Below are 230,686 nucleotides of genomic sequence, written 5' to 3'. Positions count from 1 at the left end.
TTTGACACTTTTTAAATTGTCTGCTTCTGGAGTTGCACTAATTTGAGAAACAAACCACATAGTTCCTTTAGTTTTCCAAATTTTATTCGCCCAAAGTATGCCAACAACTAATCCCAGGCTAATTATAATGATTGCAATAATTAGATTTGTTTGAGTAGAATTTGGGAAATAAATTAACGCTCCAATTATGCAAGAAATGAGAAACGGTGATGCAACAATTTGCAGCCAACCAATTACTTCCATTAGATAATCAAATTTTCTAGACATGTTTTTCAATTTACGTCATTTATTAACACATTCGCTTCACGGTTGCCGCTAACGTCCGGCGGCTTCACGTCAGTTGCGGCATTTGGAACTGAGTATTCTCGGCTGGACAAAACGAAGTTATGGAAAAAAGAAGTTCATTTTACAAGGGAAGGAGCAATTGCGTGAAACCGCTGTTACCGGATGTCGCTGCGTAACTTCTCACTTATAAGAGATAATGAATTTATAAAAGAATATGAAAATTTGATTTTACGTTTCTGTAAATTCTTAAACTTATAGAACGTGTAAGAATAGTTGCTCTTAAAAATATTGAGTTATTATCTTATAAACTAACAGTATTATTAGAATTGGCAACGTAATAAGGGCGCCAACCGACCTCTCCATTTCCCAATAGTTTAGCTTTTTGAATTCTCCTTTTCCGAACCTTTTAAACATTGAGACAGATGCAATGACGATTATTAAGAGCAACAGTAGTAGCGTTAAAAGATCAGGTTGTTTTACCACTTTATTTACGTTTGTTATTTTTAAATGCTCCGTTCGCATTTGCGATTTCCGGTAACGTCCGGCGGCTCCACGTCAGTTGCGGCTTTCGGAGCTGAGTACTCTCGGCTGGACGAAACGAAGTTATGAAAAAAGGTGGTTCATTTTACAAAGGTCGCAGCAATTGCGTGGAACCGCTGTTAGCAGCTGCCACTATTTTTTGAATAAATTTTCTAGCCTTTGAAATTCTCCATTTTGACCGAACATTTCAGTATTTCTCTTAGCACCTATCATATAATGTTCACCGCATTGGAAGCAAAGTTTTGAAATGCCTGTAACAATTCCATTTTTTTTAAAAATTAATATGTCTCTATACATTGGTTCGCAAGTAGTACTGGTGATCGATTCTACTTTCCGTTCGCTAAAAATATCAGATATTTCAGGTAATTTGTCTGCAGAGATTTTCCCTTCATTAATATACATCTTATCCAAATCTTTAAAAAAAGCAGAATCATTTAATCGAGCCGGATAATTGGAAAAACTCCAAAAAATGCGGAATATTTTGGGAACATTTGGATCTTCATTTCTGGCACGAGAGATTGCTTCTGTTTCTACATTATTATCAAGTTTATAATGTATAACTTCATCGAAGTTGAAAAACGCTGTTGACTCAGCTATTTTTGGAGTTGATTTTGTACATGCGGTAAAAAGAAGTATGATTGATAAAGATTTGATTGCGTTCATTCTGGGTCGGTTTTTTTGTGGTTGCTGCTAACGTCCGGCGGCTTCACGTCAGTTGCGGCATTTGGAACTGAGTATTCTCGGCTGGACGAAACGAAGTTATGGAAAAAGGTGGTTCATTTTACAAGGGAAGCAGCAATTGCGTGAAACCGCTGTTATGTGTAGTGTTTATTTTTTCTCGGAATACAATTTCTCGGCCTCTTTTTTTGATTTTATAAATATATCTGAGCCAAATTTTTCTTCTACTAATTTAATCATCAAATTTAAGTAGCATTCTTTGTAATCATTGGTTACACAGCCGCCATTATCGGTAATAATTCCGTATTTTTTTAATCTATACTCATTTATATAGTTGGTCAAAGCAGGATTACTATCTGCAACTAAACCATAAGAAGAGCATTTATAAATTCCTTTTTTAAAATCTTTTTTTGCATCTTCAATTCCTTTTTCACAAGTTAGTTTAACCCAAATAAGAGAATCTTTTACACCTTTGCTTTTCTGTTGGCATTGTGCTTCTCCAAAACTGATTAAAAGCATTAGGATAAAAAGTGATTTCATGTCCGGTTCGCAATTAACATTACACATAACGTCCGGCGGCTTCACGTCAGTTGCGGCATTTGGAACTGAGTATTCTCGGCTGGACAGAACGAAGTTATGGAAAAAGGCGGTTCATTTTACAAGAGTAGCAGCAATTGCGTGAAACCGCTGTTATGCACCGTTTTTATTTTTCCGATAGATATTTATTTCACTATTTGTAGCTATTACAAAATATTGTCCGTTATACGAAAAGCCGTATGCTCTTAATTCATAGTCATTAAAAATTCTGTAGCACTCGCCAGCCTCCTCGACGTTGAAAATACTTTTATCATTGGGTTCGAAAATCAAATCAATTATTGGCCAATTTGTCGCCATAAATTGAATACAATCTCCTTCATTATTAGAAAACGGAAGTCCACCACCATGCAATCCGCTTACTATTATTTTTTCTTCAGATAATTTTCCAATTCCCATTGCCCACAAATTGTAAGAATCTATCCAATTCCAATCAGTGTTATTATCTCTTTCTATTAACTCGAATTTGGCGCAATCTATTATGCCTCTTCCCTGACTTGAGACTATGAGCAACAATTCTGGATAGAATTTAGAAAAACCTACTTCACTTAGTCCGCCGACTGCAAAAGTTAATTTTTCCCAGTTTGGCGGCGTATCGACGACTTTAGCTGAATCAACTAGCTTTTGAAGCCTTTGCAAATTTTCGTTATTTCGAGATTGAATGTTCATGGTTTGGTAAAATGGTGCATAACGTCCGGCGGCTTCACGTCAGTTGCGGCTTTTGGAACTGAGTATTCTCGGCTGGACAAGACGAAGTTATGGAAAAAAGAAGTTGATTTTACAAGGAAAGCAGCAATTGCGTGAAACCGCTGTTATGGGCAGTGCTTGTATCATAAATATGTGTTCAAAACTTTCATGTATTCGTCTTTCCACTTTTCAATTGCTTCATGAGTTATAGGTCCACCGGATTTGCATAATTTAATAACTCCATCGACAGTAATTAATGTCAAAGGGTAACCGTTTGCGAATCCTAAATTATTTATTTCTTCCTGCGTTATCATGCAATGTTTGAAATTGAAGGATTTTTTTTCAATCACTTCTAACAGTCTTGTTTTATTTAAATTAGTAACCGATATAAAGTCTACATTCCCGCTATATTTTTTTTGTAATTCATTCAAGGCATCAATTTGACCGAAGCAAGCTTCGCCGCAATCATACCAAAAATAATAAAAGGTGATTCTTGTTGTATCAGCACTATAGAATATCGAGTCGTCCAATTCGCCTGCAACAAATGTAGGCAGCCTTGTTCCAATTTTACTGCTATCCCTCTGCTGAATTCGTTTTGCAATTTCATCTGCGTTTGATCCTACAGGCAACATTTGCTCCTGCGAGTAACCCAAGTTTGCAAATGTCATGCAAAGCCATATAAAGAGATATTTCAAGCTTTTTTTTACGCAATTTTGGTTTAGCATTGCCCATAACGTCCGGCGGCTTCACGTCAGTTGCGGCTTTTGGAACTGAGTACTCTCCGCTGGACGGAACGAAGTTATGGAAAAAAGAAGTTCATTTTACACGAAAAGTAGCAATTGCGTGAAACCGCTGTTAGCAGTAGTCTTTCTCACCTCATAATGCACCTGAATGTAAAAATTTGTTGCCAACTTTCATTTTCAAATTTGAAGAGATAGCTGCAACCACAGCAACTGGAAGTCCTGGAATCCACGTGAATTGACATTAATGCATACTTGTTATCATCTGAGAAGACAGGAGTTGAAAAACTGTAATAAATTTTATCTTCTTCAGCAAAAGTACTTTGATATTCAGCAAAGCATTTTTCAAAATCATCTACCTTTTCGTCTATTTCCCGTTGTTTTCTTTCTTCACTCCAATTTTTATCTATGATTACTATGATTTTGCCAAACGGCTTATCCTTTTCCAAACGATCCAGTTCCTCTTTGGGAGTATCGGAATACAGTACTACTGTAATTCTGCTATATAAATGATACTTTGGTATCTCTTTCGGAGAGATGATTTTTGCTCTTGGGATATTGTAATCGTTCCAATTTAAAGCGTTGACGGAGTCATGTTCAAAAAGTTGGCCAATATGTAAGTCGGGATACTTTTCTGATAATTCCGCTTCCTCAAATCGATCTAAATAAATTTTGTTATTTTCTGCAATGAAACTCGAATCTATTAAATTATAATATCTGAATTCCGGTTTTATTACCGCTTTAGCAGCATCGCTTACAAAGCGGTCAATTTTTGTTTTTTGGCCAAAGCTGTAATTGAATATTAATAGAAGCGAAATTGAAAATTTGTTTATCATGAATGGAATTGAAGATTACTGCTAACGTCCGGCGGCTTCACGTCAGTTGCGGCTTTTGGAACTGAGTACTCTCGGCTGGACAAGACGAAGTTATGGAAAAAGGCGATTCATTTTACAAGGAAAGTAGCAATTGCGTGAAACCGCTGTTATGCGAAGTATTTATATTTCTAGGACACCACTATGTACAAATCTCGTTTCGTCAGATTCATATCTGTACGTTCCTTCGTTCCATTCATTGTTTTTGAAAAGAAGAGATATGGTCATAGGATCAATGTCAGGCCTTACTACATTTTCGATTTGTTTATAGTAGTAATCTTTAAATATAAGTAATTGGATCGCCTTCAATTGGTAAATATGTTTCGTCAATCATGGGATTGCTCTTTAGATGCTCTCTAACAGATGATATAGAAACTTTTGACGTAACAAAATCATTTTTTTTGGTTGAGTAAAATGAAAAAAATGTCATACTTCGTGGAGGAGCAGGGCCGAGGTAATTCGATATTTCCCATAAACATTGAATTTTTTCATATTCATTATAATCAAATTCTTTTTTAAAACGGCGAGAGTTTTTATTGCTAATTTTTTCTGGCCAATCATAATAATGAGGGCGGAGGTATTTCGTACGGTCGCTGTTGGTAATTTTGAAGTTCAATTTCGCAATTCTTGGTTAATATTTCGCATAACGTCCGGCGGCTTCACGTCAGTTGCGGCTTTTGGAACTGAGTATTCTCGGCTGGACAAAACGAAGTTATGGAAAAAAGAAGTTCATTTTACAAAGGAAGTAGCAATTGCGTGAAACCGCTGTTATGCGATGTTTAATTTTATCTTTTGGACTTTGTCGTTTATTGGGATTTCAAAAGTAATAACATTTCCGTTTATTTTTAGGTTCGGTTCAAAGCCCAATCCTTTAGATTGATTATTAAATGCGACTAATCCGTTTGCGCCAGATTCACTTTGCAAAAGTTTTCCGAAAATTAAGTTGTAGTCGTTTAACGATGCATTGGTGTAATAAACCATCTTAATTTGTTTGTCAACAACTAAAACTGGAAATCCATTAAACATTGATAAATCTCTCAAATACAGAATCAAATAATCACGACTCTCGTTTCCATCAAAGTCTGATTTTGAAACAAAAACTTTTGCATTATTTTGTTTTTGATCATTTACGAAAACTTCGCTTTGAGTTTTGCTTCCGACGATTCTTGCCGTTCCTACAACCATTTTTCCGAGCATTGGATTTATAAAAACGATTACTGCACAAAGCAAAACTACTAGACAAAGAATTTTGAGAATCCAATTTTTCATGGGTTGAATTTACGTCGTTTTTGGGCTAAATATCGCATAACGTCCGGCGGCTTCATGTCAGTTGCGGCTTTTGGAACTGAGTACTCTCGGCTGGACAAAACGAAGTTATGGAAAAAGGACGTTCATTTTACAAAGGAAGTAGCAATTGCGTGAAACCGCTGTTATGCGTTGGTTTTAATATTGATCCCAAGACAACGTAAACGTATGTAGTCACAAGCCAATCACCCAAAACCAAATAGGAGCGGAGCTCCAACTTTCAACACAACAAAAATCACGCATAACGTCCGGCGGCTTCACGTCAGTTGCGGCTTTTTGGAACTGAGTGCTCTCGGCTGGACAGAACGAAGTTATGGAAAAAAGAAGTTCATTTTACACTGAAAGTAGCAATTGCGTGAAACCGCTGTTATAGGCTGGCGCAATTGTCGGCATCGAAGTTTTCAATAATGCCCTTTAATTCTTTAAAGTTTTCCGAAAGTGGATTAAGTAATATTTCTTTATTTAATTCAACAACTAACATAGATTCTATTCTGCAGAAGACACGGACATTTTCTTTATAAAAGTGAAAGCTGAGAACATCTAAGTTTGGATTAGAAATATATAGCAAATTTTCTACATAGAAATTCTCTGAGTTATAATATATCGACAATCTAAATAAGCCAGGATCATTTGGAAATACAACTTTCACGGCTTTAGAATTTTCAAATAGGGTATACAAAGTATTATTCCAAATTCCTTGCGATAAGCGAATCTTTAATTTTTCATTATATTCTCCAGTTACATTAATTTGCATCGTGATTTTTTTTGTGCGGTCGGTTAGCGCTTGCCTATAACGTCCGGCGGCTTCACGTCAGTTGCGGCTTTTGGAACTGAGTACTCTCGGCTGGACAAAACGAAGTTATGGAAAAAGGTGGTTCATTTTACAAGAAAAGTAGCAATTGCGTGAAACCGCTGTTATGCGTTGGTTTTAATATAGATCCCAAGACAACGTAAACGTATGTAGTCACAAGCCAATCACCCAAAACCAAATAGGAGCGGAGCTCCAACTTTCAACACAACAAAAATCACGCATAACGTCCGGCGGCTTCACGTCAGTTGCGGCTTTTGGAACTGAGTACTCTCGGCTGGACAAAACGAAGTTATGGAAAAAGGTGGTTCATTTTACAAGAAAAGTAGCAATTGCGTGAAACCGCTGTTATGCGTTGGTTTTAATATAGATCCCAAGACAACGTAAACGTATGTAGTCACAAGCCAATCACCCAAAACCAAATAGGAGCGGAGCTCCAACTTTCAACACAACAAAAATCACGCATAACGTCCGGCGGCTTCACGTCAGTTGCGGCTTTTGGAACTGAGTACTCTCGGCTGGACAAAACGAAGTTATGGAAAAAGCACGTTCATTTTACAAAGGAAGTAGCAATTGCGTGAAACCGCTGTTGTGCGACGTTTTAAAATTTAGTTTCTTTAATAATTATGCGATTTAAAATGGCCTGATAAAGAATTACGAATGGTAGTCCAAGTATTGCGAAAAAAAATGAAGGATAACTGCAGCCAGTTGTATTATTGGAAAGTGAAATCCTATCTAAAGCAACTAAAGATAGAACGATAAGTATTTCGCTTACAAAATAAGTCAACCACTTTTTTGAGTAATCAATTTTATTAAAAATAGTGGAGACAACTATTGGAAAAATTATAAAGACAAGAAAAATAATCATTAGCATAATGTAAGGTTTACTTCGACGCACCAAAAATGTCGCACAACGTCCGGCGGCTTCACGTCAGTTGCGGCTTTTGGAACTGAGTACTCTCGGCTGGACAGAACGAAGTTATGGAAAAAGGTGGTTCATTTTACAAGAGAAGCAGCAATTGCGTGAAACCGCTGTTATGCGAGGTTATAATGTTTCGAACACAAGGTCTTTTAATGGTATTTCGTTTTTACCAAATTGAAATACGATATTGTGGAACATTAGAATATCCCCTGATTCAAGTTTTTCTAATTCATTGTGAATCTCTTCACTGAACTTACTTTTTTCAGATTGTATCCTAATGATTTGATTTGTCTTTTTTATAACAACCATTTCGTATTTTAGGTTACCAGCTCCTGAATCCCAACAAACCAGATCGCGAACCTTTATTTCTAGTCCAGATCGCTTGCTAAAAGAGGGAACATTTTTAATATATTTTTCTGTAACGCCAGCATCAAAACCGGCTACATACGCCTCAACAATCATTTCCTCGACTCTAAAGGTCTTTTTAGTTATTAGTTTTCCATTATTTTTAAAAACGGATATTGTTTCTTCGCCACATTTTTCGGGATAAACTATATATTTACAATCATTTGATTTTATCGAGCCGTTATCAGTTGTTACGTAATATTTTCCGCAACCTAAGTTGTCAATGTCAATCTCAATGGGATTTGGCATAGAATTATATAAAACTATATCGTTGCTGCGGTATATGTGGCAACTTTGTCCTATTGCAATTATAGGAAGTAATAACATGATGTATGATACGGCGTTTTTCATAATCTCGCATAACGTCCGGCGGCTTCACGTCAGTTGCGGCATTTGGAACTGAGTATTCTCGGCTGGACAGAACGAAGTTATGGAAAAAGTGGTTACATTTTACAAGGGAAGTAGCAATTGCGTGAAACCGCTGTTAGCAGCTGCCGCTTGAATTAAAAAATTCTTCAATTTTACTGGGATCGCAACTTAATTTCCTTTGTATATTTTGTAAATGTTACTTTCGCATGTTGTTTATCACTAGAAATATTTAAGAAAATTGAATTATCATTTTCACCAATAAAATCAACATTTTTAATTTCCCACGGGTCAATAGTTTTCGTGCTGTCTACGGGAATACTTTTGTTCAATAAGGTGATGATTTCTTTTTCAAAAGGAAAAGTTTGTTCGTCAATATTCATTACTGGTCTACCTAGAAATCCATATTGTATAACTTCAAATCGATATTTATCTGATATTTTTTTATTGTAGTATAGTCCTTGGCCCGTTGAAGATAAAATTATGGCTACAAAAGGCATTGCCATTGGTAATACAGATAATAAAATAATAGCACACAAAAAATAGAAATATCTGCGAATCCATAATCTTTTCCAAAATGCACTCACTAAATAAAGAGTTGCACAAAACCAAATCCAAAACAATATTCTATCAAACCAATACCCAGAAATCGTTACTTTAATTAAGAAGTATAAAAACAAATCGGCATATAATAAAAATGTAATTATGAGATATGATAAGATTGTATTTTCAAAGTCTTTCATTGATTTACGTTTCGTTCATTTTGCGGTTGCTGCTAACGTCCGGCGGCTTCACGTCAGTTGCGGCTTTTGGAACTGAGTACTCTCGGCTGGACAAAACGAAGTTATGGAAAAAGGTCGTTCATTTTACAAGAGAAGGAGCAATTGCGTGAAACCGCTGTTAGCGGCTGTAGTTTTATTTGCAATATTTGTCAGCAAGAATCCAAGCTTTGCTCCAGTCAGATGACTTTAAACCATATTTATTAATTACAGTGTCTATTTTTCTCTCAATTAGTCTCTCTACGTACTTATCATGTTGGGCAATTGAATTTGGATATCTTTTGTCTGCTAGATTTTTCGCATTTTTCTTAATTTTTAATCTAATTTCTTTGATTTCACAAATACTAATATTCTTGCTTTTTAAATATTCAACAAATGCTTTGTATTTGATATCATCATTTTTGGCATCACTGCTAGTTTTCTCTGCATTCCTTGGGTCCTTACAATTGGAAAATATCAGAAACGATACAAGTAAAAGGAAACGAACTGATATTTTCATGATTTCTATTGTTTTCAACGATTCTCGGGACTATTGCCGCTAACGTCCGGCGGCTTCACGTCAGTTGCGGCTTTCGAAGCTGAGTACTCTCGGCTAGACAAAACGAAGTTATGGAAAAAGATGTTTCATTTTACAAGGGAAGCAGCAATTGCGTGAAACCGCTGTTATGCGAGGTTAAGGTTTTTGATATACAAATTCAATATTTTCAGATTTACAGCCTCTTTTTTGACCAAAAAAATAGTTACTTAAATCAGGGCAGCTAATGATTATCACATCTGCTAAAATTTCGCCATAAATTTCTTTTTTCCTTGTGCTTGGCAATATATCGCTTTCTACATTTTCAAGAATTAAATTGTTGTCTTCAATCTTAAAATTGCCGAGATTAGATTTTTTTTGCGAGATTCCAGATGCAATATAAATTTTTACCGATTTGTTTTGGTTGTCGAAATCTATTTCATAAAAAATGCGATTATCCTTTGCAATATATTTTCCGCTTTTAATTCCAGGTTTTTGAGCACAAGAAATAAATAGAGTCAAAAAAGTCAATAAAATTAGTTTTTTAGCAAATGTTGTCATTTACGTGATTTTGGGTTTAATCTCGCATAACGTCCGGCGGCTTCACGTCAGTTGCGGCTTTTGGAACTGAGTAGTCTCGGCTAGACAGAACGAAGTTATGGAAAAAGCAGTTACATTTTAAAAGAAAAGTAGCAATTGCGTGAAGCCGCTGTTACCGGATGTCGCTGCTTAAATTTATACTTTTTCAAGAGAGCAAAACATTGAATTTATACTTTAAGTTTCTATAATATTATTAACAAATTTAATGTGTTTAAGAATAATGTATTTAAAAGTATTGAGTTATTATTTTGTAGACTAACAATGTTATTATGATGGGCAAGGTTATAAGCCAACCAATCGACCTTTCCATTTCCCAATAGTTTAACTTTTTGAAATCCCCTTTTCTGAATGATTTAAACGTCGGGATAGATATAAATATAATAATGAAAAGTAATAATAGTAGCGTTAAAAGGTCAGGTTGTTTTTCCATTTTATTACGTATATTATTTCTGAGGCTTCCGTTCGCATTTGCGATTTCCGGTAACGTCCGGCGGCTTCACGTCAGTTGCGGCATTTGGAACTGAGTATTCTCGGCGTGGACAAAACGAAGTTATGGAAAAAAGAAGTTCATTTTACAAATGAAGCAGCAATTGCGTGAAACCGCTGTTATGCGTTGGTTTTAATATTGATCCCAAGACAACGTAAACGTATGTAGTCACAAGCCAATCACCCAAAACCAAATAGGAGCGGAGCTCCAACTTTCAACACAACAAAAATCACGCATAACGTCCGGCGGCTTCACGTCAGTTGCGGCTTTTGGAACTGAGTATTCTCGGCTGGACAGAACGAAGTTATGGAAAAAAGAAGTTCATTTTACAAGGGAAGTAGCAATTGCGTGAAACCGCTGTTACCTGCAGGCGTGTGGTTACTAGAGACTTATAAAGTAAGCGATTCTTTCGTTTGGCTTCAAGTCTTTTCTATTGTAATAGTAAACCGTGTCTGTATTGAATGAAATTGATTTTGCTGCAATTATGAAATTACTTTTAAAGTCTTCAGCTTTTAACGTAAACAAATGATATCCTTGCTCGATTTCATAAGTTAAATTCAGCAGATGCTGGTCTTCTGGAATTGAAAATACAGTTGATTTATTGTCAGTTTTTAATTGTGCAAAAATTCCGGACACAAAAAATACATCCTCAAATATTATTTCTAAAGTGTGATAGTAAGTCAGATTCTCACTTCCAGCTAAAATTAATTTCTTCGTATCATAACTAAAAACATGAAAGTCAAAAAATAGATTGTCACGAATTAATGAGTCTATTTTTTCAACGGTCAATTCAAGATGGTTCTTCATTTGTTTCAAGTTCGGTTTACGCTTGCAGGTAACGTCCGGCGGCTTCACGTCAGTTGCGGCTTTTGGAACTGAGTACTCTCGGCTGGACAGAACGAAGTTATGGAAAAAGATGTTTCATTTTACAAGGGAAGCAGCAATTGCGTGAAACCGCTGTTACCAGCAGTTATTTCAATCGTAGTTTTTCCTTTAAATATTCGAAACCAGACCAAAAAGACGACGGCTCTGGAAGTGAATAAATTTCATCATTATACTCAAGTGTATTTATGCCTCCTCCAGTACTTGAAAACGTGACAGGTAAAACACTTCTTAATTCTTTTTCATAGTTGATTAAAAATACTAATTCAGATCTTTTAATCTTTCTTTTTCTGTTTTTGTAAATCAAATACAAATTTCCTTTCTTTTTTACAATGGCAAGAGAATCTTTTCCACTATTAAAACAACCTGAGAAAGTATATTTTAGATTTATTTTCTCACCATTTTCAATTCGATTAAATGCCAAATTCAAATTTCTTTTGGCTAGACTATCACTCATAATATCTATACAAAGATTCATCTCATATATAGACGAATTACCTTCTTTATTTGGAATAACAATTTCTTTTGAAACGTTTTCACCAAAAAAAGTTTTATATTTTGCTTTGTAAATTCCGCTTTCGATATTTTCTAAATATGTAAAATCTTTGAAACTTAATGTTTTATATATACTGTCATTTCTATAAATCGTAATATCATCAAATCCAAAATTACTGTCGTTATCGGTTTTACAATGAATTAGATTTATAGACAGCGAATTTTGTGAGTAAGCCGAATACCCATACGTCAAGAGGACAATAAACATTAATTTCAACGATTTTTCCATAATTGCTGGTAACGTCCGGCGGCTTCACGTCAGTTGCGGCTTTTGGAACTGAGTACTCTCGGCTGGACAGAACGAAGTTATGGAAAAAGCGGTTACATTTTACAAGAGGAGGAGCAATTGCGTGAAACCGCTGTTATGTGGGGCGCGACACACTCGCAAATCACACAACGTAACCACAAAGAAAGTCATCTTTAGTTTTTGAATTTTTCAAAAGTTAGGCTGGCACAATTCAACGCAACAAGTTTTTTAAATACATTTTCAACGCAAAGAAGATCGACAAAGACTTTCCGCAGCTATTGCGCCTGATTGCGTCCAGCAGAGAACTCTCGGCCAGGAGATGCGAAAATAAAAAGACAAAATTTCCGGCGACTCTAACATAACGTAACCACAACGCTGAGCCGTGAAAAATAGGGGATAAGTGAAATTTACTCGAACACAAGCCGAACTTCTCAACATACGCGATACGTTCATTCGGAGCACGGAGCGACCACACATAACGTCCGGCGGCTTCACGTCAGTTGCGGCTTTTGGAACTGAGTATTCTCGGCTGGACAGAACGAAGTTATGGAAAAAGGTGGTTCATTTTACAAGGAAAGTAGCAATTGCGTGAAACCGCTGTTATGGGCAGTTTCTCTTATTTTATTTGAAGCGATTTAGTTATTGATTTCAATTCTTCAACAGATTTATAACCTCCGTTTATTTCTGGATCTGCAATTTCGAAAACTACTTCTTTTACTTTGTTATTTTCAAATTCTAAGTTTTCTACCAATGTTAAGCAATCGCATATATAAGCAAGTTCTATATTATTTAAAGAGCCGTTTAAAGTTTGATTAATTAAATTCAATAAGCCTTGAGTATTTAAAAATGTTGACTCATCTTCAATAAAATGCAAACTAATTGTTGAGCCGGTTTTTTGCATGAGTTTTTCATATGCGAAGACCTCGGCATTAATTTCAGTTTTCAATAGCTGAATTTTGGACCCGTCTTTCAGAATTTTATTTAGTGTTGATGCGTTCATTTTGGTTGAAATTGCCCATAACGGCTGCGGCTTCACGTCAGTTGCGGCTTTTGGAACTGAGTACTCTCGGCTGGACAAAACGAAGTTATGGAAAAAGATGTTTCATTTTACAAAGAAAGCAGCAATTGCGTGAAACCGCTGTTACAGGCTGTTGCGACACAAGCGCAAAATCACACAAAGTAACCACAAAGAATTTCCACTGCAATTGATTTTGAGATTTTTGAAATATAGTTTTGATGAAAACTTTCGTTCGCAATTTCAATAAAATAAATTGACAAAGACTTAAGCAGCATTGCAACCCAATTGAGCTTCGCTGAGATTTCTCGGCAAGAGGAAACGTAATTGTAATTGAAAAAAAATCCCGGCTAAGGTTTCAAAGCTGAACCACAAAGTTGCTCTTTGAAAAGTAGGAGAGAAGTCAATTTGAGATTACACAAGCTGAGCCGTTCAATTTACGAAAATCGTCATTTCGGGCACGGAGCAATTGCCTGTAACGTCCGGCGGCTTCACGTCAGTTGCGGCATTTGGAACTGAGTATTCTCGGCGAGACAGAACGAAGTTATGGAAAAAGAAGTTCATTTTAAAAGGAAAGTAGCAATTGCGTGAAACCGCTGTTAGCGGTAGTGCTAATCGTCAAAATAAATTCTGTGTTTGCCGCAATGTAAACATTGAAATACGTAGCCGTCAAGTTCTTTTTTTTTTAAGCTTTTGACAACTTCATCTACATCGAAACCGCTATATTCAATATCCTCGATTAAGTCGTCAATGATTGGTTTAACTAACTCTGGTTTTGCGTAACCAATAAAAGCACATAAGTCTTCGCAATGCGCTAACCAATTTTCTTGTTGAATCGCACAAAATCCAGGAGTTCGTTGTGAAACCTCAATAATTGCCGATTCATTTTCAACATCATCCACACTTGCAGAATCTTGGAATTCTCCGTCAAATTTTTCTGATGCTTTTCCATCTTTGATACACCACGGACAAATATCTTCGATTTCTTCTTCAGCGTAAAATGGTCCGTCGTAGCGATATTCACGCTTTTCTCCACAACATTCACAGACAATGTTTTCTTGCACAATGATATCCAGCTTGTATGCATTTGGATTGTATTTGAATATTGGTAATTCCATAATTTATTTTTAAGATTTATCTTTGTTGATGTCTTTGATTTCGCCCGTTCGCGGCAGCATTACCGCTAACGTCCGGCGGCTTCACGTCAGTTGCGGCTTTTGGAACTGAGTATTCTCGGCTGGACAAAACGAAGTTATGGAAAAAAGAAGTTCATTTTACACGGAACGTAGCAATTGCGTGAAACCGCTGTTACCGGCAGGACTTAAATTAAGTTCAGAAATTCATTTGTGTTTTGTTTCGCATATTTTTCAATCAATGACATCGTGTTGTCATGCATTTCAAAATACTTTAAATCTAAATCTTCAAATTCACTCAACTCATTATATAGTTTTTCAAAATCTTCTTGCGAATTTCCAGCTTCAAATTTCTCTCTATTTTTTGAATAAATTTTATCTGCATTTTCGACAAGGCTAACCATTTGTTGATCGCCGATTAATTTCAAGCCTTTTAAAATCGCGGGTAAGTATCTACGGTTTTCATTCCAATAGAATTGTATAAAACCTCCGTTTGTAACTTCACCGTCTAGATACCAAAAGAAGTAAAGCGCTTTTTGTCCTGGAGAAAATCTTTTTGACAATTCTTTTTCACTTTCCTTATCGGCAGCTATATTTATAGGCTCTAAAATCGCCCAGCCAAAATCCCAAGAGTCTAAGGTTTCAAATTCAGATATATCGAAGTTAGGTTTTAAGTGATTTTCTTTGTCAAATGTATCGTAAAGTTCTGTCATCATGGTTGATTTAAGTTCGGCGCGCTAGTCTTGCCGGTAACGTCCGGCGGCTTCACGTCAGTTGCGGCTTTCGAAGCTGAGTACTCTCGGCTGGACAAAACGAAGTTATGGAAAAAGGTCGTTCATTTTACACGGAAAGTAGCAATTGCGTGAAACCGCTGTTGTGCGATCGGCGATTTCTTTACCCGAATGAACAAATTAGTAAATACGGCTGACAAATCTTTTTTCTTTGTCACTATTCCATTGTACCTGGTATGTTCTCCCGTCCATTTGATCAAGTAATATAAAATTATACATGTTCTTTGTAGGATAAAGTGTAAATCTTCCATTTACCTCCTCTGTTGTCAATACAAGTGAATCTGAATTTAAAATCAATTCACCTTCAAACTCACCTTCTGTTATGGTAAAATGTACTTGCCACATTTTTCCATTTCGGGTATCCAACTTAATAAAAGTCCAATAGTTTTCAGTTGGGAATAATCGATAAATTGGATTTTCAACTTGCTTTTCTGTCTGTTTTGTTACAGGTGAATTATTTTGTTGCGTTTGTCCTTGTGAACGAAAAACAAATAAAATTAGGAAAGTTATCACTATGTAATTTCTTATAGCCATAATAGTGTTACATGTTAGTCAAATAATATTCTCTTATACGCTTTGGTTTCACGCACCGGTTTTCGCTGTCGCACAACGTCCGGCGGCTTCACGTCAGTTGCGGCTTTTGGAACTGAGTACTCTCGGCTGGACCAAACGAAGTTATGGAAAAAAGAAGTTCATTTTACACGAAAAGCAGCAATTGCGTGAAACCGCTGTTATAAGCTGTATCTTTTTACTTTATCGGTACGGTTATTTTCTTTCCAATCAATTATTGATGTTTTGTGGTTATTTAGATTATGATGAATGTATGAAGAATATTTATATGGTATGAGAGTATATGCAAAATTTGATTTTTCAACTCGATAAATGTAAACCCCTGTGCAATATAAAAGTTCATCAACATAGTTTGGCTTAATTCCGTAGTTCGAGTACTTTAGTCCGGAAGCAACACTTGGATAAATTAGACAACCAGTATCATCGTCATTTAAAAGAATGTTGCTGAAAGCTATTGTCAGTTTGTATTGAAAATCATTGTGAGGTAATATTTTTTCTTGGAATTTTGAGCCTATAAACTTTTCAATATTTCTATCTCTTTCATTTTGGTATTGATAATTCTGTAAAATACTATCACTGTGAGAATATCTTTTAAGAGTTTCAATGCCTGCAAATTGGCAACGAATTTTAGTGTTTTCAATTTTTGGATCGAAAGTTCCAACCATTACCAAATCTTTGTGATTAGGATTTAACTCTTTTAAAGTTGCTTCAAAGTAATTTGAACAGTAAAAAAAATTTTGTCCTTTATCATTACATCTACCAAAAGTCTGATAAGAAGAATCTATTTCTGACCAATCGGGATAATAAATACATTTTACAGTTTCTAAATCCCTTTCTTCAATATTTGTAACTATTCTTGCTCTAAAAAAACTTGTCGAAATACTCATTGTTGGTCGAGAATGACCTAAAATAATTCTAGAAAGTACAGCTTCAATTTCAGAAACTGAAGTTTTTTTCAGGTCAAAGTTTGGTATTTCGTTGTTTTTTGTCACGTTCGCAGTGATATAGCTTATAACGTCCGGCGGCTTCACGTCAGTTGCGGCATTTGGAACTGAGTACTCTCGGCTGGACAGAACGAAGTTATGGAAAAAAGAAGTTCATTTTACAAGGGAAACAGCAATTGCGTGAAACCGCTGTTACCAGCAGTTATATTTTTCCTGGACCGCAATAGATATTTTTCTTTCTTGATAAATTTCTTACCCAAAATTTTTTCTTTCCAATATTTTGATCAAGTAAGTATTCATTAAATATTTTAATTTCCCAATGATAATACTTTGTTTCAGAGATTTTTAAGTCATAAATTTCTTTTGAATTGTTTCCATTACTTGCTACTTCATCACATATTGCAATTGCAAATATTTTATTACCGAATTGTTTTTTGTCTTCGTCATTGACAACATCAAATTCTAAAACGACCGCGTCTCTTTTATAATCTGCGGAGTCACAAATTTTGTTGTTTTCGATAGAGTTAATTGGTTTTACTTTTATGATAAATTCATCTATCGAAACAGTCTTTTCTTGCGCATTTAAAAAAGTGCTTAAAAGTATAAAAGTTAAAATTGTGTGCGTTCGTTTCATAATTGCTGGTAACGTCCGGCGGCTTCACGTCAGTTGCGGCTTTTGGAACTGAGTATTCTCGGCAGGACAGAACGAAGTTATGGAAAAAGCGGTTACATTTTACAAGAAAAGCAGCAATTGCGTGAAACCGCTGTTATGCGTTGGTTTTAATATTGATCCCAAGACAATGTAAACGTATGTAGTCACAAGCCAATCACCCAAAACCAAATAGGAGCGGAGCTCCAACTTTCAACACAACAAAAATCACGCATAACGTCCGGCGGCTTCACGTCAGTTGCGGCTTTCGGAGCTGAGTATTCTCGGCTGGACAGAACGAAGTTATGGAAAAAGGTCGTTCATTTTACAAAGTGAGCAGCAATTGCGTGAAACCGCTGTTATAGCCAGTACTTCGTTGTCCAACGACTTAATTTCAATTTCGATTTTGCTTCACCGTTTATTTTAGCATATTGAGCTTTAAAAGGAAGAAGTGATTTTAAAGTAATCCAGCCAAATCCAATGTATTTTTTTGGCTCATATTGTTTATATATTGGAAGTTTTCCTAAGACTTCGATTTCTACACCATGGTTTTTAAATATCAAAGCTGAAAAACTTCCAATTTGTGGTTGGTCAACCCACTTACTTTTTAGAGTCGTCCCCTCAAAACTAATATCATTATAACGCTTAATATAAATATAAGCTTTTTTAAAATCTGCAATAGAAGGTTTTTCAGGTTTATCAATTGTTGTTACGGCGATGTAATTTACACCAGCTATTGTTTGTTTTTCCTCAGTCAGTACAAATGCGCCACCATAATTACCATTATTCATGATGTAAGTCAAACAGTCGCCTTTTTCAAAGATTGAATCATATAATTTTTTCTTTTGCGGCTTTCTAGGCTTTTCTTTAACTGTTTGAAGTTTTTCAAGAAAACTATTTAATGCTTTTTCTCTTTTCTTTAAATCATTGGGTGATGCATCTAAGTGTTTCCACACATTCAAATCATCGCCAGAATTAATAATTTGCTTAACTCTAGCTAAAATGTCTTCGTCAAGCGATTTACATTCCCATTGTGCCTTAGCTAATGCAAACCAGAAATTATTACAATCTTCAGCTGTATCGATTGTATCCTGATTTTCTGCAATAATTTTTTCTGTTATCTGAATGACAGAAAATCCGTCGTTGTATAAATCAAAAAAATCCTGATAAATATCGGTAAATGTATCATTTGAACTTATTCCTGTACCCCAAGCTCCCATTAATTATTTTTTGAATGTGTCTTTTTACGCAATTTTGGTTAGTATTGGCTATAACGTCCGGCGGCTTCACGTCAGTTGCGGCATTTGGAACTGATTACTCTCGGCTGGACAGAACGAAGTTATGGAAAAAGGTGGTTCCTTTTACAAGGAGAGTAGCAATTGCGTGAAACCGCTGTTAGCCGACGTTCAATATGTATCAATGAATTAGAATAAATCCAACGAAATAAATCCACAAGAAAATTGGAGTCAAGCTTAAAAGCAGCCAAATTATTTTTTGATTAAATCTTTCTTTCCAGATAAACATGATATAAATAGAGTTCCAAACCGACAATGTCAACGCTAAGAAATGAAAAATATAACCACTAATCCAACCTGTATGATAAATCCATCGATACTCACCAATGTATCTGAAGCGCTCAGTAGACGCAGGACTTACTAAAGCCAGCACTAGTAAAATTACAGTTATAATCGAAGTAATTCTGTAGTTTTTAATTATCATTTATCTAGATTTCCGTTCCGTTCGAGGCTGAATGTCGGCTAACGTCCGGCGGCTTCACGTCAGTTGCGGCTTTCGAAGCTGAGTATTCTCGGCTGGACAGAACGAAGTTATGGAAAAAGGTGGTTCATTTTACAAGGGAAGCAGCAATTGCGTGAAACCGCTGTTACAGGCTGTTGCGACACAAACGCAAAATCACACAAAGTAACCACAAAGAATTTCTACTGCAATAGTTTTTTTGAGATCCATGTTAAAGTTTAGAATTTTGAAAAGGAAATTTTCAGCATTTTTCAAGACAAAGAAATTGACAAAGACTTAAGCAGCAATACAGCCCGATTGAGCTTCGCAGAGATTTCTCGGCGAGAAGAAAAGTAAATGGAGATCAGAAAATCCCGACTAAGGTTTCAAAGCTGAGCCACAAAGTTCCTCTTTGAAAAATAGGAGAGAAGTTAATTTGAGATTACGCAAGCCGAGCCGTTCAATTACGAAAATCGTCATTTCGGGCACGGAGCAATTGCCTGTAACGTCCGGCGGCTTCACGTCAGTTGCGGCATTTGGAACTGAGTACTCTCGGCTGGACCGAACGAAGTTATGGAAAAAAGAAGTTCATTTTACACGGTAAGCAGCAATTGCGTGAAGCCGCTGTTATATGCCGGCTTTATTTTTGGTTTGGTTCGCCATACTTACCAAATTCAGGTTTAGAAATTTTATATTGGATATTCTTAGGATTTCGAATTTTATAGATTACTCTGGCTACTTCAACTTCTGGACACACGACATTATTCAACTGTATCAATTTTAGATTTAACGAATCACCTTTTATATCAAAATCGCCAGCATACTCAATACAGCCTGTCATTGTCGATAAATAAGAAATGTAAATCTCATCTCTGGTATATTTTATCGTGTCAATTTCAAGATTGAACTTTCTTGAACTAAGTTTCGTAAAGTTTCTGTTCGTTCTGTCTTCTTTGGATAAATTGTATTTAAGATCGAAAGAAATAAGATTAGGACTTGGTTTATGTGTTTTTCTGGTAATTCCTAAATCAACTTTCTTTTCAGTGCATGAAGCAACTATAAAAAGTGAAACTATAAAAAGTGAAACTATAAAAAGCGAAACGACAAAAAATACTCTTCGTTTCATTTTTTGGAAGTTGATTTTAGGTACATCGCGCATAAGCTGGCATATAACGTCCGGCGGCTTCACGTCAGTTGCGGCTTTTGGAACTGAGTACTCTCGGCTGGACAGAACGAAGTTATGGAAAAAGAACGTTCATTTTACACGGAAGCAGCAATTGCGTGAAACCGCTGTTAGCAGCTGGCTTAGTGATGGAGTCGATTAGTTTTTTTTAACGCCGAAATCAAACTTGGATATTCATTTATCTTTGTCAAAATAGGTTTCCACTTTTCGTATCCTGCATTTTGCCTAATCACAAAATTTTTATCGTGAGCAGTTTTATCATCATGTTTAAAATAATCATAACCGATGTAATTCCAATTATAAATGTATGAAGAGATATTACTTCTAAAATATCCAGTAAGGCATGGTTTTCTATTGACACAGATTACAAATTGAATTCCAAATTTCATGTTAGGTTTTAGACTTTCTATTTTTTTCTCTCCAGAAGTTGAGAGTAAAAATTCACTTTTAGACAAGTTAAGTCCTAAAACTTCATTGTCTTCTATTAATGGTTTTTTGGAAATATCCTTATCAATAACATCGAATTTCCCACCATAAATGAACTGCTTTTTCAATGTATCATAATTCGCTTTTGCTTGCGACGTTATCTCTTCTTCAATAGGAAGATTTTGTTTTTTTGCATATTCAATCAATGAAACTCCCTCGCTGCTCCTGATCCTTTCTTTTAATAAATAAATTTCAATTTTGTCCTCAGCATTTTTGCATGAAAAAAAGATTAAAAAAGAAGATAAGATTACCAGAATGTTTTTCATCGTGTCGTGGGTTAAAGCTTGCTGCTAACGTCCGGCGGCTTCACGTCAGTTGCGGCTTTTGGAACTGAGTACTCTCGGCTGGACAGAACGAAGTTATGGAAAAAGGTGGTTCATTTTACAAGGGAAGCAGCAATTGCGTGAAACCGCTGTTAGCGGCAGTTTAAATTAGTGTGTCGAAATCTGTTATAATAGCGCGCATCAACTTCTCTCCATGTTCTCCAAGATCTTTATTACTGAGTCCCAAATCGGCTCTCATGTGCTTTAAAACTTCGGTTAACTTTTTTATATGTTCAGCATTTTGATTAGGATCATTACTGTCAAATATATAAATATACTGCATATAGTTGCTAAAAGCGTTTACGACATTTGGTGGCGCAAAAAGTATATTTTTTTTATAAAAATCATAAAGTCTTGATATATCAAAAGCTTTTTGCTTTTTATTGTTAGTACCAGCAAAGATATCTATTATAATATTTACAAAATCTTGATAAGCCTGTCGTCTTTCTCTTGCATTCTCGTTGAATAATTCTCTTTTTTTATCTAAATATCTTTTCAGAAGAAAACCTATTCCACCACCAGCAAGCGGAAGTAAAATTGTAATTAAGACTTCGATTCCTTTTTCCGTCATTTTATGTATGTATAAGGTTTGGATAAATTGCCGCTAACGTCCGGCGGCTTCACGTCAGTTGCGGCTTTTGGAACTGAGTACTCTCGGCTGGACAAAACGAAGTTATGGAAAAAGATGTTTCATTTTACAAGGCAAGCAGCAATTGCGTGAAACCGCTGTTGTGCGCAGGCTTAATTTTTAACGCTCTTTTCCCAATTCCGTTTCCAAATAAGATAAATTAACCAAGGTAATACACTGACGATTGTTGCAAAAAGTAAAGCTTCACGCATTTGTTGGGTTACTGATATATACGGTTCGTGGTTTGGGAATAAAATTAGAAAAAATGAGAAATTGAAAAAGACTGTACAGAATAAAACCACTGAGGTTATGGAGAGAGTTAAGATAGATTTTGCTTTCATTAGTCATTTTTTTTAGCTTATGTACAACAAATTTTAAATGCTTGATATTTGTTTTTTTATGAATGCTATCCGCGCTGATTCTAATTTCTATTCGATACTGTTTCGTCAGTTTCGGTCAAAGCTTGCGCACAACGTCCGGCGGCTTCACGTCAGTTGCGGCATTTGGAACTGAGTACTCTCGGCAGGACAAAACGAAGTTATGGAAAAAAGAAGTTCATTTTACAAGGGAAGCAGCAATTGCGTGAAACCGCTGTTAGCTGAAGGGCGAATTAATCAAATATTTCAACGCTTTTAAGGGATTTCCAGGATTCCAAAATTTCTATACCTTGATCGTCTAGTTTATATTGATAGTAAAAAGTAAGATATTGTTTTTCAATTTTATGCTCAACATCGACAGCAATCGCATCTTTTCCACCTGCTTTGACATCGTAAAAAATTGCAATTGCATTTAATTGCAGTTTTCTCCATCGTAATTCTTTTTTCAGTTCGCCAATAACTGTAACAGATGTAGGCATATCAAAATCTTCGTCTTCCTCAAGTAAAATTTGCTCTACTTCACCGTCCAAATTTATTGCAGCCGCCAAAGGATAGAACTCTCCATTTCGATTTAAAAGTTGCTTTACAAATGGTAAATTCACATCTAATATTTTTTGAAAATCATCCATTGTAAGTTGTTTTTTTCGGCGCGTCTAGCGCCTTTCAGCTAACGTCCGGCGGCTTCACGTCAGTTGCGGCTTTTGGAACTGAGTATTCTCGGCGTGGACAAAACGAAGTTATGGAAAAAGGTCGTTCATTTTACAAGGGAAGTAGCAATTGCGTGAAACCGCTGTTATGCGTTAATATAGATCCCAAGACAACGTAAACGTATGTAGTCACAAGCCAATCACCCAAAACCAACTAGGAGCGGAGCTCCAACTTTCAACACAACAAAAATCACGCATAACGTCCGGCGGCTTCACGTCAGTTGCGGCTTTTGGAACTGAGTATTCTCGGCGTGGACAAAACGAAGTTATGGAAAAAAGAAGTTCATTTTACACGAAAAGCAGCAATTGCGTGAAACCGCTGTTACCTGCCGTTTTATTTTTCTTCATGTTTGAAAAAGGGGTAGGTTAGTGGTTTTAAGATTAGGCAAAGATTTTAGTTTCTCAAATTCTGTTCGGGGATAATTATACGATGAATAAAATGTCTCTAGTTGATGTAAATTTAAAAGTGCATCAAAATTTTTATCAGTCATTTTTGAGTTGATAAGCATAAGATATTTTAAGCTAGTTAGTGACTTAATGAAATCTATATTTTCAATTCTCTGTGAGCTGAACATACTGCCACTAATTGAAAGCCCTTGCAATTTTTTGAGTTTTCCAATTATTTGAAAATCTGAAACATTTTTAAAATTTTCAAGTTCTAATACTTCCAGGCTTATTAATAAACTTAAAGATTTAATATTTTCAATTGTTGTGAAATTTGCTAAGCGAAGAAAAGTAAGAGTACTAACATTCCCAATCGCATCAATATTTTTAATTGAATTTTTTTCGATATTGAGTCCAATAAGATTTTTCATATTACAAATAGACTCAAATAATTCTTGGTTTACATTGCTACTAATCCAGAGAAACTTTACATTCTCTAAAGTTGGCAAGAATTTGCTCCATGCCTTAACATGACTACTATTTTCCAAATAAAGATTTAGAGTTTCATTTCCATCATAATCTTCCAATAAACTAATTCCTTTTGGAGGAAAATCATTTGTTGGTTGGTAACACCAAAATCCTTTTTCAATTTGATGTTGCGTCATTGATTCACGTTTTTTGCAAAATGGCAGGTAACGTCCGGCGGCTTCACGTCAGTTGCGGCATTTGGAACTGAGTATTCTCGGCTGGACAGAGCGAAGTTATGGAAAAAAGGTGTTACATTTTACATGAGAAGTAGCAATTGCGTGAAACCGCTGTTGTGTGCAGGCAGGGATTAAAATTCCAGTTTATGAGTTTTACAATAATAGTTTGGATCGCAGCCGCAAATTTTACAACCACCGAGAAATAGTTTTTCCTGCTCAGCTTTTTTCATCATCTTCTTGTTAGGAAATCCATAAACAATTGGAATGATATTATCATAGTGATTGTAAACACACATAGGTTTTTTAACTTTAATGTATTTGCATTCTCCAGGATATGATATTTTTAAATTTTTATCTTCTCCGTTTATTACGGATATATCTTTTATTTCAAGATCACAAACTCCAATTTCACGAATTTTCAAATCATAATTTCCTGCAATAACCTTTTTTACGAATTCAAAGTGTCCATTTTCATCCGGAACTGCGCCTGTAACTATTGAATCGTTAGAGACCAATAATACTGTTAAATATTTATAATCAGAATTAGAATCCGTCAAAGTTATATAACCAGAAATTTTTGAATTTTGACTGTATGCGTTTATAGCAATAGAGAGAATGAAATATGTTAGTAATTTTTTCATACGTTATTAAGACTGATTTCGTCGTCTGTCTTGTCCTAAAATAGGTTGACTGTTTTTGTTATTAATTCAGGCTATAATATTTGTATTGATGCATTTGATTCTTATGTGCAAATTCGGGAGTTTTCATCTCCAGGCTGTAATGCCTCCTTTGATTGTTATAAGTGTTTACAGCCTCTTTGAGCATTTTCTTTGCCATGCGTAAGTTAGGTAATGTTTTGATAAAACCAAACTCATACTTCAGGATACCATTTACCCTTTCTGCCACAGCGTTTTCATAGGGGTCATACTTTTGTGTCGTGCTGAGCAGCATGCCGTTATTTTGGGCAAAATCTGAGAACTCCGGACAGCAATACTGTATTCCCCTGTCGCTGTGATGGATAATGTGGGGATGGTTGTAAGTCCTGTTTTTGAGCGCCATCTGCAATGCCTCTTTCACCAGTGTCGCCTTCATGTTGGTATCGATCCTATAGCCCATGATCTTCTTGGAATAGGCATCGGTGACCAAGGCCACGTAGGCGTGTTCTTTTTGGATCTTCACATAGGTAATGTCACTGACCCAGACTTGTTCGGCATGAGTAGGGGTGAGGCCTTTGAGGCGGTTCGGGGATTTATAAAATCCATGTTTTGAATCTGTCGTCACGTGATATCTCTTGGTCTTTTTCACCAACATATGATTGTTTCTCAAGAGCGTAAAGAACGCGTCCCTTCCCATCTTTATATTGTTTTTTTTAAGGTCTTCCTGCAGGTCAAGGAACAGTTTTCGCCCGCCATACCTGGTTTGTTTTTGGCGGATCGGCCTGATGAGTTCCAGTACAATCTTCTGCTGTTCCTGCCTTAGTTCCTGGGTCTTAATGCGCTTGTAATACGCCTGTTTTGTTATCCCGAAGCACTCATAGAGTGACTTTACTTTAAAAGGTCTCTTTTCTTTTTCTCGATCTCTTTTACCAATGCTTCGGGCAATGACTTTTTTGCCATTTCGATTCCCGTGGTTACTTCAAAATCAGCAATAATATCCTGTTGGAAATCCTTTATGAATTCCAGTTCCTCAATGCGTTCCCTGAGTTTTTTAAGTTCCTGGTTCTTACTCATTGTCTTAGAGTTTTGTTCAAAAGTACGTAATTTTCTCATCCAGTATGAAATGGAGCTTCTTGAGATCCCATGCAATTTGGCGGCATGGTTGATTGATATCTGGCCATTTGCAATTTGGTCAATGATGGAAAGCTTGAGGTCAAAACCAATTTTTTGATACTCATTTTTTCGACATTGTTGTTTCTTTGGTGTCGTCATAGTTTACTAAAAGTGTTTAATTTTTAGTCAACCTATTTTAGGACGGGGCAGTCGTGCTGCTTGCACACAACGTCCGGCGGCTTCACGTCAGTTGCGGCATTTGGAACTGAGTACTCTCGGCTGGACAAAACGAAGTTATGGAAAAAAGAAGTTCATTTTACACGGTAAGCAGCAATTGCGTGAAACCGCTGTTATGCGTTGGTTTTAATATTGATCCCAAGACAACGTAAACGTATGTAGTCACAAGCCAATCACCCAAAACCAAATAGGAGCGAAGCTCCAACTTTCAACGCAACAAAAATCACGCATAACGTCCGGCGGCTTCACGTCAGTTGCGGCTTTTGGAACTGAGTACTCTCGGCTGGACAGAACGAAGTTATGGAAAAAGCGGTTACATTTTACAAGGAAAGTAGCAATTGCGTGAAACCGCTGTTAGCCGTAGTTCTAATTTGGAAACTGTGTATTCTTTTTAGCGAAAAAAATATCTGTAGGTTCTGATATCAAATTGACATTGAGTTCGTACTGATTTTTACCAAAAACTTTCAGCATTAAATTATTCGAGTCAAAATATATGCTGTCGCCAATCATTATTTCATTCTCACAAATGTGTGTATAGATTTCAGCTTTATCATTCTTAATTAAATAGGGGAAAAACTCTTTCTGAGTATTCGAGTTAAAAATAGTAAAATTGCTTTTTACATTCTTAATTCCCAAAACTGCAAAACAATGATTTCCTGAAATTTTTATTGAGCTTATAATCCCATGTATTTTCACATTATTATGGAGTAATTTATCTTGATGGATTTTATCTCGCTCTGCGGAATGATTAGCTGCAAAACAGATCAGCAAAAAGAAAATTAAAGGGATAATTATTTTTAGATATTTCATTTACACTCCGATTTTCTCGAGAATTACGGCTAACGTCCGGCGGCTTCACGTCAGTTGCGGCTTCTGGAACTGAGTACTCTCGGCTGGACAGAACGAAGTTATGGAAAAAGGCGGTTCATTTTACAAGAGAAGCAGCAATTGCGTGAAACCGCTGTTATGCGCTGAACCTATTGGTTTTTAGATTTATATTCTGGACTTAACCAAAATGCTTTACTATAAACTGTGCCTCGTAAACTACTAATCTCATGATTAATCTTATCAAAATTCGAATTGCAATTTGTTTCATCAATCATTAAATCAATACAAAATCCGACTCCTTCTGCTATGTGGAAAGTTGCTCCAAGAAAATTAGTAATAACAGTGTTAATATCCATATATTCTAAAAGCATTGATGCGGTTCCAAAATGATCGTATTTAGAATAAACATCATATAAGTAAAAAACATCTTCATAACGTATATTTTGTAATTGGTCAGAAACATCATCGAGACGCTTTCGAATAGTCGTTGACTTAATATCATCGTGAGATTTATATCGAAGAGATTTGCCAGGTTTATTGTAATCAATAGGAATATTAGGATCAAAAAGATGACTGAAACTTTCTTTAAACAAATCTACCGTTTGACAAAGTACTTTATGATTGTAAAATAAAGTTTTCTTGTCATTCTCAGAGATTGAAATGATTCTTCTAATTTGTTCCGAAGTCAATTTGTCAATTTCGGCGTCATATTTAACTTTTAATTCAGAATTGAATTTCATTTCGGCTTGAAAAGTTCCCAAATATAAGGTTGTCAAGTAATCTAATAAACTTGCTCGCAAAATAATTGAAATAGATTGTTCTCTATATCTTTTTTCACTATCAAAATCTTTTAAAAGTATATTTAGAGATTCAAAACCGTAAATGTATCTTTTGAAAAGACTGTGATAAATATTAAACTCAGATTTGTTTTCATCAATTATTTTGAAACCTTCTTCCAATATAATTTTGAAATGAATTTGTAGCTGGAATAATTTATTTTCGTTAATTTCTGATATCACGTTCCGGTTTTTGGTTTTGCGCATAACGTCCGGCGGCTTCACGTCAGTTGCGGGATTTGGAACTGAGTACTCTCGGCTGGACAGAACGAAGTTATGGAAAAAGATGGTTCATTTTACACGAAAAGCAGCAATTGCGTGAAACCGCTGTTACCGGCTGGCTTAATGTTTTATCAAATTAATTATCTTTTTCTGCAATCTTAATCGTGCTCCAAAATCCAAAAATCCGCCTTCTGGATTCGAGTCAATGACTTTAATGTAGATTCCTATTGAATTATCTTGAACAAGAAAATAAAATCTATGTTTATAACTCCAAAAGTTTTTTTTAAAGGTGAATTGAATTACGTTTTCCTGACATTCAAAATCCTTGGCTTTTAAAAAATTATATATTTCTTTTATTAACTCAGAATTTTGATTTTCGGTTGAGTTATTTTCCACGTATTGGATTTTGAAAGGTTTTACTATAATATATAATGCATATAGCATAAAAATCAAAAGTGAAGAAATCATTATATACATGACTACTATACCAAAGTAATGTTTTTGCAAAATCTCTAAAGTAACAGCTTCAAAAAATTTAATCTGCAAAAAAATTGAAAAACACAACGCAAACACGCTCATAGAGATATTAAACACGTTGTCAAATAATTTTATTTTCGCAACATTTAGAAATTCGTCATTTGTCATTATTCGTGATTTTGGGAAAGCTTGCCGGTAACGTCCGGCGGCTTCACGTCAGTTGCGGCATTTGAAACTGAGTATTCTCGGCTGGACAGAACGAAGTTATGGAAAAAAGAAGTTCATTTTACACGGAAAGTAGCAATTGCGTGAAACCGCTGTTAGCGGCTGGACCTATTCGTGCAAATGTATTGTATTTACAACAATCGCTCCATGTTTTCCTTTTTTGCCATAGATTATTGAGCTAACATTCCGATGCAAATATTGGATTGCATAAATTTCAGTTTTTTTCAAAGGTATCACAACTGTATCAAGATTTTTATCATATTTGAGCACAATACCATCGATTGCTATTAATGGCGATTTTGAAAATGCACCATTCTTGTATGCTTTTTTGATTGAGTCAGTATAAGAGAATTTTATGTCTGCTTTATCATTCAGCACAAATACGTAACGTTTGCTACAACCTATAAAAGCACAAACTATTAAAAAAAAGCAAGTTCTTTTCATATGTTCAATTTTCACGAAAGTTCCGGTTTTGGTGGGCGGTTTCAAATTGCTAACGCAACTTTTAGTAAAAATAATGAAATTATTCAAAGCGGAATTTTGTCGAGTATTAATTCTTTAAAAACCTCGATTGGTGACCTCACGTCGAGTACCTTCCTTGGTCGTTCATTGAGTTCCTTCTGCACTTTTTTCAGGTGCGCTTTTGAGTGCACCGACAGGTCGGTTCCCTTGGGGAAATAATCGCGGAGCAACCCATTCGTATTTTCGTTTGTGGGCCTTTCCCACGGGCTGTATGGGTGGGTAAAGTAGACTTTCATTTTGGTTGTTTTGGTGAGTAATTTGTGTTGTGCCATCTCGGTCCCATTATCGTATGTGAGGCTCTTTCGCATGATTTTCGGCAGTTTTGCCAATTCCTGCTCGAATGCCTTTCGGACCGTGGCTGCCTCCTTGTTCTGCAGGTGTACCAGGATGACATAGCGTGATGATCTCTCGACTAGTGTGCCGATGTATGAGCCGTGTTCCTTCCCGACAATGAGGTCGCCCTCCCAATGCCCGGGGATCTGGCGTCCCTTTACTTCTTCAGGCCGCTCATCGATGCTGGTCCTGTCGGGTATCTTAACGTCGCGTACGGCTTTGGTATGCCTTGATCCGCGGGTTTTTCGTTGCTGCCGGAGCTGTTTGATGAGTTCCTCCTTGAGTGATTTCTTGCTGTGTAGGTATACAAAATAGTAGATGGTTTCGTGGCTTGTCTGCATGTGTTTCTGGTTTGGGAATTTCTTTTTTAAAGATAACGAAATCTGCTCCGGTGACCATGTTTTGCGCAGGTGTTTCACCACATAATCATACAATTTCTTGTTGCCTGAGATCTTCGACCTTCCATAGTTTTTGGCGCTGCATATCTTAACGGACCTGATATGTGCATTGATTGCCAGATAGGTTTTGTAATGCGTTTTCTTAAGTTCTCGGGTGATGGTGGACTTGTGCCTTCCAAGTAAAACAGCGATAGCTGAGGCGGATAATCCCTTATCAAAAAGCTTCTCAATCTGTATCCTTTCAGCAAGATTTAAACGGGTAAATTTTGTTTTCATACAACACTAATTTAGGTTAAAAAGTGTTGCGTTAGTTTCCTGAACCGGCGGGTGGTCTTGCCGCTAACGTCCGGCGGCTTCACGTCAGTTGCGGCTTTTGGAACTGAGTAGTCTCGGCTAGACAGAACGAAGTTATGGAAAAAGCAGTTACATTTTACAAGGAAAGCAGCAATTGCGTGAAACCGCTGTTATGCGTTGGTTTTAATATTGATCCCAAGACAACGTAAACGTATGTAGTCACAAGCCAATCACCCAAAACCAAATAGGAGCGGAGCTCCAACTTTCAACACAAGAAAAATCACGCATAACGTCCGGCGGCTTCACGTCAGTTGCGTCTTTCGAAGCTGAGTACTCTCGGCTGGACAGAACGAAGTTATGGAAAAAGGTGGTTCATTTTACGAAGTGAGTAGCAATTGCGTGAAACCGCTGTTAGCCGTCGTGCATAGATTTTAGTACGTCTGAATCAGAACATCAGTCGGAATATGCAATCTTTCATGAAGCTGCCGAATCATCTCCAAAGATAATTTCCGCTTTCTATTCAGGATTTCACTTGCACGACTTTTCAGTCCAACAATATTTGCAAGATCAGTTTGGTTGTAACCCATTTGTTCCATCCGGAATTTTATCGCCTCAATTGGATCCGGCAAACCGATTGGGAATTTTTCATTTTCAAATTGGTCAATCAGGATTCCAAGAACTTCAAGTTCATCTCCTTCAGGCGAATCTGGTTTTGCATCAAAAATAACTTCAAGCCTTTCAAGCGCTTGTTCGTAATCTTTCTCTGTTTTTATAGGCTTAATTTCCATAGCGTTAAATTTCGTTTGCATTAATCTTGTCATACTCTGCGTGCGTTCCAATAAATCGGATCCAAACCATTTGGTAATCATAATTTATTTTCACAATCAGTCTGTAATTGTTTCCCTTAATATTAAAAACAACTCTGTTATTATTGAGGATGCTTGCACTTGGATATTCCTTTTTTATATCATTTGGGTTTTTCCACAAAGCTTTGCTTGTTTCCTGAAACCAAGCTTTGAGTTGCTGTTCACAATCATTATGAACTTCCCAAAAGTCACGCAATATTTTCTTTGCAATTACTCTCAACGATTTTTTCTTTTTGACAAAGATAGTAAAAGTTCCCAATACGGGAAAATTATGTGCCGAATTTTTAAGGTTGTAATTTTGAGTTCGGCGAGCGCATGACGGCTAACGTCCGGCGGCTTCACGTCAGTTGCGGCTTTTGGAACTGAGTATTCTCGGCTGGACTGAACGAAGTTATGGAAAAAGGTGGTTCATTTTACAAAGGAAGCAGCAATTGCGTGAAACCGCTGTTATGTGCTGCCCACTTTTGATTTTTTGAGCGCATCGCTGTATTTTTTCTTTACGCCATTTTGAGTTTCTTTTTCTAACAACGATTCTAATTTAGGAAGTAAACTTTCGTTGAGGTTTGTATTTAGTTTCAATATTTCTCCAAGAGCGTAAGCTGTCGCCCAGCGAACAACTGTTCCGGTATGTCCTGAGTTCACTAATAACTTTTCAACCGCAATACTTAGTTTTTCTGGAAAGGCATAAGCAATATTGGCTATAATTTTGGCGCTTTCCCATTTTATTCTTGGGGCTTTTTGGTGTAGCATTTCTATAGCAAACAAAAATAAAGTCTCATCAGCTATTTTTGGATTTTGCTTTGTTGCATATTCAACAGCCTCAATACAAGTCGCTTTTTCAGAGTCTGTGGTTTTCTCAGCAAAAACAATTAGTTCATCTGTTGGCAATGAGCCTTCCAAAAGCCATTTGCTTATGGTTTCTGTTTTCTCTTTAGTCTTTTTGGTTTTGTCTTTTAAAAGGTCATCGATTGCCATCTTTCGCGATTTTAGGCCGGGTTGCACATAACGTCCGGCGGCTTCACGTCAGTTGCGGCATTTGGAACTGAGTACTCTCGGCTAGACGAAACGAAGTTATGGAAAAAGGTTGTTCATTTTACAAGGGAAGCAGCAATTGCGTGAAACCGCTGTTACCTGCTGCATCAATTTTTCTTTTCTCGTAATCCATCAAAGCATTCAGTATACATATTCCTTAATTGACTTGTATCGACTTCCCATTGAACACCACAGTCAATATAGATTGGATATTTTGAGCTTTCATCCAAATATTGTATTGCCTGATTGTAATTTTTCCTGTCAATTTCAATTCCTGCCAACGCTCTAAAAGCTTTGTGTTTAAAAGCGGTTTTCTTAGTATTAAATTTAATCGCTTCTAAAAAAGTTTTGTAAGCTGAATCTGCATCCAAATATGCATAGGTAATTTGGGCTTTATTATAAAGAGCATCAAAAACTAATTCTGAGTTTGGAAACTCTTTAATCAATTGATCATAATAAACTAAAGATTTAAGTGATTCGTTTTTTATCATTTCATCAGCTTGCTTTTCAGTTTTAGAATCATAATATGTATTTATGCTGTCTAAAAGTTTGTAATAAGAATCACTTTTAGCTTTCCGTAACAAAATCTCAGGAGTATTAATTGAATCGTTTTGTCCGAAGACACAAGTAGAAAATAGCACTAAGAGTAACGATATAAATTGTTTCATGTAGAGTTCTTTTACGTCCGGTGCGCCGATGTTGCAGGTAACGTCCGGCGGCTTCACGTCAGTTGCGGCTTTTGGAACTGAGTACTCTCGGCTGGACAAGACGAAGTTATGGAAAAAAGAAGTTGATTTTACACGAAAAGTAGCAATTGCGTGAAACCGCTGTTAGCGGATGGCGGAATTTTTGAAACCTTTGATAATTTTGAACAGTATAAAAAAGACAAAGATTCCAAGTCCAATATATTTTAATATAATTTGTTCATCTGAAATACAAGGCGGACAATATGTATTCGGCAAGCAAGGTTCGCATTCTAAGTATATACTATTGTAGCGATAAATAATCAGAGTTTCTAAAACAAAAAGTATAACCCAAGATTTAAAAACATCCCACTTATTTTTTACTATTCCGAAAGTTGCAAATAATACAATTTCGACGAAGGCAAATATTAAATGAGTTTCATTAGAAACATTATGTGAAGACGCACTATAAAGAAACCAAACTAAAGCGAAACCAACGAATAAAATTATAAGAAATATCGAGGTCAGTTTTTTCATAAGTTAATTTTACGTTCGTCGCGTCAACCGCTTTCCGCTAACGTCCGGCGGCTTCACGTCAGTTGCGGCATTTGGAACTGATTACTCTCGGCTGGACAGAACGAAGTTATGGAAAAAGGTGGTTCCTTTTACAAGGAGAGTAGCAATTGCGTGAAACCGCTGTTACCTGCAGCTTATTCTTTCTCGTTAATACCTATTTTAAATTGATAGCGACAATTAAAAATTTCAATTCCAATTAATCGAATTGTTACATTCTTATTCCTCCAAATAACTTCTCCAATATCTAAAGAGCCAAACTTTTCCAGTTCTTTTTTTATAGGTTCTCCAAGTAAATTAGTAATATGTGTTTCTAAAAATCTAAAGTTTTTCATTCCTTCTAAATCGTGACCGATATTTTCTGAAATTTCTTTAATTGGTTTTCTCCAGGAATACCAACACCATTTCATAACTTCAAAATGCCCTTCATAACCATCTAATATTTTCCGCTTTCCTAAATACCAATTTGTTCGGTCACCACTGTCATGTCTTTTTATTTCAAATTTCCGGACATAATTGTATGGAGTTTGCCAAGGAATAAAGGTCTGGTTATCTTCAAATAGTAATCCTTTTTGTAAGTTGTTCCAAATTTGTTCTCTCTTAATTTTTGGATCAGATGAATATGGGAAAATGAAATTTTCAGTCAGTTTATCTCGCTGACCTATTCGGGATAATATTTCTGTAATCTTTCTTATTAGTTCCAATTTTTACTAAGTTGCAGGTAACGTCCGGCGGCTTCACGTCAGTTGCGGCATTTGGAACTGAGTACTCTCGGCTGGACAGAACGAAGTTATGGAAAAAGGTAGTTCATTTTACAAGGGAAGCAGCAATTGCGTGAAACCGCTGTTATAGGCTGGCGCAATTGTCGGCATCAAAGTTTTCAATAATGTCTTTTAATTCTTTAAAGTTTTCCGAAAGTGGATTAAGTAATATTTCTTTATTCAATTCAACGACTAACTTAGATTCTATTTTGCAGAAAACACGGACATTTTCTTTATAAAAGTGAAAGCTGAGAACATCTAAGTTTGGGTTAGAAATATATAGCAAATTTTCTAAATAGAAATTTTCCGAATCATAATATATCGACAGTCTAAATAAGCCCGGATCATTTGGAAATGCAACTTTCACGGCTGTAGAATTTTCAAATAAAGTATATAAAGTATTCTTCCAAATTCCTTGTGAAAAGCGAATCTTTAATTTTTCATTATATTCTCCAGTTACGTTAATTTGCATAGTGTTTTTTTGTGCGGTCGGTTAGCGCTTGCCTATAACGTCCGGCGGCTTCACGTCAGTTGCGGCTTTTGGAACTGAAGGCTCTCGGCAAGACAGAACGAAGTTATGGAAAAAGGTGGTGCATTTTACAAAGTAAGCAGCAATTGCGTGAAACCGCTGTTAGCCGTGGTTCATGTTTCTTACTTATATAATGTATACTTTTTTGATTCATTTGCAACATGAATGATTATGTGCTTGTCATAAGTTTCAATACTAAACTTTTCTCCAGTTTTAATATGCACATTATAGATAATACTTTTTTCTTTTTTTTCTTTTGAATCAATAACAAATATGGTTCTAGAATCATCTTGGCTTTGTATAATTTGTTTTTCTTCAATGCTGAAGGAATTGTTTTCAAAAGTAGTGATGCATTCTAAAATATTGTTTTTGCCTTGTTCACAAATGTCTTTTAAAGTAAAGTTTATTTTCGGCTGTGCAAATGACTTTGCAGATAAAGTTACAAGCAAAAGTAATAGAATTTTTTTCATAATTATCAAGTATTTGGTTTTACGTTCAGTTGTGAATCACGGCTAACGTCCGGCGGCTTCACGTCAGTTGCGGCATTTGGAACTGAGTATTCTCGGCTGGACAAAACGAAGTTATGGAAAAAGGTGTTTCATTTACAAGGAAAGCAGCAATTGCGTGAAGCCGCTGTTACAGGCTGTTGCGACACAGGCGCAAAATCACGCAAAGTAACCACAAAGAATTTCTGCGATAGTTTTTTTGAGATCCAGGTTAAAGTTTAGAATTTTGAAAACGAAATTTTCAGCATTTTTCAATACAAAGAAATTGACAAAGACTTAAGCAGCAATACAGCCCAATTGAGCTTCGCAGAGATTTCTCGGCAAGAAGAAAAGTAAATGGAGATCAGAAAATCCCGGCCAAGGTTTCAAAGCTTAGCCACAAAGTCGCTCTTTGAAAAATGGAGAGAAGTTAATTTGTGATTACACAAGCCGAGCCATTCAATTACGAAAATCGTCATTTCGGACACGGAGCAATTGCCTGTAACGTCCGGCGGCTTCACGTCAGTTGCGGCATTTGTAACTGAGTATTCTCGGCTGGACAAGACGAAGTTATGGAAAAAAGAAGTTCATTTTACAAGGAAAGCAGCAATTGCGTGAAACCGCTGTTGTGCGCAGGCTTAATTTTTAACGCTCTTTTCCCAATTCCGTTTCCCAATAAGATAAATTAACCAAGGTGATACACTGACGATTGTTGCAAAAAGTAAAGCTTCACGCATTTGTTGGGTTACTGATATATACGGTTCGTGGTTTGGGAATAAAATTAGAAAAAATGAGAAATTGAAAAAGACTGTACAGAATAAAATCATTGAGATTATGGAGAGAATTAAGATAGATTTTGCTTTCATTAGTCATTTTTTTTAGCTTATGTGCAACAAATTTTAAATGCTCGATATTTTTTTTTATGAATGCTATCGGCGCTGATTCTAATTTCTATTCGATATTGTTTCGTCAGTTTCGGTCAAAGCTTGCGCACAACGTCCGGCGGCTTCACGTCAGTTGCGGCTTTTGGAATTGAGTACTCTCGGCTGGACAGAACGAAGTTATGGAAAAAGGTGGTTCATTTTACAAAGTAAGCAGCAATTGCGTGAAACCGCTGTTACCAGAAGTGGCAATTAGAATAGTGGTGTAATGGCGCCAAGAAATTCTTCATCAGTTTTTTGATAAGAATTCTGCCACTCAACTCTTGTACCATTGAAATGTGCTACACCTTTTATATCAAATGAAATACCTTCAGAATCTATCGAATTTATTTTGAATTTAAAGACACGTTGAATTTTGAGAAATTGATTAACCGAGTTTGGGTGAAATGCAAAATTTATTTGCTTATGAGACCTTTTTACACAAGGATAAGCTATAAAATCTAAGTCATTACGTTGATAAAGCAATTTATTTGAAATATATGAAGTGATAGGGTAGGGATTCAACTCATGCATGAATTGATTGTATAAAAATCTCCTTACTTCGCGCATGTGTTCATAATAATCGCCTTCCTCTTCCAGATGAATTTTTTGAAATTCTTCGCCATTTAAATAATCTACAACTGGTCGCCAGGGATTTTCTTTGGGAAGTTCGTCAGATAAAAGAATTCCAAATTTTAGAATTGTTTTCGGTTCAATTCCCCAAACACTTAAAAATCCTTCGCTTCCCACTTCTATATTACTTTCCCGCATAGCTGCATCTCCGGTTGATGCACAATAGAAAACAGTTGTTTTTTTTAAATTGGCGCGTCCATTGCTATGACAAATAAAAGGAGGTGGATAGGAAAATGACTGTATAAGACTGAGATCCTCCTTATTTAAATCTTTAGGATCAACAAGTCTAACCCTATAAAAAAGAGAAGTTCCTAGATTTGCAATTTCCGTTGTTGAAGTAATTGTAGGAAGAATAATTGCTTTCTCAAAAATTGAATTACTTATTTCGGCTACCGATTTGCCTGTGAAGTTTTGACTTTTCAAAGAATGTAAATCGTTTCGATATTTTTCAATATCAGGGAGTTTTTCAAAAAGTGGGTCGTGCGATTTATCCATCAGGTTTTATTAGGGACGAGTTTAGCCATTTCTGGTAACGTCCGGCGGCTTCACGTCAGTTGCGACATTTGGAACTGAGTATTCTCGGCTGGACAGAACGAAGTTATGAAAAAAGGAAGTTCATTTTACAAGGCAAGCAGCAATTGCGTGAAACCGCTGTTATGCGATGGAGCAATTATTTCTTGAAAAACCAAGTTTTATATTCTTCGTTAGTGTTGGATAAAGATTTTACTTTTTTTGTTTCTAATTTTCCGGAATTATTAATAACGTATAGCTTTCCATTTTTATGAAAAAGCTTTATCATGATTGGATATCTATTTTGGCCTCCGCCTGAAACTGCGGTAATTGCAAAAGTATTATTGTCAGTAATTATTTTTGGTTTGTTTGTGGATGATAAAACAAGTGAATCAGGTTTGTCAGCTAATCTCAAAGTATCGTATACAGGAATTAAGTCGAAGTAAATTGTATCTTTATTGTTTGTCCATTTTCCTTGTGACCAAGATGACGCTAAATCGAATTTCCAAGAGTAATAAAAAGTATGGTCATTATTTAAAGTGAGAGTTGAACCAAAATGGCTTCTGTAGATTCCTGGTATTTCACTTTTCACAGCTATTAATAGAAACGCTAATAAGACTAAAGTTTTCAATGTTTATAAGGTTTTTCGGCTCTATCGCATAACGTCCGGCGGCTTCACGTCAGTTGCGGCTTTTGGAACTGAGTACTCTCGGCTGGACAAAACGAAGTTATGGCAAAAAGAAGCTCATTTTACAAGGAAATTAGCAATTGCGTGAAACCGCTGTTAACTGTAGTACAATCAATATTTGTAATGTCTTGAATCAAAGAATTTCCAAACAAAAGGTTCATACCCAAAATTATTTATTCCGATTGCTTCTAATGCTACAGGTATCTTTTTAAAATTTAAGTATAAAAATTGCGGTAGTTCTTCTTTTCTGCCATTTTCATAATATATTATAACAGATTTAAAATCCCAAACTCTCGTTTGATATTGTGATGTACTAAAACCTCTAATTTCGTCAAGTTTAATTTGTTTTTCTACTTTGGTTATAGCGTTAATGATTGTCAGTTCATGATTCTTAAAATCGAAAATATGGATTTGAGTAAATACTAATTTTGCAACTCTGTAACATAGAAATCCCCACAAAAGCGCAAAAAGGATAACCCCAGAAATTATTGCAAAACTGTCTTTTTCAGTTTCTAATAAACTTGGAGAAACAATTACCGTAAAGATAAGCATTGAGCCAGCGAACAAAGTTAAAATTATTCGCAGAACAAAGATAAAATAGTTGAATTTGGTTTGAAAGTTTGTCATGTATTACAGTTAACGTCCGGCGGCTTCACGTCAGTTGCGGCATTTGGAACTGAGTATTCTCGGCGTGGACAAAACGAAGTTATCGAAAAAGGCGGTTCATTTTACAAGAAAAGTAGCAATTGCGTGAAACCGTTGTTGTGCGTAGGCTTTATTTTACCAAAGCAGTAACTTCGTTTTCAGTTAGTAATTGCAGTTCGTAATAGAAACAGGCGCCGTTTCCGCCTTTAGGATTTCTATAACCAACAACAATTCCTCGGTTAGTTTCTTCAGCTTGGATTAACACGATTAATTCTTTGTCTCCGTTTTCAGAATCTATTAAGTAAGCCAATTTTGGGAGTTCAATTTTATAAGCTTTGTGTTGCGTTTCATCAAGATTTTTTAAACAGAATACAGCTTTGCTAGTTTTAGCATCAGATTCAGTTGCAATTTTACCTGTAAACGCTGGTATAGTTTTCCAGGTTTTAGGATCAAAAGCGGGCCAATTATCATTCGTTTGTTTTGTCATTTTGCGTTATTTCGGTCCCGTCGCGCCAAGCTTGCGCACAACGTCCGGCGGCTTCACGTCAGTTGCGGCATTTGGAACTGAGTACTCTCGGCTGGACAAGACGAAGTTATGGAAAAAGCGGTTACATTTTACAAGAAAAGAAGCAATTGCGTGAAACCGCTGTTACCTGCAGCATTTATTCGCACTTTTTCAGTACGATAGGAGAGGAGTTGTAAGTGTCAATATATGTTTTATCTAATTGACCAGAAGCGCCACTTCCTGTATATAATTTTCTATTTGTTATTTCCGTCATTTTGTAAACAAAAATAATGCTATCGCCTTTATCGTTAAGAGCCCCTATTTTTTCATAATTTTTTTCGGCTCCATAGTTGGCTATTTGTTTTAGTATGCAATTTTCAGAAATGTCTTTTTTTGCAACGGCTAGAATTGTGTCTGAAACATTTGTAAAAGTGATCAGATTATAATCTTTAAGTTTTTCAGTTTTTAAAATTCGAAAACCTTCCGAATGCGATTTGTGCGCAATGCTGTTACATGAAAAATTCAAGCCGAGTAAAAAGATCGTTATTTTAGAAAAGTGTTTCATTCGTGGTAATGTTGCAGGTAACGTCCGGCGGCTTCACGTCAGTTGCGGCTTTCGAAGCTGAGTATTCTCGGCTGGACGAAACGAAGTTATGGAAAAAGGTGTTACATTTTACAAGAAAAGTAGCAATTGCGTGAAACCGCTGTTAGCCGTAGCCAAATTAGCTCATCAATCCCGATAATGAATGAAAGCGTTTCCATTTATTATTTATTTTCTTGTATATTTCTATAGATCCACCTAACGAATGCGGACCAGTTGAATAGTTGCTGGAAAAAATCACATAATTTTTGTCCTTTGAGAATATCGGAAGTTTTATGTAAGCTAAACATGTTAACGGTCCATACTTCATCCGAATCTTTTCCCAAAAAATTTCGTCAGTTTTACTTTCTAAACGCATTTTGTTTATGTTGTGCTTGGTTATTATTCTGTCGCATTTAGTCTTTTGTATATTTAACTTAAAATCGGTGGCTTTTTTCATTTGTTTTCTGAAAAAGTCCACATCCTCAGTGCTGAATATTGAATCCAGTTTATACGTCTCGATGAAGTTTTTATCATATGGTGTATCATTTTCAGAATAATAAATTGTGCCTTTCGGGGCACAATTTTGTAATGAGTTGATAACACTATACAAATCATTTTCAGAAATTACTCCATTTTCAGATTCCGTATTTTTTACTTCTTTGCAAGATAAGCTCGATAAAGCTAGAATAAATAAAAATTTCCTCATTTGGTTATACGCGACTTTTGGATTGGTTACGGCTAACGTCCGGCGGCTTCACGTCAGTTGCGGCGTTTGGAACTGAGTACTCTCGGCTGGACAAAACGAAGTTATGGAAAAAAGAAGTTCATTTTACAAGGGAAGCAGCAATTGCGTGAAACCGCTGTTATGCGTTGGTTTTAATATTGATCCCAAGACAATGTAAACGTATGTAGTCACAAGCCAATCACCCAAAACCAAAAAGGAGCGCAGCTCCAACTTTCAACACAACAAAAATCACGCATAACGTCCGGCGGCTTCACGTCAGTTGCGGCATTTGGAACTGAGTACTCTCGGCTGGACCGAACGAAGTTATGGAAAAAAGAAGTTCATTTTACACGGTAAGCAGCAATTGCGTGAAACCGCTGTTATGCGTTGGTTTTAATATTGATCCCAAGACAACGTAAACGTATGTAGTCACAAGCCAATCACCCAAAACCAAATAGGAGCGGAGCTCCAACTTTCAACACAACAAAAATCACGCATAACGTCCGGCGGCTTCACGTCAGTTGCGGCATTTGGAACTGAGTATTCTCGGCTGGACAGAACGAAGTTATGGAAAAAGCGGTTACATTTTACAAGGAAAGTAGCAATTGCGTGAAACCGCTGTTGTGCGCTGTGCCAATTAGAGTTCAAATTTTAATTCAACCTCATTTTTTATTTCATTGTATTGCAAAGTTTGTGTAAGTTTTTTGAGAGAATTTAAAGTTATAGAATGTTGACTTCTCTGATAATTGTTCAATTCTGTTGTTGCTAAAACATAAAATTCCCATTGATTGAGATTCAGTGGATCAACTGTTGATTTGTCTTTGTGATTTAGCAAACAAAAAACATAAACGTCTGCACTTCTGATTGCAATTTCGGATCTTTTGTCAATAGACATATCCCAAGGTTTTGCGGCTCGAGTGCTGAAACTAATTTTTGAATAGTCTATTTGTTCCCAAGTTTGCAAGTAAGCACTTGATTTAACTTCGACTTTTATTCCAGTTGAAGTGACCAAGTCGTATGCGTCCCATTCATTTCTGATTTTTGCAATGTCAGCATTCAAAGCTTTGGCAACTATAAATTCGGCCAAAATTCCTCGTGTTGCATTGCTTAAAATATCAGAAACGCTCCAACGCCAAAAATCAAGCAAAGAAAAATCAAGATTTTGTTTTTCAAAGTTGAATTTTTCATTCCCGGATTTTAGAGACAAGTGTTTATTTTCAGAAAAGTTCATTTACGTCAGGTTTTTCGCGGCATTGCGCACAACGTCCGGCGGCTTCACGTCAGTTGCGGCTTTTGGAACTGAGTACTCTCGGCTGGACAGAACGAAGTTATGGAAAAAAGAAGTTCATTTTACAAGGGAAGCAGCAATTGCGTGAAACCGCTGTTATATGCAGCCGCTAAAATAATCCTCGTGCGTGAAGTACACCAGTTTTCTTAAGCTCAAAAAGTTCTTCGACGTAATTGCCCATTTTTGCACATGCTTTTTTACCTTCTACTTCGTAATATGGTTTAACGCGAGTTTCAATTACCTCGTTATCAATATTGCTGATGTCAATACAAATTTGTTCTTTGAAAATTATTTTTTCTGGTTGGAAGGGTGGATTTTCATTGTACTCATGCCAATATTCGAAATCTTTACCAGGCGTTGCCCACCTTCCATCGATTGTCTCATATACATCAGAATATTGATATTTTTGGTGATACCACTTACCATCTTTATTTTGACTTACATATAACAAAACGTTCTTGAACTGCGTAAAAACTGGAACACCATAGTGATCACCGACACGAAATTCTAATGTATCACTTTGAATATGACCATACAATTCTTTAATCACTTTATATTTTACTGTGAATAGATTGTCAAATGAGTATTCTTCAGTCTTAATCCTTTCGACATCAATTTTTTCTCCCACAAAAACAAATAATTTTACTCTGTCAAGTTCAGGATGACTCGGATCAATTGGAGGAGGGACATTTTGCGCATTGCTAAAAAAAGCTATGCATAAAACTGCAAAAAAATATAAATGTTTTTCCATGAGTTCTGAGGTTTGGTTGCATATAACGTCCGGCGGCTTCACGTCAGTTGCGGCATTTGGAACTGAGTATTCTCGGCGTGGACAGAACGAAGTTATGGAAAAAAGAAGTTCATTTTACAAGGAAAGTAGCAATTGCGTGAAACCGCTGTTAGCAGAAGTAGCTAAAATCGACTTTCGAGTTTAATCGTGAGGAAATCAGTAAACTGTTTAACTTTGGCCATATTTATTAGATTCGATCCTGGATTAGCAACTTGATAATCTATAATCGCTCCATTGACGATATCTTTAGCTTGATCAAAAATAGTTTGATTAAAATTTGAAACATCTAAAGTTGATATCTCGACAATTGTTGGACTGGCTTTACTAGCTAGTAAACACATTGCGACTCTCGCAAGGTGGAGTTTGAAGTTCGAAAGATTATTTTTAATTCCCGCATCAGTTATAGTCCTGTGAAAGTCACTAACTTTTTGAGTTACCAAACAACAATTTAAGTATAGTTTATAATTGATAGAGGTGTTAAAAATTCTCTTATATGTAGAATCATCTTTTATAAGCGACGTTGGTTTTGACCTAGTGACGTGAGGATTATTAAATACTATCGCTTCAACGGCTTGTGCGTTAGATTGTATACCGAAAATTTTAGAAGCTGGTTTTCCCTGGTTTTTATAATAGTTTTTACGCCTATCATAAAAATATCCCTCATTACCAAAATACAGTTCTATTTCTCTTTGCACATCATCAGTGGCTCTTAAAAGTGCTGGAGAAACGGGATTTTGACTATTAGTTGAAGCAATTATATGATCAATAGTTTTCTTATTGTTATTGATAATCACTTTAACCAAAACAGATCGCTTGTCATCTTCACTTTCATTGTGATGAAGAAAGATTGAATAAGATGTTTGCAAACCATTTACTATTTGAACATTGTCAATTGAAAGTGTAGTCCCAACTAATGACGGAGTTTCAGCAATAATTGTAATGCCATTATTTAGCCACCAAAAATCCTCATCGATTGGAGTTTCTATAGTAGCCTTTATTTTTTCATTTACGTCAACTTTCCCTTGATAGTGTCTAATATTGCTTTCAAAAAGATCTTCTCTAATTGATCCGTCCTCGTCTTTGAGGAATCTTTTATATTCCGCAAGCTTAACTGTCCCAACATATCCTATACCATGATTTTCATAGCTTGTTGATAATGGATTCTCTTTAAAAGTCAGTGATAATCTCTCGATTTTGTGAGACTGATAGAGGCGAAGTAACTCTTCGCTACTGTAATTAGCATATTCTATTCTTGCTCCTACAAAAGATGTTGATGCAATTGTTTTAAGTTGATCAACCTTTGCAGAAAAGGCACCATTTATTTCTACTGTTTCTGAAAAGGTGCAGTAATCGAAGTTAATAGTTATCTGTCCACCAGCGACTGTACATTTTTTCCAAGCTTCTCTAGCGATTAAAGCTTTTTCGACCAAACTAGGATTAAACCTGACTAGCAATTCATTTTCATTTTTTGACAAGTTGAAAAGTTCAGGAAGACTTGTTATTAGTTTGTCGATACTACTTTCTTTGAAACTATTCTCTTTCTTGCATTGAGATATTTTTATAAGAACTTGAGTCTTACGCCCAAACTTCATATCTTCAAGCTCGTCTAATGTTTCAGGTATTATATCATCAACCATTATTAATAAAGAGTCGATCCCCCCATCCAAACCACCATCAACTATTGAATTTTGAATATCTTCAAAAGCTAGATCATGTTGTTTTGTAATTTGAGTTAATGCAAATAATTCAAACATTTCGCTTTCAGTGTTCGTAAGCTCATTATCTGATTTAAATTGCTCAATACAACCTCCTAAAATTATTTTATTGTTACTCATGATGTCTTTATTTAACGGCTTGCTGATGCTATTTCTGCTAACGTCCGGCGGCTTCACGTCAGTTGCGGTTTTTGGAACTGAGTATTCTCGGCGTGGACAAAACGAAGTTATGGAAAAAAGAAGTTCATTTTACAAGAGAAGCCGCAATTGCGTGAAACCGCTGTTAGCTGTTGTTTTAATTTTGTCTGCTAACGATTATTAAAACTTCGCACCCTATTATCATACCATTTGACAAATTTGGGTAACGCGATTTGAAGCAAAACAATAACAAAGAAGATTACCAATTTATCATATTTCTGGTTTAAAAAAGCATTTGCAATGCTCAATAACAAAACTCCAAAAATCAAAATGTTAGAAATGGTTTTATAGGGTTTGCCAACTTGTGTTAATCTTTTTTTAAATATTGAACTCAAAATGATAAATATAAAAAGACTGATGAACAGTATATACATTGTTTTGCTGCTTTTCAAAATTTCGATAATGTCATTCATAATTGGATGTGTTTAGTTTCGTGAATTTAGAAAGGTCGTTGCAAAATAACAGCTAACGTCCGGCGGCTTCACGTCAGTTGCGGCTTTCGAAGCTGAGTACTCTCGGCTGGACAAAACGAAGTTATGGAAAAAGGCGGTTCATTTTACAAGAGAAGTAGCAATTGCGTGAAACCGCTGTTAGCAGCTGGTTTTATTAAGTCGCGATTCTATAAAAGATAATAATTGATCATAATTTTCATTGCCAATTTCTATTTTGCCTAACACATAAGGCTGAAATGAATTTGTAATTAAGAATATATTCTCTTTGTAAATTTTAAAACTTAAAAAATCGCTCCAAGCGATAAGTTTTTGCCCTGTATAATCTGAATAATTAAGTCCTTCGTCAGTAAACTCAAGTGTGGCAGATGGGTTTTTATTAAAGGCATTGATTACTTCTGTCTGTTCGATGTTATATTTTTTCAAGAGTTTTCTTTGACTAATAAAAAAGAGAATATATTCTATTAGAACTCCTAATCCTAATACTATAAAAACATACCCGATGTTTTTTTTATTAGATACAATTACTATACCAAGTATGATCATAGCTAAACCGAAAAGATGTGAGTTTTTATAGTATTTAATTTTTTTGCCATATCCAAGTTCATACAAAAACTCCATTTGTGTTTTATATATGTTTTCTTCAAATTGCAATTCAAATCTCATCTTAGTATTTTCGTCATTTTGGTTGAAAACTTGCTGCTAACGTCCGGCGGCTTCACGTCAGTTGCGGCTTCTGGAACTGAGTATTCTCGGCGTGGACAAAACGAAGTTATGGAAAAAGCGGTTACATTTTACACGAAAAGCAGCAATTGCGTGAAACCGCTGTTATATGCCGTTTTAATTCAGGCGCAATTTTTTCAACAGATGACTATAGCTTTTTAAATTCCTTTTGTCAGCATCATAAAGCTCAATGCGAAATGTCGAATCAGCACTCGCAGCGGTAAAATAATTGCCGGAATGACCTGGAAATTTTGACCTGACTTTCGCAATTACTAATTCTTGCAAGTATTTATTTATGGCGTTTTGGCTATGGCTATTTAATAAGATTGTTTTATGAACTAAAGTATCGATGTTTGCGTTTTGCACGTTTTCGCAGTCAAAAGAGAGTTTGTAATAGTCAAGTTTATATTGTTTTCTTTTTACATCAGAAAAGATTTTCATACCTTCTTTATGACCGCCCCATTCTCCGCACTCGCTGAATTTTGTAGTAATGTAGAAATTACTGCTGGATAAATAGTACAAGTCAAAGAAAGAATTCTTTTTATTCATGTCAGCAAGAACTTGCTCCATTTGTGTTTTCGACTTACAACTTGTAAGTAACACAATAAAGACAACGCATATAATTCGGCTGGTCATTTTACGTTCGATTCGTTAAAAATGGCATATAACGTCCGGCGGCTTCACGTCAGTTGCGGCTTTTGGAACTGAGTATTCTCGGCTGGACAAAACGAAGTTATGGAAAAAGCTGTTACATTTTACAAGGAAAGCAGCAATTGCGTGAAACCGCTGTTACCGGCTGGGCTTAAATTAAGTTCAGAAATTCATTTGGATTTTGTTTCGCATATTTTTCAATCAGTGACATTGTGTTGTCGTGCATTTCGTAATATTTTAAATCTAAATCTTCAAACTCAGTCAGTTCATTATAAAGATGTTCAAAATCTTCTTGCGAATTTCCAGTCTCAAATTTCTGTATATGTTTTAAATAAACTTTTTCAGCATTGTCAACGAGAGTAATCATTTCATTATCGCCGATTAATTTCAAGCCTTTTAAAATTGCAGGCAAATATTTTCTGTTTTCATTCCAGTAGAATTGTATAAAACCTCCATTTGTAACTTCTCCGTCGAGGTACCAAAAGAAGTAGAGAGCCTTTTGTCCAGGAGAAAATCTTTTTGACAATTCTATTTCACTTTCCTTATCGGCTGCCAGATTAATAGGTTCTAATATTGCCCAACCAAAATCCCAAGAATCTAAAGATTCAAATTCAGTTTTATTGAAATCAGGTTTTAAGTGATTATCCTTTTCAAATAAATCGTAAAATTCATTCATTATAGTTGATTTTGAGTTCGGCGCGTCAGCCTTGCCGGTAACGTCCGGCGGCTTCACGTCAGTTGCGGCATTTGGAACTGAGTACTCTCGGCTGGACTGAACGAAGTTATGGAAAAAAGAAGTTCATTTTACAAGGGAAGCAGCAATTGCGTGAAACCGCTGTTATATGCCGTTTTTGGTGTTTTTTTGAGGATTTTTTATTTTCTCAATTTCAATCAAAGTATTATCGATTGTTTCTTTTTCAATTTCAATATCCATCAAAACGATTTTAGTAAGTACAAGATACTTGTCAATTTTGTCTTCTGGATAGTTTTTAAAGAAATCTTCAAGCAGTTGAATTTGTTTGTCTAACGATTCACGAAGTTTATCCTTTAATATTTCATGAGATTCAGCAGCAGCTAGAAGCATAATTTTTCGAAGTTTATTTCCCTTCTGATCAAGTAATATCTTTATTGAATCGTGAAATAAACTTTCTATGCATAATTCAAACCCTTTTTCGTCATTTTTTTGTTTAAAGTTATGCGGGTACTCTTTTTTTAATTTATTTTCTAAGCCGTCTAATTTTCTAATTACATAACTAAAACTGACTGCGTCAATATTGTGCATAAATTGATTTCGAATTGACATAAAATATTCGATCGTTGATTTCTCTTTTTTATCTATATTTTCAACGTCTAAGAGTAAGTTTAACTTCTGATTTATACTCAGAGCTGAAGAACCGTTTCCCAGTGATTTAGAACTTTTATAATCTGAAATATCTAGTAAATTTGCCAGTTCATAGCTCACAAAACTTTCAAGTTTTAGCGAGTATTCCAGTACTTTGGTTCTTTTTCTAATTTCTTCCATACAAGGTGTAAAGGTCAGTTGCGGTAAAATGGCATATAACGTCCGGCGGCTTCACGTCAGTTGCGGCTTTTGGAACTGAGTACTCTCGGCTGGACAAAACGAAGTTATGGAAAAAAGAAGTTCATTTTACAAGGGAAGTAGCAATTGCGTGAAACCGCTGTTACCAGCAGTTATTTTTTTGTGTAATAATAAATTTCAATTTGTACATTTTCAGTTAAATTAGGCATGTCTATTCCAAATTCTTTACTAGTTGTTGTAATTCTTTCAATTAGGTTATCAGAGTTGTATAAATATTCTTTTTTATACTTCAAAACATTATCTTCTGTAAAGTGTAATTCTTCAATGACTTTTCCACTATTATATTGATATTTAGTTGTTTCAATATTTAAAATTTTTCCAGTTTCATCAAAACTTACGCTTTCTATTTCATTTCCATTTTCATCTTTCTTTATTTTATAATGATACCAAAATTTATCGTTTTCAAAATATGCTTTTTCTTCTACTGCACTTTTTTCAGGATATGAAAAAATAATTTTACTAGTTATCTCGTTTTTTAAGTTTTTAGAAATGCAAGAAACTTTTCTATTCTCATTGTTATAATTTAGTTCTTCAATTTCAACAATTTTATTATTTTCATTTATAGATATTATTTTACTTTCTCTACATAAATCATCATAAATGACTTTTACTGTTTTCACTACTTTGTTTTTACCATTATTTTTTGTGATTTCTTCTGATTTATCATAGAAGTCACATTTACTATAATAGAACTTTAAATTGGTTTTGTTTTTGCCATTTAAATTTGCAAAATATTGCTCGGTTAATTTTCCTTCGTTGTTATACAGTTCCATAAATGTGTTTCCACCATCTTCAATATTTAGATATCCATTTTTTATATATATTGAACTACCTGTAATAGATTGTAATTGAAGTTCTTTAATTCTTTCGGAATTAATTTTATTTACTTGTGAAAAACAAGATATACTTGAAAAAAGTAATATTATTAATGCAGTTTCCTTCATTTTTTTGACAATTGCTGGTAACGTCCGGCGGCTTCACGTCAGTTGCGGCTTTCGAAGCTGAGTACTCTCGGCTGGACAAAACGAAGTTATGGAAAAAGCGGTTACATTTTACAAGAGAAGCAGCAATTGCGTGAAACCGCTGTTACCTGAAGTTCGTGGTCAGAGTTTGCTTTCTAAATTCTTCTTCTAATCTTCGAGTTTTAAAACTTCATCTGGACCTAAAAGTTCAAGATCTTTTGCGACGAGGTCTATAGTTGTAAAAAAGATAACACTTGACGAAGCTTTCCCATAGCAAAATACGTTAAAAGTATGATCATTTAATTCTTCAATCTTTATTTCTGTAATAGGTAATGATTTTGCTTTAGCCTTACTTAAAGGTTTGCCAATTACTTTTTCCAAATAGTAATTAGCTATTTTCTGTGCTTCTTTATGAGTGTACATATTATTGAAGTTTTATCATATCAACAATTTCATCAACTGTTGTAGTAGTTTGTATTGTTTCACTTACGGTAGTAACAATGGCATTACCCCTATGAGCTTGACCAGTTGGCGTAAATTTAATTATATAATCAATGTTCAAAAAATGTTCTTTATCATTTATGTCAATCACCTTTATGAAACCTTTCATGTTTTATATTTTAATGTTTAAAGTAAATGTAAAAAAAAGCCTGTCGAATGATGAATACTTTTCAGTTTTATGTAGCTCGATCGAATTTCAGGTAACGTCCGGCGGCTTCACGTCAGTTGCGGCTTTTGGAACTGAGTACTCTCGGCGTGGACAAAACGAAGTTATGGAAAAAAGAAGTTCATTTTACACGGTAAGCAGCAATTGCGTGAAACCGCTGTTATATGCTGGCGGAATTATCTCAGAAGTTGTCTTTGTATTTGAATTTTACGTTTGTTTTTTTGTCAATATTAAACACAAATTCATTTAAAACAGTGTAGTAAAAAATTGTTTTTTCGCCGGTTTTATATTTCAATTCTTTATTGGGTTTTCCCCAAAGTTTTTCAAGTTCTGCCTGAGATTTTCCGAGCCTTGTTTTCTTAAAAATGTTTAAATGATTTTTCTCAGAACTTATAATGGAAAAGATTATAAAGATTGCTGTCAGTGCAATTAGCGAAAATCCAAGAAATACTTTTTTAATACTTTTCATTTTCAAGATATTTAATTCACAACGAAAATATTTTCCATAAATTTTAAGTTAGAAAAATTTGAGTAACTCTCTTCTATGGGATTTTTGTTCAATGTTTGGTACCGCTAGCATATAACGTCCGGCGGCTTCACGTCAGTTGCGGCTTTTGGAACTGAGTATTCTCGGCTGGACAGAACGAAGTTATGGAAAAAAGAAGTTCATTTTACACGAAAAACAGCAATTGCGTGAAACCGCTGTTAGCAGCTGGTTTTGTTAAATCGTGATTCTAAAAAACGCAATAAATGTGCATAGGCTTCACTGCCAATTTCTATTTTGCCTAATATGTATGACTCAAACGATTTTGTAAACAAGAATATATTGTCTTTATAAATTTTAAAACTTGAAAAATCGCTCCAAGGAATAATTTTTCGCCCTTTATGATCAGAATAACTAAATCCGTCGTCAGTGAATTCAAAAATGGCCGATGGGTTTTTAGTAAAAGCCTCAATAATTTCTATTTGTTCTGCATTGTGTTTTTTCAAGAGTTTTCTTTGCTTTATAAAAAAGATAATATATTCTATTAAAACGCCTAATCCAAGCAGGATAAAAACATAACCAACATCCTTTTTATTTACTACGATTACTATACCAAGTATTATAGTCGTCAACGCGAAAACATGTGAATTTTTATAATACTTTATTTTTTTGCTATAGCCAAGTTCATACAAAAGTTCCATTTGTGCTTTATATACGCTTTCTTCAAATTGCAATTCAAATATCATCTTAGTGCTTGCGTCATTTTGGTTGAAAACTTGCTGCTAACGTCCGGCGGCTTCACGTCAGTTGCGGCTTTTGGAACTGAGTATTCTCGGCTGGACAAAACGAAGTTATGGAAAAAGGTCGTTCATTTTACAAGGGAAGCAGCAATTGCGTGAAGCCGCTGTTACCTGCAGGCTCTATCGCATAATATCTGTATCAATTGGAAAGTATCCCAAATGTCTGCTTATCGATAAAACTTGTCCCTTGTGATGGAATTCGTGTGTAATGACGTGTGTAAATATCTTAAAGCTGTCACTAACTTTTTTTACCCCGCTAATCTCGTATTGAATCTCGGTGAGCGAATCCATTCTTTCGAAGAAGTCACTCATAAATTCATCAACAGCGTTGAACAACCTGATTGCGTCAGATATATCTTTTACAGTTTCATATTCATCGTAAGCTATATTTTTTCTCAGAGAAACGTTTGCAATCCAATATTGGTAAGTGTTAGCAATATGGACTAAAAGATTTCTCATACTACCACCGCGACCGAATGAACTATTCTGATTTATGAAATCTTCAGCAGAAATTGTCTTACAATAGTCAAAAAGTACATTTCTTGAATCTTTCACAAGTTCATACTGTTCTTTCGAATATTTAGGAAGTGATTTCATTATAGGCTTTTGCGTCATTTTGGTTGAGCTTGCAGGTAACGTCCGGCGGCTTCACGTCAGTTGCGGTATTTGGAACTGAGTGCTCTCGGCTGGACAGAACGAAGTTATGGAAAAAGCTGTTACATTTTACAGGGGAAGTAGCAATTGCGTGAAACCGCCGTTAACTGCAGGTTTTGTTTCATCCCACAATTGTTACTTCACGTTGTATGCGTTTGTTATAATAAACATCAAAGAATATGAATATTGATACTGATAAATTACCTAAAGCAAAAAGGCTTATTTCCGTATCAAGAATTAAATCTTTAAGAAAAAGACAAATCAACCAAATGATAAAAAAGTAACAGTTGAATATTCCGACTGTAATATATAGAAAGTGATCTGTAATCAAATGCTTTCGTTCTGATCGGCAAAAAACAAGCCGCATAAATATTAATACAATTGAAACAAAAAGAGAAACAGCCATACTTCCAATGAAATACATTAATACACCCAATCCGTGAAACAAACCTTGATCTTCAGTAAAATATTCAAAGAACCCATAAAGTGTCCAAATAGTAGTTAGTGCAAATGCAAGCGTTGTGAATTTGAAATGGTGTTGATTCATGGTTCGTGATTTTAAACTTGCAGTTAACGTCCGGCGGCTTCGCGTCAGTTGCGGCTTTTGGAACTGAGTATTCTCGGCGTGGACAGAACGAAGTTATGGAAAAAAGAAGTTCATTTTACAAGAGTAGGAGCAATTGCGTGAAACCGCTGTTACCTGCTGGCGCATTATTCTAAATCCAATTCGTTATTAATAATTTGGCTTTCGCTTTTTCTATCTGATTTTCTTTTTTCAGACTTTTGTTTTTGTACATATCTATTGATATTTCCAATACACATTTCGTAATCGGCCATAAACGAACCTTGCTTAATCATTATGCCATTCATAGGACATGTTTCGTAACCACAGTTATGCTTGGAATATTCTCCGAAATTCTTGTGTTTTATTCTTTTTTCGCGCAATATTTTTTCCTGATTTATAAATATTTTACGCCACATTTCTTCCTTGTCACCATCCGTTAGTTCTAATCCTAAAGTTTGCACCGTTATGTACGTCCAGGGATCTTTTACTTGCAAAAAATTAAATGTCTTTTCAAATATTTTGTTTGCATAATCTCTAATGGAAATTTTCTGTTCGAGATTAAGTTTTTCATTTTCTGAAAGTGAACGATATAATCCCAAAGTATTAAAGTCAGAATATTTTTTATAATTGTCGATATAAAAAAAATAATCTTCAAAACGCAAGCTGTTAAATTGTTTTCCTATCTCCATAATTTGATTTTACGCGATTTTTGCAGCGCTTGCAGGTAACGTCCGGCGGCTTCACGTCAGTTGCGGCTTTTGGAACTGAGTACTCTCGGCGTGGACAAAACGAAGTTATGGAAAAAGCGCGTTCATTTGACAAGTGAGTAGCAATTGCGTGAAACCGCTGTTATGCGATGTTTATTTTGTCTGGAAATTTGATTTTTTGGAAGTATAAAATGTTTCCAATTAACAAAATAGCAATACTTAAAATCCATAGATAATAACCTTCTTCAAGAGAAATTATTTGCATTTGACTTCCACTTTCAGATTTCAAAACTTTTTTCCATAGACTAAATGAAAGAGCGATAACAAAAGCAATAAACGCAAAGGTTAAAGCATTTTTATTTCCTTTCAAAAGTAAAAAAATTGAAAGTAATGCTATAGGATTTGCCATCCATATGATTTCTTCAAGTAATCCACCGCCTAAAAAGGCTATGCTTCCCATTAAAAAGCAATGTAACGATTCCATATGATTAGAATTATTAAATTCAGCCTTAAAAGCACTTTGTGTAAGTGAAATAATAAATATCGATAAGGAGAAAAATATAGTGAGTAATTTAATTTTTTGTGGGTTCATGGATCGTTCGTTCGGTCATAAATATCGCATAACGTCCGGCGGCTTCACGTCAGTTGCGGCATTTGGAACTGAGTACTCTCGGCGTGGACAGAACGAAGTTATGGAAAAAAGAAGTTCATTTTACAAGGAAAGCAGCAATTGCGTGAAACCGCTGTTATGCGTTGGTTTTAATATTGATCCCAAGACAACGTAAACGTATGTAGTCACAAGCCAATCAACCAAAACCAAATAGGAGCGGAGCTCCAACTTTCAACACAACAAAAATCACGCATAACGTCCGGCGGCTTCACGTCAGTTGCGGCATTTGTAACTGAGTACTCTCGGCTGGACAGAACGAAGTTATGGAAAAAAGTCGTTCATTCTACAAGGGAAGCAGCAATTGCGTGAAACCGCTGTTAGCGGTCGTTCTAGAAAGGAAAATCATCATCATATGGCAAAAAGCATTTTTTCTCAATCTGTTTATGAATGTACTCGACTAGCATATTTACATCATTAATAATAAATAGAATCTCTTTCTCTGAAACTTCCTGTAGACGATCATTTTCACCGACTCCGCTTTTGTGAACAAAACTATGACGTTTTTGGATGTAAGTGGCGACATTTTTAATTTTATCAAATTTATCAATTTCGAAATCGAAAATGTTGAAGATGCTAATAAGTTTTGGAATATTGTGATAGATGAAATTGTCCAAATCATCTCTAACTTTTAATTCAAGGTTATTGAATTTTTTAAAGATCTCATGTAATGAAATTTTTTCCTTTGTATAAGGTTCATATGAAGAAGTAAATTTTTCAAGAGTGTATTCAGAATGAAAAACAACTTGTGCAAAAATTTCACTTAGGTAAGTTTCTAAGGAAGTAATAACTCCTGAATAGATTAATCTGTATAACGCTTGATCAATGATATGTTCTCCTGAACTAAGTTTCAAAATCTTTTCCAATCTTTCGATTTGTAGATTGTAAAATCTCTTCGACTTATCAGGAGTTGATGTTTCATATTCCTCTAAATGAATTTTTTCACTAATTTTTAAAGATCCGAATAATTCGTCAAAAAATTTAATCTCTAATTTATTGCTGTCGAATTTTAATGTGTATTCATAAGGCTCTTCACAATACAAACAATAAAGTACACCGTCACTTTGGATTATTATTTCTGGAGTCTTAAAATTAATATCTAATTCAGATGAAAATTTGTTACCACATTTATTACAGTAAACTTCTACACACATGTCATTGTCTGACATAATTTCCATGCTAAATGTGCTCATAAGTTGATTTTACGGGTTTCGTTTTTAAGAATGACCGCTAACGTCCGGCGGCTTCACGTCAGTTGCGGCTTTTGGAACTGAGTACTCTCGGCTGGACAGAACGAAGTTATGGAAAAAGGCGGTTCATTTTACAAGGGAAGTAGCAATTGCGTGAAACCGCTGTTGTGCGACGTTTTAATTTTTGGGATTAGGTAATATAAAACATTATGATTATCATTGCTAAGATAAGTAAATTTCTAAATCTATTTATTGTTCCTCTTGAAGGATGAAAATACTCCCCACTATCACCTAAAAAATCTAAAAAACCAAAAAGTTTGCTGTCAGTTTTCTTTGAGCCAATGTCGATTGCACTTTCAGCTAAATCTCCGAGAAATCCACCACCAACAGTTTTAGAAGCCTTATTCTTGACTGCTTGTTTTGCATTTCCATAACCTTTAGTAATTGTATCTTTTCCGCTTTGTAAAAAGCCTCTATCTTCATTTTCTTGATTCTCGTTAACTTTAATCCAGAAATACCAAACAATACAAAAAGTACTCAACAAAAATAACGCTTTAGTATAAGTGTCAGTATAAATTGGAACAGTAGATAAAAAATAATTGAATGCGATATTTGAAATTACTAATGTCCATAATGGACTATTAGATCTGTCTTCTTTGAGATTACTTCCTAAAGAAACCAAATAACATAAAACAACTACTATTAAAGTTAAATAAGATAGGAAAGTGAATTTTTGAAATTGTGAAGTGATAATATCCATGTTATTTATATTTTAAGTTTACAGAGTCGGAGCATGTTTTCCTTTTGAGTTTCCATTTGGATGCCTAGGACAAGAATTAATCGTTAAACTCGAAATACTTGATGCAGAGGTTCCACAATATTTACAACTGTACTTTGATTTTTCACTTCCTTCATAAAGTTTATGCTTACCTTTCGAATTTCCTAATGGATGGCGTGGACATGAATTGATTGTTAAACTTGAAATACTTGACGCTTTTACACCGCAGTATTCGCAATAGAAATTTGACATATTATATATAATTATTGGTTATTAAGTTCTTATTTTGGTAGCTGCGCCTAAAATGTCGCACAACGTCCGGCGGCTTCACGTCAGTTGCGGCTTTCGAAGCTGAGTATTCTCGGCTGGACAGAACGAAGTTATGGAAAAGATGTTTCATTTTACAAGGGAAGCAGCAATTGCGTGAAACCGCTGTTAGGCGAAGATTTAATATTTGTTCTTTAAATATTCTGTGCCATTTTCAATTTCCGGAAATAATGATTCACTGTTAATTCCTAAGCTTTCTAAACTTTTTAAAATAGCTGATTTACTATTGTTATCAATGAAATATCTTACAACAACTTTTCCCTTTTTATATATAGAATTGATACTAGCTGGTTTATCCATCACATAGTTGATGCCGAATAAAAAGAAATATCCAGCTTGCCTTTTAATTCTACTATTATTATTTATAGGCTTGACTATTAGTGTTTTATTTAAATCTGAAGGCTGCATTTCCGGCAAGAAATAAGGTTTTTCCTCCTTTATCAGATGGAGTAATTTTAAGCCTGGCAATGAGCCATTAAATTCTAACATTGTCAAATTGCTGTCTAAGTCTCTTTCGGCTTTAGCTAAATTAGAAAGAATGCTTACAGTATCACTATCATAATATTTAATATTTTTTTCTTCAGGTGTAAATACTAAAATTTCTCCAGGAAAATCTTTTTGAGCAGGATCGTAGCATGCAAAATAAAGCGCGACTAACGGATTTCTAGTTATATCTAATAGCCGTGTTGGAAGTCCGTAATGTTGCATTATTGTTAATTTTTCAAATGTTGATTTTGTATTGAGAAATTCTTCAGAATTCCTAATAATAATTTCTCTAAACATTTTATGCTCATTTTTTTGCCAACCATTCCTATAAATAGATGGTATTACATCCCAATGAATATTTGAATGCCCACGATAAAATATATTATCATTTTTTGAAAAATTTCTAGTACTTATATTTATAAAATTTTCAAGAGATTCAACGAAATTTATTTCTAGCTTCCTTGGATTATAAATATAGCGGTCGCGTTGCAATTTATATGTCTTATATTTATTTAAGATGTAATTTTTAATTAACTCCCGCACTTGTTTTGTATATCTGTTGTCATAACCTTTTTCTTCGAGAAACAACTGATATTCAATTAAAGTAATAAATTTCGCTCGTAATTCATTTTTGATTGCGGCTGGACCAGTATTATAATTTTCTAGTATGTCAAGTACCAGTTTTAAAGTATCGATTTTGCTATTAGATTTAACTGATGGAGCGGACAGAGTAATAGGAACACTATTAATGATTTTTTCAATATCCTCATTGACAAAAATCAATTCATCTGATAAAAATACAAATCCGTTTATCCGTAAATGAGATAAAATAAATTTATCTATGTAAGTTGTTAATCTTTTCATCGTCGTGATTAAAATTTTCGCCTAACGTCCGGCGGCTTCACGTCAGTTGCGGCTTTCGAAGCTGAGTACTCTCGGCTGGACAAAACGAAGTTATGGAAAAAGGTCGTTCATTTTACAAGGGAAGCAGCAATTGCGTGAAACCGCTGTTAGCGGTAGTTTTTATTGTATAGAATCGTGATTCCATCTAATTTATTTTCCTTTTTAAATATTCTAATTTTTGAATCGTAAGTGATCAATACTTTGTTATTGTTAAGCCAAGTAGCTTTTAAATACACATTTCCATTTTCATCGATTTCTGCATCACCGTAATTTCTATCCGCAGAAAAGATATTTCCCTCATCATCGTGTTCCAATTCAAGATTATGTCTTAAAAGACTAACCTGTGTCGAAAAATCTGTTGTAGCGCCACAGTTTCTTTCGAAAACCAAAATCTTGAATTGCTTATTTGGTGAAAAAAATGTACTTGCAACTTTATTTCCACATGGATTCATATCATAGAAAACTAATGCCCAAAAAGCAATAAACCCTATGATTACTAAAGTAATCATGATCAATACTATTTTTAGTGCTTTTTTCATACGTGGTTTTAGAATCCTGCGCGGCTAAAATTACCGCTAACGTCCGGCGGCTTCACGTCAGTTGCGGCTTCTGGAACTGAGTACTCTCGGCTGGACAAGACGAAGTTATGGAAAAAGGTGGTTCATTTTACATGAGATGTAGCAATTGCGTGAAACCGCTGTTATGCGTTGGTTTTAATATTGATCCCAAGACAACGTAAACGTATGTAATCACAAGCCAATCACCCAAAACCAAATAGGAGCGAAGCTCCAACTTTCAACGCAACAAAAATCACGCATAACGTCCGGCGGCTTCACGTCAGTTGCGGCTTCTGGAACTGAGTACTCTCGGCTGGACAAAACGAAGTTATGTAAAAAGATGTTTCATTTTACAAGGGAAGCAGCAATTGCGTGAAACCGCTGTTATGCGATGGTTTAATTTTACTTCAGTTTTCTCTTTTTAGGGCTTTGGCGATTAGAAAAGAATGAGAGGATTTCAATTGTATTGTCGTTTACTCGATAATACAAAGTGTTATGATTTGCAACAATAACTCTGCGAATTTCTTTTTTAATTTCTGAAGCCTGGAATAAGTTAGGATTGTGAGAAAGCAAGTTTAGTGTTTCCTCAATTGCCCAAGCGAGGTTTCGCAATTCTCTGTCAGTCCAATTTTCCTGAAGATATTCGATTGTTTTTTCTAATTCTCCTAACGCAAAATCTGTCCAAAGGATTTTATAACCATTTGTCATAAAGCTGTCTTGCTTTTGAGTGTGAATTTAATTTTCCAGCTTCAGCATCTTGCAATCCTTTTTCAACAGCTTGTTTTTCATTCTCAGAAATCGAACTCCACCAATCCTGATTTTCCTGTTTTTTCAAGTCTATAATTTTATTAAGTACTGACATGTCCTCAATAGTTGATAGCCATTGGATCAATTCTAACTTTTTGCTTTGGATGTTTAATTCAGCTTTCATGTCTAAATAAATTACTTCTTCAAAAGTACATTTTAATTTTGAAGGTTGTACGTCACGCTGCGTTAAAACTATCGCATAACGTCCGGCGGCTTCACGTCAGTTGCGGCATTTGAAACTGAGTATTCTCGGCGTGGACAAAACGAAGTTATGGAAAAAGTGCGTTCATTTTACAAGGAAAGCAGCAATTGCGTGAAACCGCTGTTAGCGGCAGTTCATGTTCTTGTCAACTTTCTTGATGTTACTATTAGAGCCAGAAGATTTAAAGCTAGAAGATAGTAGCCATATTTTATTTGATTAAGATCATCAATTCCGTCACCTACTATCAATATAGCGATTGAGGAAAGAAGTAATAATAGATTTATTGTAGAAATTCTAAAAATGATAGAATAGTTTTCTTTAAATAAAAAGTAGAATATTCCCACCGAAAGTGATATTATAAATAGGAAACACAACGAGAAATAAGAAGTCAAATCTTTAAAGTCGGATAATTCAAATTCTTTAAATCCAATAACGCCAATTTGGTAAGCATTTACTGTGAAATCTTTCTTTGACTTTTCAAGGTCAGATTTACGATTTATTTGATTCGCTATTTTCAATGAATCATTTTTCTGTTTTAAAACTTCAGGACCTAACGCTGGATCAATGACAATTGCTTCTGGATATTGCTTTTTTAATATATTTGAGCATCTGAACACGTTTGAAAAAACGGAAAAATGCAAATAACAAATGTCAAAAGCGCAAAAAGGCGGATTAAATTTTTCATAATTTGGTCGTTATAGTTGATTTCGGCGGGTGAATTGCCGCTAACGTCCGGCGGCTTCACGTCAGTTGCGGCTTTCGAAGCTGAGTATTCTCGGCTGGACAGAACGAAGTTATGGAAAAAGATGTTTCATTTTACAAGGAAAGCAGCAATTGCGTGAAACCGCTGTTATGCGAAGTAAAATTAGTCAACCTTTACGTAAGATGGATCATAATAGTTTTCTGGAGAGTCATCCATTAACAATTCATGTTTTGGTTCTGATGTATTTAATGTGCCATCAAATTTTATCGCAGTAAGTTTATTATTCTTTATGCGATATCTACGATATGTCGTGTTAATATCTGCTTGATGTTTCCGTAATTCATTGTTATCGTAACTTGTTTCGTCGTCTACGTAAATATGTAAATCTGGTTTTAGGTCGATTGACAATATTAATCTGTCAGGCATGTTTTTTCGTCTCAAAGTGTCATAGATCATTATTGGTTCTAAATAAAGTATATTATCCTTTTCTTTCCATATCCCTTTTTGCCAATAAGCAATGTGCCCAACTTGAAAAAAATGAAGAAAAGATTTATCCTTATTTAATGTCATTTTTTCGCCGGCTAGATTTACATATTCACCAGTTAGATCATGAATAAAAAATGTAGAAATTGCAAGAGAAAATAATAGAAAAATCTGCTTCATTTGGTTTCAGGATTTGTATTTATTTCGCATAACGTCCGGCGGCTTCACGTCAGTTGCGGCATTTGGAACTGAGTACTCTCGGCGTGGACAAAACGAAGTTATGGAAAAAGGTTGTTCATTTTACAAGGGAAGCAGCAATTGCGTGAAACCGCTGTTAGCAGAAGTTTTTAGATGTTTAGTCTTTATTTTTTTAAAATTTCTAAATCACTCACTTTTGCAGTAGCAATTATTTTTTCGACTAACGGTTTTAAATAGTATCTCCTACCTTCTAATTTTTCAAAATCTACTTCGCTTTTATTTCCATAATATCTTACTTTAACAAGTAATTGATAACCATTGCCCAATTTTTCTACAGTATATTGGTAATTATTAGTAATTCCATCTTCTAATTTATCTTCCCAAATATATGTACTTCTGTACCCATTTATACCATAGATGGTAGCTCTATTTAATTCCTTTTTATGAAAGAATATTTTCCTCAATTTATTTTGATCGTCAACCTGTTCAACTTCACTCCCGACAACAACATTTTCAAAATCTTTTTCAAAATCAAACTCAACGTTATTTTTATTATAAACAGGGAGATAAATGTAAATATCTGCTTTTACTCCATCTGGACTGACATTTTGAAACTTATGTGCACTGAGCATCGTAAATATTAAAGGGTTTGGAATAACATATTCAATATTGAACTCTTTAAATCCAGTATTCTCTCGAATTTTTTTTAAATTTTCTTTACTATTTTTATCCTCCTTCCATATCTTATCTTTGCTAGAAATAGTGAACCAACTGCCATAATCATAAGCTTTTAAAGGATCTGCTGCAATTTGAAGCGCAATCTCCTTTTCACGTTCATCTTGAAATCTTTGTAGTTCTAATCTATTTTTTTCGTTCTGAGCATTTGCAAGTTGTAATGCACCATAATCAATAGTTGTAATTGTTTTATATTCGTAAACATTTCCACTTATATTATGGTTAATATTTGCATTCACATCAATATTTGAGTTTGTATTAATATTGTAATATCCAGAATATTGTGAATACAAAATACAGTTTCCTAGTGTTAAAAAAAATAAGATTGCTTTTTTCATGGTGTTTACTTATTGGTTTCTCCTATCGTCACATAAAATTTCTGCTAACGTCCGGCGGCTTCACGTCAGTTGCGGCTTTCGAAGCTGAGTATTCTCGGCTGGACAGAACGAAGTTATGGAAAAAAGAAGTTCATTTTACACGAAAAGCAGCAATTGCGTGAAACCGCTGTTGTGCGTTCGTTGCTGTTAATTGCAGCTTTGAGTTCCCCAGTCAGTATTACCACGGCCAGGATGACATTTCCAATTTCTTGATATTTTTTTGACATGCCATTTATTTACTATCCTTTTTGCAATCATGATTATTTTTTCTGCTCCCTGAACATCATCTCCTACATCGTTATTAATAAGTGTTATTTCGAAAACTTTATTATCGATTTCTTTTTTAGTGATTTGCAAATTTGGTTTTCCTTCTGATGCAGGAAAATTATAGTAAATCGTAATCAATTCTTCTGGAGATTCAATGCTGGTATTTTGAGCAATATCTGCATTGAATTTTTCTGTGTCCATTTGCTCGAATGACTCTCCGCAAGAAACTAAAAAAGTAAATAGATACAAGCTAAAAAAATATCTCATGAGTTATTGGTTTCAGGTTTCGTTGCAATGACGCACAACGTCCGGCGGCTTCACGTCAGTTGCGGCATTTGGAACTGAGTATTCTCGGCGCGGACAAAACGAAGTTATGGAAAAAAGAAGTTCATTTTACAGGAAAGTAGCAATTGCGTGAAACCGCTGTTATGCGTTGGTTTTAATATAGATCCCAAGACAACGTAAACGTATGTAGTCACAAGCCAATCACCCAAAACCAAATAGGAGCGGAGCTCCAACTTTCAACCCAACAAAAATCACGCATAACGTCCGGCGGCTTCACGTCAGTTGCGGCTTTTGGAACTGAGTACTCTCGGCGTGGACAAACCGAAGGTATGGAAAAAGAAGTTCATTTTACAAGGAAAGCAGCAATTGCGTGAAACCGCTGTTACCTGCTGTTATGAGTACAGCGTGAAATAGATTAATGTAATTATACAAATAAAAACTGTACTGAATGCCAATAGAAAATCTAAATATTTATTTACAACAAAAATACTTAGTAATGTTACGAATGCACACGCACTTATGATATAGGCAAATAAGCCATAATATAATAGTGATAATGGACGTTTTTCGGAATCAAGCGATACTTGGAAATATTTTACTTTAGAAAAAAGAAAAGTTTTAGTGATATATATTTTGTGACCGATTTCGACAATGTCATTTTCCGGAAAATTATATAAATAATATTGCTTACCACTTTGACATTCCAAATAGTATCTTATTTCCGTTTCCCCACCGTATTTTGGATGATATGCTGCTTCTTTTACTGAAGCATCGAATGATGCAAACTTTTCCTCAACTATATTATCAGATGGAATAAAAAAATCGGTGTACATAATAGTTAAGAGGACGAGGTTTAAAATAATTGGAAATCTTAACTCATGATTCTTAATTTTCATTTTTAGCGGGATTTTTGGTATAATAGCAGGTAACGTCCGGCGGCTTCACGTCAGTTGCGGCTTTCGAAGCTGAGTACTCTCGGCTGGACAGGACGAAGTTATGGAAAAAGGTGTTACATTTTACAAGAAATGCAGCAATTGCGTGAAACCGCTGTTAGCCGTAGCCACATTAGTTCATCAATCCCGATAATGAATGAAAGCGTTTCCATTTATTATTTATTTTCTTGTATATTTCTATAGATCCACCTAACGAATGCGGACCAGTTGAATAGTTGCTGGAAAAAATCACATAATTTTTGTCCTTTGAGAATATCGGAAGTTTTATGTAAGCTAAACATGTTAACGGTCCATACTTCATCCGAATCTTTTCCCAAAAAATTTCGTCAGTTTTACTTTCTAAACGCATTTTGTTTATGTTGTGCTTGGTTATTATTCTGTCGCATTTAGTCTTTTGTATATTTAACTTAAAATCGGTGGCTTTTTTCATTTGTTTTCTGAAAAAGTCCACATCCTCAGTGCTGAATATTGAATCCAGTTTATACGTCTCGATGAAGTTTTTATCATATGGTGTATCATTTTCAGAATAATAAATTGTGCCTTTCGGGGCACAATTTTGTAATGAGTTGATAACACTATACAAATCATTTTCAGAAATTACTCCATTTTCAGATTCCGTATTTTTTACTTCTTTGCAAGATAAGCTCGATAAAGCTAGAATAAATAAAAATTTCCTCATTTGGTTATACGCGACTTTTGGATTGGTTACGGCTAACGTCCGGCGGCTTCACGTCAGTTGCGGCTTTCGAAGCTGAGTACTCTCGGCTGAACAAAACGAAGTTATGGAAAAAGCGGTTACATTTTACAAGAAAAGTAGCAATTGCGTGAAACCGCTGTTAGCAGATGTTTTTATAAATTGTCCAAGTATTTCTTTAAATTTTCTTCGATCTTTTTCTTTCCTGCAATTGTATTTTCATAAAATAATGTACGGAAACTAGATAAATCGAAAGGAAGTTTTTCTCTTTTGCGATCGCATAATAAAATGGTCGGTTTTCCAATCGCATGAGAATAACCAATTTCATAAAAAACATTCGGATTATCAGGTGTTATTTCCGCAATAACAATACTCGATTCAATTATTGAATCAATAATATCTTTTAGAATTGGCGTTGAAGTGTAAAACTCATCTGCTCTAACACATTCCAATCCGCGATTATCGACAACCGGTTTTATAACCTCATTATACAATTCATTGTATTCATTGGTAAATTGCATAATTACAAAAACTTTTGGTTTAACTGCTTTAATTTTAATTTCATAAACCTCCAGTTCATCTTCAGAAACTATTCTCAACATTACAGGTCCTTCCTTTATGCTTACTGTTGCTTCACATAATAAAATTTTATTGACATAAAGTTTTAATTGAGAGCCATAAATTGTGATTTTCATTACATGCTCTTTGTCGAGAGCATAAAATTCTGATTTGCTAGCACTAGCTAATTTTTCTCCTGATCTAACACCTCCAGAGATAACAAATTCTTTATCATAATATGACAATCCTACTGTAATGTAATCATCGTTAATTGTTGGGAGCAAAAATAAAATACCTGTAGAAAATGTGTTCCTAGTAAACTTGACTTCGATTTCGCCATTTGCAAAAAGATTTTCAGCTCTTACTTCAGCATGAGCAAATTCTTCTGCTAAAACTTTTTTCGCTTCTTTTTGTGTTTTAGTTTTATTTTTGAGAGTGATTCTTCCATCATTTTCTACAACATCTAAGCCATTTATGATGGCAAAAGTTCTAATTTCCATATTTTGAGGTCGGTTGGTTAAAATATCTGCTAACGTCCGGCGGCTTCACGTCAGTTGCGGCTTTTGGAACTGAGTATTCTCGGCCGGACAAGACGAAGTTATGGAAAAAGGCGGTTCATTTTACAAGAAAAGCAGCAATTGCGTGAAACCGCTGTTAGCAGACGTTTTTGATATATTCAAATTTTTCAATGATTTCTTGACATTTTTCCAGCACAGATTGTTTATATTGATCATTAATTGAATCTAACTCAATATCAAGTTTAGCCAAATACTGTTTGTTATAGTAATTTCTTTCATTCGCAATTGGATATTTGGAAAACGCGCTATAAAAATTATCAAACACTTTTAAATCAATATTTTCCAGACAACTAATTCTTTCAATATCAGAAATAAACCATCTCATTTTTATACAGCCTGAATGTATATTAATTTGCCCAGTTACAATCGCAATTGCATTTGAGCGCATTTTTTTAATCAATCGATTACGTCTCAGTTCTTCAAATTTATTCATTTCTGGTGAAGAACTTTTTTGAAATAATTTGACAGCGTTATCTTTTAACGTCTTTAATATTCTCATCATCTAACACATTCGTTATTCTTAGCACGATTTTCCAAAATGTCTGCTAACGTCCGGCGGCTTCACGTCAGTTGCGGCTTTTGGAACTGAGTACTCTCGGCTGGACAGAACGAAGTTATGGAAAAAAGAAGTTCATTTTACAAGGGAAGCAGCAATTGCGTGAAACCGCTGTTACCTGCAGGTTTTGATTAAGTGTTCTCAATTTCCATTTGACGAATTTCATTTTTATTTAGAAAGAGGTCAAACAATATAAATATGGTTATTATCAAACTGCCTAACATAAAATAAGTAGATTCTAATTTAAGCGGAAGTAATTTCATTAATAACGATACAATCCAGATTATAAACAAATTAAGATTGAACAAGCCACATAGCACATAGAAAAAATTGTTTTTCAAAAGTTTTTTTCTTTTGGTTCTAAAAATTGTGAGTCTTAAAATAACAGCAATTATTCCAATTGCTAGCGCAGCAAAAACACTGTCTATAAAATTAAAGAAAAGAGTAAGACTGCTCATAGAATATTTAGTGGCATTGTAATAGTCAAAAAAACTGTACAAAGTCCAAATATTAATTGCTACAAGCGCAAGTGCAATATTTTTATAAAGGCGTTCTTTCATCGCGATTCGGTTTAAACTTGCTGGTAACGTCCGGCGGCTTCACGTCAGTTGCGGCTTTTGGAACTGAGTACTCTCGGCTGGACAGAACGAAGTTATGGAAAAAGCGGTTACATTTTACAAGAGAAGCAGCAATTGCGTGAAACCGCTGTTAGCTGAAGTTTCTAAGTCAAATTACGAATCACTATATTTCAAATCTGCTCTCATCTCCTGAATTATTTCATTTTCAATTGCTTTAAAATCAGCACTTCTTAAGCGATTAGAAACTTCTAAAGCTTTATGCGCAGCTTCTGATAGTAGCTTTGGATCTACGCCAGGTGTTTTATAAACTGAATATGCGTGAAAAATTTCAAAACATTCTTGATATTCTTTATTTAGTTTCTCAATCATATTTAAAATAGAAGGTTTTATGAAAGGTTGATTAACTAAATAATAATTTATAAAATCATTGGATTCTTTAAACAAGTCCATCGCCATATCTTCATTACCCATAATACCATATTGTTGAAGTTTGAATTTGAAATTATAAATCTTTTTAAGTAACTCTCTATGAATTTCTATTTTCTCTTTAAAAATCCCAGAATAGGCGATTTTATATGTTTCTAGATTTTCCTCCCATTTTGTTTTTATCCAAGTAAAAAAAATAACATTTAATGCCAACGTAATTATTCCAGTTAGTAACGCGTTAAAAATGACTTCCATAATTGGTTGATTTGAAATGTTAAATTTGGTCAGGATTTTTAATGAAATTTCAGCTAACGTCCGGCGGCTTCACGTCAGTTGCGGCTTTTGGAACTGAGTACTCTCGGCTGGACACAACGAATTTATGGAAAAAAGAAGTTCATTTTACACGTAAAGTAGCAATTGCGTGAAACCGCTGTTACCGGCAGTTAATGTTTTATAAACCCAACCCAAAATATTTTTGTCTTGTCTTTGGGATAATTTCTTTTGCAAATTTCAATTCCTATTTCCCGCAACTTTTTGTTTACTTGATCTCCAATTGAAACAGAATAAATTGAATCATTTTTGTATTCACCAACTTTTTCCATCAATTCTCTTGGACATTCTTGTACAATAAATACAACTTCGCCTTTTCTACTTTTTTCTTGCAACTCAAATTTCAATACTCCATATGACTTTTGGTAACCGCAATATGCAGGAATTTTACTTGCGTCATAATCTACTAGTTTAGCACGATAGACTTGAGCAAAAAATAGATTTGGAAATACTAATAAAATATACAATAATCTTTTCATGTTCGTTTCTTTTACCGTCGCTGATTAATTGCCGGTAACGTCCGGCGGCTTCACGTCAGTTGCGGCATTTCAAACTGAGTACTCTCGGCTGGACAGAACGAAGTTATGGAAAAAGGTGGTTCATTTTACAAGAGAAGCAGCAATTGCGTGAAACCGCTGTTAGCAGCAGTGTTATCTTTCTAATCAAATGCATTTTTAGAATAAATTGCAATTTCAATTCCAATACATAATTTTCCCGCTAAAACAATTAGTGCTTTTGGCAAATGGTCATTTTGATTAACTATATTTTTATCTAATCGAGAGTAAATTGGAAAATCTAAATAAGCATTACTTATATTATGAGTTGATAAAAGAATATTTAATTCTTCAAAATGCTTTTCTAAAAAAAGAATTGCATCTCCAACTTGGCCTTTTAAATCGTCCCATTCTTTGTCTGAGACATCAAAAGATATTTTATAATCTTCATTGACAATTTTTTTAGCCTCATTTTTGTAATCTCCTTTTTCAGAGATGCTATAAACAGGAACTTCCGTTGTCTTGGCAAACGATGCGAAAGATTCATTATCACTATATATTTTTAATAGACACATTTTATGTTTTCGTTCAGTTTGACTTCGTCACGCCAACATTGCTGCTAACGTCCGGCGGCTTCACGTCAGTTGCGGCTTTCGAAGCTGAGTACTCTCGGCTGGACAGAACGAAGTTATGGAAAAAGCGGTTACATTTTACAAGGAAAGCAGCAATTGCGTGAAACCGCTGTTACCTGAAGTTCGTGGACAGAGTTTGCTTTCTAAATTCTTCCTCTAATCTTCGAGTTTTAAAACTTCATCTGGACCTAAAAGTTCCAGATCTTTTGCGACGAGGTCTATAGTTGTAAAAAAGATAACACTTGACGAAGCTTTCCCATAACAAAATACGTTAAAAGTATGATCGTTTAATTCTTCAATCTTTATTTCTGTAATAGGTAATGATTTTGCTTTAGCCTTACTTAAAGGTTTGCCAATAACTTTTCCCAAATAGTAATTAGCTATTTTCTGAGCTTCTTTATAAGTGTACATATTATTGAAGTTTTATCATATCAACAATTTCATCAACTGTTGTAGTAGTTTGTATCGTTTCACTTACGGTGGTAACAATGGCATTACCTCTATGAGCTTGACCAGTTGGCGTAAATTTAATTATATAATCAATGTTCAAAAAATGTTCTTTATCATTTACGTCAATCACCTTTATGAAACCTTTCATGTTTTATATTTTAAAATTTAAAGTAAATGTAAAAAAAAAGCCTGTCGAATGATGAATACTATTCAGGTTTGTGTAGCTCGATCGAATTTCAGGTAACGTCCGGCGGCTTCACGTCAGTTGCGGCTTTTGGAACTGAGTACTCTCGGCTGGACAGAACGAAGTTATGGAAAAAGCGGTTACATTTTACAAGAGAAGCAGCAATTGCGTGAAACCGCTGTTAGCAGATGCTGCTGTTACATGTCAAATTTCACAATTAAAGGTTTATGATCGCTTAGTTTTGTCCAATCTTGATATTTGCCAATTTCGACGTGTTCCAACAGCTTAATAAAATCTTCAGACGCAAAGCAATAATCTATATGATATGGTTTGCTTTCATTTCTATACATGTACAAAGTTGGGTGTTGCTCACTTCCTTGATTTTGGCTATAAAATTTGTGGTAAACACTAGTAATATTTTTTTCATTTAGTTTTTCTACTACCGTTGAATGATTTCCTTCACGACGTGGTTTATCCCAAATGGTATTGCTGTTGAAATCGCCAATTAAAATTGTTTTTGTAGAAAGCAATGAACTGTAGAAATTTATTGCTTTCCAAATTTGAGTAACATAGGTGCCATCCTTGTCTTGCGGATTGTTAGCCCAAACTGCAAATAAGGTAAAGTCAATTTTCCCGCCAGTAACTGCAATGGGCAAAATATTTTTAAAGTTATCGTTATGACAATCTAGTAACTCTAATTTATAATTGCTGTACGAGAAAACTCCAAGACCTTTATTCTGATTTTCACCATGCCAAATAATTTGTGACGGTTGCGGAATTCCAATTGGAAACTTTAAACGATCTGGATTTTCACATTCAGGAACTATTAAAATATCGGGAGCGTGCTTTAAAATAAATTCCGCTTTATTTCTGAAAGCCATATTACAGTTCCATGTGATAATTTTCATAAGACTTTACACGTGATTTTGGTTGCAGTTTCTGCTAACGTCCGGCGGCTTCACGTCAGTTGCGGCTTTTGGAACTGAGTATTCTCGGCTGGACAGAACGAAGTTATGGAAAAACGAAGTTCATTTTACAAGGGAAGCAGCAATTGCGTGAAACCGCTGTTAGCCGTAGCCAAATTAGCTCATCCATCCCGATAATGAATGAAAGCGTTTCCATTAATTATTTATTTTCTTGTATATTTCGATAGATCCACCTAACGAATGCGGACCAGTTGAATAGTTGCTGGAAAAAATCACATAATTTTTGTCCTTTGAGAATATCGGAAGTTTTATGTAAGCTAAACATGTTAACGGTCCATATTTCATCCGAATCTTTTCCCAAAAAATTTCGTCAGTTTTACTTTCTAAACGCATTTTGTTTATGTTGTGCTTGGTTAATATTCTGTCGCATTTAGTCTTTTGTATATTTAACTTAAAATCGGTGGCTTTTTTCATTTGTTTTCTGAAAAAGTCCACATCCTCAGTGCTGAATATTGAATCCAGTTTATACGTTTCGATGAAGTTTTTATCATATGGTGTATCATTTTCAGAATAATAAATTGTGCCTTTCGGGGCACAATTTTGTAATGAGTTGATAACACTATACAAATCATTTTCAGAAATTACTCCATTTTCAGATTCCGTATTTTTTACTTCTTTGCAAGATAAGCTCGATAAAGCTAGAATAAATAAAAATTTCCTCATTTGGTTATACGCGACTTTTGGATTGGTTACGGCTAACGTCCGGCGGCTTCACGTCAGTTGCGGCATTTGGAACTGAGTACTCTCGGCTGGACAAAACGAAGTTATGGAAAAAAGAAGTTCATTTTACAAGGAAAGCAGCAATTGCGTGAAACCGCTGTTATGCGTTGGTTTTAATATTGATCCCAAGACAACGTAAACGTATGTAGTCACAAACCAATCACCCAAAACCAAATAGGAGCGGAGCTCCAACTTTCAACACAACAAAAATCACGCATAACGTCCGGCGGCTTCACGTCAGTTGCGGCTTTTGGAACTGAGTATTCTCGGCTGGACAGAACGAAGTTATGGAAAAAGGTGGTTCATTTTACAAAGTGAGTAGCAATTGCGTGAAGCCGCTGTTATGGGCTGGCGCAATTATCCCCAAAAGCAATTATATTCATCCTTTTCGATTAATCTAATAAAGTCAAGAAGATTTTCAACTATAGGCATTGGTTTGTAAGAGTGCCATTTCAAATCAGCACGACGCCAAAAGACTTTCCAATGATTATCTTTTTTTACAAAAGTTGCCTTTGCAACATTACTTTCAATTTTCTGTTTTGGATCTTTCCAATGCGGCGTAACCTCAAAAATTATCACGCTTTGCTTTTCAATCCTGTAAGCAATGTCAATTTTTGATCTCAGTTCTTCGCTCGGACGAATATAAGATAAGTAATTGTCAAGTTCTTCTATTTCTAAGCTTGCGATCATGTTTTAAGTGTTGATTTCGTGTTCGTTGCGCCGCGCTTGCCCATAACGTCCGGCGGCTTCACGTCAGTTGCGGCGTTTGGAACTGAGTACTCTCGGCTGGACAAAACGAAGTTATGGAAAAAAGAAGTTCATTTTACAAAGAAAGCAGCAATTGCGTGAAGCCGCTGTTACAGGCTGTTGCGACACAGGCGCAAAATCACGCAAAGTAACCACAAAGAATTTCTACTGCGATAGTTTTTTTGAGAACCACGTTAAAGTTTAGAATTTTGAAAAGGAGATTTTCAGCATTTTTCAAGACAAAGAAATTGACAAAGACTTAAGCAGCAATACAGCCCAATTGAGCTTCGCAGAGATTTCTCGGCAAGAAGAAAAGTAAATGGAGATCAGAAAATCCCGGCCAAGGTTTCAAAACTGAGCCACAAAGTTGCTCTTTGAAAAATAGGAGAGAAGTTGATTTGTGATTACGCAAGCCGAGCCATTCAATTACGAAAATCGTCATTTCGGACACGGAGCAATTGCCTGTAACGTCCGGCGGCTTCACGTCAGTTGCGGCTTTTGGAACTGAGTATTCTCGGCTGGACAGAACGAAGTTATGGAAAAAGGTGGTTCATTTTACAAGAGAAGCAGCAATTGAGTGAAACCGCTGTTAGCTGTTGTGCCTTTAACTTGTAGCTGATTTTGTGACAAATTTAGAAAAAGTATGAAATAATAAAATGAAAGAAAGAAAAGATAAAATTGTGAAGTAGAAAATTATTGACTTTAGTAAGTCTGCTGTTGAAAAACTACAGAAATAGAATTGATATATTTTTCCGGTAAATTCTTTGGGCAAAAAATTAAAAGCAATTATTAGTCCAATTGTTGTGATAAAAAGAAATGTTGAAATTCTAAAATTATCAACTAATTTGTGTAAAAGTGTTTTTGAATTATCATTCGCGGATTCGACGGAATATAGAAATTTTGAAAATGGAGAAGTAGCAATGATTGATAAAGCGGTAATTGTGAAACCAGTAGTAATGGATAGAAAAGTTGCTATAACATCTAATGCAGCATTATTTAGTTCCAAGCGACATGCAATCCACAAGATAATTCCAATGGACAAGACAACTACTAAAGAATATTTAAATATTTTCACTTTCTATTTTTGTTCGTAATTTTAAAAATACATCTTCTGGATCAAACATTTCATCATCATCAACAATTGCTTCGACTTCAATTTTTCTGGAAAAACCTTCTGTATTGAAAAGCATTCCTAAATTATTATTATCCCTTCCCGAAATTACGATACTTTTTAATGCATTTTTCTGTCCAAAAATAGATTTAACTTTTTCTATCAAATAATCTGACGTGTATCTATTATTATAAGATAGAGAAAGTGTTGCAACATTGGCTTCATAACCATTTATTTCTTCACAAAGTTTATCACTTAATATTCCAGTTTGACTTAATAAATTTGGAACCGCTGAAACTTTTATTGTATCAAGCCTTCGCAGAGTTTCAACAAATTGAGTCTCGTCGTAAATATCTTTAGCGGTAATTAAAGTAGTTGGAAAATAATGTTTTAATAGCTCAATTAGAGCACTTCTTTTTTTTGAATTACTTATCCATAAAAAACTTGTATTAAAATCAATTATAGCAAATGTTTGCCTTGGCTCTATTTGATGCTTTTGTCTTGGATTTTCCTCTTCTTCATGTGTTTCAAGATTAAAAACTTTTGGATTTCTCGGACCTAACATTCCATCGCCGAAACTAAGTTTTAAGTACCTATCATCATAAACTATATTAAATGTTTGAACTTTCGTGTCAGTGTCATTTGTGCATTGACCTGGCGGTATTTTTTCTTTAAAAATATCGGGTAATAATTTTTCATCATTCATGTAGAGAAAAACACCACTAAAGATTAATTGCTTTTTTTGATTCATGATGGGTCTATTAAGTGCGTTCGAGGCGGCATAACAGCTAACGTCCGGCGGCTTCACGTCAGTTGCGGCATTTGGAACGGAGTACTCTCGGCGAGACAAAACGAAGTTATGGAAAAAGCAGTTACATTTTACAAGGGAAGCAGCAATTGCGTGAAACCGCTGTTGTGTGCTGTTTTTTTAATCACCCTTACTGTGGATTTATTTTAAATTAAAAATTAATTAATATTTATGAAAATTACTTAAATTTCGTAAGCCAAAATATTTCCACTCGCTAAGTTGCTTAAAAAAATAGTAGTACACTTTATATTTATCTACATTTATTTCTATAGCAAGCGTATTTTGATTTTGAATATTAAATAAGCCATTATTATAATTTTCTAAAAGTGTTTTACCAAAAAAAAGATCTTTTATTGGTGTGATTTCATTAAAACCTTCTCGAGTACAAATATATTTTAGCTTATAAATATCTTCGTGTTGTAGAGCATTATCGAATTCAATTAAAGCATTTTCTATTGTTGTAAGATCTATTTTTATTTTAGTTTTTTCAAAGCTATTTTCATTACAATCGCTATTAATCAAAAGATTTGGTGAAGACGCAGAAAATTTGATATTGTTTAGGAAAAAATTATCTACACAAATATATCTAACGGATTCGCTTAATAGGAGTTCTTTTAAATAAATATTTTTTAACACTAGGTTTTTAAGACTGTCATTAAAACGACAATTAAAATATACTAGATTTTCGAGATCTTCTAGGTGTATTTTTGTTATGTTATTCGAGCTACAATCGAGTTGTTCTATTTTTTTTAATTGATTAACATCAATTTTTTTTAATTTATTTGAGCTACAATTAATATTTTTTAAATTTCCAAAAATATCAAAATTTATACTTTCAAAATTGTTTTTACTGCAATCTAAACTTTCTAAATTTAGCATACCTTGAGTGGGTAAAGTTGTTAATTTATTAGAACTACAATTAATGCTTTTCAAATTTATCTCAGGCAAGCTCATTAAGTTATTTTTACTACAATCTAAACTTAATAAGTTGTTTACATTTTTAAAATCGAGGTTATTTAAATGAATATCAGAACAATTTACTATTTGTAAATTAGGTAAGTTTTCAAAATATAGATAACTGATGTTCTTTATTTCTGAATCATAGAAATAATCATTGTTTCTTGCATTAAAATATTCAAGATTGTTGTAATCACTAATTTTAATTTTATCATTACCTGAATATAAAGTCAAATCCTTTAGATTTTTTTTGATTTTAGATTCGATGGATTGTAGTAAATTATAATGGCAATGTAAAGATTTTAAACTGTCGGGAACAAAATTTATTATTTTCGTTTCTCTGTTTATACAAGAAAAATTGATAATGTTTTTAACACCTTTAAAATTTATTATTTTAAGCTTACCATTATTACCTCCAATTATGAAGTCAGACAGGGTTTTAATATTTTTGATATCAATTTTTTGGAGACTTAAATTGTTACTCCCAATCACTATTTTTTTTATTTTTATTAACTGGTTTAGATTTATTTCTTTAAGGTTTAGGTTGTTATCCCCAATTTCAATATAAGACAGATTTTTTAAATCATTTAGTTTGATACTGACAATTTTGCTATTATTAAATTTTAGGGCGTCTAATTTATTAAGTTTAGTCAGGTGTAAATCTGTAATATCTAAATTCTCAAAAGATAAGTATTCTAAGTTTGTAAAATTTTCTATGCCTTTTAAAGAAGACGTATTTATTTTTAATTTAGTTAGATGCAATACTGTAACTTTTTCGGCTTCTGATTTTTGAATTAAATTGTCTCCGTTTTCATCAATGTACTCATACTTATTATTTTCGTAATTATAAAAAACTTTTTCATTAATTAATATTTTTAAAAAGTTTTCATCAAAATTATTGAGAGATAAATCCTCTTGGCAATACACATTACCCTGTAATATAAATAAACTGAATAATAAAAATAATTTCATTTTTTGATTGTAAGTTTCGGTGTAGCTCGAAAAATAGCACACAACGTCCGGCGGCTTCACGTCAGTTGCGGCTTTTGGAACTGAGTACTCTCGGTTGGACAGAACGAAGTTATGGAAAAAAGAAGTTAATTATACAAGGGAAGGAGCAATTGCGTGAAACCGCTGTTATGCGATGCCGAAAATAATTATTGCTTATAATATTTTGCGTTTTGAGGTTGAAATTTTTTCATGTATCGATAAGTGGTTATAGAAGAATCTATTTTTATTTCAGTTTCAAGAGTTTTTGCAGCCAGTTCGTAAATACCAGCTTTATACGTTTGAATAATGACCATATCTTTTTTAAGGATGATATTGTATATTCCTCCAGTATTTGCCTCGTAAATATTTTTGCAATAACCCCATCTTTCAAGATCTATATAATCATGTACTGTTGAAATTCTACTTATTTTATAGACCTTTAAAGTTATATCACCATTTTTATATACTTTTTCATCAAGATGTTTTTCATAGAAAAAAGCAACATAAATTCCAACCGATATCAGTATTAAAAAAAATAGTATAAAATATCTAATTTTCATTTTTCGTCAATTTTGGAACACACGCCGCGGTATCGCATAACGTCCGGCGGCTTCACGTCAGTTGCGGCTTTTGGAACTGAGTATTCTCGGCTGGACATAACGAAGTTATGGAAAAAAGAAGTTCATTTTACACGAAAAGTAGCAATTGCGTGAAACCGCTGTTATCTACAGGCACTTGAACTTTATGCGTCATTTTCAGCGTAAGAAATGATATGATTTATAATTTGATCTGCGTTACTGAAATTTTCTGATAAATCTTCAAGCATTTCTTTTATTAAAAAGGTTTCCAGGAAATAATCAAAGCCCAAAGATTTTAAAGCTTCAATTCGATTTGCCATAACGTTATTTTCTTCGTCCGAAATGTCTAGAATTGCTATTTCAGAATTATGTAAGAATTGGCCATTAATTCTCTTTGCAAATAGTAATGAATAGTCATTATTTACATTATGAATGTTTTCAATGAACTCAGTTAAAATCATCTTTACATATTTAATTAGCACGCTTTATGCGCAATTTTTGGGTGCTTGTAGATAACGTCCGGCGGCTTCACGTCAGTTGCGGCTTTTGGAACTGAGTATTCTCGGCGTGGACAAAACGAAGTTATGGAAAAAGATGGTTCATTTTACAAAGGAAGCAGCAATTGCGTGAAACCGCTGTTAGCAGCAGTTGTTGTTATTCTGCTCCATGTGAAATTATTTCTCCGTTTTCTATATTTAACACAGCAAAATTATGCTTTCCGTAAGTTATATGTAAGCTTTTATCACTTAGTTTTATGTAATGAATAGCAGATCTTCCAGCTTTTGGTTTGCCTAAAATCTTTATAATATTCACTTGCCAAATTTTTTTATTTTTATTATAACCCGATATAGTTTGTAAATCATCTTCTACAAAATAAACATTCCCATTTTTTAATAATCCTCTATTTCCAATTTGTTTGACAGTGATTTGAGATTCAGTTGAAATATTTTTGGTTATCAATGAGCCCGGCTGCGCAAAATTCATTTGCGTTAGTAAGATAAAAAAGAGCATTATTGTCAGTTTATTCATGGCGTTCGTTTTACAATTGCTGCTAACGTCCGGCGGCTTCACGTCAGTTGCGGCATTTGGAACTGAGTACTCTCGGCTGGACAAAACGAAGTTATGGAAAAAAGAAGTTCATTTTACAAGAGAAGCAGCAATTGCGTGAAACCGCTGTTAGCTGTAGTTTTTGTTTTTTGCTATCGGTCCATTAAGAGTTATTTTGTTTTTTTTATTGCTATTTAAGATTCCGAAAACTACAAGATTCCAAAAAATAAGAGTAAGTATTATAAACCCGAAAATTACAAATTCGGTATTTGACAAGTTTTTAAAGTTTGGTCGTTCGATTTTTTCAGACAAAGCAATAAAGTACAGATAAGAAATAAACAATGTGAAAGCGACTAAAATAACCTTCGAAATAAACTTACAAAACCCAATAATTTTATCTTCAAGCATCATTTCGTTTTTTTTACAATTTCATAATACGAAAAAATTAATCTCGATTCGTATGTTAAGTTCATGAATACTCCCGATCGTCAAAAAATTACAGCTAACGTCCGGCGGCTTCACGTCAGTTGCGGCTTTTGGAACTGAGTACTCTCGGCTGGACAGAACGAAGTTATGGAAAAAGGTGTTACATTTTTCAAGAGACGCAGCAATTGCGTGAAACCGCTGTTAGCTGTAGTATCTATTTGGAGATCATATTCCATTCAAGCGTTATATCCGAATCTGTGCCCCACCAGTAAACATTTGCATGATCAGAAATTTTATAATCCAAGGAATTACTTCCCTCGAAAGTTATACTAAATGTAGCCTTTGTTGCTTTATAATTTAAATAATCTAAATTGAAGTTTTTAAAATCTAGTACTTTTGTAAACTTTAGATTTTCTTGTGGCGACAATTTTTGACCTGGACTCATAACAGCAAAATTACTCAAATCTACTTCAACATTCTTTCCTTCTAATTCAACATTCAGTCTAGGAATTACGATTATTGATTCTAAGGTATGAGGTGATTTATTTAAAATTGAGCCACTAAAAATTATTGAGTAGTTATTGCCACTAATTCCTATCCCATGATCTTTTATAGAAATTTCGTAGTTATCCTCCATATACGAAATTGATGAAACTTTTTCTTCAATATGTAAGTCTTCTTTAAAGTAGAATCCATAATTTTTGTCATAACCGAAGAACAAAAAAAATATGAATATGATACAACCAAAGATTAATAGGAATTTTATAATTTTCATTTCTTACATAGGTTATTGAATTCTCCCAATTGGCAACGATATTACAGCTAACGTCCGGCGGCTTCACGTCAGTTGCGGATTTTGAAACTGAGTACTCTCGGCTGGACAAGACGAAGTTATGGAAAAAGGTATTACATTTTACAAGGGAAGCAGCAATTGCGTGAAACCGCTGTTATGGGCAGTTTCTCATATTATCATTTTTGAAGAATCTTGGTTATTGCTTTTAATTCATCAACAGATTTATAGTTGCCCCATATTTCTTGGTCTGCAATTTCGAAAACTATTTCTTTTATTTTTTCATTTTCAAACTCAACATTTTCTGCTAAAGTCAAACAATCACATATGTAATTTAATTCGGGGTCCTTTAAATAACCATTTATCGTTTGATTAATCAAATTCAATAAGCCATAAGTATTTAAAAAAGTTGATTCATCTTCATGAAAATATATGCTTATTGATGAGCCGATTTTTTCCATGAGTTTTTTATATTCTGAAACTTCAGCATCGATCTCAGCTTTTAATAGCGAAACTTTAGATTTATCTTTTAGAAATTTGTTGAGTGTTGATGCGTTCATTTTGGTTTGAAATTGCCCATAACGTCCGGCGGCTTCACGTCAGTTGCGGCTTTTGGAACTGAGTATTCTCGGCAGGACAAAACGAAGTTATGGAAAAAGGTGGTTCATTTTACAACAGAAGCAGCAATTGCGTGAAACCGCTGTTATATGCCGTTTCTATTCAATTTGACTTTGCTTACCAATATAGTTAGCCACAATTTTACTGTTTGTCATTAACAAATATCCTAGTAAAGTTTTAATAGAATTGAATATTATCCAACCTATTGTGGGGCTATAATTATTTGCTTTTTGTTGCTGAAAATAATCATATAAATTTTTAGATAAAAGTGCGAAACTATTGATAAAAATAACTCCTCCAACTATTATAATAGCTATTACAAGAATTGAAGAAATTTTTAGACCAATATTGATTATTTCAATTTCAGAATCTCGAACTAATTTTAGTTTGTCGACAATCCATGATGATTTGAAAACTAACAGATAGATTATTATAAGATAGAATAGAATTATAAAAATAGAAACCAATGAACTTGCCCAAACTATATTTTGTTCAATGTCTGGGACGAAAACATAAATCAAAGAAGTAATTAATTGTGAAAGAATTTCGAGAAATTCAAAAAACAGCAGAAGTCCAAGAATTTTGATTATAGTGATCCAAAATAATTTTATTTTCATATGATTCGTTATTTGGTTTCAGTACGTTCTTCAGAAATGGCTTATAACGTCCGGCGGCTTCACGTCAGTTGCGGCTTTTGGAACTGAGTATTCTCGGCTGGACAGAACGAAGTTATGGAAAAAAGAAGTTCACTGTACACGAAAAGTAGCAATTGCGTGAAACCGCTGTTAGCAGCTGCCGCAATTTAGTCTTCAACTTCTTCTTTTAGTTCTGTCAACATATTTATAAGTTCTTCAACATCGGTTTTATCCAAAGTAATAAACCCACTGTAATGTTCTTCTTTTAGTTGTCCAACTTGGATAAAAAGTTTGCCGTTTTGATTTACAAACACTTCCATTTCATTGTTATCGTCGTCTACAAATATTGTTTTCTTTGCCATGTTATATAGGGTTATGTGATATTTTACAAATTGATTTCACAGAATTTTTTCTAAAAATCCTTTTGCAAGTTAGCTTTTTTATTTTTTTGAAGTATTTATTTCTTACTCATTACAAGTAAGACTTTTCAACAATTTATACTCAAAAAATTTATTGAGTCTGATTTGGTTTACGTGATGTTTAGTCAGCCGCGCCGCGGTTGCTGCTAACGTCCGGCGGCTTCACGTCAGTTGCGGCATTTGGAACTGAGTATTCTCGGCGTGGACAAAACGAAGTTATGGAAAAAGATGTTTCATTTTACAAAGTGAGTAGCAATTGCGTGAAACCGCTGTTAGCAGCAGCATTTAATATTTAAACTCGACATTTTCTTTAGGAATGTAAATTTTACCTTTTAACTTTCCGTATTCTATATAATTTGCAAGAATGAAATCTTCTTCTGATTTCAAATATTTCATGTAATGGTTAAAATCTGTAAAATAAAACGCCCCAAATGCAAATCCAAAAGGGTTTCTTTCTACATCCGAAGTGAAAATCGAAATTAAGAGTAATTTTTCAGATTTTTTGTTTGGTTTGTCATATCCAAATATCCTGTGCCTATTGTTAATAGGCATAGTAGAATTCATCCATATTGTGCTATCTATTCGAGAAACGGTTAATTTATTTAAATTACTCCCGGCTATCTCCATTTGCTTCGAATTAGCTTTTTCAATACTGTCGAGATTTAAGACAAATTCAGCTTGTTTGGCTACAGAAATCTTCTGCTGCATTTGTTTACATGCAATGGCAGTAAAAATAAATAGTAATATAAGGTGTTTTTTCATGAGGGCGTTATAATGTTGCTGCTAACGTCCGGCGGCTTCACGTCAGTTGCGGCATTTGGAACTGAGTACTCTCGGCGTGGACAAAACGAAGTTATGGAAAAAGGTGGTTCATTTTACAAGGGAAGCAGCAATTGCGTGAAACCGCTGTTACCGGCAGTCTCAATTTTGAAACGATATTACGGATTTTGCGGAATCAGCATTTTGTTCAGCAGTAAACCGGACAACAATCTTCTTCCTGTTACGAATTTCTGGGAATTTTTCACGTATTCTTTTGAAAACGGTTTTTGACAGTGAATCTAAATAATTATGATTTCTAGAATTAAGATTATAATTAGTAAAATCAACATTCACATAATTCTGTTCGGTCTCTGTACCCCAAGAAACAGTAACCCCAATGTCTTGCGTATTAAAGCGTTTCTGCAAGTCGGCTTCTATTTCATCTCGCTTTTTAAGCGAATCACCGATGCCGCAAGAAATCAAAGTAAAGAAACAAAAGCTGATAAGAAAGTTCCTCATGAGGGTGGTTTTTTTAGAGATTGCCGGTAACGTCCGGCGGCTTCACGTCAGTTGCGGCTTATGGAACTGAGTACTCTCGGCTGGACCGGAAGAAGTTATGGAAAAAGGCGGTTCATTTTACAAGAGAAGTAGCAATTGCGTGAAACCGCTGTTACCTGCAGGTTTAATTAATTTCTTTTGGGACAATCTTCTTAGGGAAATGTAAATCAGCGATCATAACAATTGACAGTAAGCAGCAAACGATAGCATATTCAGTTAATTTATATTCAAAGGACAAAATGCGCATTGCCAACGTAGTCAGCCATATTAGAGAAAGTGTCAAATTTATGAATGCTAAGAAAGTATAAAGAAAAGTATTTTGAAGTTTGATTTTTTTAGAGAAAACTAGTCTTGCGACCAGAACCAAAAATCCAATAGCAATAGACAAAATCAAACTCCCACCAAAGTAAAAATAAAGTGAAAAACTACTGAAATTGGTGCTTTGGCTGTCATAAGAATCGAACATACCGAACAAAATCCAAAAAATGATTAATAAGAATGAAATTGCTGAATTTCGATAATATTGTTGTTTCATAAGAGATGTAACGTCATTTTTGGTCAAAACTTGCAGGTAACGTCCGGCGGCTTCACGTCAGTTGCGGCTTTCGAAGCTGAGTATTCTCGGCAGAACAGAACGAAGTTATGGAAAAAGATGTTTCATTTTACAAGAGAAGTAGCAATTGCGTGAAACCGCTGTTACCTGCAGTTTATTGTTTCGTACAAGACATATGTTTTCATGACTAAATATTTTAAAATTTGAAATTTGAAAGAAATTTTATGCAGGATCAGGAATGTTCATTGGGATTATTTCTCCAGCATGTCCACAATCAGGAACGATATTAATTGGATTTGTCCAACCGCCGTATCCTCTTGGGTGTACAAGATATAACTGAATAGTAAATGATGTGTCACTACATCCACAATTAAGTATTGGTAAATACGCTCCTTGATTAATGCACGTTTGACTATCTTGGCTATTACAAGTTTTTGAAATTGTAGGATAAATCGGAACTACTTGTCCTGCCGAATTTTTTAGTTTTGTTGCTTGCCAGTTACACATATTACACAAATATATTGTGTAAGTATCTAAAGAGATTTCTTCAATAGAAATTTTTTCTAATTTCTCGCTCTCGAGTTTTAAACCTTCATTGATCTTTGATAATTGTTTCATTTTTATATGTTTAAAGATTAAAAAATTTAAATATAATATTTTTTTTTAAGGTGTGCTAAAAAGTTTTCAGTACGCACCGATCGTAAATTGCAGGTAACGTCCGGCGGCTTCACGTCAGTTGCGGCTTTCGAAGCTGAGTATTCTCGGCTGGACAGAACGAAGTTATGGAAAAAGGTGGTTCATTTTACAAAGGAAGCAGCAATTGCGTGAAACCGCTGTTGTGCGTTCGTGCTTTACTATCCAAGCAAAATTGGTAAATCACTTCCTGATATTCCTTCTAATTTCACAGCTACTGTTCCCATTTTGAAAGCAAACGGAATGTCTTTCCCAGCACCTAATGCTGTGTAAAATCCAACAGCAAATGCAATTGCAGCTTTGTCATTTACAGAACTTTTCATTCCTATTACATAAGGAATATGTTTTGCAATTTCTTTAGCTTGCGATTCTGAATGACAAGAATTCAATACAACACATTCAATTTTGTCTGAGAATAGTTCAAATAGACTTCCCAAAGCATCATTTTCAATTAGCTTAGCATTACCTAAACTATCTTCAACTGCAATTCCTGAAGTACTTCCGTGACCCGAAAAATGAACAATTGTTGGCGCCTCATCTAACATCGCTTGCTGTAGCGTCTTAGTAGTTATTGCCCATTGTGACTTTAGCTCGAATTGTTCTCTTAGCGTAGCCAACTTAAGACCATGTTCTATGTCTCTTAATTCTTCATCAACTCTAAGTCTTACTTCGTCAATTGGGCTTGCTCCTAAAAACAAAATTTTTATCATTTCCGGAATGTATTGTTTTTCAGTTAGTTTTTCTTGGAGAATTTTGATTTCAGATAATGACTCATCGTATTTATTAATTATGTTTTCATAGTTTTTTAATAGCTCATTGTATTCAGGAACTAAATCATTCCATCTTGTTAGTAAGTCGGAATATTTCTCTTTGTATTGTTGTTCGCTTATTTCGACTTGTTCTTGTTCAATTAAGTTAAAATCTTTAATGTATTCTATCCAGCCTTGAATAGTTTGTCTAAAATTTGTTTTACATTTCTCAAGTTTTTCAGGCTTATCGAAATGCAAAGTTTCAAGAGAAATTGCAGATAGAGATTGAGTAGTTCCTCTTCCAAAAATTCGCTCGATATCTTGCATTATTCTACTTTGTAAAGCTTTTAAATCAACATGAGGATTATCAACTTCTGTAAGCCTTTGTTGTAATAATTCGATTGCTCTATTTAATGGAATCTTTATCATTTTTTGGTATTTAAGGTGAGGTGGTTTAGCATGACGCACAACGTCCGGCGGCTTCACGTCAGTTGCGGCTTTTGGAACTGAGTACTCTCGGCGTGGACAGAACGAAGTTATGGAAAAAGCAGTTACATTTTACACGAAAAGTAGCAATTGCGTGAAACCGATGTTACCTGATGGCGCTTGATTTTTTCTCATTACTAAATTTTGCTCTCCTATGTTTTACGAAATTTACGAGTACTGGCAGGAATGTTAAGATTATGAAATAAATTAACACCCCAACTTCATCTACAATTTTATCATCATAACTTATTCCAATAAAATCGCCTAATCTTGTTATAGCCAATATTAATAAGCAAATAACCAGTAAACCAGGAATAATAAATTTTAAAAACTTCAGGGTCTTATTAATGGCAAAATTAATATTCCTTGAGTACAAGAGTGTCACTAAGAAATAGGGAACAAGAAGTAAAGTTGTAATAAATGATGAGCTTAATATTAATTGCATAATTCATTATTTTTAAGTGTGTCACAGGTGCGCTTTCAGGTAACGTCCGGCGGCTTCACGTCAGTTGCGGCTTTCGAAGTTGAGCATTCTCGGCTGGACAGAACGAAGTTATGGAAAAAAGAAGTTCATTTTACACGGTAAATAGCAATTGCGTGAAACCGCTGTTAGCAGCAGTTTAATCAATCAGTCTATTTTTGAATGTATTGTAAAATTCAATATTTTTTTTCAAATTATTGTTCTCGAAATTCAAACTATCTGTGATCGTAAAAGCAACCGCTTTTATACCATTTTTTCTCTTTACAGCAGGAAAGTTATGATAACGTATTTGGTAAGTATTTGACCAGTAAGATGACATTGAGCCAAATAAATAGCCACTTAAAACAATCTTTCCGTTATGACATAAAGCAAATTGTTTTCCGAAATAATTAGTTTTCCTCCATTGCGGTATGGCATTGTATATTTTTTTAGAAACAGTTTCGCTAAAGTATATTTGAGAATTTTTGAAATCGAGGCCAAGTATTTCGGAATCATTTATAAATGGTTTTTCTTCCAAATCTTTTGCTCCAACCAAAAAATGTCCCATATAGATTGGTTTGTCATTTATCGTATCAATTCTTATTTCTTCTTTATAACTTTCTAAGACCTGTTTTATAATGGCTGTATCTTTTATTGCAGTTCGTAAAGGAACTCCATCATAACTTTCAACTTTGTTCTTAGTCAAATATATCTCAATGACATCTTTTTTATTTTCACAGGAAATGAAGAACATAAAAAGTAGAAGTAATATTGTTGAGGTTCCGTTTTTCATAAATTGCTGCTAACGTCCGGCGGCTTCACGTCAGTTGCGGCTTTTGGAACTGAGTATTCTCGGCGTGGACAAAACGAAGTTATGGAAAAAGTTGTTTCATTTTACAAGGGAAGCAGCAATTGCGTGAAACCGCTGTTATATGCCGTTTTACTGATACATCTCAAGTGTAATCTTCACATTATCATTATTTAGCTTTTCCAATTGTTTTAATGCTCGATTAGAATTTTCAGAGTTTATAGTTTTTAAAGCGTGAACACATTTTCTCAAGGTTGATTCCAATTCATCGTCATAAAGCCTGAAGATATCTTTGCTTAATGCAATATTTAGTATCGGATCTACAAAGCGGTCGTCAATTAAATTCTCCAAGTAAATTGTGTTCACTAAGTCTTCGTGTTGCTCATGCCAAGTTCCGGTAAGCGCTTTTTCAATATATTCGTAACATTTGTTATTAATCTTGCCTGAATTTGTAAACTCAAGACACTCTATCAGTTTTTGTTCGTTTTCGCTTTCAACGGCATTTTTTAATTTGTCTTCCACTTTGTATCAATTATTTGGGATGCGATTTCGCCGGTCAAAAATGGCATATAACGTCCGGCGGCTTCACGTCAGTTGCGGCGTTTGGAACTGAGTACTCTCGGCTGGACAGAACGAAGTTATGGAAAAAAGAAGTTCATTTTACAATGGAAGCAGCAATTGCGTGAAGCCGCTGTTATATGCCGTTTCTATTAATTTGACTTTGCTTACCAATATAGTTAGCCACGATTTTACTGTTTGTCATTAACAAATATCCTAGTAAAGTTTTAATAGAATTGAATATTATCCAACCTATTGTGGGGCTATAATTATTTGCTTTTTGTTGCTGAAAATAATCATATAAATTTTTAGATAAAAGTGCGAAACTATTGATAAAAATAACTCCTCCAACAATTATAATAGCTATTACAAGAATTGAAGAAATTTTTAGACCAATATTGATTATTTCAATTTCAGAATCTCGAACTAATTTTAGTTTGTCGACAATCCATGATGATTTGAAAACTAACAGATAGATTATCATAAGATATAATAGAATTATAAAAATAGAAACCAATGAACTTGCCCAAACTATATTTTGTTCCATGTCTGGGACGAAAACATAAATCAAAGAAGTAATTAATTGTGAAAGAATTTCGAGAAACTCAAAAAACAGCAGAAGTCCAAGAATTTTGATTATAGTGATCCAAAATAATTTTATTTTCATATGATTCGTTATTTGGTTTCAGTACGTTCTTCAGAAATGGCATATAACGTCCGGCGGCTTCACGCCAGTTGCGGCATTTGGAACTGAGTACTCTCGGCTGGACAGAACGAAGTTATGGAAAAAGATGTTTCATTTTACAAGGCGAGCAGCAATTGCGTGAAACCGCTGTTGTGCGAAGGCTTAATAATTTAATTATGTTGATTTTCGTGGCAAGATTTACAAATTGAGACTAGCCAATGAATAGGTTCTCTACCAATGTTTTTTGCGTATCTTTTATGATGAACTTCTGTTGCGCGTGCACCACAATAAACACATTGCCAATTATCTCGTTTCATTGCGACATAGCGTTTACGTTGCCAAGCTTCAGATTTCAAATAATCATTTCTGTAGTAATCCTGGCGTTCTTGTCTGGCTTTTTCAAAAGCATATTGTTTAAGTATGTATACGCCAATTATAAAAATTAAAATAAGTACAGCCTCCATTTTTATTATGTCGATAATCTAAATTCATTCGCAAGATTTTCACGGTATTCATTCGCGATTGTGACGAAAGCTTGCGCACAACGTCCGGCGGCTTCACGTCAGTTGCGGCATTTGGAACTGAGTATTCTCGGCGAGACAGAACGAAGTTATGGAAAAAAGAAATTCATTTTACAAAGTGAGTAGCAATTGCGTGAAGCCGCTGTTACAGGCTGTTGCGACACAAGCGCAAAATCACGCAAAGTAACCACAAAGAATTTCTACTGCGATAGTTTTTTTGAGAACCACGTTAAAGTTTAGAATTTTGAAAAGGAAATTTTCAGCATTTTTCAAGACAAAGAAATTGACAAAGACTTAAGCAGCAATACAGCCCAATTGAGCTTCGCAGAGATTTCTCGGCGAGAAGAAAAGTAAATGGAGATTGGAAATCGCGGCTAAGGTTTCAAAGCAGAACCACAAAGTTGCTCTTTCAAAAGTAGGAGAGGAGTTAATTTGTGATTACACAAGCCGAGCCATTCAATTACGAAAATCGTCATTTCGGACACGGAGCAATTGCCTGTAACGTCCGGCGGCTTCACGTCAGTTGCGGCATTTGGAACTGAGTATTCTCGGCGTGGACAAAACGAAGTTATGGAAAAAGCGGTTACATTTTACAAGGGAAGAAGCAATTGCGTGAAACCGCTGTTATATGCCGTTTTAATTCAGGCGCAATTTTTTCAACAGATGACTATAGCTTTTTAAATTCTTTTTTTCAGCATCATAAAGCTCAATTCGAAATGTCGAATCAGCACTCGCAGCGGTAAAATAATTGCCGGAATGACCCGGAAATTTTGACCTGACTTTCGCAATTACTAATTCTTGCAAGTATTTATTTATGGCGTTTTGGCTATGGCGGTTTAATAAGATTGTTTTATGAAATAAAGTATCGATGTTTGCGTTTTGCACGTTTTCGCAGTCAAAAGAGAGTTTGTAATAATCAAGTTTATATTGTTTTCTTTTTGCATCAGAAAAGATTTTCATACCTTCTTTATGACCGCCCCATTCTCCGCACTCGCTGAATTTTGTAGTAATGTAGAAATTACTGCTGGATAAATAGTACAAGTCAAAGAAAGAATTCTTTTTATTCATGTCAGTAAGAACTTGCTCCATTGGTGTTTTCGACTTACAACTTGTAAGTAGCATAATAAAGACAACGCATATAATTCGGCTGGTCATTTTACGTTCGATTCGTTAAAAATGGCATATAACGTCCGGCGGCTTCACGTCAGTTGCGGCATTTGGAACTGAGTACTCTCGGCTGGACGAAACTAAGTTATGGAAAAAAGAAGTTCATTTTACAAGGAAAGTAGCAATTGCGTGAAACCGCTGTTAGCAGTAGTTTGAACTATTTGATTACGATAGAGTCATTATACTTTAAGCCTGAGAAAACATCTTGATTATAATTCCAATTGCTTTTCCCTACAACACAAGAAAAGGCTTCTACAAACCAATTTTCATTATCATTAAAAATAAATTTATCTCCTATTTTTTTGATTGTAATTTCATTAAAATATTCAGGTACCGAAATAAAATTAACACCAGTAAACTCCAAATCAATAGTTATCTCTGGATCGTCGTATTTAGCAACGTAATAGTCAACATCATGATATTGTTTTTCGCTTCTTATGATTAATGTTTTATGACTTGGTGTATAAATCCAAACTCTAAATTTTCTTTTGCTTGTGAAACTTTTGGACATGCTCGTTTTGTGACTGTGATTTTTTACAAATTACTGCTAACGTCCGGCGGCTTCACGTCAGTTGCGGCTTTTGGAACTGAGTACTCTCGGCTGGACAGAACGAAGTTATGGAAAAAAGAAGTTCATTTTACAAAGGAAGCAGCAATTGCGTGAAACCGCTGTTATGGGCAGCATGAATTATCTCTTTTCGCACAATCCGTCGAAACAGATTGTATACATATTTCTAAGCTGTCTTGTATCAGTATCCCATTCGTTTCCGCAAAAATAGGTCACTTTATATTTTGAACTCTCGTCCAAATATAATATTGCTTGGTTGTAGTTACTTTTATCGATTTCTATTGATGCTAGAAAACGATAGGCCTTTCGTTTGTAAGCAGTTTTTGTAGTATTAAAATTGACGACTTTAAAAAAAAATTCTTGAGCTATATCGATATTCAAATATTCGTAAGTTATAAGAGCTTTTCTATACATCGCATCGAAAACTAAATCTGAACCTGGAAATTCTTGAATAAGTTGATCACAAATCGCTAAAGATTTAAGTTCTTCTTTTTTAATAGAATCATGTAATTTTATGTCGTTCCTTGTTTCATCGTAATAAGTATTTAAGCTATCAAGTAATTTATTGTATGACTCACTATTTACTTTGGCCCACAACTTTTCCGGAGTATTTAATAAATCATTTTGTCCGAAACTAATGCTCGAAAATAGTATTACGAAAGCAGATAAAATGATTTTCATATTAGTCATTTACGTTCAAGTTGGGGTACATGTTGCCCATAACGTCCGGCGGCTTCACGTCAGTTGCGGCTGTTGGAACTGAGTACTCTCGGCTGGACAGAACGAAGTTATGGAAAAAAGAAGTTTATTTTACACGGAAAGCAGCAATTGCGTGAAACCGCTGTTAGCAGCAGTAAAAGTATGTTATTTGTAAGCTACTAGTTGTTCGAAAAAGTCCACAGTATTATCAACATACGATCTCGTTCTACCACTAACAGTTAAGTAAAAATTATTTATCAATTTTCTAAACTCTTCAATTTTTGTTGAGTTATCAACCTTTTCGTTCAACAAAAAACCATAGAAAATCCAATTTAAATGATAATGTTGACTTTTACCCACTTTTAACGGAGTGAGATATTTGAACCATCTGATATTATCTCTAAATTTATACCCGCCGTAATACTTATTAATCAAATGATTTTCGAATGAGTTGTGTAAAACGATTGAGTATAGGCTCAGTTCTTCTTCTAGTAAATATGCGTCAATCAAAGGCTGACCAAAAAAGATAGAGTTTTCAAAATCAGCGGTAAATTTCCCATGTGCTATACATCCTTTCATCGGAATTCCTAAGCGAATAGCTACAGTCATTAATAAAGAAGAATGCAACATTATATTTGCAGCAGATGAAACAGTATTATTATTTGAAATTAAAATTATAGAATCTGAAAAAATAGTTGACTTCAGAACCGACTGAGAATTTTTAGATACGATTTCCTGAGAATCAATATAATTTACAATCGCTGCGAGCTGTCTCATTTGTTTAAGGATATTTGCATGGCTTTTTGTTTGCACCAAATTTTTAAAGCCCATAATATCAAAAAAAGCTACGAATCTGTTATCTGTATCGTTCCATTTCATAGGGATTGGGTTGATTTATTGCTGCTAACGTCCGGCGGCTTCACGTCAGTTGCGGCTTTTGGAACTGAGTATTCTCGGCTGGACAAAACGAAGTTATGGAAAAAGGTCGTTCATTTTACAAGAGAAGCAGCAATTGCGTGAAACCGCTGTTAGCAGCAGTTCAAGGGAAGTCCAAAACATGTCGCTTACAATTATTACGAATTTCTATAAGAGCACCAAATACCTTATTTAAATCCAATCTTTTACCGCGAAATACAAGTGAATTATCAAATGAGTTATATCCACGATTATCATTGCCGCCAAAATCTCCTCTAAAAGATGGATTCATAGCCAAATCTATATAAACACCGTTTGCACCATTTTCAAATCGCTCTTCAATTTTTTCATCATAATGTTCGAAGTAATTTCGAAATTCTCGGTCTAAAAGAATATTATCTGTTTGTACTTTAAGCACTTCTCGCAATCTTTTACTACGCAATCTATATTTACCTGACCATAGAATCTTGGATATATTCCCTGTTGAAACAAGTATGGATTGAATTGAGCACCAAACTTCTAATCGATCGAAATTTTCATGTGTAGCATGCAATCTTTCAAATGCTCTTAATGCAATCTTTGATTGCAACAAAATTTCGCTTATGAAAATTGTGTCTTGAAACTCTTTCATGTATAGTAAATTCTTGAATCTGCGGATGAATTGCTGCTAACGTCCGGCGGCTTCACGTCAGTTGCGGCTTCTGGAACTGAGTACTCTCGGCTGGACAGAACGAAGGTATGGAAAAAAGAATTTCATTTCACAAGGTTAGGAGCAATTGCGTGAAACCGCTGTTAGCCGTAGTTCTAATTTGGAAACTGAGTATTCTTTTTTATAAATGAAATATTATAGCTTTCAGTAACCAGTCCAATACTTCGTTCAATATTATTTTTCCCCGTAATTTTCACCAAAAGATTATTCGAATCTAATTCAATGCTGTCTCCAATTACCAGAGTGTCACAAAGTTCTAGATAAATCTCAGCTTTCTTATTTTTTATTACATAAGGAAAATATTGCTCGTTAGTATTGGAACGAAAATAAGCAATATTGCTTTTAACATTGTCGATTTTCCATACCGCAAAACAATGATTATTTGAACGCTTTACTGAACTAATTACACCTTTTATATTCACATTATTATGCAATACTTTATCTTCATATTCCGAAAAACTATTCTCGGCATTATTCACTTCAAAACAAATTAGGGCGAAAATTGCTAACGGTATTATTATTTTCAGATATTTCATTTGCGTTTCAATTTTCTCGAGAATTACGGCTAACGTCCGGCGGCTTCACGTCAGTTGCGGCTTTCGAAGCTGAGTACCCTCGGCTGGACGAAACGAAGTTATGGAAAAAGGTGGTTCATTTTACAAAGTGAGTAGCAATTGCGTGAAACCGCTGTTATGCATAGTGCAAATATTATTCGGCAAGTAATTTCTCCACTTCGGTTTTCAAAACAGGCAACTGCTTAATTACAATTCCCCAAACGACGTCGTCAGAAACCGAATCATATCCGTGGATAATTCTGTTTCTCACATCTACGATTTTACGTGAATCCGTAATTTTGATTTGATCACTTCTTTTCAAAATCCTGCTCATGGCTTCACCGATGATTTCTATATTCCTTTCCACAGCTCTTTTGGTACGCATGTCATTTTCATAGTTTTGAAAAATCCTCGGTTGGCCGATGTAAAAATCAATCTCATTAATAGAATTGAGAATATCAAAAAGCCAGGTTTTAATATCGTTATCCATAAATCAGCTGACGTTGTTCATTAAGATTTTTTCTGAAGTAAGGATTTTTAATAGCTTTTTCTTCCAACAGATCTATCGGCCTTTTTAAAATGTCCTCAAGAGAAAATTTTAAATCGAAATAATTATCAGCGTAATCTAAAACATCAAGCGGTTGAAAATCAACAACAAGATCAACATCACTTTCTTCATTGAATTTTTCTGTAAGTACAGAACCAAACGCATACAACGCTTTTACTTTGTGATTTTTACAAAGTTTAGAAATGTCCGATATATGGTTTTCTAAAAAACTCATTTTTTTAATTTGATTCAAATATAATGATTAATGTCAGGATTTCCACACGCACTGCCGCATTATGCATAACGTCCGGCGGCTTCACGTCAGTTGCGGCTTTCGAAGCTGAGTACTCTCGGCTGGACAGAACGAAGTTATGGAAAAAGGTCGTTCATTTTACAAAGGAAGCAGCAATTGCGTGAAACCGCTGTTAGCTGACGGTTTTATTCGTAGTAGTTTTTCATTTTAAAGTTGGTATGAAGATTAAATTCCCCATTTTCATAATAGGTAGATTTTTTCGATATGAGTATCGAATCTTTTATATAGAATTTTTCATTTCTAAAATTTACATAACCGCTATTTGGTTCGCAATTCTTTTCGGTCGTTTTAAGTGGTGTAAACTGAGTTGTGTCAGCTGATGGTGGAATTCCAAATTCTTCTTCAAAATAGCATCCATATGGAGAAAAACTATTGAGAAATATAGTGTCATTGACTATATTCCATTTCCCTTTTGAGATTGATTGAGAGACACAAGTATACTTAACATACTCAAAAGCATGCGAAGAATCAATTTTTAAGCGCCCATCTATTGAGTACCATATTCTTTCAAACTTATTAGGAATATATTTTTGCGTTTCGTTTTTACAGCTAACGAAAACTAACAAAAGTATAACCGATAAAATGAAATAGATTTTACTCATTTACGTGATTTTTCTAGGTTCGCCGAAAACTGACAGCTAACGTCCGGCGGCTTCACGTCAGTTGCGGCATTTGGAACTGAGTATTCTCGGCGTGGACAAAACGAAGTTATGGAAAAAGCGGTTACATTTTACAAGGAAAGCAGCAATTGCGTGAAACCGCTGTTAGCAGAAGTTAACGCTTCACATCATTATATTTAGCTGAAAATCTTTCTAACCTCTCTGCATCAATATTACCTTCAAAATCTATAACTTTATCTTCCAATAAAAGCTTAATTATCGCTTTCCAACTGTCAAATTTAAGCCTGCTAGATTCAATTGTAATTTTTTGTTCAACAAAAGTAATTCTCCTAAAATCGTCATCAAAATATCTATCGGTACCATTTCTTTCAGAAGTCATGTATATGATTTCATCTTTGGTATTTAATTTATATAGCGAGAACTCAGTCCCCATACTTTTCCTAACAAAATCGAATCTTTCAGTTTTATCAACTAACACTTTATTATCATCAAACTTAATATCTTGAGCGTGGAGATTGCACACAAAGAAGATAAAAATAATCAAAGAATAATAGGCTTTTTTCATAATTTCAACAGTTAATTTATGTTTTTGGATTGCTATTTCGAGTTTTTGGATTACTATTAGTAGTGATTGATTACAAACATAATGATTTTATTAAATATTGTTAGCTGTAATAATCAATTTTTCCTAAGCTAATTTGAGTCGGATTCGTGATGGTGCGGTTTAATTTCTGCTAACGTCCGGCGGCTTCACGTCAGTTGCGGCTTTTGGAACTGAGTATTCTCGGCTGGACAGAACGAAGTTATGGAAAAAGGCGGTTCATTTTACAAGACAAACAGCAATTGCGTGAAACCGCTGTTAGCGGTAGTGCTAATCGTCAAAATAAATTCTGTGTTTGCCACAATGTAAACATTGAAATACGTAACCGTCAAGTTCTTCTTTTTTTAAGCTTTTGACAACTTCATCTACATCGAATCCGCTATCTTCAATATCCTCGATTAAGTCATCAATGATTGGTTTAACTAATTCTGGTTTTGCATAGCCAATAAATGCACATAAATCATCACAATGAGCTAACCAGTTTTCTTGTTGAATTGCACAAAATCCTGGAGTTTGTTGCGAAATTTCAGTAATTGCAGACTCATTTTCAACATCATCCACGCTTGCAGAATCTTGAAATTCTCCTTCAAATTTTTCAGAAGCTTTTCCATTTTTAATACACCAAGGACAAATATTTTCTATTTCTTCTTCAGCGTAAAATGGTCCATCGTAGCGATATTCACGCTTTTCTCCACAACATTCACAGAGAATGTTTTCTTTAACAATGATATCCAGTTTGTATGCGTTTGGATTGTATTTAAATATTGGTAATTCCATAAGTATTTTTACTATCTATAACCTAAATGTCTTTATTTTCGCTCATTCGCGGCAGCATTACCGCTAACGTCCGGCGGCTTCACGTCAGTTGCGGCATTTGGAACTAAGTACTCTCGGCTGGACAAAACGAAGTTTTGGAAAAAGGCGGTTCATTTTACAAGGGAAGCAGCAATTGCGTGAAACCGCTGTTATGCGATGTTTTATTTAAATTCGAAAGCGAAAATTCCAGGAGAAGTTTCTTTAAATGATTTAGAAATTTCATTTTGATTATTCAACTTGATCGTATCATCAGCAAAAATTTTCAGCGTTCTGATAAATTTAAATCGAGGATTTGAGCCACGGTTTGAATCAATAATTAAAGTGTCATTTGGATTTATTTTTAGTCTTCCGATCATGGACACTGAATCAAAATTTATAAGTTGTGCATCATTATTGAAATAAGGTTTGATAGATTTCAATCCAGGAACTTTTTCTAATTCTGATCGATTATAAAATATTTCAACAGTAATTTCTTTATCAGTTTTGTTAATGATTTCTGCAAATGAAGACGTATCGCACGCATGAAATACAATACAAATTAGGAAAAGCAAAATGATTTTTAAAAATTTCATGATGTTGGTTTACGTTCGCAGCAAAATATCGCATAACGTCCGGCGGCTTCACGTCAGTTGCGGCTTTTGGAACTGAGTACTCTCGGCTAGACAAAACGAAGTTATGGAAAAAAGAAGTTCATTGTACACGGTAAGTAGCAATTGCGTGAAACCGCTGTTATGCGACGGCTTATTAGGTCAATCAACTTTTACTTTTTTTCGACGCATCTTTCTTTGATTCACGCCATATTTGTCAAAACCAATGCCAATTGATATAAGATTGCCATTTCTTTTATACAAAACAGTATCTATTTTTATTTCCTTAATAAAATTTTCACCTAAGTCTGGATCAAGTGTATTAACGAAAGTTCCTTTAATTGAAACTGTGTCAGTTTTTAATTGAATAGAAAAATCACTATCGACTCCAAATATGCCCGTAACCAAATTTTTATCACTGAAATAAATAGAATCATTAATTGAAAGCGATGAAACTTTTACATTTTCATATGGTGATCCAAAATTAAGAAATATCAGTTTTTTGTCATCACGAAATTTTTTTGAGGAACAAGCAAGTAAGATTAGACTTATAAAGAAAAAACTAGATTTATTAATTAAGATTCGCATAATGATGTATTCTATTACGAGGATTTTTCACGTCCGCGGCAAGCTGTCGCATAACGTCCGGCGGCTTCACGTCAGTTGCGGCTTTCGAAGCTGAGTGTTCTCGGCTGGACGAAACGAATTTATGGAAAAAGATGTTTCATTTTACAAGGTAAGCAGCAATTGCGTGAAACCGCTGTTGTGCGATCGGCAAAATATTAGTTTAAATTGAATTCCACTTTCTCATTCCAATTTAATCCGTTAGGTAATTGTTGATTGCAAAACTCAATATGGATAACTCTCCGTCTTTCATTATTAGTGGTTTTGTTTGACGCATGAAATAGTAAAGGTTTCATAATCATAATTCCACCTTTTTCAACTTCGCAAATGCTTTCATTTCCAGTTTTCGAAGTAAAATTATCAAGTCTGACAATTCCTTTAGAATGAGATTTATTGATGACTTTCAACGCGCCATTTTCTTTAGACGTATTATCCAAATGAATTCTGATAGTAAAACAATTCTTCAAAATATTTTCCGGAGGTTGGACAGCGAATTGATTTTGTTTTACTGTCCAATTTTCAAACCCGTCAAGCTCTAATTTTTGATTTACTGAGATTGTCAAATCCTGGTGATAAGAAACAAACCAATTAGACTTTTCTGGTTTGTCAAAGTATATAGATTTTGTGACAAAATAGTTATCACCAAAATTAGTTTTGATGATTTGCTTTAAACTGCTATTGAATACTATTTCCAATGCTTGTGGAAACTCATTGAAAAATTGTCTTACAGCAAACAAATCATCAGATTTTCGGTAAGTATTTTTGTGCTGATTTTGAATACCAACATTTTCAATATTAGAAATCAATTTGTCGATTTCGTCAGCTGAATAAACATTTTCAATTATTGTAAAACCTTCAGAATTTATTTCATCAATTACGTTCATTTACACAGGATTTTTATACGCTCCAACATTGCTGTCGCACAACGTCCGGCGGCTTCACGTCAGTTGCGGCTTTTGGAACTGAGTACTCTCGGCTGGACAGAACGAAGTTATGGAAAAAGGTGGTTCATTTTACAAAGTGGGTAGCAATTGCGTGAAACCGCTGTTATCAGAGGTTTTTATTATTCGCCAAAATTTAGTTTGTAATCTTCATTAGAAAAAACAGATAAAATCCAAGTAACAACTTCCTGATCGTAATAGTTTGAAGTAGTTGCGGATTTTATAACAAACGTTGTTGTAACTCCTTGATAGACTTTCACTATCTTTCCATCTTCTACTTTTGACGATAGTTGTTTACAACCATATCCCTTAATTGAATTTAGATATTCTATGTATTTCTCTTTTTTACTAATTTGGATAGTTATTCTTGTTACATCAGAAAAGCTACTGTAGACAAATGACAAAAAAGATTCTGCTCCGTCTGATACATCACTTTTTCTATATGTGAATACTGCACTCCCCATAAGTTCATCTGTAGGCTCTTGTGCTTCCGAGAATTCCCATCCTTTTTCAGTTAAAAACTCTTCGGCATTTCCGAGGGTTTTCTTTTTTATATCAAGTATTTGTGCCATTGATAAATTCTGAGCAGAAATAAAAAAGCTTGAAAATAAAAATAGTAAGAGTAATTTTTTTTTCATTTTGAATCGAAGTTTTGATTACGGTCGGTCTAAAATCTCTGATAACGTCCGGCGGCTTCACGTCAGTTGCGGCTTTTGGAACTGAGTATTCTCGGCTGGACAAGACGAAGTTATGGAAAAAGGCGGTTCATTTTACAAGAGAAGCAGCAATTGCGTGAAACCGCTGTTATGGGCTGGCGCAATTATCCCCAAAAGCAATTATATTCATCCTTTTCGATTAATCTAGTAAAGTCAAGAAGATTTTCAACTATAGGCATTGGTTTGTAAGAGTGCCATTTCAAATCAGCACGACGCCAAAAGACTTTCCAATGATTATCTTTTTTTACGAAAGTTGCCTTTGCAACATTACTTTCAATTTTCTGTTTTGGATCTTTCCAATGCGGCGTAACCTCAAAAATTATCACGCTTTGCTTTTCAATCCTATAAGCAATGTCAATTTTTGATCTCAGTTCTTCGCTCGGACGAATATAAGATAAGTAATTGTCAAGTTCTTCTATTTCTAAGCTTTCGATCATGTTTTAAGTGTTGATTTCGTGTTCGTTGCGCCGCGCTTGCCCATAACAATCAAATACACGCAGTAAAATCAAAATCATCCTGTAATAAAAGGTGATATACAAGAATGCGCATTGCGCAAAAATGTGTTACGAGGCGTGTCTGATGTCCAAATATAGTGCTTTTTAAATTTATAATCATGGTTTTGAATGTATGAATTGCAGGGGTAGGCGCCGGAAAGGGATGGAGTTGTGCCGTGCCGCCGCCATTCTATTTACAGGTTGTCTAAAGGGCTCACGATTTTGCGGATATTATTGTCACTTACTTCGGTGTAAAGTAGCGTCGTCTTGATGTTTGTGTGTCCCAGCAATTCCTGTATGAACCGCACGTCGGTGCCCTGTTCAAGCAAATGGGTCGCAAAACTGTGCCTGAGGCTGTGTATGCCCAGTTTTCGGTTAAACCCCGTTTTCTGCATGCCCTCATGAAAAATTAGCTGGATTGTCCGGATGGCATATGGGCCACCGTCCTTTCCCTCGAAAAGGTAACGCTTCGGCTTGTATTGCAGGTAATAGGCCCGCAGTTGCTTCAGGATGCTTTGCGGCAGGTTCGCATAACGGTCCTTTTTACCCTTGCCGCATTCGATAAGAACCTGCATGTTCTGGCTGTCAACATCTGAAATCTTAAGGGCGCAGATTTCTGACACGCGGAGGCCCATGCCGTAACACAATTTCAATATGGTATTGTGCTTCAGGTTGGTCGTTGCGGCAAAAAGTTTCCTGATGACGTCAACAGGAATGACCTTTGGCAGTTTCCGCGGCTTTTTGGGTCTGGGGATGTCGACAAAAAATTGTTCGCGCCGGAGCATCCTGACATAATAAAACGTCAGGGCGTTCAGCCGGCTGTGTATCAGCGCGTCACTGCTGAGTCTTTGGATGATGCATTGCAGGATATAGGAGCGAACCTGTTCCTGATGGCATTGATAGGCAGGTATTTCCTGCAGCCAATACAGAAAATCGCCAAAGTCACCCCTGTACTTCCTGATCGTGTGGACGCTGTATCCGTGCAGCGACAATTGTTCGACAAAACGCTCAAGGACCGGCTGGTTGACGGGACAGATACGCGACAGCACCGACTTACCATTGCTTCTAGCTTCAAGCAGTCTACGGTTTTCAGGCGTGTCCGGCACATGCCAGGCCTGCAGTGTGCGGCTCCAAAGGCATCCTTCAATGGATCGTATCTTTTGCACCAATACAGGATCTTTATCAGCATAGAGTACAATCCTGGCGGCGCCCTTATGGGTTGTGGTAACGGCTTTCCAATTCATTTCGGCAGATCATTATCATTTTGGCGTGTATCAATATGCGATGCAAATTACAAAAAAATAAATATCTAAAATGGTGGTGTGCTGAATTTTAAAGATTCAGTCGCACGTCACGGTCTTTTTTCTGCGGTTAATTCCTGCCGCAGCTCCTGAACGCGTTGCTGCAACGGGATATCTGCTGCGATGCCATGGTTCTCGATGGTTTTCGCCCAAGCCAGAAATGCTGCGTCATGGGTTTCGCGACGCCCGGTTTTTGTGTTGATGGGAATAAGCCGCGTTCGCATTACGGCCTTAACCGCTGTCCCATTGGTATTGGTCATGACGGTTTCGACGTGCAGCGATTGCTCGTCAGCGCGCAGCAGTGCCGATTGAATTCGGACGGTTTCGTTGTACACCGCCGGACTCACATAGGCGATTTCATGGCTGCCCACAACCCAGCCGAATCCATTTTTGTAATACGTAGTGAGGTCGAGCGCATAGTGTTCTGACAGGTGGTCTTCCCGGGCATTGATCAGGTAGTCCAGGTATCGGGAGTTGTTGAGGTGACCAAAAAGGTCGCAATCATTAAAACGTATTTTATAAGTTGATGAAGGTAATTTTTCCATGTTATGTTGGTTTTTCAGTTGATTTGAACATTAAATTTCGGCTCAGCGTTTCCGGGCTGCCCTTATGATGGCCGTTCGGCGCATAGTACGGATAAGGGTAATTTCGCGTTTTTCATAAGATAACGTTTAAGTGAGACATCGGAACATTAATAATACCAATCGGTATATTTTATGACAAAAAATATCAGGTTTTGAGATTTACGATGCCACGCTCGAGGTAATCCATAGTATGTTGGAGCATCGCCGGAGCGCCATATGCTTTTGATTGCATCACGGCACCCTCGATCAGGCACATCAGCACTGCGGTAAACTCGGCGACGGGCGTATCGTTCTTAATTTCACCTGTATCGATCCCATGATTCAGGAGGTTTTCAATCGACCTTTTCCAAAGTTGCAGTGCCGCCACGACTTTCTTTCGCAGCATCGGATGCGTATCATCTGCCTCCGTCGCCGTGTTGAGCACCGGGCAGCCCGCCTCCAGGAAAGGAATGTCAAGGAAATTGCGGTACACCTGCGGATAGACCAGCAGTTTGTCGATCACCGTCGTTTTTGATTCAATCTGCTGTTTGATAAACGACACCACTTTACCGAAGTTGTGATCAAATGCGGCCAGCGCCACAGCATCCTTGTTTGCAAAATTACCATAGATGCTGCCTTTCGTTAGCCCGGTAACTTCTGTAAGATCATTGATCGAAGTCCCTGCAAAACCCTTCGCATTAAACACAGGTGCGGATTTCTCGATGATGAACTGTCTGGTTTTTTCGGCTTTGGATTGGCTCATGATATTAGATAATTGTTTGGCGAATATACAAAAAAGTATTAATATAATACCAATCGGTATATTTTTGTTTATTGACGTGATTTGTGACGAAGCAAATGCCCAAACGTGACTTCCGTCATATTTCCGGGCGCGACAACAGGGTACTTTTACATTATAATTTTAAAAAGATTGATCATGAGTACGTACCAACATGTATACCGCCAATTCGAAAAAGGATTTCTCGGAAGCTGTGTGCTTTCCGTATTGCTGCAGAGCTGTGTGGGTGGGATCACCGCGATGAAAATCCTTCAGCATGGCGCCGGACTGTCACAGATGCTGCAATTGTTTGTAGTCGTTATTGCCTCGCTGGCAGTGAACGGCGCAATCATTTCGGTGCAATCGCCGAAAACCGTATTCAACCTGCTCGTAGGCGCACAGGCGATATGCTTTTTGCTTATAGTGGCAAATTTCTTCCAATGGCTTTAACCGCTCATCGATAAAAGGTTTGCGGTTTTAACGAAAGACAGCAGCACATTTGGAAATCCCAAAGTACCCTGAAATACAGGCTTACTTTGGGATTTTTACTGCCATCGCGCGATACATTAAGCAGGCATTGCCACTATCGGGCATCCAGGTCACCGGCCGTTCTCAGCGATGACTTACAGACAACACCGGCAAGACTGAGTGAAACACCATTTTACGTGCCACGCTGTACAGGAACAGCCGCTCGAGCAGGCCTTTGTGCCTCACGGTCAACGCAATCAGGTTGGAATGGTGTACTTCGCTGAAATCCAAAATTGTTTCCTCGGGGCTGTCACTGGCGATGGTATAGAAGTCGACAGCGTCGCCGGAAAAAATCCTTTTCCATTCCCGGATGGTGTCGGCTTCGTCGTCCGTATGCCTGGCGGTAATATAGAGTACGTCAATTCGCGCGTGGAAGAGTGCTGCAAATGCAAGCAGTTCGCGCAATGTGGCTTTGTCGCGTTCCTCATACCGACTCAGGAACAGGATCCGGGAAAGTGGGCTGTACCCGCACGCGGCCGGAATCGCGAGCACGCGGCAATTCGCGCGGTTCATGATTTTTTCGGTATTCGATCCGAATAATGCTTCGGTAACGCCGGAAGCACCGTGCGTTCCCATAATGATGAGGTCGGCGTGGTTGTTAGCAGCGGCCTGAAGCACAGTATCAACGGTGTTGCCTTGCTCGAGTATATGCGTCAGCGTCAGGTGCGACGCATGGTTTTCTTCCGCGATCACCCTGAGTTTTGCGATGGCGCTTTTGTACTGTTCGAAGTGATCCCATTCGGTTATATCCCGGATTTCCGAAAGGTTTTCTAAAGACGCATCGATTATTGCCGCGGGAAGGTCGTATACATGTATCGTAACGATTTCTGCGCCAACCCGTTTGGCCAGATTGACGGCATACACAAAGGCGTTAAGTGATGCCTTCGAAAAATCAGTGGGGCAGAGTATTTTTTTCATGCGATCGATTGTTGATTCCCCACAAAATTACCTTCGGGCCTCGGCACGGAATATGACGCGCGTCACTTAATGCCGTCAGTAAAAATGATTTCAGTCATTTCAGGCGGCGCCATCGCAACAGACATTTGCCACTGGTAAACGACCAAATCATGAGCGACAATCAATGCTTTCACTGCGGACTGCAGGTTTCGGCGCGGGATACGCTGCATCTGGACGGTAAATCTTTTTGCTGCAACGGCTGCAGGACAGTCTATGAGATTTTTACTGCGGGCGGACTTTCCCACTACTATGATTTCCAGAAGACGCCCGGCGCCGTGCCCTTGTCCGATACGTCCAAATATGAATTTCTTGCTAACGAGGCGATTGTCGAAACACTGCTCGAGTTCAATGAATCCGGCAGCTGCATCGTATCGCTGCATATCCCGCATATCCATTGCAGTTCCTGCATCTGGATTTTGGAAAATCTTAGGAAGCTGAGGCCTGGAATACTGTCGTCCCAGGTCAATTTCCATGAAAAGAAAGTGAGGGTGCATTTTCATTCGGCTGACATCTCCTTAAAGGAAGTCGTGACACTGCTGTCGACGATCGGCTACGAACCCAATATCAGCCTCGGGGATTACGACAACCCGGGCAAAACAGCAGACCGCAGCCTTACCTATAAGCTGGGCATCGCCTTTTTTTGTTTTGGGAACATCATGCTGCTGTCATTTCCTGAGTATTTTGAGCACCATGAATTCTGGCTCGACCGTTACCGCAGTTTCTTCCGTTGGCTGATATTTTTGTTGTCGCTGCCCAGTTTCCTCTATTCGGCGAGCGGCTACTACCGGGCGGCCTGGCAAAGCCTGCGGGCTAAGATGCTCAATATCGAGGTACCGATTGCCCTGGGCATCATCGTAATGTTTGTCAGAAGCGTCGCCGATCTCATTTCAGATCACGGTCCGGGATTTTTCGACAGCATGACGGGCCTGATATTTTTTATGCTGCTTGGAAAGATGTTTCAGGCAAAAACGTACAAATTCCTGAATTTCGAGCGCGACTTTAAATCGTACTTCCCGATTGCGGTAACCAGGAAATCCGAAAGGGGTGGGGAGGAAAATGTACCCGTGTACGATCTGGGTAAGGGAGACCGGCTGCTGATAAGAAATCATGAAATCATTCCGGCTGACGGCATTTTGATTTCCGAAAGCGCCGCCATCGACTACAGTTTTGTGACGGGTGAGGCCTTGCCGGTGTCCAAGTCGTCCGGCGACCGTCTGTTTGCCGGCGGGAGGCTCTCAGGAGCGATGGTGGAAATGGAAGTCATTAAGCCCGTATCGCAAAGTTATCTTACCCAATTGTGGGGCAACAAGGTATTTTCCAAACAGCAAAGCCATGATTTTGAGACCATCACAAACCGCATCAGCCACTATTTTACCCCGGTGCTGCTGCTGATCGCGTTATCCGGATGGGGCTACTGGATCAGGTTGGATAGTGATACAGCATTTAACGTATTTACGGCTGTACTGATTGTCGCCTGTCCGTGTGCACTGGCGCTTACTGCCCCGTTTACATTGGGAAATATCCTCAGGATTATGGGCCGGCATAAATTCTACCTCAAAAATACGATGGCGATAGAGCAGTTGTCGAAAATAGATACCATCGTTTTTGATAAGACCGGCACGATTACCACAACCAAAGCGGCCATCGTTTACAGCGGGAATCCGTTGGCACCGCATACGGTTGCGGTTGCAAGCCTGCTCAGGCAATCGGGACATCCGTTCAGCAGGATGCTGTACGACCATCTTGGCAAAGGCGCCAATCTTTCCGTTGAGGGTTATGAGGAAATTCCGGGTAGGGGGATTTCAGGCAGGGTGGCGGGCTGCACAATACAAATAGGGTCGCCTGCCTATGTGGGTTTGGATGAAAATGAAGACAGCCTGCAAAGCGTCGTCTGTATTGCTGTAGACGGCAGCTACTTCGGGAAATTCACCATCCGTAACCAATACCGTCCTGAAGCCGCCGCGCTGTTCGCTTCGCTCGGCAAAAACTACAATCTCAAAATCCTGTCAGGTGATAACGAAGGCGAGCGCCCGTATCTTGAACAACTCGTGCCGACAGGGACAGAGGTGATTTTCAACAGGAAGCCGCAGGAAAAGCTTTCCTATATTGAATCGTTGCAGCTTCAGGGTCATAGGGTGATGATGGTGGGTGACGGACTCAACGACGCCGGTGCGCTGATGCAAAGCCATGTTGGGGTGGCAATTTCCGAAAACACCAATGTATTTTCGCCCGCCTGCGATGCGATCCTCGACGCGTTGGAATTCGGCAGACTGGAAAAATTCCTGAAACTTTCAAAAAAGGCGATTACGATCATCCGGATGAGCTTCGGCCTGTCGCTGGCTTACAATGTGGTCGGACTTTACTTTGCCGTGACCGGAAACCTGCTGCCGATCGTCGCGGCCATCATCATGCCATTGAGTACGATTACCATCATCAGCTTCGTCACCGTTGCAGGCAATTACGCCGCGCGCGGGCTTAAAGTAAGGACCGTCAGCCCAAAGCGTGATACACATCATATTTTACCTGCCGATGCCAATATAATTTTGAAAATGAAAACCACCGTATGAGTGTCATCTATCTTTTAATATCGATCAGCATCCTCGTGGCCATTGTTTTTTTCAGCGCCTTCATCAGGGCGGTAAGGAAGGGCCAGTATGACGATGATTACACCCCTTCTGTAAGAATGCTTTTCGACGATGAACTCCGGGATGAAGAACCTGCAAATCCAGCAAAACAAGAATAATATGGAAATACAACAATTTTATTACGACAACCGCATTGTAAAGAAGTTCCTCTATGCCACAATCCTATTTGGCGTGGTGGGTATGGCCGTCGGACTGCTGCTCGCCATCCTGTTCCTTTTCCCAAACCTGACCGACGGCATTTCGTGGCTTAGTTTCGGCAGGCTCAGGCCATTGCATACCAATGCCGTAATTTTTGCATTTGTAGGTAATGCGATGTTTGCCGGGATTTATTACTCGTTACAGCGGCTGCTTAAAGCGAGGATGTACAGTGATTTGCTGAGCAACCTGCATTTCTGGGGATGGCAGCTCATTATCGTTTCGGCGGCTATTTCGCTGCCGCTGGGCTACACTACCTCAAAAGAATACGCCGAGCTGGAATGGCCCATTGACATTGCCATTGCGCTGGTTTGGGTCATTTTCGGGATCAATATGATCGGTACCATTTTGCGGCGTCGCGAACGGCATTTGTATGTGGCCATCTGGTTTTACCTCGCGACATTCGTTACGGTCGCCGTGCTGCACATCTTCAACAGCATTGAACTGCCCGTTTCGGCGCTTAAGAGTTATTCGGCCTATGCAGGCGTACAGGATGCGCTAGTGCAATGGTGGTACGGGCACAATGCCGTGGCTTTTTTCCTGACCACGCCTTTCCTCGGACTGATGTATTATTTTGTACCCAAGGCGGCAAACCGTCCGGTGTACTCTTACCGCTTATCCATTGTGCATTTCTGGTCGCTGATCTTTATTTACATCTGGGCGGGACCGCACCACCTGCTGTATTCTGCCTTGCCTACCTGGGCACAGAATCTTGGTGTGGTCTTTTCGGTCATGCTGATTGCGCCTTCATGGGGCGGGATGATCAACGGCTTGCTTACGCTGCGTGGCGCATGGGATAAGGTGCGGGTCGAGCCCGTACTGAAGTTTTTCGTCGTGGCCATTACCGCATATGGGATGGCTACATTTGAAGGACCGATGCTGTCGCTTAAAAATGTAAATGCCATCGCGCACTTTACCGATTGGATTATCGCACACGTGCATGTAGGGGCCATGGGATGGAACGGTTTCCTGATATTTGGCGTCATTTACTGGCTGGTGCCGAGGATGACCAAAGGCCCATTGTTTTCCACAAAGCTCGCCAATGTTCACTTTTGGCTGGGAACACTTGGAATTATTATGTACACCCTGCCGATGTATGTCGCTGGTTTTGTGCAGGCGTCTATGTGGAAGCAATTCAATCCGGACGGCACACTCACCTACGGTAATTTCCTTGAAACGGTACAGCAGATCATCCCGATGTACTGGATGCGCGCCATCGGCGGAACGCTGTACCTTGTAGGGACGCTGATCCTGGTATATAACATTTACAAAACCGTAACGGCCAATGCCGCCGTTGAAGACGAACTGGCCGAAGCGCCTGCATTGGAGAAAGTCGGGCGTGCCCGTGTCAGGGGAGAGAAATTTCACCCGTGGCTTGAAAGAAGGCCGGTCCAGCTTACCCTGTTGGCAACCGTGGCCATACTGATTGGCGGGATCATCCAGATTGTCCCGACGATTATGGTCAAGTCTAACATTCCTACGATTGCGAGCGTCAAGCCTTACACGCCGCTGGAACTCGAAGGCAGGGACCTGTACATCAGGGAAGGCTGCGTGAGCTGCCACTCTCAGATGGTTCGGCCGTTCCGCAGTGAGGTCGAACGGTATGGGCCACAATCGAAGGCAGGCGAATTCGTTTACGACCACCCATTCCTTTGGGGTTCCAAAAGGACAGGGCCCGATTTGCTCCGCGTAGGCGGAAAATACAATGACAATTGGCATTTCAACCACCTCTGGGATCCGCAAAGCACTTCGGCGGGCTCAATCATGCCCGGATATAAATGGCTGTTTGACAATAAGCCGATGGACTATTCGGACATCCAATCCAAGATGAAAGTCATGCGCCGGCTCGGCGTGCCCTACAGTGACAGCGATATCAGAAACGCAGGCCAATCTATCGAGATGCAGGGGATGCAAATTGAGAAAGCACTGTACCAGGATCCTGATTTTGTAAAAAGTTATGAAGACAGCCGTGAGGCAGCGACGGCACAGGGCAAGCCGTTCATCCCGATGCGCCGGCGCGAAATCACCGCACTGATTGCCTACATACAACGACTCGGCACCGATATAAAAGTCAAAGACAACCCTAAACAATAACGTTATGTTTGAACAGATAAAACACAGTATGGAGACCATTACCGGAGTGGGAATTTACCCGATTATGTCATTGGTCATCTTTTTCCTTTTCTTCCTCATACTCGGGATTTGGGTGATTTTTTACAGCAAAGAACGGCTTAGGTACCTGAGTGACATTCCGTTGAACGACAACTTAAAAATTCAGGAGCAATGAAAAAGTTCTTTCCCATATACGTCCGCGGCCCTTTAATTTTCTTTGGCTTCTTCGGATTGATTGAGTTTTTCGTCGATTCGGGAAACAGGCCCGCTTTTGTAAAATATCCGATCATCATCCTGATACTTTTTGTATTCCTGGTCATCCAGATTGCAGTCGAGTACATGGTGAGCGCGGTCAACAACCTGATTTACCACATTACGCCCGAGGACAAACGCAACGCATTCGTCGCTGAAGATGTCGTGCCGCTCACGCAACGCAAATGGTTTAAAAGACTAATGAAACGCCTTACGCGTTCTGAACCGGTTGAGAACAATGCGCTGCTTTTGCTGGATCACAATTATGACGGCATCAGGGAACTCGACAACAAATTGCCGCCCTGGTGGCTCTACCTGTTCTATGGCGGCATAATTTTCGGGGCATTTTATCTTGTAAGGTATGAAATCCTGGGCGCTGATGACCAGGAAGCCGAATTCAGCAAAGAAATGGCACAGGCAACAATTGATATCGCCGAATATCGCAGGCACGCACCGGATTTGATGGATGAGGAAAGCGTCACCCAGCTCACCGACGGTCCCTCGCTGGATAAAGGAAAGGCCATCTTCCAAACCAACTGCGCAGCATGCCACCGTGCGGATGGCGGCGGGCAAATCGGGCCGAACCTCACAGACGACCACTGGATTTTCGGTGGTGATATCAGGAATCTTTTCCATACGATCACCAATGGCGGCCGTGACGGCAAAGGCATGGTTTCGTGGAAAGGCACGCTCAAACCCACACAAATACAGCAGGCCGCAAGCTACATCCTGTCGTTGCAGGGCACCCATCCTAAAGACCCGAAAGCGCCTGATGGCGATCTTTGGGTAAGGCCTGAGGCGAAAGCGTCGATGGACAAACCAACCGTCAAATAGGCTGCCATGCAATACCAGACCAGACAGGACGGTTTCCGCGATCGTATAGGTACATTGGATGAAGCAGGAAAACGGAAGTTCCTGTTCCCAAAAAAGCCCGGCGGGACGCTTTACCGCTACCGCAAATACGTCAGCTACATCCTGTTGCTCATATTGGTCGCTAATCCGTTTATAAGGATCAATGGCAACCAGTTTATGATGTTCAATGTACTGGAGAGGCAATTCAATATTTTCGGGGCGGTATTTGGTCCGCAGGATTTTTACCTGTTTGTGCTGGTGATGATCATGGGCGTGGTGTTTGTGATTCTTTTCACTGTCATCTTTGGCCGGATTTTTTGCGGGTGGATCTGCCCGCAGACGATTTTCATGGAAATGGTATTCCGGCGCATCGAATACTGGATTGATGGCGACCGTGGTGCACAGCTTCGGCTCGATAAGTTGGAATGGAATGCCGAAAAAATAAGGAAAAGGCTGCTCAAATGGACCCTGTTCTTTATCCTGTCGTTCGGGATTGCCAATGTATTCCTGGCTTACCTGATTGGCAGCGATCGACTGCTGCGGATTATCGAGAATGGACCGGTAAAAGAATCGGGTACATTTATTGCGCTGGTCTTGTTCACGCTCGTGTTTTATTTCGTTTACGCGTGGTTCCGCGAGCAGGTTTGCCTGATTGTTTGCCCTTATGGCCGCCTGCAGGGCGTGCTGCTTGATAACAAGTCGATTAACGTGGCCTATGACTTCGTGCGCGGGGAAAAGACAGCAGGGCGGGCCAAATTCAATAAAAAGGAAAATCGGGCCGCAACGGGTAAAGGCGATTGTATCGACTGCCTGCAGTGCGTCAATGTTTGCCCTACAGGAATTGATATCCGGAACGGCACCCAACTCGAATGCATCAACTGTACCGCGTGCATTGACGAGTGCGATGCGATGATGGCCGGCGTAGGGCTTCCGAAAGGGTTGATCCGATATGCCACCGAAGATGAGATTGAAAACCGTCAGCCGTTCCGGTTTACGACAAGGATGAAAGCGTATACCGCAGTGTTGGTCCTGCTTGCGGGGTTGGTTTCCGGACTGCTTTTTTTCAGAAGCGACGTCGACGCTGCGTTGTTCCGCGTGCCTGGGCAATTGTTTCAGCATAAGGGAGAGAATATAAGCAATGTTTATACCTACAGGGTGGTTAACAAAACGGCATCGCGATTGACACACATCGCGTTTAAGCTACTCTCCGGGAAAGGTACAGTCACTGTTGTGGGCCACACCACTCAGGATTTGCAGCCGCAAGGCATTATGCAGGGCACATTATTTATAGAAATCAACAGATCGCTGCTCAGTGGAGACAAAACGAAGCTCAGGATCGGGGTGTACAGCGGGCACAGGCGACTGCAGACACTGACGACCAATTTTTTGGGACCAAGGACATTTAATTAAAAATTATTATGAAAATCAACTGGGGTACTTCCATCGTTATCAGTTTTGCGCTGTTTGTGGCATTTATCATGTATTTTGTATTTACGGTGCAGGGCAATTCGCGATACGACAACGAGTTGGTCGTCGAGGAATATTACAAGCACGACGCGCGTTTCGGCGAGGAATTTGCAAAACTTCGCAATGCCGCGCAGCTGAGTCAGCCGCCCGCCATCCGGCTGGTGCGGGAGGGTATTCTTGTCTCTTATCCTGACAGTTTTTCCCAAGGCAGTATTTCCGGCAACTTGTCCCTATACAGGCCGTCGGCCAAAAAACTGGATTTCAGCCGACCGCTGAAGCTCAGCAACGGGTCAATGCTCGTCCCGGCTGCTGACCTGACCGGCGGCCGTTGGGACGTGACGCTTGAATGGACCTTTGAAGGCAAATCCTACCTTATAAAAAAGCCACTGTATGTCGATTGATGTGATACTTGCCGCCACCTTGCTGGGCGTAATCAGCAGCCTGCATTGCGTGGCGATGTGCGGTCCTATAGCGATGATGCTGCCTCTGGCAAGGAACAATCCACGAAGAAAAGCCATACAGCTTGTGGCCTACCATGCGGGCCGGATTTCTACGTATGCCGTTCTCGGATTCCTGTTCGGGGCTTTCGGCAGGGCCCTTTCGCTGAGCGCCATACAGCAATACGTCGCCATATTCTCCGGGTTGATGATGGTCACCATTGCGTTGCTGCCGCAGCGGTCATTTGGGAAAATCGGATTGGTTTTGGCGGCATACAAGGCGACTTCCGGATCAAAAGGATTTCTTTTAAAACACTTTAATAAACAGTCACTTACAGCGATTTTCTTGATCGGATTATTGAATGGATTCCTGCCTTGCGCGATGGTGTATGCGGCTTTGTTCGGCGCGCTGTCCACCCAGTCGCTTATTTCCGGTATGGCCTTTATGGCTTTGTTCGGACTCGGTACGGTGCCGCTGATGGGTACGGTGACCTACCTGCACCAATTCCTGACGCTGCCGTGGCGCAACCGGCTGCAACGCGTTATTCCGGCTGCATTGGTCTGCATTGGGATTCTTCTGGTGCTTCGTGGTATGCTGCTCGACATCTGTCATGTTTCACCATCGGGGCTGAGCCTTTTCATCAAGGCGGTGCCCAACTGTAAATAGTCAGCGTCGGTTTTTATCTGAGCAGCACCCACCCGTGCGCGTTCAGGGCGGGTATGTCAAAATGTAGTTTTCTTTGGATTCCGCTCGTTTCCGGATTATCAGACGGTCATGGAGAACAGTGGTGTATCAGGGCGTTTTCGCCGCAGCCGCAAATCAAACGCCATACAGATGTTTCTCAGGAAAGGTTTCCCTTCCGGGGTAACGATCAGCCCGCCGGGCGTGGCGGCTACGAGTCCGTCGGCAAGCATTTCACTCAGCGACGCCAATATTTCAGGTACTTCGGTAAAATAAAATGCATCATCCGTCCAATGCGTCTGCATCCGGCACATCAGGTCCAGGATGTGTTGCCGTACAATCAGGTCCTCTTTGGTTAGCATGTGGCCCTTTGAGAGCGGCAGCTGTCCCCATTCGAGCATTTGGTAATAATCTTCAAGGCTCTTGGCATTTTGCCCGAATCCCGTCCAACTGTCGCCAATCGACGAAACGCCGAGTCCGATCAATAACCTTGTACGGTTTGGCGTATAGCCCATAAAATTCCGGTGTATGCTTTGGTTTTCCGCCGCTTCGAGCAGCGGGTCGCCGGTTAAGGCAAAATGGTCCATGCCGATTTCACGGTATCCGTGGGTTTCAAAAATAGCCCGGCCTGTTTCATACAGCCTGCGCTTGTCCTCATCCTTAGGAATATCTGCGTCGGAGAATCCGCGTTGTCCATTCCCCGGTATCCAGGGCACATGGGCGTAACTGTAAAATGAGATCCGGTCGGGAAGCAACGACACCGTTTTGGTCACGGTATCAACAACATCGGAAGTAGTCTGGAACGGCAGTCCAAATACCAGGTCGTGACTTATTGAAGTGTAACCGATTTCACGTGCCCAGGCCGTCACTTTGCTCACATTCTCAAACGGTTGTATGCGGTTGATGGCACGCTGCACGCGATCTGAATAATCCTGAACACCAAAGCTGACGCGTCGGAATCCAAGCTCATACAATGTCTGCAGGTGCGGGCGCGTGGTATTGTTCGGGTGCCCTTCAAAGCCCATTTCAAAATTTTCAGCCCTTTGTGCGCACGAAAATATTCCGTTGATGAGGTCTTCAAGGTTTTTTACGGCAAAGAATGTAGGGGTGCCGCCGCCAAGGTGCAGTTCACGTATCACGGGTTTTGATTCAAAGAGGCTGCAATACAGTTTCCATTCCGTAATCAGTGCATTAATGTACGGTGCCTCGACCTGATGATTTTTGGTAATCCGTTTATGGCATCCGCAGAAGGTACACATGCTCTCGCAAAACGGCAGGTGGATGTAGATGCTGATGCCTTCGTCAGAAAGCCTGAAAGCATCCCGGACACTGTCTATGTACTGTGCAGGTGAAAAATCATTGTCCCAGTACGGAACAGTCGGATAGCTTGTGTAGCGTGGCCCGGGCACATTGTATTTGTGTATAAATGATGGTGACATAGGGTCTGATTTTCCGCTAAATTAGGGCACTTTGCTAAGACGGAAAATGATATTGGTCACAACGACTTACCCAAAACTTTTGGATCACACACTATCCTGTTACGGTTTCCGGGCTTTAGCAGCAGGCGGTATGACTACTTGTCGGCACCGTTCCGGGAACCGGATGCATTTTCCCTACCAGATTCAACTGCGTCGTGCTGGTTGGTTGCTGTGTCCTTCCCGTCAGCGCGTTTTTTTAGTCCTTCGTCAAAGCGTTGTACGGACACAGCGAGTGTCCATAGGATAATCAATATAATTAATATTATAATTGCTACTAAGGATAACATATCCAGTATTTTATATTTTTAATATTCATCAATTACTTTAATATACTGCAGCTCGGTTATTGCGCACTGTTTCCGCAAAGGCGCGGGCCCGCTTTGCCCATGGACATTTACACAGGATGTGCGTGGGGTGTTACAGTAACCTGTGGCGCTAATGTCACTTCTGATCGGATGGAGTTAACAATCAGACAGTCATGGGCCAGTTCAGGAATCCTGAGAATTTTTGCAACAATCAGTGCTTCAGCTATCGCTTCATGTGTTTTCCTTGACTCGTTTTCCGCTGCACCGTGTTGATCCCGAATGGCAGATATATCAGGCAATAGCTGCTCAGCGCCGACAGGAGCAAAGCTGCAGCGGCACAGCCCAAAATTACTTTAGTCGTATCTGTAAAACCATCCATGCTGTATAATATGGCGACGGCGATAAGGATTCTCGCAAGGCTGTCTTTCGTGCCAACATTCTTCTTCATTTATTAATATTTTTAAGGTTTTGTTGTTCTGCGGAAGCGAAATCCCGATCCGGATAACAAGACAAATTTGCACCATCGTTTATAGTTGCGGAATGATTTTAAACACGTCAGGACATGATTTCCGGCATAAATAGCGAATAGGCTGCGAAATGTGACGGCGCGCACGATTTGCAGCGCTAAAATTTTTAATTTTGGGCACCAACCGCTGCCATAACATGAAAAATTCTGAATTGCTTCATGCCATCGTCCAGAATGCCATCGACGGGATCATTTCGATTGATGCCTATGGTATTGTGGAAAGTATCAACCCATCAGCCTGCGCGCTTTTCGGTTATGAGCCTGAAGAAGTGATCGGGAACAACATTTCCATACTGATGCCTGCGCCGGATAAGGGACAGCACGACCATTACCTGAGACGCTACCAGGTGACGCACAAACCGCGGATTATCGGGATAGGGCGCGAAGTTACCGGGCGGCGCAGGGACGGCAGCCTTTTCCCGATGCGCCTGGGTGTAAGTGAGGTTCATTACAACGAGCAGACTTTTTATGTAGGCTTCATCCATGACCTCACACAGCAGAAACAGGCTGAAGAACAATTAAAGGATTATGCGTTGCATCTTGAAGAACTGGTTGAAACACGTACCCAGTCGCTCAACGATACCATAAGGGCACTCGAAGTGGCCAAGGAGCAGATTTCACATTCCCTGGAGAGCGAAAAGGAGCTCGGGAAACTGAAAAGCCGTTTTATCTCGATGGCCTCACACGAGTTCCGGACACCGTTAAGCACAATCCAACTGTCAGCGTCGCTGGCTGAAAAATACGGCGAATCTGCCGGGGTAAAGGAAATCAGTAAACACGCAGGAAAAATTAAGGCTTCTGTAACGAGCCTTACAGCCATCCTGAACAATTTCCTGCAGATGGAACGCCTCGAAAGCGGCAATATCACGGCGGCCAACGCGCCTTTCGACCTCAGGGAGCTCGCGGTCGAAATCACCGAGGAAATGCAGCAACTGGCGAAAACAAAGCAGGTTATCCGCTATACGCACGAGGGGGATTATGCAATGGTCACATTGGATAAATACCTCGTCAGAAACTGCATCATCAACCTGCTCACCAATGCAATAAAATATTCCGGAGACGACGGACGCATCGGTTTCCATACAAAAACGGCTGCCGACGGTTGTACGATTGAAGTGCAGGACAATGGAATCGGTATTCCCGAAGAAGACCGGAAATACCTGTTCGGTGCATTTTTCAGGGCACAGAATACCGGGAACATTCCGGGTACGGGCCTCGGACTCAATATCGTTGCACGGCACGTGGCCCTGATGGGCGGCTCCGTTTCTTTCACAGGCGATGCCCGGCGCGGTACGATATTCACACTCAAATTCCCTAAAGCATGACCACCATACTGATTATTGAAGACAACGATGACATCCGTGAAAATGTGTCCGAAATCCTGGCACTCGCCGGGTATAAGGTGTATGAAGCCAATAACGGAAAAGCCGGTGCAGAGTTGGCCATACAGCATTTACCCGACCTTATATTATGCGATATTATGATGGGCGACCTTGACGGGTATGGTGTACTGCACCTGCTCAACAAACATGCCCAGACCAGGGCCATACCGTTTGTTTTCATGACCGCTAAATCGGAACGTTCCGATATCAGGAAAGGGATGGAACTCGGTGCCGATGACTACCTCACCAAACCTTTTGACGACACCGAACTGCTCAGCGCCATAGAGACGCGCCTGAAAAAGAAACAGGTACAGCAGGAATTTTACAGCCAGTCAATCAAGAAACTGTCCGATATTGTTTCGGCAAAAGACGGCTTGAGTGTCCTTTATACGGCGCTTGAGGAGCGCAAGGTGAGGCCTTTCCGAAAGAATCAGGTCATTTATTATGAAGGTGACCGCGCAGGTAATGTCTGGCTAGTACTTGACGGCCGCGTCAAAACGGCAAAAATGGCGGAGGACGGCCGTGAATTGCTCACCGGCATATTCGAGGCCGATGATTTCGTGGGTATCAATATACTTTTTTCCGATGGGATGTATTCAGATACTGCGACCGCTGCAACTGACAGCCATTTGTGCAATTTTCCCAAAGAGCAATTCGAGTCGTTTATCAGCTTATATCCTGATGTCGCCGAAAAATTCATACGCATCCTTTCAAACCAGATCCGGCAGCAGGAAGAACAACTGATGCAGCTCGCCTACCAGTCGGTACGCAAAAGGATTTCAGAGGCTGTGTTGCGCATGTACCGCCAGCAATCCACATCCGACAGTTTTAATGCGAGCCGCACTGACCTCGCGTCACTTTCAGGCACGGCGCCCGAAACCGTCAGCAGGACGCTCAGCGATTTTAAGGAAGAAGGACTCATTGAAAAAAAAGGCAGTACAATCAGGATCCTCGATGTCGGTAAATTAGAAAAGATCCGAAATTAGATCTCAGTAGGAAGGAATGTCCTGGTAATCTTTTAGCCGTAATTCGTTTACGACCCGATCCACGCGCCGCCACGCGCTGTGTTGAAGTGCTGAGGTGTCGATATCGTTTATGTAGTCTACGAAAGGCATGATTTTCTCCCGTTTCACAATCCGCTCTTTGTACCCGAATGAAAAACGGTCGCCACGCATCTGGTACTCAATAGCCAGTTTTGGGTTTGACAGGCTCTCATAGAGTATGTTTTGCGTTTTCCAGTCGGCGCCCCATCGCAGGAACGCATTTCCCCAGCACAGCAGCAGCACGCCCAGAAAGATCACGGGCCGCAGCCTTACAGACCGATAACCGAACAGTATCCATCCGAGCCAGAATGAGAGCAGCGTAAGCGGGACCAACCATACGATTAGCTTTACATACATCGTATTGATGTATACCGAACTGAACTTATCCAGCAGTGCGACTGCCATAAAAAGCAGGAACACCAGGAACCAGTGCAAAAATCCCATCCTGGGACGGCGGTTGTTGTTGTTCGGACTTTGTGGTTGATGGTTTGATGTCATAATAGTGGTTTTAAGAAGCGCGTTGTGCGAACAGGAAATTTTCAATCTCTTTTACCCCGGGCACCGTGCGCACAAGTCGGGTGACCAGGTTTTTCTGGTCTACGTTTTCTACGGAACCTTTCAGGATGACGCGGTTCCCCACAATTTCAATCCTGATGTCGCTCGTGATGGAATGGTCGCCATAAATGGCTGCGAACACGTCTTTCTCGCTAATTGCCGCATCTATCGTGTCCGGGACGGTGATGTTATTCTCAATCGTTTTGATGCCATCGATGCCGCTGATACACTCGCCGGCAAGGTCTTTCTGGTATTTCCATTTCAGGCGCCCTTCCAGCCATATGCAGCCGTCTTTGACAATCGATTTGATGTCATGGTGGGCATTGCCGAAATTTTTCACAAACTGGCGAGCGATACGGTTCTGGATTTCGTCGTCGCTGATACGAGATGCATCGGCGATGACAATGCGGATGTCCTCATGAACCGATTTGATGCCTTCGACCTCCCTGGCCGTTTTTTTTGCGAGGTCTTTTTTATAGAATTTATCAGCAAATCCGGTCAGTGTCACATGGCCATCATGCACTTCCACGGCAATTTCAGGCGCCTGCAAAAGCGTGTTCGCTTCAAGCGCCTTGACAACCTGTTGCCTTATGTTGCTGTCACTTTTCATGTACGGATGGTATTTTACACAAAAATCACTCATATCCCACCAATAGAAAATGACGGCCATCATATTTATCGCGGCCGCAGCATAACGACCGGTGACAGCGCTCTTGGACATCCTGTCGATTTCTGTAAAAACAACGCCAAATATCGTAACAAGTGAAGCCGGCGGGGCGTGTAATTTTACCAAAAAACCACGATGCCGAAAATCAGCACCACGCTTTATCCTTACCAGGAGCGCGATATCGCTTACCTCTTCCGCGAGCTCGAGACGTCAACTCCGGACCGCAGGCTCCTTTACCAACTGCCGACAGGCGGTGGGAAAACGGTCATATTTTCTGAAATTGCCAGGCGCTTCATTGCAAAATATAGCAGGAAAGTGGCCATCCTCACGCACCGCAGCGAGTTGTGCAGCCAGACATCGGCAACGCTTACGCATTTCGGGGTACCGAATGACGTCATTGAGAGTGCAACCAAATTACCCGATTTGAGCAGCGATTGTGCTATTGCCATGGTCGAAACGCTGAAACACCGGATCAAGGAGGGAAAGATAAGCACGGCAGACGTCGGCCTGGTCATCATCGATGAAGCCCACCACAATGCGTTCCGTAAATTACTGAAGAAATTCAGGCATTCGTATGTGATCGGGGTGACGGCTACGCCATTCAGTTCAGACATCAGCAAACCCATGAATGCCCATTACCATGCACTGATTTCGGGCGACAGCATTGCGGATCTTATTGCCGGTGGGTTTTTGGCCAAACCCCAGTCGGTGGCTTATGATGTAGAGCTCAACTCGTTAACAACGGGCATTCATGGCGACTTCACCATCAGTTCGTCAAACGCCTTATACGGTTCGCCGGCGATGCTTCAGTTGCTGCTCGATGCGTACCATAGCCATGCCGATGGCAGGAAAACGCTCATTTTCAACAATGGGATCGACACCTCGCTGAAGGTGCACGCCGCCTTTACCGAAGCCGGTATCCCGATCAGGCACCTCGACAACAACACCGGCGCTGAAGACAGGAAGGCCATCCTGCAGTGGTTCCGCAAAACGAAAGGGGCCGTCCTTACGTCGGTTTCTATCCTGACCACAGGATTTGACGAGCCCACGGTCCAGGCCGTCATCCTGAACAGAGCGACCACTTCCGTGACACTCTATCACCAGATGATCGGGCGCGGCGCACGGCGTCTTCCTGCAAAGAAAACGTTTCGGATCATCGATCTGGGCAATAACATGAAACGGTTCGGCGACTGGGACGCACCCATGGACTGGCAGCATGTGTTTGAGAATCCCGCAGCATATGCCGCGCAGTTGAATTACAGCGCCACCGCCACGGCAGGAGAGTCACATCGGATACCAGCCGAAATCAGGACGCAGTTTCCCAATACGCTCGAATTTGCGTTTGACGTCGCCGCGCATTACGAGGAAGCTGTTGAACATCACAAAAAGCCGAAAACGGTGATTCAGGATTCGCTACGGCAGCAGGCCTTAATGTGCCTTGACAATGCGGATACGGTTACGGAGGCGCTCAAACTCGCCTCGGCACTGCAGCCAGAAATCGAATGGCGCGTGAAGTCATACGTGAAATGCATCGGAAACGCCAGTAAAAGTTATAAGGATTGGCTGCTTGCGGATTATATGCAGCGGCTTGATACGCTGATCCCGAAATTGTACCGTTTGCGGAACAGGCAGCAAAACGCGGTTTAGGCAGGATTTCTTCGGCCATATGCTCTCAAAATGGCTGTTGCCGCGTCTGCAGGTGAAAGCGGAGCGAATGTGTCATTTCTCAAATCCCGGAAGGCTCTCCGTATTGCAGCAGCAACAGGATTTCTTTAATAGAGAAATGCGCGCCGCATACAAATTCGTCGGCTGCCCCATAGTAAATCGTGAGTTTGTCCCCTTCAACGATGTGTCCGTTGGTAAATACCACATAGCCGAAGAAACCGCTGAGTTCATAGTTTTCTGTGGGTACCATAATCGGATCGACGGTGCGCGCAATGACTTTTGCAGGTTCCTGCAGGTCCATCAGGAATGCGCCCAGGCAGTATTGGTGTTCCGGGTTTGCGCCGTGGTAAATTTCGAGCCAGCCTTTGTCGGTCTTTATCGGCGCGGCACCTGCACCTATTCTGGCGCTGTCCCACATTCCGGGACGTGTCTTCAGGATGCACTGGTGGTTTCCCCAATGAATGCCGTCGGGAGAGTCAGATATCCAAATGTAGTTCCCGCCAATCTGCGGACTCGTCGGGCGGTGCAGTGCGTAGAACCTTCCGTCGATGAGTTCCTCAAAAATGGCGCAGTCCTTATTGTGTGGGGGAAAAATCATCCCTTTCGGTTCAAACGCCTTCCAGTCCTTCGTTGTTCGCAAACCCACGCCGACGCCCTTGTCAGAAACCGCCGTGTAGGTAAGGTAAAAGGTGTCGCCAACGCGGCTCACCCTGCAATCCTCGATGCCATATTGCTCGTGTACCCCAATGCCCATAATTGAATTGCAGTCCTCAGGTTCGTAAAAATGGACGCCGTCATCGCTGCACATGATTCGCAGGTGTGAGAGCGTCGTAAGGTAATCCAGCCCTTTGTAGTTGATGACGCGCGGGTCATCGGCAACGAGGTCCGGGTCGTTGAGCGGGATCTCGATGATTTCGACCTTCCCGAGCGCGTTGACGACAGGAAAAAAAATGACGCCCTCCTTTTGGGCGATGCTTTCAGCAACCCGCACGAGCAGCCAGATTTTGCCTTCGAAAGTAAATACGCCGGGGTTCAGCAGGCTGATAATCTGCATGTCAGCGCTGCAGGGCCGGAGGTCTTTAGGCATCAGCAGCGGGTTTTCGGGGAAACGTCGGGCAATATCGTTCATTGTTGTCATCTCGGTTTTTTACATTGTGGGTGGTTCTTCAAAACGTTTGGTCAAGGCTTCATTGGGAAACTTTCACTAATCCTAAATTTCGGGCGTCAGGGAACAATTCCAATTATGAATTTTCCCACTGTATTTACAAGATTTTGGCGATAAGAATTCTGTAAAAACAAGCACTGAAAATGTAAATCGGGAAGGACTTTTTTTGCCAAATTGTGCACAAGAAAAATAGGACACATGAATTTACGTATCGGACAGAAAGTACAACAGGAATTTGGCACGCAGGTAATGGAAATCATCGGCTTTGAGCCTGATCTCATTGAGAACGTCATCACGAAATGGGAAGATGATCTGGGAAACACGCTGACCGGAAAGTTTATGGAGTCACAGCTTCATCCCGCTGACTAGCCTTTTACAGCGCGTCGAGGTGTTCCAGATAATGAGCTGCCTGCTCAAGGATCGCGGATTTGTCGTTCGGCGTCATCTTGTCCCAAAGGCTGTATACCATACCGATCCTCGGATTTTTCGAAAGTTTCTCCCGGTGCCTGTCGTAGAAATTCCAATACAGGCTATTGAAAGGGCAGGCGCGGGGTCCGGTTTTTTTGGACTTGTCGTAGAAACAGGTTCCGCAATAGTGGCTCATGCGATCAATATATGCCGCGGAGCTTACATAAGGCTTGGTGCCAATTAGTCCGCCATCTGCAAACTGGCTCATGCCGCGGGTATTGGTGATTTCAACCCACTCTATGGCGTCGATGTAAATGCCGAGGTACCAATCGTCAACCTGATCCGGGTCGATGCCCGCCAGCAGCGCAAAGTTACCGGTGATCATTAACCGCTGTATGTGGTGCGCATAAGCCTGCGTAAGCGACTGCTGCACCGCATCCCTCACACAGTGCATTTTTGTACGGCCGGTCCAGTAGAATGCAGGCAGATCGGTCTTATGGTTGAAAAAGTTGAGCGTCGCAAATTCCGGCATTTTTAGCCAGTAAATGCCGCGCATGTATTCGCGCCAACCCACAATCTGACGAACAAATCCTTCGAGCTGGTTCAGCCCGATGTCTTCAGGGCGCGCTTCCCATTCTGATACGGCCGTGCTGATGACCTCTGCCGGGGAAAGCATTTTGGTGTTCATTGAAAACGACAGCCGCGAGTGGTACAGCGACCATTCTGCCGGTGCCATCGCGTCCTGGAAGGTACCGAACAGCGGCAGGCAGTGCCGTGTAAAAAACGCAAGCAATTGCAGCGATTCGGCCCGCGTGGTCGGCCAGATGAAATGTTTTCCGTCGATTGATCCCATCGTGGTAATGGGATGCTGTGCAAGATCCGTCAGCACTTCAGAGACATCTGTATCAAAGAGCAGTGGGGCGGGAGGGCGGTGGCCCTTGGGCAGTTTCTTCCTGTTTTCGCTGTCAAAATTCCATTGTCCACCTTCTGGCAGGCTATTACGCATCAGGATGTGGTGCTTCCGGCGCATCTCCCGGTAAAAATTCTCCATCAGCAGGCTTTTGCTTCCTTTCGCAAAATCACTGAATGCTTCTGGCGTACACAAAAAGTGTTCACTGTCATAAACAGCAGTGGTGATCGTCAGGGTTTCGGTGAATGCTTCCAAAAGCCGGCGTAATCGGTATTCGTCCGGATGCTGATACTCAAAATGCGTGATGCCGTAGCGGCTGATGATTTCTGCGAGATTTGTGGCGAAAGCCTGCCGGTTGTTTTTGTCATTAAGCTTGAAGTAAATCACGTCGTGGCCGTTCGAACGCAGTTCGTCAGCAAAACGTCGCATCGCAGTAAAGAACGCGGCTATTTTCTGGATGTGATGTACGGTATAATCGGTTTCGCTGCGGGTTTCCATCATGACATAATGCACCGACGGATTCACCTGTGCAAACCACGAATGGGCGTGATGCAACTGGTCGCCCAGGATGAGCCTAAGGGTTTGCTGTGCCATTTTTGTTTCTTTTACAACGTTCGCTGCAATATTTCACCTGTTCCCAGTCCTTTTCCCATTTTTTTCGCCATGTAAACGGCCGCCCGCATGCCGCGCATATTTTCTGAGGGAGGTGTTGTTTTTTAACGGACCGCACGATTTACCGTTTAGAAATCCTGTTGCCTGAAATCGCGCGCTGCCGGCTGCACCTGAATCGGGTGATGCTGTCATCACGCTTCTTGAGGTGTTTGGTCCTGCAATGTTCGACGCGTTGTCTCCAGCGTTTGTAGCTGCTGAACTTCAGTTGCGCTTTCATTGTCGCTTTTACCGATTCTTCAGTGAGTCCGAATTGGTGCCGGATTGCCTCAAAAGGCGTGCGGTCTTCCCAGGCCATTTCAATAATACGGTCGAGTTCCGCCGGCGAAAATTCTTTAAGGAGTAATGCCATAGCAATTTTGTTAGTGCTTAAAATTACTGACATCCGCCGGCATTCGTGATTTGACAATTGTTAAATTACAACGGAAATTTGTGGTTAACCAGAGCGTGTTGCAGAAAAAACCTTGTTTCATTCCGATAGGGAAGAAAGGTGTTGGGTAGCCGACAGGTATATCACAGCAATACGTCACGCAGGATTGATACGAGCTCGGGAAAGGTAGACGGCTTGGTAATAAAACCAGCGGCACCGGCAGCAATTGTCTGCGATTTGATTGTGTCAGCCGAATGGTTTGAAAGGATAAAAACCGGGATGTGGCTAATGGTCTCGTCTTCTTTTACGAGTTTGAGGAATTCGTGGCCGTTGAGCTTTTCCATTTCGATATCGAGGAAAATGGCTTTAGGCACAAGACGCTTTTCCCTTAGATAGTCTAGCGCGAGCTGTGCGTCTGACTTAAATGTACATCGTATCGCCGGAGACACCGCCAATACCGCCTTTCGAAATATATCAATATCATCCCAATCGTTGTCGATGACTAAAATTTTATTGTATTTCATAACTCATGCGCTTGTAAAATTAGTGTGTTCCGATGTCATTAAACGTAGTAGGCCCGAACAATCTGTGTCAAGTATGTCACGCATTGCCAAGCGGTGGGCAAAACCTTTTGATACAATTTAGTTCTCATGTGCTGATGTTTACTGCAAATTTCAACATCAATGTGCGATTGGTTTTACAGTATAACGTGCATCTTTTATAGTTTTAGGAAGTTATGGGAATATGGGATGTCGCGGCAGATATTGCAATTTTTTTTGGCAATGGTGTAACCTTCCGCCGCCGCGTATTCGGAACTTGGCGCCAATTATTTAAATCAATTATTATGAAAGCAGCCGTAATCCATGGACCGGGGTCGATACAATATGACACCGTCGAAGATCCGAAATTGAAACAAAGGGATGACATTATCCTGAAGGTGACGTCCACAGCCATTTGCGGCTCTGACCTTCACATTTATTCAGGGGGATTCCCGCAGCCGCGTCCTATGGTGCTTGGTCACGAATTCATGGGCATAATCGAGGAAGTCGGCCCTGACGTAAAGCACCTGAAGCCCGGCGACCGTGTAGTGGTGCCATTTCCGATAGCTTGCGGAAACTGCTTTTTCTGCAACCACGACGTGCCCGGCAACTGCGAACACAGCAACCCGGAGCACTATGGGCCTGAAGGCGGCATCCTCACAGAGAAAGGTGGTGCGTTGTTTGGATACACTGACCTTTACGGCGGTTACGACGGCGGACAGGCACAGTATGTGCGCGTTCCGTATGCGAATTTCGGACCGCGCGTGGTGCCAGAGAATCTGACCGACGAACAAGTACTATTCCTCACCGACATATTTCCTACAGGATACACAGGTGTCGACTGGGGTGAGGTAAAAGGAGGGGAAACTGTAGCCATTTTTGGTTCCGGGCCAGTGGGAATCATGGCGGCAAAAAGTGCCGTATTGCGTGGCGCGGCACAGGTGATCGTTGTAGATACCGTGCAGTACCGATTGGACAAGGCCGCGGCAAGCACCGGCTGCACGACCATTTTGTGGGAGGACGGTCCGAAGGAGGTCGTGGAGCAGATCCGCGCGCTCACCCAGGGTCGCGGGGCTGATGTCTGCATCGACGCCGTAGGCTTTGAGCCGGATCGCGGGTTGATCGACCGGGTAAAGGCCACGATCAATTTCGAAAAAGGCTCAACCAAGGTGCTGGAAGCCTGTATGAGCGCCGTACGCCGTAGCGGGATCGTATCGGTATTGGGCGTCTATGGCGTGAATTATGATAACTTCCCGCTGGGCCAGTTCTTTGACAAAGGAATTACATTGCGAGGCGGACAGGCACCGGCGCACAAGCACATCGACAAACTGCTGGAGTATGTTGTGCAGGGCAAGGTGCAGCTTGATGACATCATCACGCACCGACTGCCGCTTTCTGACATTGCCCATGCCTATGACATTTTCAAAAAACGGGTCGACGGTTGCGTAAAAGTAGTGCTTGACCCGTGGAGTTAGGCTTATGGCTGTCAACCGACGATATTGCAATAGCGGATAACAGAAAAAACCGGAATCGATACAGGCTATCGGTTCCGGTTTTTGTATGTGGTGTATTGACATAATCAGGGCATTTCGCGCCATCTAGGATTTGGGCTTGACGATAAGCTTGCCGTTCCCCTGGTGGCGCGACGAGCCTGAAAAAGCGGCTTTGCCCGTATTCAGGATATCACCGTTACCTGACCCTGTGGCAGCTAGCTTACCCTCGGCACAAACGATGACCTGGCCGTTTCCATCACTTTGTATCCCAGCCTGCCCGCAGTTGAGCTGGCGTGCATCGATGTTACCGTTGCCGGCATGCACGATATCAAGCTGGTCGACCTTGCCCGACGCGGTCAAATGGCCATTGGAGACGTTTTCGATCCGTAAATATTTTCCGTTGACATGTGATAGGGTAACATGGCTGTTGCCATCGTGCCTGATGACGGAGGCTTCCGGCATGGTAATCGCAATCCTGATGTGTGTATTTTCGATATACAGCCTGTTGTCCTTATTCCCTTTAAGGGAGAGGTCCAGCAAATGCTCCCGGGCATCGAGCCTGACCTGCAGCAAGTCTGAAAGATTGTCATCAATTGTGGCCGTAACCGACCAGGTTTTGCCGATGTCGATAGTGACCTCGCCATCTAAGTCGTTTAAGCTGACCTTGTCAAAATCGGTAAAGTCGTACGATTTGGAAACAGTGTTGCCCGAACCATTGATTTGGGAAAAGATGCTGGAAGTGCAAAGCAGCAGCAGAAAGGGAAGGATTGTGGTTTTCATGATTTGAATTTTAATGTTATATGAGACAAATGTCAGGTATCAGTCAGTGGCAATCGCTTCAAATCATGATTTGAGACGGGTTTATCAAAAAAATATTGCATCCGTCAGCTACTGAAGGCATGACGGCCGGACAATTGTAGTGTATTAACTAGAGTAAAGCGAAAAAAAGAGAACCTTCGTTACGGAAACATTAGCCTTTGCTCCACACTTCGACACAGCTGGACGTCAGGCCATTGCTACACCTCCGTAATAATCATGTGCTTTCGAAGCTTATTTCATGAAAATATTCGATACTTAAATTGCAGGCGGTGACCTTTTACAACAATTCAAAAATTAACAATTGTTTTCTGTTTATTGTATTACCTTCAACAAAAATTTATTTATATGAGTAATTACAGAAAAATCGAACAGTATGACGAAGAGAAAACGGTGCAATTGGCCGTCCATCTGAAGGGTGTACTGTCGATTTTAGGGGAAGATGTGACTAGGGAAGGACTGGAAAAAACGCCGGAACGCGCCGGCAAAGCGTACCAATTCCTGACGCAGGGCTACGAAATCGATCCGTTGGAAATCCTAAAGGCGGCGCTTTTCGCAGAAGACCATAAACAAATGGTAGTTGTCAAGAATATTGAGGTGTATTCAATGTGCGAACACCACCTCCTGCCATTCTTCGGCAAAGTGCACGTGGCCTATATCCCCAACGGGAAGATTGTCGGGCTGAGCAAGATTCCAAGGGTAGTCGAGGCGTTTGCCCGAAGATTGCAGGTGCAGGAAAGGCTGACCGACCAGATTAAGGATTGCATCCAGGCAGCATTGGACCCGTTAGGTGTTGCGGTGGTCATGGAGTGCCAGCACATGTGCATGCAGATGCGCGGCATCCAGAAGCAGAACAGTGTCACGACGACCTCATCTTTTAATGGGGCATTTGAAAAGGATAAGACGCGAAAGGAATTCATCAGCCTGATTTCGAACCGACTGCATTAGGAAACTCCGCTGGTGTATCAATCCGGATTGACGGCATGCGGCTTCGGGTTTTGTTATTTTGCGTCATCACAGAAAGGGTGAAGAGGATAGGGAATCAGTGGCTTGCTTGGGCATTCGGTGTGATTACGCGGGCGGTTCATTCGTACGTTGGTTATGTTTCTGTGCTGCGTTTCGTTTTCCCGCCTTGACCAATTCATACCACAGTACCGAGATGCCGCCCATCCCGACCGATATTGATGCCTGACGGAAATTCAGTGGTTCCAGCGCAAAAAAATCGGCTGCCGGCTCAACATACAACATCAGCGCGGTAGTCACAATCGTAACAACGGTGACCAGTAAAACGAGATTGTTCTTGTATTTTATGGTCGTCGCAACCGAGTAGTAAAAGGAACGGTTTTCGAACGTCAGGAACACATTGGCACTGATCAGCGTAAGGAACACCATCGTTCTCGTCATCGTCTCATGGTAACCCTGGTGAACACAGAATTGATAGATGCATAACGTGCCGATGGTGATCATCAACCCTTGAATGATGCTGGTTGAAAGCTCCTTCCAATTGAAAAATGTCGTCGTGAACGGCCTTGGCTTTTGTGACATGGTGTTTTGTTCCATCGGCTCGTTCTCATATACTACAGAGCAGGTTGGGCCCATAATGAGCTCAAGGAAGATAATATGGACGGGCGAAAAGATATTCGGATAAAGCCATCCCAATGCCAGCGGAATAAATACTGTCAGAATGATTGGGATGTGGATTGAAATGATGAACTGTATGGCTTTTTTAAGGTTGGTATAAATTTTTCTGCCCATCCCGATAGCGTCTGCCATTTTTGAAAGGTCGTCATTGATCAGGATTAAGGAGGCGGCCTGTTTGGCAATTTCCGTCCCTTTTTTACCCATCGCTATACCGATGTGCGCTGATTTTAACGCCGGCCCGTCATTGACACCATCACCGGTCATGGCGACAATCTCGTTATTGGCTTTGAGCGCATTGATGATTTTTAGTTTGGCTTCCGGGAACATGCGTGTAAACAGGTTGGTATCGGAAACCCTGATTTTTAATTCTTGTTCGGAAAGCTGCATCAGTGCCTCTCCCGAAATGCTTTTTTCATAGCCTGCAAACCCGATTTGTTTCGCGATGGCCGCAGTCGTTTCCGCATTGTCGCCCGTGATGATCTTCACATCGATTCCTGCTTTGTAAAAATGTTGAAACACCAACGCGATATTTTTTTTTGGTGGATCATGGAAAGCCAGCAATCCAATGAATTCAAAAGGCAGTTCCTGTTGTGTTTTCGGATAGTTTTGACTACTGGCATGACTTTCTGCAACCGCCAATATCCGATATCCGTCGGCTGAAAAATCTTTGATGGCTTGCATCACCGAGCGCTTTTCATCCTCAGTAAGCGCGGCGTTTACCATGATAGATTCCGCAGCCCCTTTCGCTGCAATGATCCGCGCACCTGATGGTCCTTCAAAAATATGGGTCATCATGGGCGGTTTTCCTGACAGCGGATATTCGTGCACCAACTTGAAATCGGGGCGCTCGTCTTTTTTAGCTGTTGTCTGATAGGCGTGGTGCAGCGCAATTTCCATCGGGTCGAACGGAATCGGTTCGCTTGCCCACATGGCCATTGTAATCAGGTATTTTTCATCGATGGATAATGAGGCGCTCAGGTCGGTGATCTTGCCGGATCGTAAACTAAAGATTTTATCCAGGCTCATTTTGTTTTCTGTTATGGTACCTGTCTTATCGACACAGATCACAGTGGCACTGCCTAAAGTTTCGACTGTTTTCATCTGTTTCACTACGATGCCTTCCTTCATCATCCGCCATGCGCCAATCGCCATAAAAGTCGCAAAGGCCACTGGAATCTCTTCCGGAAGGATGCTCATGGCGAGCGTCAGCGCTTTGAGCAGGCTGTCGTATACATTATAGGAATGGAAGAAATTGATCGCCCAGACGACGAGGAAAACCAACGCGCCGGCCACGGCCATTTTCTTTACGAAATTTCCAATCTGGACTTCCAGTGGTGTTTTTTCTTCAGCAATCCCCTCAAGACTTCTCCCGATTTTTCCCAGTTTCGTTTGACTGCCGATCGCAGTAACGGTCGCAATGGCCAGGCCCCCAACCGCAGTGGTGCCCTGATAAATCTTGTTGTCATCCGAAGCTTTGTCTTTACTTACTGCAATCGATTCGCCGGTCAGGATGGACTCATTAACAGAAAAATCATTCAATTGCGTGATGGTGCCATCGGCGGCAATAAAAGTGCCTTCTTCTACCATCAGGCTGTCTCCAATGACGATTTCCTCTGTTTTAATTTCGAGTGCCATTCCATTCCGGATGACAGTACATTTGGGTTTGATAATATCTTTCAATTGTTCCAGCGCATTGTGGCTCCTGGCGTTTTGGAACAATGAAATGAGTGCAATCAAAACAATGGCCGAAACCAGGAATATACCATCCGAACTCTTTCCGCTGATAAAATAAATGATGGATGCAGCCAACAGCAGGACTATCATTGGCTCTTTCACCATTCCGATCAGCGTATCGAGGAACCTGTTGCTTTTTTTGTAAGCGGGCAGGTTTTGGCCATATTTCTGCCTCGAGATCAGTACTTCAGCGTCAGTCAGTCCGTTGGTATTGAATTTGTTTTCAGGCATCTTGATTTGTATTGATGTGTTGTAAGAAGAGCAAGCTACTCATTGCTTCGCTTTTTAAAGACAGCTGCTTGGATATCAGCTCCCATGCTGCAGCACCATGGTCTCTGACACCATTGGAACGGTATTTCTTTTGTATTTCAATCGCGCAGCGGCTACTGTCGGTCGCCGTTAACAAATATAAGTACAAACACACTGAACTTCAGTTATTTTGAACTAAATTAAAATGGATATGTGTTTGTGCCTGTCGTCGAAAAATAGTAAGAGGCCTTGCGGTCGAGAGGTTTGACGGTATTCAGGGCTGCGAATGCAGGATGCCCGAAAAAGAAACGGGAAGAGATACGACTTAAAACGAAAAAACCCAGTAAATACTGGGCTTTTGTTATCGCTTGTAGTCATTGACTATCAAAATTCGTGACCTCGACTGGATTCAAACCAGTAACCTTCTGAGCCGTAATCAGATGCGCTATTCAGTTGCGCCACGAGGCCTCATTATTTCACCGTCCTTTGTTATTATACAGCAGTTCGGTGAACTTGTTTGCGGGTGCAAATATAGGCAAAAATACATTATTTGCAAATCGGCAAATGATAATTATTGAATATTTTATGCATGCGATCCGCCTTTGATCTGCAAACCGCTCTGTGTCAGGTCTCTGTTGTGTCCTCTCGCTGTTTGTCATGTTTTGATTGCTCTTACAATCTGAATATCCGGTCTGTTGGGCAGGTAGACACGCATTGCACAGCTCCGGACCGCTGAAGGTCGTGGTCCCAATCGGACGACATGTCGTCGCTTTGTCCGAAAAATAAAAAAAGGCCCATTTCTGGGCCCAGGCACTAACTTTATTTTTGTTTCTTGATTTCGGCACGGGTTTTTTCAAGCTCGGCGCGCATAGCATCCATCTCGGCTTTCATTTTCTGCATCTGTTCGCGTTGCTGTACCTTCATTTCCTCGAAGCTGCTCCGCATCTCCTCGGCGGCTTCCCTTTGGATATCGCCCTGCTCCCTTTGGATTTTGGCGTAGTCCATCGCTTGCTTCGCCTTGTTCCTCATCTCCTTACTTTTGATAATAATGGCTTTTTTGCCTTTACTGTCGCCGCCGCCCAGCGAAATGGTCTCACCATCTATGATGATTGGCGCCATGTCCGCCATGATTTTGTCTACATCCACATCGGCGACCACTTTGCCATTGACCGTTACCACTGTTTTGCCGTCTTTGCCCGTAACGCTTTTTACAATGACGTTATTCTGGTCAAAATCGAATTTGAAGTCCAATGGGTCAAGCGGTTCCGGTGCTTCCGGGGCCTCGGGCGCTTCCGGCAGTTCGGGTGCTTCTGGTGCCTCATCATCATTAAAGGAAAACGTAAAGATTCCGTTATCCTCTTCGTCTTCACTACGGTGTGTAGTTATGGCAATTCGTTTTTCCGGCTGGCCGAATCCGGTGAAGTCGTCATTCTTGCTGAAGTAAATCGGGTCAATTGCGGCTGTGCCGTTCACATATTTTTCTATGGAAGAATTTTTATCCTTATAATTGATTTTTACCGCAATAATTTCGCCTTTGCTGTTGCGTTTGACCCGTGAAATCTTTAGGGTTGCGCCAAGCGCTTTGAGGCGTTGAATTTCCTGTTTGATTTCAGCATCGGAAGTATTTCGGTCGATGACAAAATTGAAATGGTCGGGGTCATTGTGCTGCCCTGAAAAAGGCTGGTCAGCGGTCACCTGTACCTGTTTTTGCTGTGCAATCACTTTCACCTGAAAGTAAAGCATAAAGGCAGCGAGTAGTGGCAACATCAGGGCATATTTCCACAAATTCCTGTTTTTGGATTGATTCTTGTTTAGCATAACGATTCGTTTTTTGATTAGTGATTGATTGAAATTATTGGTAATTGATAAGTAATTCGGTAAGGTGACCGCCCGGAGCAGGGCCATCTGGTAAGCGCGTTTGTCGTGCAACTGGCTCACGGCCTTTCTGTCGGCTATGTATTCAAGATTTTGCAAAACGGCCTTTTTGTACAACCAGACAAATGGATTGAACCAGAAAATAATGCTGAAAACCTTCATCACCAGTACGTCGATGGAATGCCGTTCGCGGCTGTGCACCTTCTCGTGGTTCAGTATGCTTTGCAATTCGTCGTCAGAATACCTGGCAGAATTGTAAACGATGTAATTGAAGAACGAAAAGGGTGCCACATCCCGGTCGAGATCCACGAGCGTAAATGTGCCCATTTTCACGGCCCGCTGCCTGTGAAGCAGTCGGAACAACGAAATGATATTGGCCATGACTTTTACCGTCAGCACCAGACAGACCGCGAGGTAGACGTACCAGGTGATCGCTGCCCAGTCAATCGCCTGCATTGCCGGCTGTTGCATTGCTTGCTTCCCAACTGACTCCGACAGGGCGGTCAATTGTGCTGCGGTGAATTTCGGGGCTTCAATCCAGACTATTTTTTTTACATACAGCAGCGGCAGCGATACCGAGGCGAATAAACCAGCCAGCAGATACCAGCGGTTTGCATCAAAAAAGGTCTCCCGCCGCAGCAACAGTTGGTAGCCACAGAAGAACAAGGCCATCAACGCGCCGGATTTGATCAGATAAAGCAGCAGCGTTTCCATAATCATTTCTTTTCGATGATGTCCAGGATTTCACGGAGTTCCTTCGCAGAGATTTTTTCTTCCTGCGCAAAAAATGACACCATGTTCTTATACGAGTTATTGAAATAATGCTCAATCGCCGTATTCATGAATTTCTTCCTGTAATCCTCCAATGCGACGATAGGGAAGTACTGGTGCGTGTTGCCATAAGCGGTGTGGGCCACGTACCCTTTTTCTTCCAGGTTGCGTACGATGGTCGAGAGTGTGTTGTAGTGTGGCTGCTCGTTGGTGATTTCAGCCATGATGTCCTTTACAAAAGCTTTTTTAAGCTTCCATAAGATGTGCATGATTTCTTCTTCCTTGTTCGTGAGATTTTGCATAGCAGTAAATTTGAAACCAAACTTACAACTATATTTCTAGTTATGCAACTATAAAAATAGTTATTTAACTATATTTTAAGGAATGACAGTAAATCGCTGTTCGCTACAGCTTATTTTAACACGCTGATTTCAAATATTTTATCCCAGTTTTTCCCGGTAACGAAAATCGTTTTTGTTTTTGGATTGTAAGCAATCCCATTCAAGACTTCGGCTTCCGGATTTGTCAGCGATTTCCTGAGCTCCGACAGATCGATGGCTGCAGTAACCTCGCCCGTAGCCGGGTTGATGATGGCAATAAGGTCTTTCTGCCAAATGTTTCCGTACATTTCCCCGTCGATGAGCTCCAGTTCGTTCAGCGATTTGATTTTATCCGACGACGAATACACACTGATATAATCTACCATTTTCTGTGTGGACGGGTCCATTTTCCAGATTTTCTCGGTACCGTCGGTCTGGTAGATGTATTGGTTGTCATGCGTCATGCCCCAGCCCTCTATGTCCTTGTCGAAGGTAAAGGTCTTTTCAATTTTCCAGGTATCGGCGTTGTAAATAAAGCCGGTTTTCTCCTTATAGGTCAACTGGTATATTTTCCCATTGATTACCGTAATCCCTTCGCCGAAATACTGGCTTTGCAAATCGGCACTTTTTAAGATCTTGCCCGTCTTATAATCCACTTTCAGCAGTTTCGACGACCCATATTGTCCGGTGCCTTCAAGCAGCGTGTCGCGGTAAAATTCCAATCCCTCCGTAAAAGAGCTGATGTCGTGCGGGTAGGTATTCAATACCTTATAGGTGAGCAATTTCGGCGTGATCGAAGACACCACCTCCACACGGCTCGTGATCTCTTCGGTCTTTCCACCAAAATAAATTTTCGCCAGCACCTCCTGATAGCCGAGCTTATAACCCGCCAATGGCAGGTTTACCGGCTTAAGGTCTTTTGCGCCTGCCACCCGTTTGTCATTTACAAAATAGGCGACGCTGTCGATTTCCTTGTTGTCGGCGTTTAAAATTGTCAGTGCCGCCGACTCTGAATTGGTGTAATGTGCCTCGATTTTGGTTTCATCAAACGCAAAATGGGTTTTATTTTCATCTCCGCAGGAAAGCATAATCAGGTTTAACGAAATGACAGCGAGCAGGTTATATTTCTTCATGGTGTTTTTTTAAATCGGAAAATGGATTGTTGCCGACGATTCTCTTCAACGGCCTTGCGAAAATACAAAAAGATTGTATATTTGCAACGGCAAGTCCTACACGACCAGCTCCTGCAGAATCCCCCAGGATGGGAACATAGCAAGGGTACGCGGTTGTAGCGGTGCGATGTAGGTCGCTTGCCATTTTTTCTTTTTTTTGTGGTCCCGATTTATCGGGATTTTTTATTTTTGGGCTGTATTGATTTGAAGCCAATCCTGCTGTCCGCTGTATCTTTTCCCTGCTAAAGAAGCAGGAAAAAGGATGCCGCTGCCATCAGGGCTAAAACCCCGACCACACATGAACAAAATTGTCCTAATCACCGGTGGCTCCTCCGGTCTTGGAAAAGCCATAGGCGAATTCCTCCATTCAAAAGATTTTAAAGTCTATGGCACCAGCCGCAATCCCGCAAAGGTCACAGATTCCGTTTTTCCTTTACTGGCACTCGATGTGCGTGATCCCCAAAGCATACAAAATGCGGTTTCCGAACTGATTTCGAAAGAAGGCCGTATCGATGTGCTGGTCAACAACGCCGGTGTAGGCATTACCGGCCCGATCGAGGAAACGCCCTTGAAAGAGATGAAGAACAATTTTGATACGAATTTCTTTGGCCCGATTGCAGTCATGAAAGCCGTGTTGCCACAAATGCGTTCACAAAAATCAGGATTGATCGTCAACATCACCTCGATTGCCGGGTATATGGGATTGCCATACCGCGGGATTTATTCTGCGTCAAAAGGCGCTTTGGAACTGATTACCGAAGCATTGCGGATGGAAGTGAAATCGTTTGGCCTCAAAATAACAAACATTGCTCCGGGTGATTTCGCGACGAATATCGCTGCCGGGCGTTTTCATTCGCCGTTGATTCCGGGTTCAGCGTATGAAACTTCATACGGAAATATCCTGAAAACCATGAACGAGCACGTTGACAGCGGTGCCAATCCGCACGAAATGGGATTGGCCGTTTATGCGATTATGCAAAAGCAAGATCCCGGAATCCATTATAAGGTGGGCACTTTTATGCAGCGTTTTTCAATTATCCTGAAGCGTGTTTTGCCGGACAGGATGTATGAAAAGATGCTGATGCGGCATTATAAACTGTAGCTGGATACCGTACGCAATGGCGAAACAGCAAAGACCCTTTGGTCTGAGCGGACTTTAAAACTTTGTTACTTTGCGACTTTGTCACTTAAAAGTATAATCGTAATTTCGCCGCGCGTCCGCGTTAGGGATTGCAGCGGAAATCCTTTTTTTGCCTGCCGGTTTTCAAAATCAGCGGCATGAGCTGATGGCAAAAAAAGATTGCAGCGAAAAGCCCGCCGCGAGTTACGAAGCGGAACGCCCGGATAAATAACACAACTCTTTAAATATTTAAACATGAAATTTTTTATCGACACCGCCAATCTGAACGAGATCAGGGAAGCACAGGCATTGGGTGTTTTGGATGGCGTAACCACCAATCCGTCACTGATGGCCAAAGAAGGCATCACCGGGAAAAACAACATCCTGAAGCATTATGTGGACATTTGTAATATTGTCGATGGCGATGTGAGCGCTGAAGTGATTGCGACAGATTTCGACGGTATGGTGAAGGAAGGCGAGGAGCTGGCCGACCTGCATGACCAGATCGTCGTGAAACTCCCGATGACCAAAGACGGCGTGAAAGCCTGTAAATATTTCTCTGAAAAAGGCATCAGGACGAATGTCACGTTGGTATTCTCGGCGGGGCAGGCATTATTGGCTGCGAAAGCCGGCGCGAGTTATGTTTCCCCGTTTATCGGGCGTCTCGATGATGTGTCGACTGACGGACTGAACCTGATTGAGGAAATCCGTGGCATTTATGACAACTACGGCTACGAAACCGAAATCCTTGCCGCTTCGGTGCGTCACACGATGCATATCGTAAACTGTGCGAAGATCGGTGCCGATGTGATGACCGGTCCGCTTTCCGCGATCCTTGGATTGTTGAAGCACCCGTTGACGGATATTGGCCTGGCGCAGTTTATCGCCGACTATCAGAAGGGAAACCAATAAACCGAACAACTACGAAATCAGTGAAACCACCTCGCTGAGATGAACATAAAAAAATCCCGACACAATCGTCGGGATTTTTTATTTCTTTTTGTCGGGTCGGATTACCGCAGGTGGTCTTCAAACTTCGCATCGAACAAGCTTACGAACGCGTTATTTATGGTGCCATCGGCGTTCAGGATCATCGTACGGTGGATCTTATTGATGACCCATTTCTCCTTCATAAGTTCGAAATCTGCGGCACGGTATTCCTGTATGCCGTCAAATTTATAATTGGCCATGTCTTTGCGCCATTCTTCCTGGTCGCGGTCAACATTGATGGCGATGAACTGGTAATCCGGATGTTTCCTGATCAGCTCCAAAATAATCTTGTGCGCGGCAATCACATGCGATTCCAGATTTCGCGTCCAGAAAAACAGCACCGTTTTCTTGTGGATGAGCGATTTGAAATCGACCTGCTCATTGTTCAGGTTTACGAGGCCCACTGTGGGGAGTTCGTTGCCTTCCCTGAGGTTTTGGATGGCATCGCCGATTTTCAGGATTTCGTTGTGTTTGCTTTTATCAGTCGACAGCCGGTGGTACTGGTCCAGGAATTTCTTGTTGTTAACGATATTCTGGTCTTCCAGCAAATACGTAAAGGCGATGTTGTTCAGGATGGTGTTCTTAATGGCGCGGTTTTGGAACAGCGAATCGGCGATGTGCATTTTGCGTACATGCATTTCCAAAGATTTATCGGCTTCGGTGGCATTGGGCAGGTCTTTCTGCAACGCCATATTGTTGAGCATGTACGTCAGGTATTTTACGTACGGAGAGAACTCGGTCAGCCTGGCATCATTGTAATTGATGGTCTTCCGGTGTGCATAATAATTGCCCGGCAGTTTTCTTTTCATGGCCACGCCGGTGCGCATTTCGTGTACGACAGGATAAATTTCCTTCTTGGAGTAGTAGTTGAAGTCCAGCATCGCCTTTGCATAAGAATCAAAGTCGTCGTTCCACTGTATGGATTCTTTTTTGGAATGGTAAAATTTCTCTTTCGATGCGTATGCCGAATCGATGTTCTTCTTGAAATGGGGATAATCGTATTCAAAAACGTCATAAATCTTTTTCTTTTCATGCTCGTTTTTGAGGTACAGTTCCATCAGGAAATTGTTCTTCTCTTCGCCGCGTCCGCAGAAAACAATCGACTCGTCAAAATCATTGGCGTTGATCCGCACCATGATGCTGTCATTTTTGTCAAAGTAGACGTATTGGTATTCCGGTTCGTTCTTGAACGTGTACAATCCGGGCGACAGCGAGTCAAATTTGACAAAAAAAGTATTGTCATCCCTGAGCATGATCGTATCAATCACCTGTGTGTCTTTGCAGAAAAGCACGTATGGGCTTGTGGGATTTGAAACTTCTCCACCGAAAAAGGCGGTATAATCCTCATTGCCGAATGGTTTATTACAGGAACCGAACAACAGAACAAGACAGGCGGGGAGTAAAAGTCTTATCATCACGCAGGGGTATTGCATCGTTTCAGATTAGTAAGCAAAAATATTCAGTTACAGGTGATTATATTGTTAATGCAGCGTTAAATGTAAACGTGCGCTTTACCTGTCCGTTTCTGCGATCCCCTGATATGGCCGCTGCCGGAGCCGGACCTGTCGGTTACGTAGAACTTCTCGGGTAAATCTCCACTATTTTTTCTACTTTTGCAAAAATTTTATAAAGAAGCAATTCATGTTAACAGTAAATAATTTATCGGTACAATTTGGCAAAAGGATATTGTTCGACGAAGTGAACACGACCTTTTCCGATGGCAACATTTACGGGGTCATCGGTGCGAACGGTGCCGGAAAATCAACCTTCCTGAAAATCCTCGCGGGCGATATCGACCCGACGTCAGGCCACGTGTTCCTTGAGCCGGGCAAGCGCATGTCGGTGCTCAACCAAAACCACAACATGTTTGACGGGCACACGGTACTCGAAACGGTCATGATGGGTAACAAGGTGTTGTATGCCGTGAAAAAGGAAATGGATGAATTGTACCTGGATTACAATGATAAGAATGCCGACCGCATAGGGGAACTACAGGTGCAGTTTGAGGAAATGAACGGCTGGAACGCTGATTCGGACGCCGCTGCAATGCTTTCCAATCTCGGTATTGGGGAAGACCTGCACTATACGCTGATGGCCGATGTCGATGCCAAGCTCAAGGTGCGTGTGCTGCTCGCCCAGGCACTTTTCGGAAGCCCGGACGTACTGATTATGGATGAGCCAACAAACGACCTCGATTTTGAAACCATCGGCTGGCTTGAGAATTTCCTTGCCAACTATGAAAATACCGTGATTGTGGTCTCTCACGACCGTCACTTCCTTGACGCGGTGTGCACGCACATCTCCGACATTGACTTCGGAAAAATCAACCATTATTCAGGGAATTATACATTCTGGTATGAGTCAAGTCAGTTGGCCGCAAAACAACGCGCCCAACAGAATAAGAAAGCTGAGGAAAAGAAGGCAGAGCTGGAGGAATTCATCCGCCGTTTCAGTGCCAACGTGGCCAAATCCAAGCAGGCCACTTCGCGTAAGAAAATGATCAGCAAGCTCAATATTTCTGAAATCAAGCCATCAAGCCGCCGGTACCCTGCAATTATCTTTGACCAGGAACGCGAGGCGGGAGACCAGATACTTAACGTAAAGAACCTCAGTGCTTCCGTTGACGGCGAAGTGCTTTTCAAAGACGTCGATATCAATATGGCGAAGGGCGATAAAATCGTGCTGTTCTCAAAAGATTCCCGTGCAACCACGGCATTTTATGAGATATTGAACGGCAACATGAAGCCGGATTCCGGAACATTCGATTGGGGTGTTACCACCAACCAGGCGTACCTGCCGGTGGAAAACCACGATTTTTTTGAAAATGACCTGTCATTGGTAGACTGGCTCAGGCAATGGGCGAAAACCGAGGAAGAGCGCGATGAGGTGTACATCCGTGGCTTTTTGGGGAAAATGATTTTTTCAGGCGAAGAGGCATTGAAAACATCACGAGTATTGTCAGGAGGTGAGAAAGTCCGTTGCATGCTCTCGCGCATGATGATGGAACGTGCCAACGTCCTGATGATCGATGAGCCTACGAACCACCTTGATCTGGAATCGATTACGGCGTTCAATAACTCGCTTAAGAACTTTAAGGGATCCGTTATTTTCACTACACATGATCACGAGTTTGCACAGACCGTCGGGAACCGCATCATTGAGCTGACCCCGAATGGCGTAATCGACCGCTACATGACGTTTGATGAGTATCTTGACGATGAGAAAATTCAGGAATTGCGCAGGAAGATGTACGCTTAACATAAAAAAATCCCGCCTTCAGAGCGGGATTTTTTAGGCCTTTTATTTCTTCCCGAAACGGCTGATAACATAGATGACGGCGGCGATTATCGCTACCACGATAAAGATTCCGACACCTACACCGGCTTTGAAAATGCCTTCCACCAGCTCGCAGTTTGTAAACGTGAGTAATATTGTAACCAGGACGAGCATTCTCAATAATTTTGCTTTCATGATTTCCAGGATTTAATGATTAGGATTTGTTTTGGTTTTCACATGGTAAAATTGCCAAAATGCCCCAGAAATCCCATTACGGAATTTGGAAGTTTTGTTACGGAATTTGGACGGAAGGCTCAGTTCGGGATATAGATATTGAAGGCAGTTCCTTCTCCTTCAACGCTTTCCGCTGAAATGAAACCGCCATGGTTCTCCACGATTTTTTTCACAATGGCCAGTCCGATGCCCGTTCCCGCATATTGCTGATTCGAGTAAAGCCGCTGGAACACCTCAAAAATCCGCTCACGGTATTGCATGTCAAAGCCGATGCCGTTGTCAATTACGGTAATCAGCGAATAATTTTTTTCGGGAACGGCGTTTGCGAAAGGTACCTCGGTACCGCGGACGGTCTTGTTCCCGATGGTAATGTGCGGCGTTACGTTCTCCCGCGAGAATTTGACTGAATTGGAAATCAGGTTGGTCACCAACTGCCTGAACTGGGTCGTAATGATTCGGATTGTGCCACTGCCTTTAACCTCGATTACGGCGCGGCTGTCCCGTAGTTCTTCGTCAAGATCACTCACGACCTCTCCCACAATCGTATCCAGATCGTAGGGTTCGAAATGGAAATTTTCTGTATTGACGCGCGAATAAGCAAGCAAATCCTTGATCAGTGACTGCATCCGCTCTGACGCACTGCGGATGCGTTCGAGATAATTCCTGCCGCTTTCTGTCATCGTGGGTGATTCTTTCTCAAGCACCAGCGAAATCAGGGTCTGTATTTTACGCAATGGTTCCTGTAAATCATGGCTGGAAATGTACGTGAACGCTTCAAGTTCCTTGTTTACGGCCGCGAGTTGCTCGTTATTGGCCTGGAGTGACTGGTTCCTCTCCGTAAGCTGTTTTTTGCTGTCTTCGAGACTCCCTTTCAATCGGTCTGAGATCCGCAGCTCGCGATTGATCCCATAATAAGCAAGGATTAATACGATCAGTGCTGAAATCATCAGGAAAACGGTGAATAGCGGTGTCAATGCGGATTGGCGTTCCATAAATTTGGTACGACTTTTCAGGACGGCGTCCTCAAGTGCAATCATTCTATTAATGTGTTGCCTGAAATACGCGCGCTGCGCCCTGTTTTTATAACGCTGTTCTTTTGGCATCTTTGAGATATCACCCAATGCCATCGTAAACCGCATCGCTGAAACCCGTTTTTTAGTCAGTAATTCGAGGACATCGACATACTCCTGTTGCCGCTTGTTGTCTTTGGTCAGCAGGCGAAGTACCTCTATTTTACCGGGGAGCTTTCCCACGTGATCGTTGAACTCCTTATAATAAACCGAATCTTTCGTCAGCAGATATCCGCGTTGGGCTGATTCGATATCCTTAACCGTAGAGCCGTATTTTTCCAGTTCCAGCTTGACAAAGTTGGTGTGGTCGACCAGGTAGTAGGATTTCGTGAGTTCATTGATCCGGGTGTAGCAATAAATCGAAAGGGAAAGCAGGAAAACAACCGCAAAGATGAAAATGACCCTGATTTGTATATGCTTCGGTTTCCTCATCCGGGTCAGGCTACATTAATCACGTATTGTTCACGAAGCGGCTTGCTTTGGAGCTGCGTGGGATCGAAGGACAGGATGAGCCCGATGGCTTTTTTGAGCAACACAAAAGAATTGGGCTTTGAAATGAAGTAATTGGCGCCCTGCCTGTACGTGCGGTCAATGATATCGGTATTGGATGAGGTTGAAAAAATGATCACCGGGATATCTTTGAGGTTCGGCGATTTCCGGATTTCCTCAAGACATTCAAAACCATTTTTGCGGGGCATATTCAGGTCAAGGAACAACACCATCGGAGTCATCAGCGGCGCGCCATGCAGCATTTCCATTAACCTGACGCCATCCGTGGTTACATTCAGTGTCACCCCTGAATGCGATTCGCGCAGCGCTTCCGAAAAAAGCAGGCAGTCATCGCTGTCATCATCTGTAAGGAAAATAGTCATGGCTTTACACAAAAGATTCGAGGCTTTAAAAGTAATGATTTTTATCAGATGCATAAGTTAAAAGGCAAGCAAAAATGAAATTTTAAGCGTTAAATAAATTTTTCACGTATCGCTTATTTCAGTACTTTTACAAACCAAACACACGCATCCTTATGAGCCAAAAAATATTGCTTACTTCAAAGGAAGTCAATATCATCCTGCACCGTTTGGCCTGCCAGCTGATTGAAAAACACCTCGATTTTACAGATACGATCCTCATCGGCATCCAGCCGCGCGGCGCCTTTTTGGCCAAAAGGCTTAAGGTCATGCTCGAAGAAGAGTATCAGGTCAGCAACATCTCGATCGGATATCTGGACATCACTTTTTTCCGGGACGATTTCCGCCGTACGGGCAAGCCGCTCGAAGCCAACAAGACCGACATTGATTTTTTGGTAGAGGATAAAAAGGTTATTTTCATCGATGACGTGTTATTTACCGGACGCAGCATCCGTTCCGCGCTTACTGCGATCCAATCGTTTGGGCGGCCATCGGCAATTGAACTCCTCGTGCTGATTGACAGGCGTTTCAGCCGCGACCTGCCCATACAACCCGATTATCGCGGACGGCAGGTTGATGCCATCAACAATGAAAAAGTGAGTGTGTGCTGGGCGGAAAATGAAGGCGAAGATGCCGTGTATCTAATCAGAAATTAATTGAAATGAAAGAATTAAGCGTAAATCATTTACTCGGAATCAAGTACATCACCAAGGATGACATTGACCTGATTTTTGAAACCGCCGATCATTTTAAGGAAGTCATTAACCGCCCGATCAAGAAAGTCCCTTCATTACGCGACATCACCATAGCCAATATCTTTTTCGAGAACAGCACGCGTACTAAACTGTCTTTTGAACTCGCGCAGAAAAGGCTGTCCGCCGACGTCATCAGTTTTTCGGCGGCGCAATCCTCTGTTAAGAAAGGCGAAACACTGATAGACACGGTCAACAACATACTGGCGATGAAAGTGGACATGGTCGTGATGCGTCATGCCAATCCCGGTGCCGCGTATTTTCTGTCACAGCATGTCAAGGCCAGCATCATCAATGCCGGAGACGGCGCCCATGAGCACCCTACGCAGGGATTGCTCGACAGTTATTCCATCCGTGAAAAGTTAGGCGGGGTTGGCGGAAAGAAAGTTGTCATCGTGGGTGATATATTGCATTCGCGGGTTGCGCTGTCCAATATCTATGCGCTGCAGATGCAGGGCGCCGAGGTGAAGGTCTGTGGGCCCAAAACGCTGATCCCGAAATACATCCAAAGCCTCGGCGTGACGGTAGAACCCAATTTGCGCAAGGCGTTGGAGTGGTGTGACGTGGCCAACATGCTCCGTGTCCAGAACGAACGTATGGACGTCAATTATTTTCCTTCCACACGCGAATATGCACAGCAATACGGGGTAGACAAGGCGTTGCTCGGGTCACTTTCCAAAGAAATCGTCATCATGCACCCGGGGCCCATCAACCGCGGCGTTGAAATTACGTCGGATGTAGCCGATTCCGGGCAGTCAGTGATTTTAGACCAGGTTGAGAACGGCGTGGCGGTGCGCATGGCGGTGATTTATCTTTTGGCCTCCAAGATCAGATAAGTACGAAAAATCATTATCTTAGCTACGTCACCAATTCCGCATAAAATGAAAGTAGAAAAGAAAGCGAACATCACCACAATCAGGGAAACTGAAGGTGATTTCACGGCTTTCCTGATGAAAATCACGCACGAGTGCAAGTCTTTTGAAGAACAGCATCTTATTATTGATATTTCCAATCTGGAAGGACTTTCGGTAAAAGAAATTAACGGTTTCCTGCCATTGTCCAATGCGCACCGGAAAGCCGGAAAGTCGTTTGTTGTAGTCGCCCGGGACATCGACTTCAATAAGGTTTCTGACAAACTTTCGGTAGTCCCGACAAAAATCGAGGCACACGACATTATCGAAATGGAGGAAATTGAACGCGATCTCGGATTTTAGACGCGCCAAACTCCATCGGTAACTGCCAGAAAAGCCAGAATTATCAACGGTCACGTCCAGGTATCAACAGATATGAAGCTCACCATACTCGGCTGCTATGCCGCCACGCCACGCACTTTTACAAACCCTACGTCGCAGGTCCTTGAAATACGGAACCACCATTTCCTGATTGATTGCGCTGAGGCGACCCAGGTGCAGCTGCGTAAAAACAAAGTCAGGTTTACGCAGATCAACCACATCTTCATTTCGCATCTGCATGGCGACCATTTCTATGGATTGATCGGACTCATTTCCAGTTTTACCTTACTCAACCGTACCGGCGACCTGCACGTGTACGGGCCCAAAGGCATAAAGGAAATTATCCTGCTGCAACTGCGTTACGCCAATTCCTATACGGGCTACCAGCTGTTTTTCCATGAACTGGAATCCACAGCATCGGAGGTCATTTTTGAGGACGAAAAAGTTGTGGTGAAAACCATTCCGCTTAAGCATCGGGTGTACACCAACGGATACCTCTTCCAGGAAAAGCCCGCGGAGCGGAAACTGGACCCTGATGCGGTCCGGAAATACAAGATTGACATCTGCTACTTCCAGAACATCAAGAACGGCAAGGATGTGACGCTTGAGGACGGCACCGTCATCCCAAATGAGAAACTGAGCTTCGATCCGCCCGCACCGAAAAGTTATGCATTCTGCTCCGATACCGTCTTTACCGAAGATTACCTCGACATCATCACCGGGGTGGATGTGCTGTACCATGAATCGACGTTCCTCGAGTCAGAAGCACACCTGTCCGAACGGACGATGCACTGCACCGCGAAACAGGCTGCTGAAATCGCGCTTAAAGCCAGGGCAAAGCAGCTGATCCTCGGGCACTTTTCCACGCGGTATGACAGCATTGAGCATTTCAGGGAGGAGGCTATGGCGATTTTCCCGGCGACAGATCTCGCAGACGACGGGAAAATTTTTGAATTTTAATCATTATCTTAGCGAAAGCGCATATTATGGAAGATTTAAGCAATTACAGACAATCGTACGAAAAGGATTCCCTTACGGAAAATGCGATTCCCGGCGACCCCATGAACCTGTTTCAAAAGTGGTTTCATGAGGCTGATGCTACCGGTTTCGGTGAGGCCAATGCGATGACGGTAGCTACTTTCGGGCTCGACGGTTTCCCGAAATCACGCGTGGTGCTGCTTAAAAAGTACAATGAGGAAGGTTTTGTGTTTTACACCAATTACAATTCTGAAAAAGGGAAAGCCATCGCTGCAAACCCGAATGTTTGCCTGTCATTCTTCTGGCCCGTACAGGAACGGCAGGTGATCATTAAAGGAACGGCAGAAAAAGTCCCGGAAATCATGTCGGACAATTATTTCGACAGCCGCCCGCTCGGAAGCCGACTCGGTGCAGTGGTGTCAAACCAGAGTGAGGTGATACCGTCACGCGGATTTCTGGAGGAGAAACTGGCTTTGCTTGAAAAACAGTTCGAAAATAATGAAGTCCCAAGACCTGAAAACTGGGGCGGTTATCTCGTTCGGCCAGTGGCAGCGGAGTTTTGGCAGGGCAGGGCAAACCGGCTCCACGACCGGATCAGGTACCAGCTACAGGAAAATTATATTTGGAAAATTGACAGGCTTTCGCCTTAACTTAATCGAATAAAAAATGAAAAACCTTATACTCATTCGTCATGCAAAATCAAACTGGGATGACCCGGTTAGCGATAAGCAGAGAACATTAACAGTCAACGGACTCCGGGATGCGACCCTGGTTGCCCAGCATATCAAATCCCATTTGCCGAAAAAATACCAGGTTTGGAGCAGCGATGCCCACCGTGCCGTGGGAACCGCGCGTGCCTTCGCAATCGTTTTCCGCGAGAATGTAGAAATAGATTTCAGTGAGGATTTATACACTTTTGACGCCCTGAAACTGGAAAGCATCGTGCGCAGCATTCCGGATGATTATGATTGTGTTATCATTTTCGGGCACAACGAAGCGATAACCGATTTTGTCAATACATTTGGCAGCATTTTTATTGATAACGTGCCCACCGCTGGTTTCGTTTCCATCAAATTCGATACGGATTCCTGGCAGCATATCAGCAAGGGCGTAACCGATAAGACCGTGTTTCCAAGAGATTTAAGGCAATGACAGAAAATAGATATATCGATCGCGAAAAAAGCTGGTTGGCGTTCAACGCGCGCGTGTTGCAGGAAGCCGGCGATTCGACCGTACCGTTGCTGGACCGACTCCGTTTCATTGGAATTTTTTCAAATAACCTGGACGAGTTTTTTCGGGTTCGGTTTGCCGCCGTGCGCCGCCTGAGCCTTTCCGGGGTTTCGGGCGAAAAAATCCTGGGAGGTATCTCTGCAGAGAAATTGCTGCGCGAAATCACTGAAATCGTCATACGGCAACAATCTGAAAGCCTTCGCATCTTAAGCATCATTGAAAAGGAACTTGAAGCTGAGAATGTATTCATCATCGATGAGAATGAAATTTCAGCGGAACAGGAAGCTTTCGTAAATGATTTTTTCATACAGAAAATCAGTCCGGCGCTGGTGACCATCATCCTTAATGATCTGGCTGAATTCCCAATGCTGAAAGACAATTCCGGCTATCTGGCCATCAAACTGGTGATGAAATCGAAACAGAAGCCATCGCTGCTGGGGTTTTCCAAGGTCAAGCCTGAAGTACGGTATGCGCTGATCGAAATCCCGAAAACACTGAACCGATTTGTCGTGCTGCCTTCGCGTGAGGGCACGCAGTCGGTAATGCTGCTTGACGACATGATCCGTTACAACTTAGGACAGATTTTCAACATATTCGACTACGAGAGCGTTGAGGCGCACATGATAAAAATCACGCGCGATGCGCAGCTCGAAATTGACAGTGACCTGAGCAAGAGCATGATGGAGAAGATTGCGACGAGCGTACGTGACCGCAGGATTGGCGAGCCGGTCCGGTTTGTTTACGACCAGTCGATCAGCAAGGACACGCTGCAATTTTTCCTGACCAAAATGGGTATCGATGCGACGGACAGCATCATACCGGGCGGGCGCTACCACAACCGCCGCGACTATATGGATTTCCCGAACCTGGGACGTTTCGACCTGCTTTATAAACAGAATCCGCCGTTGCCGGTTCCCGGCTTGAGCCTCGAAGGAAGTATCCTGGAACGCATCAGCGCTAAGGATTACCTTGTCAACGCGCCCTACCAGTCATTTTCTTACCTGATTAAATTTCTTCGGGAAGCCGCTTTGGACCCGCAGGTCACGACGATCAAGATCACGCTGTACCGTTTGGCCAAAAATTCGCAGGTCATCAGTTCGCTGATCAACGCCGCCAAAAACGGAAAGAAAGTCACGGTGCAGATCGAACTGCAGGCCCGCTTTGATGAGGCGAGCAACATATCCTATGCCGAGCAGATGCAGACGGAAAACATCGAACTGATTTTTGGTATCAAAGGGTTGAAGGTCCACAGCAAGATTTGTGTCATCGAGCGCATTGAGGAGGGTAAAAATAAAAGGTACGGATTCATTTCCACGGGAAATTTCAACGAGGCTACCGCGGGCGTATATACCGATGTCACTTTGTTTACGGCGCATCAGCAGATTTTAAAAGATGTCTCCAAGATTTTCGATTTCTTCAATGTGAATTACAGGCTGCACCGATACAAACATTTGATCGTGTCGCCGCATTACAGCCGCACGCGCTTTTACCGACTCATCGACAAGGAAATCATGTATGCCAAGCTCGGCCGCGAGTCTTACATTCATTTAAAAATGAACAGCCTGTCCGATTTTAAGATGATTGATAAGTTATATGAAGCCAGCAGGGCCGGCGTGAAAATCAAATTGCTCGTTCGCGGCATCTGTTCGCTGATTCCCGGCGTGAAAGGCATGAGTGAGAATATTGAAGCCATCAGCATCGTCGACAACTATCTTGAGCATTCCCGGGTATATATCTTCGGGAATGACGGCAATCCGGAAGTCTACATTTCTTCGGCCGATTTTATGACGAGGAACCTCGACGGCAGGGTGGAGGTAAGCTGCCCGATTTACGATATCGATGTGCGTAAGGAGCTGATCGACAGTTTCCATGTGAGCTGGAAAGGAAATGTAAAGGCCAGGATACATTCTGAAAAACTCGACAACAAATACAGGGTGCGCGGGCACCAGCCGGTTTGGAGGGCACAGCTCGAAACCTATAATTTCTATCGGAACCTGCTCGACGTCAATACGCAGCCGGTACAATAACTTTCAGCAGCAACACATGATTACGATAAAAAAATATGCAGCAATCGACATCGGCTCTAACGCCATGCGGTTGCTCGTATCCAATATTATTGAGGAACAGGGGAAAGAAACACAGTTTTCTAAAAGCGCGCTGGTGCGTGTGCCGATACGTCTCGGGCAGGACGCGTTCACTGTCGGCGAAATCACCGAAGAGAATATCGAGCGTATGGTCGATGCGATGAAGGCCTTCAAGCTTTTGATGAAAGTACATAAGGTGGAAAAGTATATGGCTTGCGCAACGTCGGCGATGCGTGAGGCGTATAATGGCAGGGAAGTGGCAGAACTCATCAAGAAGAAAGCCGACATCAGGATTGACATAATTGATGGTAAGAAAGAAGCGGCGATTATTGCGGCGACGGACCTGCACCATCTTGTAAAAACGGACAAGACATACCTTTACGTTGACGTGGGAGGAGGAAGTACGGAATTTTCGCTGTTCTCCGACGGCAGGATGGTCGTCTCCAAATCATTTAAGATCGGGACGGTGCGGCTGCTCAACGAAGTGGTCAGCGATATTGTGTGGCAGGAAATAGAGAAATGGATCCGCGTCAACACACAGGAATACGACGCAGTCACTTTGATCGGCTCGGGCGGAAACATCAATAAATTATTCAAGATGTCGGGCAAGCAGGAAGAGAAGCCGCTGTCGTACATTCACCTGAATTCCCAATACGCCATGCTCAATGCACTGTCTTATGAGCAGCGTATTTCCGTATTGGGTTTAAATCCTGATCGCGCGGATGTGATTATACCGGCCCTGCGGGTGTACCTGAACGCGATGAAATGGAGTGGCGCCCGGAGCATTTATGTCCCGAAAATCGGGCTCTCGGACGGAATTGTTAAAGCCATGTATTACGGAAAAATTTAAGCTATGAATAAAGGCAGGCTCGAGGCTTTCAGCGATGGTGTATTGGCGATCATCCTGACCATCATGGTCCTGGAACTCAGGATTCCTGAGGAACCTACGTTACACGCGCTCGCTTCCGTTTTCCCGACCTTCATCAGCTATCTGCTGAGCTTTATTTATGTTGGGATATACTGGAACAACCACCATCATATGCTGCACAGCGTCGTGCGCGTGAATGGTAACATACTGTGGGCCAACCTTCACCTGCTGTTCTGGTTGTCGCTGGTGCCTTTTGCCACGGGCTGGATGGGCGAAAACCATTTTGCCAAAGCCACGATGACGGTCTATGGCGTGATCCTGCTGATGGCGGGGGTGGCCTATTGGCTGCTGCAAAGCCTGATCATCAAAAGCCAGGGAGACCATTCGCTATTAAAGAAAGCGATCGGGAAAGACCTGAAGGGGCTGTCATCGCCTCCGTTGTACCTGTTGGGTATCGGCTTTTCCTTTTTCAATGAATGGCTTTCAGGCGCCGTGTATATTTTCGTGGCATTGATGTGGCTCGTGCCTGATAAAAGGATTGAGCGCTTGCTTGACCAGCGTGATTAGAAGTCCAGGTCAAAGGTTTTCCGCAGCAATTCAAGACTTGGATTGATTTCATTGAGCCTGTTGAAACGGTCCTGCGGTGTAAACGCCTTGCGGCTGCTGGCGTTTTCATTCACGATGACCTCAATATCGATATCGTGGTTGTGTAGCTTACCGCGGAGATACCCCAAAAGTTCCAGTTTTCCGGTTTCAAAATCAATTGCTGATCCTTCGTTGGGTAACTCGTGCTTAATGGTTGTGCCATCGAGTTTCGGGTCGTTGATAAGAAGCAAAGCCTCCATGATCTTTTGTCCCTTGTCACTGAGGCGCTGTGCATATTTTGTCCATTGCAGCAGCATATCGGTCTCGGAGAAAGCCTCCCTTGGGAATTCCACCGTTTCTTTCGAACTGGCCTTGCCGGACTGCTCAAGCTCCTTCTTTGCCCTGATGCTTGCCAGCGAAAGGGCTGAAACCTTGGGTTGGGTGGGGCTGTCATCAGGGACTACAGGGGTTTGCATCGAATCGGCGCCTCCGGCTGAGGTTACACTAATGGTACCCTTATTGGTAATGTCCAGTGCGTGAAGCGCGGGGATATCCAGGATTTCCGGGGATTCAACCGCAATCTGCATGACGCGGCCGTAAAAATGATTTGCAGGGATTATATATCCGTCAGCTTTTTTTTTTCTCCATCGAAAGTGATGGAGGCGAGTTGCATCAGGCACAATTCAACGAGCAGGCGCTGGTTTTGCGATACTTTGTATTTCAGGTCGCAGTCGTTGGCCACCTCAATCGCCTTGAGCAGGAAGTCCTGTGGTGATTTTGCAGCCTGCGCACCGTACATTTTCTGGGCCTGTTCCCCCGCTTCAAGCAGCGACAGCGTTGCGGGATTTTTGCATACCAGCAAGTCCCTGAAATGAGAAGCCAGTCCCGAAATAAAATGGTGTCCGTCGAAACCTTTAGAAAGGATGTCATTGTAGGCGACAAGCAATTCCGGAATCTGGTTGCCAATGATCAGCTCAGTGACATTGATGTAGGTTTCATAGTCGAGTACGTTCAGGTTTTCCGTTACGGCCTGTCGCGTCAGGTTGTTTCCGCAATAGGACACGACACGGTCAAAAATCGACAGCGCATCGCGCATGGCACCGTCCGCCTTTTGAGCGATGATGTGCAGCGCGTCGTCTTCATAGGACACGCCCTGACTTTTGGCCACTTCAGCAAGATGTTCCTTGGCGTCCTTCACGGTAATGCGCTTAAAATCAAAAATCTGGCAGCGCGATAGGATGGTCGGGATGATTTTGTGTTTTTCGGTCGTAGCCAAAATAAAGATGGCGTGCTTCGGCGGCTCTTCCAGGGTTTTCAGGAAGGCATTGAATGCGGCCGATGAAAGCATATGCACCTCGTCGATGATATACACCTTGAATTGCCCGGTCTGCGGCGGAATCCGGACCTGATCAATGAGGCTCCTGATGTCGTCTACCGAGTTGTTGGACGCGGCATCAAGCTCAAATACATTGAATGCGAAATCCTCATTAGGGTCATCATAGCCGGGCTGGTTGATTTTTCTGGCCAGGATCCTGGCGCAGGTGGTTTTTCCGACGCCCCTTGGCCCGGTAAACAATAACGCCGACGCAAGATGGTTGGTCTCAATGGCATTCAACAACGTATTTGTAATGGCCTGCTGCCCGACCACATCCCTGAAGGTCTGGGGGCGGTACTTCCTTGCCGATACTACAAATTGTTCCATAACTGCCTATTGGTCGACAAATATACTTTTAAAAAATTAAAGATTTGAATTTTTTAAGATGCCAAAAACCAAAAGTTATCCACGGTTACAGCACGATGGTGTAGGGGTTCGGGTAGATGTATTCGTCCGTGACCTTTTTGCCTTTTGGGTGCACGATAATCGCGGCGCAGCGGCTTTTGCCAAACGGATTGTTGATTTCAAACGCAATGCCTGACGCGACGTCATCATAGATGGTGGTTTCAATCTTCGTGTCTGAATTGTCGTATTTCGCTACCGTTTGCAATCTGGGATAGGCCTGCATGATTTCCGCAAAGGCACTCTCCGTACTGATGCCGTTTTTGGTCTTGAATTCGGCAGAAGTCACCCTGATCTGGCGGACCACCTTTTCCTTGAGTTCATTGTCTTTATAAGTGGTATAAATGTTGAGCTCGTCACGCATGCTGTCGGTTTTTTTGCCGTACCAGGTCATCCAGGCTTTGCCCATGGCGGCATCTGATTGATCGGGCGTCCCCAGCATTTCAAGTTTTGAGGTGTCGTCCTCAATCGCTGTGAGCCCAATCGCCACGCCGGGCGTAATGAGCCATTCGGGTTTAACTGTAGTGGTGGGAAGCGTGGCGACGATGGTTTCGCTTTTCCCCGGTGCCATATATTTTTCTGTGTGGGCACAACTCAAACATAGGGCGGCAAACAAAATGGTGAATCTGGCTTTCATAACGTATTTTGACATCTACGCAATAACTTCTGCTATGGTTTCATTTTCGAGAAGGCTGATCAGCGTGCGTTCTTCTTCGTTTAACGCGGGAGAAGTCTCAACCGGTTTATATTTCCAGATAGAACCTTTCTCATACGCTGCAATAACCGTGGGGTGGACGTAATATTTCCGGCAGACGGATCTCGTATTGCCCAGTTTTTTGGCCACTGAGTCAATCACTTCGACGATCTTATGCTTGCAATCGGAATCATTTTTCGGTTCACCCGCCGATTGGAACGCGCACAACGCATTGACGCTTCCCGCCCATACCCGGAAATCTTTTGCGGTAAAATCCTGTTGTGTGATATTTTTAAGGTAATTGTTGATGTCGGCTGAACCGATCACATGGTGCCTGCCGTCGTCATCATAGTACTGGAACAAATCCTGTCCCGGAATGTCCCTGCATTTTTTGACAAGATTGAGCAGTTTCATGCTCCGGATCCCGATGTTGTGCTTCACGCCCTTCTTTCCGACAAATTGAAAATACAGGTTTGACTTATCGAAGGTAACGTGTTTATCCTGAAGCGTGGTAAGCCCGAACGAACCGTAGAGTTTTTTATAGGCGTCATTGCCAATCCTGATGTTGGTAAGCTCAATGAGTCGTACCACCAAAGCCACCACTTTCTCATACGGAAGCCCCTTCCTGTCCAGATCCTTATCGACCTGCTCACGGATCAGCGGCAGCGCTGTGGCAAACTGCTGCAGGCGATGAAACTTTGACTGGTTCCTGATTTTGTTCCAATGGGCATGGTATCGATATTGCTTGCGGCCCTTGGCATCGATCCCAGTCACCTGCAAATGTCCGTTTTCATAAGGGGAAATCCATACATTCTCCCAGGCAGGGGGAATCACCAGTTTCTTGAATCGTTCCAGTACGGCTTTGTTCCTGACTTTACGTCGGTTTTCATCAAGGTAGTGAAAGCCGTCGCCTGATTTGACTCGGTGGTAGCCTTTTTCGAGATTGGCCGCATACCGAAGTCCTACCGCCCGGGCAGTCACTTTTGGGTCACGGCCTATTTTCTCTAATTTGGATTGCAGCCTGTTCATCAGGGGAAATTAGTTTTGTTCAGGACGGTTTTCCCTGCCGCGGATGCTCAGGTCGTTCAGGACGCTGGTGGCGCTTTTTTCGCCCATTGACAAGTCGCCTGCAACAAACACCCCGCGCTCGCCATCACTGGCCTTAATGCCATACACCGTGGCTTCATCACCCGGATCGCTCTCGCCTTCATAACGGTAAATGTGTACGATTTCGAAATCATCCGGGTGGTCGGTGATGCGTTTTTCCTGGATGTTAAAATCTGTAGTAAATCCTTTTTCCTTTAATTCTTCCAATGCCTTAGAGACTGTGGCATAATGATACATTTGACGTTCCATGACTATCGTTTTTAGGTTTGTAAATCTTGTAGCCATAAAATTACAACATCACTTTCCAGATGTGCAGAAGGAACTGTTAAATCAATTTACGAGATTTTAACCCGGCTTTATACTATTCCCATCATTGAATTGTCGTAGCTTTGCGCCGCAGGCCGCCTTATCGCTCCTGAGTAAATCAGGGGAGGAAAGTCCGGACACCACAGGGAGGCATAGCGGGTAACGCCCGTCGTTCCCGATGCAAATCGGGTTCAGGACAAGTGCAACAGAAAGTATGTACAGGTCATGCTGTAGTGAAACCAGGTAAACTCTATGCGGTGAAATTTCAAGTATATCGGCATTTAAGGGCGTCCCGTCCGTTGCCGAAGGGTAGAAAGATAGATTTCGCTGGCAACAGCGGAGCCAGATAAATGATAAGGGTCCTGGTATGCATCAGGATACAGAATCCGGCTTACAGGCCTGCATTTTTTTAAAACTTACCGCGTCTAGTATATAGGTTTTCCGAACTGACTATTCCTCTTCCGCATCGTCGTCATCGTCATCAGTGACTGCTGATTCAAATTCGAAGAAAGAAAAGAACGAACCGCCGTAGCTTTTCTCAAAAGAGAAATTTGGAAGGTGCCTCAACGGCGTATACTTCGAATGTTCGATGACCATCATGCCATCCTCTTCAAGCAATCCATTGTCAAATACCGTAGTAACGATCTTATCGAATTGCGCCTGATCCATTCCATACGGCGGATCGGCGAAGATAAAATCGTAGGCACTGCTGTGTTTCTCAAGAAATTTGAACACATCGTTTTTTATGGGCGTGATGTCAAAATCAAATGCAGCAGCAGTCTGTTTTATAAATCGGGTGCAGCCAAAATCACCGTCAACGCTCACAATCGGTGCGCTGCCGCGCGAGGCAAACTCATAACTGATGTTGCCCGTTCCTGCAAACAGGTCCAGCACTTTGAGACCGCTGAAATTAAAATGGTTGTTGATGATATTGAACAACGCTTCCTTGCTCATGTCGGTGGTTGGACGCACCGGGAGGTTTTTCGGCGGACTGATGCGCCTGCCCTTGTATTTGCCTGAAATGATCCTCATGACTGAAAAAGGATAAAGTGCCTGAGATTCTGCGCGGCGGAAAAATCATTGCGGCGCTGCAAAGTCGATACGTCCGCAAGCGACACATGCCGCACATACTTGTAGGCCATCCGGAAAAGATCACTGTCCTCGCTGATGTTGCCCAGCAGCTGCAGTTTGAGGGTTTCAGGGTTGAGGTTCAGCTGCTCTGCCGTGAAAAGCAGGTAGTAAATGAAATCGGCCTCATTCTGGTATTCGAATGAATTGAAAAACACCAGTTTCCGGTTCTGTACCACGACAATTTCAAAATGCTGCCTGTCAAAATGGACGAAGACCAGCTTGTCCTCGACATTGCGCGACAAATTGAGCAACGCTGTCACCAAAACCGTATTGGAATGCCTGTATTCAAACGGCCCAAACTGATCGATCAGGAAGTTGTTGATGTTCACGTAAGGCACGTAAACATTCTTAATTTCAGGGCTTTCTATGGTATCAAACGCGAAAAAATCGGTTTCAAAAACTTTGGTGTTGTATTGCAGGTAACTGCCTGCATATGCTTCGTCGAACAGCGCCGACGGCACAAAGGCATTCAGGGCGTTGTCGTGCAGGACAAAAACCTCGTCATACATCCGCGTTAGCTCACGGTACTCCAGGAACGCTTTCCAATAATGCTCCTCAACCTTGTGCGTTTTCGGATAAGTTGTAAAATCCACCTCGTCAAATGACAGTACGCGCTCGTTGAGCGTATCGGCCACCGCAAACGAAAAGCCTTCCAGCCCCGCGCGGATGATGAGTTTTTTGTAATTTTTTTCAGTGATGCTGCTCGCCGACATAAATTGGATTGACTGCCGCAAACTTACGGTTTTTTTTTGGATGCTGCAGGCCACGCGGCAGGTTATGGGTTCAGGATTTCAATCGGGAATTAAGAGCTTGCCACGTATTTCGGGCGTGCCCCTCGTGCCTCGGGTCGGGCTGTCCGCTGTATCTTTTTATTTTCCTGCGCTGCACTCCGTAAAATAAAAAGGATGCCGCTGCCATCCCTCACGCGGTCGGCCCAAATGCTGTCCCTTGAACCAGCAACTTTTTCGCTACCTTTGGCGCATGACCGCACGCGAATTTTATGCCATCCTTTCCCGGAATTTTCCATTCCAGCCAACAGTAAAACAGGATATTTTCTTTCAACAGGTCTCGGAATTTGTAACGAACGACAAGCCCGACGAGATTTTCGTGCTCAAGGGTTACGCGGGTACGGGTAAAACGACGGTGATCTCGGCAATCGTGAACAACCTGCAGGCCGCCGGCAGGAAGTATGTGCTTTTAGCGCCGACGGGAAGGGCAGCCAAAGTGATTGCTAATTATTCGCGCAAACAGGCCCTGACGATACACAAGAAGATTTATTTTCCAAAGAAACAGGCGGGCGGGGTGTCATTTACGCTACAGGCCAACAAACATAAGAACACCATCTTCATAGTCGACGAGGCATCGATGATCTCTGATTCGGCTTCAGACAGCAAGATGTATCAAAACGGCTCGCTGCTCGATGACCTTATTTCATACATTTATTCGGGCAGCGGGTGCAAGATGATCCTGTTGGGCGATACGGCGCAGCTGCCGCCGGTGAACCTGGAAATCTCCCCGGCGCTTGACATCCAAAGCCTGTCTGCGAATTATTATAAGGAAGTCTTTCACATCGAACTCGACGAGGTCATGCGGCAGGAGGAAAATTCAGGGATCCTCTACAATGCCACCGGGTTGCGCGATCGGCTGCAGGAAGATTTTTTTGAGGATTTCCGTTTCAGCCTGGATGGTTTCAATGACATCATCCGACTTACAAATGGGGATGACATCCAGGACGCGATACAGTCGGCTTATGGAAATATTGGCATCGAGGACACGGCCTTCATCGTGCGTTCCAATAAACGCGCGAATCAATACAACCAGCAGATCCGCACACGCATCCTCGACAAGGAAAGCGAACTGTCTGCGGGGGATTTGCTGATGGTCGTGAAGAACAATTATTTTTGGCTGAAAGACACCGATGCGGCAGGTTTTATTGCCAACGGTGACATTATCGAGGTGCTGCAGATATATGGTTTCAAGGAACTTTACGGATTTAAATTTGCGAAAGTGCGCGTCAGGATGATCGATTATCCTGACCAGCTTCCAATCGATACCGTACTGCTGCTCGATACGATCCATAGCGAGTCGCCGTCACTCACTTACGAAGAGTCGAACCGACTCTACCAGGAGGTGCTCGCAGATTACGAAGATGAAAAGGCGCAGTTCCGAAAGTTGCTGAAGGTAAAGGAGAATGAATATTTTAATGCACTGCAGGTGAAATTCTCGTACGCAATGACCTGCCATAAATCCCAGGGCGGGCAATGGACTACCGTATTCGTAGAACAGCCCTACCTGCCTGATGGCCCAAACCGCGACTACGTTCGCTGGCTCTACACCGCGATGACCCGCGCCAGGGAAAAGCTCTATTTGATTGGGTTCAAGGACGAATATTTTGACAATGATTGACGAGTTGCCTCAAAATGTCAGATAGGCGACAAAAGGTTTTTTTATCGGGATGCACCTTTGTGGGAAATCCGTCATATGAAAACTATTTTTTTATCACTCGCAATGGTTTTAGCACTTTTTTCGTGCCAGTCTGAGGGCCCGTTAACACGCACCGACGTGGGCTCCGCAGAAATCCCCACAACGTCACAAAGGCTGCACACCGGTTACTTTACTGCGACTTCGGGAATTGAAGTCAGCGGCACCGCCAATGTGTATGCCGAAGGCTCCACACGACATTTGTCGCTCGAAGACTTTTCAGTATCTGCCGGCCCAGACCTTAAGGTATATCTTGCGACTTCGGCTGAGCCGGAATTGTTTGTCAATCTGGGCGCTTTGGGCGATGGCATCAACCACAATTATCCCATTCCGGAGGGCGTTGATCTGAACACCTACAACTATGTGTTGATTCACTGCCAGCAATACAACCACCTTTTTGCCATCGCGCCATTAACCCCATCGGAATAATGAAAAAAGCTGTAATCTATACCGTATTAGTCTTCATGGGCTTCACCCGGTTTTTTGCGCAAGGCTGCAGCGACGCGGGCATCTGCAGTATATCTGCCCATGTTGACACCGCGTCCGGTTTTAAGAATGAAATAGAGGTCGCCGCTGTCGTTGGAGCAGGGGAGTCTGACACCCGGTATTTTTCCCCATATGTTTCTTACACGCGGCAGTTTAACGACCGCTGGTCCTCTGGCGTCAGGATCACATCCTCGTTTGCGGAGGGCGGATTCGGGAAACGGGGATCTTTGGGTGATGCGTACCTCAGGGCCAATTTCACCCCGAGGCCATTCGCCACGCGTCGGTGGAGTTATTCTGCGGGTGTGAAAATTCCATTTAACAGGGCAAACCTCAAGATCAATGAGCATCCGTTGCCGCTGGATTACCAAAGCAGCCTCGGTACGATTGACTTTCTTGGGAGCGTAAATTTCAGTTACAGCCATTGGGATTTCAATGCGGCATTGCAGGTGGTCATGTTTAACATCAACGCCAATTCTTTCTTTGCCGAATATTCGGGTACAGACGCCTTTCCATCGACTAACCTCTTCAGGCGACGGCCTGATGCGTTGCTGCGCGGAACATATACGATTTCATTGGCTCAGAAGCGGTTTCTGCTCAAGCCGAACCTGCTGGTTATCTACCATCTGGGTGAAGATTCATTCGAAAATATTTACGGCAGCCGCGAAGCGATACCCGGCTCAGACGGACTCACGATCAATGGCAACCTGGTTGGCGTCTTCGATTTTGGGCGCGGCAGCATTTCATTGTCGGCAGCTGCACCATTTGTGGTCAGGGATGTGAGGCCGGACGGACTCACACGCGAGTTTACGCTGGCTATCGGATACACCGGAAAATTTTAGGGCAACGCGCTGTCAGATGCTGCCGTTTTCTTTATGCTCGGAAATCACCAGTTTTTTAATCAACACGACTTGTCCGAGGTGATAGTAGCAATGTTCGATCATGGCGTCGATATTGCGGTGGTAGGAGCCGTATTTTGCATCAACAAAAACCTGCTGCATGCGTTCTTCGGGCAGCTGTTCTATCATTGCCGCGAAATCTTCCGCATCTTCATTGAATTGCACAATAAAGTCGTCCCATTGGTCCTGGCGTTCCATTGGTGCAAAATCAAAACTGAACTGATCACGGATGTCAAGCGTACCTTCGCGAAAGAAACCGTTCAGGCCGTTAATATAATAATGAATGTGCCTGGCCAGGTCGGCAATGGTGTTCAGTGATTCGTATTTTGTGGTCACCGTCACCAGGTCAGTTCCGGTGAGCTGGTCCATAAAATTCGTGTTGGCGATCCAGGTCCCGTTGAGGATGACTTCGCGGAAACGTGCGGCCAATACGTCATTACTTTTCATTCCAATCGTTTTATTTTTCAAATATATAAAACGTTTTGTTCAGGCCGGTCGATGTAGCCTGGCTAAATTATCTCAGTCCGTTTGCCGCCTGCCTGGACAACTACTGTACCAGCGCGAATGCATGTTTGAAGTGTAGCCGACGGGTTCGGCGGGAAGAGCCGGATTGTTTAATGATCCGCAAGGTGTTACCTTCACTCAACATTTTAAACAAAAAAAAACCATCAAGCGAGCTTGTGGTTTTCCTTATTTAAGATTTTTGTGGGGAGAGCAGGATTCGAACCTGCGAAGGTCTCCCAGCAGATTTACAGTCTGCCCTCGTTGGCCGCTTGAGTATCTCCCCATGTCGTAAGACGGTTGCAAATATAACAACACTTTTGGTGTTTGCAAATTTAAATACGAGATAATTTCGGCACAATTTTTAACCTTTTGGGTTTTAAGGAAATAAAAAAAGCTTCATAAACATGAAGCCTTTTATCTGTGTAAAATACTTTTATTATTTGCCCAGTACAGAAGCTATCTTTGCACGTAATTCCTCGCCACGCAAATCTTTTGCAATGATATTTCCCGCCTCATCCAGGATGAATGTGGCCGGAATGCTCTTGATGTTGTACATGACCGCAACCGGATCATCCCAGAATTGCAGATTGGAAAGGTGGGTCCAATCGAGGCCGTCCTTTGCAATAGCTTCTTTCCACTTTGTTGCATCCTTATCAAGGGAAACGCTGACGATGTTCAGCCCCTTCGCATGATAATCCTTATAAAGCGCGACAACGTTCGGATTTTCCTTACGGCAGGGTCCGCACCACGATGCCCAGAAATCGATGATGGTCACTTTACCCAACGATTGCTTCAGCGAAACCATTTGGCCGTCGGGTGCAGGTCCTGTAAAATCAGGTGCCGGGCTGCCGATGGACAGGTTTTTGTGGTTTGCAATCTTGGACTGAATTTCCTTCCCCGTTTTGGTGTTTTTCAGGGTCGCGTCGAGACCGTCATAAATTCGGACGATTTTCTTAATATCCATCTCCGGATTGTTGAACATGTTGTCGACGAACAGCACAGACAGGAATGATTTCGGATGTTTTTCCGGAAATGATGCAGAGAGTGCCACCATTTGGTCCTGATAGACCTTGACATCAGCCATGAGCCTGTTCATTACCACCGTATCTTTTGCCTTGCTGGCTTCGGTCCATTTGGCATTGTTTGCCTCCTGGTATTTCATAAGCTTGTCCTGAATCTTCATCGCGGCAACATTGAATCCCTGAAGGTCATCGTTGCTGCGTGTCCCGCCAATTTTGCTCTTCGCGATACTGTCCTTATAAATCGTAAAGTTGATTTTACCGCCTTCGAGGATGAAGACCACTTTTCCCTCATTCTTGTCCAACTGAAGGAAATGGATGGATGGCTCGGGGGTTTTGCCTTTAAAGGTAAACTTGCCGTTTACCACTTTAGCCGAATCGACGTTGATGAAACTTCCGGCTTTCTTTTCATCCTGTTTCTGAAGGTACACTTTCTTGCCATTCTCGACTCCGGATGCGGTTCCTGTAATCGTAAAATCAGCATCCAGGACCGTAAATGAAACCAGTCCGAGGGCCATTAGAACCAAAAATGTTGCTTTTCTCATGATTACAGGTGTTTTTTATTATTTAAGAAGTGAAGCCACTTTCGCTTTCAGTGCATCGCCCTGAAGGTCTTTGCCCACAATCATACCGCGCGAATCGAGCAGGTAAGTCGCAGGGATGCTCTTCACATTGTACTGCGCGGCAATCGGCTCTTTCCATTGCTTGAGGTTCGATACGTGCGCCCAGGTGAGCTTGTCGGCCGCAATCGCTTCCTTCCACTTGGCCGCGTCCTGGTCAAGGGATACGCTGATAATGTTCAGTCCTTTCGCGTGGAATTCGTTGTATAGCGCCACAACATTCGGACTTTCATTACGGCAAGGCTTGCACCATGATGCCCAGAAATCTACAAGCGTTACTTTGCCCATTGCCTGTTTCAGAGACAGTGTTTTACCATCCGGTGTCGGCGCACTGAATTCAGGTGCTGCGGTGCCTACGGCTGGCCCGGTTTTGGCATTGGCTTCCTGAAACTCCTTAATCTGGGGAATCATGGCCTTGATTTTTTTTCCGATGTATGTCTTTTTCAATGACGGATCGAGGTTGTCAAAATCCTTTTGGAGCTTGGCCAGGTCGGCGTCTTTTTCCCTAAGGTTTTGGCTCAAAAACAACAGGGAATAATAGGATTTTGGATTTTTTTCGATGAAGATCAGCGATTCTTTTTTCACCGCTTCCGATAAAGGCTTGTAATTCCTGATGATCTGACCCATAGTAGCCGTATCATTTTTCTGCATGGCCTCGGTATATTTTTTCTGGTTGGCCTGCTCGTAGGCTTTCACTTTCTTCAACACCGGCAATTCAAGGTATTCTGCAAAACTATCGTTGCTCAGGGTTCCGGTCACCTTGCTTTTTTGCAAAGTATCCTTGTCCACTTTCACGTCAATATCGCCCTGCTCCAGGATTAGGGTGAATCCCTGATTGGCGTATTTGCTTTGCTGTTCGGTTTTTCCTTTTTCCTGCATCTTGATATAGTGCTGCGTAGGTTCGGAAATTTTGCCTTCAAACTCAAATTTGCCGCCTTCCACCTTGGTGGTGTCAACGTTTACGATCCTTCCGGTGGAATCCTGTTTTACGAGGAAAACTTCCGTGCCGTCAGCTACACCTTTGGCATCGGCTGTGATTACAAATTCATTTTCACCTGCTTTTTTACACGATACTGCCGCCATCGAAGCAAGTAATATCAAAAGGACTTTTTTCATTTTTTTGTTTTTAATTTTAGAGTGCAAAAGTATTTATTTTTAAATGTATTGGATATTTTTTTAAGCAAAATTTATCTTTTCGACATTTCACTGTTTTGATTCCGACGGACATACGAAATTTGACAGACGCACCCCGGTCTTGCGGATGCCGCTGATGCCCTGTTCCACGTTCGTAAAATGATGGATGCCTCGCGATTTCAATATCGATCCCATAATCACCGACCGGTAGCCGCCCGCGCAATGCAGGTAAAACGGTTGCTGCGGAATGCTGCCCAATTCATTGTTTACCGAATCCAACGCAATATTGATCGCCCCAGGCACGTGTTCTGCGCTGAATTCCCCGGGTTTCCTTGCGTCCACGACGATGCTTTCGGGCGAAACGCCCGAGGCAAAATCTTCAGGTCCGATGGATTCCATAGCATCCGTTTCCATTCCCGCCGCGGCCCAGGCGTGCAGTCCGCCTTCAAGATAACCCAGCACGTGGTCGAAACCCACGCGCGAAAGTCTCGTGATCGTTTCCTGTTCGCGACCGGGGGGTGTAACAATCAGCAGGGGCTGACTGACATTCATGACCAGGGCGCCCACCCAAGGGGCAAAGTTGCCGTCGATGCCAATGAATATCGATCCGGGGATGTGTGATTTCACAAAGTCATTTTCGTGGCGTACATCGAGGATGATCGCATCCGTGTCGCCTGCGAGTGCTTTAAATTGCTTTGGCGTAAGCGCCGTCATGCTTTTGCCGATAATCGCATCCAGGCTTTCGTACCCTTCAATATTCATCGCGACGTTTTGCGGAAAATAGGCCGGCGGAGCGCCCAGTCCGTCCAGCAGTTCCGCAATGAATTCCTCGCGGCTCATATCGGCACGCAGCGCATAATTGGTTTTCTTCTGGTTCCCGAGCGTATCGGTAGTTTCCTTGCTCATGTTTTTTCCGCATGCGCTGCCGGCGCCGTGGCTCGGATATACTGTCAGCGCATCGGGTAAAACCATAATCTTGTTGCGCAACGAATCGTACAATTCCGATGCGAGTTTTTCCTGAGTCAGCTCTGTTGCCATTTCCTGCGCCAGGTCAGGCCGTCCCACATCACCTATGAATAAGGTATCCCCGGTGATGATGCCCTGCGGCACGTCGTGCTCGTCGATGATCAGGTAGCAGGTGCTTTCCATCGTGTGTCCCGGCGTATGTATGGCTTTTACGGTGCAGTCACCGATTTTGAATTCCTGGTTGTCCGTCGCGATGACGGCGTCGAATTTGGGTGCCGCCGTCGGGCCGTATACGATCTGCGCGCCGGTTTTCCTGGCCAGATCAAGGTGTCCGGAGACAAAATCGGCATGGAAATGGGTCTCGAAGATATACTTAATCTGCGCCTGCCCGGCATTTGCTTTATCAATATAAGGTTGTACTTCGCGCAGTGGATCAAATATTGCGGCTTCGCCATTGCTTTCAAGATAGTAAGCAGCCTGCGCTATGCATCCGGTGTAAATTTGTTCTATTTTCATGGGTCGCGGTTTTTAAGACTGCAAAATTACGCAAAAAAACCTGACGCCGTGCCGCAAACCGGCAGGCCGCTTCGCAGCAGAAAACCGGGCGGGATTGTCATCCTGAAATCTTACCGAAAAGCGGCCTGCTCATGCAAAAGCGGTAACGGCCCGTGCGCTGCGCGCTACTCCTGATTAGTGAGTTTCCTGTAAGGGAAGGCCTGGAAAATATGCCTTTTTGCAAACCGGTTCGGCGAATCGGCGTTAATCATCTTGATGTAGGTGGCTTTGGGCACGCTGAAGTATTCATAGCTGCTGCCATTTGAGAATACGGCCTTGAGCCTGATATTTTCATAGTTGAAATCCACGAGAACCGAGTTCGCAATCGTGTCATTATACTCGTCCTGTCCCTGCTTGATCGTATCAGGGTGGATGCTCACCAGGAAATGATACGCCTCAATCACGTCCTTGCTCTGCGCTTCTGCGGCGGCGAGTCCTGCCTCATCACCCTGGAATTTATCGGGATGGCATGCTTTCATCGAGTTGCGGTAGATGGTTTTGAGTTCCTTCAGTTCCACGCTCTTATCTACATTGAGCAGCGTCCGGTATTCAGCTATTTTTTTCATAAGCGCTATTTTCAGGCCATAAAATGGCTTTTTAATTTTTTTGCAAAAGTACAGTTTTTAATATATTGAATGCAAGTACCTTAATGTTTAAAATTATTGCCGTTGTTTTCAGGAGCTGATCGGGCTGTTCGCTACTATCTTTTATTTTTTAAAGAAAAAAATAAAAGGATAACCGCTTCCATCCGGGCTAGGCACGCCATTTCCACCTGAAAAGTCTTGCCCACTGACCGCTTCAGCGTGCGCTGTAAACTGAAAACAAGCATCTTAACTAAAATTACCGCGGGCCATTCGTTTTTATACATACATTTGCAGCCGATAATTAATTTTCAGTGGCATGAAAAAAATACTACTTGCAGCGTTGCTGCTGACCGGTTTTGCGGGGTTTTCCCAACTTGTAATCAATGAGATCGAGGCCGATACCCCATCGACGGATGTCATGGAATTCGTAGAACTGAAGTCGGTAACACCGAATTTTTCACTCAACGGCTACGTCCTGGTGATGTTTAACGGCACCACAAACGGGGACGCCGCGACATCCTACCTGGCACTTGACCTGGATGGTTACACCACGGATGCCAACGGTATTTTCCTGATCGGGAACTCGCAGGTTTCGCCATCGCCGGCTATTGTGGTCAATAATGGCGCGATACAGAACGGCCCCGACGGTGCGGGAATTTACCTCGGCAATGCCTCGGATTTCCCGTTCAACACCGTAGCGACCACTACCAACCTGATCCATGGCGTGGCGTACAGCAACAGCAATACGGTCCAGCCGACCGCCCTGATGACGGCGATGAACCTTTCGGGTTTCACCAACGAAAATGTGAACGGCGCGGCAGCCACCCAATCCATACAGCGAAAAAACGACGGCACATTTGAAGTCAAGCCCCCTACACCGGGTATGCCCAACGACGGCAGCGGGGTCGGGTCTAACGGTATCACGATTGCGGTAGCGCCATCAAATCTGGTCGAGGGCAGTGGTTTCAACGTTATTTTTACGACGCAAACCGCTGTGGCCGCTGATCTCGCTTTCTCGTTCACGCTGGCCAACGGAAGTTTCACTACGGGTGATTACACCGGATCGCTTACCGCAGTGATTCCTGCCGGCGCCAACACGATCAGCAAGGCATTCCAACTTACCGACGATACGGTTGATGAAGGCGATGAAATCATGAAAGTGTCTATGGGAAGCGTGCCTTCGGGTTATTCCAAACTCAATGACAACGTGGAATTCCGAGTCCATGATAACGATTATGTCGTTCAGCCTTGGGGAACACCGCTAAATCCTACTTACGGCCTGGCCAGCAGTACCGCGCCGACCGGATACTATGCTTCGCTGGAAGGAAAATCAGGCGCCGTGCTCAAGCAGGCCATCCAGGATATTATTGCCAATCCGGCGGTAGTGCGCAAACAGAATTACGGAGACGTTTTCGATATCCTGAAGGAAGCCGACCAGAACCCGGAGAACGGCAGCGAAGTCTGGCTCATGTATGTTGAGCAGCCTAGATCAAAAATCGATTACCAAACCGGTACGAGCGGTGCCGTAGGTTTCTGGAATCGGGAGCACATCTATGCACAATCGCGGGGCGGATTCACCAACGGTACTTCGAGTACGGCGAACGGCATTGACAACTGGGATCCGACGAGCGCTGACGATATCCTTGCAGGGCACGCTGATGGGCACCACATCAGGGCTGAAGACAGTCCGGAGAATTCCCTGCGGAGCGAACGCAATTACGGCGTCGATTACAACGGACCGGCAGGAACGGCCGGAAGCTGGCACGGTGATGTTGCCCGCGCGATATTCTACATGTGTGTACGCTATAACGGCCTGAATGTCGTCAACGGGGATCCGGCTAATGATCCGGACGGGTTCATTGGCGACCTTGCCACTTTGCTTACATGGAATATGTCTGACGTGTCTGACGATTTTGAAATGAACCGCAACAACGTGGTATACAACTGGCAGAAAAACCGCAATCCGTTTATTGATTACCCGCTGCTGGCTGAATACCTCTGGGGAAGCCATGCAGGCGAAACGTGGTTTGCCGCTTTAGCGACCTCGGACAATCCGGAAGTCAAGGTAGGCCTGTACCCAAATCCTGTTCAGGATCAGCTCATGATTGCCGGGCTGCCTTCAGGAACGATAGAAATCTTCAATGTTACAGGTTCGTTGGTTTTCAAGTCAGATTTTACGGAACGGACGTCGATACAAGTCGCTTTGCCTTCCGGTATGTATGTCGCCAAAATCAGTTCGGAAGGAAAGTCAGTGGTGAAGAAGCTGTTGGTCAGATAACCTTCCCATACTATTTTGAAATCGGGTATTGATTAGGACGCACCTTCAACCGCCCACTATTTCCCCACCATTGACATGGATTACCTGTCCGGTGATGTAAGAGCTGTCCTCACAGGCCAGGAAAACGTATGCGGGTGCCACTTCTGAGGGTTCCCCGGCACGCTTCATAGGCGTCTGTGTGCCAAAAGCTGCCACGTCTTTTGGTGAAAAAGTAGCAGGGATCAATGGCGTCCAGATCGGGCCGGGCGCAACGGCATTCACGCGGATCCCCTTTTCAACCAACTGGCTGGACAACGAACGTGTAAAGGATACAATCGCCCCTTTTGTACTCGCGTAGTCTACCAAATGGTCGCTGCCACGATATGCCGTAACCGAGGCCGTGTTGATAATACAATCGCCTTTTTTGAGATGCCTGAGTGCCGCCCTGGTGGTGTAGAAAAATGGGAACATATTGGTTTCAAACGTCAGCAGCAATTGTTTTTTTGTGATGTTTTCAAAGATGTCTTCAGGAAATTGCGTCGCCGCGTTGTTGACCAGGATGTTGAGTTTTCCCAGTTGCTTTCTGGTGCTTTCGACTATTTTTTTGCAAAAGCGTTCCTCCTTCAGGTCTCCCTTGAACAGCAGTGCCTTACGGCCTTCCTTTTCAATCATGCGGACGGTTTCTTTCGCATCCTTGTCTTCATTGTGGTATGCGATGGCCACATCGGCGCCTTCCCGCGCGAAGTGCACGGCCACGCTGCGTCCTATGCCACTGTCACCGCCGGTAATCAGCGCCACTTTGCCGTTGAGTCTGCCACTGCCTTTATAGTTTTTTCGGATGACTTCAAAAGTTCCGTTTTTTGTGATGCTTTTCGCGGTCGTGGTTTTCATTGCTTTTTTTTACAAAATTCGGATTCGTAAACTGGCCATTGTTACGGGATTTTCGGGTTTCATTTCAATTTCCGTCAAAGCCAGACCGACATGACGCACTTTAGTGCATCGGAACCGAAAGTAGGGTAAATCGCTGTCAGTCTGTTTTTTACTAAATTGCAGTGTATTTATTTGGTTGTCCCGATTGGTTTCCGGTTTCTCTCCGGGGCAATCGGACGGCCAGTTTATATTTGTGTGTCACCAAGCTAAAAACCAAAACCATGGGAAAATCCACGACGTTATTGACATTGACCCTTTTCTTATTTTCAGCCGTCGGGAGGCCGCAAATCGATCTCGGAAATACGGTCCTGCAAAACACCATTGTCGCGACGGGCTTAAACGTACCTTGGGACATGGCGTACGGCGCAGACGGCTGGATATGGTTTACGGAACTCGCCGGGAATATCAAGCGGATGCATCCCGATACCTATCAGGTGGAGCAGGTATTTACGATCAGCGATGTGGCGCTGTTCGGGTTCAGCGTCGGCTTGCACTCGATTGTGCTGCATCCGGATTTTAATAATACTCCCTTGTTGTATGTGCATTATGCGTACACGAATACGGCTTCTAAAATCGTGCGCTATGAGTATGACGCGGTCGGCAACACGCTCGTCAATCCTACGATTATTCTCGGTAATATTCCCGCCGGCGTATCGCATAATGGCTCCCGTATGGTAATCCTGGGTGATAAATTGTTCATTTGCCTCGGCGATACGTACGGCACGCCGGCCGTTGCTCAAAACACAGCTTCAATCAATGGGAAAGTGCTGCGTATGAACCTCGATGGAAGCGTTCCCGATGACAACCCCACACCCGGAAGCTACATCTGGTCAATGGGGCATCGCAACCCGCAGGGATTGTGTTATGGGAATGGTATGTTGTACAGTTCGGAGCATGGAACGGCAAACAACGATGAAATCAACATCATCGAAATGGGCCGGAATTACGGCTGGCCAACGGTGGAAGGCGTGTGCAACACAGCGGCCGAGATCACGTTCTGCAACGAGAACAACGTCAGGGAACCCATCAAGACGTGGTCGCCATCGATCGCGCCTGCCGGAATCGACCTATATCAGAATCCGGCCATACCGGAATGGGACAACTCCCTGCTGGTCGCCGTTCTAAAGAACAAACAGCTCATACAACTCAAGCTCAGCGACGACGGCTCGCAAATCACCCAGCAAAACATTTACCTTACCAACACCTACGGCAGGTTACGCGATGTATCGGTCACGCCTGACGGAAGGGTTTTTCTCTGCACCTCAAATAAGGATTATGCGGGTACGCCGGTCGCTGCGGACGACCGGATTATCGAATTGAAAAATAACGCGCTCGCTTCAGGAAACCATTCCGATGCCGGCAAGATTTCAGTGTATACGATCCCGGCGCGGGATTGGATTTACATAGATCCGAGCCCATTGGTCGCCCGGATCGTGATCGTGGGCATTGATGGAAAGCGGATTTATTCCGGTTTGTATGCGCAGCGCATTGACGTGAGCGGCTTTGCGGCGGGTGTGTATGCGATGCAATTGCTGGATTCGGATAAAAACATCATTGCACGCCGCAAAATCGTCATCAGATAGGCGTCATTGCGTTATTCCTTGATTCTTTTCAATTTGATGATCACTTCAGATGTCTTGATTTCCAGCGCAGTATCGGTAACTGAAATCTCGCCTTCGTCCTGCATGCCGCCATCCATACTTTGGGTCATCGTTTTTCCGTCTTCGGATATTTTGTAATCACCTTCGACAGTCATGCTCCCGGTAGTGGTCGTAAACCGTCCGTCTTTCTTCAGGCAGACGATACTGCTTGCGCCATCGGGAAGATCCATCTGCGCACCGGTTTCGGGCGAATTCACACTGTCAATTTTCCAACAGCCGATCACAAGTTCTTTCACATTGCTTTGGGCATGGCTTCCGATTGAAAAAAATGAGCACAATAACAATGCTGCTAGGTAAGGGTAGGTTTTTTTCATTTTAATTGGTTTTGGATTATCATTGTAACCAAACGGATGGCGACGATTTTTATTGCCAACACGAAGGATTTTCCTCACTTTGCGCTATCTTTAGCGTCATGAAAGTCATTGCCGTTATCCCTGCACGCTATGCCTCCACACGCTTTCCTGCCAAGCTGATGCAGGATCTTGGGGGCAAGCCCGTCATCCAGCGTACTTATGAATCCGCGTTACAAACCGGTCTTTTTGATGAGGTATTTGTCGTGACCGATTCACCCATTATACACCAAGCCATTGTGTCTGCAGGCGGCCGCGCCATCATGAGTATCAGGGAACACGAGTCCGGGAGCGACCGTATCGCCGAAGCCGTTGAGACTATGGATGTGGACATCGTTGTCAATGTGCAGGGTGATGAACCCTTCATTGATGCCGAGCCCATTGCGAAACTCATACAGGTTTTCAGGGACGATACTGCGCATCAGACGGATCTGGCGTCTCTAATGTGCCAGGTGACCGCGTCAGAAGATATCAACAACCCCAATAACGTGAAGGTCGTTGTCGACCAGAACGGCTTCGCACTGTATTTTTCGCGATCGGTGATTCCGTATCCGCGTGATCCCGATGCCGGTGTGCGATATTTCCGTCACATCGGGGTTTATGCCTTTAGAAAACAGGCATTGCTTGATTTTTACCGCCTGCCGATGAAGTCACTTGAAGCCTCGGAAAAACTGGAACAACTGCGTTACCTCGAATTCGGTAAGCGCATCAGGATGGTAGAAACGTCGCATGCGGGGATTGGCATAGATACGCCAGAAGATCTCGAGAAGGCCAGGGCATTGATCCTTCGGTAGAAAAACCAACTAACGCGAATTGTAAATGTGTCATGGTATTTTGGACACAATTTTAGCGTCGTAGTAACTCAATTTCAGCTACTGGTCACCATTTAAGCGTCAGACTTTCGTGCGATAATCAGCTCGTTGTGTTCTTCCACGCGCGGGATAATCTGGGTTCTGAATCCGAGCAAGTCCAAATCAGACACATATTCTTCGTTACGCAGGTTGTCCTTGCTGTCGAGCAGCATCGTGTTGAAAAGTAAAATGCCGTTTGGCCTGAGCAGAAAATGGATCCGTTTGGAGAAAAAAGATTCAAATAGGAAATTGGGCATAGCCGTATCCTGAAAAATATCGACAATAATCAGATCGTAGCGGTCTTTGGTCTTCAGTACGAATTCAAAGGCGTCATCAATGACGATTTCGAGATTTGGAATCGCATCCAGGCCGAAAAACTCGTTGGCCATGGCAATCACCTGCGCATCGATATCGACGCCGGTAATTTTGCCCGAAAAACGAATTTCATCGGTAATGGTCTTGATGACGCTTCCGCCGGCGACGCCCAGTACTAATATGTGTTGCATGTCCAGGATTGATTTATAGCCAATCGCCTGAAGGCCTTTACGTAGGATGCGCTGCAGGCTGCCATAGGAATAATTCGTGTTTTTGGAATCCATGACGAGCTCGCCGTTGTTCCAGGTGATTTCGAGGTTTTTGCTCCACTCGGATTTCCTGCTGGCCACGTTTACGGGTATGATGTAACTGAGTAGGCGGCGAACCATAAATTGTATTTTGCCCAAAAATAAACGAATAATCCTATTTTTACCAAAAATTATGGAATGAAACGGCTGGTTTACAAAGCAATTTTTTTCCGACTGATGGGTTGGCGTATCATGGGTTCCATGGATCCGGATATCCCTAAAAGCGTGCTGATGGTCATGCCGCATACGTCGTGGACTGATTTTTTCGTCGGACTCTTCGCGCGTGGCATCATCGGGCTCGAGATGCACTGGGTAGGGAAGAAGGAACTGTTCCGCTTTCCGATGGATGTGTTTTTCCGATGGATGGGCGGTGCGCCATTAGACCGAACCGGCGGACGCAATACCGTTGAAGCGATTGCAGCCCTATTTGATGAACGAACAACCTTCCGCCTGGCCATTTCGCCTGAAGGCACCCGTGAAGCGGTGAGTGAGCTCAAATCCGGATTTTATTATATCGCAATGAAAGCCAATGTGCCGATTATCCCCATCGCATTTGATTACGGAACGAAACAGGTCAGGGTGGGAGCGCCGTTTTATCCCACCGCTGATTACTCTAACGACACCCATTGTCTAGTATCTCATATTGAAGGAGTTACGGGTCGATTCCCGGATAAAGGATTCGCTTTTAAAAAATAATTGCAACAAAACAAAACCAAACATTGACAATTGCCGTAAATGAGTTTAGATGCATCTGAAAAAATCCTTTTTGCCCTGAAGGAATAAGATACTGGCAATCTTGCCTAAGTTTTGTGTTTGTTTTATTGGTTTTGAAAGCCCCGGTTTCCCAAAAACCGGGGTTTTCTTATTTTGGGCGGTCGGTGCGCGGACTGAAATCTGCGAAGCTGCCGTCGCGATACAGCACGATGATTTTTTCGATATCGCCATTTCGGGTACCAATCTCCGGCGCGGGTGGCATGATTTCAGATAGGGGGCTTTGTTCAGAAACTGCACTTTCATTATTTTCTGTTTGGGATAGGAGGGACCCGGTCCCTTTGAGCAGCCAGTACAAACTGACCTCCGGAAATTCTTCTTCGAGCTTTAAGATGAAGTCGAGACTGGGTTTGTTCCGGCCGGAAAGCAGGTGCGAAATCCCGGAACGCTGCACGCCAATCCTGTCGGCAAAAGACGATGCGCTCAAGCTGTAATGCTTCATGAGAAGTTCAAGGCGCTTGATAAAATTTCCGTTGTGCAGCATAGTAAAAAATATTCGTGTTACAAATGTAAATAATTTACGGGAGAGGTTGAAAATTACAGTTGTAAATAGTTTATAACGTAAAATTTGTATTCACGTTATAGTTTATTTAAGTTGTTTTAAATTATTGATAAATAAATAAATGAAGTTAAAATAGCACCGTCAGGTATTTTTGTAAATCAAATACCACACCTGATGTTTACAACGATAAACTTCCGAAAAAGGAGTGATTGATTTACAGTTGTAAAACCAAAGATGTTTACCTTTACCACACCAAACAGGCACCATGGATTACGAGAAAATATTCGCCGGAGCGAAGCAGGAAAAATTAAGCGGGCGGTATCTATGCAACACGCATATTGAGCCGATTTTGGAAAGCCTTTCGACGGCAGGACATGTGTCCGTACTCGGACATTCGGTGTTGGGAAAGAATATTTTCGGCTTCCGCATCGGACAGGGAGAAACAAAAATCCTGGCCTGGTCACAGATGCACGGAAATGAAAGTACCTGCACAAAGGCACTGTTCGATTTCTTTAACTTCCTTTCGGCGGAATCGGAGTTGCAACGAAAAATCCTTTCAGAATATACCTTTCAGTTTATCCCGATCCTGAATCCTGATGGCGCGGAAGCTTATACGCGTGTCAACGCCAACGGGGTCGACCTGAACCGTGATGCGCAGGATTTGTCGCAGCCGGAAAGCATCGTGCTGCGGCGTGTTTACGATTCATTTCAGCCGCAGTACTGTTTCAATATGCATGACCAGCGTACGATCTTTGGTGTGGCTGAGACGGGCAAGCCGGCAACGGTGTCTTTTCTTGCACCATCGTTCAACACTGAGCGAGAGTATAACGACGTGCGTATAAACGCAATGCAGGTGATTAACCGCATGAATACCACATTACAGCAATTCATCCCAGGACAGGTCGGGCGGTTTGATGACGGCTTCAATATCAATTGTGTAGGGGATACATTTCAATTTCTGGGAACGCCTACCATCCTTTTTGAGGCAGGACATTACCCCGGCGACTATGCCCGTGAGATGACGAGAAGATACATCTTCTTTGCATTATTGTCAGCCTGCGAGCCAGTTCACGAAAACGTTATAGTTAATAACGAAATAGAACAATATCTGAATATTCCGCAAAATAATCCAAATTTATTCGATTTTGTTTATAAAAACATCAAAATAAATTATGAAAGTTCCGAAATAATCACCAATTTTGCGGCACAATATAAAGAAGAATTAGTAGGCAAAACCGTTAAATTTAACGCTTTTGTTGTGAAAATGGGTGATTTGACTGATTGTTTTGGTCATTCGGAAATTGACGGAGAAGGGGCAAAATATTCGGATGGCGCTGAAAACATCCCGCTGCCTGATCAACCGGCCGATTTTTTTCTCGACAACAGGGAATATCACAACGGCAGCCTGAAGTCCTGAAGCATACCATTCCTCTTGTATTGTTGAATATAAACCTAAACAAACAACAAAATGAGTAAATTTCGCTTAGATGAGGTAGATCACCAGATCCTGGATATGCTGATCGACAATACACGGGTTCCCTTTACGGATATAGCAAAAAAACTACTGATCTCCGCCGGAACGGTGCACGTCAGGGTAAAAAAAATGGAAGATGCCGGCATCATCATGGGTTCTTCCCTGACACTGGATTATGAAAAACTGGGGTATTCGTTTATCGCTTACGTGGGGGTATTCCTGAACAATACGTCGCAGACGAAGTTTGTTCTCGAGCGCATCAACGACATTCCGTTTGTGACGGTAGCCCATGTAACAACGGGGAAATTTAATATTTTCTGCAAAATCAGGGCGAAAGATACCAAACACGCCAAAGACGTGATTTTTATGATCGACGATATCGAAGGGGTCTACCGGACCGAAACGATGATTTCCCTTGAAGAAAGCATCAATGACAAGAAGCGCCTGATGCACACGATTTTCAAGAATATGTAAACCTTCCGGTTACAAAATATCAAAACCCCGTCATTGCGAACGGGGTTTTTTTATTACCTTAAACCAAAATTTGTAAACATGTATACGCCTCCGAAAATCGAACGATTCAATCAGAACGTACTCTCTAAATACAACATCTACAACAGCGTATTTATCACCTTGCCTTTCGACGCAATTGACAATACCGGTGTGCTGCTGCCTTTGTTCGCGGAGATTTGCGAAGCGGGATACCAGCAGCATCTTAATCCCCGGCAAATCGTCGCCCAATTTTCTGATAAATTCCTGGATGGGAAATCAGAGGAAGAGCAAATCAGCCTGATGTTCCGTTTTATCCAGTACATCGAACGGCAAATCGTACTTTTTGACGCCATTGAAGATGCGGCATTCCCAATCGTGAACAACATGGAAGGGCGCGGTTCCCTGCGCGACATCAGCGAAAAAGCCGAAGCAAAAGGCAGGCTTGGGGAGTTAAAGGCGTTTCTAAGGACCTTCCATGTCAGGACTGTCCTTACGGCGCATCCAACACAATTTTATCCGGGCCCTGTGTTGGGGATCATCACCGACCTGACGCAGGCCATACGCGAGGATGACTTACTTCGTATTAAGCAGTTGCTGTCCCAGCTCGGCAAGACGCCTTTTATCAACAAGGAAAAGCCGACACCTTATGATGAGGCAGTAAGTTTGGTCTGGTACCTTGAAAACGTGTTTTATTATACGGCAGGTGAAATGGAAGAATACCTGCGTAAGAATATTTTCCGGAACGAGGAAAACGGTAACGCTGTAATCAATTTCGGATTCTGGCCGGGGGGCGACCGTGACGGCAATCCGTTTGTGACGACGGACATTACGCTGAAGGTGGCGCAACGGCTGCGTACGTCCCTGCTGCGGTGCTATTATAACGAAATACGCAGTTTGAAACGGAAGTTAACTTTCTACGGTGCAGATGTTTTGATCACTGAAATTGAACTCAAGCTTTACGACTCAATTTATAATGACGAGAATTTAGTTTTCATTACATTAAATGAGTTCAGGCAGAAACTGGATGAGATAAAAACCCTGATCATCACACAGCACCAGTCCCTGTACCTGGACGAGCTGCAGTTGCTGATTTCACGGGTGAAGCTATTCGGGTTTCATTTTGCCTCGCTGGACATCCGGCAGAACAGTAAGATACATCATGCGGTATTCGATGATATTTCGAAACAGGGCGCGTATCTCCCGACGGAATACGCTTCCGCAGATGATACCCGGAAGTCGGCGATGCTGAGCCAGGCCAAAAGTGGCATCAACCCGAACGATTTTGATGGCATCACCAAATCGACACTGGAATCCATTTATGCCATGCGGACCATACAGGAACGGAATGGGGAGCAGGGCAGCAACCGTTACATCATCAGCAACAACGAAACCGCGCTCGACGTCCTTCAGGTACTGTCGCTGTTCGGTTTGTGCGGCTGGGAAAATCCAACCGTAGATGTCGTCCCACTTTTCGAAGTGATCGATGATTTGCGCAATGCCAAATCGGTTATGGAAACCTTATACACCAACAGCAAGTATCAACGCCATCTGCAGCAGCGAAATAATATCCAGACGGTGATGCTCGGCTTTTCTGACGGCACCAAGGACGGTGGTTACCTGATGGCCAATTGGAGCATCTATAAGGCCAAAGAGGCCATTACCGAAATTTCCCGCCAATATGGGATTAAGGTAGTGTTTTTCGACGGCCGTGGCGGCCCGCCTGCCCGTGGCGGTGGCAAGACGCACCAGTTTTACGCCTCACTGGGCGCTGAAATTGAAAACCGTGAGATCCAGATAACAATTCAGGGACAAACGATCAGCTCAAACTTCGGCACTGCGGATTCCTGCCGATACAATCTTGAGAACCTGCTGACTGCCGGTGTAGAAAATGAGATTTTCGATAAGGGAGTGCATGTGCTCACCGATTCGGATAAGAGCATATTGGATGAGCTTGCCCAGACGGGTTTTGAGAAATATTCCGAGTTCAAGAAGCATCCAAAATTCATTCCGTATCTCGAGCAGGTCAGTACGCTGAAGTATTTCGCGAAAGCCAATATCGGAAGCCGCCCGGCCAAAAGGAGCAAGTCGGCCGCACTCGAGTTCAGCGAACTGCGCGCCATCCCGTTTGTGGGCTCGTGGAGCCAGCTCAAACAAAACGTTCCAGGGTTTTTCGGTGTGGGCACTGCCTTAGCGCAATTTGAGGAAAGCGGGAGGTGGAATGAGGTACAGGTGCTGTACAACCGTTCGCTTTTTGTCCGGACGCTGCTGGAAAACAGCATGATGTCGCTGGCAAAAAGTTTTTTCCCGTTGACGGCTTATATGAAGGACGATCCCGAGTTCGGCGCTTTCTGGAGCATTATTTACGAGGAATTTGTGCTCACCAGACGCCTGTTACTTAAAATTGCAGGCCACACGGAATTGATGGAAAATTATCCTGACGGGAAAGCGTCCGTTGCCATGCGCGAACTCATCGTGCGTCCGTTGCTTACGATACAGCAATACGCCTTGCTCCGCATCAAGGAGCTGCACTCGGAAAGCGCGCCTGATGAACAGCTGATTTCCGTATATGAAAAGATGGTGACACGTTCGCTTTTCGGCAATACCAATGCCAGCAGGAATTCCGCTTAATTTACACACTCCGATAGCCAGATGACAGTCATTTCCCTCTCCGTTGAAACCCTGACCGCATGCGTTGGGATCTGCCTGGTTGCTATTACTTTCGGTGGCGCCACTGCAGGCTTCGGTTATGTCCATTGCCCCGCAAACCGGATCAATGGCAACACACTTTGTTACTCAATCTTATAATCCGCAACAATAATGAGATCCTCCGCTTTACCCAAGAATGAATACGCTTCATATTTTACCACTTACATCAATGCGTTAGATGATGTGCATCTGACAGAAGAACTTGAAATCAGCCTGCATGATTTTATCCGTTTTGTGCAGGACATCCCGATGGATAAATTTGATTACCGCTATGCGGAAGGCAAATGGACGATTAAGGATATCATCCTGCACCTTACTGATGCTGAACGTGTTTTCAGTTACAGGGCACTGCGATTTGCGCGTCGCGACCAAACGCCATTGCCGGGTTTTGAAGAAAACAGCTACGTCGACCACGCGTATGCGGGCAGCCGATCGATACAGGATTTGCTCAGCGAATTGTCGGTGGTAAGGCATGCGACGCTGGCACTGTTTAAGAGTTTTTCGGAGGAGCAGCTGCGGTATATGGGCACAGCGTCCGGTGTGGATGTTTCGGTGCGGGCGATTGGTTTTATCATCATCGGCCATATGAAACACCACCAACGGATTTTCAAAGAGCGGTATCTTTAAGGGTCTGAGACCAGATCTCGAATTTTTTGTCGAAAGCCATGGTATTCGCCGGACTCGTCGACGGCATGACGTGTAATTTGATGCCTTCCAATGCGCCTATGTGTTTCATGAAATACCTGTGGCTTTCCTTACCGTTGAATAAGACGTGACGGATATTGGGGAATGCCGCGAAAAGGCTTCCAAAATCATTTACCTGATGGTTCCGGATATTGGTATCGAGGCTGCCTTCGCGTTCGCAATGTTGCAGTACGTCCCACACGCCTATGTTGTTTTGCTGCAACAGGCGGATCCTTTCTTCAAATGCATCCGGGACGGGCAAACGGTCAAAATAGGTGAAAAATATGCGCCAGAAATGGTTTTGCCGGTGGGCGTAATATTCCTGTTTTGCCAACGATGTGGCGCCGGGCATGGTACCCAGTATGAGAATCTTGGTATTGCTGTCAATAAATGGCGGGAAAGAAGAAATCATATAAATCAATTTACGCTGCGTACGTCGGTGCCAAGAATTCGGCAACCGACGAATTCAAATTAAAAAAGGAGCCTGAGCTCCTTTTATTAGTCTTCTTCGTCTTCGTCATCGTCGTCTGCTATGTCGTCGCGGTCACCATCACCATCATCATCTTCGTCATCGTCATCGGGGTCTAAATCAGGTTTGTCGAGATTGTCGTCATCCTCCTCTTCGTCTGAAACCGCATCATCTTCATCTTCAATATCAATGCCTTTAATGCTGTCGATCGGTTCCACTACATCATCAATATCATCCTCATCGAAATTTTCAAGTCGGGTTGCCAGCTTGGTGCTGACTTTCACCAAATAGATGGTATCTTCAGTCCTGACTTCCACGGCTTCAATCAGTTCGCCTTTCGCATTTTTGAATCGAATGATATTCGAATCGTCATATCCGTCAGGAAACTTCTCCACTAACAGGTTTAAAATTTCGTTGGTTAATTTGGCGTAATCAACAATTACTCTTTTCATAAGTTGTTCGTTATAAATCTAATAGGTAAGCGAAAATTAACGGCGCAACAATCGTCGCATCCGATTCAATGATAAATTTAGGGGTGTTGATGTCCAGTTTTCCCCAGGTGATTTTCTCATTCGGCACTGCGCCCGAATAAGAGCCATAGCTGGTGGTAGAATCCGAAATCTGGCAGAAGTAGCTCCAGAATGGCACGTCGTGCATTTCCATGTCCTGGTATAACATCGGGACAACGCAAATCGGGAAATCCCCGGCGATACCGCCCCCGATCTGGAAGAAACCTACGCCATTTTTGCTGTTGTCGGTATACCACTTGGCAAGGTAGGTCATGTACTCAATGCCTGATTTCATCGTCGATGCCTTCAATTCCCCCTTGATGACGTAAGACGCGAAAATATTGCCCATTGTACTGTCTTCCCAGCCCGGTACGATAATCGGCAGGTTTTTTTCTGCGGCAGCGTACATCCAACTGTCCTTCAGGTCGATTTCATAATACTCTTCCAGAACGCCTGACAGCAGCATCTTGTACATGAATTCATGCGGAAAATACCTTTCCCCGCTGTCATCGGCATCCTTCCAGATTTTGTAAATGTGCTTTTGCAGTCTCCGGAACGCCTCGTGCTCAGGGATGCAGGTGTCGGTAACACGGTTCAGGCCGCGCTCGAGCAGATCCCATTCCTGTTCAGGCGTTAGGTCACGATAATTCGGGACCCTCTCGTAGTGCGAATGAGCCACGAGGTTCATGATGTCTTCCTCGAGGTTGGCGCCGGTACAGGAAATAATCTGCACCTTGTCTTTACGGATCATTTCGGCGAAACTCTTCCCCAGCTCGGCCGTACTCATTGCGCCGGCGAGCGTTACCATCATCTTTGCGCCGTCTGCCAGTTGCTTTTCATATCCTTTTGCTGCATCCACCAGTGCTGCAGCGTTAAAATGCAGGTAGTGTTTCTCGATAAACTGGCTGATTGGTCCTTTACTCATTATATTGTTTTTGTGTTAGTTAGATTGCGGTACCGCAATCGGATTATGTCATTGCTTATACTTTCAAAGAAAATATTTTTTTCTTAAACCTGCAAACCGGCAGCGTTAACTATTTCTTATTATATCCTAAAATCTCAAGGACGTCTTCAGAGGTTTGCTGCTCCGAAAAGACTTCGGTTGCCAGAATGCCATTGGCATCGCGGTCGATCAGGATGTGCCTCGGCTGGGGAATCAGGCAGTGATGCAGTCCGCCGTACCCACCGATAGTTTCCTGGTAGGCGCCCGTATTGAAAAAGCCGATATACAATGGTTTTTCCTTGTTGTACTTGGGCAGGTAGATCGCGTTCATATTCTGCTCCGAGTTGTAGTAGTCGTCGCTGTCGCAGGTCATACCGCCCAGGAGCACGCGCTCATAGGTATCATTCCAGCGGTTGATGGCCAGCATGATGAAACGTTTGTTGATGGCCCAGGTATCAGGCAATGTCGTGATGAATGAGGAATCGATCATGTTCCATTGCTCGCGGTCATTTTGCTGTTTCTGGTATAACACCTGGTAGATGGCACCGGCGCTTTCGCCTACGGTAAACGATCCGAATTCAGTGAAAATATGCGGCACTTCGACTTCTTCCTCCTCACAGGCAATCTTGATCTGGTTCAGGATCTCGTCGATCATATACTGGTAATCGTACTCGAAAGCCAGCGAATTCTTGATCGGGAAACCACCGCCGATGTTGAGGCTGTCCAACGTAGGGCATTCGCGTTTCAGGGCGATGTATACCTTGATACATTTTACCAATTCGTTCCAATAGTAAGCCGTATCGTTGATTCCTGTATTGATGAAAAAGTGCAGCATCTTGAGTTCCAGGTTTGGATTCTCCTGGATCTGTTTCCGGTAGAATGCCACGATATTTTTGTAACCGATACCCAGTCGGGAAGTGTAGAACTCAAATTTTGGTTCCTCTTCCGCCGCGATACGGATGCCAATCTTGAATTTTCCCTTGATGTCCGCCTGGAGCAGGTCAAGTTCCTCGTAATTGTCTATGATCGGGATGCAGTTCTTGTGGCCGTTGTTGATGATGCGCGCAATATTTTCTATGTACTGGTCACGCTTGAAGCCATTGCAGATCACGAATGTACTTTTGTTGATCTTTCCGGTCTCGAGCAGCTTTTCGACGATATTGATATCAAACGCCGATGAGGTCTCGATATGGATATTGTTCTTGAAGGCCTCATTCATCACATATTCGAAATGCGAGCTTTTGGTGCAATAACAATAGTAGTATTTGGCGTCGTATTTGTTCTTTTCCATCGCGTTACGGAACCAGTTCTTGGCCCGCTTGATGTTGTTGGAAATTTGCGGAAGGTAGGTGAATTTCAACGGGGTACCGTACTGCTCGACCAGTTTCATCAGGTCGATGTTATGGAATTGCAGTTGGTTGTCCTTACTCAGCGTAAATTCGTCCTGCGGGAAATAGTAAGTTTGGTTAATGAGGTCGAAATATTTTGTATTCATTTATTTATCAAGAATTTAGGTTAAAAATTACTGCTAATTTTCACCTGAAATTCAAACCCTGATGTTGGCATAAATAATCTGAAGCTTTTCCTGCGGATACTGGAACATATCGAAAAACAAATTTCCCTGTACATCAGCCAGCGCTTTCGGCCTGAAATTACAGGCGATATTCGCAGGTTGGGCCGCAAAGGCGGTATGGGGATTTGGTCGTTTATTCATCAGCGCAAATGTAAAAAATAAAATTTCCGAAATGCAACCGTTTTAATTAAAAAAATATTAAGATTTATAATCCGCGAAAGCCTTAACAATCAATTCATTATCGGCTTCCTGATCGATTCTTACTTTCCCGATTCCGTCGAGCAAAGCAAATTGGATTTTGCCGAATTCGTTTTTCTTATCATGGATCAGCAATTGCAGGATTGCGGCGATGTCATCATCCGAAAATGAAATGACGCCGTACAGCGCATTCATCGTACTTTTTATCGTGTCGTAATCGGTTCCTGAAATGTAGCCTTTCGCCAGCGACAGGTGCGATTCGAGCACCATTCCCACAGCGATGGCCTCACCATGCAGCAGGGTCTTTTTGTCCTCGCTTTCCAGGAAATGGCTTTCGATGGCATGTCCCAGCGTATGACCGAAATTCAGTGCTTTGCGGATGCCTTTTTCCGTAGGGTCCTGGGTGACGATCGTATTCTTGATGGTTACCGAGGTATAAATCAGCGCATCCAGGCCGTCGACGTCGATCGCTTCCAGGTTGAGGAATTTCTCCCAATAAGAGGCATCGGCGATAAGCCCGTGCTTGAGCATCTCGGCCAATCCGGAGCGCATTTCCATCTGCGGAAGCGAACTCAGGAATGCCGTATCGAACACAATCATTTTCGGGTTGCTGATTACGCCAACCTGGTTCTTCAGCGTTCCAAGGTCTATGCCGTTTTTGCCGCCCACTGAAGCGTCTACCATCGCCAGCAGTGTGGTGGGAACGTGGATGAAGTCGATGCCGCGTTTGAATGTCGCCGCCACGAATCCGCCCAGGTCGGTCACTACGCCGCCGCCGACATTGATCATGATGCTTTTGCGATCGGCACCCAGTTCCGTAAGGGCATTCCATACGCCCACGCAGGTTTCGATATTCTTGTACAATTCGCCCGGCTCGATTTCGACGATCTCTATCGGTGTTTCGGTAGCGAGTTGCGAAAGGAAAGACGGTACACAAAATTCATTAGCGTTCGTGTCGGTGAGGATGAATATTTTGGAATAATTTTGTTCGGCTAGAAACCGGTTCAGTGCGGTGTAACCGTCGTCACCAAAATATATTGTGTAGCCGTTGGCTTGTATGGGTTGCATTTTACAGGATTTGAAGTGTCAAAATAAGTGAAAAAATTGGAGACCGCGGGTAAAGTCGGCGCATAAAAAAAGCGGAAACCATTTCCGCTTTGCCAAGTGATGGCGTAAGTTACTGTACCAAAGGGCGGTATTTTTCCCGGTTTTCATACAGTATCCAAAGCTGTATGACAAACAACACCCCGGCAATCGGTAAGCCTTCCGTGCTGGTGACTGTATTGACCAGCAGGATACCGACCATTACCGGAAAAATAATCAATGCGCCAAGGGCGCGGGTTCTTGGGAAAATGACCAACAGCCCACCCAAGATTTCGGCCAGCCCCACGAGCGGCATCAGCCATTTGATCTGCATAAACGCACCCATTTCCGTTGCCAGCGCTTCGGGCATTTTTTCAGGCATGGGCATGTAATTGAAAAATTTGTTGAGCCCGGCATTGAGGAACATCAGGCCGAAAAGCAGTGAGAAAACAAACAGGATCTTACTTTTCATATCAATGGTTTATAGGTTACGGTTGAAATGTTGACGCGGAATCGAATCGCGGTAGATAAGCAACGTCGATCCTCGCAGCGACACGTAAATATAGTCAAATTATTTTTTGGGCCGACGGTTAACGGTCGATTGTATGGCGTCGGATATTGTCGTTATGACAATCCTGTTTCCCGAATCCTCAAAAAACCATATATTTACAGCCTAAATTTCCCTGAAATGATTGCTGCAGAACAAAGCATTGATACGACTTTAGAACGCTATTTTCAAAAATTCCGGAATAATATCATTGGAATCGACCAGGAATTCGATTCGCCTTTCGGGAGAAAGAAAATCATCTATACCGACTGGACCGCCAGCGGACGACTTTACCGTCCTATCGAAGAGCAGATGGTTTCGGACTTCGGACCGTTCGTGGCCAATACGCATACGGAAACCACTGCTTCCGGAACCGCGATGACTATGGCATACCATGAGGCGCGCAAAATTATCAAGCGGCACGTCAATGCAGGTCCAGATGACGTATTGATCAATGACGGTACGGGAATGACCGGCGTCGTCAATAAATTCCAGCGCATCCTGGGATTAAAAGTACCCGAAAGCCTGAAGCCATACACTGCCGACATCCCTAGGAATGACAGGCCTGTGGTCTTCATTTCGCATATGGAACACCATTCGAACCAAACCTCCTGGCTCGAGACCATAGCCGAAGTAATCGTCGTGCCCGCCTGCGAAAAAGGGCTTTTCTGCCTCGACAATTTTAAGACATTGCTGGATCAATATAAAGATCGGTCGTTAAAGATTGCATCGGTGACGTCCTGCTCAAATGTTACCGGAATCAGGACGCCTTATCATGAGGTGGCCAAAATGATGCATCGCGAGAATGGGCTTTGTTTCGTTGACTTTGCCTGTTCCGGGCCTTACGTTAAGATCGACATGCACCCGGAAGATCCGGAAGCTTACCTGGATGCCATCTTCTTTTCGCCTCATAAATTTCTGGGAGGCCCTGGTACGACCGGCGTTTTGGTATTCAATAAGAAACTGTACCACAACATGATTCCGGACAATCCCGGAGGCGGCACAGTGAGCTGGACCAATCCGTGGGGCGAACACAAGTACGTAGACAATATTGAAGATCGTGAAGACGGCGGAACACCCGGATTCCTCCAGGCCATCAGGACGGCACTGGCCGTGCAGCTAAAGGACGAGATGGGTGTCGACAACATCCTCAAACGCGAACACGAAATCGTCGGGTATGTTTTTTCGTCATTGGGAAAGGCAGACAATATTAAGATCCTCGCGGGACAACACCATGACAGGCTGGGCGTAATCTCCTTTTACATCGAAGATTTGCATTTCAACCTAGCTGTAAAGATGCTCAACGACCGTTTTGGCATACAAACGCGCGGTGGATGCAGTTGTGCAGGCACGTACGGGCATTACCTGCTCAATGTAGGACAGGAACTATCGCATGCGTTGACGTGCAAGATTGATTCAGGGGATTTAATCGAGAAACCCGGATGGGTCAGGATGTCAATTCATCCGACGACGACCAATGCAGAAATCGCGTTTGTCTGTGACAGCATCCTTTCCCTCGCAAGTCATCATAAAACCTGGGCTGAAGAGTATGTATACGACAGCAGCAGCAACGAGTTTTCACACCGGGATGCGAAACCTGCGATTAAAGAGATGGTACACCGATGGTTCTATCGGTAGGCTTCTTTTTCCCGGAATGTTTCCAACGATTGTGTGTCCAGAAGTAATATTCCGGCGCTTCCAGAATCTGTTTTTCGACTTCGCGCAAATAAATGCTGGTGATTTCGTAGTCAGGCACTGCTTTCGGATTGTCTACCAAAGGCATTAGGGTTGCCTTGTAATAACCCCGCCTTACTTTTTCGACCTTACAGAAAAGCACATTGAGGTCCAGCTTCTTGGCCAGCATTTCAGCGCCGGTGTGCACGGGCACTTCCAATCCCATGAATTGGTCCCAGTATTTTGCCTTGGAAAGCTGAGGCGACTGATCGCTCGCGAACCCGTAAAAAGCCTTAATGCCATGCTGGTTGTTGTATTGGATCAATTCGATGGATTTCTTCGATTCAACCAATTCTGCGTTGAGCCTCGAGCGAATCCGGCGGACCAGGGCGTCAAAATATTTGTTGCCGATTTTCTTGTAAATCGCGATGCTTTTGAAACTGGTATATTTGCCCATAACCACGAGCCATTCCCAGCTTGCGTAATGCGCACAGAGCAGTGCAACGCTTTTTCCCCTGCGCTCAAAGTCATGGATAATTTCTTCATTGGTGAATACAAAACGCTCCCTGATTTCTTTGTCGGTGATGTTCATCGTTTTGATCATTTCGAGAAACATGTCGCACATATGGGTGAAAAATTTCCGCTCGACGGCACGCCGTTCTTCGGGCGACAAATGGGGAAGCGCAATCGCGAGATTTTTTCGGACGGTCTGTTTCCTGTATCCGAAAACACGATAGACGAAAAAACAGATGATATCGGAAAATATATATAATGCGCGAAAAGGCAACATTGAGACACACCATAACAACGGGTATATCAATACGTAAGCTAGAAGCTGCATAGCAAATTTTTATGCAAATATACTTTTAATCTTTGTATTTGGTTTATTTTAGAAAGCCTTAACATTCATTTCCTTAATTTTGTAGTCAAATCCTGTCCGATGACGATGACCTACCTGTATGTTTTGATGGCTGCCAACGCATTGATGAGTTTCAAGGCCTTTGAGGATATGGCATTCTTCAGGAAGTACGAATTCCACATTGGGAGCATCAGGGCGGGGGAGCAGTACCGCCTGTTTTCATCCGCATTCCTGCACGTCGATTTTGTGCATCTTGCACTCAATATGCTTGCGCTGTACCTTTTTTCACCGATAGTCATCGCGTACAATGGCGCTTTCTGGTTCCTGATCATTTATTTTGTCAGTTTGGTTTGCGGCAGCCTGCTCACCGTTTTTTTCCACAAAGACGATTACAGCTACAGGGCTGTCGGGGCTTCCGGCGCGGTAACGGGCGTGATGTATTCCGCTATTCTTTTTGAGCCGATGATGCGCATCAATTTTATCCCGGCCTATCTGTTCGGACTGATATACCTGCTCTTCTCGATTTATGGCATGAAGGCCAAAAGGGATAACATAGGGCATACCGCGCATTTTGGAGGTGCGGCGGGCGGGTTCTTAATGACGCTTGCAGCAAATCCGTTGCTGTTTTCGGAAAGGCCATTGATTATACTCTACCTTGCGATTCCATTGGTAATATTGTTCGTAATGGCCAAAACGGGAAAAATCTGAATTCAATCACCATTTAAATCCTTAAAATTAAATACTATGAAAAAGACGCTTTTATTATTTGCATTCTTATGCATGTCACTGACACAGGCCCAGGAACGTCAAATCCCTTTACTGACTGTAAATGGTGAGGGAAAAATCAAGGTGGTCCCTGACCAGGCAAGCATTTCGGTTTCCGTGATCTCCAATGGGACAAAATCTGCGGAAGTGAAAAAGGCTAACGACACCAAAGTCGATGCGGTCTTGAAATACATCCAGAAGATGAATATCGCGAAAGCAGACTTCCAGACACAGCGCGTCAATCTTTATGACAATTATGACTACGAAAAAAAGAAACACGATTACCAGGCCACGCAAACGATAACGATCCTGCTGAAAGACCTGTCAAAATATGATGAGCTCATGGAAGGGCTTGTCGATATGGGTGTAAACAACATCTCGGGTGTCGATTTCAAAACCTCGAAGCTCGAACAATATAGATCGGATGCGCGTAAGGCGGCGATTAAAAATGCGCGTGCAAAAGCTGACGATTATGCGACCTCTTTGAATCAGTCTCTGGGTGAGGCATTTACGGTCATTGACAATTCTCCGATCGATTATCCAAGGCCGATGTTCAACGCGATGGCAATGGCAAAAATGGAAATGTCGGATGGCGGGAACCAAACGCTCGCCACCGGCGAAATTGAAATCACGGCAAACGTCAGTGTGAGTTATGTACTGAAGCCAACACGCTAAAGCAATTGGAAATGAAAAAGCCGGCAATCGAGCCGGCTTTTTTTATGGATTTTTTTTTGTGAAATCTATCGAGAGCGAATTCACGCAGTAGCGCTGTCCGGTATTTGTGGGTCCGTCGTCAAAGACGTGTCCGAGGTGGCTGCCGCAATTCGCGCAGAGGATTTCGGTACGCATCATGCCGTGCGAACGGTCGTTGACATATTCGACCTTTCCGGGAATGGATTCGTCAAAAGAAGGCCAGCCGCAGTGTGCGTCAAATTTGGCATTGCTTTCGAATAACGGCTCGCCGCAGGCGCCGCAGCAATAGGTGCCGTTTTCAAAATGCAGGTTGTATTGCCCGGAGTGTGGGAATTCCGTCCCTTTCTCGCGCAGGATCTTATAGCGCTCGGGTCCGAGTTGCGCTTTCCATTCAGATTCCGGTTTTTCAACGGGGTATTTCATAGGTATTATTTTGCAGGAATAAATTTCAAGGCAACGGAACTTACCGTGTAGCGCGAACCGGAAGTTCCTGCCGCGGTATCAGTTGTTACCTGTCCCAGATGGCCTTCGCACTTTGAGCAGACGACTTCGGTAAGGACTGCACCGCTGCTGTCATCGGCAACGAACGTGACCGCGTTCTTAATCGGACGGTCGAATGTCGGCCAGCCGGCATCGGATTTAAATTTACTGGCCGAGTCGAACAACGGATTACTGCAGGCAGCACAGACGTAAGTACCTTTGTCCATTGTGTCCACATACTTTCCGCTAAATGCCTTTTCCGTGCCTTTGTCGCGAAGCACCCGGTATTCCTCAGGGGTAAGCTGGCTTTTCCATTCGGCATCGGTCTTCACGGTCAGCGAAGCGGTTGATTTTTCCTGTGCATTGACAGTCGCCATTCCGAAAAGGCCAACGCATAAATAAAGATACTTTTTCATAAAGACTTGATTTAGTTTTGAACAAATTCTGCTATATCATTAATAACCTCCCGATCGCCCAGAATTTTCCGGTGTCCCAGGCCTTTGGTAATCTTCAACATACCTTTTTTAAGGTGTTTATGAATGTGGATGGCACATTTTACAGGTACATCCTTATCATCATTGTCATGAATCACAAGCACCGGAATGTCAATTTTTCCCGCTGCAATATACGAAGAATAACTTTCCATAGTTTCCCCTTCGCGCTGTTCAAAATAGCGCCGCATGCGATCACTAATCTCGGGTGTCAATTGCAGCGCCCGTATAAAATCATCCATAATGTCCTTAATGATGTCGCCGCTCCCTATCGTAACCAGTTTTTTCAGGTGAAGACCTTTCCGCATGGCATTCAGCAATGACATACCGCCGAGCGAATGACCAACAGCGGCCTCAAACGGGCCGTACATCATGTCTATTTCCAGGATGCTTTCGATAAATTCCGGCATAAGTGTGGTTTTTCCGGCCGATTTCCCGTGCGCCGGCGCATCAAAACTTATGGTAGAATAACCTAAAGAAAGCAACGCATCTGCAATTTTAACCAATTGTGTGCCTCGTCCAGACCAGCCGTGAACCAGCAGGATCTTTTTTTCGCCTTCGCCATATTGGTAAAGGTTGATGTGCTTGCGGAGTTTGGGAATCAGGAGGCGCGTTTGAGAGCTCTGCAAATCCATGTGCATTTCACGTTTTGGAAGCGCATGCCGGATCGGTGTCGTGAAGAGGCGCGCAGCGAAACGTGTAGCGAGTGACGATGAGATCACAGACAGCAGTCTGCCTGTCAGCAGAAGGAATCGCGGAACCTTCAATGATGTGGTGGCGTTATTTTTTTGCTTAGGCATCAGGAGATGTTGAAATGTATTGTCATCGATTATTGGCCATTTTGCGTAAAATTAGTATAAATACCGCATACGCTGTCGGACTTTGTCTTCCAAAATTTATGGAATTCAAATCGAGGTTTTCACTTTAACCATATGGGTTCACAAACTTTCGTTAAACCCGGGTCACCGCGCTTGTATTAGACCTTGCGATGACTAACTTTATGTCATTATTAATTCAAATTCAATAACCATGTATAACAAAAAAGTGATTATCGGAGTAGCAGCGGGAGTTGCTGTTCTGGCCCTTGCAGGGATTTTATTGGCCAAAAAGAAAAAGTCAAAAAAACAAAAACTGATCGATAAGGCGGATGGACTTGCCGATAATTTCAAAAGCAAGTTACATAACCTGCAACGAAAAGCGCAGAAAGAGATCAAGCACGCCGCCGATCGTGGCGAAGAGTTTACGAATGTGGCCAGGGATCGCGCTGCCGACTGGATCGGGAAAGTAAGCCCAAGTTAGTTTTAAGCATATAGTTTTAAAAAGCCTTCGGAAACGGAGGCTTTTTATTTTGTTTAAATTCTGTAAGCTTTTGAAATTATGTCGTAAGAATTTCGGAGGCGTAATAAATATTTTTACTAAACTGAAATTTTAAAGAATATGGTAGCAGTCACAAAACACGGCATTGTGCTGGAAAAGAGGGAATTGGATTTTGAAATCGAAGGGGTACTCAACCCTGCAGTCATTCACGAAAACGGCCAGATCCATATGTTATACCGTGCGGTTGCGAAAGGCAATCGGTCAACTATAGGCTATTGCCGGTTTGACGAAAAAGACCCTCTTACGGTGGTGGAAAGATATGATAAGCCGATTGTCGTATCAGAATCCGATTATGAGAAGCACGGTGTAGAGGATCCGCGTATTGTTAATATTGACGGTACCTACTACCTGTCGTATTGTGCGTATGACGGCGTGAATGCCTTCGGCGCCGTAGCCACGTCAACCGATCTTTTCAATTTTGAGAAAAAGGGGATTGTGGTCCCACGGGTTGAAGGGGATACGTTCCGCGAGTGGCTTACGCACAGCGACGACCTGAACGTCAAATATTTCAGGCTCAACATGGGCGACAATTATATCTGGGACAAAAATGTTATTTTTTTTCCGAGAAAAGTTCACGGGAAACTGTTTTTCCTGCACCGCATCAAGCCCGGGATTCAAATCGCCAAAATCAAGGATATCGTAGAACTTGATGCCGATTTCTGGCAGGATTACCTAACAAACCTTGAAGACCATATCGTTTTGGATCCGAAGTACAATCATGAGCTGAGTTATATAGGTAACGGATGCCCTCCGATTGAAACTGAACACGGCTGGCTGATTATCTATCACGGCGTCCACGATGTCGTTACAGGTTACATGTATACTGCGTGTGCCGCGCTGCTCGATCTGGAAAATCCGGGCAAGGAAATCGCCAGGCTGCCGTATGCGCTTTTTGAACCCGAGAAAGACTGGGAATTAAAGGGTTACATCAATAATGTCGTATTTCCTACGGGAACGGCGTTACTCGATGATACCCTGTACATATACTACGGCGCAGCAGATGAGCGGATTGCCTGTGCCTCAGTAAGCCTTTCGGAATTGCTTTCGGAATTGCTTGCCAACAGAAAATCCGCTGAAACGCCAACCAACTAAAACAACGATATCATGGAAACACGCAACAACCTCAATGGCAAAATCGGAAGCACCAACTTCCTTTCGTTTATGCCGAAAGACTTTTTATTTGAAAATAACAATACTACTGAGCCGGGTAAAGTGCCGGAAGTCTTGTTTATCACCTCGTTTCCGCCGAGGCAATGCGGCATCGCTACGTACTCTTACGATTTGATTAAGGCCCTTAAAAAGCAGTTTGTGTATTCCTTCAACATCCAGGTCTGTGCGCTGGAAACCAATGAGGAACAGCACTCTTACGAAGAAGACGTTAAATACATTCTCAATACGTCAGAGGCCCGGTCCTACGAAGACCTTGCGGAAAAAATCAACGCCGACGACAACATCAAGATTGTGCTCCTGCAGCATGAATTTGGTTTTTTTGCGCACAGTATCAAGGAATTTAATGCGTTCATTTCCAGGTTGAACAAACCACTGGTGACGGTTTTCCACACGGTATTGCCAAGACCGGACGAAGTATTCAAGCAGAATGTGCAACACATCCTCGACACTGTAGATGGCATTATCGTCATGACAAACGGCGCTTCCGAAATCCTGTGCCGGGATTATGCAGTCGATGAATCCAAAATTTCGATTATACCTCACGGCACGCACCTGGTGCCGCACCTCGATAAAAAAATGCTTAAGGAAAAGTACGGTTTACAGGGCCGTAAAATACTGTCCACTTTCGGGTTGCTGAGTTCAGGAAAAAACATTGAGACGACCCTGGAAGCATTGCCCAATATCGTCAAGACTTCTCCTGAAGTACTGTTTCTGATCATCGGGAAGACACATCCGACGGTGGCGCTGCGCGAAGGCGAACAATACCGTGAGATGCTGCAACAGAAGATCACGGACCTGAATTTGCACAAACATGTCAAATTCATAAATAAATACCTGCCACTAGAAGAACTGCTCGATTATCTGCAGCTTACAGATATCTACGTATTCACATCGAATGATCCGAACCAGGCCGTGAGCGGCACGTTTTCGTATGCACTGAGTTGTGGCTGTCCCGTTATTTCCACACCGATTCCACATGCCAAAGAGGTCCTCGCGGAAGGCAGCGGCATTTTGTTTGATTTCGGAAATTCGGAGCAACTGGCGGAAGCGGTAAACAGGCTGCTTTTTGATGTGAAGCTGCGTAAGGAAATCATCCTTAACGGCTTGCACCAAATTACGGGAACGGCATGGGAGAACTCGGCCGTCGCACATGCCAAATTCCTTCAGAAGATTTCCAATAACCAGCTCGAGCTGCATTACCGCAATCCTGATTTCAATCTTGACCACATCAAAAAAATGACTACCGATTTCGGTATTTTGCAATTCAGCAAGATCAACACGCCGGACATCAACTCGGGTTATACGATCGATGACAACGCGCGGGCCATGATTGCATTGTGCCAGCATTATAAGATGACACATGATGAAGCGGACCTAAAATACATCAGGATTTACCTTGACTTTATAGCGTACTGCGAAAGGAGCGACGAGATGTTCATGAATTATGTTGACTATAATCATAATTTTACTTCGCAAAACAATGAGGTGAACCTTGAAGATTCTACAGGACGTGCCATATGGGGTCTGGGGTATGTAGTATCGTTGGCAAACGTACTTCCGGACGACATAGTCCAGAAAGCCGAGGATATCATGGAGCGCACGTTCCGCCATGTGCAGCACATACACTCTCCGCGCGCGATGGCGTTCATCATAAAGGGACTGTATTATTACAACCGCAGCATCGACAGTGCCCAGGCGATTGACCTCGCTACATTGTTTGCTGACAGGTTGGTGCAGATGTACCGCCATGAGTCGTCCGCAGACTGGAAATGGTATGAAAGTTACCTGACGTATGCCAACAGCGTACTGCCCGAAGCCTTGCTTTGTGCATACACCCTGACAGGAAATAGGGAATATCGCGACGTGGCTAAGGAAACGATGGATTTCCTGCTTTCAAAAACCTTCACCGATTCTGCGATAAAGGTCATTTGCAACAAAACGTGGCAGCAGAAAGGCAGCGACAACGACGCCTTCGGGGAGCAACCGATCGACGTAGCCTACACGATCATTACGCTGCGCAAATTCCACGACATTTTCAAAGACCCTGAATATTTACGAAAAATGGAAATGGCTTTCAATTGGTTCCTAGGAAACAACCACCTTGAGCAAATCATCTACAATCCTTGTACCGGTGGCTGCTTCGATGGATTGGAAGAGAAAAACGTTAATCTCAACCAGGGCTCTGAATCGACGGTCAGTTACCTGATGGCGCGGTTGATGAGTTACAAATATTTCGGTAATGAGGACAATGTATACAGCCGTAAAAAGAACAAGACCTATAAATTGGTAAATTAAAAAAAGGCCTCATCACTGAGGCCTTTTTTATTTAAGATTTTGTCTGCGGCAGCAGGGTCCTGACATCGGAGTCGTCAATCCCGTATGCTTTGATCACTGCATTGTAATCATTGTAATCGACGCGGTTTGCATTTTTGTTTGTAAAACTTCCCGGGATCACCACCACCCTGAAGGTCTGGTCGTTCAGGAATTCCGGCGACGCGCTGAGGTTCGTGCCGCGGCAATAGATTGCAAAATCTTCGACACTGAAGTCATAGTCATAGTCTACTTCTTCGCCAGTGTCGAGATAAATGGTACGCGGAATCAGCTGCCATATCGGGGTTTGAGCGTCAATGGTGCCAGAAAGCCGGTAAACCAGCACGGTCTCGGCATCAAAAAGATCGCCCCCGATCTCATTGGTAAACGTGCCGTAAATACGGTAACCTTCAGCACTGTTTACAAAATCCTGTTGCAGGATTTCAAACACCACACTATTGGGTCCGGCTGGCCCCTGAGGACCCGGCGCGCCGTCATCACCCTGGCATCCGTGAAAAATTGTGGCTGTTGCGATTACGGCCAGCGTTAAAAATAAACGTTTCATAGTTTCTTGAATTAAGATTGATAATTTTGGTTAAATGTATTTCAAAATGCTTCCGCAAAAAAAGGTTTTAAGAATAATTTAATGAAATGCTTCGCTTATTTTTGCAGAAAACCGACACAATGAAATTATTTATGGTAATGCTTGGTGCCACGCCACCGGGACGGTTCACGGAACAGCATGATATCTTTTTCGGGATTGGCAATTCATTGAAAGACCTGGTCCCGCATATGCAGGATTTCTGGCCGGAAGCGCTTGGTAAAATCCATATTGACGCCTGGCGCGAGGTGAGTCATGTCGACGGGTTTGAGATCAGCGTGGTGCCAAAGGAATCCGTTCCGCACCGGCAGCATCTGTTCTTTATCAATCTTGGTGGTTACCGCGAGAACGAATTCGAGGAATACCATTATAAGGTACTGGCGGTCGGAAAAACTTTGGCAGAAGCCTCGAAAAAGTCAAAACAAACGGCTTTTTACAAGCACTATAGTTTCAAGGGAGCCGAATCTCATATCGATGACAAGTTTGGGATTGACGTCGATGACATTTATAAAGTGGAGGATATGCTGCCCGGTGCATTCCGGGAAAACTACGCTTTGCGCATCAATCCATCTCCCGATGTCCGGGCTGACAAACTGCACATTGGGTACGTCAAAATTGAGAAACTCTTGAAGAAGTGACGCGCAGAATCCTACTTTTGGTGTGTCGTTTTGGTGAATAATTTTTTTGTAAAAACGAAAATACGTTTTCCCATTTCCGATTATAAGGTTACTTTTGCACATGCAACACAACGTACTCATTTTAGATTTCGGATCGCAATACACACAACTAATTGCGAGAAGGGTTCGCGAGTTAAATATCTTCTGCGAAATTTTCCCTTACAACCACATTCCGTCAGATTTATCAACCTACAAAGCCGTCATCCTTTCTGGAAGCCCGTTTTCTGTTCGCGCTGAGGACGCACCGCATCCGGAACTGTCCGGCATACGCGGAAAACTGCCATTGCTCGCGGTTTGTTACGGCGCACAGTATCTTTCGCATTTCAGTGGCGGCGAGGTCGCACCCTCTGACACACGCGAGTATGGCCGTGCAAACCTGAGTTACATCAAATCCGGAGAAACTTTTTTTGAAGGGGTGTCTGAAAATTCCCAGGTATGGATGAGCCACAGCGATACGATCAAAACACTGCCGACAAACGGTATCAGGCTGGCAAGCACGCATGACGTGGAGAACGCCGCCTACCGCATTGACGGCGAGACGACGTACGCGATCCAGTTTCACCCGGAAGTGTACCATTCGACGGACGGTAAGGCGATGCTCGAAAATTTCCTCGTAAAAATTGCGCACGTGCCGCAGAATTTCACCCCGAATGCGTTCGTTGAGGAAATCGTTGCGGAAATGCAGCAGAAAGTAGGCGACGATAAAGTCGTACTTGGACTTTCAGGCGGTGTCGACTCTACCGTGGCGGCTGTTTTGCTGCACAAAGCCATCGGCAAAAACCTGTATTGTATTTTTGTCAATAATGGCCTGTTGCGCAAGAATGAGTTTGAAAATGTACTGGATCAGTACAAACATATGGGCCTTAACGTAAAAGGGGTAGATGCCTCAGGACGTTTCCTCGATGCGCTCGCAGGAATTGAGGACCCCGAATTGAAGCGCAAGGCTATCGGACGCGTATTCATTGAGGTTTTTGACGACGAGGCCCACCGCATCGAAGACGTGAAATGGCTGGCCCAAGGTACGATTTATCCCGATGTTATCGAATCGGTATCTGTAAAAGGCCCTTCAGCTACTATAAAATCACACCATAATGTAGGCGGCTTACCGGATTATATGAAACTGCAGATTGTCGAGCCGTTGCGCATGCTTTTTAAGGACGAAGTGCGTAGGGTGGGGGCGACATTAGGCATTGATGCTGCGTTACTCGGACGACACCCGTTTCCGGGGCCTGGACTGTCAATCAGGATTTTGGGTGATATTACTCCGGAGAAAGTCCGTATATTACAGGACGTGGACGCCGTTTTCATTGACGGACTCAAATCCTGGGGATTGTACGATAAAGTCTGGCAGGCAGGCGCTATCCTGCTCCCTGTGAACAGCGTGGGCGTGATGGGCGATGAGCGTACTTATGAAAAAGTCGTCGCACTGCGCGCAGTGGAATCGACTGACGGGATGACCGCAGACTGGGTTCACCTGCCTTACGAATTCCTGATGAAAGTGTCTAACGACATCATCAATAAGGTAAAAGGCGTAAATCGCGTGGTGTATGACATCAGTTCGAAGCCTCCGGCAACGATCGAATGGGAGTAAATTCGGGTTTAGGTTATAATCTTAAAACAATATACATGAAACAATTATTGGTAGTTTTTGCGGCATCTTTGCTGGTTTCCTGTTCCGCATTTGCGCAGGATAAAATCATTAAGCATAAAGTAGCCAAAGGCGAAACCGTAACGCAGATTGCTGAAAAATACAAGGTTACGCCTGCAGAAATCTACCGACTCAATCCTGATTCGCAAAAAGGACTCAAGCCCGAAATGGTCCTGCTGATTTCGTCCGGGATGAAGCCACAGGCCAAGGTAAACGCCGATAACCAAGCGGTAAAAACCCATACTGTTGCGGCAAAGGAGACCCTGTACGGCCTTTCCAAAATTTACGGAATTACCGATGCAGAAATACTCAGGGCCAATCCAGGGCTAAGCCAGGACGGACTTAAAGTAGGGCAGGTTATCAATATTCCGGTGAAATCCGACGGCAAAGCGGGCATAAAAGAAGCAAAGCGCGACAGGAAATCGGACAAAAAGCAGGAACCGGTGGTACACACCGTCGTCTCGGGAGATACCAAATATTCGATCGCAAGGCAATACAATACGACGGTATCACAACTTGACACCGACAATCCCGAGATTAAGAACAGCCTTCAGATTGGCTTCAGGATCAAGGTTTTCCCTAATACCAATAAAGCGGTTCAGGAAGTGACTGTAGAAGAGGACAAAACCATCAGCATCAAGCCTGAGACCCGGAAACCTGAATTTATTGATTACCAGGTGAAGCCGAAAGAGACTTTGTACAGCCTCGGCCGCAAATTCGGGGTGGCGCAGGAAGAACTCTTCAAATGGAATCCGGAGCTGAAAGACGGTGTGAAGGAAGGCATGACCATCAAATATCCCGCGTCGGTGAAAGTCAATGAGACCGTAACCAAATCGGTTTCAGGACTGTCAAAAACCATCAACACCGACAATAGGAAACAGTTGGTGCTGTTGTTGCCCTTCAACATATCGAAGATTGAAGGCGATACGGTGAACTCGACTTCAGCGCGGCTTAAAAAAGACAAATTCCTCAACATGACGCTCGATTTTTATTCGGGGGCATTGATGGCTGTCGATTCTGCAAAAGCACTGAACCTGAATCTCGACATTAAGATATACGATTCCCAGGAGACCAAAAATTCATCCGCTGTGGCCACGCTGATTTCACAGAACAATATCGGTTCAGCCGATGTGGTGGTGGGTCCTTTTTACCAGTCGAATGTGGAGAAAGCGGCCGAACTGCTCCAGAAGAAAAGCGTTGCGGTCATTTCCCCGTTGTCAAAAGAAAGTACGGCTGCGTTTCCAAACCTGATGCAGTCGATGCCGTCACCAGAACTGGTTAAAAACGAAATGCTCGATTTTCTTCGCGCAAAAAATGGGAACATTACGGCCATTATCGACCCGAAAAGGTTGTCGGCCAAACAGTTTTTTACACAAAATCATAAAGACGTGAAACTCATCGGGCTCAATGAAAAAGGGCTTATTACGGCTGAATCGGTCGCGAAGGAGTTCGTTAAAGGCAGGATGAATTATGTCATCCTCGACAGTGAAAAAACCGGGCTGATACTCAACACACTCAACGTGCTTGTACCGATGATGGCCGATTACTCATTGCAACTGGTAATCCTTGAGAAGAATGATACCTTTGATTTCGAAGAAGTGCCCTTAGCAAAACTGGCCCAGCTGCATTTGCTGTACCCTTCGCTGACGAGGGACAACACCTCGGCTGAAGCGGCTATTTTCGAAAAGGATTACAAAGAGAAAAATAAGATTTTCCCAAACCAGTATGCCATCCGCGGATTTGATGTGGTTTTTGATGCAATGCTGCGCCTGTCCCAGGAAAAATCGTTTATGGAAACGGTGGAGACGACGTCAAGCGACCAGGTTGAAAACCGTTTCGATTATGAGAAGCTGCCCTCGGGTACTTACATGAACAAGGGATTTTACATACTGTACTACGACACGGATTTATCTGTTAAAGAAGCAAACTGATTATGACATCGAAAGTAACCTATCTGGGTGACCTGCGCACCGTTTCAGTACATCTGCAATCAGGAAGGGAAATCATTACTGACGCTCCAACCGACAACCATGGAAAAGGCGAGGCATTTTCCCCGACCGACATGGTTGCCAATTCCCTCGGCAGCTGTATGATTTCGATTATGGCCATCAAATCAAAAGACCTGGACCTGGATCTCACGGGGTCGACCGTCGAAATCACCAAAATAATGCAGCCTGAGCCGCGGAAGATCGCTAAGATTGTTGCGGTGGTTCAGATGTCGATCGCCACGACGGACAAAAACAAAACCATATTGGAGCGTGCGGCGATGACCTGCCCGGTATTCTTAAGTCTGCATCCGGATATCGAAAAAGATGTAACCTTCCACTGGAAGGCATAGCAGAATCCGGAATCGGTTTTGATCATTGATCTGCGCGATACCGGCGTTTTACTGAGACTTTAAGATAACCCCAAACACAAATATGTCGCCGGACCAACAGCAGCTGATAAAACTGGCGCACGCCAAAATGCCTTTCGGGAAATATGAGGGGCGTTTCCTCATCGACCTGCCCGAGTATTATGTGGTCTGGTACCAGCAGAAAGGCTTTCCCAAAGGTTTGTTGGGTCAACAGTTACAGTTGGTTTATGAACTGAAGCTGAATGGCCTCGAAGAGCTGATCCGCAACATCAGGAAACAGTATCCTGAGCCTCGCAGATAGCTTCCTGCCCGGTTGATTTACTGCGTCAGTGAAATCGTCAGCCCGTTTTTAATCAGTTCCATCTTCCTGAGGCCTTTCCGGTCACGGACAATCGCCTTAAAATCATTACTGAACATTTTACACATCGGGTTATCGCCTGCGTACACTATTGTCAGGCGGTTTCGGTTTATCGTCCAGGTGAATTTTTCAGAGTCCTTATCGGTGAAATTGAAATTCCCCGTGTTATCGGCTTTAAAATATACCGTCATCTTCGCTGCAGGCAACGTCTCGCGGTTCGCGGCACTCCCGTCGGGAAGTTGTTCCGCTGTCCTGGCTTTCTCGAAAATCCACTGTCCCTGGATCTGCTCTGCAATATCGGTTTGGGCGTAGTGTATTTTGGGATAGAGTGCAACCAGGATTACGAGCAATATTTTTTTCATCATTTTTTAAGTATTGGTTTGAAATGGAAAGCAACAGTGCACAACGTGCCAATCCTGCTCTGTTACTTGTTGATGTTCAATTAAATCGGCGGAATTGGCGCAATTTAAGAGGTGTCACAACAGCTGCAAAAATAATTTATTTAGCCGAATACGTACGTAAAATTTAGAGTTACGTTGACGGGGTTTTAAAATTCATGTTGTACGAAAAGCTGTGCGGTAAATGAAAATGACTATTTCCTTCTTGTTTTCGGCTTGGCTAACAGCTGACCGTAAATCTCCATCTCTTTAACCTGTAATTTCTGCTTAAGCCAGGTTGCCAGTTTTTCTTTCTCATCCTCAGTCAGATTTTTGCTGGCTTTGTACAGCATCACGCAGACCGTTTTTGTGCTGTCGGTGCCTTCGTTGAACTGGTGCCCGGCAATCGAGATATTCTGTATCGCAGGGAATAGTATTTTTACCTCGGGCAGTATCCTCGCATTGTCAATTTTCGATGATTGCAGCTGCTTTTTGAGATTCGCGATTGCAATATCTTTTTCATTAATCGCCGCTTTTTCCGAGCCAATCTGGTTAAGGATGTCCCTTTTTAAATCTGTCGTGTCCTGCCTGATCCGCAAACGGGAATTGTCAATCTTGTACCGCCTGAGTTTCTCGTTGAGTTCCAGTATCTCATCATGGCTGAACTTTTTTGTCAGGAAAGCCACTTCAATAGTATGCGGGTTGCTGACGTATTTGGTATTCTTGTAAATGATGGTGTATCCTTTGCTGGTGAATTCGCTTTCGATATACCGATTGACTTTTTCATTGAACTTCTTTTCTTCGTATAGTTTGAAAGCAAAATAAATGCTGGGCACCATTAACACCAGGATCAACGCCGTCATGGCGTACCTGACCTGTTTCTGCCTTTTGGGGTTGACTTGTTCGACAGGCCGGTATTTTAAATATTTGATGATGATAAACGTGGCAATACAAATGAATACGCAATTGATGATATACAGGTACATCGCACCGAAGAAAAACTTAAAATTGCCAATAGCCAGGCCATACCCAGCGGTACACAAGGGCGGCATCAGCGCGGTGGCAATCGCGACGCCGGGAATCGGGTTTCCCTTTTCTACACGTGTTATCGCAATCACCCCTACGAGTCCGCCAAAAAAGGCAATGAGGATGTCATAAATATTGGGCGCCGTCCGGGCCAGCAGCTCGGTTTGGGTTTCCTTGAACGGACTCAGGTAAAAATAAATCGTGGAGACGGCAAGGCTGACCAATGTGGCAATTAAGATGTTCTTCAGTGATTTCCGAAGCAACGCGAAATCGAAAATACCCAAACCGAAGCCGGCCCCCACAATCGGGCCCATCAGGGGTGATATCAGCATCGCGCCGATAATGACGGCAGTGGAATTGACGTTGAGCCCTATCGATGCCACGACAATCGCGCAGGCGAGGATCCATAAGTTTGAGCCGCGGAAAGACGTGTTCGCGGTTACATTTTCAAGCACCTTTTTCCGGTCTTCTTCTCCGTGGTTCAGATTTATGAATTGTAGTATCCTATTCATCGGTTTCCTCGATTTGCCTGTTCAAAATGAATCGTAAAGCCGTAAGCCCGATCACACCGGCGGCCAGCGATGACAACAGGATGATCAATTTCGCATGGCTGATTACAGTCTGATCGTCAAAGGCCAGCAAGGTGATGAATATCGACATCGTAAAACCGATACCACCCAGGAAGCCGACGCCAATTATCGCTTTCCACGACACATCAGAAGGAAGTTTGCAGATACCCAAAGACACGGCCAGGAAACTTACCAGGAATATGCCGACCGGTTTGCCTACGATCAGTCCCAGCGCAATGCCAAGGCTGTAATGCTGAGATAGGGTGTCGGCAATATCCGAATTCATTACTATGGCGGTGTTGGCCAATGCGAAAAGCGGTAGGATAATGAATGCGACGGGCTTGTGCAGCCAATGCTGCAGGATATACGATGTGGATTTGTGCCCGCCATTCCCGAACGGAACCGCAAAAGCCAGCAGCACGCCTGTAATCGTTGCATGTACTCCGGAATGCAGCATGTAATACCACATGAAAACACCACCAATAAGATAGGGGATCAGGTTTCGGACCTTAAGTCTGTTCAGCACGAGCAGCAGCCCGAAAATTCCCATGGCAATGCCAAGGTTCACCATCGATGCCGATTTGGTGTAAAACAGGGCAATCACGAGTATCGCACCCAGATCATCGATTACCGCCAGCGCGGTCAGGAACACTTTGAGTGAGGTGGGTACGCGTTTGCCCAGCAGCGAAAGTATCGCTAATGCAAAAGCAATATCAGTTGCCATGGGTATTCCGGCTCCTGATTGTTCTGACGTGCCGTAGTTGAGCAAAAGGTATATCCCTGCAGGGACCAGCATGCCGCCAATGGCTGCAAAGATGGGCAGCATAGCCTCGCGGATGTTTGAAAGCTCGCCAATGTAAATCTCCCGTTCCAATTCGAGGCCGACCATCAGGAAAAATATTGCCATCAGGCCATCATTGATCCAATACTCTACGGTTTGGCCGGCAAAAGCACTGTGCCAGAAATGCGTGTATCCCGAACCGAAGGTTGAATTTGCGAGTAGGAGTGAAGTTACTGTGCAGCAGATCAGGATGAGTCCGCCGGCTTTTTCATTTTCAAAAAAATCATTAAATAAACGGGTCACTCGCATAGAAAGCTGTTTTTACAAATATCCGAAGTTTATTCCTTATGGCCGCCAATCGCATTCATAAGATATTGTGAAGAAAAGCCTGAAAGTCTTCGCCGCATCGGGATTGAGGAAAATTGTCCATCTGATTTTGTCAATTCTCCATTTTGCAGTACGGGCAAGTGTTGCAATTTTGCCTTGTCAATAAGACATAACTTAAATCAATTATCATGACACGTATTAAAGCTTTGGATCCTGAGCAGGCATCAGGAAAGACAAAAGAACTGTTCCATGCCGTGCAGGCCAAATTGGGCGTGGTCCCCAATATGATGAGAACGATGGGCAATGCCCCTGCCTTGCTGGAAGGATACCTGAACCTCAGCAGTAGCCTGGGAAAAGGGAAACTGGGAGGCCGTACCGGAGAGCTGCTCGCACTCGCTGTTTCTCAAAGCAACTCCTGCAGTTACTGCCTCTCGGCGCACACTTTTATCGGCAACCAATTGCTGAAGGTGGATTCGGACGTACTGTCATTGGCCCGGTCGGGAGAATCGGCAGACGCCAAGACCCATGCCATCCTGACATTCGCAAAGGCGCTGGTCAGCAAAGGCGGACTCGTCAATGATGACGATGTTAACAATGCCAAAGCCTCCGGCATAACCGATGAGGAACTGGCCGAGATCGTCGGACATGTGGCGCTGAACATCCTGACTAATTATTTCAACAATACGGCGGATACCGAAATCGACTTTCCGGTGATCACCTTTGACAGCATTAAGGCGTAATACTTTCTTAACAAATGCCGTGTCCGGTTTTCCGACACGGCATTTTATTTATTTTTACAGTATGGAAGAGAAAAGATATCCAATACCGCCGTTTACCATGGAAACCGCGATGCAGAAAGTACAGGCGGCTGAAGACGCGTGGAATACAAGAAACCCCGAGCAGGTCGCCATGGCTTACACCATCGATACGGAATGGCGGAACCGTACCGACTTTATCAACGGACGCGCCGAAGTCAGGGCGTTCCTCACTGCGAAATGGGACAAGGAACTAGGCTATAAGCTGAAAAAAGAATTGTGGGGTTTCCGGGAGAACAGGATGGCCGTCCGATTTGAATATGAATGGCATGATGTAAACGGACAGTGGTACAGGAGTTACGGGAACGAACTTTGGGAGTTCGATGAAAACGGATACATGCGCAAGCGGTTTGCCAGCATCAACGACCTGCCAATCGCCGAAACGAATAAAAAATTGTAGCGATGGAGCACGGAGCACTTACAATGGTTAATCCGCAGAACGGTAACCTGGCCTTCAAAATATTCGCGTTCGCCGATAACAGTCATTTCGACCATCTGCAGCGGCACAATTATTATTCGCTGATTTGGGTAAAGGAAGGGTCCGGGATAGTGAAAGCCGACTTTTCCGAAAATGAATTCGGCAGCAGTTCGCTATTTGCGTTCTCACCATATCAGCCGTTCCTGTTCAAGGCGGAGAAAGCCCTGTCAGGGATTGCCCTGCAATTCCATCCGGATTTTTACTGCATCCATATGCACCAGAAAGAGGTGGCCTGCAATGGTGTGTTGTTTAACAACATTTACGACCCGCCAATGACCCGCATCAGCGGCTCCGATATCGCGACACTGGATATGCTGCTGGTACAAATGAGGAATGAGATGACGAACCCTGCGCTGGCCCAATATGAGAGTCTCGTGTCCTACCTTAAGTTGTTCCTGATTACGGCATCGAGAGCAAAAACCAGTCAGCAGCCCAGTGCCATGGCTGCGGTCGCTGGATTAAAGGAACCTTTCTTACTGCAAAACCTGAAAGAGGCCATTGAGCATAATTTCAGGAGCAAACATACGCCGGCTGATTATGCCGAGGTGCTGAAGGTCCCGCTCAAGGCACTGGCCCGTGTCACGAAAAACCACTTCAATAAGACGCTGACCGATCTCATTTCGGAACGTATAATTATCGAAGCCAAACGGGAGTTGTACCTCACCAACAAACCGGTTAAGGAAATTGCGTACGACCTGGGTTACAGCGATGAGTATTACTTCAGCAGGTTCTTTAAAACCAACGCCGATATATCGCCTCAGCTATACAGGGATACGGTGGGTTTTGGGAAGGCCGCCGGATGACCGGCCACGAAAGAGGTATCAAAGCGTACTGCTCTGTTGTTGCAACGGAAGTAAAACGATGAATTCCGCGCCGTTTCCTTTATTGCCGGACGCGCTGATGGTCCCATGGTGCCGCTCTGTGATTTTCTGGCATAACGCCAGCCCCAATCCCGTACCTTCGAACTCATCCTTGGAATGCAGCCGCTCAAACGGACTAAAAATTTTTTGTGCATGCTCGATATCAAAACCGATGCCGTTGTCTTTCACAACAATCCGCACGTGCATATTGCCGTCAATCATTTCTTCAGTGCAGGAAATGATGACCCGCGGCGGATCGTCAGGCTTCGAGAATTTAAGCGCATTGTGGATCAGGTTGTAGAACAGCTGGTGTATCAGGATAGGGGCACCCTCAATCTCCGGGAAGTTTTCCTTGACTAAAATGGCTTCTTTTTCCTGGATAATCAGTTCCAGATCGGTCTTGATATTTTCGATGATGGTATCGAGACTCATCTTTTTGACATCGTGCCCCGATTTGTTCAGCGTGGAATAATTCAGGACGCCTTCTATAATAGAGGTCATCCTTTCCGTTGACTGTTGTATTTTTTCAAAATAAGCCACGTTTTTCTCATCAATGGATTCGCCTAACCGACTTTTCAACAATGAATTGAAAAAGCTGATTTTGCGCACCGGCTCCTTGAGGTCATGGCTTACGATATTGGCAAACTGCAACAGGTCTTCATTGGAACGTTTTAACTCGGCAGTGCGCTCGGCGACCAATTTCTGGAGTTCTTCTGAAAATTGCTTTTGGTCACTGATGTCCTGCACGATGCCCAACAGTGTGACCGGATTACCCTCTTCGTCTTTGAGAATGGTTCCGATGATCCGAACCCAGCGCAAAACCCCTTCGGCAGGAATTATCCTGACTTCATACAGCATCGTACCCGACGTTTGTGCCTCGAGGTGAGCCTTATCCCGGATGTGCACGTCGTCAGGATGGATCCTGCCGGTGATATCTTCCCTGGAAACAGTTCCCGTGGTTCCCCAGATATTATGGAAATCCCCGGAGGTCGTTATGTTGCCGTGTACCAAGTCTGCTTCGTAAGTGCCCAGGCCCGCAGTGGTGATGGCGAGGCGTAATTTTTCCTCGGTTTCCTGTATGTGCTGGCGTGCCAGGCTGAGGTCGGTAACATCAGCACCGGTATTCATAATGGCGTATGTTATGCCTTCTGAATTTTTGAGGGGTATAAAACTGTAATTAAAGTAATGGGGTTTTAATATGCCGTCAATCGTAATGTCTACCCGCGTGTTGTTGGCATGAAACGGAATTCCTGTCCTGAGAACCGAACGGGCCTGGTTGAAAATCTCCTGCTGTTCCAATTCGGGCAGTATTTCCATATAGCTTTTCCCAATCACACCGGCGCCTTTCCCATAGGTTTTAATCATCGCCTCGTTGGCCAGCACTATCGTGAGGTCTTCTCCGAGGTACACGCCTACAGGCAGCGGCGTGTTTTCCACAACGCTTTGCATCAGGTCAAGTTTTTCTTGTAATGATTGTTCCATAGGTGTTTTTCAGGAGGCTAAATTTAGCATTAATACCGTTTAGCGAAGTTACAACAAGGGTTAAACTTATTACAAAATTGCCATAAGTTTAAAAAAACCTTTTCGATGGCAAGCCAACGAAAATAAACAAAATGAATCCGCTGCGGATGTCTTTTCAAGACATTTCTAAATTGAACTTTAAAAAAACACGAAGTCTTAGGATGCAAAGTCCTACGATAATTGTGCGTGGTTGTTGCGGTTGGTTTGCATCAAAGGATACGTTTTAATTCCAGAGCACGACCTTGAGTTGGAGTACGTTATTTTCTGCGTGGTTTATGACAATATTTTCATTCGAATCGGTGCTTTGGTTTGTTACCGCCTGGGTCTCCCAGCTTCCTTTGGTAATTTTAAATTCCATGGGAAATTGGACATGCAATTTGATTTCACGCTCAAAATCCGAAACTTTTTCGAGCTTTATTTTTCCCGGATCCCAATTTCCCAAACCAATTTGATTTCCGGTGATGTAGGCCTCGTCCGTTTTTTCAGGAACTGACAATTTCAATATGATATCTTTGGCAGGCGATTTGATAGGGTATGGATTGTGTTCGATAAACGTTTTCAACAATGTTAATCCTTCGATTATTGACGGTAGAAAAACCGCGCGATGATCAAATTCGGGAAAATCCTTAACTACCACCTGATATTTCCCGAAGTCTCTGACGTGCCTTAAAAATGCAGTGACTTTTTCATTTGGTTTATCCCAGGAACTTCCCCAGACCTGTGCCTCGTTGGCGCGGCTGACGTATAAAAACTTATTTTCGGCAGGCTTAAAAAAATCTATTTTCTGAAAATCGTTGGCAAGGCGGTCGTTATCGTACCCGAGGTTCGGCGATACACAGATAAATCCCGTGAACATTTCCTGTTCGTGTATAGCCTTATCTAATACAAACGATGCACTCAACGAATGCCCGACCAAATGGCGGGTGTTTGTCGTACGGTATTTGTGGTCAATATACGGAATCACTTCGCTGCTAACATAACGCCAGAAATTTTCAGCGTTCGGGTTATCAGTGTATTTTGCGACTGACTCCTCATTTGGTTTCGGGATAAAGTCACTGTTTCGATAATACTTTATTTTGTCGTTTGCCGGTGATGTAATCCCAACGACGATAAACTTCTTTTGCGGGAAGAGGAAATTTAAGGAAGAATGTACCAGGTCAAAAAACTCCCGGTCCTGCGCGTCGAAAACATAAATGACATCAAATGCCACCAGGTCGCGTTTTTCATATTGCCAAGGGGTGTACACAAATATCTGCCGTTCCTGGTTCAGCGATTCCGATCGGAGCAGGAAACTTTCGATATTGGTGGTCTGTTGGGAAAAGCCCTGTGCACCTAAAGACAGCCACAAAAAAATGACTAGGTATAGTTTTGGTATAATCTCAGAAAAGCGTCTCATTTACGAATGGGTTGAAAAAATGCTTGACAACGTCTGCTGGCCTGCTTGAGCTGGGTAAACTGAGCATCCGAAACGAAGTTACGGAAAAACGCCACTTATTTTACCTAAACGCGGGAATTACTATGGCCGGTGATGCCTGAATTCAATTGTAAAGCCAATTCCTTATGAGTTTGGTATACCTGGGCATAAGTAAATATATCATGATAAAAACGATGACACCGGAGATGAAAAAAGAATGTACAACTTTGTTTTCCAGAACATTTAATTTGTTAAGTATAGGAATAACTGCCAACGGCGTCAGCATGGACAAGGGGAAAATTGCAGACCATGTCACCAAATATTGTTTCCATCTCACCGGACTTTTCGCTGTCTTATTCTCAGTGTCAAATAGAAAATCCAAACCTGAATTGATGGTATAGTTGTCCTTTTTCGCAAAAAATGGCGTCGCCTTTTGAATGAGCTTTTTTCTGGTATCGGATTCCATCCACGTCTTCAGGTTTTCAATCGTATCATATCTAATGATGACCGTGTAGCTGAAAGTCAGGTTTGGGATAGGTCGGATGATCTGCCAGTCGATATGACCAACCGAATTTCTGCAGGCCGGCTCGATTTCTTTTAGCCAATCCTCATATAAATGTTGCTTGCCATGCCGTATTTGATGACTGATCACCACTGATGCTCCCGGTATTTCCATAGACTTTACATATTAACTTCATCACCCAACCCTGCAGTCAGGTCATGGCAAGGTAACAATAATTCCGGAGGCTGAAAATTTTATTCCGATGTGCAAGCCGCTTGCTGAACGATGACAACGCGCGGAGACCCATATTGCAGGCTGTAAATAAAAAAAGCCCGCAAATACGATGATTTACGGGCTTTTTTACACAAACAGTTTATGGAATCCGGCTTGCGCTGTCTCTTCAGGTTTCCGGCGGATTGCCATTGGAATGTCCTGAAGGTGACGCCTTCCGCGGTGGAATTGTTATTTGGCTATGAGTTTGCCTGATGCTACGTTCCCGCCGTCGTCTGTAACTTTGTAAAAGTAAATGCCTGCAGGAACATTTATGTACAACGTGTTCTGCTGTTGCTGTAATTTTGCATCGTATACCTTCGCGCCAAGGACATTATAAATTACGATGTCGCTGCTGCCCGAATCGACGGTGACGTTAAGAACACTTGAGAACGGATTAGGATACATTTTTACCGACTGTCCTACTCTTTCCTTAATAGCTAAAGCAGTGCAGCCCGAAGTCATCTGTGCGTTAATGCCAAATGTGCTGACACCACCCGATGTTGCCATGGCCCGACCCTCTATGGTTACCCCCGTGTTCAGGATAATCGCGCCATTGTTGCCGATCATGGTGCCTTTGAAATAGGCATAATCATTCAGGCTTACCGCACCATCTACCTGCCAGAATACATTTTTTGCCTGCGCGCCGTTTTGCAGCACCACTGAGGCGTAAGTGCCCGTCGAGAATGCACCGCTTACCTTAAGGACAAAAACGGCGTCTGCATTATCCTGTGCATTTAAATACAAGGCGCCTGTCAATACTGTGGCTCCGTTTAGTAAGTAGGTGTGCGGGGTCAGTACGAGGTCGCTGCCCAACATTTCAGGGTACAACAGTTCAATATCTGTAGGCAGCGTGCTGATGTAGGCATACGCGGTATTGAGGTCGGCTGCCGCATTAGCGGTGGAAACGTCCGGATTCGGGTGTATCGTGCCGGTCACATTCTCTGTCTGGAAACCGGTAGTGATTCCTGAATTCGTCCCCACATCGCCGGTTATGAAAGTAATGCCCGTGTTGGTAACCTGCCCGTTGCCCGAGAAAACGGTGTAACAGGCCGCAGACGCGAGTGGAGCAGCTACCGGTCCGGTCAGTACGGGTGTAGTGCAACCTAAAGGTGTCGCCACGGTAACGCCCGATACAGTTACTGCGCCGGTAGTGGAAAGTGCACGTCCTTCCAATGCAACACCGGTGTTAAGGACGATGGCAGCATTAACGGCTACAATCGTACCTTTTATTGAGGTGTTGGTGGCAAGGTCCACCAATCCTTCAATCCGCCAGAACACATTACAGGCAAGCGCCCCGTTTGTAAGCAATACCTGTGCGTTGGCGGCAGAGGAGAATGCGCCCCCGATTTGGAAAATAAACACCGCATTGGAATCGTTCTGGGCGTCAAGGGTCAGCGTGCCGTTTAAGGAAGCCGTCTGGCCGATTGCATAGGTACCACCGGTAAGTGTCTGGCCATTACCCAATAATGAGTCCGGAAAATGGTCTGGGATGGAAGCACTCAGCTGCGCGCTGATCAGCAAAAGATCGGATGCCGCGGCGGCAGTTGTCCCATCGCCGTCGTGCATATTGCCATCAACATTTCCAAAGTTGGTGCTTGAACCATTGTTGGTGCCGACATTTCCGGTGACATGACTCAGACCGGTGCTTGTCACCGCGCCGTTTGAAGAAAAAAGGGCGAATGTACCCGCCGGACCGACCGCGGGCGCCTGTGCCTGCATAAAACTGCCAAGCAGGATTGCTGCAGTGGTGAAAAGTAATTTAATATTCATGGTGTCTTATTAGATTTTGCGGCTTATTTGCCGCATTCCGGTAAAGGTGACCCTAATAAACTGCGGTTCACCACTATTTAACTTTTCATGTTCCATTATCGGGTTTGAGAAGCGCAAATCTTTAAGGCAATTCGTGTCCGAATGCATTGTTTTTTATTATTGGGTTTTGATAAGATGAAATGAAAAATGCCCGTAAATCCATAGATTTACGGGCATTTACTTTACTTTGATGTAAAGGTTGTGGAGTCGCCGGGAATCGAACCCGGGTCCAAACAGGCAACCAAAGGACTTTCTACATGCTTATTTCCTGATTAGGTTTTCGTCATCAGCTGTGGCCAGGAACAGCCGACTGATGCTTAGCCTCTTAGTTGTCAGGATGCCGCCGAAGCTTCAACATCCCTAGGTCTATTTTTACGGTTCCCCTGTAAAGAACGCCACAGACCAGGGCTTTCAAGGAGAATCCAGCTTCCCTGCCTTGCAGGGACGTGGCTCATCGTACTATAATTCGGATTAAGCAGCTAAAGCGTAGTTATTTTCGCCGTGTAAAAGTGTTGGGACTTTTGGATTAACGAGAAATTGTCCCCATTCTCGGCATGCTTATCGTTCAATTCGACCTGCTGTCAAAACCAGTCGACCCCAATAAGGGCACAAAGATAGGCGATAATTGACAACGCGCAACTCATAACTCAGAATTAATTGCCGTTGTTTTCTTCCGGGCGTTGCCTTCGGCCGGGCTTTCCGCTGTAGCTTTTCCGCTGCGCTGCAAAGGCTGCCGCTGCAATCCCTAACGCAGTGCCGCGAGGCCGGGATTTGAGGTGCTCACTGTCCGCTTCCCCGCGCCAACTGCTATTCCTCACCGTCCGCCTTATCGACCTTCACGGGATAATCCCCGAATGCCGGCGCGAGTTTCCACGCCTGGTAGGTAGACTTGGTGTACTTATTCGAAATCGCAATGATCGTAACCGTATCCTGTTTCAGCTTGATGTACGATGAGGTATTGCCGTGCCACCAGCCGTTATGGTAAAATAGTTTCTGGCCCGTTGGCCATTCATACATCCTGATGCCCAGGCCATAATTGCGTGTGCCTTTGTGTTCGTAACTGTAGCCCTGGTACGCTTTTTTGGAAAGCTCGGGGCTGAGCCATTGCGGCGAATACGTCGCCATATCAAATTTCAGCAGGTCGCGTGGCGTGGAATATACATTCTTATCGCCGTAAGTGCCGTCGAGATGATCGAACCGCAGGCGCATATTGCCTTTGTAGGTCTGACTGACATTGTCTTTATCCTTGATGTCGAATACAAAAGTATTGCTCATCTTCAAGGGCTCAAAAAGCAGCTTTTTCATCGCTTCCGGGTAAGCCATCCCGGTGATTTTTTCAATCACCAGCGCGAGCATGGCATAATTGGTATTGCAATACGCAAACCGTCTGCCACTCGGGAACTGCTGCGGAAAATGGTGCTCGTTCATCAGGTTCAGAACATCCTGGTTGGTCAGCGTTTTAGAATGGTCCCAGACGCCTTTCTCATCACAGAAGTAGGCGTAATTCGGCAGCCCGCTGCGGTGGTCGAGCAAATCCTGTATTGTGATGTTCGGGTACGGGAAAGGGGAGAGCACCGTGCTTACATCCTGTCCCAGATCGAGTTTGCCGGCATCAATGAGACGCAGTACGACGGCCGCCGTGAGCACTTTGGTCATCGAGGCGATGTGTATCGGGGTGGTTGCCGTAATGCCCAGTTTTTTTTCGACGCTCGAATATCCCTGGTAATTTTCGTAAATGATCTGCCCGTTCTTTGCCACAAGGAAACTGCCGTTCATGCGGTCGCCCCAGTTTTTATTGAAAAATGCTTCCACTTTTTGTTTTTTGGACGCTTTATATGAAGCCGTTATTTCAGGCATCTGGGTTTCAAATGGGTTGTTTTTCCTGTAGGAATCCGCGAGGTTGGCCGCAGGATCCTTGTCCTTGCACGATGATAAGACCAGGCCGGAAACCAGCAATGAAAGTAAGACACGGGTGCGCAGCCAATTCATTTTCTTGAGTTATGTTCTAATCGCAAATATAAAAGAATGAGGCGTTTTCAAAACCGATTTTAAGCAATACTTAGCATAAATTGCGTTATAATAATTTAAACACTTAAATGTCAAAAAATTGGGGAATATTTTTTTTTAAAATGATTTTGACGGCAGTTTTAAATGTTATATTTGTAACAAAATACGGAAAGAGAGTGAGAATATTTCGCCTTTACAGCCATTTTGTTAATTGTTGAAATATCTCTAAATTATTTAATAAAAAATCAGTTGAAACAATCTGATTTTTAAAATTGCGCTATGAAATTCGGAATTATCAAAGAAAGAAAAAGTCCGCCTGACAGAAGGGTGGTCTTTACACCTGAAGAATTGGTACGCCTTAAGGCACAGCACCCTGAGGCGGAAATCAAAGTGGAGAGCTCAGACATCAGGGTGTTTAAGGACAGCGAATATGCTGAGCTTGGACTCGAAGTAACAACCGATATGAGCGACTGCGACGTGCTTTTCGGCGTTAAGGAAGTGCCGGTTGACGCGTTAATCCCGGGAAAGAAATACTTCTTCTTTTCACATACAATCAAAAAACAGCCGCACAATCGTAAGCTGTTGCAGGCCATCCTTGAGAAAAAAATAGATTTATACGATCATGAGACCATTGTCGACAAGCACTTTAAAAGGCTGATCGGTTTTGGCCGTTACGCAGGGATCGTAGGCGCTTATAACGGCATGCGTGCATTCGGCATCAAGTTTGAATTGTACAATCTGCCTAAAGCGGAAACGCTCGCGCACAAAGAGGATCTGGTACAAAGGCTCAGACGGCTTGTCCTGCCGCCGATCAAAATTGTACTTACCGGCCACGGCAAGGTAGGCAGCGGCGCCAAGGAGATTCTGGACGCCATGAAAATCAAGCAGGTTTCCGTCGAGGATTACCTCGCGAAAAACTTCGACGGCCCGGTTTACACACAAATTGATGTGCTCGATTACAACAGGCGCGCTGACGGTGCCGCGGCGGATAAAGCAAATTTTTATAAGCATCCGGACGCCTATGTTTCCGATTTTGAACGGTTTTCAAAAGTATCGGACATCTTTATTGCGGGTCATTTTTACGCCAATGAGGCGCCCGTCATACTGACACGCAGCATGCTCGCAGCGCCTGATAATAAGATTAAGGTGATTGCTGATATTTCGTGCGATGTGGACGGCCCTATCGAATCCACCATCAAGGCGTCAACAATTGCTGAACCACTCTATGGCTATCTTCCTTCAAAACATACAGAGGTCGACATCTTCCATCCTGCGGCCATCGTTGTGATGGCAGTAGACAACCTCCCCTGCGAATTGCCGAAAGATGCGAGTGAAGGCTTCGGGGAAATGTTTATGGAGCATGTGGTGCCGGCATTCTTCAACGGCGACAGGGACGGTATCCTTGAACGTGCAAAAATCACGGAAAACGGACAACTGACTGAACGTTTTAAATACCTTCAGGACTACGTAAACGGTTACGAATTAGAAAAAATCCCGGTATAAGCCGGGATTTTCATTTTAGGGAAATTAGATTTTATTAGTATCTTTAGGCACTACTAAACCAATACTTTAAAGATGAAAAAAACTTTACTTTTTTTTGCGATCTGCCTTTTCCTGAGTCCATTCAGCAACCTGCAGGCGATGTCGCCGACAGCGCCGCCTTCAAAAAAGGCACTTACCATCTACAACCTGACCGTATTTGACGAAATCCTCTTTTTCGACGGATATGCCGCGACCGTGTCAACCCCCACACCGCCAGCCGGTATCATCCGACATAGGAATGATCTGTATGCGAGGATGCTTACTGAAGATGAATTGGCTTCATTCGGGCCCGGAATTACGATGAATGTTACGGTGAAAGCGGCCTGCGACAATTACGACCGGATCGGAAATGTCAATCTGGCTTTTGTGCCGAAAGGCGCGACAACATACACGCCGGCCGATGTACAACGCATCGAATTGGGGCGTTTCATCACCCCGTTCATGAATAAAAATCTCACGCCTGACGAGGTGCCCTATACATTTGACGTATCAAATGTCTATAAGATATTTAATGATCCCTCGATAATTGCAGCGTACGATATTTGGGTGGAACTGGAAATTTTCGGGGTGCCTTATGCCGCCCAGACACAGGTTGCCGGATGCTCCGGACGCAATGACGTATTTTTCGGGACGCTTGAGTTTGTTTCTGATACCGATGCGCTGCCTGAACCGGGAATCAACTACCTTTTGCCACTCAATTTTAAGAAAGACCTGAACAATTATGCCGCAGGGGCGACGGACATTATCGGGCAGACCGTAAGGACCATCGACTTCGAGTTGCCGGCAACGGTGAACAATGCAAGTTTTTACCTGATTACCTCCAATCACGGTGCGAACTCGGGCGGGGAAGAATACAACAGGAGAAACCATTATATCTATCTGGATAACGTGGGGATACTGGTGTATAAGCCCGGGAGTTACAGCTGCGAGCCTTTCAGGATTTACAACACGCAGGGGAACGGAATTTATGGGGCGTCTCCGCGTACACCGGCACAGTGGCAGTCTTTCAGCAACTGGTGTCCCGGTGATGTAATTCCGATCAGGAAAATCTCGCTGGGCAATCTTGCAGCCGGAATGCACTCGTTTAAGATTACGGTACCGTCGGCGCAGTTTGTAGACCAGCAGGGATACATCCCGGTGTCGTTGTACCTGCAGGGTAGCTTGTCCGAACCTTTGGGCACAACCACACTGACAGAGAATAATTTCAGTTTATATCCCAACCCGGCGAAAGATTATGTGATGATTCAGGCCGATGCCCCAATAAAAGAGATTACACTGCACAACGTCCTTGGTCAGGAAGTCGGCACAGGCAGTTTGGGAACCAACATAGACCTGACCTCCCTTTCGGCAGGGGTTTACATCGTACAGGTTCGTTTTGCGAACGATAAAGTGATCGTAAAGCGACTGGTCAAAGAATAAATTTTTCGTTTTCCTGACGCAATTCCGGCTCAATTACAGCCGGAATTGTCATTTTCAGGCTGCCGCTAACAGAAATGTAATTATATTTGAAAAAACCATGGATTCGTGAAACGGATTGTATCAGTAATTTCTCTTTATTTCCTGATTGCCGCCGCCAATGCTCAGGAGCTGCTGCCGTTTGTTGAGAATTTTACCAAGACCGAATACGGCGGTGACAACCAAAACTGGAATGTGGCGCAAGGCAGTGACAACGCGATTTACTTTGCGAACAATCACTACTTCCTTCGTTATAACGGGGTAAAATGGGAAAAGTATACGCTTCCGAACAAAACCGTCATCAGATCAGTATTTATAGATCGTGATAAGGTGTACACGGGTTCGTACAAGGAGTTCGGCTACTGGCAGCGGATACAGGGTAAGATGAAGTATTTTTCACTTACGGGAAAGAACCTTTTCAGCGGTTCGGACAATGAGGAAATCTGGAAAATCTTCAAATTCAATGGCCGTATTTATTTCCAGTCTTTCAATGAACTTTTTATTTACGACCGTTCAGGCATACGTAAAGTCAGATTCCCGTTCCAGATTTCCTATTGCTATATCGTTGACAAACAGATTTATGTCGCGTCGGTAAGACAGGGCGTTTATGTGATGGACGGCGACACATTCATTAAAAAGGAACGTTGGTCGTCTATTGACCAGAATGTGATCCACAATATTGAAAAGTCGGGTGGCAAGGTTTATATTTTCACCAAAACCAATGGCATTTACGTCGCCAAAAATGACCGGCTTGAGCCATGGGAAGCGCCGCTTAATGAAAAGCTTAAAAAGGAGGTCATCGTCACGGCCAAATTTGTAAACGACAGCACGCTGGCCGTTGGCACGGGACTGCAGGGCTTGTATATCGTGGACTTACGGGACAATTCCTATAAAAATTTCAATCGCGAAAATGCGCTGAAGAATAATGCGGTACTTTCTATACTTGTGGACAGGGAAAATGATCTGTGGCTCGGACTTGACAATGGTATTGCGCACATCGAAATCAATTCGGCGGTCAACGTGTTTTCGGACAATCTGGGCATTTTAGGGTCTGTTTATGGCATATCGACGATTGATGATGGCTACCTTTTTGTTACCAACCACAGCGTGTTTCTTTACAAAGACAAGCAATTGCAGTCGATACCAAACTCGCAGGGCCAGGTCTGGGACATCTTCAAGCTCGGCAGCCGTTATGTAATCGGGCACAATGACGGAACGTTCATCTTCGACGGCAAAAATCTTAAAAAAGTGAACAACGTCAACGGGGGATGGAGCATGTACAAAAGCGACTACGACCATGTATATTTCCAGCCGAATTATTCAGGGATTGCGTATTACACCGATTCCGGGGAGTTCACCAATCCGCGGTTTCTGTCACGACTCACAAAACCCATCCGCAATGTCGCGCAGAACAAACCGAACGAACTTTGGGCTGCGGACAACTATCGAAGCCTCTATAGGATCCGCTATGATGACCAATTCCGAACGACTGAAATTCAAAACATTTCGCAGCAAAATGGTATAAAGAATGATTTCGGGGTCAAAATCTTTACGTATAAGAACGAGATATTGTTCCTCATCGATAAGGTCTGGTATACTTTCAATGCCATATCTGAAAAACTGGTAAAGGATGCTATTTTCAATAAGTCGTTTCGCAACATTTCAGATATCATTCCCATAGATGATGAACATTTTATCGTTGTCAACTCGGACCTGCTGTACGTGGTTTCACAGATAAACAACGAATTTATCTGGGAAGTCATACCTGAAAAATATTACGAAGGCAAATTGATTTTTGAAAGCTCTAAAGCGTTTAAGACCGGTAATACCATATTGCTTAACCTCGATGACGGATTCATTTCCTATGCGTTGGGGCAATCAGACCACCGTGCTGACCAGGTGAAAATTGAAGCATTTTACCAGGGTGACCTGATTACGGAAGATACGGACATCAAGTACAACCAATCGGTAGAAATTAATGTCATACCCGGAAATTACGGGTACAGGAGGCAGGAGCTGTTCTATAAGTTGAATGATGCCGGCGATTTCCAGCGCGTCATTAAAGGCAGCCTTGTACTGAACAACCTGCACAGTGGTAACCAGCTCGTGAGTTTTTATTTCTTTAACGGAAAGGACTATGTGAAAGTAAAAGAGTTCAATTTTGGCGTCGACAATCCATGGTATTTTTCATGGTGGATGGTATTGGTCTATATATTGATCATATCGGGGAGTTTCTTTTTGTATTATCGCTGGAACGCGTTCCGATACAGGCAGAAACTGCAGCTCAAGGAAGAAGAACTGAAACACGAACAGAAAATACTCGAGTTGCAACTAAAGGCCGAAAATGAACTCAACGTGCAGGAATATGAAAAGCACATCCTTGAGCTTGAAATCCAGTCAAAATCAAGTGAGGTGGCCGGAAAATCACTTTCGATTGCCAAACAGAGCGAAATGATTGAGAACATCCAGCATCTACTCGAGACAGAAGGTGATATACAGAAGCTAAAGAATGAGATTCGGAAAGTCGTCAAAATCAACGCAGTCAACAAACATGAATGGGAGACGTTTGAGACGAACCTGAACCAGATCCATAATGAATTCATCATTAACCTCACGAGGAAATTTCCAAACTTAACCTCGAAAGACATCAGGCTTTGTGTGTACCTTAAAATGAATCTGTCGTCAAAAGAGATCGCCCCGATGATGAATATCTCATTTCGCGGCGTGGAATTGCATCGCTACCGCCTGCGCAAAAAACTCAATTTAAACCAGGATGAAAATTTAAATAAGTTCATGCTATCTATTTAGTGCATGATTAGTTAGTTCTACGTACTGCCACTACTCAGTCAATACATCATCACTACATCAATACACCTCCGAAAACGTTTTCTTACCCCTGCAAAACCTTTACATTTACTGATTTGTTAAGGTAATCTTAAAAATTGATGTAATCGTGTAGTGCTGCCCGTTAACTCACGCAAACGTTGTAATTGCGTAATTTGGCATTACTAACTTTAACAAATTAATACATGAGAAATTTTATCTTGAGCTTTATGGCTTTCGTTTCTCTGCTGTGCTTACCGTCCTGGGTTTCCGCCCAGAACATTTCAGGTAAGGTAATGGACGAGATGGGAATGCCAATGCCGGGCGTGAGCGTTACTTTAGTGACATCAACTACCGGAACGATTACCGACATGGACGGTAATTTCTCGATTGCGGCCAAATCAGGCGAGCAACTGCAATTTTCTTTTCTGGGTTACCAAAGCCAGACCGTTTCTGCGGCAGAGGGTATGACCGTCGCCATGAAGCCTGCGACAACAGACCTTTCCGAAGTTGTGGTTATCGGTTATGGAACGGCAAACAAGCGCGACCTTACCGGATCGATTGTAAAAATCAAGGGCAGTGAGGTAGCTGACAAACCAAATACCAACCCTATTGCTTCACTGCAGGGAAAAGTTGCCGGTTTGCAAATTACCAATTCGGGGCAGCCCGGGCAGGAGCCTGACATCAGGATTCGAGGAACTGTGAGTAAGTTCCGTACGAAGCCGTTGTATGTTATTGATGGTATTTGGAACGACAATATGAGTTTTGTGAATCCTAATGACATCGAGTCGCTTGATGTGTTAAAAGATCCATCGTCCTTAGCGGTATTCGGGGTACGGGGCGCTAATGGTGTTATTATTGTAACTACTAAAAAAGCGAAGGAAGGTAAGACGGTAGTGAACTTTAATACCTCTACTGGTGTGAAAGATATTACCGATGCACCGAGCATGACAAATGGCGCGCAGTTCCGGACCTTGTATGATCAGCAACGTGCCAACCAGGGATTGGCGCCTTACAGTTTTTACAATCTTTTCAATGGCGACACCAATTGGGTTGATGAGATCTCAGCAAGCAGCCCGATGATTACGATGTATAACATTTCGGTATCTAACGGCGACGAAAAAAATAAGATATATGTTGGTGCAGGCTATACCGAAGAGGAAGGCCTGATTAAGAATGAGAAACTTAAAAAATTTACATTCAATATCAATGATGAGTTGAAAGTGAGTGACCGGTTAAAGGTTGGTGTGGGCATGAACGGCTATGACGCAAGATTGCCACAGCTTCATGACTTCATTGCAGCATTGAATGCCACGCCAATTGTTGAGGCTTTTAATGTGACCGAGGGCGTTTACAATCAGTTGCCTTCTGAAATCGGAGGCCCGCAAATCGGAAACCCGTTGGCAAGCGTTGACCTGGTTAATAACGGAACCCAGCTTAACCGGGATACCCGTTTCGTTGGGAATGTATTCGCCGAATTGAAGTTAATCGACAATCTGAAAATCCGTGGAAACTACCTTGCAGATCTTGGTTTTTCACGCGGACGGGGCTATACGCCGGTGTTTGATGTCTATGCTGCCGAGTCGGATCAACTCACGCCTTATGCCGGTAATACGGTAACCAGCGTGAATCAATTCAAGAGTGATTCGCAATATGTGCAACAGGAGTTGCTGCTGACATACGATAAGAGTTTTGGCAAGCACAATATCGCGTCGGTCTTGGGTTACACCCGTTCCGAAACCAGATTCAGTTCTATGAATGGTTCAGTAAGGGCTGATGTGGCCAATAATTTCCAAATTCCGAATGACCCGCGATTTTGGTACATCAACGTGTCTCCGTTCGGTGACATTTCAACAAGGATTTCAAATTCCAGCGAGGACAGCCGCTCAACGGTATCTTATCTGGCAAGGGTTTTGTATAATTATGACGGGAAATACCTTCTCAACGCCACTTACCGCAATGATGCTTCGTCAGAACTGACGAAAAAATTCAACGCATGGTCTGTAGGGGCAGCGTGGGAAATTTCAAAAGAATCATTTATGAACAACTCGGTACTCAATTACCTGAAAATAAAGGGTTCTGCAGGCCAGCTGGGTAATCAGGTAAGCAGTATACCATATCCGGGCTATCCAGGCTATATTTCGGGTACGGCAGGCGCTGCGGTGTTCGGAGATGTTCCTGCGATCGGATTTACCAGTGCATTCCTGCCAAACTCGGAGCTGAACTGGGAGGTTGTGACCTCATACGAATTTGGCTTCGAATTGGCGACGCTCAAAAACCGCCTGTCAATGGAAGCAAACTATTACAACAAGAGAACCAGCGACCTGTTGGATTTCGTATTCTTCGGCGGCAATCAGGCGAGCAGCAAATACGTCAATGCCGGTGAGATTGAAAACAAGGGAATTGAGCTGATGGGCACATGGAAAGATAAGATCGGGGATTTCGAATACTCCATATCCGGAAACTTCACCTCGATTGATAACAAGGTTATTTCGACTTATGACACTGGCTCCATTTTTCAAAATGGCTCTTCAATCGTTAAAGCTGGCGCACCAATCGGCGCGTTCTATGGCTATGAAGTAGAAGGCGTTTACCAATCTTATGCTGACATCCTCGCCTCACCGCCAAGCGCACTGGGCAGTTATGACGTCGGAGACCTGAAATTCAGGGACCGGAATGGAGACGGTGTAATCAATCCCGATGATCGTGGGATAATTGGCAACCCAACTCCTGATTTCACCTACGGGTTTTCATTGAATCTAAATTATAAGAATTTTAGTCTCTCTGCGGACTTCCAAGGTGTTTATGGTAACGAAATCTGGAGAGACTGGGGTAATGGCTCTACGTTTGCACCATTCAATTACAGAAGCGACAGGTTGAACGCATGGAACGGTCCCGGTACCTCTAACTGGGAACCCAGGCTGAATACTGCAACCGGATACAATATAAATAATGCGTCGACCTACATGATTGAAGACGGCAGTTACATGAGGTTAAGGAATATTCAATTAGGTTATGCGTTCGATACCAAATTCCTCGAAAGTATCTCGATTCAGAATATGAGGCTGTTTATCAACGCCCAGAACCCTTTTACATGGGCCAACAATTCCGGTTTCTCGCCGGAGGCTCCGGGCAGCCCTACGAGGTTTGGCGTCGATACAGGTGGTTATCCGGTGCCGGCTATTTATTCATTGGGTCTTAGTGTAACTTTCTAATAAAAAATTGAATTATGAAAAATAAAAATATTAAAAGATTATTTATCGTAGCGGTTGCCGGAGCGATGCTGATGGCGTCCTGTAACGACGATGATTTTTTAGATAAGAAACCCGAAGGCCAGGCAGTCCCTGGTGAGGTCGAAATAGGAGGCTTCGATGCGCAGGCATTTGGCCTGTATGCCAAATTCAGGACACAGGCAGGTATTGCAGACTGGAGCCGTTACTGGTTTCAGAGCATCCGATCGGACGATGCCGCCAAAGGCAGTACTAGCGATGACGCCGCCGGTTTCGGAACCATTTTTGATACCTACCAGTACTCGGCCGTTGAAGGATTTGCCGCAAGCAATTGGGGCGGGCATTTTAACCTGATCTTCGACTGCAATGATTTGATTGCAGACGTCGACGAGTCCGGAGATGTCACAGAAGGTACTTTGATAAACAGGGCTGAAGCCACTGCATTCAGGGCGCTGTGTTACTTTGAACTAAGACGTGATTACGGAGAAGTACCATTGGTTTTAAACAGGGTCGTCGATCCGTCAGATTCGTACAAGCCTAAATCCTCGATAGCGGATATAGATGCGCAGATTGTCGCCGATTTGCAGTATGCCATTGAACACCTTCCTACTTCCTGGCCTGCGTATCCGGGCCGTGCCACCAAAGGATTTGCTATCGCGCTGCTGGGTAAGCTTTATCTGTATCAGCAAAACTGGACTCAGGCATTAGCCCAATTTGAAACGGTAATGACTTATGGATACGGACTTTATCCAAACTTTAATGAATTGTTTCTGCAAAAAGCCGACAATTCGGTAGAATCTATTTTTGAAGTTCAATTTACACGCATCGCCGGTCAGAACTATTCAAGTAACTACTGGGAATCACAGGGCGTACGCGGGAGCAGCGTATGGGATTTAGGCTGGGGCTTCAACGTGCCTACACAGGCTTTGGTAGATGCTTTCGAACCTGGTGATCCGCGTAAGGCGGCAACAATACTATATTCAGGTCAGGACGACGGATATGGAAATGTACTGCCTACGGCACCACCATTGGCACAACCCTATTGGAATAAGAAGGCCTACACGCTGAAGTCGGAGCGCGAAAGTTTTGGAGAAAATAAAAATCACTGGTCTAATATCCGCATCATTCGTTATGCTGATGTACTGCTCATGGCTGCAGAAGCGGCGAATGAACTGGGGCAGACTACCGTCGCTACAGGATACCTCAATCAGGTGCGCGCGCGCGCCAGAGGAAATTCAGGCGCACTTCCCGATATTACATCAGGAGATCAGGGTACAGTACGGGCTGCAATCAAGCATGAGAGACGGGTAGAACTGGCATTGGAAGGTGAACGTTTTTATGACCTCGTACGCTGGGGAGATGCAGTGTCAGTCCTTGGTGGCTTGGGTTATCAGGATAAAAACAAATTTTACCCTGTGCCGCAGACCGTCATTGATGAGTCGCAGGGCATCATCGCGCAGAATCCGAATTATTAATAAAAAGTAAGCAACACTTACCTAAAATAGTACGAATATGAAAAAAATCACATTTAACCTAGCAAAGACAGGACTGGCGATTGCGTTAGTCTTGTCGATGTCCGGCTGCCAGCAAAACATGGATCATCCCGCAATGGGCGCGTATCCTGAAGATGAGAACCCCGCCGGCGGCCCTTTGAAGTTCTTTGTAACTTTCGATCGTGAAAGCGAAAATCCTTTAATGCGTGCTGTTGATGAGACACGCGCAAAGTTCCCGACGGAAAACGATTTCACTCAAATTGATGGTGTCAGCGGCAAAGCGGCACAGGGCAGTGCAGACAAAGCGATCAGATATCCTAAACCAAATGATTGGGCCAGTACGGCCGAGAGTTTTACGGTAGCTTTCTGGGAAAAGCACAATGGGCAGACCAAAAACGGCGCTAACCCGGGAGCAGAGCACATCTTCAGTATCCCTTCGTCTAACGGCCACTGGTCTGAGGCTACCATGTTTCTGCTATTTGACCAGTACGGCGGCTCGTCTTCTGCCGCAGCGATAAAGTTCGTCATGGTCGACAAAAATATGGGCGACAGCTGGATGACATGGGAAAATGAAAATTCTATTGAAGGGGTTTTGGATAACCAATGGCACCATTTTGCGTTCGTCTATGACGCGAATACATCGGAATTTACTATGTACATCGATGGTGTGAACCGCGGTACCAAAACCTGGGGAACGCACGGACCGATAAATCTTGACGACTCGAAAATCACTGGTTTCAGGATCGGTAACGGACCGCAAAAACAGAATGATTCTGGCGATAACTGGTTGTTTTCAAATTGGAAAGGTGGATTAGACCAGTTCAGGTTATACAACATCCCTTTGTCTCAGGCCGAAGTGCAGAATTTGTTCGCAGAAAAGAAATAATTTAATAAACTTCTTAATGCCTGCCGGTAATACATTTGTTCTGGCAGGCATTATTTTAAAAGCGCCAATGAAACTTATCCAGTTCATACCATTTTTTTCACTGATCTTATTCATGGATTGCAGCAGCTCTGAGCCGGTAAAATCGACTTCAGGACCGCAAAACCCCAATCCCGAAAACCCCACCAACCCCGAAACGCCGCTTTCAGATGCCGCATTGCTGGATCTGGTCGAAAAGCAGACGTTCCGGTATTTCTGGGATTTTGCGCAGACGCAGTCCGGTATGGCCCGCGAGCGTTACCATATTGATGATCCTTCGAATGATCAGAATATTGTAACGACCGGAGGGTCCGGGTTCGGACTGATGGCGCTCGTCGCAGGAATCGACCGAGGTTATGTGAGCAGGGCAGAAGGCATCGCAAGATTGGATAAGATTGCTGATTTCCTCGCTTCCGCAGACCGGTTTCACGGGGCTTGGTCACATTGGATCAATGGGACAAACGGGCATGTAATTCCTTTCGGAACCAAAGACAACGGGGGTGACCTCGTAGAGACGTCATTTCTCACGGTGGGAATGATTACGATCAGGGAATATTTTAAAAACGGCAACACCGAAGAACAGGCTTTGGCACAAAAATATGACGCGCTATGGAAAGGCGTCGACTGGGACTGGTACCGCAACAACCAGGATGTACTGTACTGGCACTGGTCACCGGATTACGGATGGGAAATGAATTTTCCGCTCGAAGGCTATAACGAATGCCTGATTACGTATGTTATGGCCGCGTCGTCGCCTACACATCCCATTACTGCTTCGCCATACCATAACGGCTGGGCAAGAAGTGGAGGGATTTTATCGGGCGCGGTATACTACGGAGTGCCGCTTATCTTCAGGCATAATGGCGCTGAAGCCAGTGGCGGACCGTTGTTCTGGTCGCATTATTCGTACCTTGGGCTCGACCCGAATCAGCTCAGCGATACTTACGCCAATTACTGGGACGTCAATTACAACCACAATCGTTCGCAATACCTTTATTGTGTAGCCAATCCTTCCGGGCATACCGGATATGGGCCAAATTACTGGGGCCTGACTGCGTCCTACTCGCGAAACAGTGATGGTTCGATCGGTTACGATGCCCACATGCCCGGCAACGACAAAGGCGTGATTTCGCCAACGGCAGCGGTAAGCTCAGTGGTCTACCTGCCGCAGGAGTCGCTTAAGGTGATGCACAACCTGTATGAAAATTACAAAACCCAATCATGGGGTGTTGCGGGTTTTTATGACGCGCATAGCATACAGTACAACTGGAGTGCCAGAAGGTATCTTGCCATTGACCAGGGACCGCAGGCAGTAATGATCGAAAATTACAGGTCAGGCCTCTTGTGGAATCTGTTCATGAATGCGCCAGAGATACAGCAGGGATTAATCACCCTTGGCTTCCATTCGGGCAAATACGGATTTTAAATTATACGAATACAATCATCGCCGTCATTCCATTGCGGATTCCTGTGTAGAAGGGATGGGAACGAACGGGAGAAATCAAAAACGAATCGGTCAAATTAAATAGTCATGAAGCCAACGAGGATTGGTTTGGCAAATAAACAAAAGTTCAGATATTTTCGGGTTTATGTGAATCCCTTTCCGGGAACGGGAGTCGACGTCAGTCAGCGGCGGCATGCCACCGGGAGATAGATTTTTAAAACGGAACCAAATACTGCCGCAGGGCAAATACCAATACGAATGAAAAAAAGATTATTACTATTATCGGTGTTGACGATGGCATCGGGTTATGCACAGAAAAAGAAAGACACTCAAGCGGTTAAGATTAAGCCAAAGGCGGAATTTGTAGCCGACCTGATGTCAAAAATGACCGTAGACGAAAAGATATACCAATTGGTACAGTTCTCGTCAGATGGGACCATAACCGGGCCAAAATCAGGTGATAATTATATTACAAGAATACAACAGGGAAAAGTAGGTTCCGTACTGAACGCCACCGGTGCTTCGAATAACCGCATGATACAAAAAATGGCCGTTGAAAATTCAAGGCTTAAAATCCCGTTGCTTTTCGGTCACGATGTAATTCATGGCTACAAGACGATTTTCCCGATCAACCTCGGAATGGCGTCTTCTTTTGATCCTGCCGCTGTTGAAAAAGCCGCACGCGTAGCCGCAATCGAAGCGTCTGCAGGAGGTGTTCAATGGACTTTCGCCCCAATGGTTGATATTGCCCGTGACCCGCGCTGGGGGCGTGTTTCCGAAGGTTCGGGTGAAGATGTTTACCTGGGCTCAAAACTCGCAGCTGCAAATGTTCGCGGTTTCCAGGGCGATGATCTTTCCAAAAATAATACCATCCTGGCCTGTGCCAAACATTTCGCCGCCTATGGCGCCGCGGAAGCCGGCCGTGATTACAATACTACAGACATGTCTGAAAGAGTGCTTCGCGATACCTACTTGCCGCCGTTCCACGCGGCTGTAGAGGCGGGTGTGAAAACGTTTATGGCTTCGTTTAATGAAATTTCCGGAGTACCGTCAACGGCTAACAAACACCTGCTTCGCGACGTGCTTAAAGGCGAATGGAAGTTCGACGGCATGGTCGTTTCTGATTACACCGGCGTTAACGAGATGATTGCCCACGGGTTTGCCAAAGACGATCAGGATGCGGCACAACTGGCCCTGAATGCCGGCATGGACATGGATATGGTCGGCGGTACTTTCATGAATACGCTTAAGAAATCATACGATGAAGGAAAAGTTTCCATTGAAGTCATCAACGATGCCTGTAAAAGGGTTTTGGATGTGAAATATGATTTGGGCCTGTTCGAGGATCCTTACCGTTACTTCGACGAAAAAAGGGAAAAGGAAAATACTTACCGGCCGGATTTCCTCGAAGCCACGTTGGATGTTGCCAAAAAGTCGATGGTGCTGCTTAAGAATAAGAACAATGTGCTTCCGCTGAAAAAGGACCAGAAAATAGCGTTCGTCGGACCTTTGGCGATGGATGAGTTCAATATTATCGGTTCATGGGCTGCGCTTGGAGAAAGAGATGGCCGTGCGATAAGCGTAAAAGAAGGTGTAATGAATCTTCTGGGAGCCACCGCAAAAGTGACTTTTGACAAAGGAACAGAAATCATGGGGGATGACGGAAGCATGATCAAATCGGCACTGAAATCTGCTCAAAATGCCGATGTGATTGTAGCGGTAATGGGCGAACGCGAAAATCAAAGTGGCGAAGCGGGTTCGCAAACCAATATCGATCTTCCGGGCCAGCAGAAGCAATTTCTGGCAGAACTGAAGAAGTTGGGAAAACCGATAGTCCTGGTACTTATGAACGGCCGTCCGTTGACCCTTTCCTGGGAAGACGAGAACATGGACGCCATTCTCGAAACCTGGTGGTCGGGCACGCGCGGTGGTGATGCAATCGCACAGACCTTATTCGGTGACAATAACCCGAATGGGAAATTGCCGATCTCTTTCCCAAGAAATGTAGGTCAGGTGCCGATTTATTACAATCATAAAAATACCGGCCGCCCCTACCTGGGCCTGACAGATCCGGAGCAGAAATACAAATCAAGGTACACTGACGTTGACAACAGTCCATTGTATCCATTCGGATATGGTTTAAGTTATACTAAATTCGACTACAGCAACCTGAAATTATCTTCAGAAAAAATCGGTTTCGGCCAAAAACTAAAAATCGCGGTTGACGTCAGCAACACCGGAAATTACGACGGCGAGGAGGTTGTCCAGCTCTATGTAAAGGACGTCGTCGGTTCGGTGACACGACCTGTACGCGAATTAAAAGGTTTTGAGAAAATCAACCTTAAGAAGGGAGAAAAGAAAACGGTCACTTTTGAGATTTCCTCAGATGACCTGAAATTTTACAACATCAATATGCAGAACACGGCTGAGGCAGGAGACTTCGAAGTCTTTGTCGGCGGCAGTTCAGATGCATCTTTAAACGGAAAATTTGAGTTAGTTAAATAATTGAGTTTCATGTTTTTGTTTTGAAAGCCCTTCGGCGTAAAAGCGGAAGGGTTTTTTTTAACACAGTAATTTAATTCTTTACTTTTATCAGGTTAAATGCAAATATTTATGAAAAAAATCCTAACCGTATGCCTGGCCTTAGTGACAGGAACCCTTGTCGCACAAAATGTCAAATCGCCATCCGGCAATATCTCGCTTGATTTCAGGCTGGTAGAAGGCAAACCATCTTATTCCGTGACCTATAAAAGTAAGCCCGTAGTGCTTTCAAGCCTGCTGGGCGTCAAGCTCAAAGAGACCACCGACCTCGCCTCCGGATTTTCCATAGACAGCATCGGAAACCACTCTTTTAACGAAAGCTGGAAACCCGTGCTCGGCGAGCAGTCCTCGATTGTAAATCATTATAATCAGATGACTGTGGCACTCTCCCAATCGGCAGGAAGGAAACTCAACATCATTTTCCGGATTTTTGATGAAGGCATTGCATTCCGTTACGATTTCCCGCGCCAGAAAGACCTGAATTACTTCGTCATTTCAGACGAGGTATCCGAGTTTAACCTTACCGGTGACCATAAGGTTTTCTGGATTCCGGGTGATTATGACAGCCAGGAATATGTATATAATGAGTCAAAAATTTCAGAAATTGACAATGACAAACTGAACCTCAACAACGGAATCGCGCTGAAATCTATCGGTGGGCGTTACGTGGTGCAATCGCCACTGATGATGAAATCCCAGGACAAATTATACCTGAATATCTTCGAAGCCGCGGTTGTCAATTATCCTGTGATGCATCTGAACGTTGACACCAAAACATTTAAATTGCGTTCCCAACTGGTACCAAATGCCATAGGTGATAAAGCCTATCTGCAAACGCCCTGCGTATCGCCGTGGAGAACGATCATGGTCAGCGACGACGCGCGTGATATTGTGGGTTCGAAAATGATCCTAAACCTGAACGACCCTTCCAGAATTGATGATACTTCCTGGATTAAACCCATGAAGTACGTCGGAATCTGGTGGGAAATGCACGTCGGGAAATCGACCTGGGATTTTGCCGGCTCACAAAATGCACAAAATGCCGCCACACAGGACCTTATTCCCTCAGGAAAGCACGGAGCCACGACCGAAAACACCAAAAGGTATATCGATTTTGCCGCCAAAAACGGCTTTGACGGTGTGCTCGTGGAAGGCTGGAACGTCGGCTGGGAAGACTGGTTCGGGAACTGGAAGGAAGAAGTGTTCGATTTCGTAACACCTTACCCTGATTTCAATATTAAGGAGGTCACGGATTATGCGAAGTCCAAGGGTGTAAAAATGATCATGCACCACGAAACATCAGGCTCTGTTGCCAATTACGAACGAAGGCTGGATCGCGCTTTTGATAACATGAGGAAATTCGGCTATCCCGCAGTAAAGTCAGGTTATGTGGGAAGGATCATTCCGCGTGGCGAATTCCACGACGGGCAAACGATGGTCAACCACTTCAATTTCGTCGCGCGCCGTGCTGCCGATTACAAACTGATGGTCAACTCACACGAATCATCAAGGCCCACCGGTTACAGCCGCACCTATCCAAACTACATTGCGGCAGAGGCCGCACGTGGAAATGAATTCAATGCCTGGAGCACCGGAAACCCGCCAATGCACGAGACGTTGCTGCCATTTACGCGTCTTTTGGGAGGACCAATGGACTACACACCCGGCATCTTCGAAATCAAGATGAACGTGTATGATCCCAAAAAGACAGAACAGGTACACACCACATTGGCAAAACAGCTGGCACTCTACGTCACCATGTATTCGCCCTTACAAATGGCAGCCGATCTGCCTGAAAATTATGAAAGGCACCCTGACGCATTCCAGTTTATCAAAGACGTCGCCGCGGATTGGGAAACATCAAAATACCTTGAGGCAGAGCCCGGTGACTACCTGACCGTAGTCCGTAAAGACAAAAAATCAGACAAATGGTTTCTTGGAGCGATTACAGATGAAAACGCACGCAAGTCTCAAATTGCACTCGATTTCCTTCCGAAAGGGCAAAAATTCAAAGCCATCATCTACGAAGATGGCAAGGACGCCGACTGGCAGAAAAATCCAAAGTCATATAATATAAGGACTGTCGAAGTGACTTCGAAATCAAAAATAAATCTTGTACTCGCCCCCGGCGGTGGAACGGCCATCAGCTTCGAGCCGGTAAAATAAACCAATAATTAATTCCATTATAATGAGCTTTTTCCTGCTATCCATTACAGGCTCCGGCCGGCCTTCCGTTTTTTCCAAAGTAAAAAAGGAGCTCCTGCCGTCGCTCTTTTTTACCGGGAAAAAATCGGGAAACCCGCTGCCGTTTCCTTCCATTGCTATCAGGGCTATGGCGATTGTCCTGATAACGATAGTATCTGAAACATCATGGGCGCAGCAAAAAACCTACTGCAATCCCATAAACATCGATTACGGTTATTGCCCGATCCCGAACTTCGTAACGCAGGGTAAACACCGCGCCACCGCCGATCCGGTTATTACTTTTTTCAAGGGTGAGTACTACCTGTTCTCCACGAATCAATGGGGGTACTGGCATAGTAAGGACATGCTTGACTGGAAATTCATCCCTCGAAAATTCCTTCGCCCGGAACACAAAGTGTATGATGAATTGTGCGCACCATCGGTGTCATTCGTTAACGACACGCTGATTGTCGTCGGCTCAACCCACACCAAGGAATTCCCAATCTGGATGAGCACGAATCCGTCCGTTGGTGACTGGAAAGAACTCGTGCACAAATCTGAGGCAGGCGCCTGGGACCCGCAGATTTTCTGGGATAAGGAAAAAGATGAAGTGTACGAATACTATGGCTCGAGTAATACATATCCGATTCATGGCGTAAAACTGAACCGCAAGACCTTTCAGCCCGAAGGCGAAGTGTATGACCTGATAGCCTTAAATGATGACGAGCACGGCTGGGAACGTTTCGGGGAATACAATGACAATGTCTTCCTGCAGCCGTTTATGGAGGGCGCTTACATGAACAAACACAACGGTAAATATTACCTGCAATATGGCGGGCCGGGAACCGAATTCAGTGGTTACGGTGACGGCGTATACGTAGGGGATGGGCCGTTGGGCCCTTTTCAGTACCAGTCTTTCAATCCATTCTCCTATAAACCGGGCGGTTTTGCGAGAGGGGCAGGGCATGGCGGCACCTATCAGGATGACAATAGTGATTACTGGCATGTGTCCACCATAGCGATCTGCACCAAAAATAATTTCGAACGAAGGATTGGCATCTGGCCTGCGGGTTTTGACCAAGACGGGATTTTGTATTCGAATACCGCTTATGGCGATTACCCGAATTTCCTGCCTTCAGAGCAGAAAGACCATCATTCCGAAAGTTTTGCGGGATGGATGCTGCTGAATTACAACAAACCCGTACAGGTTTCGTCGACACTTGGCGGCTTTCAGCCAAACCTGGCGGTCGATGAGGATTTGAAAACCTACTGGTCAGCCAAATCGGATAAAAAAGGGGAATATATCATTTCCGATTTAGGTGAAAAGAGCACCATCAATGCGATCCAGATCAATTACGCCGACCAGGACGTTGATCTTATGGGCAAGCCCGAAACGACCAAAGGACATCAGTACATCATTTATGTGTCAGACGACAACAAGAACTGGAAGGTTTTAGTCGATAAAAGCAAAAATACCAAAGATGTCCCGCATGATTATATAGAGCTTTCAACGCCTGGTAAAGGTCGTTACCTGAAGCTTGAAAATCTGGGTATGCCGACAGGTAAGTTTGCCATTTCCGGATTTCGCGCTTTCGGCAAAGGAAGCGGTAAAGTGCCTGGCGAAGTGCAAAATTTTGTGCCCTTACGCGCCGAAGCCAAAAAGAAAGGCGAACGCCGCAGCATCTGGATGAAATGGCAGCAGGAACAATCCGCGGACGGGTATGTCATTTATTTCGGGAAATCGCCGGATAAGATGTACGGGTCCATTATGGTTTACGGAAAGACCGAGTATTACTTCAGTGGCGCCGACCGTTCCGAAGCGTATTATTTCAGGATTGAGGCTTTTAATAACAATGGCATCGGACCCAAAACGGAAGTGAAACAGGCACCGTAAGTTTACGCAAACGATGTAATTATCATAAATTTTGTGTCCTGCAATCGATTTCGTTAATAACTTAAAGTCACTGCTATTGTGTGTTAAGTTATTATAAATGATATTTAACAAATAATGGATACGGTTTTTTAGCAGTATCCATTTTTTTTAATAATTATAAAGCCAAATTGACAATAAATTCCATTAACCAAAAACCAAAATTATATGAGTGATTCATCCGTAAAAACCAATTATCCGGCGTTGTATACCCTGATTACGGTGTTCTTCTTCTGGGGTTTTATCGCCGCAGGAAACAGTATTTTCATCCCATTCTGTAAAAGCTACTTTTCGCTTGACCAATTCCAGTCACAGCTGGTTGACTTCGCATTTTACACTGCTTATTATATCGGCGCTTTGCTGTTGTTTGCTTTCAGTGATTTGCGGGGAAAAGATATTGTAGGAAAATGGGGCTACAAAAAAAGCATCGTATACGGTCTTTTATTCTCGGCTTTGGGTGCCGGCGCGATGATTGTCGCTGTTGAAGCCAATGTTTACGCAGGAATGCTTTGTGGGTTGTTTATTGTAGCGCTTGGGTTTTCATTGCAGCAAACTGCCGCAAATCCATTTGCAATCTTGTTGGGAGACCCAAAAACAGGTACCAGCCGTGTGAATTTAGGTGGCGGAATTAACTCTTTCGGAACGACTATTGGCCCTATTGTTGTAGCATTGGCATTATTCGGGACAGCCGCTTCGGTTACCGATGATCAGATCAAGCATCTGGAATTAAGCAAGGTAATTTACCTGTACGTAGGGGTCGGATTATTGTTCGTTGCTGCTGCCGCATTGTTTTTCTTTTCGAAAAAAGTGCCTTCCGGAATTGCTATTGAACCAATGGAGAAAGCGAATAAGGCTTTACGTACTTTGGTTATCATGACAGGGCTATTGATTGTAATGTTCAGTCCGGTATTTGCGAGTTATGATTCTACGGAGGCGAAACAGATTGAAGGCATAGAAAAACAGATTGAACCACAAACCAAATCCATCAATGATCTCAATGATAAAATTGTTACGGTTAAACATGATAAAGTCATTGCAGATGCAGAAAAGCAAACAACGATTGCTTCAATAGAGCAGCAGATTACGACAATCCAGGCAGAAATTAAACCGCAGACGGATCAGATAAAAAGTATCAAATTGCCACTAGAGAAATACAGGATGTACTGGCTTTCCGGTGCGTTGTTGGTCATTATTTTAGGTTTACTATTTTCCTATTCCTCAGCACAGAAGAAGTCAGAAGGCTGGGGTGCGATGCAATATCCACAGTTGGTTTTGGGAATGCTTGCCATCTTTACTTATGTAGGTGTTGAAGTGGCCATCGGAAGTAACCTTGGGGAATTATTGAAGCTGAAGGAATTCGGAAGCCTAAGGTCGTCTGAAATTGCACCATACATTTCGATGTATTGGGGTAGTTTAATGATTGGACGCTGGGCGGGAGCAATCAGTGCTTTTAACCTGAAAGGAAGTGTTAGGAAAGTGATGCTGGTAATTGTACCATTGGTGGCTTTTTTCCTGATCCTTGGCGTAAATATTATATCAGGTAAAGACATGGTACCACTGTACTATTATGTTTTGTGCGTAATCATTCAGATTATCGCTTTTTTCATCAGTAAAGATAAACCGGCTCGTACATTAATGATTTTCGGTACTTTTGGAATACTGGCAATGGTAGTCGGTCTGTGCTCGAGTGGTACGGTCGCAATTTACGCTTTCCTTTCGGGCGGATTGGCTTGTAGCATTATGTGGCCGGCAATCTTCAGTTTGTCAATCATAGGGTTAGGAAAATATACTTCACAAGGTTCCGCGTTTTTAGTAATGATGATTCTTGGCGGTGGAATTATTCCTCCGCTTCAAGGTAAATTGTCAGATATCCTGGGAATCCATCAATCATACATTGTTGCTGTAGTTTGTTTTGCTTACCTGACATTGTTCGCAGTATTGGTGAAATCAAGCCTTAAGAAACAGAACATCGATGTTGATGCAATCGAGATAGAAGGAGCGCATTAATTATCCATTTATAATAAAAAAGGCCCTGCATTTCGTGGGGCCTTTTTTATTGAAAAAAATGCAAATTAAAAGTAATTTTACAGATACTAAACTAAACGATATGAGAAAACTATCTCTGCTACTAATTTTTAATTCATTGCTGATTACGGCACAAACCCCCGACGAACAAAAGCTAAAAGACATTTACGACCAATCCTTGACCAATTCCCAAAGCTATTCGTGGCTGGATCACCTCTCCAATAAGATCGGCGCGAGGCTTTCGGGGTCGGCGAATGCGCAGAAAGCCATCGAATATACAAAGGCGGAACTCGACAAACTGGGCCTTGACCGCGTCTACCTTCAGGAAGTGATGGTGCCACATTGGGTGCGTGGTGAAAAGGAATCGGCTTATATTGAAATTAATAAAAAGAAAATCCCTGTACCCATCTGTGCGTTGGGCATGTCTGTGGCCACACCCGAAAAAGGGATTCTGGCAGAAGTGGTTGAAGTGCAAAGTATTAAGGAACTCGAAATCTTAGGCGTTGAAAAGATTAAGGGCAGGATTGTTTTTTTTAACCGGCCGATGAATAACGCGCTCGTAGAGCCTATGGAAGCATACCGTGATGCGGGAGACCAACGCGGAAAAGGACCGCGGGAAGCCTCCAAATATGGCGCTGTTGGCGTGATTGTCCGATCGCTTACCCTGAGGCTCGATGATTTCCCACATACCGGCGGCACCTGGTACGGCGATATCCCTGCAGCACAACACATTCCGGCGGCCGCCATAAGTACCAACGGTGCAGCGCTATTGAGCAAATCCCTGAAAACCAACCCAAACCTGAAATTCTTCTTTAAACAATCCTGTAAGAAACTCGACGATGTCCTTTCTTACAATGTTATTGGGGAAATAACCGGCAGTGAACACCCTGAACAGATCATGGTCGTGGGTGGCCATCTCGATTCCTGGGATTTAGGGGACGGGGCGCAGGACGACGGCGCCGGTGTCGTGCAAAGCATGGAGGTATTGCGAATTTTCAAACTGCTTGGTTACAAACCAAAACACACCATTCGGGCCGTGTTGTTCATCAATGAGGAGAACGGCGTCAGGGGAGGTGATGCGTATGCCGCCGTGGCACAAAGCAGCAATGAAAACCACATCTTTGCAATGGAAAGCGATTCAGGTGGATTTACGCCACGCGGATTCACTATTGAAGGCGATGAGGCGGACGTGGCCAGGATCCAGCGCTGGAAGCCTTTGTTCGAACCGTATATGCTGCATCTGTTTGCAAAGGGGCACAGCGGGACTGATGTCGAGCCGATCAAGTCTTCAAAGATTATAAAAGTGGGTTTGAAGCCCGATACCCAGCGCTATTTCGATCACCACCATGCTGCGACTGACACGTTTGATGCCGTGAACAAACGCGAATTGGAGCTAGGCGCCGCCGCGATGACTTCATTGATGTATTTGGTGGACCAATATGGGATTGATTAGAATCCTGATGTGGAATCCGGAAGTTGAACTTTACGGGAAGCCGCGTGAGGGATGGAAGCGGCAGCCCGGAGCCTGCAAGGCGAGGACTATAGCGTACAGCCCGACCCGCAGGGGCACGCCCAAAAAATAATTGGATAAAAAAAAAAGCCCCCGGTCCTAAAACCGGGGGCTTGTTCAATCTTTGAATCTGCAAGTTTGCAATTATGGTATTTAACCTAATATTCTCTTGTCAAAATATCCATTTTAAAACGTATTTCTATTCCGTTTGATAGCCTTGTGGGTACAGGAACGTTCTGCTCATCCGGTTCACTTTCTTTTTTCATCCGCATTTCAGAGGA

General features: G+C 42.2%; 243 protein-coding genes, 2 tRNA genes and 3 other RNA genes (2 of these 248 running past the window's edge). 66 read left to right on the top strand and 182 right to left on the bottom strand.

Translation table 11 applies throughout. The annotated features are described in order from the left end of the window. From HYN48_RS13725 to HYN48_RS13070, 123 genes are all read right to left on the bottom strand, one after another. Positions 1-267, bottom strand: partial view of a hypothetical protein gene (locus tag HYN48_RS13725; RefSeq protein ID WP_108372671.1) — the 5' portion only. 42 nt of this gene lie to the left of the window's left edge; 267 of the gene's 309 nt are visible here — the first part of the coding sequence; the start codon lies at positions 265-267; its stop codon lies beyond the left edge, outside the window. A gap of 690 nt (positions 268-957) precedes the next feature. Continuing rightward, positions 958-1,488 carry a hypothetical protein gene (locus HYN48_RS13715; protein ID WP_108372665.1) on the bottom strand — a complete coding sequence of 177 codons (531 nt, stop codon included), beginning with the start codon at positions 1,486-1,488 and terminating at the stop codon, positions 958-960. 165 nt (positions 1,489-1,653) lie between these two features. Then, on the bottom strand, positions 1,654-2,043 hold the full coding sequence (locus tag HYN48_RS13710) for a hypothetical protein (RefSeq protein WP_146171807.1): 390 nt from the start codon (positions 2,041-2,043) through the stop codon (positions 1,654-1,656). A gap of 150 nt (positions 2,044-2,193) precedes the next feature. Then, positions 2,194-2,766, bottom strand: coding sequence for a hypothetical protein (locus HYN48_RS13705; RefSeq protein ID WP_108372660.1), 573 nt, complete (start codon positions 2,764-2,766; stop codon positions 2,194-2,196). Positions 2,767-2,927: 161 nt separating this feature from the next. Further along, entirely contained in the window at positions 2,928-3,452 is a 525-nt protein-coding gene (locus HYN48_RS13700) for a hypothetical protein (RefSeq protein WP_146171806.1), read from the bottom strand. A gap of 203 nt (positions 3,453-3,655) precedes the next feature. Further along, positions 3,656-4,360: a hypothetical protein gene (locus HYN48_RS13695; RefSeq protein WP_108372654.1), complete on the bottom strand. Its 705-nt coding sequence runs from the start codon at positions 4,358-4,360 to the stop codon at positions 3,656-3,658. Positions 4,361-4,676: 316 nt separating this feature from the next. Then, positions 4,677-5,012 carry a hypothetical protein gene (locus HYN48_RS15210; protein WP_146171805.1) on the bottom strand — a complete coding sequence of 112 codons (336 nt, stop codon included), beginning with the start codon at positions 5,010-5,012 and terminating at the stop codon, positions 4,677-4,679. Between the two features lie 152 nt (positions 5,013-5,164). Next, positions 5,165-5,665: a hypothetical protein gene (locus HYN48_RS13680; protein WP_146171804.1), complete on the bottom strand. Its 501-nt coding sequence runs from the start codon at positions 5,663-5,665 to the stop codon at positions 5,165-5,167. Between the two features lie 403 nt (positions 5,666-6,068). After that, positions 6,069-6,455, bottom strand: a complete 387-nt coding sequence (locus HYN48_RS13675; protein WP_108372646.1) for a hypothetical protein — start codon at positions 6,453-6,455, stop codon at positions 6,069-6,071. A 1,099-nt stretch (positions 6,456-7,554) separates the two neighbouring features. After that, positions 7,555-8,187: a GldM family protein gene (locus tag HYN48_RS13665; protein WP_108372642.1), complete on the bottom strand. Its 633-nt coding sequence runs from the start codon at positions 8,185-8,187 to the stop codon at positions 7,555-7,557. A gap of 170 nt (positions 8,188-8,357) precedes the next feature. Then, positions 8,358-8,945, bottom strand: coding sequence for a hypothetical protein (locus tag HYN48_RS15205; protein WP_146171803.1), 588 nt, complete (start codon positions 8,943-8,945; stop codon positions 8,358-8,360). 172 nt (positions 8,946-9,117) lie between these two features. After that, positions 9,118-9,480, bottom strand: a complete 363-nt coding sequence (locus HYN48_RS13655) for a hypothetical protein (RefSeq protein WP_108372638.1) — start codon at positions 9,478-9,480, stop codon at positions 9,118-9,120. 174 nt (positions 9,481-9,654) lie between these two features. Further along, on the bottom strand, positions 9,655-10,056 hold the full coding sequence (locus HYN48_RS13650; RefSeq protein WP_146171802.1) for a hypothetical protein: 402 nt from the start codon (positions 10,054-10,056) through the stop codon (positions 9,655-9,657). Positions 10,057-10,963: 907 nt separating this feature from the next. Continuing rightward, positions 10,964-11,389: a hypothetical protein gene (locus HYN48_RS13645; RefSeq protein WP_108372634.1), complete on the bottom strand. Its 426-nt coding sequence runs from the start codon at positions 11,387-11,389 to the stop codon at positions 10,964-10,966. Positions 11,390-11,552: 163 nt separating this feature from the next. Next, positions 11,553-12,248, bottom strand: coding sequence for a hypothetical protein (locus HYN48_RS13640; protein ID WP_146171801.1), 696 nt, complete (start codon positions 12,246-12,248; stop codon positions 11,553-11,555). Between the two features lie 634 nt (positions 12,249-12,882). Beyond that, positions 12,883-13,212, bottom strand: a complete 330-nt coding sequence (locus tag HYN48_RS13635; protein WP_146171800.1) for a hypothetical protein — start codon at positions 13,210-13,212, stop codon at positions 12,883-12,885. Between the two features lie 680 nt (positions 13,213-13,892). Beyond that, positions 13,893-14,399 (bottom strand): CbrC family protein, encoded by a 507-nt coding sequence (locus HYN48_RS13630; RefSeq protein ID WP_108372628.1) that lies wholly within the window; start codon positions 14,397-14,399, stop codon positions 13,893-13,895. A 203-nt stretch (positions 14,400-14,602) separates the two neighbouring features. Further along, a complete protein-coding gene (locus HYN48_RS13625; RefSeq protein WP_108372626.1) occupies positions 14,603-15,130 on the bottom strand; it encodes a DMP19 family protein in 528 nt (175 codons plus the stop codon). A gap of 195 nt (positions 15,131-15,325) precedes the next feature. Beyond that, positions 15,326-15,739 carry a hypothetical protein gene (locus HYN48_RS13620; RefSeq protein ID WP_108372624.1) on the bottom strand — a complete coding sequence of 138 codons (414 nt, stop codon included), beginning with the start codon at positions 15,737-15,739 and terminating at the stop codon, positions 15,326-15,328. Between the two features lie 197 nt (positions 15,740-15,936). Beyond that, the gene (locus HYN48_RS13615; RefSeq protein WP_146171799.1) at positions 15,937-16,767 is read right to left on the bottom strand and encodes a hypothetical protein; all 831 of its coding nucleotides are present in this window, start codon (positions 16,765-16,767) and stop codon (positions 15,937-15,939) included. Between the two features lie 154 nt (positions 16,768-16,921). Next, positions 16,922-17,353, bottom strand: a complete 432-nt coding sequence (locus HYN48_RS13610; protein ID WP_108372620.1) for a hypothetical protein — start codon at positions 17,351-17,353, stop codon at positions 16,922-16,924. A gap of 374 nt (positions 17,354-17,727) precedes the next feature. Continuing rightward, a complete protein-coding gene (locus HYN48_RS13605; protein ID WP_108372617.1) occupies positions 17,728-18,588 on the bottom strand; it encodes a hypothetical protein in 861 nt (286 codons plus the stop codon). A gap of 1,154 nt (positions 18,589-19,742) precedes the next feature. Further along, positions 19,743-20,228 (bottom strand): hypothetical protein, encoded by a 486-nt coding sequence (locus HYN48_RS13600; RefSeq protein WP_146171798.1) that lies wholly within the window; start codon positions 20,226-20,228, stop codon positions 19,743-19,745. A 179-nt stretch (positions 20,229-20,407) separates the two neighbouring features. Next, positions 20,408-21,037 (bottom strand): hypothetical protein, encoded by a 630-nt coding sequence (locus HYN48_RS13595; protein WP_108372612.1) that lies wholly within the window; start codon positions 21,035-21,037, stop codon positions 20,408-20,410. Positions 21,038-21,197: 160 nt separating this feature from the next. After that, entirely contained in the window at positions 21,198-21,665 is a 468-nt protein-coding gene (locus HYN48_RS13590) for a hypothetical protein (protein ID WP_108372610.1), read from the bottom strand. A 667-nt stretch (positions 21,666-22,332) separates the two neighbouring features. Further along, the gene (locus HYN48_RS13585; RefSeq protein WP_108372608.1) at positions 22,333-22,728 is read right to left on the bottom strand and encodes a hypothetical protein; all 396 of its coding nucleotides are present in this window, start codon (positions 22,726-22,728) and stop codon (positions 22,333-22,335) included. 422 nt (positions 22,729-23,150) lie between these two features. After that, complete coding sequence (locus HYN48_RS13580; RefSeq protein WP_108372606.1) at positions 23,151-23,855, bottom strand: leucine-rich repeat domain-containing protein; 705 nt, start codon at positions 23,853-23,855, stop codon at positions 23,151-23,153. Positions 23,856-24,025: 170 nt separating this feature from the next. After that, the gene (locus HYN48_RS13575; protein WP_108372604.1) at positions 24,026-24,535 is read right to left on the bottom strand and encodes a peptidase associated/transthyretin-like domain-containing protein; all 510 of its coding nucleotides are present in this window, start codon (positions 24,533-24,535) and stop codon (positions 24,026-24,028) included. A gap of 61 nt (positions 24,536-24,596) precedes the next feature. Then, the gene (locus tag HYN48_RS13570) at positions 24,597-25,415 is read right to left on the bottom strand and encodes an IS3 family transposase (protein WP_245946011.1); all 819 of its coding nucleotides are present in this window, start codon (positions 25,413-25,415) and stop codon (positions 24,597-24,599) included. Positions 25,416-25,438: 23 nt separating this feature from the next. Continuing rightward, entirely contained in the window at positions 25,439-25,822 is a 384-nt protein-coding gene (locus HYN48_RS15380; protein WP_108372600.1) for a helix-turn-helix domain-containing protein, read from the bottom strand. A 444-nt stretch (positions 25,823-26,266) separates the two neighbouring features. Then, complete coding sequence (locus tag HYN48_RS13560; RefSeq protein ID WP_108372598.1) at positions 26,267-26,710, bottom strand: hypothetical protein; 444 nt, start codon at positions 26,708-26,710, stop codon at positions 26,267-26,269. Between the two features lie 167 nt (positions 26,711-26,877). After that, on the bottom strand, positions 26,878-27,747 hold the full coding sequence (locus tag HYN48_RS13555) for a hypothetical protein (RefSeq protein ID WP_146171797.1): 870 nt from the start codon (positions 27,745-27,747) through the stop codon (positions 26,878-26,880). A 159-nt stretch (positions 27,748-27,906) separates the two neighbouring features. Next, positions 27,907-28,431 carry a hypothetical protein gene (locus HYN48_RS13550; protein ID WP_108372594.1) on the bottom strand — a complete coding sequence of 175 codons (525 nt, stop codon included), beginning with the start codon at positions 28,429-28,431 and terminating at the stop codon, positions 27,907-27,909. Positions 28,432-28,596: 165 nt separating this feature from the next. Next, a complete protein-coding gene (locus HYN48_RS13545; protein WP_146171796.1) occupies positions 28,597-28,932 on the bottom strand; it encodes a hypothetical protein in 336 nt (111 codons plus the stop codon). An 83-nt stretch (positions 28,933-29,015) separates the two neighbouring features. Continuing rightward, a complete protein-coding gene (locus HYN48_RS13540) occupies positions 29,016-30,017 on the bottom strand; it encodes an IS30 family transposase (protein WP_108372589.1) in 1,002 nt (333 codons plus the stop codon). Between the two features lie 449 nt (positions 30,018-30,466). Continuing rightward, complete coding sequence (locus tag HYN48_RS13535) at positions 30,467-30,823, bottom strand: helix-turn-helix domain-containing protein (RefSeq protein WP_108373663.1); 357 nt, start codon at positions 30,821-30,823, stop codon at positions 30,467-30,469. A 4-nt stretch (positions 30,824-30,827) separates the two neighbouring features. Beyond that, entirely contained in the window at positions 30,828-31,121 is a 294-nt protein-coding gene (locus tag HYN48_RS13530; protein WP_108373665.1) for a type II toxin-antitoxin system HigB family toxin, read from the bottom strand. 227 nt (positions 31,122-31,348) lie between these two features. Then, positions 31,349-31,876 (bottom strand): hypothetical protein, encoded by a 528-nt coding sequence (locus HYN48_RS13525; protein ID WP_108372587.1) that lies wholly within the window; start codon positions 31,874-31,876, stop codon positions 31,349-31,351. Between the two features lie 164 nt (positions 31,877-32,040). Beyond that, on the bottom strand, positions 32,041-32,601 hold the full coding sequence (locus HYN48_RS13520) for a tetratricopeptide repeat protein (protein WP_146171795.1): 561 nt from the start codon (positions 32,599-32,601) through the stop codon (positions 32,041-32,043). 725 nt (positions 32,602-33,326) lie between these two features. Continuing rightward, a complete protein-coding gene (locus HYN48_RS13515) occupies positions 33,327-33,893 on the bottom strand; it encodes a hypothetical protein (RefSeq protein WP_108372583.1) in 567 nt (188 codons plus the stop codon). A 142-nt stretch (positions 33,894-34,035) separates the two neighbouring features. Beyond that, positions 34,036-34,422 carry a hypothetical protein gene (locus HYN48_RS13510; protein ID WP_108372581.1) on the bottom strand — a complete coding sequence of 129 codons (387 nt, stop codon included), beginning with the start codon at positions 34,420-34,422 and terminating at the stop codon, positions 34,036-34,038. A gap of 179 nt (positions 34,423-34,601) precedes the next feature. Further along, positions 34,602-34,949, bottom strand: coding sequence for a hypothetical protein (locus HYN48_RS13505; protein WP_108372579.1), 348 nt, complete (start codon positions 34,947-34,949; stop codon positions 34,602-34,604). 1,148 nt (positions 34,950-36,097) lie between these two features. Beyond that, on the bottom strand, positions 36,098-37,012 hold the full coding sequence (locus HYN48_RS13500; RefSeq protein WP_108372577.1) for a hypothetical protein: 915 nt from the start codon (positions 37,010-37,012) through the stop codon (positions 36,098-36,100). A gap of 175 nt (positions 37,013-37,187) precedes the next feature. Next, the gene (locus HYN48_RS13495; RefSeq protein ID WP_108372575.1) at positions 37,188-37,658 is read right to left on the bottom strand and encodes a hypothetical protein; all 471 of its coding nucleotides are present in this window, start codon (positions 37,656-37,658) and stop codon (positions 37,188-37,190) included. A gap of 168 nt (positions 37,659-37,826) precedes the next feature. Then, positions 37,827-38,342, bottom strand: a complete 516-nt coding sequence (locus tag HYN48_RS13490; RefSeq protein WP_146171794.1) for a hypothetical protein — start codon at positions 38,340-38,342, stop codon at positions 37,827-37,829. A 148-nt stretch (positions 38,343-38,490) separates the two neighbouring features. Continuing rightward, positions 38,491-38,847, bottom strand: a complete 357-nt coding sequence (locus HYN48_RS13485) for a hypothetical protein (RefSeq protein WP_108372571.1) — start codon at positions 38,845-38,847, stop codon at positions 38,491-38,493. A gap of 175 nt (positions 38,848-39,022) precedes the next feature. Continuing rightward, positions 39,023-39,430 carry a hypothetical protein gene (locus HYN48_RS13480; protein WP_108372569.1) on the bottom strand — a complete coding sequence of 136 codons (408 nt, stop codon included), beginning with the start codon at positions 39,428-39,430 and terminating at the stop codon, positions 39,023-39,025. A gap of 157 nt (positions 39,431-39,587) precedes the next feature. Next, a complete protein-coding gene (locus HYN48_RS13475) occupies positions 39,588-40,154 on the bottom strand; it encodes a hypothetical protein (protein ID WP_108372567.1) in 567 nt (188 codons plus the stop codon). A 655-nt stretch (positions 40,155-40,809) separates the two neighbouring features. Continuing rightward, complete coding sequence (locus HYN48_RS13470) at positions 40,810-41,403, bottom strand: hypothetical protein (RefSeq protein ID WP_108372565.1); 594 nt, start codon at positions 41,401-41,403, stop codon at positions 40,810-40,812. Positions 41,404-41,569: 166 nt separating this feature from the next. Continuing rightward, a complete protein-coding gene (locus HYN48_RS13465; protein ID WP_108372563.1) occupies positions 41,570-42,211 on the bottom strand; it encodes a hypothetical protein in 642 nt (213 codons plus the stop codon). Between the two features lie 161 nt (positions 42,212-42,372). Further along, positions 42,373-44,085, bottom strand: coding sequence for an AIPR family protein (locus HYN48_RS13460; RefSeq protein WP_108372561.1), 1,713 nt, complete (start codon positions 44,083-44,085; stop codon positions 42,373-42,375). Between the two features lie 668 nt (positions 44,086-44,753). Next, positions 44,754-45,278 (bottom strand): YcxB family protein, encoded by a 525-nt coding sequence (locus HYN48_RS13450; protein ID WP_108372557.1) that lies wholly within the window; start codon positions 45,276-45,278, stop codon positions 44,754-44,756. Positions 45,279-45,452: 174 nt separating this feature from the next. Then, positions 45,453-45,905 carry a hypothetical protein gene (locus HYN48_RS13445; RefSeq protein ID WP_146171793.1) on the bottom strand — a complete coding sequence of 151 codons (453 nt, stop codon included), beginning with the start codon at positions 45,903-45,905 and terminating at the stop codon, positions 45,453-45,455. A 232-nt stretch (positions 45,906-46,137) separates the two neighbouring features. After that, the gene (locus HYN48_RS13440; RefSeq protein WP_146171792.1) at positions 46,138-46,662 is read right to left on the bottom strand and encodes a DMP19 family protein; all 525 of its coding nucleotides are present in this window, start codon (positions 46,660-46,662) and stop codon (positions 46,138-46,140) included. A gap of 162 nt (positions 46,663-46,824) precedes the next feature. After that, complete coding sequence (locus HYN48_RS13435; RefSeq protein WP_108372551.1) at positions 46,825-47,508, bottom strand: hypothetical protein; 684 nt, start codon at positions 47,506-47,508, stop codon at positions 46,825-46,827. Between the two features lie 170 nt (positions 47,509-47,678). Further along, entirely contained in the window at positions 47,679-48,530 is an 852-nt protein-coding gene (locus HYN48_RS13430) for a hypothetical protein (RefSeq protein WP_108372549.1), read from the bottom strand. A gap of 186 nt (positions 48,531-48,716) precedes the next feature. Continuing rightward, the gene (locus HYN48_RS13425; RefSeq protein ID WP_108372547.1) at positions 48,717-48,971 is read right to left on the bottom strand and encodes a hypothetical protein; all 255 of its coding nucleotides are present in this window, start codon (positions 48,969-48,971) and stop codon (positions 48,717-48,719) included. Position 48,972: 1 nt separating this feature from the next. Continuing rightward, positions 48,973-49,158: a hypothetical protein gene (locus tag HYN48_RS13420; RefSeq protein ID WP_108372545.1), complete on the bottom strand. Its 186-nt coding sequence runs from the start codon at positions 49,156-49,158 to the stop codon at positions 48,973-48,975. 238 nt (positions 49,159-49,396) lie between these two features. Beyond that, on the bottom strand, positions 49,397-49,684 hold the full coding sequence (locus tag HYN48_RS13415; RefSeq protein WP_108372543.1) for a hypothetical protein: 288 nt from the start codon (positions 49,682-49,684) through the stop codon (positions 49,397-49,399). Between the two features lie 236 nt (positions 49,685-49,920). Continuing rightward, positions 49,921-50,445, bottom strand: coding sequence for a YcxB family protein (locus HYN48_RS13410; RefSeq protein WP_108372541.1), 525 nt, complete (start codon positions 50,443-50,445; stop codon positions 49,921-49,923). A gap of 174 nt (positions 50,446-50,619) precedes the next feature. Further along, positions 50,620-51,096, bottom strand: a complete 477-nt coding sequence (locus tag HYN48_RS13405) for a DinB family protein (RefSeq protein WP_108373661.1) — start codon at positions 51,094-51,096, stop codon at positions 50,620-50,622. A gap of 768 nt (positions 51,097-51,864) precedes the next feature. Continuing rightward, positions 51,865-52,407 (bottom strand): hypothetical protein, encoded by a 543-nt coding sequence (locus tag HYN48_RS13395; RefSeq protein WP_108372537.1) that lies wholly within the window; start codon positions 52,405-52,407, stop codon positions 51,865-51,867. A gap of 160 nt (positions 52,408-52,567) precedes the next feature. After that, on the bottom strand, positions 52,568-53,017 hold the full coding sequence (locus tag HYN48_RS13390) for a hypothetical protein (RefSeq protein WP_108372535.1): 450 nt from the start codon (positions 53,015-53,017) through the stop codon (positions 52,568-52,570). 407 nt (positions 53,018-53,424) lie between these two features. After that, positions 53,425-54,285: a hypothetical protein gene (locus HYN48_RS13385; protein WP_146171791.1), complete on the bottom strand. Its 861-nt coding sequence runs from the start codon at positions 54,283-54,285 to the stop codon at positions 53,425-53,427. Between the two features lie 187 nt (positions 54,286-54,472). Continuing rightward, a complete protein-coding gene (locus HYN48_RS15200) occupies positions 54,473-55,042 on the bottom strand; it encodes a hypothetical protein (RefSeq protein WP_146171790.1) in 570 nt (189 codons plus the stop codon). Between the two features lie 465 nt (positions 55,043-55,507). Beyond that, positions 55,508-56,737, bottom strand: a complete 1,230-nt coding sequence (locus tag HYN48_RS13370; protein WP_108372526.1) for an FRG domain-containing protein — start codon at positions 56,735-56,737, stop codon at positions 55,508-55,510. 146 nt (positions 56,738-56,883) lie between these two features. Further along, on the bottom strand, positions 56,884-57,315 hold the full coding sequence (locus HYN48_RS13365; protein WP_108372524.1) for a DUF5412 family protein: 432 nt from the start codon (positions 57,313-57,315) through the stop codon (positions 56,884-56,886). A gap of 420 nt (positions 57,316-57,735) precedes the next feature. After that, a complete protein-coding gene (locus HYN48_RS13360) occupies positions 57,736-58,041 on the bottom strand; it encodes a type II toxin-antitoxin system RelE/ParE family toxin (RefSeq protein ID WP_108372522.1) in 306 nt (101 codons plus the stop codon). Continuing rightward, positions 58,025-58,264, bottom strand: coding sequence for a hypothetical protein (locus tag HYN48_RS13355; protein ID WP_108372520.1), 240 nt, complete (start codon positions 58,262-58,264; stop codon positions 58,025-58,027). Before HYN48_RS13355 ends, HYN48_RS13360 begins: the two co-directional genes overlap by 17 nt. 212 nt (positions 58,265-58,476) lie before the next feature. Next, entirely contained in the window at positions 58,477-58,959 is a 483-nt protein-coding gene (locus HYN48_RS13350; RefSeq protein WP_108372518.1) for a hypothetical protein, read from the bottom strand. Positions 58,960-59,207: 248 nt separating this feature from the next. Further along, positions 59,208-59,708, bottom strand: a complete 501-nt coding sequence (locus HYN48_RS13345; RefSeq protein ID WP_108372516.1) for a hypothetical protein — start codon at positions 59,706-59,708, stop codon at positions 59,208-59,210. Between the two features lie 182 nt (positions 59,709-59,890). Continuing rightward, complete coding sequence (locus HYN48_RS13340; protein WP_108372514.1) at positions 59,891-60,799, bottom strand: hypothetical protein; 909 nt, start codon at positions 60,797-60,799, stop codon at positions 59,891-59,893. Positions 60,800-60,985: 186 nt separating this feature from the next. Next, a complete protein-coding gene (locus HYN48_RS13335) occupies positions 60,986-61,372 on the bottom strand; it encodes a hypothetical protein (protein ID WP_146171789.1) in 387 nt (128 codons plus the stop codon). A gap of 410 nt (positions 61,373-61,782) precedes the next feature. Beyond that, positions 61,783-62,286, bottom strand: coding sequence for a hypothetical protein (locus tag HYN48_RS13330; RefSeq protein ID WP_108372510.1), 504 nt, complete (start codon positions 62,284-62,286; stop codon positions 61,783-61,785). 169 nt (positions 62,287-62,455) lie between these two features. Continuing rightward, positions 62,456-63,022 (bottom strand): hypothetical protein, encoded by a 567-nt coding sequence (locus HYN48_RS13325; protein WP_108372508.1) that lies wholly within the window; start codon positions 63,020-63,022, stop codon positions 62,456-62,458. Between the two features lie 170 nt (positions 63,023-63,192). Beyond that, positions 63,193-64,095 (bottom strand): hypothetical protein, encoded by a 903-nt coding sequence (locus HYN48_RS13320; protein WP_108372506.1) that lies wholly within the window; start codon positions 64,093-64,095, stop codon positions 63,193-63,195. 154 nt (positions 64,096-64,249) lie between these two features. After that, positions 64,250-64,675 (bottom strand): DUF2489 domain-containing protein, encoded by a 426-nt coding sequence (locus HYN48_RS13315; protein WP_108372504.1) that lies wholly within the window; start codon positions 64,673-64,675, stop codon positions 64,250-64,252. A 185-nt stretch (positions 64,676-64,860) separates the two neighbouring features. Next, complete coding sequence (locus HYN48_RS13310) at positions 64,861-65,289, bottom strand: hypothetical protein (RefSeq protein WP_108372502.1); 429 nt, start codon at positions 65,287-65,289, stop codon at positions 64,861-64,863. A 171-nt stretch (positions 65,290-65,460) separates the two neighbouring features. Then, positions 65,461-65,988 (bottom strand): hypothetical protein, encoded by a 528-nt coding sequence (locus tag HYN48_RS13305; RefSeq protein WP_108372500.1) that lies wholly within the window; start codon positions 65,986-65,988, stop codon positions 65,461-65,463. A 188-nt stretch (positions 65,989-66,176) separates the two neighbouring features. After that, positions 66,177-66,542, bottom strand: a complete 366-nt coding sequence (locus HYN48_RS13300) for a hypothetical protein (protein WP_108372498.1) — start codon at positions 66,540-66,542, stop codon at positions 66,177-66,179. A 179-nt stretch (positions 66,543-66,721) separates the two neighbouring features. After that, positions 66,722-67,132, bottom strand: a complete 411-nt coding sequence (locus HYN48_RS13295; protein ID WP_108372495.1) for a hypothetical protein — start codon at positions 67,130-67,132, stop codon at positions 66,722-66,724. A gap of 213 nt (positions 67,133-67,345) precedes the next feature. Then, entirely contained in the window at positions 67,346-67,600 is a 255-nt protein-coding gene (locus tag HYN48_RS13290) for a hypothetical protein (protein WP_108372493.1), read from the bottom strand. Between the two features lies 1 nt (position 67,601). Next, the gene (locus HYN48_RS13285) at positions 67,602-67,787 is read right to left on the bottom strand and encodes a hypothetical protein (protein ID WP_108372491.1); all 186 of its coding nucleotides are present in this window, start codon (positions 67,785-67,787) and stop codon (positions 67,602-67,604) included. Positions 67,788-68,020: 233 nt separating this feature from the next. Beyond that, positions 68,021-68,731, bottom strand: a complete 711-nt coding sequence (locus tag HYN48_RS13280; RefSeq protein ID WP_108372488.1) for an endonuclease/exonuclease/phosphatase family protein — start codon at positions 68,729-68,731, stop codon at positions 68,021-68,023. A 213-nt stretch (positions 68,732-68,944) separates the two neighbouring features. Further along, the gene (locus HYN48_RS13275) at positions 68,945-69,472 is read right to left on the bottom strand and encodes a hypothetical protein (RefSeq protein ID WP_108372486.1); all 528 of its coding nucleotides are present in this window, start codon (positions 69,470-69,472) and stop codon (positions 68,945-68,947) included. 414 nt (positions 69,473-69,886) lie between these two features. After that, on the bottom strand, positions 69,887-70,219 hold the full coding sequence (locus tag HYN48_RS13270; RefSeq protein ID WP_108372484.1) for a DUF3024 domain-containing protein: 333 nt from the start codon (positions 70,217-70,219) through the stop codon (positions 69,887-69,889). 661 nt (positions 70,220-70,880) lie between these two features. Continuing rightward, entirely contained in the window at positions 70,881-71,351 is a 471-nt protein-coding gene (locus HYN48_RS15195) for a hypothetical protein (protein ID WP_146171788.1), read from the bottom strand. Then, positions 71,338-72,138: a hypothetical protein gene (locus HYN48_RS13265; RefSeq protein ID WP_146171787.1), complete on the bottom strand. Its 801-nt coding sequence runs from the start codon at positions 72,136-72,138 to the stop codon at positions 71,338-71,340. The genes HYN48_RS15195 and HYN48_RS13265 overlap by 14 nt, the downstream gene beginning before the upstream one ends. A gap of 219 nt (positions 72,139-72,357) precedes the next feature. Next, positions 72,358-74,124: a leucine-rich repeat domain-containing protein gene (locus HYN48_RS13260; protein WP_108372479.1), complete on the bottom strand. Its 1,767-nt coding sequence runs from the start codon at positions 74,122-74,124 to the stop codon at positions 72,358-72,360. A gap of 185 nt (positions 74,125-74,309) precedes the next feature. Further along, positions 74,310-74,702, bottom strand: coding sequence for a hypothetical protein (locus tag HYN48_RS13255; protein WP_108372477.1), 393 nt, complete (start codon positions 74,700-74,702; stop codon positions 74,310-74,312). Positions 74,703-74,884: 182 nt separating this feature from the next. Continuing rightward, positions 74,885-75,181: a hypothetical protein gene (locus HYN48_RS13250; protein WP_108372474.1), complete on the bottom strand. Its 297-nt coding sequence runs from the start codon at positions 75,179-75,181 to the stop codon at positions 74,885-74,887. Positions 75,182-75,374: 193 nt separating this feature from the next. Next, positions 75,375-75,749 carry a hypothetical protein gene (locus HYN48_RS13245; RefSeq protein WP_108372472.1) on the bottom strand — a complete coding sequence of 125 codons (375 nt, stop codon included), beginning with the start codon at positions 75,747-75,749 and terminating at the stop codon, positions 75,375-75,377. Between the two features lie 658 nt (positions 75,750-76,407). After that, complete coding sequence (locus HYN48_RS13235; protein ID WP_108372468.1) at positions 76,408-76,968, bottom strand: hypothetical protein; 561 nt, start codon at positions 76,966-76,968, stop codon at positions 76,408-76,410. 194 nt (positions 76,969-77,162) lie between these two features. After that, positions 77,163-77,543, bottom strand: a complete 381-nt coding sequence (locus tag HYN48_RS13230; protein ID WP_108372466.1) for a hypothetical protein — start codon at positions 77,541-77,543, stop codon at positions 77,163-77,165. Between the two features lie 156 nt (positions 77,544-77,699). Further along, positions 77,700-78,218: a hypothetical protein gene (locus HYN48_RS13225; protein WP_108372464.1), complete on the bottom strand. Its 519-nt coding sequence runs from the start codon at positions 78,216-78,218 to the stop codon at positions 77,700-77,702. Positions 78,219-78,403: 185 nt separating this feature from the next. Beyond that, positions 78,404-78,598 (bottom strand): hypothetical protein, encoded by a 195-nt coding sequence (locus HYN48_RS13220; protein ID WP_108372462.1) that lies wholly within the window; start codon positions 78,596-78,598, stop codon positions 78,404-78,406. A gap of 342 nt (positions 78,599-78,940) precedes the next feature. After that, positions 78,941-79,417: a hypothetical protein gene (locus HYN48_RS13215; RefSeq protein ID WP_108372460.1), complete on the bottom strand. Its 477-nt coding sequence runs from the start codon at positions 79,415-79,417 to the stop codon at positions 78,941-78,943. Between the two features lie 159 nt (positions 79,418-79,576). After that, positions 79,577-79,933: a hypothetical protein gene (locus HYN48_RS15190; RefSeq protein ID WP_146171786.1), complete on the bottom strand. Its 357-nt coding sequence runs from the start codon at positions 79,931-79,933 to the stop codon at positions 79,577-79,579. 814 nt (positions 79,934-80,747) lie between these two features. Then, complete coding sequence (locus HYN48_RS13195) at positions 80,748-81,143, bottom strand: hypothetical protein (protein ID WP_108372452.1); 396 nt, start codon at positions 81,141-81,143, stop codon at positions 80,748-80,750. 236 nt (positions 81,144-81,379) lie between these two features. Beyond that, complete coding sequence (locus tag HYN48_RS13190) at positions 81,380-82,396, bottom strand: CHAT domain-containing protein (protein WP_108372450.1); 1,017 nt, start codon at positions 82,394-82,396, stop codon at positions 81,380-81,382. Between the two features lie 677 nt (positions 82,397-83,073). Beyond that, positions 83,074-83,706: a hypothetical protein gene (locus tag HYN48_RS13180; protein WP_108372446.1), complete on the bottom strand. Its 633-nt coding sequence runs from the start codon at positions 83,704-83,706 to the stop codon at positions 83,074-83,076. 147 nt (positions 83,707-83,853) lie between these two features. After that, positions 83,854-84,243: a hypothetical protein gene (locus HYN48_RS13175; protein ID WP_108372444.1), complete on the bottom strand. Its 390-nt coding sequence runs from the start codon at positions 84,241-84,243 to the stop codon at positions 83,854-83,856. 172 nt (positions 84,244-84,415) lie between these two features. Next, on the bottom strand, positions 84,416-84,946 hold the full coding sequence (locus HYN48_RS13170) for a hypothetical protein (protein ID WP_108372442.1): 531 nt from the start codon (positions 84,944-84,946) through the stop codon (positions 84,416-84,418). 188 nt (positions 84,947-85,134) lie between these two features. Then, positions 85,135-85,428: an HNH endonuclease gene (locus HYN48_RS13165; RefSeq protein ID WP_108372440.1), complete on the bottom strand. Its 294-nt coding sequence runs from the start codon at positions 85,426-85,428 to the stop codon at positions 85,135-85,137. A 693-nt stretch (positions 85,429-86,121) separates the two neighbouring features. Continuing rightward, positions 86,122-86,574 carry a hypothetical protein gene (locus HYN48_RS13160; protein ID WP_108372438.1) on the bottom strand — a complete coding sequence of 151 codons (453 nt, stop codon included), beginning with the start codon at positions 86,572-86,574 and terminating at the stop codon, positions 86,122-86,124. A 235-nt stretch (positions 86,575-86,809) separates the two neighbouring features. Next, positions 86,810-87,163, bottom strand: a complete 354-nt coding sequence (locus tag HYN48_RS13155) for a hypothetical protein (RefSeq protein ID WP_108372436.1) — start codon at positions 87,161-87,163, stop codon at positions 86,810-86,812. A gap of 177 nt (positions 87,164-87,340) precedes the next feature. Beyond that, the gene (locus tag HYN48_RS13150; RefSeq protein ID WP_146171785.1) at positions 87,341-87,901 is read right to left on the bottom strand and encodes a hypothetical protein; all 561 of its coding nucleotides are present in this window, start codon (positions 87,899-87,901) and stop codon (positions 87,341-87,343) included. A gap of 183 nt (positions 87,902-88,084) precedes the next feature. Beyond that, positions 88,085-88,798, bottom strand: a complete 714-nt coding sequence (locus HYN48_RS13145) for a hypothetical protein (protein ID WP_108372432.1) — start codon at positions 88,796-88,798, stop codon at positions 88,085-88,087. Between the two features lie 160 nt (positions 88,799-88,958). After that, positions 88,959-89,465: a hypothetical protein gene (locus HYN48_RS13140; protein ID WP_108372430.1), complete on the bottom strand. Its 507-nt coding sequence runs from the start codon at positions 89,463-89,465 to the stop codon at positions 88,959-88,961. A gap of 173 nt (positions 89,466-89,638) precedes the next feature. Next, positions 89,639-90,079 carry a hypothetical protein gene (locus HYN48_RS13135; RefSeq protein WP_108372428.1) on the bottom strand — a complete coding sequence of 147 codons (441 nt, stop codon included), beginning with the start codon at positions 90,077-90,079 and terminating at the stop codon, positions 89,639-89,641. A gap of 172 nt (positions 90,080-90,251) precedes the next feature. Beyond that, a complete protein-coding gene (locus tag HYN48_RS13130) occupies positions 90,252-90,587 on the bottom strand; it encodes a HepT-like ribonuclease domain-containing protein (protein WP_108372426.1) in 336 nt (111 codons plus the stop codon). Beyond that, positions 90,580-90,879 (bottom strand): nucleotidyltransferase family protein, encoded by a 300-nt coding sequence (locus HYN48_RS13125; protein ID WP_108372424.1) that lies wholly within the window; start codon positions 90,877-90,879, stop codon positions 90,580-90,582. The genes HYN48_RS13130 and HYN48_RS13125 overlap by 8 nt, the downstream gene beginning before the upstream one ends. Positions 90,880-91,082: 203 nt before the next feature. Then, positions 91,083-91,559 (bottom strand): hypothetical protein, encoded by a 477-nt coding sequence (locus tag HYN48_RS13120; RefSeq protein WP_108372422.1) that lies wholly within the window; start codon positions 91,557-91,559, stop codon positions 91,083-91,085. Between the two features lie 172 nt (positions 91,560-91,731). Continuing rightward, complete coding sequence (locus HYN48_RS13115; RefSeq protein WP_108372420.1) at positions 91,732-92,142, bottom strand: hypothetical protein; 411 nt, start codon at positions 92,140-92,142, stop codon at positions 91,732-91,734. A gap of 306 nt (positions 92,143-92,448) precedes the next feature. Continuing rightward, positions 92,449-92,955 (bottom strand): CbrC family protein, encoded by a 507-nt coding sequence (locus HYN48_RS13110; protein WP_108372418.1) that lies wholly within the window; start codon positions 92,953-92,955, stop codon positions 92,449-92,451. Between the two features lie 200 nt (positions 92,956-93,155). Continuing rightward, positions 93,156-93,566, bottom strand: coding sequence for a hypothetical protein (locus tag HYN48_RS13105; RefSeq protein WP_108372416.1), 411 nt, complete (start codon positions 93,564-93,566; stop codon positions 93,156-93,158). Positions 93,567-93,743: 177 nt separating this feature from the next. Next, positions 93,744-94,169 carry a hypothetical protein gene (locus HYN48_RS15185; protein ID WP_146171784.1) on the bottom strand — a complete coding sequence of 142 codons (426 nt, stop codon included), beginning with the start codon at positions 94,167-94,169 and terminating at the stop codon, positions 93,744-93,746. A 194-nt stretch (positions 94,170-94,363) separates the two neighbouring features. Next, positions 94,364-95,089 carry a phytanoyl-CoA dioxygenase family protein gene (locus HYN48_RS13095; RefSeq protein WP_108372412.1) on the bottom strand — a complete coding sequence of 242 codons (726 nt, stop codon included), beginning with the start codon at positions 95,087-95,089 and terminating at the stop codon, positions 94,364-94,366. Between the two features lie 179 nt (positions 95,090-95,268). Beyond that, positions 95,269-95,784, bottom strand: a complete 516-nt coding sequence (locus HYN48_RS13090) for a hypothetical protein (RefSeq protein WP_146171783.1) — start codon at positions 95,782-95,784, stop codon at positions 95,269-95,271. A gap of 182 nt (positions 95,785-95,966) precedes the next feature. Then, complete coding sequence (locus HYN48_RS13085) at positions 95,967-96,299, bottom strand: DUF3024 domain-containing protein (protein ID WP_108372408.1); 333 nt, start codon at positions 96,297-96,299, stop codon at positions 95,967-95,969. 251 nt (positions 96,300-96,550) lie between these two features. After that, positions 96,551-97,600 (bottom strand): tyrosine-type recombinase/integrase, encoded by a 1,050-nt coding sequence (locus HYN48_RS13080; protein ID WP_108372406.1) that lies wholly within the window; start codon positions 97,598-97,600, stop codon positions 96,551-96,553. 107 nt (positions 97,601-97,707) lie between these two features. Beyond that, entirely contained in the window at positions 97,708-98,202 is a 495-nt protein-coding gene (locus HYN48_RS13075) for an acyl-CoA thioesterase (RefSeq protein WP_108372404.1), read from the bottom strand. 184 nt (positions 98,203-98,386) lie between these two features. Beyond that, positions 98,387-98,983 carry a TetR/AcrR family transcriptional regulator gene (locus HYN48_RS13070; protein WP_108372402.1) on the bottom strand — a complete coding sequence of 199 codons (597 nt, stop codon included), beginning with the start codon at positions 98,981-98,983 and terminating at the stop codon, positions 98,387-98,389. 174 nt (positions 98,984-99,157) lie between these two features. Between HYN48_RS13070 and HYN48_RS13065 the strand changes: the two genes are divergently transcribed. Continuing rightward, the gene (locus tag HYN48_RS13065) at positions 99,158-99,448 is read left to right on the top strand and encodes a hypothetical protein (protein WP_108372400.1); all 291 of its coding nucleotides are present in this window, start codon (positions 99,158-99,160) and stop codon (positions 99,446-99,448) included. A 162-nt stretch (positions 99,449-99,610) separates the two neighbouring features. Here the strand turns inward: HYN48_RS13065 and HYN48_RS13060 are convergent, their stop codons facing one another. After that, positions 99,611-100,444 carry a universal stress protein gene (locus HYN48_RS13060; RefSeq protein WP_108372398.1) on the bottom strand — a complete coding sequence of 278 codons (834 nt, stop codon included), beginning with the start codon at positions 100,442-100,444 and terminating at the stop codon, positions 99,611-99,613. Between the two features lie 149 nt (positions 100,445-100,593). On the opposite strand from HYN48_RS13060, the gene HYN48_RS13055 reads away from it, so the two are divergent. From HYN48_RS13055 to HYN48_RS13020, 8 genes are read left to right on the top strand one after another with little or no spacing between them, the layout of a single operon-like run. Then, positions 100,594-103,050, top strand: coding sequence for a heavy metal translocating P-type ATPase (locus HYN48_RS13055; protein ID WP_108372396.1), 2,457 nt, complete (start codon positions 100,594-100,596; stop codon positions 103,048-103,050). Beyond that, positions 103,047-103,226 (top strand): cbb3-type cytochrome oxidase assembly protein CcoS, encoded by a 180-nt coding sequence (ccoS, locus tag HYN48_RS13050; RefSeq protein ID WP_108372394.1) that lies wholly within the window; start codon positions 103,047-103,049, stop codon positions 103,224-103,226. The genes HYN48_RS13055 and ccoS overlap by 4 nt, the downstream gene beginning before the upstream one ends. Position 103,227: 1 nt before the next feature. Continuing rightward, positions 103,228-105,417, top strand: a complete 2,190-nt coding sequence (ccoN, locus tag HYN48_RS13045; protein WP_108373659.1) for a cytochrome-c oxidase, cbb3-type subunit I — start codon at positions 103,228-103,230, stop codon at positions 105,415-105,417. 4 nt (positions 105,418-105,421) lie between these two features. After that, entirely contained in the window at positions 105,422-105,610 is a 189-nt protein-coding gene (locus HYN48_RS13040) for a CcoQ/FixQ family Cbb3-type cytochrome c oxidase assembly chaperone (protein ID WP_108372392.1), read from the top strand. Continuing rightward, positions 105,607-106,521 carry a cbb3-type cytochrome c oxidase N-terminal domain-containing protein gene (locus tag HYN48_RS13035; RefSeq protein WP_108372389.1) on the top strand — a complete coding sequence of 305 codons (915 nt, stop codon included), beginning with the start codon at positions 105,607-105,609 and terminating at the stop codon, positions 106,519-106,521. The genes HYN48_RS13040 and HYN48_RS13035 overlap by 4 nt, the downstream gene beginning before the upstream one ends. A gap of 6 nt (positions 106,522-106,527) precedes the next feature. Continuing rightward, positions 106,528-107,949, top strand: coding sequence for a cytochrome c oxidase accessory protein CcoG (gene ccoG, locus HYN48_RS13030; RefSeq protein ID WP_108372387.1), 1,422 nt, complete (start codon positions 106,528-106,530; stop codon positions 107,947-107,949). A gap of 8 nt (positions 107,950-107,957) precedes the next feature. Continuing rightward, positions 107,958-108,407 (top strand): FixH family protein, encoded by a 450-nt coding sequence (locus HYN48_RS13025; RefSeq protein ID WP_108372385.1) that lies wholly within the window; start codon positions 107,958-107,960, stop codon positions 108,405-108,407. Further along, positions 108,397-109,110 (top strand): sulfite exporter TauE/SafE family protein, encoded by a 714-nt coding sequence (locus HYN48_RS13020; RefSeq protein ID WP_245945962.1) that lies wholly within the window; start codon positions 108,397-108,399, stop codon positions 109,108-109,110. Before HYN48_RS13025 ends, HYN48_RS13020 begins: the two co-directional genes overlap by 11 nt. A gap of 98 nt (positions 109,111-109,208) precedes the next feature. Here the strand turns inward: HYN48_RS13020 and hemN are convergent, their stop codons facing one another. Both hemN and HYN48_RS13005 read right to left on the bottom strand, forming a co-directional pair. Further along, the gene (gene hemN / locus HYN48_RS13015; RefSeq protein WP_108372383.1) at positions 109,209-110,564 is read right to left on the bottom strand and encodes an oxygen-independent coproporphyrinogen III oxidase; all 1,356 of its coding nucleotides are present in this window, start codon (positions 110,562-110,564) and stop codon (positions 109,209-109,211) included. A 567-nt stretch (positions 110,565-111,131) separates the two neighbouring features. After that, on the bottom strand, positions 111,132-111,356 hold the full coding sequence (locus HYN48_RS13005) for a YgaP family membrane protein (protein WP_108372379.1): 225 nt from the start codon (positions 111,354-111,356) through the stop codon (positions 111,132-111,134). A gap of 215 nt (positions 111,357-111,571) precedes the next feature. Here HYN48_RS13005 and HYN48_RS13000 point away from each other — a divergent pair, with 215 nt between their 5' ends. Beyond that, complete coding sequence (locus HYN48_RS13000) at positions 111,572-112,759, top strand: PAS domain-containing sensor histidine kinase (RefSeq protein WP_108372377.1); 1,188 nt, start codon at positions 111,572-111,574, stop codon at positions 112,757-112,759. Beyond that, positions 112,756-113,802: a response regulator gene (locus HYN48_RS12995; RefSeq protein WP_108372375.1), complete on the top strand. Its 1,047-nt coding sequence runs from the start codon at positions 112,756-112,758 to the stop codon at positions 113,800-113,802. Before HYN48_RS13000 ends, HYN48_RS12995 begins: the two co-directional genes overlap by 4 nt. Before the next feature lie 3 nt (positions 113,803-113,805). Here the strand turns inward: HYN48_RS12995 and HYN48_RS12990 are convergent, their stop codons facing one another. Both HYN48_RS12990 and HYN48_RS12985 read right to left on the bottom strand, forming a co-directional pair. Beyond that, a complete protein-coding gene (locus HYN48_RS12990; RefSeq protein ID WP_108372373.1) occupies positions 113,806-114,357 on the bottom strand; it encodes a hypothetical protein in 552 nt (183 codons plus the stop codon). 10 nt (positions 114,358-114,367) lie between these two features. Continuing rightward, on the bottom strand, positions 114,368-115,135 hold the full coding sequence (locus HYN48_RS12985; RefSeq protein ID WP_146171782.1) for a BON domain-containing protein: 768 nt from the start codon (positions 115,133-115,135) through the stop codon (positions 114,368-114,370). An 81-nt stretch (positions 115,136-115,216) separates the two neighbouring features. Here HYN48_RS12985 and HYN48_RS12980 point away from each other — a divergent pair, with 81 nt between their 5' ends. Then, on the top strand, positions 115,217-116,728 hold the full coding sequence (locus tag HYN48_RS12980) for a DEAD/DEAH box helicase (RefSeq protein WP_108372369.1): 1,512 nt from the start codon (positions 115,217-115,219) through the stop codon (positions 116,726-116,728). A 79-nt stretch (positions 116,729-116,807) separates the two neighbouring features. On the opposite strand, the gene HYN48_RS12975 is transcribed toward HYN48_RS12980, so the two are convergent. After that, positions 116,808-117,884, bottom strand: a complete 1,077-nt coding sequence (locus HYN48_RS12975) for a glycoside hydrolase family 130 protein (protein WP_245945961.1) — start codon at positions 117,882-117,884, stop codon at positions 116,808-116,810. A gap of 225 nt (positions 117,885-118,109) precedes the next feature. On the opposite strand from HYN48_RS12975, the gene HYN48_RS15330 reads away from it, so the two are divergent. Next, positions 118,110-118,280, top strand: a complete 171-nt coding sequence (locus HYN48_RS15330) for a hypothetical protein (protein WP_181248481.1) — start codon at positions 118,110-118,112, stop codon at positions 118,278-118,280. Positions 118,281-118,284: 4 nt separating this feature from the next. On the opposite strand, the gene HYN48_RS12970 is transcribed toward HYN48_RS15330, so the two are convergent. The 4 genes from HYN48_RS12970 to HYN48_RS12955 all read right to left on the bottom strand — a co-directional run bounded on the left by HYN48_RS12970 (position 118,285) and on the right by HYN48_RS12955 (position 120,792). Beyond that, on the bottom strand, positions 118,285-119,823 hold the full coding sequence (locus HYN48_RS12970; RefSeq protein WP_108372367.1) for a cryptochrome/photolyase family protein: 1,539 nt from the start codon (positions 119,821-119,823) through the stop codon (positions 118,285-118,287). Then, the gene (locus tag HYN48_RS12965; protein WP_219909588.1) at positions 119,804-119,959 is read right to left on the bottom strand and encodes a DUF2256 domain-containing protein; all 156 of its coding nucleotides are present in this window, start codon (positions 119,957-119,959) and stop codon (positions 119,804-119,806) included. The genes HYN48_RS12970 and HYN48_RS12965 overlap by 20 nt, the downstream gene beginning before the upstream one ends. 3 nt (positions 119,960-119,962) lie before the next feature. Then, a complete protein-coding gene (locus HYN48_RS12960; protein ID WP_108372363.1) occupies positions 119,963-120,250 on the bottom strand; it encodes a TIGR03643 family protein in 288 nt (95 codons plus the stop codon). A gap of 161 nt (positions 120,251-120,411) precedes the next feature. Continuing rightward, positions 120,412-120,792 carry a response regulator gene (locus HYN48_RS12955; protein WP_108372361.1) on the bottom strand — a complete coding sequence of 127 codons (381 nt, stop codon included), beginning with the start codon at positions 120,790-120,792 and terminating at the stop codon, positions 120,412-120,414. Positions 120,793-121,112: 320 nt separating this feature from the next. On the opposite strand from HYN48_RS12955, the gene HYN48_RS12950 reads away from it, so the two are divergent. Further along, positions 121,113-122,282 carry a zinc-dependent alcohol dehydrogenase gene (locus HYN48_RS12950; RefSeq protein ID WP_108373653.1) on the top strand — a complete coding sequence of 390 codons (1,170 nt, stop codon included), beginning with the start codon at positions 121,113-121,115 and terminating at the stop codon, positions 122,280-122,282. Positions 122,283-122,405: 123 nt separating this feature from the next. Here HYN48_RS12950 and HYN48_RS12945 read toward each other — a convergent pair whose 3' ends face one another. Further along, a complete protein-coding gene (locus tag HYN48_RS12945) occupies positions 122,406-123,080 on the bottom strand; it encodes a GIN domain-containing protein (RefSeq protein ID WP_108372359.1) in 675 nt (224 codons plus the stop codon). A gap of 384 nt (positions 123,081-123,464) precedes the next feature. On the opposite strand from HYN48_RS12945, the gene folE reads away from it, so the two are divergent. Continuing rightward, positions 123,465-124,064 carry a GTP cyclohydrolase I FolE gene (gene folE / locus HYN48_RS12940; RefSeq protein ID WP_108372357.1) on the top strand — a complete coding sequence of 200 codons (600 nt, stop codon included), beginning with the start codon at positions 123,465-123,467 and terminating at the stop codon, positions 124,062-124,064. Positions 124,065-124,187: 123 nt separating this feature from the next. Here folE and HYN48_RS12935 read toward each other — a convergent pair whose 3' ends face one another. From HYN48_RS12935 to HYN48_RS12915, 5 genes are all read right to left on the bottom strand, one after another. Then, complete coding sequence (locus tag HYN48_RS12935) at positions 124,188-126,722, bottom strand: cation-translocating P-type ATPase (protein WP_108372355.1); 2,535 nt, start codon at positions 126,720-126,722, stop codon at positions 124,188-124,190. Positions 126,723-127,134: 412 nt separating this feature from the next. Beyond that, positions 127,135-127,208, bottom strand: a tRNA-Arg gene (locus HYN48_RS12930). Between the two features lie 351 nt (positions 127,209-127,559). Continuing rightward, entirely contained in the window at positions 127,560-129,329 is a 1,770-nt protein-coding gene (locus tag HYN48_RS12925) for a M56 family metallopeptidase (RefSeq protein ID WP_181248480.1), read from the bottom strand. 2 nt (positions 129,330-129,331) lie between these two features. Then, positions 129,332-129,688, bottom strand: coding sequence for a BlaI/MecI/CopY family transcriptional regulator (locus HYN48_RS12920; protein ID WP_108372351.1), 357 nt, complete (start codon positions 129,686-129,688; stop codon positions 129,332-129,334). Between the two features lie 110 nt (positions 129,689-129,798). After that, positions 129,799-130,839 carry a glutaminyl-peptide cyclotransferase gene (locus HYN48_RS12915; RefSeq protein WP_108372350.1) on the bottom strand — a complete coding sequence of 347 codons (1,041 nt, stop codon included), beginning with the start codon at positions 130,837-130,839 and terminating at the stop codon, positions 129,799-129,801. A gap of 87 nt (positions 130,840-130,926) precedes the next feature. Here HYN48_RS12915 and ffs point away from each other — a divergent pair. The 3 genes from ffs (at position 130,927) to fsa (ending at position 132,910) form a co-directional block, all read left to right on the top strand. Further along, positions 130,927-131,025: signal recognition particle sRNA small type (gene ffs, locus HYN48_RS12910), an RNA gene on the top strand. A 151-nt stretch (positions 131,026-131,176) separates the two neighbouring features. Further along, positions 131,177-131,980 carry an SDR family oxidoreductase gene (locus HYN48_RS12905; RefSeq protein WP_108373651.1) on the top strand — a complete coding sequence of 268 codons (804 nt, stop codon included), beginning with the start codon at positions 131,177-131,179 and terminating at the stop codon, positions 131,978-131,980. Between the two features lie 273 nt (positions 131,981-132,253). Then, entirely contained in the window at positions 132,254-132,910 is a 657-nt protein-coding gene (gene fsa / locus HYN48_RS12900; protein WP_108372348.1) for a fructose-6-phosphate aldolase, read from the top strand. Positions 132,911-133,011: 101 nt separating this feature from the next. Here fsa and HYN48_RS12895 read toward each other — a convergent pair whose 3' ends face one another. Next, positions 133,012-134,403, bottom strand: a complete 1,392-nt coding sequence (locus HYN48_RS12895; RefSeq protein ID WP_108372346.1) for a TlpA family protein disulfide reductase — start codon at positions 134,401-134,403, stop codon at positions 133,012-133,014. A gap of 226 nt (positions 134,404-134,629) precedes the next feature. Here HYN48_RS12895 and HYN48_RS12890 point away from each other — a divergent pair, with 226 nt between their 5' ends. After that, the gene (locus tag HYN48_RS12890; protein WP_108372344.1) at positions 134,630-136,246 is read left to right on the top strand and encodes an ABC-F family ATP-binding cassette domain-containing protein; all 1,617 of its coding nucleotides are present in this window, start codon (positions 134,630-134,632) and stop codon (positions 136,244-136,246) included. A gap of 42 nt (positions 136,247-136,288) precedes the next feature. Here HYN48_RS12890 and HYN48_RS15325 read toward each other — a convergent pair whose 3' ends face one another. The 3 genes from HYN48_RS15325 to HYN48_RS12880 form a co-directional block, all read right to left on the bottom strand. After that, on the bottom strand, positions 136,289-136,459 hold the full coding sequence (locus HYN48_RS15325) for a hypothetical protein (protein WP_181248479.1): 171 nt from the start codon (positions 136,457-136,459) through the stop codon (positions 136,289-136,291). A gap of 119 nt (positions 136,460-136,578) precedes the next feature. Next, complete coding sequence (locus HYN48_RS12885) at positions 136,579-138,000, bottom strand: sensor histidine kinase (RefSeq protein ID WP_108372342.1); 1,422 nt, start codon at positions 137,998-138,000, stop codon at positions 136,579-136,581. Between the two features lie 5 nt (positions 138,001-138,005). Next, positions 138,006-138,494, bottom strand: coding sequence for a response regulator (locus tag HYN48_RS12880; protein WP_245945960.1), 489 nt, complete (start codon positions 138,492-138,494; stop codon positions 138,006-138,008). Between the two features lie 98 nt (positions 138,495-138,592). Between HYN48_RS12880 and pyrR the strand changes: the two genes are divergently transcribed. From pyrR to HYN48_RS12835, 9 genes are all read left to right on the top strand, one after another. Beyond that, positions 138,593-139,132, top strand: a complete 540-nt coding sequence (pyrR, locus tag HYN48_RS12875) for a bifunctional pyr operon transcriptional regulator/uracil phosphoribosyltransferase PyrR (protein ID WP_108372340.1) — start codon at positions 138,593-138,595, stop codon at positions 139,130-139,132. A 5-nt stretch (positions 139,133-139,137) separates the two neighbouring features. Next, the gene (locus tag HYN48_RS12870; protein WP_108372338.1) at positions 139,138-140,064 is read left to right on the top strand and encodes an aspartate carbamoyltransferase catalytic subunit; all 927 of its coding nucleotides are present in this window, start codon (positions 139,138-139,140) and stop codon (positions 140,062-140,064) included. Between the two features lie 45 nt (positions 140,065-140,109). Further along, positions 140,110-140,442: a ribonuclease Z gene (locus HYN48_RS12865; protein ID WP_108372337.1), complete on the top strand. Its 333-nt coding sequence runs from the start codon at positions 140,110-140,112 to the stop codon at positions 140,440-140,442. Positions 140,443-140,514: 72 nt separating this feature from the next. Beyond that, positions 140,515-141,420, top strand: a complete 906-nt coding sequence (locus HYN48_RS12860) for a ribonuclease Z (protein WP_108372335.1) — start codon at positions 140,515-140,517, stop codon at positions 141,418-141,420. Between the two features lie 26 nt (positions 141,421-141,446). Further along, a complete protein-coding gene (gene pdxH, locus HYN48_RS12855; RefSeq protein WP_108372333.1) occupies positions 141,447-142,088 on the top strand; it encodes a pyridoxamine 5'-phosphate oxidase in 642 nt (213 codons plus the stop codon). A 16-nt stretch (positions 142,089-142,104) separates the two neighbouring features. Beyond that, positions 142,105-142,590 (top strand): SixA phosphatase family protein, encoded by a 486-nt coding sequence (locus tag HYN48_RS12850; protein WP_108372331.1) that lies wholly within the window; start codon positions 142,105-142,107, stop codon positions 142,588-142,590. Beyond that, positions 142,587-144,695: a polyphosphate kinase 1 gene (gene ppk1, locus HYN48_RS12845; RefSeq protein WP_108372329.1), complete on the top strand. Its 2,109-nt coding sequence runs from the start codon at positions 142,587-142,589 to the stop codon at positions 144,693-144,695. Before HYN48_RS12850 ends, ppk1 begins: the two co-directional genes overlap by 4 nt. A gap of 16 nt (positions 144,696-144,711) precedes the next feature. Continuing rightward, a complete protein-coding gene (locus tag HYN48_RS12840; RefSeq protein ID WP_108372327.1) occupies positions 144,712-145,602 on the top strand; it encodes a Ppx/GppA phosphatase family protein in 891 nt (296 codons plus the stop codon). A gap of 3 nt (positions 145,603-145,605) precedes the next feature. Next, entirely contained in the window at positions 145,606-146,187 is a 582-nt protein-coding gene (locus tag HYN48_RS12835) for a TMEM175 family protein (RefSeq protein WP_108372325.1), read from the top strand. On the opposite strand, the gene HYN48_RS12830 is transcribed toward HYN48_RS12835, so the two are convergent. From HYN48_RS12830 to HYN48_RS12810, 5 genes are all read right to left on the bottom strand, one after another. Beyond that, positions 146,184-146,792: a DNA polymerase III subunit gamma/tau gene (locus HYN48_RS12830; protein ID WP_245945959.1), complete on the bottom strand. Its 609-nt coding sequence runs from the start codon at positions 146,790-146,792 to the stop codon at positions 146,184-146,186. The genes HYN48_RS12835 and HYN48_RS12830 overlap by 4 nt on opposite strands. Positions 146,793-146,821: 29 nt before the next feature. Next, positions 146,822-147,907: a DNA polymerase III subunit gamma/tau gene (gene dnaX / locus HYN48_RS12825; RefSeq protein WP_108372323.1), complete on the bottom strand. Its 1,086-nt coding sequence runs from the start codon at positions 147,905-147,907 to the stop codon at positions 146,822-146,824. Positions 147,908-147,992: 85 nt separating this feature from the next. Beyond that, complete coding sequence (locus HYN48_RS12820; RefSeq protein ID WP_146171781.1) at positions 147,993-148,553, bottom strand: hypothetical protein; 561 nt, start codon at positions 148,551-148,553, stop codon at positions 147,993-147,995. 81 nt (positions 148,554-148,634) lie between these two features. After that, entirely contained in the window at positions 148,635-149,705 is a 1,071-nt protein-coding gene (locus tag HYN48_RS12815) for a DNA topoisomerase IB (RefSeq protein ID WP_108372319.1), read from the bottom strand. A gap of 9 nt (positions 149,706-149,714) precedes the next feature. After that, on the bottom strand, positions 149,715-150,032 hold the full coding sequence (locus HYN48_RS12810; protein WP_108372317.1) for a hypothetical protein: 318 nt from the start codon (positions 150,030-150,032) through the stop codon (positions 149,715-149,717). Positions 150,033-150,176: 144 nt separating this feature from the next. On the opposite strand from HYN48_RS12810, the gene rnpB reads away from it, so the two are divergent. After that, positions 150,177-150,499, top strand: an RNA gene (gene rnpB / locus HYN48_RS12805) — RNase P RNA component class A. 40 nt (positions 150,500-150,539) lie between these two features. Here rnpB and HYN48_RS12800 read toward each other — a convergent pair. Both HYN48_RS12800 and HYN48_RS12795 read right to left on the bottom strand, forming a co-directional pair. Continuing rightward, positions 150,540-151,121: an RsmD family RNA methyltransferase gene (locus tag HYN48_RS12800; RefSeq protein ID WP_108372315.1), complete on the bottom strand. Its 582-nt coding sequence runs from the start codon at positions 151,119-151,121 to the stop codon at positions 150,540-150,542. Beyond that, entirely contained in the window at positions 151,118-151,933 is an 816-nt protein-coding gene (locus tag HYN48_RS12795) for a DUF3822 family protein (RefSeq protein ID WP_108372313.1), read from the bottom strand. The genes HYN48_RS12800 and HYN48_RS12795 overlap by 4 nt, the downstream gene beginning before the upstream one ends. 268 nt (positions 151,934-152,201) lie before the next feature. On the opposite strand from HYN48_RS12795, the gene HYN48_RS12785 reads away from it, so the two are divergent. The 3 genes from HYN48_RS12785 to HYN48_RS12775 all read left to right on the top strand — a co-directional run bounded on the left by HYN48_RS12785 (position 152,202) and on the right by HYN48_RS12775 (position 155,026). Then, positions 152,202-153,626 (top strand): ATP-dependent DNA helicase, encoded by a 1,425-nt coding sequence (locus tag HYN48_RS12785; RefSeq protein ID WP_108372309.1) that lies wholly within the window; start codon positions 152,202-152,204, stop codon positions 153,624-153,626. Between the two features lie 75 nt (positions 153,627-153,701). Then, positions 153,702-154,130, top strand: a complete 429-nt coding sequence (locus tag HYN48_RS12780; protein ID WP_108372307.1) for a DM13 domain-containing protein — start codon at positions 153,702-153,704, stop codon at positions 154,128-154,130. Then, positions 154,130-155,026 (top strand): hypothetical protein, encoded by an 897-nt coding sequence (locus HYN48_RS12775; RefSeq protein WP_108372305.1) that lies wholly within the window; start codon positions 154,130-154,132, stop codon positions 155,024-155,026. The genes HYN48_RS12780 and HYN48_RS12775 overlap by 1 nt, the downstream gene beginning before the upstream one ends. Before the next feature lie 12 nt (positions 155,027-155,038). On the opposite strand, the gene HYN48_RS12770 is transcribed toward HYN48_RS12775, so the two are convergent. From HYN48_RS12770 to HYN48_RS12745, 6 genes are all read right to left on the bottom strand, one after another. Beyond that, positions 155,039-155,530: a DUF1572 family protein gene (locus HYN48_RS12770; protein WP_108372303.1), complete on the bottom strand. Its 492-nt coding sequence runs from the start codon at positions 155,528-155,530 to the stop codon at positions 155,039-155,041. 259 nt (positions 155,531-155,789) lie between these two features. Continuing rightward, a tRNA-Tyr gene (locus tag HYN48_RS12765) sits at positions 155,790-155,870 on the bottom strand. Positions 155,871-156,023: 153 nt separating this feature from the next. Further along, entirely contained in the window at positions 156,024-157,151 is a 1,128-nt protein-coding gene (locus HYN48_RS12760) for a TlpA disulfide reductase family protein (RefSeq protein WP_108372301.1), read from the bottom strand. Between the two features lie 18 nt (positions 157,152-157,169). Then, complete coding sequence (locus tag HYN48_RS12755; RefSeq protein ID WP_108372299.1) at positions 157,170-158,342, bottom strand: TlpA disulfide reductase family protein; 1,173 nt, start codon at positions 158,340-158,342, stop codon at positions 157,170-157,172. A gap of 87 nt (positions 158,343-158,429) precedes the next feature. After that, positions 158,430-159,842: an MBL fold metallo-hydrolase gene (locus HYN48_RS12750; RefSeq protein WP_108372297.1), complete on the bottom strand. Its 1,413-nt coding sequence runs from the start codon at positions 159,840-159,842 to the stop codon at positions 158,430-158,432. A gap of 164 nt (positions 159,843-160,006) precedes the next feature. Beyond that, positions 160,007-160,447: a KTSC domain-containing protein gene (locus HYN48_RS12745; protein WP_108372295.1), complete on the bottom strand. Its 441-nt coding sequence runs from the start codon at positions 160,445-160,447 to the stop codon at positions 160,007-160,009. A 334-nt stretch (positions 160,448-160,781) separates the two neighbouring features. Between HYN48_RS12745 and HYN48_RS12740 the strand changes: the two genes are divergently transcribed. Beyond that, on the top strand, positions 160,782-162,743 hold the full coding sequence (locus tag HYN48_RS12740) for an endonuclease (protein ID WP_108372293.1): 1,962 nt from the start codon (positions 160,782-160,784) through the stop codon (positions 162,741-162,743). Positions 162,744-162,788: 45 nt separating this feature from the next. Here the strand turns inward: HYN48_RS12740 and HYN48_RS12735 are convergent, their stop codons facing one another. Further along, a complete protein-coding gene (locus HYN48_RS12735) occupies positions 162,789-163,613 on the bottom strand; it encodes an SDR family oxidoreductase (RefSeq protein WP_108372291.1) in 825 nt (274 codons plus the stop codon). Between the two features lie 260 nt (positions 163,614-163,873). Between HYN48_RS12735 and HYN48_RS12730 the strand changes: the two genes are divergently transcribed. Further along, complete coding sequence (locus HYN48_RS12730; protein WP_108372289.1) at positions 163,874-165,235, top strand: PQQ-dependent sugar dehydrogenase; 1,362 nt, start codon at positions 163,874-163,876, stop codon at positions 165,233-165,235. Between the two features lie 11 nt (positions 165,236-165,246). On the opposite strand, the gene HYN48_RS12725 is transcribed toward HYN48_RS12730, so the two are convergent. Continuing rightward, a complete protein-coding gene (locus tag HYN48_RS12725; protein ID WP_108372287.1) occupies positions 165,247-165,627 on the bottom strand; it encodes a hypothetical protein in 381 nt (126 codons plus the stop codon). Between the two features lie 98 nt (positions 165,628-165,725). On the opposite strand from HYN48_RS12725, the gene kdsB reads away from it, so the two are divergent. Beyond that, positions 165,726-166,457: a 3-deoxy-manno-octulosonate cytidylyltransferase gene (gene kdsB / locus HYN48_RS12720; RefSeq protein WP_108372285.1), complete on the top strand. Its 732-nt coding sequence runs from the start codon at positions 165,726-165,728 to the stop codon at positions 166,455-166,457. Positions 166,458-166,549: 92 nt separating this feature from the next. Here kdsB and HYN48_RS12715 read toward each other — a convergent pair whose 3' ends face one another. Continuing rightward, positions 166,550-167,218, bottom strand: a complete 669-nt coding sequence (locus tag HYN48_RS12715) for a spermidine synthase (protein ID WP_108372283.1) — start codon at positions 167,216-167,218, stop codon at positions 166,550-166,552. A 57-nt stretch (positions 167,219-167,275) separates the two neighbouring features. On the opposite strand from HYN48_RS12715, the gene HYN48_RS12710 reads away from it, so the two are divergent. Continuing rightward, positions 167,276-167,833: a 1-acyl-sn-glycerol-3-phosphate acyltransferase gene (locus HYN48_RS12710; RefSeq protein WP_108372281.1), complete on the top strand. Its 558-nt coding sequence runs from the start codon at positions 167,276-167,278 to the stop codon at positions 167,831-167,833. 166 nt (positions 167,834-167,999) lie between these two features. On the opposite strand, the gene HYN48_RS12705 is transcribed toward HYN48_RS12710, so the two are convergent. Beyond that, positions 168,000-168,392, bottom strand: coding sequence for a helix-turn-helix domain-containing protein (locus tag HYN48_RS12705; protein ID WP_108372279.1), 393 nt, complete (start codon positions 168,390-168,392; stop codon positions 168,000-168,002). Between the two features lie 283 nt (positions 168,393-168,675). Here HYN48_RS12705 and HYN48_RS12700 point away from each other — a divergent pair, with 283 nt between their 5' ends. The 4 genes from HYN48_RS12700 to HYN48_RS12685 all read left to right on the top strand — a co-directional run bounded on the left by HYN48_RS12700 (position 168,676) and on the right by HYN48_RS12685 (position 173,709). Further along, a complete protein-coding gene (locus HYN48_RS12700; RefSeq protein ID WP_108372277.1) occupies positions 168,676-169,827 on the top strand; it encodes a M14 family metallopeptidase in 1,152 nt (383 codons plus the stop codon). A 51-nt stretch (positions 169,828-169,878) separates the two neighbouring features. Beyond that, entirely contained in the window at positions 169,879-170,358 is a 480-nt protein-coding gene (locus HYN48_RS12695) for an Lrp/AsnC family transcriptional regulator (RefSeq protein WP_026705124.1), read from the top strand. 78 nt (positions 170,359-170,436) lie between these two features. After that, positions 170,437-173,004, top strand: coding sequence for a phosphoenolpyruvate carboxylase (locus HYN48_RS12690; RefSeq protein WP_108372275.1), 2,568 nt, complete (start codon positions 170,437-170,439; stop codon positions 173,002-173,004). 189 nt (positions 173,005-173,193) lie between these two features. Continuing rightward, complete coding sequence (locus tag HYN48_RS12685) at positions 173,194-173,709, top strand: DinB family protein (protein WP_108372273.1); 516 nt, start codon at positions 173,194-173,196, stop codon at positions 173,707-173,709. Here the strand turns inward: HYN48_RS12685 and HYN48_RS12680 are convergent. From HYN48_RS12680 to HYN48_RS12655, 7 genes are all read right to left on the bottom strand, one after another. Continuing rightward, positions 173,690-174,178, bottom strand: coding sequence for a DNA-deoxyinosine glycosylase (locus HYN48_RS12680; RefSeq protein WP_108373645.1), 489 nt, complete (start codon positions 174,176-174,178; stop codon positions 173,690-173,692). The two genes, HYN48_RS12685 and HYN48_RS12680, sit on opposite strands and share 20 nt — an antisense overlap. An 86-nt stretch (positions 174,179-174,264) precedes the next feature. Continuing rightward, positions 174,265-174,687, bottom strand: coding sequence for a DNA primase (locus HYN48_RS15180; protein WP_146171780.1), 423 nt, complete (start codon positions 174,685-174,687; stop codon positions 174,265-174,267). A 10-nt stretch (positions 174,688-174,697) separates the two neighbouring features. Beyond that, a complete protein-coding gene (locus HYN48_RS12670; RefSeq protein WP_108372269.1) occupies positions 174,698-175,669 on the bottom strand; it encodes a deoxyhypusine synthase family protein in 972 nt (323 codons plus the stop codon). Between the two features lie 109 nt (positions 175,670-175,778). After that, positions 175,779-177,182 carry a type III PLP-dependent enzyme domain-containing protein gene (locus tag HYN48_RS12665; protein ID WP_108372267.1) on the bottom strand — a complete coding sequence of 468 codons (1,404 nt, stop codon included), beginning with the start codon at positions 177,180-177,182 and terminating at the stop codon, positions 175,779-175,781. A gap of 51 nt (positions 177,183-177,233) precedes the next feature. Beyond that, on the bottom strand, positions 177,234-177,401 hold the full coding sequence (locus HYN48_RS15320) for a hypothetical protein (protein WP_181248478.1): 168 nt from the start codon (positions 177,399-177,401) through the stop codon (positions 177,234-177,236). 57 nt (positions 177,402-177,458) lie between these two features. Further along, positions 177,459-178,526 (bottom strand): 3-dehydroquinate synthase, encoded by a 1,068-nt coding sequence (aroB, locus tag HYN48_RS12660; RefSeq protein ID WP_108372265.1) that lies wholly within the window; start codon positions 178,524-178,526, stop codon positions 177,459-177,461. Between the two features lie 109 nt (positions 178,527-178,635). Next, positions 178,636-179,013 carry a DoxX family protein gene (locus tag HYN48_RS12655; RefSeq protein ID WP_108372263.1) on the bottom strand — a complete coding sequence of 126 codons (378 nt, stop codon included), beginning with the start codon at positions 179,011-179,013 and terminating at the stop codon, positions 178,636-178,638. 216 nt (positions 179,014-179,229) lie between these two features. Between HYN48_RS12655 and HYN48_RS12650 the strand changes: the two genes are divergently transcribed. Then, positions 179,230-180,726 carry an aminotransferase class V-fold PLP-dependent enzyme gene (locus tag HYN48_RS12650; protein WP_108372261.1) on the top strand — a complete coding sequence of 499 codons (1,497 nt, stop codon included), beginning with the start codon at positions 179,230-179,232 and terminating at the stop codon, positions 180,724-180,726. Here the strand turns inward: HYN48_RS12650 and HYN48_RS12645 are convergent. Beyond that, positions 180,692-181,603, bottom strand: coding sequence for a lysophospholipid acyltransferase family protein (locus HYN48_RS12645; RefSeq protein ID WP_108372259.1), 912 nt, complete (start codon positions 181,601-181,603; stop codon positions 180,692-180,694). The two genes, HYN48_RS12650 and HYN48_RS12645, sit on opposite strands and share 35 nt — an antisense overlap. 99 nt (positions 181,604-181,702) lie before the next feature. Here HYN48_RS12645 and HYN48_RS12640 point away from each other — a divergent pair, with 99 nt between their 5' ends. Continuing rightward, positions 181,703-182,329 (top strand): rhomboid family intramembrane serine protease, encoded by a 627-nt coding sequence (locus HYN48_RS12640; RefSeq protein ID WP_181248477.1) that lies wholly within the window; start codon positions 181,703-181,705, stop codon positions 182,327-182,329. Positions 182,330-182,365: 36 nt separating this feature from the next. Further along, entirely contained in the window at positions 182,366-183,061 is a 696-nt protein-coding gene (locus HYN48_RS12635) for an SIMPL domain-containing protein (protein ID WP_108372257.1), read from the top strand. 42 nt (positions 183,062-183,103) lie between these two features. Here the strand turns inward: HYN48_RS12635 and msrB (HYN48_RS12630) are convergent, their stop codons facing one another. The 3 genes from msrB (HYN48_RS12630) to HYN48_RS12620 are packed head-to-tail and all read right to left on the bottom strand — an operon-like array spanning position 183,104 to position 184,850. After that, positions 183,104-183,502 (bottom strand): peptide-methionine (R)-S-oxide reductase MsrB, encoded by a 399-nt coding sequence (msrB, locus tag HYN48_RS12630; protein WP_108372255.1) that lies wholly within the window; start codon positions 183,500-183,502, stop codon positions 183,104-183,106. 5 nt (positions 183,503-183,507) lie between these two features. Beyond that, the gene (msrB, locus tag HYN48_RS12625) at positions 183,508-183,975 is read right to left on the bottom strand and encodes a peptide-methionine (R)-S-oxide reductase MsrB (protein ID WP_108372253.1); all 468 of its coding nucleotides are present in this window, start codon (positions 183,973-183,975) and stop codon (positions 183,508-183,510) included. An 11-nt stretch (positions 183,976-183,986) separates the two neighbouring features. Next, on the bottom strand, positions 183,987-184,850 hold the full coding sequence (locus HYN48_RS12620) for an alpha/beta hydrolase (RefSeq protein ID WP_108372251.1): 864 nt from the start codon (positions 184,848-184,850) through the stop codon (positions 183,987-183,989). Between the two features lie 229 nt (positions 184,851-185,079). On the opposite strand from HYN48_RS12620, the gene HYN48_RS12615 reads away from it, so the two are divergent. From HYN48_RS12615 to HYN48_RS12605, 3 genes are all read left to right on the top strand, one after another. After that, positions 185,080-185,349, top strand: coding sequence for an LPXTG cell wall anchor domain-containing protein (locus HYN48_RS12615; RefSeq protein WP_108372249.1), 270 nt, complete (start codon positions 185,080-185,082; stop codon positions 185,347-185,349). 138 nt (positions 185,350-185,487) lie between these two features. Continuing rightward, complete coding sequence (locus HYN48_RS12610; RefSeq protein WP_108372247.1) at positions 185,488-186,519, top strand: glycoside hydrolase family 130 protein; 1,032 nt, start codon at positions 185,488-185,490, stop codon at positions 186,517-186,519. A 12-nt stretch (positions 186,520-186,531) separates the two neighbouring features. Next, on the top strand, positions 186,532-188,892 hold the full coding sequence (locus tag HYN48_RS12605; RefSeq protein WP_245945958.1) for a glycosyltransferase: 2,361 nt from the start codon (positions 186,532-186,534) through the stop codon (positions 188,890-188,892). Between the two features lie 31 nt (positions 188,893-188,923). Here the strand turns inward: HYN48_RS12605 and HYN48_RS12600 are convergent, their stop codons facing one another. Next, positions 188,924-189,472 carry a hypothetical protein gene (locus HYN48_RS12600; RefSeq protein ID WP_108372245.1) on the bottom strand — a complete coding sequence of 183 codons (549 nt, stop codon included), beginning with the start codon at positions 189,470-189,472 and terminating at the stop codon, positions 188,924-188,926. A gap of 119 nt (positions 189,473-189,591) precedes the next feature. On the opposite strand from HYN48_RS12600, the gene HYN48_RS12595 reads away from it, so the two are divergent. The 5 genes from HYN48_RS12595 (at position 189,592) to HYN48_RS12575 (ending at position 194,490) form a co-directional block, all read left to right on the top strand. After that, positions 189,592-190,146, top strand: coding sequence for a DUF1543 domain-containing protein (locus tag HYN48_RS12595; RefSeq protein WP_245945957.1), 555 nt, complete (start codon positions 189,592-189,594; stop codon positions 190,144-190,146). A gap of 100 nt (positions 190,147-190,246) precedes the next feature. After that, positions 190,247-191,776 carry a glutamine-hydrolyzing GMP synthase gene (guaA, locus tag HYN48_RS12590; protein ID WP_108372243.1) on the top strand — a complete coding sequence of 510 codons (1,530 nt, stop codon included), beginning with the start codon at positions 190,247-190,249 and terminating at the stop codon, positions 191,774-191,776. A 35-nt stretch (positions 191,777-191,811) separates the two neighbouring features. Beyond that, on the top strand, positions 191,812-193,764 hold the full coding sequence (locus HYN48_RS12585) for a LysM peptidoglycan-binding domain-containing protein (RefSeq protein WP_108372241.1): 1,953 nt from the start codon (positions 191,812-191,814) through the stop codon (positions 193,762-193,764). Positions 193,765-193,766: 2 nt separating this feature from the next. Beyond that, on the top strand, positions 193,767-194,171 hold the full coding sequence (locus HYN48_RS12580; protein WP_108372239.1) for an OsmC family protein: 405 nt from the start codon (positions 193,767-193,769) through the stop codon (positions 194,169-194,171). A gap of 82 nt (positions 194,172-194,253) precedes the next feature. Further along, complete coding sequence (locus HYN48_RS12575; protein WP_108372237.1) at positions 194,254-194,490, top strand: DUF3820 family protein; 237 nt, start codon at positions 194,254-194,256, stop codon at positions 194,488-194,490. A gap of 17 nt (positions 194,491-194,507) precedes the next feature. Here the strand turns inward: HYN48_RS12575 and HYN48_RS12570 are convergent, their stop codons facing one another. From HYN48_RS12570 to nhaA, 3 genes are all read right to left on the bottom strand, one after another. Next, positions 194,508-194,912 carry a lipocalin-like domain-containing protein gene (locus HYN48_RS12570; protein ID WP_108372235.1) on the bottom strand — a complete coding sequence of 135 codons (405 nt, stop codon included), beginning with the start codon at positions 194,910-194,912 and terminating at the stop codon, positions 194,508-194,510. A 227-nt stretch (positions 194,913-195,139) separates the two neighbouring features. Continuing rightward, entirely contained in the window at positions 195,140-196,462 is a 1,323-nt protein-coding gene (locus HYN48_RS12565) for a TIGR00341 family protein (protein ID WP_108372233.1), read from the bottom strand. Then, on the bottom strand, positions 196,455-197,609 hold the full coding sequence (nhaA, locus tag HYN48_RS12560) for a Na+/H+ antiporter NhaA (protein ID WP_108372231.1): 1,155 nt from the start codon (positions 197,607-197,609) through the stop codon (positions 196,455-196,457). The genes HYN48_RS12565 and nhaA overlap by 8 nt, the downstream gene beginning before the upstream one ends. A gap of 206 nt (positions 197,610-197,815) precedes the next feature. Between nhaA and HYN48_RS12555 the strand changes: the two genes are divergently transcribed. From HYN48_RS12555 to HYN48_RS12545, 3 genes are all read left to right on the top strand, one after another. Continuing rightward, positions 197,816-198,367, top strand: coding sequence for a carboxymuconolactone decarboxylase family protein (locus tag HYN48_RS12555; protein WP_108372229.1), 552 nt, complete (start codon positions 197,816-197,818; stop codon positions 198,365-198,367). Positions 198,368-198,428: 61 nt separating this feature from the next. Next, positions 198,429-198,842, top strand: a complete 414-nt coding sequence (locus tag HYN48_RS12550) for a nuclear transport factor 2 family protein (protein WP_108372226.1) — start codon at positions 198,429-198,431, stop codon at positions 198,840-198,842. A 2-nt stretch (positions 198,843-198,844) separates the two neighbouring features. Continuing rightward, positions 198,845-199,723, top strand: coding sequence for a helix-turn-helix domain-containing protein (locus tag HYN48_RS12545; RefSeq protein WP_108372224.1), 879 nt, complete (start codon positions 198,845-198,847; stop codon positions 199,721-199,723). 18 nt (positions 199,724-199,741) lie between these two features. Here HYN48_RS12545 and HYN48_RS12540 read toward each other — a convergent pair whose 3' ends face one another. The 6 genes from HYN48_RS12540 to HYN48_RS12515 form a co-directional block, all read right to left on the bottom strand. Then, positions 199,742-201,262 carry a sensor histidine kinase gene (locus HYN48_RS12540; protein WP_108372222.1) on the bottom strand — a complete coding sequence of 507 codons (1,521 nt, stop codon included), beginning with the start codon at positions 201,260-201,262 and terminating at the stop codon, positions 199,742-199,744. Positions 201,263-201,524: 262 nt separating this feature from the next. After that, the gene (locus HYN48_RS12535) at positions 201,525-202,697 is read right to left on the bottom strand and encodes an alpha/beta hydrolase-fold protein (RefSeq protein ID WP_108372220.1); all 1,173 of its coding nucleotides are present in this window, start codon (positions 202,695-202,697) and stop codon (positions 201,525-201,527) included. A 142-nt stretch (positions 202,698-202,839) separates the two neighbouring features. Next, positions 202,840-203,391, bottom strand: coding sequence for a putative antibiotic biosynthesis monooxygenase (locus HYN48_RS12530; protein WP_108372218.1), 552 nt, complete (start codon positions 203,389-203,391; stop codon positions 202,840-202,842). 288 nt (positions 203,392-203,679) lie between these two features. Next, entirely contained in the window at positions 203,680-205,260 is a 1,581-nt protein-coding gene (locus tag HYN48_RS12525) for an ice-binding family protein (RefSeq protein ID WP_108372216.1), read from the bottom strand. A 238-nt stretch (positions 205,261-205,498) separates the two neighbouring features. Continuing rightward, positions 205,499-205,898, bottom strand: a transfer-messenger RNA (tmRNA) gene (ssrA, locus tag HYN48_RS12520). Between the two features lie 208 nt (positions 205,899-206,106). Then, a complete protein-coding gene (locus HYN48_RS12515) occupies positions 206,107-207,288 on the bottom strand; it encodes a serine hydrolase domain-containing protein (RefSeq protein ID WP_108372214.1) in 1,182 nt (393 codons plus the stop codon). 297 nt (positions 207,289-207,585) lie between these two features. On the opposite strand from HYN48_RS12515, the gene HYN48_RS12510 reads away from it, so the two are divergent. From HYN48_RS12510 to HYN48_RS12455, 12 genes are all read left to right on the top strand, one after another. Next, positions 207,586-208,809 (top strand): NAD(P)-dependent oxidoreductase, encoded by a 1,224-nt coding sequence (locus HYN48_RS12510; RefSeq protein WP_108372212.1) that lies wholly within the window; start codon positions 207,586-207,588, stop codon positions 208,807-208,809. A gap of 72 nt (positions 208,810-208,881) precedes the next feature. Continuing rightward, positions 208,882-210,267 carry a peptide-N-glycosidase F-related protein gene (locus HYN48_RS12505; protein ID WP_108372210.1) on the top strand — a complete coding sequence of 462 codons (1,386 nt, stop codon included), beginning with the start codon at positions 208,882-208,884 and terminating at the stop codon, positions 210,265-210,267. 105 nt (positions 210,268-210,372) lie between these two features. After that, entirely contained in the window at positions 210,373-213,111 is a 2,739-nt protein-coding gene (locus HYN48_RS12500) for a LuxR C-terminal-related transcriptional regulator (protein ID WP_108372207.1), read from the top strand. A 221-nt stretch (positions 213,112-213,332) separates the two neighbouring features. Beyond that, positions 213,333-216,341: a SusC/RagA family TonB-linked outer membrane protein gene (locus HYN48_RS12495; RefSeq protein ID WP_108372205.1), complete on the top strand. Its 3,009-nt coding sequence runs from the start codon at positions 213,333-213,335 to the stop codon at positions 216,339-216,341. A gap of 14 nt (positions 216,342-216,355) precedes the next feature. Further along, on the top strand, positions 216,356-217,831 hold the full coding sequence (locus HYN48_RS12490; protein ID WP_108372203.1) for a RagB/SusD family nutrient uptake outer membrane protein: 1,476 nt from the start codon (positions 216,356-216,358) through the stop codon (positions 217,829-217,831). Between the two features lie 37 nt (positions 217,832-217,868). Continuing rightward, complete coding sequence (locus tag HYN48_RS12485) at positions 217,869-218,735, top strand: LamG domain-containing protein (RefSeq protein ID WP_108372201.1); 867 nt, start codon at positions 217,869-217,871, stop codon at positions 218,733-218,735. A 67-nt stretch (positions 218,736-218,802) separates the two neighbouring features. Beyond that, positions 218,803-220,197 carry a glucoamylase family protein gene (locus HYN48_RS12480; RefSeq protein ID WP_108373637.1) on the top strand — a complete coding sequence of 465 codons (1,395 nt, stop codon included), beginning with the start codon at positions 218,803-218,805 and terminating at the stop codon, positions 220,195-220,197. A gap of 276 nt (positions 220,198-220,473) precedes the next feature. Then, positions 220,474-222,720: a beta-glucosidase BglX gene (gene bglX / locus HYN48_RS12475; protein WP_108372199.1), complete on the top strand. Its 2,247-nt coding sequence runs from the start codon at positions 220,474-220,476 to the stop codon at positions 222,718-222,720. 108 nt (positions 222,721-222,828) lie between these two features. Beyond that, positions 222,829-224,922, top strand: a complete 2,094-nt coding sequence (locus HYN48_RS12470; RefSeq protein ID WP_108372197.1) for a glycoside hydrolase family 97 protein — start codon at positions 222,829-222,831, stop codon at positions 224,920-224,922. A gap of 22 nt (positions 224,923-224,944) precedes the next feature. After that, on the top strand, positions 224,945-226,834 hold the full coding sequence (locus HYN48_RS12465; protein ID WP_245945956.1) for a family 43 glycosylhydrolase: 1,890 nt from the start codon (positions 224,945-224,947) through the stop codon (positions 226,832-226,834). A gap of 204 nt (positions 226,835-227,038) precedes the next feature. Beyond that, on the top strand, positions 227,039-228,877 hold the full coding sequence (locus HYN48_RS12460) for an MFS transporter (RefSeq protein WP_108372195.1): 1,839 nt from the start codon (positions 227,039-227,041) through the stop codon (positions 228,875-228,877). Between the two features lie 100 nt (positions 228,878-228,977). Continuing rightward, on the top strand, positions 228,978-230,348 hold the full coding sequence (locus HYN48_RS12455; protein ID WP_108372193.1) for a M28 family peptidase: 1,371 nt from the start codon (positions 228,978-228,980) through the stop codon (positions 230,346-230,348). A gap of 215 nt (positions 230,349-230,563) precedes the next feature. Here the strand turns inward: HYN48_RS12455 and HYN48_RS12450 are convergent, their stop codons facing one another. Then, positions 230,564-230,686 carry the end of a hypothetical protein gene (locus HYN48_RS12450; protein ID WP_146171779.1) on the bottom strand. Its footprint extends 543 nt past the window's final position, so 123 of the gene's 666 nt are visible here — the last part of the coding sequence; the start codon falls outside the window, past its right edge; the stop codon is at positions 230,564-230,566.

It is taken from the genome of Flavobacterium magnum, from assembly GCF_003055625.1.
GTDB classification, from domain to species: Bacteria; Bacteroidota; Bacteroidia; order Flavobacteriales; family Flavobacteriaceae; genus Flavobacterium; species Flavobacterium magnum.
This window is presented reverse-complemented; position numbering and strand designations above follow the sequence as displayed.

Bases quoted from the DNA above. Each gene is read 5' to 3' on its own strand.
- HYN48_RS13715 (WP_108372665.1), bottom strand. From the start codon at position 1,488: ATGAACGCAATCAAATCTTTATCAATCATACTTCTTTTTACCGCATGT.
- HYN48_RS13710 (WP_146171807.1), bottom strand. From the start codon at position 2,043: ATGAAATCACTTTTTATCCTAATGCTTTTAATCAGTTTTGGAGAAGCA.
- HYN48_RS13705 (WP_108372660.1), bottom strand. From the start codon at position 2,766: ATGAACATTCAATCTCGAAATAACGAAAATTTGCAAAGGCTTCAAAAG.
- HYN48_RS13700 (WP_146171806.1), bottom strand. From the start codon at position 3,452: ATGACATTTGCAAACTTGGGTTACTCGCAGGAGCAAATGTTGCCTGTA.
- HYN48_RS13695 (WP_108372654.1), bottom strand. From the start codon at position 4,360: ATGATAAACAAATTTTCAATTTCGCTTCTATTAATATTCAATTACAGC.
- HYN48_RS13680 (WP_146171804.1), bottom strand. From the start codon at position 5,665: ATGAAAAATTGGATTCTCAAAATTCTTTGTCTAGTAGTTTTGCTTTGT.
- HYN48_RS13675 (WP_108372646.1), bottom strand. From the start codon at position 6,455: ATGCAAATTAATGTAACTGGAGAATATAATGAAAAATTAAAGATTCGC.
- HYN48_RS13665 (WP_108372642.1), bottom strand. From the start codon at position 8,187: ATGAAAAACGCCGTATCATACATCATGTTATTACTTCCTATAATTGCA.
- HYN48_RS15205 (WP_146171803.1), bottom strand. From the start codon at position 8,945: ATGAAAGACTTTGAAAATACAATCTTATCATATCTCATAATTACATTT.
- HYN48_RS13655 (WP_108372638.1), bottom strand. From the start codon at position 9,480: ATGAAAATATCAGTTCGTTTCCTTTTACTTGTATCGTTTCTGATATTT.
- HYN48_RS13650 (WP_146171802.1), bottom strand. From the start codon at position 10,056: ATGACAACATTTGCTAAAAAACTAATTTTATTGACTTTTTTGACTCTA.
- HYN48_RS13645 (WP_108372634.1), bottom strand. From the start codon at position 11,389: ATGAAGAACCATCTTGAATTGACCGTTGAAAAAATAGACTCATTAATT.
- HYN48_RS13640 (WP_146171801.1), bottom strand. From the start codon at position 12,248: ATGGAAAAATCGTTGAAATTAATGTTTATTGTCCTCTTGACGTATGGG.
- HYN48_RS13630 (WP_108372628.1), bottom strand. From the start codon at position 14,399: ATGGAATTACCAATATTCAAATACAATCCAAATGCATACAAGCTGGAT.
- HYN48_RS13625 (WP_108372626.1), bottom strand. From the start codon at position 15,130: ATGATGACAGAACTTTACGATACATTTGACAAAGAAAATCACTTAAAA.
- HYN48_RS13620 (WP_108372624.1), bottom strand. From the start codon at position 15,739: ATGGCTATAAGAAATTACATAGTGATAACTTTCCTAATTTTATTTGTT.
- HYN48_RS13610 (WP_108372620.1), bottom strand. From the start codon at position 17,353: ATGAAACGAACGCACACAATTTTAACTTTTATACTTTTAAGCACTTTT.
- HYN48_RS13605 (WP_108372617.1), bottom strand. From the start codon at position 18,588: ATGGGAGCTTGGGGTACAGGAATAAGTTCAAATGATACATTTACCGAT.
- HYN48_RS13600 (WP_146171798.1), bottom strand. From the start codon at position 20,228: ATGAAACGAAGAGTATTTTTTGTCGTTTCGCTTTTTATAGTTTCACTT.
- HYN48_RS13595 (WP_108372612.1), bottom strand. From the start codon at position 21,037: ATGAAAAACATTCTGGTAATCTTATCTTCTTTTTTAATCTTTTTTTCA.
- HYN48_RS13590 (WP_108372610.1), bottom strand. From the start codon at position 21,665: ATGACGGAAAAAGGAATCGAAGTCTTAATTACAATTTTACTTCCGCTT.
- HYN48_RS13585 (WP_108372608.1), bottom strand. From the start codon at position 22,728: ATGGATGATTTTCAAAAAATATTAGATGTGAATTTACCATTTGTAAAG.
- HYN48_RS13580 (WP_108372606.1), bottom strand. From the start codon at position 23,855: ATGACGCAACATCAAATTGAAAAAGGATTTTGGTGTTACCAACCAACA.
- HYN48_RS13575 (WP_108372604.1), bottom strand. From the start codon at position 24,535: ATGAAAAAATTACTAACATATTTCATTCTCTCTATTGCTATAAACGCA.
- HYN48_RS15380 (WP_108372600.1), bottom strand. From the start codon at position 25,822: ATGACGACACCAAAGAAACAACAATGTCGAAAAAATGAGTATCAAAAA.
- HYN48_RS13560 (WP_108372598.1), bottom strand. From the start codon at position 26,710: ATGAAATATCTAAAAATAATTATCCCTTTAATTTTCTTTTTGCTGATC.
- HYN48_RS13550 (WP_108372594.1), bottom strand. From the start codon at position 28,431: ATGACAAATGACGAATTTCTAAATGTTGCGAAAATAAAATTATTTGAC.
- HYN48_RS13545 (WP_146171796.1), bottom strand. From the start codon at position 28,932: ATGAAAAGAACTTGCTTTTTTTTAATAGTTTGTGCTTTTATAGGTTGT.
- HYN48_RS13540 (WP_108372589.1), bottom strand. From the start codon at position 30,017: ATGAAAACAAAATTTACCCGTTTAAATCTTGCTGAAAGGATACAGATT.
- HYN48_RS13535 (WP_108373663.1), bottom strand. From the start codon at position 30,823: ATGGAAATTAAGCCTATAAAAACAGAGAAAGATTACGAACAAGCGCTT.
- HYN48_RS13525 (WP_108372587.1), bottom strand. From the start codon at position 31,876: ATGGCAATCGATGACCTTTTAAAAGACAAAACCAAAAAGACTAAAGAG.
- HYN48_RS13520 (WP_146171795.1), bottom strand. From the start codon at position 32,601: ATGAAACAATTTATATCGTTACTCTTAGTGCTATTTTCTACTTGTGTC.
- HYN48_RS13510 (WP_108372581.1), bottom strand. From the start codon at position 34,422: ATGCAAATTAACGTAACTGGAGAATATAATGAAAAATTAAAGATTCGC.
- HYN48_RS13505 (WP_108372579.1), bottom strand. From the start codon at position 34,949: ATGAAAAAAATTCTATTACTTTTGCTTGTAACTTTATCTGCAAAGTCA.
- HYN48_RS13500 (WP_108372577.1), bottom strand. From the start codon at position 37,012: ATGGATAAATCGCACGACCCACTTTTTGAAAAACTCCCTGATATTGAA.
- HYN48_RS13490 (WP_146171794.1), bottom strand. From the start codon at position 38,342: ATGACAAACTTTCAAACCAAATTCAACTATTTTATCTTTGTTCTGCGA.
- HYN48_RS13485 (WP_108372571.1), bottom strand. From the start codon at position 38,847: ATGACAAAACAAACGAATGATAATTGGCCCGCTTTTGATCCTAAAACC.
- HYN48_RS13480 (WP_108372569.1), bottom strand. From the start codon at position 39,430: ATGAAACACTTTTCTAAAATAACGATCTTTTTACTCGGCTTGAATTTT.
- HYN48_RS13475 (WP_108372567.1), bottom strand. From the start codon at position 40,154: ATGAGGAAATTTTTATTTATTCTAGCTTTATCGAGCTTATCTTGCAAA.
- HYN48_RS13470 (WP_108372565.1), bottom strand. From the start codon at position 41,403: ATGAACTTTTCTGAAAATAAACACTTGTCTCTAAAATCCGGGAATGAA.
- HYN48_RS13465 (WP_108372563.1), bottom strand. From the start codon at position 42,211: ATGGAAAAACATTTATATTTTTTTGCAGTTTTATGCATAGCTTTTTTT.
- HYN48_RS13460 (WP_108372561.1), bottom strand. From the start codon at position 44,085: ATGAGTAACAATAAAATAATTTTAGGAGGTTGTATTGAGCAATTTAAA.
- HYN48_RS13450 (WP_108372557.1), bottom strand. From the start codon at position 45,278: ATGAGATTTGAATTGCAATTTGAAGAAAACATATATAAAACACAAATG.
- HYN48_RS13445 (WP_146171793.1), bottom strand. From the start codon at position 45,905: ATGGAGCAAGTTCTTGCTGACATGAATAAAAAGAATTCTTTCTTTGAC.
- HYN48_RS13440 (WP_146171792.1), bottom strand. From the start codon at position 46,662: ATGAATGAATTTTACGATTTATTTGAAAAGGATAATCACTTAAAACCT.
- HYN48_RS13435 (WP_108372551.1), bottom strand. From the start codon at position 47,508: ATGGAAGAAATTAGAAAAAGAACCAAAGTACTGGAATACTCGCTAAAA.
- HYN48_RS13430 (WP_108372549.1), bottom strand. From the start codon at position 48,530: ATGAAGGAAACTGCATTAATAATATTACTTTTTTCAAGTATATCTTGT.
- HYN48_RS13425 (WP_108372547.1), bottom strand. From the start codon at position 48,971: ATGTACACTCATAAAGAAGCACAGAAAATAGCTAATTACTATTTGGAA.
- HYN48_RS13420 (WP_108372545.1), bottom strand. From the start codon at position 49,158: ATGAAAGGTTTCATAAAGGTGATTGACATAAATGATAAAGAACATTTT.
- HYN48_RS13415 (WP_108372543.1), bottom strand. From the start codon at position 49,684: ATGAAAAGTATTAAAAAAGTATTTCTTGGATTTTCGCTAATTGCACTG.
- HYN48_RS13410 (WP_108372541.1), bottom strand. From the start codon at position 50,445: ATGATATTTGAATTGCAATTTGAAGAAAGCGTATATAAAGCACAAATG.
- HYN48_RS13405 (WP_108373661.1), bottom strand. From the start codon at position 51,096: ATGAAATCACTTCCTAAATATTCGAAAGAACAGTATGAACTTGTGAAA.
- HYN48_RS13395 (WP_108372537.1), bottom strand. From the start codon at position 52,407: ATGGAGATAGGAAAACAATTTAACAGCTTGCGTTTTGAAGATTATTTT.
- HYN48_RS13390 (WP_108372535.1), bottom strand. From the start codon at position 53,017: ATGAACCCACAAAAAATTAAATTACTCACTATATTTTTCTCCTTATCG.
- HYN48_RS13385 (WP_146171791.1), bottom strand. From the start codon at position 54,285: ATGAGCACATTTAGCATGGAAATTATGTCAGACAATGACATGTGTGTA.
- HYN48_RS15200 (WP_146171790.1), bottom strand. From the start codon at position 55,042: ATGGATATTATCACTTCACAATTTCAAAAATTCACTTTCCTATCTTAT.
- HYN48_RS13370 (WP_108372526.1), bottom strand. From the start codon at position 56,737: ATGAAAAGATTAACAACTTACATAGATAAATTTATTTTATCTCATTTA.
- HYN48_RS13365 (WP_108372524.1), bottom strand. From the start codon at position 57,315: ATGAAAAAAGCACTAAAAATAGTATTGATCATGATTACTTTAGTAATC.
- HYN48_RS13360 (WP_108372522.1), bottom strand. From the start codon at position 58,041: ATGACAAATGGTTATAAAATCCTTTGGACAGATTTTGCGTTAGGAGAA.
- HYN48_RS13355 (WP_108372520.1), bottom strand. From the start codon at position 58,264: ATGAAAGCTGAATTAAACATCCAAAGCAAAAAGTTAGAATTGATCCAA.
- HYN48_RS13345 (WP_108372516.1), bottom strand. From the start codon at position 59,708: ATGAAGCAGATTTTTCTATTATTTTCTCTTGCAATTTCTACATTTTTT.
- HYN48_RS13340 (WP_108372514.1), bottom strand. From the start codon at position 60,799: ATGAAAAAAGCAATCTTATTTTTTTTAACACTAGGAAACTGTATTTTG.
- HYN48_RS13335 (WP_146171789.1), bottom strand. From the start codon at position 61,372: ATGAGATATTTTTTTAGCTTGTATCTATTTACTTTTTTAGTTTCTTGC.
- HYN48_RS13330 (WP_108372510.1), bottom strand. From the start codon at position 62,286: ATGAAAATTAAGAATCATGAGTTAAGATTTCCAATTATTTTAAACCTC.
- HYN48_RS13325 (WP_108372508.1), bottom strand. From the start codon at position 63,022: ATGAGGAAATTTTTATTTATTCTAGCTTTATCGAGCTTATCTTGCAAA.
- HYN48_RS13320 (WP_108372506.1), bottom strand. From the start codon at position 64,095: ATGGAAATTAGAACTTTTGCCATCATAAATGGCTTAGATGTTGTAGAA.
- HYN48_RS13315 (WP_108372504.1), bottom strand. From the start codon at position 64,675: ATGATGAGAATATTAAAGACGTTAAAAGATAACGCTGTCAAATTATTT.
- HYN48_RS13310 (WP_108372502.1), bottom strand. From the start codon at position 65,289: ATGAAAGAACGCCTTTATAAAAATATTGCACTTGCGCTTGTAGCAATT.
- HYN48_RS13305 (WP_108372500.1), bottom strand. From the start codon at position 65,988: ATGGAAGTCATTTTTAACGCGTTACTAACTGGAATAATTACGTTGGCA.
- HYN48_RS13300 (WP_108372498.1), bottom strand. From the start codon at position 66,542: ATGAAAAGATTATTGTATATTTTATTAGTATTTCCAAATCTATTTTTT.
- HYN48_RS13295 (WP_108372495.1), bottom strand. From the start codon at position 67,132: ATGTGTCTATTAAAAATATATAGTGATAATGAATCTTTCGCATCGTTT.
- HYN48_RS13290 (WP_108372493.1), bottom strand. From the start codon at position 67,600: ATGTACACTTATAAAGAAGCTCAGAAAATAGCTAATTACTATTTGGGA.
- HYN48_RS13285 (WP_108372491.1), bottom strand. From the start codon at position 67,787: ATGAAAGGTTTCATAAAGGTGATTGACGTAAATGATAAAGAACATTTT.
- HYN48_RS13280 (WP_108372488.1), bottom strand. From the start codon at position 68,731: ATGAAAATTATCACATGGAACTGTAATATGGCTTTCAGAAATAAAGCG.
- HYN48_RS13275 (WP_108372486.1), bottom strand. From the start codon at position 69,472: ATGAGGAAATTTTTATTTATTCTAGCTTTATCGAGCTTATCTTGCAAA.
- HYN48_RS13270 (WP_108372484.1), bottom strand. From the start codon at position 70,219: ATGATCGCAAGCTTAGAAATAGAAGAACTTGACAATTACTTATCTTAT.
- HYN48_RS13265 (WP_146171787.1), bottom strand. From the start codon at position 72,138: ATGAATCAAAAAAAGCAATTAATCTTTAGTGGTGTTTTTCTCTACATG.
- HYN48_RS13260 (WP_108372479.1), bottom strand. From the start codon at position 74,124: ATGAAATTATTTTTATTATTCAGTTTATTTATATTACAGGGTAATGTG.
- HYN48_RS13255 (WP_108372477.1), bottom strand. From the start codon at position 74,702: ATGAAAATTAGATATTTTATACTATTTTTTTTAATACTGATATCGGTT.
- HYN48_RS13250 (WP_108372474.1), bottom strand. From the start codon at position 75,181: ATGATTTTAACTGAGTTCATTGAAAACATTCATAATGTAAATAATGAC.
- HYN48_RS13245 (WP_108372472.1), bottom strand. From the start codon at position 75,749: ATGAATAAACTGACAATAATGCTCTTTTTTATCTTACTAACGCAAATG.
- HYN48_RS13235 (WP_108372468.1), bottom strand. From the start codon at position 76,968: ATGAAAATTATAAAATTCCTATTAATCTTTGGTTGTATCATATTCATA.
- HYN48_RS13230 (WP_108372466.1), bottom strand. From the start codon at position 77,543: ATGAACGCATCAACACTCAACAAATTTCTAAAAGATAAATCTAAAGTT.
- HYN48_RS13225 (WP_108372464.1), bottom strand. From the start codon at position 78,218: ATGAAAATAAAATTATTTTGGATCACTATAATCAAAATTCTTGGACTT.
- HYN48_RS13220 (WP_108372462.1), bottom strand. From the start codon at position 78,598: ATGGCAAAGAAAACAATATTTGTAGACGACGATAACAATGAAATGGAA.
- HYN48_RS13215 (WP_108372460.1), bottom strand. From the start codon at position 79,417: ATGAAAAAACACCTTATATTACTATTTATTTTTACTGCCATTGCATGT.
- HYN48_RS15190 (WP_146171786.1), bottom strand. From the start codon at position 79,933: ATGAGGAACTTTCTTATCAGCTTTTGTTTCTTTACTTTGATTTCTTGC.
- HYN48_RS13195 (WP_108372452.1), bottom strand. From the start codon at position 81,143: ATGAAACAATTATCAAAGATCAATGAAGGTTTAAAACTCGAGAGCGAG.
- HYN48_RS13190 (WP_108372450.1), bottom strand. From the start codon at position 82,396: ATGATAAAGATTCCATTAAATAGAGCAATCGAATTATTACAACAAAGG.
- HYN48_RS13180 (WP_108372446.1), bottom strand. From the start codon at position 83,706: ATGAAAAACGGAACCTCAACAATATTACTTCTACTTTTTATGTTCTTC.
- HYN48_RS13170 (WP_108372442.1), bottom strand. From the start codon at position 84,946: ATGAAAATAAAATTATTTTGGATCACTATAATCAAAATTCTTGGACTT.
- HYN48_RS13165 (WP_108372440.1), bottom strand. From the start codon at position 85,428: ATGGAGGCTGTACTTATTTTAATTTTTATAATTGGCGTATACATACTT.
- HYN48_RS13160 (WP_108372438.1), bottom strand. From the start codon at position 86,574: ATGGAGCAAGTTCTTACTGACATGAATAAAAAGAATTCTTTCTTTGAC.
- HYN48_RS13155 (WP_108372436.1), bottom strand. From the start codon at position 87,163: ATGTCCAAAAGTTTCACAAGCAAAAGAAAATTTAGAGTTTGGATTTAT.
- HYN48_RS13150 (WP_146171785.1), bottom strand. From the start codon at position 87,901: ATGAAAATCATTTTATCTGCTTTCGTAATACTATTTTCGAGCATTAGT.
- HYN48_RS13145 (WP_108372432.1), bottom strand. From the start codon at position 88,798: ATGAAATGGAACGATACAGATAACAGATTCGTAGCTTTTTTTGATATT.
- HYN48_RS13140 (WP_108372430.1), bottom strand. From the start codon at position 89,465: ATGAAAGAGTTTCAAGACACAATTTTCATAAGCGAAATTTTGTTGCAA.
- HYN48_RS13135 (WP_108372428.1), bottom strand. From the start codon at position 90,079: ATGAAATATCTGAAAATAATAATACCGTTAGCAATTTTCGCCCTAATT.
- HYN48_RS13130 (WP_108372426.1), bottom strand. From the start codon at position 90,587: ATGGATAACGATATTAAAACCTGGCTTTTTGATATTCTCAATTCTATT.
- HYN48_RS13125 (WP_108372424.1), bottom strand. From the start codon at position 90,879: ATGAGTTTTTTAGAAAACCATATATCGGACATTTCTAAACTTTGTAAA.
- HYN48_RS13120 (WP_108372422.1), bottom strand. From the start codon at position 91,559: ATGAGTAAAATCTATTTCATTTTATCGGTTATACTTTTGTTAGTTTTC.
- HYN48_RS13115 (WP_108372420.1), bottom strand. From the start codon at position 92,142: ATGAAAAAAGCCTATTATTCTTTGATTATTTTTATCTTCTTTGTGTGC.
- HYN48_RS13110 (WP_108372418.1), bottom strand. From the start codon at position 92,955: ATGGAATTACCAATATTTAAATACAATCCAAACGCATACAAACTGGAT.
- HYN48_RS13105 (WP_108372416.1), bottom strand. From the start codon at position 93,566: ATGAAATTTTTAAAAATCATTTTGCTTTTCCTAATTTGTATTGTATTT.
- HYN48_RS15185 (WP_146171784.1), bottom strand. From the start codon at position 94,169: ATGCGAATCTTAATTAATAAATCTAGTTTTTTCTTTATAAGTCTAATC.
- HYN48_RS13095 (WP_108372412.1), bottom strand. From the start codon at position 95,089: ATGAACGTAATTGATGAAATAAATTCTGAAGGTTTTACAATAATTGAA.
- HYN48_RS13090 (WP_146171783.1), bottom strand. From the start codon at position 95,784: ATGAAAAAAAAATTACTCTTACTATTTTTATTTTCAAGCTTTTTTATT.
- HYN48_RS13085 (WP_108372408.1), bottom strand. From the start codon at position 96,299: ATGATCGAAAGCTTAGAAATAGAAGAACTTGACAATTACTTATCTTAT.
- HYN48_RS13080 (WP_108372406.1), bottom strand. From the start codon at position 97,600: ATGAATTGGAAAGCCGTTACCACAACCCATAAGGGCGCCGCCAGGATT.
- HYN48_RS13075 (WP_108372404.1), bottom strand. From the start codon at position 98,202: ATGGAAAAATTACCTTCATCAACTTATAAAATACGTTTTAATGATTGC.
- HYN48_RS13070 (WP_108372402.1), bottom strand. From the start codon at position 98,983: ATGAGCCAATCCAAAGCCGAAAAAACCAGACAGTTCATCATCGAGAAA.
- HYN48_RS13065 (WP_108372400.1), top strand. From the start codon at position 99,158: ATGAGTACGTACCAACATGTATACCGCCAATTCGAAAAAGGATTTCTC.
- HYN48_RS13060 (WP_108372398.1), bottom strand. From the start codon at position 100,444: ATGAAAAAAATACTCTGCCCCACTGATTTTTCGAAGGCATCACTTAAC.
- HYN48_RS13055 (WP_108372396.1), top strand. From the start codon at position 100,594: ATGAGCGACAATCAATGCTTTCACTGCGGACTGCAGGTTTCGGCGCGG.
- ccoS (WP_108372394.1), top strand. From the start codon at position 103,047: ATGAGTGTCATCTATCTTTTAATATCGATCAGCATCCTCGTGGCCATT.
- ccoN (WP_108373659.1), top strand. From the start codon at position 103,228: ATGGAAATACAACAATTTTATTACGACAACCGCATTGTAAAGAAGTTC.
- HYN48_RS13040 (WP_108372392.1), top strand. From the start codon at position 105,422: ATGTTTGAACAGATAAAACACAGTATGGAGACCATTACCGGAGTGGGA.
- HYN48_RS13035 (WP_108372389.1), top strand. From the start codon at position 105,607: ATGAAAAAGTTCTTTCCCATATACGTCCGCGGCCCTTTAATTTTCTTT.
- ccoG (WP_108372387.1), top strand. From the start codon at position 106,528: ATGCAATACCAGACCAGACAGGACGGTTTCCGCGATCGTATAGGTACA.
- HYN48_RS13025 (WP_108372385.1), top strand. From the start codon at position 107,958: ATGAAAATCAACTGGGGTACTTCCATCGTTATCAGTTTTGCGCTGTTT.
- HYN48_RS13020 (WP_245945962.1), top strand. From the start codon at position 108,397: ATGTCGATTGATGTGATACTTGCCGCCACCTTGCTGGGCGTAATCAGC.
- hemN (WP_108372383.1), bottom strand. From the start codon at position 110,564: ATGTCACCATCATTTATACACAAATACAATGTGCCCGGGCCACGCTAC.
- HYN48_RS13005 (WP_108372379.1), bottom strand. From the start codon at position 111,356: ATGAAGAAGAATGTTGGCACGAAAGACAGCCTTGCGAGAATCCTTATC.
- HYN48_RS13000 (WP_108372377.1), top strand. From the start codon at position 111,572: ATGAAAAATTCTGAATTGCTTCATGCCATCGTCCAGAATGCCATCGAC.
- HYN48_RS12995 (WP_108372375.1), top strand. From the start codon at position 112,756: ATGACCACCATACTGATTATTGAAGACAACGATGACATCCGTGAAAAT.
- HYN48_RS12990 (WP_108372373.1), bottom strand. From the start codon at position 114,357: ATGACATCAAACCATCAACCACAAAGTCCGAACAACAACAACCGCCGT.
- HYN48_RS12985 (WP_146171782.1), bottom strand. From the start codon at position 115,135: ATGTCCAAGAGCGCTGTCACCGGTCGTTATGCTGCGGCCGCGATAAAT.
- HYN48_RS12980 (WP_108372369.1), top strand. From the start codon at position 115,217: ATGCCGAAAATCAGCACCACGCTTTATCCTTACCAGGAGCGCGATATC.
- HYN48_RS12975 (WP_245945961.1), bottom strand. From the start codon at position 117,884: ATGACAACAATGAACGATATTGCCCGACGTTTCCCCGAAAACCCGCTG.
- HYN48_RS15330 (WP_181248481.1), top strand. From the start codon at position 118,110: ATGAATTTACGTATCGGACAGAAAGTACAACAGGAATTTGGCACGCAG.
- HYN48_RS12970 (WP_108372367.1), bottom strand. From the start codon at position 119,823: ATGGCACAGCAAACCCTTAGGCTCATCCTGGGCGACCAGTTGCATCAC.
- HYN48_RS12960 (WP_108372363.1), bottom strand. From the start codon at position 120,250: ATGGCATTACTCCTTAAAGAATTTTCGCCGGCGGAACTCGACCGTATT.
- HYN48_RS12955 (WP_108372361.1), bottom strand. From the start codon at position 120,792: ATGAAATACAATAAAATTTTAGTCATCGACAACGATTGGGATGATATT.
- HYN48_RS12950 (WP_108373653.1), top strand. From the start codon at position 121,113: ATGAAAGCAGCCGTAATCCATGGACCGGGGTCGATACAATATGACACC.
- HYN48_RS12945 (WP_108372359.1), bottom strand. From the start codon at position 123,080: ATGAAAACCACAATCCTTCCCTTTCTGCTGCTGCTTTGCACTTCCAGC.
- folE (WP_108372357.1), top strand. From the start codon at position 123,465: ATGAGTAATTACAGAAAAATCGAACAGTATGACGAAGAGAAAACGGTG.
- HYN48_RS12935 (WP_108372355.1), bottom strand. From the start codon at position 126,722: ATGCCTGAAAACAAATTCAATACCAACGGACTGACTGACGCTGAAGTA.
- HYN48_RS12925 (WP_181248480.1), bottom strand. From the start codon at position 129,329: ATGGAAACGCTGCTGCTTTATCTGATCAAATCCGGCGCGTTGATGGCC.
- HYN48_RS12920 (WP_108372351.1), bottom strand. From the start codon at position 129,688: ATGCAAAATCTCACGAACAAGGAAGAAGAAATCATGCACATCTTATGG.
- HYN48_RS12915 (WP_108372350.1), bottom strand. From the start codon at position 130,839: ATGAAGAAATATAACCTGCTCGCTGTCATTTCGTTAAACCTGATTATG.
- HYN48_RS12905 (WP_108373651.1), top strand. From the start codon at position 131,177: ATGAACAAAATTGTCCTAATCACCGGTGGCTCCTCCGGTCTTGGAAAA.
- fsa (WP_108372348.1), top strand. From the start codon at position 132,254: ATGAAATTTTTTATCGACACCGCCAATCTGAACGAGATCAGGGAAGCA.
- HYN48_RS12895 (WP_108372346.1), bottom strand. From the start codon at position 134,403: ATGATAAGACTTTTACTCCCCGCCTGTCTTGTTCTGTTGTTCGGTTCC.
- HYN48_RS12890 (WP_108372344.1), top strand. From the start codon at position 134,630: ATGTTAACAGTAAATAATTTATCGGTACAATTTGGCAAAAGGATATTG.
- HYN48_RS15325 (WP_181248479.1), bottom strand. From the start codon at position 136,459: ATGAAAGCAAAATTATTGAGAATGCTCGTCCTGGTTACAATATTACTC.
- HYN48_RS12885 (WP_108372342.1), bottom strand. From the start codon at position 138,000: ATGAGGAAACCGAAGCATATACAAATCAGGGTCATTTTCATCTTTGCG.
- HYN48_RS12880 (WP_245945960.1), bottom strand. From the start codon at position 138,494: ATGCATCTGATAAAAATCATTACTTTTAAAGCCTCGAATCTTTTGTGT.
- pyrR (WP_108372340.1), top strand. From the start codon at position 138,593: ATGAGCCAAAAAATATTGCTTACTTCAAAGGAAGTCAATATCATCCTG.
- HYN48_RS12870 (WP_108372338.1), top strand. From the start codon at position 139,138: ATGAAAGAATTAAGCGTAAATCATTTACTCGGAATCAAGTACATCACC.
- HYN48_RS12865 (WP_108372337.1), top strand. From the start codon at position 140,110: ATGAAAGTAGAAAAGAAAGCGAACATCACCACAATCAGGGAAACTGAA.
- HYN48_RS12860 (WP_108372335.1), top strand. From the start codon at position 140,515: ATGAAGCTCACCATACTCGGCTGCTATGCCGCCACGCCACGCACTTTT.
- pdxH (WP_108372333.1), top strand. From the start codon at position 141,447: ATGGAAGATTTAAGCAATTACAGACAATCGTACGAAAAGGATTCCCTT.
- HYN48_RS12850 (WP_108372331.1), top strand. From the start codon at position 142,105: ATGAAAAACCTTATACTCATTCGTCATGCAAAATCAAACTGGGATGAC.
- ppk1 (WP_108372329.1), top strand. From the start codon at position 142,587: ATGACAGAAAATAGATATATCGATCGCGAAAAAAGCTGGTTGGCGTTC.
- HYN48_RS12840 (WP_108372327.1), top strand. From the start codon at position 144,712: ATGATTACGATAAAAAAATATGCAGCAATCGACATCGGCTCTAACGCC.
- HYN48_RS12835 (WP_108372325.1), top strand. From the start codon at position 145,606: ATGAATAAAGGCAGGCTCGAGGCTTTCAGCGATGGTGTATTGGCGATC.
- HYN48_RS12830 (WP_245945959.1), bottom strand. From the start codon at position 146,792: ATGCAGATTGCGGTTGAATCCCCGGAAATCCTGGATATCCCCGCGCTT.
- dnaX (WP_108372323.1), bottom strand. From the start codon at position 147,907: ATGGAACAATTTGTAGTATCGGCAAGGAAGTACCGCCCCCAGACCTTC.
- HYN48_RS12820 (WP_146171781.1), bottom strand. From the start codon at position 148,553: ATGGCACCGGGGAAAAGCGAAACCATCGTCGCCACGCTTCCCACCACT.
- HYN48_RS12815 (WP_108372319.1), bottom strand. From the start codon at position 149,705: ATGAACAGGCTGCAATCCAAATTAGAGAAAATAGGCCGTGACCCAAAA.
- HYN48_RS12810 (WP_108372317.1), bottom strand. From the start codon at position 150,032: ATGGAACGTCAAATGTATCATTATGCCACAGTCTCTAAGGCATTGGAA.
- HYN48_RS12800 (WP_108372315.1), bottom strand. From the start codon at position 151,121: ATGAGGATCATTTCAGGCAAATACAAGGGCAGGCGCATCAGTCCGCCG.
- HYN48_RS12795 (WP_108372313.1), bottom strand. From the start codon at position 151,933: ATGTCGGCGAGCAGCATCACTGAAAAAAATTACAAAAAACTCATCATC.
- HYN48_RS12785 (WP_108372309.1), top strand. From the start codon at position 152,202: ATGACCGCACGCGAATTTTATGCCATCCTTTCCCGGAATTTTCCATTC.
- HYN48_RS12780 (WP_108372307.1), top strand. From the start codon at position 153,702: ATGAAAACTATTTTTTTATCACTCGCAATGGTTTTAGCACTTTTTTCG.
- HYN48_RS12775 (WP_108372305.1), top strand. From the start codon at position 154,130: ATGAAAAAAGCTGTAATCTATACCGTATTAGTCTTCATGGGCTTCACC.
- HYN48_RS12770 (WP_108372303.1), bottom strand. From the start codon at position 155,530: ATGAAAAGTAATGACGTATTGGCCGCACGTTTCCGCGAAGTCATCCTC.
- HYN48_RS12760 (WP_108372301.1), bottom strand. From the start codon at position 157,151: ATGAGAAAAGCAACATTTTTGGTTCTAATGGCCCTCGGACTGGTTTCA.
- HYN48_RS12755 (WP_108372299.1), bottom strand. From the start codon at position 158,342: ATGAAAAAAGTCCTTTTGATATTACTTGCTTCGATGGCGGCAGTATCG.
- HYN48_RS12750 (WP_108372297.1), bottom strand. From the start codon at position 159,842: ATGAAAATAGAACAAATTTACACCGGATGCATAGCGCAGGCTGCTTAC.
- HYN48_RS12745 (WP_108372295.1), bottom strand. From the start codon at position 160,447: ATGAAAAAAATAGCTGAATACCGGACGCTGCTCAATGTAGATAAGAGC.
- HYN48_RS12740 (WP_108372293.1), top strand. From the start codon at position 160,782: ATGAAAAAAATACTACTTGCAGCGTTGCTGCTGACCGGTTTTGCGGGG.
- HYN48_RS12735 (WP_108372291.1), bottom strand. From the start codon at position 163,613: ATGAAAACCACGACCGCGAAAAGCATCACAAAAAACGGAACTTTTGAA.
- HYN48_RS12730 (WP_108372289.1), top strand. From the start codon at position 163,874: ATGGGAAAATCCACGACGTTATTGACATTGACCCTTTTCTTATTTTCA.
- HYN48_RS12725 (WP_108372287.1), bottom strand. From the start codon at position 165,627: ATGAAAAAAACCTACCCTTACCTAGCAGCATTGTTATTGTGCTCATTT.
- kdsB (WP_108372285.1), top strand. From the start codon at position 165,726: ATGAAAGTCATTGCCGTTATCCCTGCACGCTATGCCTCCACACGCTTT.
- HYN48_RS12715 (WP_108372283.1), bottom strand. From the start codon at position 167,218: ATGGTTCGCCGCCTACTCAGTTACATCATACCCGTAAACGTGGCCAGC.
- HYN48_RS12710 (WP_108372281.1), top strand. From the start codon at position 167,276: ATGAAACGGCTGGTTTACAAAGCAATTTTTTTCCGACTGATGGGTTGG.
- HYN48_RS12705 (WP_108372279.1), bottom strand. From the start codon at position 168,392: ATGCTGCACAACGGAAATTTTATCAAGCGCCTTGAACTTCTCATGAAG.
- HYN48_RS12700 (WP_108372277.1), top strand. From the start codon at position 168,676: ATGGATTACGAGAAAATATTCGCCGGAGCGAAGCAGGAAAAATTAAGC.
- HYN48_RS12695 (WP_026705124.1), top strand. From the start codon at position 169,879: ATGAGTAAATTTCGCTTAGATGAGGTAGATCACCAGATCCTGGATATG.
- HYN48_RS12690 (WP_108372275.1), top strand. From the start codon at position 170,437: ATGTATACGCCTCCGAAAATCGAACGATTCAATCAGAACGTACTCTCT.
- HYN48_RS12685 (WP_108372273.1), top strand. From the start codon at position 173,194: ATGAGATCCTCCGCTTTACCCAAGAATGAATACGCTTCATATTTTACC.
- HYN48_RS12680 (WP_108373645.1), bottom strand. From the start codon at position 174,178: ATGATTTCTTCTTTCCCGCCATTTATTGACAGCAATACCAAGATTCTC.
- HYN48_RS15180 (WP_146171780.1), bottom strand. From the start codon at position 174,687: ATGAAAAGAGTAATTGTTGATTACGCCAAATTAACCAACGAAATTTTA.
- HYN48_RS12670 (WP_108372269.1), bottom strand. From the start codon at position 175,669: ATGAGTAAAGGACCAATCAGCCAGTTTATCGAGAAACACTACCTGCAT.
- HYN48_RS12665 (WP_108372267.1), bottom strand. From the start codon at position 177,182: ATGAATACAAAATATTTCGACCTCATTAACCAAACTTACTATTTCCCG.
- HYN48_RS15320 (WP_181248478.1), bottom strand. From the start codon at position 177,401: ATGAATAAACGACCAAATCCCCATACCGCCTTTGCGGCCCAACCTGCG.
- aroB (WP_108372265.1), bottom strand. From the start codon at position 178,526: ATGCAACCCATACAAGCCAACGGCTACACAATATATTTTGGTGACGAC.
- HYN48_RS12655 (WP_108372263.1), bottom strand. From the start codon at position 179,013: ATGAAAAGTAAGATCCTGTTTGTTTTCTCACTGCTTTTCGGCCTGATG.
- HYN48_RS12650 (WP_108372261.1), top strand. From the start codon at position 179,230: ATGATTGCTGCAGAACAAAGCATTGATACGACTTTAGAACGCTATTTT.
- HYN48_RS12645 (WP_108372259.1), bottom strand. From the start codon at position 181,603: ATGCAGCTTCTAGCTTACGTATTGATATACCCGTTGTTATGGTGTGTC.
- HYN48_RS12640 (WP_181248477.1), top strand. From the start codon at position 181,703: ATGACGATGACCTACCTGTATGTTTTGATGGCTGCCAACGCATTGATG.
- HYN48_RS12635 (WP_108372257.1), top strand. From the start codon at position 182,366: ATGAAAAAGACGCTTTTATTATTTGCATTCTTATGCATGTCACTGACA.
- msrB (WP_108372255.1), bottom strand. From the start codon at position 183,502: ATGAAATACCCCGTTGAAAAACCGGAATCTGAATGGAAAGCGCAACTC.
- msrB (WP_108372253.1), bottom strand. From the start codon at position 183,975: ATGAAAAAGTATCTTTATTTATGCGTTGGCCTTTTCGGAATGGCGACT.
- HYN48_RS12620 (WP_108372251.1), bottom strand. From the start codon at position 184,850: ATGCCTAAGCAAAAAAATAACGCCACCACATCATTGAAGGTTCCGCGA.
- HYN48_RS12615 (WP_108372249.1), top strand. From the start codon at position 185,080: ATGTATAACAAAAAAGTGATTATCGGAGTAGCAGCGGGAGTTGCTGTT.
- HYN48_RS12610 (WP_108372247.1), top strand. From the start codon at position 185,488: ATGGTAGCAGTCACAAAACACGGCATTGTGCTGGAAAAGAGGGAATTG.
- HYN48_RS12605 (WP_245945958.1), top strand. From the start codon at position 186,532: ATGGAAACACGCAACAACCTCAATGGCAAAATCGGAAGCACCAACTTC.
- HYN48_RS12600 (WP_108372245.1), bottom strand. From the start codon at position 189,472: ATGAAACGTTTATTTTTAACGCTGGCCGTAATCGCAACAGCCACAATT.
- HYN48_RS12595 (WP_245945957.1), top strand. From the start codon at position 189,592: ATGAAATTATTTATGGTAATGCTTGGTGCCACGCCACCGGGACGGTTC.
- guaA (WP_108372243.1), top strand. From the start codon at position 190,247: ATGCAACACAACGTACTCATTTTAGATTTCGGATCGCAATACACACAA.
- HYN48_RS12585 (WP_108372241.1), top strand. From the start codon at position 191,812: ATGAAACAATTATTGGTAGTTTTTGCGGCATCTTTGCTGGTTTCCTGT.
- HYN48_RS12580 (WP_108372239.1), top strand. From the start codon at position 193,767: ATGACATCGAAAGTAACCTATCTGGGTGACCTGCGCACCGTTTCAGTA.
- HYN48_RS12575 (WP_108372237.1), top strand. From the start codon at position 194,254: ATGTCGCCGGACCAACAGCAGCTGATAAAACTGGCGCACGCCAAAATG.
- HYN48_RS12570 (WP_108372235.1), bottom strand. From the start codon at position 194,912: ATGATGAAAAAAATATTGCTCGTAATCCTGGTTGCACTCTATCCCAAA.
- HYN48_RS12565 (WP_108372233.1), bottom strand. From the start codon at position 196,462: ATGAATAGGATACTACAATTCATAAATCTGAACCACGGAGAAGAAGAC.
- nhaA (WP_108372231.1), bottom strand. From the start codon at position 197,609: ATGCGAGTGACCCGTTTATTTAATGATTTTTTTGAAAATGAAAAAGCC.
- HYN48_RS12555 (WP_108372229.1), top strand. From the start codon at position 197,816: ATGACACGTATTAAAGCTTTGGATCCTGAGCAGGCATCAGGAAAGACA.
- HYN48_RS12550 (WP_108372226.1), top strand. From the start codon at position 198,429: ATGGAAGAGAAAAGATATCCAATACCGCCGTTTACCATGGAAACCGCG.
- HYN48_RS12545 (WP_108372224.1), top strand. From the start codon at position 198,845: ATGGAGCACGGAGCACTTACAATGGTTAATCCGCAGAACGGTAACCTG.
- HYN48_RS12540 (WP_108372222.1), bottom strand. From the start codon at position 201,262: ATGGAACAATCATTACAAGAAAAACTTGACCTGATGCAAAGCGTTGTG.
- HYN48_RS12535 (WP_108372220.1), bottom strand. From the start codon at position 202,697: ATGAGACGCTTTTCTGAGATTATACCAAAACTATACCTAGTCATTTTT.
- HYN48_RS12530 (WP_108372218.1), bottom strand. From the start codon at position 203,391: ATGGAAATACCGGGAGCATCAGTGGTGATCAGTCATCAAATACGGCAT.
- HYN48_RS12525 (WP_108372216.1), bottom strand. From the start codon at position 205,260: ATGAATATTAAATTACTTTTCACCACTGCAGCAATCCTGCTTGGCAGT.
- HYN48_RS12515 (WP_108372214.1), bottom strand. From the start codon at position 207,288: ATGAATTGGCTGCGCACCCGTGTCTTACTTTCATTGCTGGTTTCCGGC.
- HYN48_RS12510 (WP_108372212.1), top strand. From the start codon at position 207,586: ATGAAATTCGGAATTATCAAAGAAAGAAAAAGTCCGCCTGACAGAAGG.
- HYN48_RS12505 (WP_108372210.1), top strand. From the start codon at position 208,882: ATGAAAAAAACTTTACTTTTTTTTGCGATCTGCCTTTTCCTGAGTCCA.
- HYN48_RS12495 (WP_108372205.1), top strand. From the start codon at position 213,333: ATGAGAAATTTTATCTTGAGCTTTATGGCTTTCGTTTCTCTGCTGTGC.
- HYN48_RS12490 (WP_108372203.1), top strand. From the start codon at position 216,356: ATGAAAAATAAAAATATTAAAAGATTATTTATCGTAGCGGTTGCCGGA.
- HYN48_RS12485 (WP_108372201.1), top strand. From the start codon at position 217,869: ATGAAAAAAATCACATTTAACCTAGCAAAGACAGGACTGGCGATTGCG.
- HYN48_RS12480 (WP_108373637.1), top strand. From the start codon at position 218,803: ATGAAACTTATCCAGTTCATACCATTTTTTTCACTGATCTTATTCATG.
- bglX (WP_108372199.1), top strand. From the start codon at position 220,474: ATGAAAAAAAGATTATTACTATTATCGGTGTTGACGATGGCATCGGGT.
- HYN48_RS12470 (WP_108372197.1), top strand. From the start codon at position 222,829: ATGAAAAAAATCCTAACCGTATGCCTGGCCTTAGTGACAGGAACCCTT.
- HYN48_RS12465 (WP_245945956.1), top strand. From the start codon at position 224,945: ATGAGCTTTTTCCTGCTATCCATTACAGGCTCCGGCCGGCCTTCCGTT.
- HYN48_RS12460 (WP_108372195.1), top strand. From the start codon at position 227,039: ATGAGTGATTCATCCGTAAAAACCAATTATCCGGCGTTGTATACCCTG.
- HYN48_RS12455 (WP_108372193.1), top strand. From the start codon at position 228,978: ATGAGAAAACTATCTCTGCTACTAATTTTTAATTCATTGCTGATTACG.